199 protein-coding genes, 1 tRNA gene and 2 pseudogenes (1 of these 202 only partly in view) are annotated in these 229,245 nt (G+C 65.9%); 109 read left to right on the top strand and 93 right to left on the bottom strand.

Translation table 11 applies throughout. The annotated features are described in order from the left end of the window. The 5 genes from WCL10_RS05225 to WCL10_RS05205 all read left to right on the top strand — a co-directional run. A protein-coding gene (locus WCL10_RS05225) for a helix-turn-helix domain-containing protein (protein ID WP_336894568.1) crosses the window boundary here: on the top strand, positions 1-674 show its 3' portion. Its footprint begins 190 nt before the window's first position; 674 of the gene's 864 nt are visible here — the last part of the coding sequence; the start codon falls outside the window, past its left edge; the stop codon is at positions 672-674. A gap of 65 nt (positions 675-739) precedes the next feature. Next, the gene (locus tag WCL10_RS05220; protein ID WP_336894567.1) at positions 740-1,609 is read left to right on the top strand and encodes an SIMPL domain-containing protein; all 870 of its coding nucleotides are present in this window, start codon (positions 740-742) and stop codon (positions 1,607-1,609) included. A gap of 63 nt (positions 1,610-1,672) precedes the next feature. After that, on the top strand, positions 1,673-2,806 hold the full coding sequence (locus WCL10_RS05215) for a cobalamin-independent methionine synthase II family protein (RefSeq protein ID WP_336894566.1): 1,134 nt from the start codon (positions 1,673-1,675) through the stop codon (positions 2,804-2,806). After that, positions 2,803-3,198, top strand: coding sequence for a nuclear transport factor 2 family protein (locus WCL10_RS05210; protein WP_336894565.1), 396 nt, complete (start codon positions 2,803-2,805; stop codon positions 3,196-3,198). Before WCL10_RS05215 ends, WCL10_RS05210 begins: the two co-directional genes overlap by 4 nt. Continuing rightward, positions 3,198-3,941 carry an IclR family transcriptional regulator gene (locus WCL10_RS05205; protein WP_336894564.1) on the top strand — a complete coding sequence of 248 codons (744 nt, stop codon included), beginning with the start codon at positions 3,198-3,200 and terminating at the stop codon, positions 3,939-3,941. The genes WCL10_RS05210 and WCL10_RS05205 overlap by 1 nt, the downstream gene beginning before the upstream one ends. Before the next feature lie 136 nt (positions 3,942-4,077). On the opposite strand, the gene WCL10_RS05200 is transcribed toward WCL10_RS05205, so the two are convergent. From WCL10_RS05200 to WCL10_RS05160, 9 genes are all read right to left on the bottom strand, one after another. Continuing rightward, the gene (locus WCL10_RS05200; protein ID WP_336894563.1) at positions 4,078-4,932 is read right to left on the bottom strand and encodes a beta-etherase; all 855 of its coding nucleotides are present in this window, start codon (positions 4,930-4,932) and stop codon (positions 4,078-4,080) included. Positions 4,933-5,126: 194 nt separating this feature from the next. Then, positions 5,127-6,518 carry an aminomethyl transferase family protein gene (locus WCL10_RS05195; protein ID WP_336894562.1) on the bottom strand — a complete coding sequence of 464 codons (1,392 nt, stop codon included), beginning with the start codon at positions 6,516-6,518 and terminating at the stop codon, positions 5,127-5,129. Positions 6,519-6,887: 369 nt separating this feature from the next. Then, positions 6,888-7,145, bottom strand: a complete 258-nt coding sequence (locus tag WCL10_RS05190) for an ATP synthase F1 subunit epsilon (RefSeq protein WP_336894561.1) — start codon at positions 7,143-7,145, stop codon at positions 6,888-6,890. Between the two features lie 117 nt (positions 7,146-7,262). Continuing rightward, the gene (gene atpD, locus WCL10_RS05185; protein ID WP_336894560.1) at positions 7,263-8,720 is read right to left on the bottom strand and encodes a F0F1 ATP synthase subunit beta; all 1,458 of its coding nucleotides are present in this window, start codon (positions 8,718-8,720) and stop codon (positions 7,263-7,265) included. 24 nt (positions 8,721-8,744) lie between these two features. Beyond that, positions 8,745-9,617: a F0F1 ATP synthase subunit gamma gene (locus tag WCL10_RS05180; protein WP_336894559.1), complete on the bottom strand. Its 873-nt coding sequence runs from the start codon at positions 9,615-9,617 to the stop codon at positions 8,745-8,747. A 3-nt stretch (positions 9,618-9,620) separates the two neighbouring features. Further along, complete coding sequence (locus WCL10_RS05175) at positions 9,621-9,998, bottom strand: hypothetical protein (RefSeq protein WP_336894558.1); 378 nt, start codon at positions 9,996-9,998, stop codon at positions 9,621-9,623. Beyond that, on the bottom strand, positions 9,998-11,527 hold the full coding sequence (gene atpA, locus WCL10_RS05170; RefSeq protein WP_336894557.1) for a F0F1 ATP synthase subunit alpha: 1,530 nt from the start codon (positions 11,525-11,527) through the stop codon (positions 9,998-10,000). The genes WCL10_RS05175 and atpA overlap by 1 nt, the downstream gene beginning before the upstream one ends. Positions 11,528-11,557: 30 nt before the next feature. Next, positions 11,558-12,112 carry a F0F1 ATP synthase subunit delta gene (locus WCL10_RS05165; protein WP_336894556.1) on the bottom strand — a complete coding sequence of 185 codons (555 nt, stop codon included), beginning with the start codon at positions 12,110-12,112 and terminating at the stop codon, positions 11,558-11,560. A gap of 167 nt (positions 12,113-12,279) precedes the next feature. Beyond that, complete coding sequence (locus WCL10_RS05160; protein WP_336894555.1) at positions 12,280-13,863, bottom strand: serine protease; 1,584 nt, start codon at positions 13,861-13,863, stop codon at positions 12,280-12,282. Positions 13,864-13,994: 131 nt separating this feature from the next. On the opposite strand from WCL10_RS05160, the pseudogene WCL10_RS05155 reads away from it, so the two are divergent. The 4 genes and pseudogenes from WCL10_RS05155 to WCL10_RS05140 all read left to right on the top strand — a co-directional run. Next, positions 13,995-14,531 (top strand): annotated as a pseudogene (locus WCL10_RS05155) (methylated-DNA--[protein]-cysteine S-methyltransferase); the annotation flags it as partial. 81 nt (positions 14,532-14,612) lie between these two features. Beyond that, positions 14,613-15,116 (top strand): ferritin family protein, encoded by a 504-nt coding sequence (locus WCL10_RS05150; RefSeq protein ID WP_336894554.1) that lies wholly within the window; start codon positions 14,613-14,615, stop codon positions 15,114-15,116. 196 nt (positions 15,117-15,312) lie between these two features. Further along, entirely contained in the window at positions 15,313-16,371 is a 1,059-nt protein-coding gene (locus WCL10_RS05145) for a fatty acid desaturase (RefSeq protein WP_336894553.1), read from the top strand. Between the two features lie 4 nt (positions 16,372-16,375). Then, a complete protein-coding gene (locus tag WCL10_RS05140) occupies positions 16,376-17,272 on the top strand; it encodes a kinase (protein ID WP_336894552.1) in 897 nt (298 codons plus the stop codon). A gap of 9 nt (positions 17,273-17,281) precedes the next feature. On the opposite strand, the gene WCL10_RS05135 is transcribed toward WCL10_RS05140, so the two are convergent. Then, a complete protein-coding gene (locus WCL10_RS05135; RefSeq protein WP_336894551.1) occupies positions 17,282-18,367 on the bottom strand; it encodes a serine hydrolase domain-containing protein in 1,086 nt (361 codons plus the stop codon). A gap of 68 nt (positions 18,368-18,435) precedes the next feature. Then, positions 18,436-20,601, bottom strand: coding sequence for a primosomal protein N' (locus WCL10_RS05130; RefSeq protein WP_336894550.1), 2,166 nt, complete (start codon positions 20,599-20,601; stop codon positions 18,436-18,438). Between the two features lie 131 nt (positions 20,602-20,732). Between WCL10_RS05130 and fsa the strand changes: the two genes are divergently transcribed. The 9 genes from fsa to WCL10_RS05085 all read left to right on the top strand — a co-directional run bounded on the left by fsa (position 20,733) and on the right by WCL10_RS05085 (position 29,538). Continuing rightward, positions 20,733-21,386 carry a fructose-6-phosphate aldolase gene (gene fsa / locus WCL10_RS05125; RefSeq protein WP_336894549.1) on the top strand — a complete coding sequence of 218 codons (654 nt, stop codon included), beginning with the start codon at positions 20,733-20,735 and terminating at the stop codon, positions 21,384-21,386. A 41-nt stretch (positions 21,387-21,427) separates the two neighbouring features. Beyond that, a complete protein-coding gene (gene cobT / locus WCL10_RS05120) occupies positions 21,428-23,245 on the top strand; it encodes a cobaltochelatase subunit CobT (RefSeq protein ID WP_336894548.1) in 1,818 nt (605 codons plus the stop codon). A 43-nt stretch (positions 23,246-23,288) separates the two neighbouring features. Next, positions 23,289-23,576, top strand: a complete 288-nt coding sequence (locus tag WCL10_RS05115) for a hypothetical protein (protein ID WP_336894547.1) — start codon at positions 23,289-23,291, stop codon at positions 23,574-23,576. 14 nt (positions 23,577-23,590) lie between these two features. Next, complete coding sequence (locus WCL10_RS05110) at positions 23,591-23,905, top strand: type II toxin-antitoxin system PemK/MazF family toxin (RefSeq protein ID WP_336894546.1); 315 nt, start codon at positions 23,591-23,593, stop codon at positions 23,903-23,905. Positions 23,906-23,991: 86 nt separating this feature from the next. Further along, complete coding sequence (locus tag WCL10_RS05105) at positions 23,992-24,654, top strand: nitroreductase (RefSeq protein WP_336894545.1); 663 nt, start codon at positions 23,992-23,994, stop codon at positions 24,652-24,654. 94 nt (positions 24,655-24,748) lie between these two features. Then, positions 24,749-26,797, top strand: a complete 2,049-nt coding sequence (locus tag WCL10_RS05100; protein ID WP_336894544.1) for an adenylate/guanylate cyclase domain-containing protein — start codon at positions 24,749-24,751, stop codon at positions 26,795-26,797. Continuing rightward, entirely contained in the window at positions 26,784-27,536 is a 753-nt protein-coding gene (locus tag WCL10_RS05095; protein ID WP_336894543.1) for a hypothetical protein, read from the top strand. The genes WCL10_RS05100 and WCL10_RS05095 overlap by 14 nt, the downstream gene beginning before the upstream one ends. Positions 27,537-27,610: 74 nt before the next feature. Continuing rightward, the gene (cysS, locus tag WCL10_RS05090; RefSeq protein ID WP_336894542.1) at positions 27,611-29,062 is read left to right on the top strand and encodes a cysteine--tRNA ligase; all 1,452 of its coding nucleotides are present in this window, start codon (positions 27,611-27,613) and stop codon (positions 29,060-29,062) included. Next, positions 29,059-29,538: a DUF3828 domain-containing protein gene (locus tag WCL10_RS05085; RefSeq protein ID WP_336894541.1), complete on the top strand. Its 480-nt coding sequence runs from the start codon at positions 29,059-29,061 to the stop codon at positions 29,536-29,538. The genes cysS and WCL10_RS05085 overlap by 4 nt, the downstream gene beginning before the upstream one ends. A gap of 4 nt (positions 29,539-29,542) precedes the next feature. On the opposite strand, the gene WCL10_RS05080 is transcribed toward WCL10_RS05085, so the two are convergent. After that, the gene (locus WCL10_RS05080; RefSeq protein WP_336894613.1) at positions 29,543-30,232 is read right to left on the bottom strand and encodes a TonB-dependent receptor; all 690 of its coding nucleotides are present in this window, start codon (positions 30,230-30,232) and stop codon (positions 29,543-29,545) included. Positions 30,233-30,297: 65 nt separating this feature from the next. On the opposite strand from WCL10_RS05080, the gene WCL10_RS05075 reads away from it, so the two are divergent. From WCL10_RS05075 to WCL10_RS05045, 7 genes are all read left to right on the top strand, one after another. Then, entirely contained in the window at positions 30,298-31,251 is a 954-nt protein-coding gene (locus WCL10_RS05075) for a D-2-hydroxyacid dehydrogenase (protein ID WP_336894540.1), read from the top strand. 155 nt (positions 31,252-31,406) lie between these two features. Continuing rightward, positions 31,407-33,068 (top strand): acetolactate synthase large subunit, encoded by a 1,662-nt coding sequence (locus WCL10_RS05070; RefSeq protein ID WP_336894539.1) that lies wholly within the window; start codon positions 31,407-31,409, stop codon positions 33,066-33,068. A 61-nt stretch (positions 33,069-33,129) separates the two neighbouring features. Further along, a complete protein-coding gene (locus tag WCL10_RS05065) occupies positions 33,130-34,566 on the top strand; it encodes an aldehyde dehydrogenase family protein (RefSeq protein WP_336894538.1) in 1,437 nt (478 codons plus the stop codon). A 213-nt stretch (positions 34,567-34,779) separates the two neighbouring features. Continuing rightward, positions 34,780-36,219, top strand: coding sequence for a multiheme c-type cytochrome (locus tag WCL10_RS05060; protein ID WP_336894537.1), 1,440 nt, complete (start codon positions 34,780-34,782; stop codon positions 36,217-36,219). Between the two features lie 65 nt (positions 36,220-36,284). Further along, entirely contained in the window at positions 36,285-38,111 is a 1,827-nt protein-coding gene (locus WCL10_RS05055) for a heme-binding protein (RefSeq protein ID WP_336894612.1), read from the top strand. Continuing rightward, positions 38,108-40,078, top strand: a complete 1,971-nt coding sequence (locus WCL10_RS05050) for a hypothetical protein (protein ID WP_336894536.1) — start codon at positions 38,108-38,110, stop codon at positions 40,076-40,078. The genes WCL10_RS05055 and WCL10_RS05050 overlap by 4 nt, the downstream gene beginning before the upstream one ends. Beyond that, positions 40,078-44,640: a hypothetical protein gene (locus tag WCL10_RS05045; protein ID WP_336894535.1), complete on the top strand. Its 4,563-nt coding sequence runs from the start codon at positions 40,078-40,080 to the stop codon at positions 44,638-44,640. Before WCL10_RS05050 ends, WCL10_RS05045 begins: the two co-directional genes overlap by 1 nt. 132 nt (positions 44,641-44,772) lie before the next feature. Here the strand turns inward: WCL10_RS05045 and WCL10_RS05040 are convergent, their stop codons facing one another. After that, positions 44,773-45,171, bottom strand: a complete 399-nt coding sequence (locus tag WCL10_RS05040; RefSeq protein ID WP_336894534.1) for a hypothetical protein — start codon at positions 45,169-45,171, stop codon at positions 44,773-44,775. Beyond that, on the bottom strand, positions 45,161-45,349 hold the full coding sequence (locus WCL10_RS05035; RefSeq protein ID WP_336894533.1) for a hypothetical protein: 189 nt from the start codon (positions 45,347-45,349) through the stop codon (positions 45,161-45,163). The genes WCL10_RS05040 and WCL10_RS05035 overlap by 11 nt, the downstream gene beginning before the upstream one ends. Positions 45,350-45,446: 97 nt before the next feature. Here WCL10_RS05035 and WCL10_RS05030 point away from each other — a divergent pair, with 97 nt between their 5' ends. Then, complete coding sequence (locus WCL10_RS05030; RefSeq protein ID WP_336894532.1) at positions 45,447-46,142, top strand: S24 family peptidase; 696 nt, start codon at positions 45,447-45,449, stop codon at positions 46,140-46,142. A gap of 132 nt (positions 46,143-46,274) precedes the next feature. Continuing rightward, positions 46,275-46,943 carry an MBL fold metallo-hydrolase gene (locus WCL10_RS05025; protein WP_336894531.1) on the top strand — a complete coding sequence of 223 codons (669 nt, stop codon included), beginning with the start codon at positions 46,275-46,277 and terminating at the stop codon, positions 46,941-46,943. 5 nt (positions 46,944-46,948) lie between these two features. Here the strand turns inward: WCL10_RS05025 and WCL10_RS05020 are convergent, their stop codons facing one another. Beyond that, entirely contained in the window at positions 46,949-47,335 is a 387-nt protein-coding gene (locus WCL10_RS05020; protein ID WP_336894530.1) for an MAPEG family protein, read from the bottom strand. A 239-nt stretch (positions 47,336-47,574) separates the two neighbouring features. On the opposite strand from WCL10_RS05020, the gene rpmF reads away from it, so the two are divergent. From rpmF to WCL10_RS04995, 5 genes are all read left to right on the top strand, one after another. Then, positions 47,575-47,754 carry a 50S ribosomal protein L32 gene (gene rpmF / locus WCL10_RS05015; RefSeq protein WP_292930218.1) on the top strand — a complete coding sequence of 60 codons (180 nt, stop codon included), beginning with the start codon at positions 47,575-47,577 and terminating at the stop codon, positions 47,752-47,754. A gap of 28 nt (positions 47,755-47,782) precedes the next feature. Further along, positions 47,783-48,874 (top strand): phosphate acyltransferase PlsX, encoded by a 1,092-nt coding sequence (plsX, locus tag WCL10_RS05010; protein ID WP_336894529.1) that lies wholly within the window; start codon positions 47,783-47,785, stop codon positions 48,872-48,874. After that, complete coding sequence (locus WCL10_RS05005; protein ID WP_336894528.1) at positions 48,871-49,848, top strand: beta-ketoacyl-ACP synthase III; 978 nt, start codon at positions 48,871-48,873, stop codon at positions 49,846-49,848. Before plsX ends, WCL10_RS05005 begins: the two co-directional genes overlap by 4 nt. 148 nt (positions 49,849-49,996) lie before the next feature. After that, positions 49,997-50,296, top strand: coding sequence for an integration host factor subunit alpha (locus WCL10_RS05000; protein WP_336894611.1), 300 nt, complete (start codon positions 49,997-49,999; stop codon positions 50,294-50,296). 79 nt (positions 50,297-50,375) lie between these two features. Continuing rightward, positions 50,376-50,735, top strand: a complete 360-nt coding sequence (locus WCL10_RS04995) for a MerR family transcriptional regulator (protein WP_336894527.1) — start codon at positions 50,376-50,378, stop codon at positions 50,733-50,735. A 60-nt stretch (positions 50,736-50,795) separates the two neighbouring features. Here the strand turns inward: WCL10_RS04995 and WCL10_RS04990 are convergent, their stop codons facing one another. From WCL10_RS04990 to WCL10_RS04980, 3 genes are all read right to left on the bottom strand, one after another. Next, positions 50,796-51,767, bottom strand: coding sequence for a M20/M25/M40 family metallo-hydrolase (locus tag WCL10_RS04990; RefSeq protein WP_336894526.1), 972 nt, complete (start codon positions 51,765-51,767; stop codon positions 50,796-50,798). A 70-nt stretch (positions 51,768-51,837) separates the two neighbouring features. Further along, a complete protein-coding gene (locus tag WCL10_RS04985) occupies positions 51,838-52,383 on the bottom strand; it encodes a histidine phosphatase family protein (protein WP_336894525.1) in 546 nt (181 codons plus the stop codon). Then, the gene (locus WCL10_RS04980; protein WP_336894524.1) at positions 52,380-55,154 is read right to left on the bottom strand and encodes an ATP-dependent DNA helicase; all 2,775 of its coding nucleotides are present in this window, start codon (positions 55,152-55,154) and stop codon (positions 52,380-52,382) included. Before WCL10_RS04980 ends, WCL10_RS04985 begins: the two co-directional genes overlap by 4 nt. A 179-nt stretch (positions 55,155-55,333) precedes the next feature. Here WCL10_RS04980 and WCL10_RS04975 point away from each other — a divergent pair, with 179 nt between their 5' ends. Beyond that, the gene (locus WCL10_RS04975) at positions 55,334-56,215 is read left to right on the top strand and encodes a flagellin (protein WP_336894523.1); all 882 of its coding nucleotides are present in this window, start codon (positions 55,334-55,336) and stop codon (positions 56,213-56,215) included. Positions 56,216-56,227: 12 nt separating this feature from the next. Here WCL10_RS04975 and WCL10_RS04970 read toward each other — a convergent pair whose 3' ends face one another. From WCL10_RS04970 to WCL10_RS04955, 4 genes are all read right to left on the bottom strand, one after another. Further along, on the bottom strand, positions 56,228-56,875 hold the full coding sequence (locus WCL10_RS04970) for a GNAT family N-acetyltransferase (RefSeq protein WP_336894522.1): 648 nt from the start codon (positions 56,873-56,875) through the stop codon (positions 56,228-56,230). Positions 56,876-57,001: 126 nt separating this feature from the next. Next, on the bottom strand, positions 57,002-57,514 hold the full coding sequence (locus tag WCL10_RS04965; protein ID WP_336894521.1) for a hypothetical protein: 513 nt from the start codon (positions 57,512-57,514) through the stop codon (positions 57,002-57,004). Positions 57,515-57,680: 166 nt separating this feature from the next. Continuing rightward, positions 57,681-58,289 carry a hypothetical protein gene (locus WCL10_RS04960; protein WP_336894520.1) on the bottom strand — a complete coding sequence of 203 codons (609 nt, stop codon included), beginning with the start codon at positions 58,287-58,289 and terminating at the stop codon, positions 57,681-57,683. A gap of 23 nt (positions 58,290-58,312) precedes the next feature. After that, the gene (locus WCL10_RS04955; RefSeq protein WP_336894519.1) at positions 58,313-58,993 is read right to left on the bottom strand and encodes a nitroreductase; all 681 of its coding nucleotides are present in this window, start codon (positions 58,991-58,993) and stop codon (positions 58,313-58,315) included. 103 nt (positions 58,994-59,096) lie between these two features. Here WCL10_RS04955 and WCL10_RS04950 point away from each other — a divergent pair, with 103 nt between their 5' ends. Then, positions 59,097-60,743, top strand: a complete 1,647-nt coding sequence (locus WCL10_RS04950; protein ID WP_336894518.1) for a lysine--tRNA ligase — start codon at positions 59,097-59,099, stop codon at positions 60,741-60,743. Between the two features lie 14 nt (positions 60,744-60,757). On the opposite strand, the gene WCL10_RS04945 is transcribed toward WCL10_RS04950, so the two are convergent. Both WCL10_RS04945 and WCL10_RS04940 read right to left on the bottom strand, forming a co-directional pair. Next, positions 60,758-61,312, bottom strand: coding sequence for a hypothetical protein (locus WCL10_RS04945; RefSeq protein ID WP_336894517.1), 555 nt, complete (start codon positions 61,310-61,312; stop codon positions 60,758-60,760). 117 nt (positions 61,313-61,429) lie between these two features. Next, positions 61,430-62,107 carry a 2OG-Fe(II) oxygenase gene (locus WCL10_RS04940; RefSeq protein WP_336894516.1) on the bottom strand — a complete coding sequence of 226 codons (678 nt, stop codon included), beginning with the start codon at positions 62,105-62,107 and terminating at the stop codon, positions 61,430-61,432. 334 nt (positions 62,108-62,441) lie between these two features. Here WCL10_RS04940 and WCL10_RS04935 point away from each other — a divergent pair, with 334 nt between their 5' ends. After that, positions 62,442-62,804: a winged helix DNA-binding protein gene (locus WCL10_RS04935; protein ID WP_336894515.1), complete on the top strand. Its 363-nt coding sequence runs from the start codon at positions 62,442-62,444 to the stop codon at positions 62,802-62,804. Between the two features lie 27 nt (positions 62,805-62,831). Here the strand turns inward: WCL10_RS04935 and WCL10_RS04930 are convergent, their stop codons facing one another. Further along, positions 62,832-64,274, bottom strand: coding sequence for a Mur ligase family protein (locus WCL10_RS04930; protein WP_336894514.1), 1,443 nt, complete (start codon positions 64,272-64,274; stop codon positions 62,832-62,834). Between the two features lie 55 nt (positions 64,275-64,329). On the opposite strand from WCL10_RS04930, the gene WCL10_RS04925 reads away from it, so the two are divergent. The 7 genes from WCL10_RS04925 (at position 64,330) to WCL10_RS04895 (ending at position 70,786) form a co-directional block, all read left to right on the top strand. After that, positions 64,330-65,133, top strand: coding sequence for an LD-carboxypeptidase (locus WCL10_RS04925; RefSeq protein ID WP_336894513.1), 804 nt, complete (start codon positions 64,330-64,332; stop codon positions 65,131-65,133). A 63-nt stretch (positions 65,134-65,196) separates the two neighbouring features. Continuing rightward, positions 65,197-66,132, top strand: coding sequence for an ACP S-malonyltransferase (fabD, locus tag WCL10_RS04920; RefSeq protein WP_336894512.1), 936 nt, complete (start codon positions 65,197-65,199; stop codon positions 66,130-66,132). A 39-nt stretch (positions 66,133-66,171) separates the two neighbouring features. Beyond that, positions 66,172-66,615, top strand: coding sequence for a GxxExxY protein (locus WCL10_RS04915; protein WP_336894511.1), 444 nt, complete (start codon positions 66,172-66,174; stop codon positions 66,613-66,615). Continuing rightward, positions 66,608-67,360 carry a 3-oxoacyl-[acyl-carrier-protein] reductase gene (gene fabG, locus WCL10_RS04910; RefSeq protein ID WP_336894510.1) on the top strand — a complete coding sequence of 251 codons (753 nt, stop codon included), beginning with the start codon at positions 66,608-66,610 and terminating at the stop codon, positions 67,358-67,360. The genes WCL10_RS04915 and fabG overlap by 8 nt, the downstream gene beginning before the upstream one ends. A 65-nt stretch (positions 67,361-67,425) precedes the next feature. After that, complete coding sequence (locus tag WCL10_RS04905) at positions 67,426-67,896, top strand: hypothetical protein (RefSeq protein ID WP_336894509.1); 471 nt, start codon at positions 67,426-67,428, stop codon at positions 67,894-67,896. A gap of 215 nt (positions 67,897-68,111) precedes the next feature. Continuing rightward, positions 68,112-69,239 carry a DNA polymerase III subunit beta gene (gene dnaN, locus WCL10_RS04900; RefSeq protein ID WP_336894508.1) on the top strand — a complete coding sequence of 376 codons (1,128 nt, stop codon included), beginning with the start codon at positions 68,112-68,114 and terminating at the stop codon, positions 69,237-69,239. 131 nt (positions 69,240-69,370) lie between these two features. After that, the gene (locus WCL10_RS04895; protein ID WP_336894507.1) at positions 69,371-70,786 is read left to right on the top strand and encodes a methyl-accepting chemotaxis protein; all 1,416 of its coding nucleotides are present in this window, start codon (positions 69,371-69,373) and stop codon (positions 70,784-70,786) included. Between the two features lie 2 nt (positions 70,787-70,788). On the opposite strand, the gene WCL10_RS04890 is transcribed toward WCL10_RS04895, so the two are convergent. From WCL10_RS04890 to WCL10_RS04880, 3 genes are all read right to left on the bottom strand, one after another. Continuing rightward, positions 70,789-71,796 carry an NAD(P)-dependent alcohol dehydrogenase gene (locus tag WCL10_RS04890; protein WP_336894610.1) on the bottom strand — a complete coding sequence of 336 codons (1,008 nt, stop codon included), beginning with the start codon at positions 71,794-71,796 and terminating at the stop codon, positions 70,789-70,791. A gap of 2 nt (positions 71,797-71,798) precedes the next feature. Then, a complete protein-coding gene (locus tag WCL10_RS04885; RefSeq protein ID WP_336894506.1) occupies positions 71,799-73,547 on the bottom strand; it encodes a D-aminoacylase in 1,749 nt (582 codons plus the stop codon). A 105-nt stretch (positions 73,548-73,652) separates the two neighbouring features. Further along, positions 73,653-74,489: an alpha/beta hydrolase gene (locus WCL10_RS04880; protein ID WP_336894505.1), complete on the bottom strand. Its 837-nt coding sequence runs from the start codon at positions 74,487-74,489 to the stop codon at positions 73,653-73,655. Positions 74,490-74,647: 158 nt separating this feature from the next. On the opposite strand from WCL10_RS04880, the gene WCL10_RS04875 reads away from it, so the two are divergent. Beyond that, positions 74,648-77,353, top strand: a complete 2,706-nt coding sequence (locus tag WCL10_RS04875; RefSeq protein ID WP_336894504.1) for an EAL domain-containing protein — start codon at positions 74,648-74,650, stop codon at positions 77,351-77,353. Between the two features lie 3 nt (positions 77,354-77,356). On the opposite strand, the gene WCL10_RS04870 is transcribed toward WCL10_RS04875, so the two are convergent. Continuing rightward, a complete protein-coding gene (locus tag WCL10_RS04870; protein ID WP_336894503.1) occupies positions 77,357-78,121 on the bottom strand; it encodes a DUF4197 domain-containing protein in 765 nt (254 codons plus the stop codon). 161 nt (positions 78,122-78,282) lie between these two features. On the opposite strand from WCL10_RS04870, the gene WCL10_RS04865 reads away from it, so the two are divergent. Continuing rightward, the gene (locus WCL10_RS04865) at positions 78,283-79,290 is read left to right on the top strand and encodes an NADP-dependent oxidoreductase (protein ID WP_336894502.1); all 1,008 of its coding nucleotides are present in this window, start codon (positions 78,283-78,285) and stop codon (positions 79,288-79,290) included. Between the two features lies 1 nt (position 79,291). Here the strand turns inward: WCL10_RS04865 and WCL10_RS04860 are convergent, their stop codons facing one another. Continuing rightward, the gene (locus tag WCL10_RS04860; RefSeq protein ID WP_336894501.1) at positions 79,292-80,707 is read right to left on the bottom strand and encodes a M20/M25/M40 family metallo-hydrolase; all 1,416 of its coding nucleotides are present in this window, start codon (positions 80,705-80,707) and stop codon (positions 79,292-79,294) included. 135 nt (positions 80,708-80,842) lie between these two features. Between WCL10_RS04860 and WCL10_RS04855 the strand changes: the two genes are divergently transcribed. Both WCL10_RS04855 and WCL10_RS04850 read left to right on the top strand, forming a co-directional pair. Further along, complete coding sequence (locus WCL10_RS04855; RefSeq protein WP_336894500.1) at positions 80,843-83,230, top strand: TonB-dependent receptor; 2,388 nt, start codon at positions 80,843-80,845, stop codon at positions 83,228-83,230. Between the two features lie 17 nt (positions 83,231-83,247). Next, positions 83,248-84,300 carry a hypothetical protein gene (locus WCL10_RS04850; protein ID WP_336894609.1) on the top strand — a complete coding sequence of 351 codons (1,053 nt, stop codon included), beginning with the start codon at positions 83,248-83,250 and terminating at the stop codon, positions 84,298-84,300. A gap of 9 nt (positions 84,301-84,309) precedes the next feature. On the opposite strand, the gene WCL10_RS04845 is transcribed toward WCL10_RS04850, so the two are convergent. Next, positions 84,310-84,846, bottom strand: coding sequence for a hypothetical protein (locus WCL10_RS04845; protein ID WP_336894499.1), 537 nt, complete (start codon positions 84,844-84,846; stop codon positions 84,310-84,312). Positions 84,847-84,973: 127 nt separating this feature from the next. Here WCL10_RS04845 and WCL10_RS04840 point away from each other — a divergent pair, with 127 nt between their 5' ends. From WCL10_RS04840 to WCL10_RS04830, 3 genes are read left to right on the top strand one after another with little or no spacing between them, the layout of a single operon-like run. Continuing rightward, on the top strand, positions 84,974-86,854 hold the full coding sequence (locus tag WCL10_RS04840; protein ID WP_336894498.1) for an FAD/NAD(P)-binding protein: 1,881 nt from the start codon (positions 84,974-84,976) through the stop codon (positions 86,852-86,854). A 4-nt stretch (positions 86,855-86,858) separates the two neighbouring features. Then, positions 86,859-87,479 carry a glutathione S-transferase family protein gene (locus WCL10_RS04835; RefSeq protein WP_336894497.1) on the top strand — a complete coding sequence of 207 codons (621 nt, stop codon included), beginning with the start codon at positions 86,859-86,861 and terminating at the stop codon, positions 87,477-87,479. A 19-nt stretch (positions 87,480-87,498) separates the two neighbouring features. Beyond that, positions 87,499-88,641, top strand: a complete 1,143-nt coding sequence (locus WCL10_RS04830; RefSeq protein WP_336894496.1) for a M42 family metallopeptidase — start codon at positions 87,499-87,501, stop codon at positions 88,639-88,641. Positions 88,642-88,647: 6 nt separating this feature from the next. On the opposite strand, the gene WCL10_RS04825 is transcribed toward WCL10_RS04830, so the two are convergent. Beyond that, complete coding sequence (locus WCL10_RS04825; RefSeq protein ID WP_336894495.1) at positions 88,648-90,066, bottom strand: sulfatase-like hydrolase/transferase; 1,419 nt, start codon at positions 90,064-90,066, stop codon at positions 88,648-88,650. A gap of 177 nt (positions 90,067-90,243) precedes the next feature. Then, positions 90,244-92,499, bottom strand: coding sequence for a TonB-dependent receptor (locus WCL10_RS04820; RefSeq protein ID WP_336894494.1), 2,256 nt, complete (start codon positions 92,497-92,499; stop codon positions 90,244-90,246). Between the two features lie 338 nt (positions 92,500-92,837). Here WCL10_RS04820 and lepA point away from each other — a divergent pair, with 338 nt between their 5' ends. From lepA to WCL10_RS04805, 3 genes are all read left to right on the top strand, one after another. After that, positions 92,838-94,640, top strand: a complete 1,803-nt coding sequence (lepA, locus tag WCL10_RS04815; protein ID WP_336894493.1) for a translation elongation factor 4 — start codon at positions 92,838-92,840, stop codon at positions 94,638-94,640. A gap of 315 nt (positions 94,641-94,955) precedes the next feature. Then, positions 94,956-95,828 carry an HNH endonuclease gene (locus WCL10_RS04810; protein ID WP_336894492.1) on the top strand — a complete coding sequence of 291 codons (873 nt, stop codon included), beginning with the start codon at positions 94,956-94,958 and terminating at the stop codon, positions 95,826-95,828. A gap of 390 nt (positions 95,829-96,218) precedes the next feature. Beyond that, positions 96,219-96,539 carry an endonuclease domain-containing protein gene (locus WCL10_RS04805; protein ID WP_336894491.1) on the top strand — a complete coding sequence of 107 codons (321 nt, stop codon included), beginning with the start codon at positions 96,219-96,221 and terminating at the stop codon, positions 96,537-96,539. A 76-nt stretch (positions 96,540-96,615) separates the two neighbouring features. Here the strand turns inward: WCL10_RS04805 and WCL10_RS04800 are convergent, their stop codons facing one another. Both WCL10_RS04800 and WCL10_RS04795 read right to left on the bottom strand, forming a co-directional pair. Beyond that, the gene (locus tag WCL10_RS04800) at positions 96,616-97,317 is read right to left on the bottom strand and encodes a hypothetical protein (protein WP_336894490.1); all 702 of its coding nucleotides are present in this window, start codon (positions 97,315-97,317) and stop codon (positions 96,616-96,618) included. 163 nt (positions 97,318-97,480) lie between these two features. Beyond that, positions 97,481-98,254: a glucose 1-dehydrogenase gene (locus WCL10_RS04795; RefSeq protein WP_336894489.1), complete on the bottom strand. Its 774-nt coding sequence runs from the start codon at positions 98,252-98,254 to the stop codon at positions 97,481-97,483. 120 nt (positions 98,255-98,374) lie between these two features. Here WCL10_RS04795 and kynB point away from each other — a divergent pair, with 120 nt between their 5' ends. The 6 genes from kynB (at position 98,375) to WCL10_RS04765 (ending at position 103,118) form a co-directional block, all read left to right on the top strand. Beyond that, positions 98,375-99,013, top strand: coding sequence for an arylformamidase (gene kynB / locus WCL10_RS04790; RefSeq protein WP_336894488.1), 639 nt, complete (start codon positions 98,375-98,377; stop codon positions 99,011-99,013). Next, a complete protein-coding gene (gene kynU / locus WCL10_RS04785; RefSeq protein WP_336894487.1) occupies positions 99,010-100,248 on the top strand; it encodes a kynureninase in 1,239 nt (412 codons plus the stop codon). Before kynB ends, kynU begins: the two co-directional genes overlap by 4 nt. An 83-nt stretch (positions 100,249-100,331) precedes the next feature. Further along, positions 100,332-100,463, top strand: a complete 132-nt coding sequence (locus WCL10_RS04780) for a hypothetical protein (RefSeq protein WP_336894486.1) — start codon at positions 100,332-100,334, stop codon at positions 100,461-100,463. Between the two features lie 89 nt (positions 100,464-100,552). Continuing rightward, positions 100,553-100,843, top strand: coding sequence for a DUF1330 domain-containing protein (locus tag WCL10_RS04775; RefSeq protein WP_336894485.1), 291 nt, complete (start codon positions 100,553-100,555; stop codon positions 100,841-100,843). Between the two features lie 42 nt (positions 100,844-100,885). Then, positions 100,886-102,178, top strand: coding sequence for an MFS transporter (locus WCL10_RS04770; protein WP_336894484.1), 1,293 nt, complete (start codon positions 100,886-100,888; stop codon positions 102,176-102,178). Between the two features lie 31 nt (positions 102,179-102,209). Beyond that, complete coding sequence (locus WCL10_RS04765) at positions 102,210-103,118, top strand: CmcJ/NvfI family oxidoreductase (RefSeq protein WP_336894483.1); 909 nt, start codon at positions 102,210-102,212, stop codon at positions 103,116-103,118. A 16-nt stretch (positions 103,119-103,134) separates the two neighbouring features. On the opposite strand, the gene WCL10_RS04760 is transcribed toward WCL10_RS04765, so the two are convergent. Both WCL10_RS04760 and WCL10_RS04755 read right to left on the bottom strand, forming a co-directional pair. After that, positions 103,135-105,156, bottom strand: a complete 2,022-nt coding sequence (locus tag WCL10_RS04760) for a DUF3857 domain-containing protein (protein ID WP_336894482.1) — start codon at positions 105,154-105,156, stop codon at positions 103,135-103,137. 144 nt (positions 105,157-105,300) lie between these two features. Then, complete coding sequence (locus tag WCL10_RS04755; protein WP_336894481.1) at positions 105,301-106,392, bottom strand: helix-turn-helix transcriptional regulator; 1,092 nt, start codon at positions 106,390-106,392, stop codon at positions 105,301-105,303. A gap of 83 nt (positions 106,393-106,475) precedes the next feature. Between WCL10_RS04755 and cysD the strand changes: the two genes are divergently transcribed. The 6 genes from cysD (at position 106,476) to WCL10_RS04725 (ending at position 112,934) form a co-directional block, all read left to right on the top strand. Next, complete coding sequence (cysD, locus tag WCL10_RS04750; RefSeq protein ID WP_336894480.1) at positions 106,476-107,405, top strand: sulfate adenylyltransferase subunit CysD; 930 nt, start codon at positions 106,476-106,478, stop codon at positions 107,403-107,405. Further along, positions 107,405-109,330: a sulfate adenylyltransferase subunit CysN gene (cysN, locus tag WCL10_RS04745; protein WP_336894479.1), complete on the top strand. Its 1,926-nt coding sequence runs from the start codon at positions 107,405-107,407 to the stop codon at positions 109,328-109,330. The genes cysD and cysN overlap by 1 nt, the downstream gene beginning before the upstream one ends. 17 nt (positions 109,331-109,347) lie before the next feature. Further along, the gene (locus tag WCL10_RS04740) at positions 109,348-110,082 is read left to right on the top strand and encodes a 3'(2'),5'-bisphosphate nucleotidase CysQ (protein ID WP_336894478.1); all 735 of its coding nucleotides are present in this window, start codon (positions 109,348-109,350) and stop codon (positions 110,080-110,082) included. Between the two features lie 35 nt (positions 110,083-110,117). Then, positions 110,118-110,603, top strand: a complete 486-nt coding sequence (locus WCL10_RS04735; RefSeq protein WP_336894477.1) for a flavin reductase family protein — start codon at positions 110,118-110,120, stop codon at positions 110,601-110,603. 267 nt (positions 110,604-110,870) lie between these two features. After that, a complete protein-coding gene (locus WCL10_RS04730; RefSeq protein WP_336894476.1) occupies positions 110,871-111,566 on the top strand; it encodes a Crp/Fnr family transcriptional regulator in 696 nt (231 codons plus the stop codon). Positions 111,567-111,611: 45 nt separating this feature from the next. Beyond that, complete coding sequence (locus tag WCL10_RS04725) at positions 111,612-112,934, top strand: alginate export family protein (RefSeq protein WP_336894475.1); 1,323 nt, start codon at positions 111,612-111,614, stop codon at positions 112,932-112,934. 30 nt (positions 112,935-112,964) lie between these two features. Here WCL10_RS04725 and WCL10_RS04720 read toward each other — a convergent pair whose 3' ends face one another. Beyond that, positions 112,965-113,651 carry an OmpW family outer membrane protein gene (locus tag WCL10_RS04720; protein ID WP_336894474.1) on the bottom strand — a complete coding sequence of 229 codons (687 nt, stop codon included), beginning with the start codon at positions 113,649-113,651 and terminating at the stop codon, positions 112,965-112,967. A gap of 253 nt (positions 113,652-113,904) precedes the next feature. Here WCL10_RS04720 and ccoN point away from each other — a divergent pair, with 253 nt between their 5' ends. The 12 genes from ccoN to WCL10_RS04660 all read left to right on the top strand — a co-directional run bounded on the left by ccoN (position 113,905) and on the right by WCL10_RS04660 (position 126,897). Next, entirely contained in the window at positions 113,905-115,548 is a 1,644-nt protein-coding gene (ccoN, locus tag WCL10_RS04715) for a cytochrome-c oxidase, cbb3-type subunit I (protein ID WP_336894473.1), read from the top strand. Positions 115,549-115,573: 25 nt separating this feature from the next. Then, positions 115,574-116,326 carry a cytochrome-c oxidase, cbb3-type subunit II gene (gene ccoO / locus WCL10_RS04710; RefSeq protein ID WP_336894472.1) on the top strand — a complete coding sequence of 251 codons (753 nt, stop codon included), beginning with the start codon at positions 115,574-115,576 and terminating at the stop codon, positions 116,324-116,326. Further along, positions 116,323-116,523 (top strand): cbb3-type cytochrome c oxidase subunit 3, encoded by a 201-nt coding sequence (locus tag WCL10_RS04705; RefSeq protein ID WP_336894471.1) that lies wholly within the window; start codon positions 116,323-116,325, stop codon positions 116,521-116,523. The genes ccoO and WCL10_RS04705 overlap by 4 nt, the downstream gene beginning before the upstream one ends. Continuing rightward, positions 116,513-117,457 (top strand): cytochrome-c oxidase, cbb3-type subunit III, encoded by a 945-nt coding sequence (gene ccoP, locus WCL10_RS04700; RefSeq protein WP_336894470.1) that lies wholly within the window; start codon positions 116,513-116,515, stop codon positions 117,455-117,457. The genes WCL10_RS04705 and ccoP overlap by 11 nt, the downstream gene beginning before the upstream one ends. A 4-nt stretch (positions 117,458-117,461) precedes the next feature. Then, positions 117,462-118,940, top strand: coding sequence for a cytochrome c oxidase accessory protein CcoG (ccoG, locus tag WCL10_RS04695; protein ID WP_336894469.1), 1,479 nt, complete (start codon positions 117,462-117,464; stop codon positions 118,938-118,940). Next, positions 118,940-119,422, top strand: a complete 483-nt coding sequence (locus tag WCL10_RS04690) for a FixH family protein (protein WP_336894468.1) — start codon at positions 118,940-118,942, stop codon at positions 119,420-119,422. The genes ccoG and WCL10_RS04690 overlap by 1 nt, the downstream gene beginning before the upstream one ends. Continuing rightward, positions 119,419-121,548 (top strand): heavy metal translocating P-type ATPase, encoded by a 2,130-nt coding sequence (locus WCL10_RS04685; protein ID WP_336894467.1) that lies wholly within the window; start codon positions 119,419-119,421, stop codon positions 121,546-121,548. The genes WCL10_RS04690 and WCL10_RS04685 overlap by 4 nt, the downstream gene beginning before the upstream one ends. Continuing rightward, complete coding sequence (gene ccoS / locus WCL10_RS04680) at positions 121,545-121,694, top strand: cbb3-type cytochrome oxidase assembly protein CcoS (RefSeq protein WP_336894466.1); 150 nt, start codon at positions 121,545-121,547, stop codon at positions 121,692-121,694. Before WCL10_RS04685 ends, ccoS begins: the two co-directional genes overlap by 4 nt. Before the next feature lie 35 nt (positions 121,695-121,729). Further along, the gene (locus WCL10_RS04675; RefSeq protein ID WP_336894465.1) at positions 121,730-121,927 is read left to right on the top strand and encodes a hypothetical protein; all 198 of its coding nucleotides are present in this window, start codon (positions 121,730-121,732) and stop codon (positions 121,925-121,927) included. Continuing rightward, entirely contained in the window at positions 121,927-123,270 is a 1,344-nt protein-coding gene (hemN, locus tag WCL10_RS04670) for an oxygen-independent coproporphyrinogen III oxidase (protein ID WP_336894464.1), read from the top strand. Before WCL10_RS04675 ends, hemN begins: the two co-directional genes overlap by 1 nt. Positions 123,271-123,445: 175 nt before the next feature. Beyond that, positions 123,446-124,063 carry a bifunctional 4-hydroxy-2-oxoglutarate aldolase/2-dehydro-3-deoxy-phosphogluconate aldolase gene (gene eda, locus WCL10_RS04665; protein WP_336894463.1) on the top strand — a complete coding sequence of 206 codons (618 nt, stop codon included), beginning with the start codon at positions 123,446-123,448 and terminating at the stop codon, positions 124,061-124,063. A gap of 26 nt (positions 124,064-124,089) precedes the next feature. Further along, the gene (locus tag WCL10_RS04660; RefSeq protein ID WP_336894462.1) at positions 124,090-126,897 is read left to right on the top strand and encodes a phosphoenolpyruvate carboxylase; all 2,808 of its coding nucleotides are present in this window, start codon (positions 124,090-124,092) and stop codon (positions 126,895-126,897) included. A 152-nt stretch (positions 126,898-127,049) separates the two neighbouring features. On the opposite strand, the gene WCL10_RS04655 is transcribed toward WCL10_RS04660, so the two are convergent. The 6 genes from WCL10_RS04655 to pdeM all read right to left on the bottom strand — a co-directional run bounded on the left by WCL10_RS04655 (position 127,050) and on the right by pdeM (position 133,943). Then, positions 127,050-128,702 (bottom strand): hypothetical protein, encoded by a 1,653-nt coding sequence (locus WCL10_RS04655; protein WP_336894461.1) that lies wholly within the window; start codon positions 128,700-128,702, stop codon positions 127,050-127,052. 267 nt (positions 128,703-128,969) lie between these two features. Then, positions 128,970-130,070 carry an NAD-binding protein gene (locus WCL10_RS04650; protein WP_336894460.1) on the bottom strand — a complete coding sequence of 367 codons (1,101 nt, stop codon included), beginning with the start codon at positions 130,068-130,070 and terminating at the stop codon, positions 128,970-128,972. A 6-nt stretch (positions 130,071-130,076) separates the two neighbouring features. After that, on the bottom strand, positions 130,077-131,498 hold the full coding sequence (locus tag WCL10_RS04645; protein WP_336894459.1) for a DASS family sodium-coupled anion symporter: 1,422 nt from the start codon (positions 131,496-131,498) through the stop codon (positions 130,077-130,079). Positions 131,499-131,617: 119 nt separating this feature from the next. Further along, positions 131,618-132,334, bottom strand: coding sequence for a hypothetical protein (locus WCL10_RS04640; RefSeq protein ID WP_336894458.1), 717 nt, complete (start codon positions 132,332-132,334; stop codon positions 131,618-131,620). A gap of 83 nt (positions 132,335-132,417) precedes the next feature. Then, entirely contained in the window at positions 132,418-132,939 is a 522-nt protein-coding gene (gene infC / locus WCL10_RS04635) for a translation initiation factor IF-3 (protein ID WP_336894457.1), read from the bottom strand. A gap of 317 nt (positions 132,940-133,256) precedes the next feature. After that, complete coding sequence (gene pdeM, locus WCL10_RS04630; protein ID WP_336894456.1) at positions 133,257-133,943, bottom strand: ligase-associated DNA damage response endonuclease PdeM; 687 nt, start codon at positions 133,941-133,943, stop codon at positions 133,257-133,259. 45 nt (positions 133,944-133,988) lie between these two features. Here pdeM and hemF point away from each other — a divergent pair, with 45 nt between their 5' ends. Continuing rightward, the gene (gene hemF / locus WCL10_RS04625) at positions 133,989-134,888 is read left to right on the top strand and encodes an oxygen-dependent coproporphyrinogen oxidase (RefSeq protein ID WP_336894455.1); all 900 of its coding nucleotides are present in this window, start codon (positions 133,989-133,991) and stop codon (positions 134,886-134,888) included. Between the two features lie 224 nt (positions 134,889-135,112). Here the strand turns inward: hemF and WCL10_RS04620 are convergent, their stop codons facing one another. Then, positions 135,113-136,321 carry a glycosyltransferase family 87 protein gene (locus WCL10_RS04620; protein ID WP_336894454.1) on the bottom strand — a complete coding sequence of 403 codons (1,209 nt, stop codon included), beginning with the start codon at positions 136,319-136,321 and terminating at the stop codon, positions 135,113-135,115. Between the two features lie 114 nt (positions 136,322-136,435). Between WCL10_RS04620 and WCL10_RS04615 the strand changes: the two genes are divergently transcribed. Together WCL10_RS04615 and WCL10_RS04610 are read left to right on the top strand one after the other, a co-directional pair. After that, the gene (locus WCL10_RS04615; RefSeq protein ID WP_336894608.1) at positions 136,436-138,526 is read left to right on the top strand and encodes a bifunctional (p)ppGpp synthetase/guanosine-3',5'-bis(diphosphate) 3'-pyrophosphohydrolase; all 2,091 of its coding nucleotides are present in this window, start codon (positions 136,436-136,438) and stop codon (positions 138,524-138,526) included. Then, positions 138,523-138,939, top strand: a complete 417-nt coding sequence (locus WCL10_RS04610) for an ester cyclase (RefSeq protein ID WP_336894453.1) — start codon at positions 138,523-138,525, stop codon at positions 138,937-138,939. Before WCL10_RS04615 ends, WCL10_RS04610 begins: the two co-directional genes overlap by 4 nt. Here the strand turns inward: WCL10_RS04610 and WCL10_RS04605 are convergent. Then, on the bottom strand, positions 138,936-140,297 hold the full coding sequence (locus tag WCL10_RS04605; protein ID WP_336894452.1) for an SRPBCC family protein: 1,362 nt from the start codon (positions 140,295-140,297) through the stop codon (positions 138,936-138,938). The two genes, WCL10_RS04610 and WCL10_RS04605, sit on opposite strands and share 4 nt — an antisense overlap. A 114-nt stretch (positions 140,298-140,411) precedes the next feature. Here WCL10_RS04605 and WCL10_RS04600 point away from each other — a divergent pair, with 114 nt between their 5' ends. Beyond that, positions 140,412-141,935: a M28 family peptidase gene (locus tag WCL10_RS04600; protein ID WP_336894451.1), complete on the top strand. Its 1,524-nt coding sequence runs from the start codon at positions 140,412-140,414 to the stop codon at positions 141,933-141,935. Between the two features lie 27 nt (positions 141,936-141,962). Here the strand turns inward: WCL10_RS04600 and WCL10_RS04595 are convergent, their stop codons facing one another. The 6 genes from WCL10_RS04595 to WCL10_RS04570 all read right to left on the bottom strand — a co-directional run bounded on the left by WCL10_RS04595 (position 141,963) and on the right by WCL10_RS04570 (position 148,618). Beyond that, a complete protein-coding gene (locus WCL10_RS04595) occupies positions 141,963-142,211 on the bottom strand; it encodes a hypothetical protein (RefSeq protein ID WP_336894450.1) in 249 nt (82 codons plus the stop codon). A 126-nt stretch (positions 142,212-142,337) separates the two neighbouring features. Continuing rightward, the gene (locus tag WCL10_RS04590; protein ID WP_336894449.1) at positions 142,338-143,612 is read right to left on the bottom strand and encodes an RcnB family protein; all 1,275 of its coding nucleotides are present in this window, start codon (positions 143,610-143,612) and stop codon (positions 142,338-142,340) included. 281 nt (positions 143,613-143,893) lie between these two features. After that, positions 143,894-145,567 (bottom strand): energy-dependent translational throttle protein EttA, encoded by a 1,674-nt coding sequence (gene ettA, locus WCL10_RS04585; RefSeq protein ID WP_336894448.1) that lies wholly within the window; start codon positions 145,565-145,567, stop codon positions 143,894-143,896. Positions 145,568-145,904: 337 nt separating this feature from the next. Next, positions 145,905-146,696 (bottom strand): dienelactone hydrolase family protein, encoded by a 792-nt coding sequence (locus tag WCL10_RS04580; RefSeq protein WP_336894447.1) that lies wholly within the window; start codon positions 146,694-146,696, stop codon positions 145,905-145,907. 56 nt (positions 146,697-146,752) lie between these two features. Beyond that, positions 146,753-148,003, bottom strand: coding sequence for an acetyl-CoA C-acetyltransferase (locus WCL10_RS04575; RefSeq protein WP_336894446.1), 1,251 nt, complete (start codon positions 148,001-148,003; stop codon positions 146,753-146,755). Positions 148,004-148,372: 369 nt separating this feature from the next. Then, positions 148,373-148,618 (bottom strand): type II toxin-antitoxin system ParD family antitoxin, encoded by a 246-nt coding sequence (locus WCL10_RS04570; protein ID WP_336894445.1) that lies wholly within the window; start codon positions 148,616-148,618, stop codon positions 148,373-148,375. A 166-nt stretch (positions 148,619-148,784) separates the two neighbouring features. Between WCL10_RS04570 and WCL10_RS04565 the strand changes: the two genes are divergently transcribed. From WCL10_RS04565 to WCL10_RS04555, 3 genes are all read left to right on the top strand, one after another. Then, positions 148,785-149,984: a M20 family metallopeptidase gene (locus WCL10_RS04565; protein ID WP_336894444.1), complete on the top strand. Its 1,200-nt coding sequence runs from the start codon at positions 148,785-148,787 to the stop codon at positions 149,982-149,984. Positions 149,985-150,046: 62 nt separating this feature from the next. Beyond that, a complete protein-coding gene (locus WCL10_RS04560) occupies positions 150,047-150,829 on the top strand; it encodes a tyrosine-protein phosphatase (RefSeq protein WP_336894443.1) in 783 nt (260 codons plus the stop codon). Positions 150,830-150,888: 59 nt separating this feature from the next. Next, complete coding sequence (locus WCL10_RS04555) at positions 150,889-151,347, top strand: hypothetical protein (protein ID WP_336894442.1); 459 nt, start codon at positions 150,889-150,891, stop codon at positions 151,345-151,347. A gap of 10 nt (positions 151,348-151,357) precedes the next feature. On the opposite strand, the gene WCL10_RS04550 is transcribed toward WCL10_RS04555, so the two are convergent. Both WCL10_RS04550 and WCL10_RS04545 read right to left on the bottom strand, forming a co-directional pair. Continuing rightward, on the bottom strand, positions 151,358-152,881 hold the full coding sequence (locus WCL10_RS04550; RefSeq protein WP_336894441.1) for a DUF1963 domain-containing protein: 1,524 nt from the start codon (positions 152,879-152,881) through the stop codon (positions 151,358-151,360). A 102-nt stretch (positions 152,882-152,983) separates the two neighbouring features. Further along, positions 152,984-154,207: an NADP-dependent isocitrate dehydrogenase gene (locus WCL10_RS04545; RefSeq protein WP_336894440.1), complete on the bottom strand. Its 1,224-nt coding sequence runs from the start codon at positions 154,205-154,207 to the stop codon at positions 152,984-152,986. A gap of 192 nt (positions 154,208-154,399) precedes the next feature. Between WCL10_RS04545 and WCL10_RS04540 the strand changes: the two genes are divergently transcribed. Continuing rightward, positions 154,400-155,167: a crotonase/enoyl-CoA hydratase family protein gene (locus WCL10_RS04540; RefSeq protein ID WP_336894439.1), complete on the top strand. Its 768-nt coding sequence runs from the start codon at positions 154,400-154,402 to the stop codon at positions 155,165-155,167. Positions 155,168-155,222: 55 nt separating this feature from the next. Here WCL10_RS04540 and WCL10_RS04535 read toward each other — a convergent pair whose 3' ends face one another. The 3 genes from WCL10_RS04535 to WCL10_RS04525 all read right to left on the bottom strand — a co-directional run bounded on the left by WCL10_RS04535 (position 155,223) and on the right by WCL10_RS04525 (position 156,488). After that, a complete protein-coding gene (locus tag WCL10_RS04535) occupies positions 155,223-155,759 on the bottom strand; it encodes a GNAT family N-acetyltransferase (RefSeq protein WP_336894438.1) in 537 nt (178 codons plus the stop codon). A gap of 108 nt (positions 155,760-155,867) precedes the next feature. Continuing rightward, positions 155,868-155,942, bottom strand: a tRNA-Val gene (locus WCL10_RS04530). Between the two features lie 165 nt (positions 155,943-156,107). Further along, the gene (locus WCL10_RS04525; RefSeq protein ID WP_336894437.1) at positions 156,108-156,488 is read right to left on the bottom strand and encodes a response regulator; all 381 of its coding nucleotides are present in this window, start codon (positions 156,486-156,488) and stop codon (positions 156,108-156,110) included. A 177-nt stretch (positions 156,489-156,665) separates the two neighbouring features. Here WCL10_RS04525 and WCL10_RS04520 point away from each other — a divergent pair, with 177 nt between their 5' ends. Next, on the top strand, positions 156,666-157,655 hold the full coding sequence (locus tag WCL10_RS04520) for an N-formylglutamate amidohydrolase (protein ID WP_336894436.1): 990 nt from the start codon (positions 156,666-156,668) through the stop codon (positions 157,653-157,655). Positions 157,656-157,910: 255 nt separating this feature from the next. On the opposite strand, the gene WCL10_RS04515 is transcribed toward WCL10_RS04520, so the two are convergent. Then, entirely contained in the window at positions 157,911-158,684 is a 774-nt protein-coding gene (locus tag WCL10_RS04515) for a SapC family protein (RefSeq protein ID WP_336894435.1), read from the bottom strand. A 141-nt stretch (positions 158,685-158,825) separates the two neighbouring features. Beyond that, positions 158,826-160,256 (bottom strand): FAD-binding oxidoreductase, encoded by a 1,431-nt coding sequence (locus tag WCL10_RS04510; RefSeq protein WP_336894434.1) that lies wholly within the window; start codon positions 160,254-160,256, stop codon positions 158,826-158,828. A 208-nt stretch (positions 160,257-160,464) separates the two neighbouring features. Here WCL10_RS04510 and WCL10_RS04505 point away from each other — a divergent pair, with 208 nt between their 5' ends. Continuing rightward, positions 160,465-161,109 carry a hypothetical protein gene (locus tag WCL10_RS04505; RefSeq protein WP_336894433.1) on the top strand — a complete coding sequence of 215 codons (645 nt, stop codon included), beginning with the start codon at positions 160,465-160,467 and terminating at the stop codon, positions 161,107-161,109. A 147-nt stretch (positions 161,110-161,256) separates the two neighbouring features. Next, positions 161,257-162,663 (top strand): DEAD/DEAH box helicase, encoded by a 1,407-nt coding sequence (locus tag WCL10_RS04500; RefSeq protein ID WP_336894432.1) that lies wholly within the window; start codon positions 161,257-161,259, stop codon positions 162,661-162,663. 259 nt (positions 162,664-162,922) lie between these two features. On the opposite strand, the gene WCL10_RS04495 is transcribed toward WCL10_RS04500, so the two are convergent. After that, a complete protein-coding gene (locus WCL10_RS04495; protein ID WP_336894431.1) occupies positions 162,923-163,204 on the bottom strand; it encodes a hypothetical protein in 282 nt (93 codons plus the stop codon). Further along, entirely contained in the window at positions 163,201-165,483 is a 2,283-nt protein-coding gene (locus WCL10_RS04490; protein WP_336894430.1) for a UvrD-helicase domain-containing protein, read from the bottom strand. Before WCL10_RS04490 ends, WCL10_RS04495 begins: the two co-directional genes overlap by 4 nt. A 308-nt stretch (positions 165,484-165,791) precedes the next feature. On the opposite strand from WCL10_RS04490, the gene WCL10_RS04485 reads away from it, so the two are divergent. After that, positions 165,792-167,057: an MFS transporter gene (locus WCL10_RS04485; RefSeq protein WP_336894429.1), complete on the top strand. Its 1,266-nt coding sequence runs from the start codon at positions 165,792-165,794 to the stop codon at positions 167,055-167,057. 141 nt (positions 167,058-167,198) lie between these two features. On the opposite strand, the gene rsmD is transcribed toward WCL10_RS04485, so the two are convergent. From rsmD to WCL10_RS04470, 3 genes and pseudogenes are all read right to left on the bottom strand, one after another. Beyond that, complete coding sequence (gene rsmD / locus WCL10_RS04480; RefSeq protein WP_336894428.1) at positions 167,199-167,747, bottom strand: 16S rRNA (guanine(966)-N(2))-methyltransferase RsmD; 549 nt, start codon at positions 167,745-167,747, stop codon at positions 167,199-167,201. Positions 167,748-168,106: 359 nt separating this feature from the next. After that, positions 168,107-169,012 (bottom strand): annotated as a pseudogene (locus WCL10_RS04475) (pseudouridine synthase); the annotation flags it as partial. Positions 169,013-169,044: 32 nt separating this feature from the next. Then, complete coding sequence (locus WCL10_RS04470) at positions 169,045-170,214, bottom strand: aromatic ring-hydroxylating dioxygenase subunit alpha (protein ID WP_336894427.1); 1,170 nt, start codon at positions 170,212-170,214, stop codon at positions 169,045-169,047. A 201-nt stretch (positions 170,215-170,415) separates the two neighbouring features. Here WCL10_RS04470 and WCL10_RS04465 point away from each other — a divergent pair, with 201 nt between their 5' ends. Further along, on the top strand, positions 170,416-172,110 hold the full coding sequence (locus tag WCL10_RS04465) for an MFS transporter (RefSeq protein ID WP_336894426.1): 1,695 nt from the start codon (positions 170,416-170,418) through the stop codon (positions 172,108-172,110). An 88-nt stretch (positions 172,111-172,198) separates the two neighbouring features. Here the strand turns inward: WCL10_RS04465 and WCL10_RS04460 are convergent, their stop codons facing one another. The 12 genes from WCL10_RS04460 to radC all read right to left on the bottom strand — a co-directional run bounded on the left by WCL10_RS04460 (position 172,199) and on the right by radC (position 183,096). Continuing rightward, the gene (locus WCL10_RS04460; protein ID WP_336894425.1) at positions 172,199-173,551 is read right to left on the bottom strand and encodes a folylpolyglutamate synthase/dihydrofolate synthase family protein; all 1,353 of its coding nucleotides are present in this window, start codon (positions 173,549-173,551) and stop codon (positions 172,199-172,201) included. Between the two features lie 150 nt (positions 173,552-173,701). Next, positions 173,702-174,550 (bottom strand): acetyl-CoA carboxylase, carboxyltransferase subunit beta, encoded by an 849-nt coding sequence (gene accD, locus WCL10_RS04455; RefSeq protein WP_336894424.1) that lies wholly within the window; start codon positions 174,548-174,550, stop codon positions 173,702-173,704. Then, positions 174,547-175,347, bottom strand: coding sequence for a tryptophan synthase subunit alpha (gene trpA, locus WCL10_RS04450; RefSeq protein WP_336894423.1), 801 nt, complete (start codon positions 175,345-175,347; stop codon positions 174,547-174,549). Before trpA ends, accD begins: the two co-directional genes overlap by 4 nt. 199 nt (positions 175,348-175,546) lie before the next feature. Then, the gene (gene trpB / locus WCL10_RS04445; RefSeq protein WP_336894422.1) at positions 175,547-176,761 is read right to left on the bottom strand and encodes a tryptophan synthase subunit beta; all 1,215 of its coding nucleotides are present in this window, start codon (positions 176,759-176,761) and stop codon (positions 175,547-175,549) included. 183 nt (positions 176,762-176,944) lie between these two features. Beyond that, positions 176,945-177,589 (bottom strand): phosphoribosylanthranilate isomerase, encoded by a 645-nt coding sequence (locus WCL10_RS04440; RefSeq protein WP_336894421.1) that lies wholly within the window; start codon positions 177,587-177,589, stop codon positions 176,945-176,947. A 251-nt stretch (positions 177,590-177,840) separates the two neighbouring features. Next, a complete protein-coding gene (locus WCL10_RS04435) occupies positions 177,841-178,596 on the bottom strand; it encodes an SIMPL domain-containing protein (RefSeq protein WP_336894420.1) in 756 nt (251 codons plus the stop codon). 82 nt (positions 178,597-178,678) lie between these two features. Beyond that, on the bottom strand, positions 178,679-179,182 hold the full coding sequence (locus WCL10_RS04430) for a GNAT family N-acetyltransferase (RefSeq protein ID WP_336894419.1): 504 nt from the start codon (positions 179,180-179,182) through the stop codon (positions 178,679-178,681). Between the two features lie 10 nt (positions 179,183-179,192). Continuing rightward, positions 179,193-179,867 carry an orotidine-5'-phosphate decarboxylase gene (gene pyrF, locus WCL10_RS04425; protein WP_336894418.1) on the bottom strand — a complete coding sequence of 225 codons (675 nt, stop codon included), beginning with the start codon at positions 179,865-179,867 and terminating at the stop codon, positions 179,193-179,195. Continuing rightward, on the bottom strand, positions 179,864-180,166 hold the full coding sequence (locus tag WCL10_RS04420; protein ID WP_336894417.1) for a DUF1049 domain-containing protein: 303 nt from the start codon (positions 180,164-180,166) through the stop codon (positions 179,864-179,866). Before WCL10_RS04420 ends, pyrF begins: the two co-directional genes overlap by 4 nt. Before the next feature lie 94 nt (positions 180,167-180,260). Then, the gene (purB, locus tag WCL10_RS04415; protein WP_336894416.1) at positions 180,261-181,574 is read right to left on the bottom strand and encodes an adenylosuccinate lyase; all 1,314 of its coding nucleotides are present in this window, start codon (positions 181,572-181,574) and stop codon (positions 180,261-180,263) included. 68 nt (positions 181,575-181,642) lie between these two features. Beyond that, positions 181,643-182,353, bottom strand: coding sequence for an NRDE family protein (locus tag WCL10_RS04410; RefSeq protein ID WP_336894415.1), 711 nt, complete (start codon positions 182,351-182,353; stop codon positions 181,643-181,645). Beyond that, a complete protein-coding gene (gene radC, locus WCL10_RS04405; protein ID WP_336894414.1) occupies positions 182,353-183,096 on the bottom strand; it encodes a DNA repair protein RadC in 744 nt (247 codons plus the stop codon). The genes WCL10_RS04410 and radC overlap by 1 nt, the downstream gene beginning before the upstream one ends. Before the next feature lie 98 nt (positions 183,097-183,194). Here radC and WCL10_RS04400 point away from each other — a divergent pair, with 98 nt between their 5' ends. From WCL10_RS04400 to WCL10_RS04360, 9 genes are all read left to right on the top strand, one after another. After that, a complete protein-coding gene (locus WCL10_RS04400; RefSeq protein WP_336894413.1) occupies positions 183,195-186,368 on the top strand; it encodes a YdbH domain-containing protein in 3,174 nt (1,057 codons plus the stop codon). Positions 186,369-186,379: 11 nt separating this feature from the next. After that, entirely contained in the window at positions 186,380-186,646 is a 267-nt protein-coding gene (locus tag WCL10_RS04395; RefSeq protein WP_336894412.1) for a YnbE family lipoprotein, read from the top strand. 2 nt (positions 186,647-186,648) lie between these two features. After that, entirely contained in the window at positions 186,649-187,038 is a 390-nt protein-coding gene (locus tag WCL10_RS04390) for a DUF1318 domain-containing protein (protein ID WP_336894411.1), read from the top strand. Positions 187,039-187,228: 190 nt separating this feature from the next. Then, positions 187,229-187,546, top strand: coding sequence for an AtpZ/AtpI family protein (locus WCL10_RS04385; RefSeq protein WP_336894410.1), 318 nt, complete (start codon positions 187,229-187,231; stop codon positions 187,544-187,546). A 66-nt stretch (positions 187,547-187,612) separates the two neighbouring features. Then, on the top strand, positions 187,613-188,398 hold the full coding sequence (locus WCL10_RS04380; RefSeq protein ID WP_336894409.1) for a F0F1 ATP synthase subunit A: 786 nt from the start codon (positions 187,613-187,615) through the stop codon (positions 188,396-188,398). Positions 188,399-188,452: 54 nt separating this feature from the next. Next, positions 188,453-188,680: a F0F1 ATP synthase subunit C gene (locus tag WCL10_RS04375; protein ID WP_054122335.1), complete on the top strand. Its 228-nt coding sequence runs from the start codon at positions 188,453-188,455 to the stop codon at positions 188,678-188,680. Between the two features lie 109 nt (positions 188,681-188,789). Further along, complete coding sequence (locus WCL10_RS04370; protein WP_336894408.1) at positions 188,790-189,281, top strand: ATPase; 492 nt, start codon at positions 188,790-188,792, stop codon at positions 189,279-189,281. Continuing rightward, a complete protein-coding gene (locus tag WCL10_RS04365) occupies positions 189,274-189,828 on the top strand; it encodes a hypothetical protein (RefSeq protein WP_336894407.1) in 555 nt (184 codons plus the stop codon). The genes WCL10_RS04370 and WCL10_RS04365 overlap by 8 nt, the downstream gene beginning before the upstream one ends. 72 nt (positions 189,829-189,900) lie before the next feature. After that, positions 189,901-191,793: a hypothetical protein gene (locus WCL10_RS04360; protein ID WP_336894406.1), complete on the top strand. Its 1,893-nt coding sequence runs from the start codon at positions 189,901-189,903 to the stop codon at positions 191,791-191,793. On the opposite strand, the gene WCL10_RS04355 is transcribed toward WCL10_RS04360, so the two are convergent. The 8 genes from WCL10_RS04355 to ribB all read right to left on the bottom strand — a co-directional run bounded on the left by WCL10_RS04355 (position 191,762) and on the right by ribB (position 200,618). Beyond that, positions 191,762-192,667 (bottom strand): hypothetical protein, encoded by a 906-nt coding sequence (locus WCL10_RS04355; RefSeq protein WP_336894405.1) that lies wholly within the window; start codon positions 192,665-192,667, stop codon positions 191,762-191,764. The two genes, WCL10_RS04360 and WCL10_RS04355, sit on opposite strands and share 32 nt — an antisense overlap. A 24-nt stretch (positions 192,668-192,691) precedes the next feature. Beyond that, positions 192,692-193,741 carry a LacI family DNA-binding transcriptional regulator gene (locus tag WCL10_RS04350; protein WP_336894404.1) on the bottom strand — a complete coding sequence of 350 codons (1,050 nt, stop codon included), beginning with the start codon at positions 193,739-193,741 and terminating at the stop codon, positions 192,692-192,694. Next, positions 193,742-194,506: a hydroxyacylglutathione hydrolase gene (gene gloB, locus WCL10_RS04345; RefSeq protein WP_336894403.1), complete on the bottom strand. Its 765-nt coding sequence runs from the start codon at positions 194,504-194,506 to the stop codon at positions 193,742-193,744. It abuts the gene before it with no gap. 7 nt (positions 194,507-194,513) lie between these two features. Beyond that, positions 194,514-194,912 (bottom strand): GFA family protein, encoded by a 399-nt coding sequence (locus WCL10_RS04340; protein WP_336894402.1) that lies wholly within the window; start codon positions 194,910-194,912, stop codon positions 194,514-194,516. Between the two features lie 120 nt (positions 194,913-195,032). Beyond that, positions 195,033-196,739 (bottom strand): 30S ribosomal protein S1, encoded by a 1,707-nt coding sequence (rpsA, locus tag WCL10_RS04335; RefSeq protein WP_336894401.1) that lies wholly within the window; start codon positions 196,737-196,739, stop codon positions 195,033-195,035. 232 nt (positions 196,740-196,971) lie between these two features. Continuing rightward, positions 196,972-198,720, bottom strand: coding sequence for a methyl-accepting chemotaxis protein (locus tag WCL10_RS04330; protein WP_336894400.1), 1,749 nt, complete (start codon positions 198,718-198,720; stop codon positions 196,972-196,974). A gap of 203 nt (positions 198,721-198,923) precedes the next feature. Beyond that, the gene (gene ribH, locus WCL10_RS04325) at positions 198,924-199,343 is read right to left on the bottom strand and encodes a 6,7-dimethyl-8-ribityllumazine synthase (protein ID WP_336894399.1); all 420 of its coding nucleotides are present in this window, start codon (positions 199,341-199,343) and stop codon (positions 198,924-198,926) included. 6 nt (positions 199,344-199,349) lie between these two features. After that, on the bottom strand, positions 199,350-200,618 hold the full coding sequence (gene ribB / locus WCL10_RS04320) for a 3,4-dihydroxy-2-butanone-4-phosphate synthase (RefSeq protein ID WP_336894398.1): 1,269 nt from the start codon (positions 200,616-200,618) through the stop codon (positions 199,350-199,352). Between the two features lie 260 nt (positions 200,619-200,878). Here ribB and WCL10_RS04315 point away from each other — a divergent pair, with 260 nt between their 5' ends. From WCL10_RS04315 to WCL10_RS04305, 3 genes are all read left to right on the top strand, one after another. After that, on the top strand, positions 200,879-203,824 hold the full coding sequence (locus WCL10_RS04315; protein ID WP_336894397.1) for a TonB-dependent receptor: 2,946 nt from the start codon (positions 200,879-200,881) through the stop codon (positions 203,822-203,824). A gap of 144 nt (positions 203,825-203,968) precedes the next feature. Then, complete coding sequence (locus tag WCL10_RS04310; RefSeq protein ID WP_336894396.1) at positions 203,969-205,717, top strand: amidohydrolase; 1,749 nt, start codon at positions 203,969-203,971, stop codon at positions 205,715-205,717. Positions 205,718-205,998: 281 nt separating this feature from the next. Beyond that, positions 205,999-207,000, top strand: a complete 1,002-nt coding sequence (locus tag WCL10_RS04305; RefSeq protein ID WP_336894395.1) for an acetamidase/formamidase family protein — start codon at positions 205,999-206,001, stop codon at positions 206,998-207,000. Here WCL10_RS04305 and WCL10_RS04300 read toward each other — a convergent pair. From WCL10_RS04300 to WCL10_RS04285, 4 genes are read right to left on the bottom strand one after another with little or no spacing between them, the layout of a single operon-like run. Further along, a complete protein-coding gene (locus WCL10_RS04300; RefSeq protein ID WP_336894394.1) occupies positions 206,987-208,420 on the bottom strand; it encodes an amidase family protein in 1,434 nt (477 codons plus the stop codon). The two genes, WCL10_RS04305 and WCL10_RS04300, sit on opposite strands and share 14 nt — an antisense overlap. A 22-nt stretch (positions 208,421-208,442) precedes the next feature. Next, positions 208,443-209,888: a cytosine permease gene (locus WCL10_RS04295; protein WP_336894393.1), complete on the bottom strand. Its 1,446-nt coding sequence runs from the start codon at positions 209,886-209,888 to the stop codon at positions 208,443-208,445. Between the two features lie 2 nt (positions 209,889-209,890). Then, positions 209,891-211,126 (bottom strand): Zn-dependent hydrolase, encoded by a 1,236-nt coding sequence (locus WCL10_RS04290; RefSeq protein WP_336894607.1) that lies wholly within the window; start codon positions 211,124-211,126, stop codon positions 209,891-209,893. Between the two features lie 8 nt (positions 211,127-211,134). After that, positions 211,135-211,992, bottom strand: a complete 858-nt coding sequence (locus WCL10_RS04285; protein WP_336894392.1) for an arginine deiminase family protein — start codon at positions 211,990-211,992, stop codon at positions 211,135-211,137. A gap of 207 nt (positions 211,993-212,199) precedes the next feature. Here WCL10_RS04285 and WCL10_RS04280 point away from each other — a divergent pair, with 207 nt between their 5' ends. Further along, the gene (locus WCL10_RS04280; RefSeq protein WP_336894391.1) at positions 212,200-214,137 is read left to right on the top strand and encodes a primary-amine oxidase; all 1,938 of its coding nucleotides are present in this window, start codon (positions 212,200-212,202) and stop codon (positions 214,135-214,137) included. Next, the gene (locus WCL10_RS04275; protein WP_336894390.1) at positions 214,134-215,546 is read left to right on the top strand and encodes an APC family permease; all 1,413 of its coding nucleotides are present in this window, start codon (positions 214,134-214,136) and stop codon (positions 215,544-215,546) included. The genes WCL10_RS04280 and WCL10_RS04275 overlap by 4 nt, the downstream gene beginning before the upstream one ends. Before the next feature lie 188 nt (positions 215,547-215,734). Here the strand turns inward: WCL10_RS04275 and WCL10_RS04270 are convergent, their stop codons facing one another. The 5 genes from WCL10_RS04270 to WCL10_RS04250 form a co-directional block, all read right to left on the bottom strand. Beyond that, positions 215,735-216,385 carry a TetR/AcrR family transcriptional regulator gene (locus tag WCL10_RS04270; RefSeq protein WP_336894389.1) on the bottom strand — a complete coding sequence of 217 codons (651 nt, stop codon included), beginning with the start codon at positions 216,383-216,385 and terminating at the stop codon, positions 215,735-215,737. A gap of 8 nt (positions 216,386-216,393) precedes the next feature. Next, complete coding sequence (locus tag WCL10_RS04265; protein ID WP_336894388.1) at positions 216,394-218,040, bottom strand: long-chain fatty acid--CoA ligase; 1,647 nt, start codon at positions 218,038-218,040, stop codon at positions 216,394-216,396. Beyond that, entirely contained in the window at positions 218,037-219,065 is a 1,029-nt protein-coding gene (locus WCL10_RS04260) for a phosphotransferase family protein (RefSeq protein WP_336894387.1), read from the bottom strand. The genes WCL10_RS04265 and WCL10_RS04260 overlap by 4 nt, the downstream gene beginning before the upstream one ends. Beyond that, on the bottom strand, positions 219,053-219,748 hold the full coding sequence (locus tag WCL10_RS04255; RefSeq protein ID WP_336894386.1) for an SDR family oxidoreductase: 696 nt from the start codon (positions 219,746-219,748) through the stop codon (positions 219,053-219,055). Before WCL10_RS04255 ends, WCL10_RS04260 begins: the two co-directional genes overlap by 13 nt. A 66-nt stretch (positions 219,749-219,814) precedes the next feature. Then, the gene (locus WCL10_RS04250; protein ID WP_336894385.1) at positions 219,815-222,091 is read right to left on the bottom strand and encodes a TonB-dependent receptor; all 2,277 of its coding nucleotides are present in this window, start codon (positions 222,089-222,091) and stop codon (positions 219,815-219,817) included. Positions 222,092-222,428: 337 nt separating this feature from the next. Here WCL10_RS04250 and WCL10_RS04245 point away from each other — a divergent pair, with 337 nt between their 5' ends. The 6 genes from WCL10_RS04245 (at position 222,429) to WCL10_RS04220 (ending at position 228,667) form a co-directional block, all read left to right on the top strand. Then, positions 222,429-223,184, top strand: a complete 756-nt coding sequence (locus WCL10_RS04245) for a glucose 1-dehydrogenase (RefSeq protein WP_336894384.1) — start codon at positions 222,429-222,431, stop codon at positions 223,182-223,184. Between the two features lie 19 nt (positions 223,185-223,203). Further along, positions 223,204-224,511 carry an acyl-CoA dehydrogenase family protein gene (locus WCL10_RS04240; RefSeq protein ID WP_336894383.1) on the top strand — a complete coding sequence of 436 codons (1,308 nt, stop codon included), beginning with the start codon at positions 223,204-223,206 and terminating at the stop codon, positions 224,509-224,511. Continuing rightward, positions 224,508-224,969, top strand: coding sequence for a nuclear transport factor 2 family protein (locus WCL10_RS04235; RefSeq protein ID WP_336894382.1), 462 nt, complete (start codon positions 224,508-224,510; stop codon positions 224,967-224,969). Before WCL10_RS04240 ends, WCL10_RS04235 begins: the two co-directional genes overlap by 4 nt. 26 nt (positions 224,970-224,995) lie before the next feature. Then, positions 224,996-225,799: an alpha/beta fold hydrolase gene (locus WCL10_RS04230; protein WP_336894381.1), complete on the top strand. Its 804-nt coding sequence runs from the start codon at positions 224,996-224,998 to the stop codon at positions 225,797-225,799. Positions 225,800-225,819: 20 nt separating this feature from the next. Continuing rightward, positions 225,820-226,932: an NADH:flavin oxidoreductase gene (locus WCL10_RS04225; protein WP_336894380.1), complete on the top strand. Its 1,113-nt coding sequence runs from the start codon at positions 225,820-225,822 to the stop codon at positions 226,930-226,932. A 79-nt stretch (positions 226,933-227,011) separates the two neighbouring features. After that, on the top strand, positions 227,012-228,667 hold the full coding sequence (locus WCL10_RS04220; RefSeq protein WP_336894379.1) for an NAD(P)/FAD-dependent oxidoreductase: 1,656 nt from the start codon (positions 227,012-227,014) through the stop codon (positions 228,665-228,667). Positions 228,668-229,245 lie beyond the last annotated feature (578 nt).

Below are 229,245 nucleotides of genomic sequence, written 5' to 3'. Positions count from 1 at the left end.
GCGAGACCACCGGCCTCGAAGGCCCGGGCCGCGTCATCGTCCCTGCTGCCGCAGTCCACGGTTTCCGCTTCCGCCAGGGCACGCGCGGCTTTGTCCTCACTTTGTCCACCGACTTTTCCACACGGGCGACGGGCGCCGCCGATCCGCTCCTCGCCGCGCTCGCCCGGGGCGGCATCGCGCCGCTCTCGTCCGGAGCGGACGCCCGCGCCTTCTGGCTCGCGCGCGAGATGCTTGGCCTCCAGCAGGAATGGCAGGAGCAGGACCCCCTGTTCCTCGCGCTCGCCGAGAGCCTCATCCGCACCCTCGCGCGCGATGGCAGCGGCGCCGATGCCCCGCTCAAGGCCGACCGGCGGCTCGACCGCTTCCGCCAACTGGTCGAGCTGCACTACCGCCAGCACCGCGATCTGGATTTCTACGCCGGCGCCTTGGGCCTCACCCGCCGCACGCTCTCGCGCCTCACCGCCGCGCGGCTCGGCTGCTCGCCGCTCGACCTCATCCACCGCCGCCTCGCGCTCGAAGCCCAGCGGCTGCTGCGCTACACCAACGCCACCGCCACCCAGGTCGCTGCCGAGCTCGGCTTCGAGGACCCCTCGTACTTCTCGCGCTTCTACTTGCGCATGACCGGCCGCCGCCCGGGCGAGGAGCGTGGGGAGGGCGCCATTGTGGTGCATTAGCCGCTTGCTTTGTGGCTGCCGCAGGGGTGGAATGGGGCTGCACCCTCAGGAACGGACCGCCCCACATGAAGCACTTGCCGCTTTCCGCGCTTTTCGTCCTCGCGCTGACCCCGTTGCCTGCGCTCGCCGCCCCGGCGCCCGCCCCCGCCGCGAACGAGATGGAACTGCATATCGAGGCCCGCGGCTCGGTCTCGGCCGACTATGCGATTGTGAAGCGCAAGCTGGCGGCTGTGAAGCGGGGCCGGCCTGCCGCTGAAGCGGCGCTCACCGCCCAGATCGCGGAGAAGAAAGCGCAGCTGCTCAAGCTCCGCATTCCTGCCGCTGCAGTCACCGTGGCCGAGCCGAGTTTCCGTGAAGGTGTCGAGGAGGGCGAGTTCCCGGGCGCCATGTACGCCAGGGTCGCCATGGAGAAGCCTGTCGGTGTTGCCGATCCCGATGAGGAAGACGAGCCGGTGATCGAAGCTGCCGACGGGGCCGAGGCCGCGATGGAGGCGGCCAAGGCTGCCGGAGCGGCAGCGACGAGCGCGGCCAAGAAAGTGGCGAAGAAGCGCAAGCTCCCCTACTGGTCGGGGAGCGCCGACTACACCGTGCGGCTTGACGATATCAGGCTCTATCCGGCGGTGCTGGAAGTGGTCGGCGGCGGCTTCCGCCCCACCGACGATGGCACCGATTTCCGTTTCAACGCGCCCGATACGGTTCATGCCCGCGCGCTGGCCGATGCCCTTGCCACCGCCAAGGCAGAGGCGGAGCTGCACGCCAAGGCATTGGGCGCACACATCGTGCGGATCGCGCGCGTCTCCAATCGCGAAACGCCGATCACCATGCCCGAGGTCGCGGCATTCATCGTCCAGATGGACCAGCGCAAGAACGCCTGGCGCCTCGTCGCCACGCACTCGGCCAGCGTCGCGGTCGACTATGTGATCGCGCCCAACTGACGCTTGCCTCCCGCGTCCCATCCTCTATGAAAAGTTCACAAGTATGAACTGGAGTGATGCGCGATGGCCAAGATCAAGACTTCCCACGTCGGCAGCCTGCCGCGCGGACCCGAGCTCACCCCGCTGCTTCTCGCACGCGACAAGGGTGAGGCCTATGACGCCGAAGCCTTCGACACCGTGGTCGCCGCCGCCGTCGATGCCGCCGTCGCCAAGCAGGTCGAGGCCGGCGTTTCCATCGTCTCCGACGGCGAACTCGGCAAGGTCGGCTACTCGACCTACATGATCGAGCGCCTCTCGGGCTTTGGCGGCCATATCGACCGCAAGCCCGCCGCCGATCTCGCCGAAGTGCCCGAGCTGTCTAAGAAGCTCAGCGTGATGATGGGCAGCCAGGAATTCGTGCGTGCCTCGTGCATCGGCGATGTGCGCCTCGTCTCGCTGCAGCCGCTCCACGACGATATCCGCCGCTTCCGCGCCGCGCTCGACAAGAACGCGGGACCGGATACTGAGGCGTTCATGAACGCCGCTTCGCCCGGCCTCATCACCGCCTTCCAGGTCAACCGCCACTACCCGAGCCACGAGGCCTATCTCGCCGATCTCGCCGATGCGATGCGCGAGGAGTACGAGACCATCGTCAATGCGGGCTTCTATCTCCAGCTCGATTGCCCCGATCTCGCGATGAGCCGCCACACCGGCTATCAGGATCTCAGCGAGGACGAATTCCTCAAGGTCGCCGCCGCCAACGTCGAGGCGCTCAACGCCGCCACGGCGAACATTCCGCCCGAGAAGATGCGCATGCATGTGTGCTGGGGCAACTATGAAGGCCCGCACGATCACGACATCCCCCTGGAGCGCGTGATCGATATCGTGATCGGCGCGCGGCCTTCCACCGTCCTGTTCGAAGGCGCCAACCCGCGCCACGAGCATGAATGGAAGGTCTGGCGTGACGCCAAGCTGCCGTCCGACAAGATCCTCGCCCCCGGCGTGATCGACACCTGCTCGAACTATGTCGAGCACCCCGAACTCATCGCCCAGCGGCTTGAGCGCTTCGCCGCGATCGTCGGGCCGGAGCGCGTCGTTGCCAGCACCGATTGCGGCTTCGGCACCTTCGCGGGCTACGGCAAGATCGATCCCATCGTCACCTGGCGCAAGCTGCGCAACTTGCGCGAAGGTGCCGATATCGCGGCGGCGCGGGTATGACCGCAGAAGACCGCCGCGCAATAGAGCACGACTGCGCCCGCCTCATCGCGCTTTACGCCAACCTCAACGATGAGGCGCGGTGGGACGAGGTGGCTGCGCTCTATGCCGAGGATGGGGTCATGGTCCGCCCCACCGCGCCTGATGCACCGATCCACGGTCGCGAGGCGATCCTCGCCGCGTTCCGCTCGCGTCCCGCGCGCACCACGCGGCATGTGTGCAGCAACGTGGTGATCGACGTCGAAGGCCCCGATCTGGCGCGCGGTTTCAGCGCGATGCTGCTCTTCACCGGCGCGCCCGTGCCGCTGGTCGGCTCGTTCCACGATCTGTTCCGACTGACGAGTGAAGGCTGGCGCTTTGCAGAGCGCCGGGGCTCGCTTACGTTCGCGCCCTGATGGCCTCATCTGCTCCGCCGCCCCCGGTCAAGTCCGCGCTGCGCACGCTCGATGTTATCGAGTTCGTCGTTGCACACCGGCAGGGCGTCGTGGCGCAGGAAATCGCGGGCGCGCTGGGCATTCCGGTCAGCAGCCTCTCCTATCTTCTCACCACACTCACCGATCGCGGCTATCTGCTGCGCGAAGGCCGTCGCTATCTCCCCGGCCCAGGCCTCGAACGCCTCAGGGTCCCCCAAGGCGCGCTGCCGCTGGTGGACCGCGTTGCCCCGCTTGTCCGGGCCTTGAAAGGCGAACTCAACGAAACCGCCTCGTTCATGGTCCAGCGCGGCTGGGAGGTGGAAGCCATAGTCACCGAAGCCAGCGATCAGGCGCTGCGCTACGCCGTCGATCCCGGCACAAGGCGGCCCCTCCATGCACTCGCGGCCGGCAAGGTGATCCTCGCCGCGCTCGATGAAGGCGAACTTGTGCGCTACTTTGCCGAAACCACCCGCACAGCCTTCACGCCCAGAACCCGCACCAGCGAGGCTGACCTGGCCGCCGATATCGCTCGCATCGCCGCCGAAGGCATGGCCGTGGCGCGGGAGGAAGCGACCGTCGGCATTGTCGGCACAGCCGTACCCGCGCGGATCGACGGCGCGTTCGTCGGCGCTTTCAGCGTCGCCATCCCCGCTGTCCGCTGCGACGCTGCGCTGGAAATGCGGGTGAAGCAGGCATTGCTGCGCGCCGCCGCCGCGCTCGCCTGAAAACCCCTCCGTCAGCCCTGCGGACTGCCACCTCCCATTTGTCCCTGCGGCAAAAATGGAGAGGAACTTTCCTCCCTCCCCATTTTCACGAAGTGCAAATGGGGAGGTGGCCCGCGAAGCGGGTCGGAGGGGTGCCCTACTTCTTCATCCCCGCCGTGATCCGCTGCGTCTCCGCCGCGGTCGACGCCGGCCCAGTGTTGCGCTTGTAGATCCCGCCTTGCCCGGCGTTGCGATTGAACAGGTCCGGATCGCCCTCGCGCTGCTCCAGCCCGAACAGCGGAAACAGGCCCGGATGCCGGCCCAGGCCGCCATAAAGATCAAGGCATCGCTCGATCCAGCCCCGCAGCGGATCATCGTTTGCCAGCACCGGGATCTTGCACACCGATGCGGTGAACAGCACCCCGCCCATGATGCGATAATCGGCATAGTTCGGCGAAGCGCCGCCCAGCCACTCATGCTGCCCCAGCGCCGCGCGGAGCGGTTCGAGCGCAGCGGAAATCTTCGGCAGCCGCTCTTCGCGCCCGGCCTGGACCTCTTCCAGCTTGCGCCCCAGCATCTTCTCGCGGCTATGCGTCACATACTCGTGGTCCTGCGGCACCGAGAGATCGCGGTAGTCCGCGCAGAAACAGAACATCCACGGGCCGACAGCGGCATTCCAGAACCAGTGATCAAGCGCCTTCAAGGTCGCCGCCACGCTTTCGTGCGGGATCAGCGCGGGCCGGTCCGGGTACTTCGCGTCGAGGTACTCGACGATGCCCCAGCTATCGAGCACCCACTCGCCATCATCGACAATCGCGGGCAGCCGCTCGGTCTTGCCGCCGGTGCGCTCCAGAATACCGGTAAACCCGCCGGGCACGACGTCGAGGTCGAAGCCCTTGTGTTTCAAGGCATACTTCGTCGCCCACACAAACGGACTGATCGTCGCCCCGGTGCTCAGCGCGAGGTCATAGAACGTGATCGTGTTGTTCGCCGCCATGGCATCCTCGTTCATTGTGGTTGCCGATAGTCTGGCAGATAATGTTAGTAGGACAAACAAAATTTTGGTGAGGAAGCGAGGAAGCGGTTCACGCGGAGACGCGGAGAAGTAGAAGGTAGAAGAGCGGCCTGCGGCGCAGCCGCCTTGATCCCTGCGCCAAGTGCTTCTCTTCTCCGCGCCTCCGCGTCTCCGCGTGAACCCTACTACCCTTAAGCCTTCCGCGTGCGCCAACCCTCGGCATAGTTGTCGCGCGCCGCCGCCACATAGGGCACGGGCGCCACCACCGCCTTGATCTCGGTCTGCACATGCGGTTCGACCGTCGGCTTCGACGTACCGCCATTCGGCTCGCCCCATAGCAAGGACACCTCCGTGCCCGGCGCGGTGAAGCCCGGCTCCATCATGGCGAGCGTCAGGAACTTGCCCTCGTTCGCGGTGTAGCCGATCCAGGTCGAGAGGCCGACCATCTTGCCGTCGCTCAGCACCTGGTCGAACGGGTGCATGGAATAGACCGAGCTCGGATATTCCATGAACTTGGCACGGTCGCCGTTGGACAGCGCCGAAGACTGCACGCGCATCACGTCTTCGTTGTCGAGCGCCAGCGTCACCTTGGTGCGGTGGTTCCCCGCCGCGGCCATCTTCTCGAGCGCCGCGCGGCCGATGAACTCGTGGTCGAACTTGACGAAGGGACCGTAGCCCAGATCCCACGGCGTCGTGTAATAGCCCTCGACGGTCTCGGGCACCCAGCTGCCGCCGATCGAGCACTTGGCTTCATAGGAATTGGCCGAGAGCCAAGTGCGATAGGGCGCCAGCGCCTCGCCGGTGTAGATCGCGGGGAAGGGGGAGGGGATCCAGCCCGATTCCAGCGTGTTGGACGAATAGGCCCGGCCGCCGACCAGCGCCATGCCGAACTCCTTGCCCGCTTCGACCAGCGCGGCATGGACTGCGCCATAGTCTTCCCAGGGACCGAACAGCTCGAAGCCCGGCTGGCCCGCCATGCCGTGCCGCAAAGCGCGCACTTCCTTGCCGCCGATGGTGAGGCGGCACATGTGGAAGAACTTGAGCTCGGGCGGGGTGGCGCCGATGGCCTTCTCGATGATCTTCATCGCGTTGGGGCCCTGCACCTGGAAGCGGTAGGAATTGCGCTTGCCGTCCGTGCGCATCGCCCAGCGCTCGTCGCGCTCCACGGTCACGTTCCAGTTGCCGGTGGCGGCGTGGTATTCCACCCACTCGATCGTCGGCGCGCGGCCGACGAGGTTGAAGTGGTTCTCGTCGAGATAGAACAGGATCACGTCGCCGATCACGTAGCCGTCCGGCGTCACCGGCACGAACTGCTTGGCGCGCTCGGGCTGGAAGTTCTTGAACGAGTTGATGCCGAGATGCTCGAGCATCGCGAAGGCATCCGGGCCCTTCACCGCCAGATCGACCATGTGGTACGACTGGTTGTAGAGCACGGCCGTGTGGCCCCAGGCCCACTGCTCCGCGCGCCAGTTGGAGTATTCCGCCGGAACGCCGGGATAGACGTTCGGCCCCACCTGCTGGTTGCGCAGGAAATGGACGAGGTCGGGCTGGTTGCCGATCACGGATTCAAGGGACTGGGTCATGGCGGGCTCTCCCGGGTGTGCGGATAGGATGATCCCCCATGCCGGAATTTCATCGGGCTGAAAAGTTCAGTTATGTGAAATAGCGAAAAAAGTTGGCCGCGTCGTGATTGCCGGCGACAAGGAAGGGGTTTCGCGCAGAGACGCAGAGGAAGCAGAGACCGCAGAGAGCTACAATCTGCGGCGCGGCCGCCTTCCTGAGAATGGCCAGGTTTGCGAAACAAAATGGAGTCTCCGGCAGGGCCTGACCTCTTTGCGCCCTCTGCTTCGTCTGCGTCTCTGCGCGAAACCCCCTTCTTCTTTCTGCCGCCAGCCCCAAACGCAAAAGGCCGGCCCAAACGGACCGGCCTGTTGGCAAACCTAAAGCCAAAATCAGCCCGCGACGTGCTCGGCCAGAACCGTCAGGCCCTTCTCGCTCACTTCGGCAAACCCGCCTTCAATGAGGATTTCCTCAGGCGCGGCGCCCGCAGTGCGATAGACCTTGAGCGGGCCGTCCTTCACCACCGACATGAACGGCGCATGGCCCTCTAGCACCCCGAATTCGCCTTCGGCGCCGGGGACTTCGACCATATGGACCTCTTCCGAACGGACGAGGCGGGCCGGGGTGACGAGTTCGAAGTGCAGGGGCATCTTTGCTTCTCCCCCCTCCCGCTTGCGGGAGGGGTCGGGGGTGGGCGAGGGCAGGCGCCGCGTTTGTCGCAGGCCCACCCCAAACCCCTCCCGCAGGCGGGAGGGGTTTCAGGTAGATCAGGCCTCTTCAGCCATCTTCTTGGCCTTGGCGACCGCATCGTCGATGCCGCCGACCATGTAGAAGGCTGCTTCCGGCAGGTGGTCGTATTCGCCGTCGACCACCGCCTTGAACGAGCGGACCGTGTCTTCGACCTGGACGAACTTGCCCGAGATGCCGGTGAACACTTCGGCCACGTGGAAGGGCTGCGAAAGGAAGCGCTGGATCTTGCGCGCGCGCGCCACGATCAGCTTATCTTCTTCCGAAAGCTCGTCCATGCCGAGAATTGCGATGATGTCCTGCAGCGACTTGTACTTTTGCAGGGTTTCCTGAACGCGGCGGGCGGTTTCGTAGTGCTCCAGGCCGACGACCGCGGGCGAAAGCACGCGGCTGGTCGAGTCGAGCGGGTCCACCGCGGGATAAATGCCGAGTTCCGAGATCGCGCGGTTCAGTGTGGTCGTCGCGTCCAAGTGGGCGAACGAAGCTGCCGGTGCCGGGTCGGTCAAGTCGTCCGCAGGAACGTAGATCGCCTGCACCGAGGTGATCGAACCCTTGGTGGTCGAGGTGATGCGCTCCTGCAACTGGCCCATGTCGGTCGCCAGCGTCGGCTGATAGCCCACCGCCGAAGGAATACGACCGAGCAGCGCCGACACTTCCGAACCCGCCTGTGTGAAGCGGAAGATGTTGTCGACGAAGAACAGCACGTCCTGGCCTTCCTCGTCGCGGAAGTATTCGGCCATGGTCAGGCCCGAAAGCGCGACGCGGGCACGGGCGCCCGGCGGCTCGTTCATCTGGCCGAACACCAGCGCGACCTTCGAACCCTCGGGGGTCGGGTTGCCATCGGCGTCCTTGGCGATAACGCCGGCGTCGAGGAACTCGTGGTAGAGGTCGTTGCCCTCGCGGGTACGTTCACCGACGCCCGCGAACACCGAAACGCCGCCGTGGCCCTTGGCGATGTTGTTGATCAGTTCCTGAATGAGCACGGTCTTGCCCACGCCGGCGCCGCCGAACAGGCCGATCTTGCCGCCGCGCGCATAAGGCGCGAGCAGGTCGATGACCTTGATGCCGGTGACCAGAATGGCTGCTTCGGTCGACTGGTCGATGAACTCGGGAGCCTTGGCATGGATCGGATTGCGCTTTTCGGCGTTGACCGGGCCCTGCTCGTCGATCGGCTCGCCGATCACGTTCATGATGCGGCCGAGCGTCATCGGGCCAACCGGCACAGAGATCTGCGCGCCGGTGCTCTTCACCGCCTGGCCGCGGGTCAGGCCGTCGGTCGAGTCCATCGCGATCGTGCGCACGGTGTTCTCACCGAGGTGCTGCGCGACTTCGAGAACAAGGCGGTTGCCGTTGTTGTCGGTTTCGAGCGCCGAGAGAATCGCCGGCAGTTCGCCGGTGAAGGTCACGTCGACGACGGCGCCGATGACCTGGCTGATCTTGCCCGTGGTGGTCTGGTTGAGGACGGCTGCGGTGGCCATGTTGGTTTCCTTACCTGAGATATCTTAGAGCGCTTCGGCGCCAGCGATGATTTCGATGAGTTCGGTCGTGATCGCGGCCTGGCGGCTGCGGTTGTATTGGATCGTCAGCTTGCCGATGAGCTCGCCCGCGTTGCGCGTGGCGTTGTCCATTGCGGTCATCGAAGCACCTTGTTCCGAGGCCTCGCGTTCCAGCAGCGCACCGAAGACCTGCGTCGTTACATAGCGCGGCAGGAGCGCCTCGAGGATTTCCTCCTCGCCGGGCTCATATTCCACCACGGCATCGCTGGTCGCGGCGACAGTCGGGGCAGGGACAGGGATCAGCTGCGCGGTGACGGGGTCCTGCGCGAGGGCTGACTTGAACTTCGGCGCGATCAGATGAGCCACGTCGAACTTGCCTGCCTCGAATAGTGCGATCAGCTCGTGTGCGATGGCGCTGGCTTCATCGAAGCCGGGCGTGCGCACGGTGCTGGTGTCATAGCCCTGCATCTTGGCATCGGGGTATTCGCGCTTCAGCGGCGCGCGGCCCTTCTTGCCGACGAGGTAGAAGCTCACGTCCTTGCCGGCCGCTTCGAGCGCGCGGGCCTGAAGCTTGGCTTCCTTGACGATGTTCGAGTTGAGGCCACCGCACAGGCCCTTGTCGGTGTTGACCACGACGAGGAGGTGGCGCTGGCTGGCACCGGTGCCGCGCATCAGTAGCGGTGCGCTGTCCTGCCCGGCAACCTTGCCGGCAAGGCTCGCCATCACCGCGGCAAGGCGGACACCATAAGGACGTGCGGCCTCGGCAGCCGTCTGCGCCTTGCGCAGCTTGGCCGCCGCGACCATCTGCTTGGCCTTGGTGATCTTCTGGGTCGACTTGACCGAGTTGATCCGGCCCTTGAGTTCCTTCAGCGAAGCCATGGCTTACTTGTCACCTGTCTTGCGAGCGGCATTCCAGTTGAACAGGAACTTGCGCTGTTCCGCCCAGGTCTGCCCTTCAACGTGATCCCCGACGAGGCACGCCGCGGTATGATACGGTCCCACCCCGTCGGTGGTGCGGAAGCTGACGCAGGTCCGGCCGCGATCGGCCTCCCAGCGCCCTGCCTCGATATCGCTCTGGTAGAACATGCCCGAAACCGTGCCGTCTGCGTTGAGCGTAAGCACCATCGGCCTGGTGTAGACTTCCCCCGGCTTGGCCGAGAGATCGACCACCCATTCGCCCGCAATCGGCCCTGCCACCCCGCCCGCAAGGGCCGGAGCAGGCAGAACCGCTGCGCAGAGAAGGGCAGCCGCAAGGCGCATCAGGCGAACTGCTTGCCGAACGCGTCGAGCGCGGCCTTGAGCTTGCCCTTGGCCTCGTCGCCCAGATCCTTGGTGTCGCGGATCAGGGTGAGCAGGTCGGCGTGGCTCGAACGCAGGAAGCTCAGCAGCTCCGCTTCGTATTCGCCCACGCGCTTCACCGGCACGCTGTCGAGGTAGCCGTTGGTGCCTGCGAAGATCACGCAGGTCTGCTCTTCGAAGCCCAGCGGCGAGAACTGCGCCTGCTTGAGCAGCTCGGTCAGGCGCGCGCCGCGGTTGAGCAGCTTCTGCGTCGAGGCGTCGAGGTCCGAGCCGAACTGCGCAAAGGCCGCCATTTCGCGGTACTGTGCGAGCTCCAGCTTGATCGAGCCGGCGACCTTCTTCATCGCCTTGGTCTGCGCCGACGAGCCAACGCGCGACACCGAGAGGCCGACGTTGATGGCCGGGCGGATGCCCTGATAGAACAGGCCGGTTTCAAGGAAGATCTGGCCGTCGGTGATCGAGATCACGTTGGTCGGAATGTAGGCCGAAACGTCGCCGGCCTGCGTCTCGATGATCGGCAGCGCCGTCAGCGAGCCGTTGCCGTGCTCGTCGTTCATCTTCGCCGCGCGCTCGAGGAGGCGCGAGTGGAGATAGAAAACGTCGCCCGGATAGGCTTCGCGGCCCGGCGGGCGGCGCAGCAGCAGCGACATCTGGCGATAGGCCACGGCCTGCTTGGAAAGATCGTCATACACGATCACGGCATGCATGCCGTTGTCGCGGAAGAACTCGCCCATGGTCGCGCCGGTGTAGGGCGCGAGGTACTGCAGCGGCGCGGGCTCCGAAGCGGTCGCGGCGATGACGATGGAGTATTCCATCGCGCCGTTCTCTTCGAGCTGGCGGACGATCTGCGCGACGGTCGAGCGCTTCTGGCCGACGGCGACGTAGATGCAGTAGAGCTTCTTGCTCTCGTCATCGCCCGCGTTGGCGGCCTTCTGGTTGATGAAGGTGTCGATCGCGACGGCGGTCTTGCCGGTCTGACGGTCACCGATGATCAGCTCGCGCTGGCCGCGGCCGACGGGGACGAGAGCGTCGATCGCCTTGAGGCCGGTCTGCACCGGCTCGTGCACCGACTTGCGCGGGATGATGCCGGGCGCCTTGACTTCAACGCGCGTGCGGGTCGCATCGACGATCGGGCCCTTGCCGTCGATCGGGTTGCCGAGCGCGTCGACCACGCGGCCGAGCAGGCCCTTGCCGACGGGGACGTCGACGATGGTGCCGGTGCGCTTGACGACATCGCCTTCCTTGATCTCGGCGTCCGAGCCGAAGATCACGACGCCGACGTTGTCGGCTTCGAGGTTGAGCGCCATGCCCTTCACCCCGTTCGAGAATTCGACCATCTCGCCGGCCTGGACCTGATCGAGGCCGTAGATGCGGGCAATACCGTCACCCACCGAGAGCACCGAGCCGACTTCCGAGACCTGGGCCTCGGTGCCGAAGCTGGCGATCTGGTCCTTGATGACCTTCGAGATTTCAGCAGCGCGGATTTCCATGGAAACGCCTTTCGTAAAACTTTTGGGGCTTCAGCCCTTCATGGCCTGGGCGAGCGAATTGAGACGGGTACGGATCGAGCCGTCAATCATGCGGCTGCCGATCTGGACGACAAGGCCGCCCAGAATGGCCGGATCGACGTGGGCCTTGACGGTCACGGCGCGGCCCTCGCGGGCCTTGAGCTTGTCGGTCAGCGCGGCAAGCTGCGCTTCATCGAGCGGATGCGCGGTCGTCACCTCGGCGGTCACCTGCCCGCGCGCCGCAGCGGCGATCGCGCCGAAAGCGCGGACCACATCGGGCAGCGAAGCCAGGCGGCGGTTGGTCGCGAGCACGCCGAGGAAATTGCGGGTGAGGGGCGAGAGCCCCAGCAGCGCCGCCACGGCATCGACCGCCTTGGCCGCAGCTTCGCGCGTCACCTCGGGGTTCTTCAGCAGCGCGGCAAGGTCACCCGATTCGCGCACTGCAGCAGCGAGGGTGTCGAGGTCGGTCTCAACCGCCGTCACCACACCCTGTTCGCCCGCCAGGTCATAGAGCGCGGCCGCGTAACGTCCCGCCAAGCTGGCCGTAATCCCGCCGGAAATCTCCACGCGCCTTGGTTCCCTTCGTCCAGGATGGATCGCAAATTGGCTTGCATAGGGCCTTGCGCCGCGCCTGAAGCACAGCGGCCCGCAATGGGGGCGCGCCTAGCAACCAAGTCCCCGCATGACAAGATGTCAGTTGCCGATTCCCGGGACAGGGTGAAAACCCTGCCTGATCAGGGGGCCGGCTTGCAGCTGTAGCGCAGCCGTTCGTTGGGCTCGGCGGGGACCGACGCGCGGATCGCGGCCTGCGCCGTCCCGAACTGCCGCACTGCAGCATCATCTGCGCCGCAGGCCGGCGGGGTGAGCTTGGCGCGTGCCTCACGCGCCGCAGTCATCGCTTCCAGCCCCATCAGGAACCGCTCGACCGTGTACTCGTGCCGCGCCGGATCATAGCGCGTTACCGAGATCGTAGCTTCGCTCTGCGGCACCAGCACGCGCGACCAGCCATCCCCGGCCAGACCATACTGCGTCCGCCCGTTGACGCAGCCGGCCGGACCCCAGGTCAGCGGCACGTCGGTGATGTCGGAAACGGTCACCCGGCTGCGCTGCGGATCGAGCACGCAGACCAGCTTTTCCGCCGCGCCCGCGCCCGTGGGGCTGCCATTTCCGGCCGCCGCGCTTGCTTCGCTCGGCGGGCGGGCGCTGGCCTGTGCCTCGGCGACGATGTCCTTTGCGCGCTCTTCGATCAGGCTCAGCGGCGGGCGCAGCAGCCATGTACCCACCGCCGCCAGCAGCAGTACCCCTGCCGCGCCGCTCGCTATTCTGAGCTCACGCTGCTTGCCGCGCTGCGCCATCATGAAGGCCGCCGCGCCCGCGCCCAGCGCCGCCACAAGCAGCACCGCGGCGAGCGCCAGGCCGTTGTCCCGCTCGGCGAGGATTTGCAGTTCGGCATCGTGCTGTGCCTTGGCCGCGGCTGCGGCCTGCGCCGCCTTGCGCGCCTCGGCCTCGGCCGCCAGCCGCGCCTGTTCGTCGGCGCCGCGCGCCGCATCCGCCCGGTCGAGATCGGCAAGCGAGGTGCAGGGCAGGCCGCTGGTATGCGGCGTGATCCCGGCCTCTTTCAGGAATGCGGCCACCTCACGCATCGAAACCGCGAAGTAGAAGGCCGAATCGGTCCCGTTGTCGCTTACCGTGCCGAAGCTGTTGACCCCCAGGACCCGCCCGCAGGCATCAAGCAGCGGCCCGCCCGAATTGCCCGCCCCGATCGGCGCGGTATGCAGGATCGTGTCGAACGCCTTCGAAGAGCGCCCGGCCGATATATAGCCCCGCGTCTTCACCGCCGTCTGCGGGCTGACGAGGTCGCTCATCGAGAGCCCCTCGGCCATATCGACATTGCCCGGATAGCCCACCGCGAAGACTTCCTCGCTGTCGGTCGGCGCGCCGGCAAACAGCGTCAGCGCGTTCAGCGCCGCGCCTTGCCGCAGCCGCAGCAGGGCAAGGTCGCGCTGCCGGGAATAGGCCACGATCTGCGCCGCAAACCCCCCGCGCCCCTCGGACGGGACGACGCCCGCAAGAATCGCCGAATCGCCGCGCATGTCTTCCACCACGTGGGCATTGGTGACGATGAGATCAGGTGCGATGGCAAAGCCTGTGCCATGGCTCACGAGGCTTGCCGAGCCGCCCTCGCTGCGGATCAGCACCACGCGCACCACGCCCCGGCTGGCGGCGGCAATGTCGCCGGGGTCTGCCGGGGCGGCGCCCGGCACAGCCATGAACAGACCTGCGATCAGCAGAGCGACAAGACGGCGAAGCAGGATCATCGCCGCAGGTTCTTGCCGGGAATCGATTGGACCGCAAGCGCCGGGAAGCGCTCAGCCGCGATTGACGGCATGACCGCGGCAAGGCAACCACAGGAAACCGCGCCATGACCCGAACCGAACCCTCCACCCCTCTTGCTCCCTCTGCCTGGGCCAATGGCGGCCGCGGTGCCGTGATCCACTGGGACGTTGCGGCCACCTCGCTTGGCCCCATGCTCGTTGCCGCGACGGACAAGGGCGTCTGCCGCCTGTCCTTCGGCGAGGACCCCGCCGTCCTTGCCGAGCGCTTCCCCCATGCAGAACTGGTGCAGGGCGGCGCTGACTTCGCGCGCCTCCTTGCCGAGATCGTCAAGGCAGCCGAAGCGCCGGGTGAGACCGACTTCGCCCACATCCCCGTGGACGTCGCCGGAACGTCCTTTCAGGAACAGATCTGGCAGGCCCTGCGCCGCATCCCCAAGGGCGAGACGCGCACATATGCGCAGCTCGCCGCTGAAGTCGGCCGCCCCGGCGCGGTGCGCGCGGCAGGCTCAGCCAACGGCGCCAACCACGTCTCGCTCCTCATCCCCTGCCACCGCGTGATCCGCACCGACGGCTCGCTCGGCGGCTATGCCTGGGGCCTCGATATCAAGGCCAAGCTCCTCCAGCGCGAAGGCGCGCTTCTGCTCCTTTAGCCGCCCGGTTAAATCACCTTCCCTTGCCGGCCACCCCTGATGTACGCTCCCTTGGAATCAGAACACCAAGGGAGACCTCACATGCCCACCGTCACGCTCGAGCCGGGAATGCCGCAGACCATCGGCGAGGCCTTCGCCCACATCGGCACCGTCACCGCGCCCACGGTCATGGACATCAAGGTCATGTGCCTGGTCGAAGCCGCCAGCAAGGAACTCTACCGCGCGACGGCCGCAAATGCTGAAAACCCCGCCGTCGCCGACCTCCTGCGCTCCAATGGCGACGAGGAATTCCTCCACGCGACCCGCGCCGCCGCCGTCCTCAAGGTGCTCACCGGCGAAGATTTCTCGCCTCCTGAGGCAGACGCCAACCCCTACCTCGCCGGCGGTGCCTTCCCGATCGGCGAACTCACCCCCGAAGCCCTGCGCAAGCTCGCGCAGACCGAATTCGATGGCGAAACGCTCTACGAAGGCTGGGCCGCCAGCATCGGCAACGAAGAAGCCGCCACCCTCCTGCGCGCCAACGGCAAAGAGGAAACCGACCACGGCAACCGCCTGCTGCAGGCCGCCGCTCTGCTGGAGGGGTGAGGGGCGAGAGGCTGGCGGTCCGGATCATGTCGCAAAGTCCTGCCCCCTGAACAGCAGCGGTCCGCCGCTTCCCAACGCCAGCCCACAGCCAAACCACTCGCCGAAATTGCGCCCTCCCGCACCAATCGTTCCAAATTGTGGATGACCTCAGAACCCGCACGTGACAAATTCGGCGCAAGGATTTAGCGGGCTGAGCGTGAACGTGACTGCACTCCAAAGCCTCGAGATCGAAAGCTTTGAGAACACGGCTTCTGTGCCGATGGATCCTCGAAAGCTGATGCGCGATCTGCAGACGTTCCGTGATCCCCAACCGATCCGGAGCGGCTGGGAACTGACCATCACGCTGCTCCCTTTTCTGGCCCTGTTCGCGCTGATCGCGATCGCGGTGAGCTCAGGCTATCTCGTCGCGCTGGCCGCGACACCGCTGGCGGGCCTGTTTCTCCTGCGGCTGTTCATCATCCAGCACGATTGCGGCCACGGCGCGTTCCTGCGGCGGCGGCTGAGCAATGACTGGATCGGCCGGGCGCTGGGCGCGCTCACTCTGACCCCCTATGATTGCTGGCGGCACTCGCATGCACGTCATCACGCCGCGACCGGCAATCTGGACTCCCGCGGGGCCGGCGATGTCGACCTGCTCACGGTTCGCGAATTCCGGGAGCGGACGCGGTTGGGGCGGATGTCCTATCGTCTTTACCGCCATCCGCTCGTCCTGCTGGGCCTCGGCCCGGCCTATCTGTTTCTGCTGCGGCACCGGCTGCCCATCGGCCTGATGAAGGAAGGCTGGATCTACTGGATCAGCGCCATCGCGACTAATCTGGCGACCGTGCTGCTCCTGGCCATACCGTTCTCTCTCTTCGGCTTTGGCGTCACGGCGCTGGTGTTCCTGCCGGTGGTGCTGACGGCTGCATCGCTCGGGGTCTGGCTGTTTTACGTACAGCATCAATTCGCAGCAGCGCATTGGGATCGCGCCGCCGAGTGGTCGTTCCATGATGCGGCCCTCCATGGCAGTACCTACCTCGACTTGCCGCCGGTATTGGGCTGGTTCACCGGGTACATCGGTGTCCATCATGTCCATCATCTTGCAAGCCGGATCCCGTTCTATCGCTTGCCCGAAGTGCTGGAAAAGCATCCCGCGCTGCGCGATGTGAACCGCTTCACGGCCCTGCAGGCGTGCGGCACGTTTCGTCTGGCCTTGTGGGACGAGGATCGGCGCGGACTGGTCTCCTTCCGCGAAGCAGCGCAAGCCGGGACATAGCGCTTTGCCTCGCCTTCGGCCTCAAGGCGGTACCCTCGATGCCCTGATCGCGGCAGAAGGACTGCCCGCCAGCTACCGCGCCACAATCGATGCCCACTGGCGCCCGCTTGCCGCATGGATCGCCGCGCGCGCGGTTGCGGCTGGCGAGCCGGTGATCTTCGGCGTGAGCGGCTCGCAAGGCAGCGGCAAGTCCACGATCTGCCGCATGCTCGAAGCGCTTCTGCTCGAAAGTCACGGCCTCCTCGCCGCCACACTCTCGCTCGACGATCTCTACCTCACGCGCCGCGAACGCCAGATCCTCGCTCGCACGGTCCACCCCCTTTTCGCCACGCGCGGTGTTCCCGGAACCCACAATGTCGCGCTTGGCAGCACGCTGCTCGATGCCGTCCGCGCCCGCCAGCCGGGGCTCACCCTTCCGCGCTTCGACAAGGCCCGCGATGACAGCGCTCCCGAAGCCGATTGGCCGGTGATCGAAGCCCCGCTCGACGTCCTCCTCTTCGAAGGCTGGTGCATGGGAGCGCGCGCGCAGGAAGAGGCCGACCTCCTCAAGCCCATCAATCGGCTGGAGGCGGAAGAAGACCCCGAGGGCCTTTGGCGCCGCCACGTCAACGCCCAACTCGCCGGCCCCTACCGCGCGCTGTTCGATGGGCCGGACGCCATGATCATGCTTGCCGCCCCCGGCTTCGAGGCCGTGCTCGGCTGGCGCCAGTTGCAGGAAGCCAAACTGCGCGAGCGCACCGGCGGCGGGATGAGCGAGGCCGAAGTCGCCCGCTTCGTGATGCATTACGAGCGGATCACCCGCCAGCTGCTCGCCGAACTGCCGGGCCGGGCGGACTGCGTGATTGCTTTGGCCAGCGATCACGCCGTCACCGGGCTCAGCTTCGGGGCAGGGGCGCGCTAGCCCTACCGTTCATTGCGGCGGCGGCGGCAGGTCCGGCACGGCGGCGGCAATCACTTTGTCGAACAGCGGCAACCACTCGGGAATGTCCGAGTTCACCAGGATCGCAATGCCGGTCTTCTGCTGCGGATAGTGGACGATCAGCGCCCGGAACCCCTGCCACGAGCCGCCGTGGTACTCGATCGGGGTGCCGTTCTTCGTGACCGTAAACCAGCCCATGCCATAGGACACCGGCTTGTCGGGATCGGTCTTGATCACCGGAGCCTTGGCCTTCGCCCAGAGCGCCGCGAAAGTCGGGTTCGGCGCATCCATCGCGGCGAGGTAGGTCGTGAAATCGCGCGCGGTGATATAGGTGCTGCCATCGGCGGTATGATTGAAGATGGGCGCCGCCCAGGCCTGATTTCCGAGCGTCCCGCCGAGCTTGCCGCCTTCGTGCTCATAGCCTGCCGCGCGGAAGGGGATGATCTCCGTCTCGGAAAGATCGCGCGTCGCGTTCATGCCCAACGGCCTGAAGATCTGGCTTTCAAGGTACCTGTGGTAAGGCGCGCCGGTCAGCTTTTCGATCACCATGCCCAGCATCTGGTAGCCGGCATTCGAATAGACCCATTTCGCGCCGGCGGGCCGCGTCTTGGGCCACTTGTAGATGAACTGGCGGAACTCCTCCCAGGTCAGGTTCTTCTGCAGATCGACCTTGGCGAAGTCGTCGTCGAGGCCCGAGGTATGCGAGAGGAAATGCCGCAGGCGGATATCGGCCCAACTTGCCGGAACATCGGGGAAGTATTTCGCAATCGGATCGTCGAGGCTGAGCTTGCCGTCCTTTTCCAGCATCAGGATGGCAAGGCTGGTGAACTGCTTGCCGGTCGATCCGGTCTGAAAGCGCGTGTCGGGCGTGACCGGGATCTGCCATTCGAGATTGGCGCTGCCATAGCCCGAAAGCCGTATGATCTTGCCATCGCGCTCGATGCCGATGGCAAGGCCGGGGATGTTCTGCCGCTTGATCTCGGCATTCACCGCATCGTCGAGCGCGTCGGCCTGCGCGGATTGTGCGGCCCCGATCGAGAGAAGGAGGGCCAGACCGGTCACCGACATTCTACGCATGGGGCAAGCTCCCGCTGATCGCTTCTCGAGCAAGGCTAGGCCAGGCAGCGAGCGCGTGGCAAGTGGCTTCAGACGAAACTGTAGGGGTCGATATCGACCGCCACCCGCACCCCCGGCGGGAAGCGCAAGGGGGCGAGCCAGCCCCGGATCAGCTTCTGCACTTCGGCAGACCGGCGCGCCGCGATCAGCAGTCGGTAGCGGTGCCGCCCGCGCAGAAGGGAGAGCGGGGCAGGGGCAGGGCCGAGGATGAGGACGCCGGTCTCCTCCGGCCGGGTGCCGCCGATGGCGCGGGCCGCCTCGCGTGCTTCGGCCTCGTCCTCGCTCGAGACGATGATCGCCGCCCACCGGCCAAACGGCGGCGCCCCCGCCTCGCGCCGCGCTTCGGTTTCGGCGGCATAGAACGCATCGCGAGTCCCGCCGGCCAGCGCGGCGATCACCGCGGCCTTGGGATGCCGCGTCTGGATCAGCACTTCGCCCGGCTTGGCCCCGCGGCCTGCCCGGCCCGCCACCTGCGCGATTTGCTGGTAGGTCCGCTCGGCAGCCCGCAAGTCTCCGCCATCGAGCCCCATGTCGGCATCGACCACGCCAACAAGGGTGAGTTCGGGAAAGTGGAACCCCTTGGTGACGAGCTGCGTCCCCACGATCACATCGATCACCCCGCCTTCTGCCTGCGCGACGAACTCGGCAGCGGCGGCGGGGCTCGCCAAAGTGTCGGACGTCACCACCGCGACCCGCGCGCCGGGCAGCAGCTCGCTCACCTCGTCGGCGATACGCTCCACGCCCGGTCCGCAGGCGACAAGGCAGTCGGGCTCGCCGCATTCCGGGCAGACCGGTGGTGGCGGCACTTCATGCCCGCAGTGATGGCAGGCAAGACGCTGCGAGAGCCGGTGCTCGACCAGCCAGGCCGAACAATTGGGGCACTTGAAGCGGAAGCCGCAATGCCGGCAAAGCGTCAGCGGCGCATAGCCCCGCCGGTTGAGGAACAGCAGGCTCTGCTCGCCCTTGGCCAGCCGGTCCTGCAAAGCCTCGACCAGCGGCGGCGCCAGCCAGCGCCCGCGTGGCGGCTGCATCTCGGTGAGGTTCACGATTTCGATCTTCGGCAGGGTCGCCCCGCCGAACCGGCTCGGCAGCACCAGGCGCCTGTAGCGCCCGGCCTCGGCCATCTGCAGGCTTTCCAGCGCCGGTGTCGCGCTGGCCAGCACCACCGGCACGCCCTCGAAGTGCCCCCGCATCACCGCCACATCGCGCGCATTGTAGCGCACCCCATCGTCCTGCTTGAACGAGATCTCGTGCGCCTCGTCGACCACGACCAGCCCGAGATCGGCAAACGGCAGGAACAGCGCCGAGCGCGCGCCCACCACCACCTTGGCGCCGCCGAACGCGACCTGCCGCCAAGCCCGGCGCCGCTCCGAGGCCTTGAGCGAGGAATGCCACGTGACCGGCGCCGCCCCGAAGCGCGCCTCGAACCGGCTGAGGAACGCGGCGGTGAGCGCGATTTCCGGGAGCAGCACCAGCACCTGCCGCCCCGCCTCGAGCGCGGCCGCGACCGCCTCGAAGTAGGTCTCGGTCTTGCCCGAACCGGTCACCCCGTCGAGCAGGAACGGCTGGAACCGCCGCGCCGTGACGGCCTCGACCATCTCGGCTGCCGCCTCGGCCTGCTCGGCGGCGAGTTCCGGCTGGGTGAAGCGCGGATCGGGCGCGGGGTAGGGCCGGTCGCTGTCCACCGCCACGGCTTCGAGCAGCCCTTGCCCCAGCATCCCGCGCAGCACGCCTTCGGAGACCCCGGCGATCTCGGCGAGTTCCCGCATCGTCGCCTGCTCGCCCGCCAGCAGATCGAGCGCCTGGAGCCGCTGCGGCGTCATCCGCGCGGGCTCCTCGCCGGTCAGGCGGTATTCGGTAACGGTCCCGCCGCCGCGTAGAGCCGCGCTGCTAGAGAGCGCCATGCGCGCGACAGCAGAGAGCGGTGCGAGATAGTAGTCCGCCGACCACGCGATCAGCCGCCGCAGCGGAGCGGGTAGCGGCGGCACCGGCAAGACATCCAGAACGCTGCGCAGCTTGTGTTCCGGGTAGTCATCACCCGGCAGATCACCTTCATCCCAGACCACGCCGATGATCTGGCGCGGCCCCAGCGGCACCACGACCACGCTCCCCGGAGCTACATCCATCCCTTCCGGCACCCGGTAGTCGAGCGCGCCAAGGGCGGCGTTGAAGACGATGCAGCGGACGCGGGTCATGCGACTCATCTAGGGACTAGTGGCCATCGGGGCAAAGCCTGCGCCCTTCCGAAAGGGTGGAAGAATGACAGGCTACACACCGCGCCCCCGCGCGCTATAGGGTTCGAGAATCAGAAACAGGACTGCCGCGCATGAAGTTCTTCGTCGACACCGCCGACACCGCCGAGATCGCCGACCTCGCCTCCACTGGCCTGCTCGACGGCGTGACCACCAACCCCTCGCTGATCGCCAAGGCAGGCCGCGACTTCATCGAAGTCACGCGCGAGATCTGCGGGCTTACCAGCGGGCCAGTCTCGGCCGAGGTCGTGGCGCTCGATCACGAAGGCATGATGCGCGAGGCCGAAATCCTGCGGAAGATCGCCTACAACGTCTGCATCAAGGTGCCGCTCACCATCGACGGGCTCAAGACCTGCAAGGCGCTGACGGGCGAGGGCACCATGGTCAACGTCACGCTGTGTTTCTCGGCCAACCAGGCGCTGCTTGCCGCCAAGGCCGGCGCGACGTTTGTTTCGCCCTTCGTCGGCCGGCACGACGACAACGGCTTCGACGGTATGGACCTCATCCGCGACATCCGCCTGATCTACGACAACTACGCGTTCGGCACGGAGATCCTCGTCGCCTCGATCCGCCACGGCGTCCACGTGCTCGAAAGCGCCAAGATCGGCGCCGATGTGATCACCGCCCCGCCTGCGGTTATCAAGGGCCTGTTCAAGCATGTCCTGACCGAAAAGGGCATCGAGGGCTTCCTTGCGGACTGGGCCAAGACCGGGCAGACCATCGGCTGAAGCCCATCAGCTGATCTCAATTCGACGGACGCACCCAGACCTTGCCAGACGAAAGCCCCCTCGACCAGTTCCGCTCCGTCCTCGCCGGAACCGCCCGCGCTGTGGCGGACGTGCCCGAGCTCGAAGTCGCCTGGACCGCCGACGCGCCGAGCCAGTCGGGCACCAACTTGCGCCTGCCCATGCCGGGGCGCGCGCTTCCGGCGGCGCAGGTCGCCGAGGCGCGGGGCTTTGCCGATGGCATGGCGCTGAAGCTGAGGCTGCACAACGAGCCGCTGCACAACCGCAGCGCTCCGGCTGAACCGCTGGCCCGCGCCTGCTACGATGCCATCGAGCAGGTGCGCTATGAGGCGCTTGGCTCTGATGGCTACGCCGGCATTCGCGGCAACCTTGATGCCGCGACCGAGATGCGGCTCGCGTCTGACCCCATCGCCCGCGCGATCCGGCCGGAGGACGTGCCGCTGCCCACCGCGCTCGCCATGCTGCTGCGCGAGAAGCTTACCGGGCAAGCCGTGCCCGCCGCCGCCGAGGTGGGCACCGCGATGGTGCGCAGCTGGATCGAGGCGCGCGCCGGCGCGGATCTCGAGGGCTTTGCCGACCTGATGGGCGACCAGAAGGCGTTCCAGAACCTTGCGCTCGAAATGCTCGGCCACCTCGACCTCACCAAGTCGAACGACGATCCCGACGACGGCGGCGACGAGGACGAGGGTGAGCAGGCCGATGACGAGGGCGAGGACCAGCCCGACGCGTCCGAGAATTCGGCCGAGCAGCAGCCCAGCGAAGTCGCCGGTGACACCAGCGAAGGCGACGAGCAGGGCGAGGACCAGGAGCAGGTCGAGAGTACCGACGAGGACGCCGATGCCGACATGGCCGACGAGGGCGAAGAGGGCATGCTGCCCACACGCCCCAACCGGCCTTGGACCGACTTGCCGGACAGCTGGGAATACAAAGCCTATACCACCCAGTTCGACGAGGTCGTCTCTGCCGCCGAACTCTGTGACGAGGAGGAGCTTACCCGGTTGCGCGCCTACCTCGATGCGCAGCTGAAGGGCCTGCAGGGCATTGTCACGAGGCTCGCCAACCGGCTCCAGCGCCGCCTCATGGCGCAGCAGAACCGCTCGTGGGATTTCGACCAGGAGGAGGGCCTGCTCGACGCCGCGCGCCTCGCCCGGGTCGTCATCTCGCCGGGCCATTCGCTTTCGTACAAGATCGAGCGTGAAGTCGAGTTCAAGGATACGGTCGTCACGCTGCTGATCGACAATTCGGGTTCGATGCGCGGGCGCCCGATCTCGATCGCGGCGATCAGCGCCGACATCATGGCGCGCACGCTGGAACGCTGCGGCGTGAAGACCGAAGTGCTCGGCTTCACCACCCGCGCGTGGAAGGGCGGCCAATCGCGCGAGGCGTGGCTTGCGGGCGGCAAGCCTGCGCATCCCGGCCGTCTCAACGATCTGCGCCATATCGTCTACAAGAAGGCCGACGAGCCCTGGCGCCGCGCGCGCAAGAACCTGGGCCTGATGATGCGCGAAGGCCTGCTCAAGGAAAACATCGACGGCGAGGCGCTGCTCTGGGCGCACACCCGCCTGCTTGCGCGGCAGGAGGATCGCCGCATCCTCATGGTCATCTCGGACGGCGCGCCGGTCGACGATTCGACGCTCTCGGTCAATTCGGCGGGATACCTCGAGCAGCACCTGCGCCGCGTTATCGACTGGATCGAGAAGCAGTCGCCGGTCCAGCTCGTTGCCATCGGGATCGGACATGACGTCACGCGGTATTATCGCCGCGCGGTCACGATCATGGATGTCGAGCAATTGGGCGGCACGATGGTCGAGCAGCTGGCGGGGCTGTTCGAGGACGACTGAGCCGGCGCTTTACCCTGTGCTTACATTGTGCTAACTAGAATCCATGCAGACCTCACTTCGCAAGATGGGCAATTCGACCGGGATGATCGTGCCCAAAGCGATCCTCGACCAGTTGGGACTGGTGTGCGGGGCCAAAGTCGATCTGCGGGTGGAAAACGGCGAGGTTATCGCCCGGCCCGCCCGGCGCGGTGTGCGTGAAGGCTGGGCCGACGATGCGCGGCGCATCGGCGCGGTGGCCCCCACCGATGAAGAACGCGCCTGGCTTGATGCCGATCTGGGAGCCGATGACGTGGCGCCTGTCCCGCTCGAATGGCTCGGCGAGGGTGCGTGAGTTTGCCCGATTGTTTGCGCGGTGAAGTCTGGCTCACGCGGCTTGATCCGACCGAGGGCAACGAACTGCGCAAGACGCGGCCCTGCGTGATCATCAGCCCGGATGCGATGAACGCAGGGCTGGGTACCGTGATCGTGATGCCGCTCACCAGTGGCAGCCACGCGGCGGGTTTCCGCGCGCCGACCGTGTTTCGAGGTATCCCCGGTTTCCTTCTCGGCGATCAGCTCCGTGCTGTCTCCAAGGGAAGGCTGATCAGGCGCGTGGGCGTGATCGACGGCAAGACCATGGGCGACGCGCTCGCTATCCTGCGCGAGATGTTCATGGATTGAGCCGCAGGCTAACCTTTTTGCGATTGCCCGAATGCTTCGGCTTGGCCAAAGGTTCGGGAAACGAACTGTTTTTGGAGCGATCATTCATGGATGTTGCCGAAGCCGTACTTACGCGCCGTTCGATCCGCGCCTTCAAGGATACGCCGGTGCCGCTCGAGGTGCTGCGCCGCGTGATGGACACCGCGCGCTGGGCGCCTTCCGGGTGCAACTTCCAGCCCTGGGAAGCGACCATCGTGACCGGCGAGCCGCTTCAGGCGCTGCGTGACAAGATGCTCGCCACCCCGCCGCAGAACCCGCGCGAATATAGCTGGGACGATCCTGAAGTGATCCCGGAATGCAAGGCGCGCCTCCATGGCGTGGGCAAGGCGATGTACACCGCGATGGGCATCGGCCGCGAGGATACCGAAGCGCGCGTCAAATTCATGACGGGGAACATCAACTCGTTCGGCGCGCCCGCCGTGCTGCTGTGCTACTTCGATCGCCGCATGGGCCCGCCGCAGTGGTCGGACGTGGGCATGTGGCTCCAGACCATCATGCTGCTGCTGCGCGGCGAGGGGCTCGACAGCTGCCCGCAGGAAGCGCTCTCGCTTTATGCCAAGCTGATCAAGGACTTTGTCGGCGTCTCCGACGAAACCCATATCTTCTTCTGCGGCATCGCCATCGGCTACCGCGAGGAGGAATCGCCGGTGAACAACTTCCTGCGCGAGCGTGAGCCGGTGGATGGCAACGTGCGGTTCATGGGCTTCTGATCCTGCCGGTGCGCTGCGGCATAGGCAGCGGTGCGCAGAGGCGCTAGACCTTGCGCGATCCGGCCCACTGGCCGGCGCTGCAGAGGGGTAGGCGATGCCCGATAGCAAGGCGAGGGCAGGACAGGCGCTGCGGCAGGGGCTGCGTCAGCTTGGCTGGCAACGCCTTGCCGTCGCGGTGCTGCTCCTCGCGCTGGCGCTGTTCACCGCGCTGCGCAGCTGGCAGATGCCGCTACTTGGCGATGCCGAGAACGCGCTCTACGATCTGCGTGCGGCCGGCTTTGCGCCGCGCACAGATACCGACAAGCGCATCGTGCTCGTCGTCTATACCGACGAGACCAACCGCAAGACCGGGCAGATCTCGCCCGTCGACCGCACAGTCCTGGCGCAGGCCCTGGCCCAGATCGAAGGTCTGAAGCAATCGGGGGAGGGGGCGAAGGGCGTCGGCATCGACGTGCTGCTTGACAGCGCGCAGGACGATGACCCGCTGCTCCAGGCCGCGCTGCGCGGCATGACGACACCGGTGTTCCTCGCCTTTGCCGACAATCGCACCAACCCGGAGGCGATCACCTGGGAACAGGAGCAGGACCTCAGGCGCTATATAGCGGCGGTGCGCACCGACACGACGAAGCCGGCCAGCATTCTCCTTGTCACCGACAACGACGGCGCTGCACGTCGCTGGCCGCGCCAGTATCCGGGATTGCCGCCGCTGCTGTCCGAGGCACTGACGAAGGGGACACCGGACGCCGCTCCGGCTTTTGGCCAGTTCACCGGCCCGATCCGCTACCGGTTGCCCACTGCCAAGGACCGGCCGGTCTTCGAGAAGATACCCATCGATCTCCTTGCCGATCCTGAAACTGCGCCGCTCGTCGCCGAAACGATCCGCGGCCGCTATGTGCTGATCGGCGGTGACTTTGCCGATTTCGACCAGTTCGACACGCCCTTTACCCGCACCGGGCTGTCCGCCGATCCGCGCGGGGGACGCTCGCGGATGATCGGGGTGGAAATCCACGCCTCGATGCTGGCGCAGCTGCTCGACAAGGCCCTGCCGGGCGGCGTGCCGGCTTGGGCGCGCGTGCTGGGGGCGGTGCTGGCGGTGCTGCTCGGCATCGCGACCGCCACAGTGCGCGCAAGGCCCTGGCAGCTGACGCTGGGGGTGGCGGCGCAGCTCGCCGCCTTTGCCGCTTTCCCCTTCCTCATCGCGCGCGCCGGTTTCGATACGCTGGGCTTTCCCGCGGTCGGCTGGGCGGCGGGTTGGCTGATCGCCTATGTCGCCGTCAGCGCGGCGCTGCGGGCGATCAACGCGGCGCAGCGCGAGTTTGCGCAAGGTGCGCTGGGCAAATACCTGCCGCGCTCGGTCGCCAGCGAAATCCTGCGCAACCCGGAACGGCTGCGGCTGCACGGCGAGAAGCGCGAAATCTTCTGCCTGTTCAGCGATCTCGAAGGCTTCACCAAGCTGACCCATGCGGTCGAGCCGGAAATGATCGCGCGGCTGCTCAACGATTATCTCGACCGGCTTTCGGCAGTGGTGCTGGAACATGGCGGCACACTCGACAAGTTCGTCGGTGACGCGGTCGTCGCCTTCTGGGGCGCGCCGATCGCCTATCCGGATGACGGGGCACGCGCCGTCAAGGCCGCGATCGCGATGTACGAGGCGGGCGAGGCCTTCCGCCGCGCCGTGCCGCCCGGCGTGCCGCCGATCGGGCGGACCCGCGTCGGCGTTCATTTTGGCGAGGCGATCGTCGGCAACTTCGGCGGTGAGGGGCGCATCCAGTATACCGCGCTCGGCGATGCGATGAACACTGCAGCCCGGCTCGAAAGCGCGAACAAGCCGCTCGATACGACCGTGCTGGTAAGCCGCGAGGCGATGGAGCGCGCGGGGCTTTCGGGATTCCGGCCGATGGGCACCGTCGTGCTGCGCGGGCGGGCCACTCCGGTCGAGGTCTTCGAGCCGGTGCCGGGGGCTGCACCCGAAGCGCTCGCGCTTGCCGCAGAGCTGGTCGCCGCGCATGCTGCGGGAAATCGCGCAGGTGTGGCGACGCTCACAGCGCGAATCGCCGAAGCGGGCGAAAAGGATGCAGCGCTGGCCAATCTGGCGCGTCGCCTTGCCCAGTTGGATGATGGAGAAAGCTATGTCCTTGGTTGATCGCACCTTGCGCTGTGCAGTGGCCGCCGCCGTTCTGGCCGCAGGCGCCTTCGGCTGGAGCGCGGCAGCCAGTGCGCAAGCTGTGGTGATCCGCTCGACCGGGCCATCGGCTGCGGCCTATCCGATGGGGCGCAAGCTCCCTGCGGGAGCTTCGGTCACGTTGAAGGCGGGTGATCAGGTCACGGTGATCGATCAGGCCGGCTCTCGCGTCCTCTCCGGCCCCGGCAGCTTCAAGCTCGACAGCGCGGTGAACCGCGATGCAGGCGGGACCAACACCGCACTTGCCGCGCTCATCGCGCGCGGCGGCGCACGCACCCGCACCGGGGCGGTGCGCGGCGAGACCGAAGTGCCGACCGAAGCGGTCCGGCCCGACAACGTGTGGTACGTTGACGTCAGCCGCGGCGGTACGGTGTGCATCGCCGATCCGGCCCAGGTCGTGCTGTGGCGGCCAAACCGCGCGGAGACGGGGAACGGCACGCTCTACGGCGCCGACAACACGCCTGCCGAAGTCACGTTCCGCGCCGGCAGCGCGATCAAGCTCTGGCCGATTGCCACCATGCCGGTGGTTGATGGTCAGACCTACCGCTTCACCAGCCCGGTCGGCCAGACGGTGAAGATCACCACCCGGCTCCTCGGCGACGTGCCGGAAGACCCGGTCGCGGTGGCGGCGATGCTGGCGGAAAAGGGCTGCAGCGCGCAGATCGAAGTGCTGGCAAGCGCGCCGGCAGCGTCTGAATAAATAGGGACAGTCCCCATTTATTGAGGCGTTCACGCGCTTGACCGGCGGGCGCGCGGGCTGGCAGAGCGCAGGCTATGGAAACCACCGTCCCGCTGACCCTGTTCAACAGCCTGACCCGCCGCGCCGAACCCTTCCTGCCGGTGCATGAGGGCGAGGCGCGCGTCTATACCTGCGGCCCGACGGTCTACAACTACCCCCATATCGGCAACATGCGCGCCTATGTCTTCGCCGATGTGCTGGGGCGCACCTTGAGCTTCAAGGGCTACAGGCTCACCCACGTCATCAACATCACCGATGTTGGCCACCTGACCGATGATGCCGATGCCGGCGAGGACAAGATGGAGCGGATGGCGGCGGCGCAGAAGCAGTCGATCTGGGATATCGCCGAACACTACAAGCAGGCCTACTGGGCCGATGTGCGCGCGCTCGGTATCCGCCAGCCGGCACAGTGGACTGTGGCGACCGACTATGTGCCGCAGATGATCGCGTTCGCCGAAGGCATCGCGGCCCGGCACTGCTACGAACTGGACAGCGGGCTCTACTTCGATGTCTCGACCGTTGCCGACTATGGCCGCCTTGCCCGGGCGCAGACCGAGGAAGGGGAGGGCCGGATCGAGGCGGTGGAAGGCAAGCGCAACGCCGCCGATTTCGCAATCTGGCGCAAGACCCCGCCGGGCGAGACTCGGCAGATGGAGTGGGATTCGCCATGGGGCAAGGGTGCGCCGGGCTGGCATCTGGAATGCTCGGTCATGTCGGGCGCGGTGCTGGGCTTTCCCTTCGACATCCACACTGGCGGGATCGATCACCGCGAGATCCACCACCCCAACGAGATCGCGCAGAACCAGGCGCACTGCTGCACGAATGGCCTCGACGAGCCTGCAAATTCGGGCGCCAAGATCTGGATGCACAACAATTTTCTCGTCGAGCGCTCGGGCAAGATGTCCAAGTCGAGCGGCGAGTTCCTGCGGCTTCAGCTGCTGATCGACAAAGGCTACCACCCGCTGGCGTACCGGTTGCTGTGCCTGCAGGCGCACTACCGCAGCGAACTCGAGTTCAGCTGGGAAGGGCTGGGGGCGGCGCTGACGCGGCTCAAGCGGCTGGTGATGGCGGTGGCAAAGCTCAGCCAGCCTTCAACCAAGAAACAACGTGCCGAACCAACCGAGTTGGCTCTCAACAGGCTGTGGTTTGAAAAATCGGTTTCGAGTGATCTCAATACACCTGAGGCGTTAGCTGCTCTTGAAGATGTCTTGGCCGGCCTTCAGCCCAATGATGTCAAGCTTGACGTCGTTCGTGAGTATGACGCTGTCCTCGGCCTCGACCTTCTGAACCTCACCCGTGCGGACTTGCGCCTGCGCCCTACATCAGCGACGATTTCCGAAGCTGAAATCGAAGGGACCCTCGCCGCGCGCAAGGGCGCCCGTGCGGCCAAGGACTTTGCCCGCTCCGATGCGCTGCGCGATGAACTTGCGGCGCAGGGCGTCGAGGTGATGGACGGCGATCCGCTGGGCTGGGAGTGGAAGCTATGATGATTGTTGCCGCGCTCGCACTCGCCGCTGCGCCCGCCGCTACCACGCCCGAGGCGGTGATCACGGCGATCTATGCGCCCTTCCGTAAGGCTGAAATGAAGGACGCCGAGTGGGAGCGGCCGATTTTCACATCGCGCCTCAAGGCGCTGATTGCCAGGTGGCGCGCGGTGACGCCCACAGACGAGGTCGACGATCTCTCGGACTTCGATTGGCTGTGCCAGTGTCAGGATTGGGACGCGGGCGGCCTGCGTGAGCGGATCACCGGCCGCCGCGTGCTGGGGCGCGGGCGGATGCTGGTCAGCGTGTCGCTGGGGAAAGCGCCCGGTCGCCGCGAGCGGTTGCAGTTCGTGCTGAGCCGCGAGGGCGGGACCTGGCTGATCGACGACATCTATGCGAGCGGCTTTCGCGGGGGGCTGCGCGCGGCCCTGCTCAGGACCACCGCCGCGGATATCGCGCTGCGCAAGCAGGCCCGCTAGCGGCCTACCGCTTCGGCACGATCACCAGCTTGTAGGGAATGTAGAGCAGTACTTCGGACAGCCCCGCACGCGCCCATTCCACCGGACGGTTGAGCCCCTCGATCTCCACGCCGTAGTCCGGCCCCAGCTTGGCGGCCATGGCCTTGCCATCCGCCGCGATCACATCGGCAATCGCGGAGCGGTACTGGTCGGGATCGACGATCGAGAACGTCAGGTCGTCGTTCGTTTCCATCAGCGCCCGGCCCACCGGCTTCACCGCCTTGACGAAAGCGGTGATCGCGGCCTGCGCGGCCTGCGCATCGCGGCCGTTTTGCAGCGGCGCCTTGATCAACAGTGTCACCTTCTGGGAATCAGGCCGACTGTCGCGCTTGAGGGTAAGGTCGCGGTAGTTCCGGAGCGTGACGGGCTGAATCGTCAGCTCGCCATAAGCAAGCTGCACGCCGGACTTCGGCGCCTGCGCGATCGCATTGGCCAGCGTCGCGTAGATCTCGTTCGAGCGAGCGTCGGGATCGCGTGTGTCGCCGGCGATCGTCACTTCCTGTACCGCGAAATCGGCCGTCCGTTTGAGGCCTACCGCCGGTTTGGTGTCGGTGTAGTTATCCGCCGAGCGACGCTGCGCCGTGACGATCACTTCCTCCTGCGCGGCGGCGAGCCCCGGGAGCAGGCTGGCCACAAGCGCCAGACTGGCAAACATTCGCTTCACGTTGTCCCGCTCCCCGCTATCGTGCCGAGAAACCAGACTGCCGGAGCGGACCGCCAATGACAACGCCTGCCAAGACCATTCTTGTAATGAACGCGCTTGCCGCGCCGATGATCCAGCCGCACCTGCCGGATTGGATCGAGCCGCGCTTCTTTCGCCATACGGCCGAGCTCATGGAAATGGCGCCGGAAGCCGAAATCGGCTGGTTCGATCTGGAAGATACCGCACCCATGGCCGAGGCGATCACGCTGGCGACCAGGCTCAAGTGGCTCACCAGCATCTATGCCGGGGTGGACGGCCTGCCGCTATCGCTGATGGCGGAGCGCGGCGTGGTCATGACCAATGGCGCTGGCATCAATGCCGTGACCATCGCGGAGTATGTGGTGATGGGCATGCTTAACATGGCCAAGGGCTACCGCGAGGTGGTCCGCGCGCAGGATCGGCACGAGTGGCTGATGGACTCGCCGGGCAAGCTCGAGCTTGCGGACACCAGGGCGCTGATTCTGGGTTATGGCGAGATTGGCCAGCGGGTTGACCGGATGCTGCAGGGCTTCGATGTCGAGGTCGTGAAAGTGCGGCGCACCCCGGGCGAGGGCACGCTGGCCCCGGACCAATGGCGGGCGCGGCTTGGCGAGTTCGACTGGATCATCCTTGCGGTGCCCGGCACGGTGGAGACCGAAGGCATGATCGGCGCCGCCGAGATTGCCGCGATGAAGTCGTCGGCGGTGCTGGTCAATGTCGCCCGCGGCAGTGTGGTCGATCAGGACGCGCTGATCGCTGCGCTCACCGAAAAGCGCATCGGCGGCGCGTTCCTCGATGTGACCACGCCCGAGCCGCTTCCGGTAGACCACCCGCTGTGGAGCCTGCCGAATGCACATGTGACGATGCATCTTTCCGGTCGCGCACAGGCCAAGATGTTCAAGCGCGCCGCCGCGCGTTTCCTCGACAATCTTGGCCGCTACGGGCGCGGCGAGCCGCTCTGGCCGCAGGTCGATTTCGTGCTCGGCTACTGAGGTCCAAACCTATGGGGTGACTCTGGCGCAGGCCTTTGTTACCCCTCCGGGCCAAGGCAGTGCATGCGCCATGCTGCAACCGCCAGAGGGTCGGGTCACCATCATTCTGAGGGGGAGGCGAGCGGTTCGCGGGCTCCTCGCGGGGGAGCAATAGCATGACCGAAGGTAGCGGCAAAAAAGCGTCCGACCTGTTTATCGAATGCCTTGAGGAAGAAGGCTGCGAGTACATCTTCGGCGTACCCGGGGAGGAGAATCTCGATTTCCTCGACTCGCTGTCTCGCTCGACCAAGATCAAGCTGATCCTGACCCGGCACGAACAGGGCGCAGGCTTCATGGCCGCAACCTATGGCCGCCATACCGGCAAGACCGGCGTGTGCATCTCGACGCTCGGGCCGGGTGCGACCAATTTCGTGACTGCGGCGGCCTATGCGACGCTCGGCGGTATGCCGATGCTGATGATCACCGGCCAGAAGCCGATCAAGAAATCGAAGCAGGGCCGTTTCCAGATCCTCGATGTCGTCTCGATGATGGGTCCGATCACCAAGTTTACCCATCAGATGGCAAGCTCGGACAATATCCCGAGCCGCGTGCGCGAGGCCTATCGCCTTGCCGAGGAGGAGAAGCCCGGCGCGACTCACATCGAGCTGCCCGAGGACATCGCCGACGAGCACACCGATGCCCGGCCGCTCAAGCGCTCGATGGTCCGCCGCCCCAGCGCCGATCCCAAGTCGGTTCGGCAGGCAGTGAACGCGCTTGAGGCGGCCAAGTCGCCTGTGCTGGTGATCGGCGCCGGCGCCAACCGCACGATGACGGGGCGCATGCTGCTCCAGTTCGTCGAGAAGACCGGCATTCCCTTCCTCACCACCCAGCTCGGCAAGGGCGTGATCGACGAGCGGCATCCCAAGTTCCTCGGCTGCGCCGCGCTTTCGGCGGGCGACTTCGTTCACCGCGCGATCGAGGACTCCGACTGCATTGTGAACATTGGCCATGATGTGATTGAAAAGCCGCCATTCTTCATGCGTGACGGCGGGCCGACGGTGATTCACGTCTCGTCCAAGACCGCCGAAGTCGACCCGGTCTATTTCCCGCATATCGAGGTCATCGGCGATATCGCCAACGCGATCTGGCAGATGAAGGAGGACATTGTCCCCAACGGCAGCTGGACCTGCGAGAAGCTCCTGTCCTACCGCGCGGCCGAAGTTGCCCACACGGCCCCGCTGGCGGCCGATGCGCGCTTCCCGATCTTCCCGCCGCACCTCGTCAGCGAGATCCGCGCGGCGATGCCCGATGACGGGATCATCTGCCTCGACAACGGGGTCTACAAGATCTGGTTTGCGCGCGGCTATACCGCATACCGCCCCAACACCGTGCTGCTCGACAACGCACTTGCCACGATGGGGGCAGGGCTGCCCTCGGCCATGATGAGCGCGATGATCTATCCCGAGCGCAAGGTCATGGCGATTTGCGGCGACGGCGGCTTCATGATGAACAGCCAGGAGATGGAAACCGCGGTGCGCCTCGGCCTCAATCTCACCGTGCTGATCCTCAACGACAGCAGCTACGGCATGATCCGCTGGAAGCAGGCCAACATGGGCTTTGTCGATTTCGGGCTGACCTATGGCAACCCGGACTTCGTGAAGTACGCCGAAAGCTACGGTGCGATCGGTCACCGGGTGGAGAGCGCTGCGCATCTCAAGGAACTGCTTGCGCATTGCAACAGCACGCCCGGCGTCCACCTGATCGATTGCCCGGTCGATTATTCGGAGAACGACCAGATCCTCAACAAGGATATCAAGGCACTGTCCAAGGCACTGTAAAGGTTCCCCTCCCACCTGCCCATCCCCAACCCCTCCCGCATTCGGGAGGGGGGAGTACGCCATGACCAAGCTCAAAGACGTCTACCCGCTCTATCTCAACAACAAGGCGGTGCAGCCCAACACCGACCTTGCCGTGACGGACAAGTTCACCGGCGAGATCGCATTCCGCACCGCGCTGGCAACGCCCGACGTGATCGACGAGGCGATCGCCGGTGCCGTCCGCGCGGCCGAGCCAATGGCGCGGCTGGCGAGTTACGAGAAGCGCGATGTCCTCGCGCATTGTGTCAAACGTTTCGCCGAACGCTTTGATGAATTGGCATATTCCCTGTGTGTCGAGGCTGGCAAACCTATCGCCGATGCGGAAGGCGAAGTTGGCCGCCTGATCGATACGTTCCGCATCGCCAGCGAGGAGGCGACCCGCAATTACGGCGAGGTCCAGCCGCTCGATATCAGCCCGCGCGCCAAGGGCTACATGGGGATGTGGAAGCGCGTGCCGATCGGGCCATGCAGCTTCATCTCGCCGTTCAACTTCCCGCTCAACCTTGCAGCCCACAAGATCGCACCCGCCATCGCGATGGGCTGCCCCTTCGTGATGAAGCCGGCGAGCCTCACACCGCTCGGCGCGATCATCATGGGCGAGGTTCTCGCCGAATGCGACGTGCTGCCCGAGGGCGCGTTTTCGATTCTCCCCGCAAGCCGCGCCGGCGCGGACCTGTTCACCACCGACGAACGCCTGAAGCTGCTCTCGTTCACCGGTTCGCCCGGGGTCGGCTGGGAGCTCAAGGCCAAGGCGGGCAAGAAAAAGGTTGTGCTCGAACTCGGCGGCAATGCGGCGGTGATCGTCGATGCCGATGCCGATCTCGATCATGCGCTCGCCCGGATCGTGTTCGGCGGGTACTACCAATCGGGCCAATCGTGCATCCATGTGCAGCGCGTGATCATCCACGAAAGCATCTACGAAACCTTCCGCAACATGCTGGCTGCCAAAGTAAAAACCCTTATCTCCGGCGATCCCAAGATGCGCGATACCTTCATCGGGCCGATGATCTCGGCCAAGGAAGCGCAGCGGCTCAAGGCCTGGATCGAGGAGGCCGTGGCCGGAGGCGCGACCTTGCTTGCAGGCGGGGGCTGCGAAGGGGCGATGCTCGAGGCCACCTTGCTCGAAGGCTGCAGCCGCGACATGGCAGTCTACACCGAGGAAGCCTTCGGCCCGGTCGTGATCCTCTCGAGCTTCAGCGATTGGAACGAAGCGCTCGAGGAAGTGAACGACAGCAAATTCGGCTTGCAAGCCGGTATCTTCACGCGGGATATTCACAAGGTACTTGAGGCTTGGGACGGCCTCGATGTCGGCGGTGTCGTGGTCAACGATGTCTCAAGTTACCGGGTCGACAACATGCCCTATGGCGGGGTGAAGGATTCCGGGCTCGGCCGTGAAGGTATCCGTTTCGCGATGGAGGACATGAGCGAGATCCGCAATCTCGTGATCCGCCGCGCCTGATCCCGCCTGCCGGGGCCCCGCCGTCCCGCAGCGGGACAGGGCCTCGCCAGGGTCTTGCAAAAGCGGCGCAGGGGGTGATTACCCGCTTGAATGGCAAGCGCCTGGTGACGTAACCAATTTTAACGGTCGCCTTACTATGGTTTAGCCCGGCGCGCGGTGAGGGTGCAAAAATGCTCCTCCGCAGCATGTGCCGGGCGTACGAAACGAGGGGCAATGCGGGGCATTTCGACACTGGCGCGGTCCCTTGGGACTGCCCTTCGCGGCGGGGCTGGAACCCCGCTTCTGGCAGGCATGCTGTGTCTGGCGATAGCCGTGCTCGCGCTCGGCAGTGCGCTTGCGCTGCGCCCGGCGCCGCTGCAGGCCGAGGCGGGGGGCGAGGCCGGTAGCCTGCGTGCACACATGGGTGTCGCGACCTGTGCCGGATCGACCTGTCATGGCCGCAGCGTCGCCAGCGGCACGCCCGTCCGGCAGGATGAACTCATGCGCTGGCAGGAGGAAAGCTCCCCCACCGGCGCGCACAGCCGCGCGTGGCGCGTGATCGGCGAGCCGCGGGGGCAGGCGATTGCCCGTCGTCTGGGGCTCGACAGCGCAGGTCTGGTGCGCGAATGCGCCGGCTGCCACGCCTCGAATGGCGCCGCCAAACTCGCCGACGGGGTCGATTGCGAGGCTTGCCACGGCAACTCCGGCGCCGGCCCCAGCGGCGGCTGGCTCGCCACCCACTACACCGTCGGCACCAGCCACGCCCGCAATGTGGCGCAAGGCATGACCGACCTCACCACCCCCCGAGTCCGCGCCGGCGTGTGCCTCGATTGCCACCTTTCGGGGGACGGGCAGGGCCAGTTCATCGCGCACCGGATCATGGCCGCCGGTCACCCGCGCATCTCCTTCGAACTCGATCTGTTCAGCACGCTGCAGCAGCACCACGACGAGGATGCGGACTACGTCGAGCGCAAGGGCCATAAGACCAATTCGATGCAGATGTGGGCGATCGGGCAGGCCGAGGCGGTCTCGCGCAGCCTCGCGCTCTACATGCAGCCCGCCAAGGCGAACGACGGCGTGTTTCCCGAATTCACCTTCTACGATTGCCACTCGTGCCACCGCCGCATCTACGACAGCGACGAGGCGAACCTGTCCGCTGTCCCCAATCCGGGCCGGCCGATCCACGCAGGCATGCCGCCCTACAACGACGAGAACATGATCCTGCTGCTCGCCGCCGCGCGCGTAGCGGCGCCCGCCGAGGCGGCGACCTTCGATGCGCGCTCCAAGGCCTTCCACCGCGCGATGGGCGCGGGCCGCTCTGAAACGGTGGCCGCCGCGCAGGCGCTGCGGCAAGCGGCCGAAGCGCTTTCGGCGCGCTTTGCCACGACCGCCTTCAGCCGCGATCAGGCCTTCGCGGTGATCGACACCATCGCCAGCGATGCGATTTCCGAGCGCTTCACCGACTATGCAGGTTCGGTCCAGTCGGTCATGGCGCTCGACACGCTGCTGAACGGCATGGTCAACTCCGGCATGGTCACTGCGGCCGGGGCGGCCAACCTGCGCATCCAGATCAACCAGGCCTATGCCGCAGTGCGCGATCCCAATGGTTTCCAGCCGATCGCCTTCCGCCGCGCGCTGGGCGGCGCGGTGCGCTCGATCCGGAGCCTGCGCTGATGGGCTCTCGCACCCTGCCAAGGCATCTCGCCGCGCATCTGGCCGCATGGCTGGCGCTCGTCGGGATGGTCTTGTCGGGGCTTGCGCCGATAGCGGCGGGCAGCGCCTACGCAGCGGTCTACAAGGCCCCCTCGCGCCAGGCGCTCACCGTTGCGGACGTGCAGAAGGTCATCGCGCAGGCGGTCGGAGAGGCCAAGGCGCGCGGTGCCAAGGCGACCATCGCGGTGGTCGACCGGGTGGGCAATGTGCTCGCGGTCTACCGGATGACCGGTGCGGCAACCACGATGCGCATCACCGCGCCGACCCAGCTTCCGGCAACGATATTCCCTTCCGAGGCCGGTGCCATCGCCAAGGCGGTCACCGCGGCCTATCTCTCGTCCAGCGGCAACGCCTTTTCGACGCGCACGGCCAGCATGATCGTGCAGCAGCACTTCCCGCCTGCGCCCTCGACACCGGGTTTGGAAAGTGGACCGCTGTTCGGGGTGCAGTTCAGCCAGTTGCCCTGCTCCGATCTCAACACGCGCTTTCCCGGTTCTGCCGCTGCGCCCTCCGCAATGATCGGCCCCAAGCGTTCGCCGCTCGGCCTTGCTGCCGATCCGGGCGGGCTGCCGCTTTACAAGAAGGGCGTGGTGGTCGGCGGTGTGGGGATAATGTCAGACGGTGTCTACGGTTTCGATCCCAACGTGCTGGATTTCGACAAGGATCTGGATGAAGCGATCGCGCTTGCCGGGCTCCAGGGCTTTGCCCCGCCGGTCGCAATCCGTGCTGATCGCATCCCGGTCGATGGCTCGACGTTGCGCTTTTCCGATGCGACGGTCAGCCAGCTTCACCCCCTGCAGTCGAGCTTTGCCGCACTCGGCACCGGGGCAGGCGCGCTCCTCTCGGTAGCGGGCTTCTATGCCGGCGACGCGATCCTGCCCGGCGCCGCCTATGGCAGCGAGCGCAGCGGCATCCGCTTTGCCAAGGCCAGCGAGTTCAGCAATCCCGAGGCTTTCGTGCTGAGCAATGGGCGCGGGGTAAACCGCTTCCCGATCCGGGGCGGGGCTGATGGCGCCGAAGTCGGCACCGCGCTTTCAGCGGCCGAAGTGCGTGCGGTGCTTGAGGAAGGGTTCAAGGTGATGAGCCGGGCGCGCGCGCAGATCCGCCGCCCGCTCGATGCGCCGGCTCAGGTCACGATCTCGGTGGTGGACAGCTGGGGCACGGTACTCGGCCTCGTGCGCAGCCCCGATGCGCCGGTCTTCGGCACCGACGTCTCGCTGCAGAAGGCGCGTACCGCCGCGTTCTTTTCGAACCCGAAGGCCGGCGCGCTGCTGCTCGCCGATCCCGATGCGAGCGTAGCGCCCACCGTGGCGGCGACCCGTGCTTTCCTGGATGACAGCGCCGCGCTGACCGGCAAGACCGCGTTCAGCGCGCGCTCCATAGGCAATCTGGCGCGTCCCTATTTCCCCGATGGCGAAGTGGGGCGGCCCAATGGCCCGCTCTCGCGCCCGATCGCGCAGTTCAGCCCCTTCGCCACGGGTCTCCAGACCGCCCTGATTGCGCAGACGCTGGGGGCAGATCGCTGCAGCAACGTGCCGACGGCGCCCAATGGCCAGCAGCGGCTGGCAAACGGCATCCAGATCTTTCCCGGCGCGGTGCCGATCTACCGCGGCAATGCGCTTGTCGGCGCCATCGGCGTCTCGGGCGACGGTATCGATCAGGATGACATGATCGCCTTTCTTGGCGCGAACAACGGCGGCAAGAAGGCCGGCGGGATCGGCAACGCCCCCGCGGCCATGCGCTCCGACCGGATCGTGGTCAAAGTGGGCGTTGGCGTGCGGCTGCGCTTCGTGAACTGCCCGTTTGCGCCCTTCCTCGATACCTCGGCGCAGAACGTCTGCGAGGGGCTGTGAAGCTGCTGGCGTCCCTCTTTGCGGCGGTGCTCGCCATGGCAGCCCCGGCGGCCGGCGCCACCGCGCCGACGGGCCCGGCGCCCGCGGCCCAGGCCACCGAGGCCGCAACCTCCGCCCAGCCTGCTGCGGAGCCCACTACCGCCGACGGCGCGCTGATCGATGGACGCCGCCGGCCCGGCTACCAGAAGACGCTGCCCGACCGGGTCGAGCAAGACAACCCCGGCGCCGTCAACGCGCCCCCGCCCGAAGCTTTCTACGACAAGTGGGACGGCGAGGGCAGCCCGTCCGATCTCGTGGTCGATACAGGCGTGCCGGATCGCTGGCGGATCACGTCCTCGCTCTGTCCGAAGAAGGACACCGCGACCGGCAGGATCAACACCGCGCTGTACACGCTGTTCCCGCGCCTCGCCTACATGTGCCATTCGCAGCTCGATCCCTTCCACCACAGCACCCTGAAGGGTGACCGGCCGCTGGCGGCTGGCAAGAAGCCAGGCTTCCTCAAGGGCGATGACTGGTTCTTCGTGGCCAATGGTGTTTCCGACACCGTGATCGAGCCGCGCAGCTTCCCCATCCCCGTCGGCAACCAGACGACGACCACGCCCGATTCCAACGACACCTTCGGACGGTCCAAGAGTCTGGTCCTCTCGCAGACCTTCATCGCCGGGTTCTCGCTGCTCAAGGGCGAGACCGCATTCAAGCCGCCGGTGGTCGAATACCGCGTGGCGATCGCGGGCAACATCAACCATGTCGAAGTGCCCGAGCGGCGCGTGCTCTATGTCGAGCCCTCGAAGGGCACCAAGCGCACCGACGGCTTCATCGGGCTGCAGGAAGCCTTCATCGACTATCACCTTGGCCGGTTCGATACCAAGCGCTTCGACTTCATGAGCCTGCGCGCCGGCATCCAGCCGTTCCAGTCGGACTTCCGCGGGTTCCTGTTCAACGACAACCAGCTGGGCGTGCGCCTGTTCGGCAACCGCGACAACAACCGCGTACAGTTCAATGTCGCGGCGTTCTGGCGGATCGAGAAGGAAACCAATTCCGGGCTCAACAACATCGCCGCGCCGCTGCGTAAGGACTGGATCCTCACCGCCAATCTCTACCGCCAGGATTTCCCGGTGATCGGCCTGACCAGCCAGCTCTCGGCGACCTACAACCTCAACCGCGAGCGGCGCATCACCACCGATGCCAACGGCTTTCCTGTGCGGCCCGCGCTGCTGGGTGATCTGCGGCCGCGCACCTACAACGTGCTCTACCTCGGTTACGGGGTGGACGGGCACATCGGCCGTCTCAACCTGACGGGTCAGGTCTACGGCGCCTTCGGCCGCGACCGGAACAACTACCTCACCAGCGAGCCCGCCAAGATCCGCGCCTTCTTTGGTGCAGCCGAGCTCAGCTATGACAGGAACTGGGCCCGCATCCGCGCCTCGGCCCTCTATGCCAGCGGCGACAGCAACCCTTACGACAATGTCGAGAAGGGCTTCGACGCGATTTTCGAGAACCCGCAGTTCGCCGGTGCCGACACTTCCTACTGGATCCGACAGACGATCCCGTTTGCGGGCGGCGGCAGGGTGATCTCGATCAACGGGCGAAACGGCATTCTCAATTCGCTGCGCTCATCCAAGGAGCAGGGCCAGTCGAACTTCATCAACCCCGGCACTGCGCTCGCGGGGCTTGGCGGTGATTTCGATCTGACGCCCAATCTGCGCGTGTCGGCCAATGCCAATCATCTGTGGTTTGCCAATACGAAGGTGCTGCAGGTGCTGCGCAACGAAGGCTCGATCCCCAAGACCATCGGCTGGGACCTCTCGATGGCCACGACCTGGCGGCCCAAGGCTGCGCAGAACGTGGTGTTCCGTCTCTCGGGCGCGGTGCTCAAGGCCGGCCCGGGCTTCCGCGACCTGTTCGACAAGCGTGGCCATGGGCGGCAATTCTATTCCGTCCTTGCCAATGCGACCCTTTCGTTCTGATGGGCAGCTCACCGATCATGCACGCCGCACCTCCTTCCAAGCGCAAGACGCTCCTGATCTGGCTGGTGCTGCTCGTGGCGGGGCTGGGTCTGCCGACCGCGCTCTGGGCCTCTGGCGAGGAGATCGCGCAGAAGATCACGCATATGCGCGCTCCGCCCGCGCCGCGTGGCCAGCCCGGCGAGACGGCAGCCGAGCAATGGGCCTATGTCGACAAGGCAAACGCGGGCTGCGTGAGCTGTCACACCAAGAGCGATCACCGCACCATGCACGCGAGCCCCGCTGTGGTGCTGGCCTGCGTCGATTGCCATGGCGGCAACAGCAAGATCGCGGCCGACCGCAGCTGGAACCGCGGCTCGATGGACTATGTCGCCGCGATGAAGGACGCGCATGTCCTGCCGCGCTTCCCGGCGGCGTGGAACTGGCCGAGCTCGGCCAACCCCAAGCGCTCCTATGCGCTGCTCGCCAAGGAAAGCCCCGAGTTCATCCGCTTCGTCAATCCTTCGGACTACCGTGTCGCGCGCGATTCCTGCGGTGCCTGCCACATGTCGATCATCGAGGCGTCCGAGCGCTCGCTGATGAGCACCGGCGCGATGCTCTGGGGCGGGGCGGCCTACAACAACGGCATCGTGCCGTTCAAAAACTACATGTTCGGCGAAAGCTTCACGCGCCAGGGTGAGCCCGCTCTGCTCAAGTCCGCCTCCAGGCAGATCGGCCCCGATGGCAAGCCGATGTGGGGAACAGTGACGCCTGCCGAGAAGGCGCGCGGCGCGCTTCCCATCCTCTATCCGCTGCCCAAGTGGCACACGATCCCGCCGGGCGATATCTTCCGCGTGTTCGAGGATGGCGGGCGCACGATCAACCCGCAGTTCCCTGAAATCGGCCTGCCCAACTCGACCGGCCTCATCCAGCGGCTGGAAGAGCCCGGCCGTCCGGACCTCAAGCAATCGAACCGCGGCCCCGCCACGGGCCTGCGCGTCGCGATCCCGGTGCTGAACATCCACAAGACCCGGCTCAACGATCCGTTCCTGTTCCAGATGGGCACCAATGATCAGCCGGGCGACTACCGCTCGTCGGGCTGCGCCTCCTGCCATGTGATCTACGCCAACGACCGTGAACCGCGCCACAGCATGAACTACGCCAGGTGCGGGCGCGACGGGCAGACGATCACGGCGGACCCGACGATCAACTCCCTGCGCGAAGGCGAGCATCGCGCCGGCGCCTATGGCACCTACGATGCGGCCAAGGCCGAGCACCACGACCGGGTGCGCGGCACCGTCCTTGGCGGGCGCGGCAAGTACATGGGCGGGGACGCAACCGACCCCGAGGAATCCGCCGACCGCGAAGGCGATTGCGCCCGCGCGATCCAGTCGGCCGAGCAGCTGGTATATGCGCCGGCCGAAGGCCCCGCGCCCCACGGCACGATGGACGACCACAAGATGAGCCAGGCCGAAGCGCATGCCGCTGCCGGGCTTGATCATGGCGGGCATGCTGCGGGCCCCGTCCCGATGGCCGAACGCGAACGCGGCCACCCGCTGGTCCACGCCTTCACCCGCGCGATCCCCACGGCCCAGTGCATGAACTGCCACATGCACCAGCCCAACATCTTCCTGAACTCGTTCCTCGGCTACACGATGTGGGATTACGAATCCGATGCGCCGCGCATGTGGCCCGGGCCGGAGAACACCTCGCCGAGGCCCGCCGGCGTCTCGGATGCCGACTGGAACCGCGCCTTCAAGAAGCAGTTCCGCCCCAACATGGCGGAAGCGCGCGAGGTGCTAGACCGCAACCCCGAGGGCGCGAGCACTCACGGCTTGTGGCGCGATGTCGAATTCCTGCGCAACGTCTACGATCTCAACAAGGACAACAAGGACACCCAGTTCGCCGACTACCACGGCCACGGCTGGAACTTCCGCGCGATCCTGAAGCGCGATCGGCGCGGCAACCTGCTCGATGCTCAGGGCGACATGTCGACCTACGGCACCGACACGGCGCACATCATCTCGCCCGATGATCCCGAAAAGTGGCGCAAGGCTGGCGAGGGCAAGTTCGTCGAGCCCGGACCGGTGGGCCCCGGCAAGTCGGTCCACATGATGGATATCCACGCGCAGCTCGGCATGCAGTGCGCCGATTGCCATTTCGCTTCAGACAGCCACGGCAACGGGCTCATCTACGGCGAGGTCGCCAACGCGGTCTCGATCGGCTGCAAGGACTGCCACGGCACGCCCGACGCCTATCCCACCCTGATGACCTCGAACCTCGCCGCGCCGGAGAAGGGCGAGAACCTGTCGCTCCTGCGCAATGCCGATGGCCAGCGCCGGTTTGAATGGAGCAACGAGAACGGCCGCCGCGTGCTCATCCAGCGCTCGGTCATTGATCCCAAGCTGGCCTGGCGCGTCAGCCTCGTGAAGGAATCCGTCGATCCCCAGTATCAGGGCGTGATCGAGCCCGGCGGCAAGCCGGTGTTCAATCCCAAGGCCGCGCGGGCGAAGCTCATGGGCCGGACGGGCGCGGACGACGGTCTCTACCGCTTCGGGCTCGGCGTGCCCAAGGCCGAGCGCGCGCATGGCGACGACGACATGGCCTGCTTCACCTGCCACCTCTCGTGGACCACCTCGTGTGCCGGTTGCCACCTGCCGATCGAGGCCAACTGGAAGTCGGCCACGCACAAGTACGAGGAAGACTACACCCGCAACTACGCGACCTATAACCCGCAGGTCGCGCGCGATGACATGTTCCAGCTGGGCAAGCACCAGCGCAACAAGTCCTCGGGCTCCGATCCGGTGCAGTTCGATGCCTCAGGCAATCCGATAGCCGGGAAGGCAATCACCGCGCCGATCCGCTCGACCTCGGCGCTGATCCTCTCCTCGACCAACATCAACCGCGAGCGGATCTACGTGCAGCAGCCGCCGATCTCCTCGCCCGGCTATTCCAGCCAGGCCTTCGCGCCGCACTTCCCGCATACGGTGCGCACAGCTGAAACCAAGCAGTGCACCGACTGCCACCTCTCGCAAGCGGACGACAACAACGCGATCATGGCGCAGCTGCTCCTGCTCGGCACGAACTACGTCAACTTTGTCGGCATGAACGCGTGGTTCGGGCTCGGCGGCGGGTTCGAGGCGGTGCGCGTGACTGAGTGGGACGAGCCGCAGGCGGTGATCGGCAGCTACCTCCACCGCTACGCCTACCCCGATTTCTACAAGCAGCATGTCGAGAAGAACGGCCGCGAACTCAAGAACTGGACCCGCGGCGCGATTGTCGACAAGCACCTCGCGGGCGAGACCACGGGCCGCGAGGAATTCACCAACGTGACCAAGGGCACCTCCGACCCGGTGCGCTGCCTGCAGATGCGGGGCGAGTACATGTTCGTCGCCGAGGGCAAGGGCGGCTTTCGCGCCTATGACATCGCCGCGATCGGCGACAAGGGCATTTCCGAACGTATCCTGACCGCGCCGTTCTCGCCGCTCGGACACGACACCCACGTCGATACCGCCAACGCCACCTGCATGGCGCTCCCCACCAACCAGTCGATCGCGCCGACCCGCAACACACCCGAAATGCGCGAGGCGAACCAGGAGCAGCCGTTCTCGCCGATCTACCACTACGCCTTCATCACCGATGCGGTGGAAGGCCTGATCGCGGTCAATGTCGATACGCTGGCCGATGGCGAGTTCCGCAACAACTTCTTCCACCGCGCGCTGACCTTCAATCCGGACGGCGTGCTGAAGGGTGCGCGCCACATCACGCTTGCGGGTGACTATGCCTATATCGTCACCGACGAGGCGCTGGTGACGGTGCACCTCACCAAGCCGTGGTCGCCAGCCGCCCCTTGCGAAGTGTCGGACAAAAAGGGCGGCGAGACCTGCCTCGATCCGAAAATCACCTCGGTCGTTCCGCTCAGGGACCCGCGCGCGACGGCGGTACAGTTCCGCTACCTCTGGGTCACGACCGCGAACGGCCTCGAGCTGATGGACGTTACCGATCTGGCGAAGCCCCGGCCGGTGCCCTCTGCCACCGTTCCGCTGGAAGACGCCCGCCGCGTCTATGTCGCGCGCACTTATGCCTATGTCGCGGCAAAGAAGCAGGGCCTGGTCATCGTCGATGTCACCGCGCCGACCCGGCCTGCGATCTATCAGGCCTTCACGGCTGAGGGACAGCTGACCGATGCGGAGGACGTGATCGTCGCCTCCACCAACGCCTCGCTCTTTGCCTATGTGGCGGACGGGATAAACGGGGTGAAGGTGCTCCAGCTGACCTCGCCGGCCAGCCAGCCCAACTTCTACGGCTTCTCGCCCGAACCCAAGCCCGAACTGATCGCCTGGGCCCACACCCCAAGCCCCGCCCTCGCGCTCTCCAAGGGCCTCGACCGCGACCGGGGCGTGGACGAGACGGGCGGGCAGATGGCCGTGTTCGGCCGCCTCGGCTCGCGCCCGTTCAACCGGCAGGAAATGGAAGCGCTGTTCCTCAACAAGGCGGGGCAGCCGTTCCGGGTGAACAACGCGGTGGACATGAGCCAGTGGGTGGGAACTAAGACGGCATCGCTGCTGATGGCGACCAAGCCCTGAATCCGGCAATCATTGCGGAGCTTGCGTCTTACCCCACCTCGTTCGCCCCGAGCTCATCCTGAGCCCGTCGAAGGACAGGCTCAGGATGAGCGGATCGGGGGACGTGTCGAGCGGAAGGTCGCACAGGCGTCCTCACACATCATCCAGCAGCAGCAGCGCCAGCTCCAGCGTCATCACAGGCTCGGGCAGCAGCACCTGATCAAGCCGCACCACGACCGCATCGGCGACCAGTGTGCGCGGAATGGTGAACTCGTGTTCGGGCAGCATGGCGATCAGGGCTTCGGCCGCGTCGCAGGCTTCCCAGCCCTGATACCGCAGCACGATGGTGTGGCGCGTGCCGGCGAAGGTCACGCTGGCCCAGGGCTCCTCGCGATGCTCCATGAGCTCCGTCGGCGGCCCGGCCATCGCCAGGACCGCGCGCAGCAGGCGTTCGCCCGGGCTGATCCGCACGCGCGGGTGCGGGGTTGGCCGCAGATCAGGCTCGGATTTGCACTCGTAGGGCAGGGCGGGGAAAAGGCGATCAAGCCACATGGCTGGTGCTCCTGTAAGAGTTCATGAAATGTTCCACGCGTTCGGTCGTCGCAGGACGTGGCTCGCGGCCATTGCGCAAGTCGTCGACCAGGCGCGGGTCGTGTGCGGCAAGGCGGCCGAACCGGGTGCGCGGCATGGCGTGGGTTGAAAGGAACCGTTCGATTTTCCTGATCAACATGGCGAAAGCTCCGGGGCGAGTCGAAATAAGATTTTTCTTATGTTGACGGATTAATCCTGTAGGTCTAGGAAAAATCCTTCGAATATGGAGCGAGCCCATGGATTCCCGAATCGAGACGCAAACTGCCGCCGATCCCCCGATGGATCCGGCGCGCGCGCGCCTCGTCTCGCTGGCGGCGGAGCGGGGGGTCAGCCTCTCGGCACTCTCTGGCCTGCTCGGCCGCAATGCTGCCTATCTCCAGCAGTTCGTACGCAAGGGCAGCCCCCGCAAGCTGGAGGAAAACGACCGCCGCACGCTCGCTGAATTCTTCGGCGTCGATGAAGCCGAACTCGGCGCGCCGCCGCGCGAGACTGTTCTGACCGTGGGGGCAGGGGCTCCAGCCCGCGCGGCCGACTGGGCCGATATCCCTCGCCTGCCGCTGGGCGCCTCGGCCGGAGCAGGCACGCTCGCGCGCGATGTCGCGCCGGTTGACCGGCTGCGCTTTTCGGGGCGCTGGCTCAGGCAGCAGGGGCTTGAGCCCGTCATGCTCAGTGTGATCGAGGTCGAGGGCGATTCGATGGAGCCCACCTTGCGCGATGGCGACGAAATTCTCGTCGACCGCTCACCGCGTCCGCTTCGCGCCGGGCTCCACGTGATCCGGCTGGACGATGTGCTGCTGGTGAAGCGGCTGGAGCCGGGCGCGGCGGGCACCTTGCGCGTGATCAGCGACAATCCCGCCTACCCGCGCATGGAGCGCCGCGCCGAAGATGTCGCGGTGGTGGGGCGCGTGGTGTGGAAGGGCGGGCGGATATAGAGGGATTACCCCTCCGACCTGCCTGCGGCGGCCCACCTCCCCATTTTCCCGCATGGCAAATGGGGAGGTCGCAGCCCGAAAGGGCTGACGGAGGGGTTGCCTTGCTCGCCTCCAAACGCCACTTTGGCGGGCATGACCCAAACCACCGAAGCGCCCCTCAAGGCCGCCATCATCCCCGTCACCCCGCTCGAGCAGAACTGCACGCTGATCTGGTGCACGAAAACCATGCGCGGCGCGTTCATCGATGCCGGCGGTGATATCGAACGGCTGCGCGCGGCGATCGACAAGTCGGGTGTCACGATCGAGAAGCTGCTCGTCACCCACGGCCATATCGATCACTGCGGCATCACCGGTGTGCTGGCGAAAGAATTGGGCGTGCCGATCGAAGGCCCGCACGAAGCGGACCGCTTCTGGATTTCGCGGCTGGGCGATGATGGCAAGCGCTGGGGTATTCGCGGCGAGGTGTTCGAACCCGACCGCTGGCTGGTCGATGGCGACACGGTGACCGTGGGCGAGGTCGAGCTGGACGTGATCCATTGCCCGGGTCACACCCCCGGTCACGTCGTCTTCGTTCACCAGCCCTCGCGCTTTGCCGTGGTGGGCGATGTCATTTTCCAGGGATCGATCGGTCGCACCGATTTTCCCATGGGCAACCATGCGGAGTTGATCGCCTCGATCACCGAGAAGCTCTGGCCGCTTGGCAATGATATCCTGTTCGTTCCCGGCCACGGGCCCAACAGCACTTTCGGCCGGGAACGTCAGACCAACAGTTTCGTCAGCGATTACAACCTGAAGCAGTAACGCTCTCAGGCAAGCGCGCTCATGATCGCCCAGATCGCAAGGCCAAGCTGGGTGAGCATGGTAATGAGAGTTCCGATCATCCGCCCCGTGGCAAAGCTGCCGCCGTCCATGCCAAGGCCATGCATCACACGGCCAGCCATGTAGACGCCCGCCACTGCGGCAAGCGGGGTGCTGCCCATATGGGCAAGTTCAAGCGCGGCGATCATCACCAGCACGATCGGCGTGTTCTCGGTGAAATTGGAGTGCGCGCGCATGCGGCGGATCAGCTTGTCGTTGCCGCCGTCGCCGACCGAAACTTTTTCGGCGGTGCGGACCTGGCCGCAGCGGATCGAAAGCCAGAGGTTGATCAGCGCGGCCGCGGCCGCGGCGCCGAGCGTGATGGGCAGTGTCATGAGCAGGTCTTCTCCCGTTGTCTTGTTGTCGCAACCCGGAACTCCTAGACGCCAGGCGCTTGCAAAGCACCCAAAAATCCGTATAGGCGCGCCTTCGCCCGCGATCGGCGATTCCAGCTTGCTGCCGAACTTTAGTCGGGCCGCCATCGAAAGGCGCTTGGACAGGGGTTGTGTGCAAGGCAGGATTTGCCTATCGCGCTTGCCCGTACACGACTTCAATATCAGGAACAGGTGCCGCAATGGCCGTCCCCAAAAGAAAGACCTCGCCCTCCCGCCGGGGCATGCGTCGCAGCCACGATGCGCTGAAGGTTGATGCCTTCCATGAGTGCTCGAACTGTGGTGAGCTGAAGCGCCCGCACATGCTGTGCGGTGCCTGCGGGCACTACAACGGCCGCGAGATCATCGCCGTCGGCCTCTGAAACCGGCTGAGGGGGAGAAAGCCGGGTCATGGGTTTGCCGCGTATCGCCGTCGATGCGATGGGCGGCGATGTGGGCGTGCGCGTCATGGTTGAAGGCGCGGCGCTAGCGCGTCGCCAGCACGATCAGTTCAAGTTCCTGCTGGTCGGGGATGAAACAGCGATCAGCCGCGCGCTCGATGCGCATCCCAACTTGCGCTCGGCCTCCGAAATCCTCCACGCACCCGATGTCGTTTCGGGCGAGGAAAAGCCCACCCAGGCACTGCGCCGCGCCCGCACCACGTCGATGGGCCTTGCGATCGAAGCGGTGAAGAGCGGCGATGCGGGTGCTGCCGTCAGCGCGGGCAATACCGGTGCGCTCATGGCCATGGCCAAAGTGGCGCTGCGCACGATGCCGGGGATCGACCGGCCTGCACTCGCCGCGCTCGTTCCCACGCTTGGCGACCATGATCTTGTCATGCTCGATCTCGGCGCCAACACCGAATGCGATGCGCGCAATCTCATGCAGTTCGGCATCATGGGCGCCGCCTATGCCCGGATCGTCCACGGCCTTGCCGAGCCGCGTGTGCGCCTGCTCAACATCGGGACCGAGGAAACCAAGGGCACCGACGAACTGCGCGAGGCGGCAAGCCTGCTCAAGCAGGCCGGTGAAGCGCTCGCCTTCCGTTTCGACGGGTTTACCGAAGCAGACAAGCTCTCGCGCGGCGATGTCGACGTGGTGGTGACCGACGGCTTCACCGGCAACATCGCGCTCAAGGCAATGGAAGGCGCGGCCCGTTTCGTTGCCGATCTGTTGCGCCGCAGCTTTTCCAGTTCGCTGCGCTCGAAGTTCGGCTTCCTCATTTCGAAGCCGGCGACCGAACTGCTCAAGCACCACCTCGATCCGAACAACCACAACGGTGCGGTGTTCCTTGGTCTCAACGGAGTTGTCGTGAAAAGCCACGGAAGCGCATCGGCGCTCGGCGTTGCCCACGCGGTCGCGGTCACTTCGCGCCTGCTGTCGGAGCGGCTGACCGAACGCATCGCCGCCGACCTTGCCCACGCCGGGCAGGATGCGGTGCGCGGCACCAACGCGGCGGCCCGCGCCCGCAGTGCACCCGAAGCGCCCGAGGCGAAGGCATGAGCCTGCGCTCGGTTATTCGCGGCAGCGGCTCTGCGCTCCCGGTCCGCGCCGTTTCCAACGCCGAAATGGCAACCATGGTCGATACGACCGACGAATGGATCGTCGAGCGTACCGGTATCCGCAACCGCCATGTCGCCGGGGAAGGGGAGACCACCGCCACGCTCGCCACCGAAGCTGCGCGCAAGGCGCTGGCGGCGGCGGGCATGGAAGCGGCATCGATCGACCTTATCATCCTGGGCACCTGCAGCCCTGACCAGACCTTTCCCGCTTCCGCCACGATCGTCCAGCACGCGCTCGGCTGCCGCGGTGGGATGGCCTTCGATGTCGCCGCGGTCTGCTCGGGCTTCCTCTATGCGCTCGGCACGGCCGACGCGCTGCTGCGCACGGGCGCGGCCAAGCGCGCGCTGGTGATCGGCGCCGAGACCATGAGCCGCCTGCTCGATTGGGATGACCGCACCACCTGCGTGCTCTTCGGCGATGGTGCGGGTGCCGTGGTGCTCGAGGCGGTCGAGGTGGACGAGAGCGATCCCATGGCACCCGGCATTCTCGCCACACGCCTCCATGCCGATGGCGCACACAACAATCTGCTCCACATGGACGGCGGGCCTTCCACCACCGGCACCGTGGGCAAGCTGCGCATGAAGGGCCGCGAGGTGTTCCGCCACGCCGTCGTCAATCTCGCCGCAGTGCTTGAGGAAGTACTCGTCGCCAGCGGCCACACCGCTGCGGAGGTCGACTGGGTCGTGCCGCATCAGGCCAACGCCCGCATCCTAGATGCGACCGCGCGCAAGCTCGGTCTGCCGGAGGACAAGGTGATCGTGACCGTCGATCGCCATGCCAATACGAGCGCCGCATCTGTGCCGCTGGCCTTCGATACGGCGGTGCGCGACGGGCGGATCAAGCCCGGGCAGCTCGTCATGTTCGAGGCGATGGGCGGCGGATTCACGTGGGGAGCAAGCCTCGTTCGCCTGTGATCAGACCGATGCGGATGCTCTTTTCATACAGTTTTCGTTGCAGACCAATGCATTGGCCGATAAAACAGCACAGAAAGGGGTTGTAAGCCTCGGCGGACACTGTATTGTGTCAAGCCAACTTGTCGCTTTGGTATCGGGGGAATCGGGGATGCGTTCGGTAGGGACTCTTACTCGCGCTGATCTTGCAGAGAGCATCAATCGCCGCGTTGGCTTGTCGCGGGCGGACTCACTTGGCATGGTGGAGTCGATTCTCGACCACATGTGCGAAGCGCTTGCAGAAGGCGAAAACGTGAAGATTTCCGGGTTCGGCACATTCTTGCTGCGTGACAAGGCCGAGCGTGTCGGCCGCAATCCCAAGACCGGCATCGAAGTGCCGATCACCCCGCGCCGGGTCATGACCTTCCGCGCGAGCCAGATGTTGAAGGACCGAATCGCTGCCAGCAGCTGATACCTCCGGCACCTCGTCCCACCCGCTTCCGGCCTTCGACGACGGGAAGGATCCCGGCGCGCTCCGCACCATTGGTGAGGTGGCGAAGGCGCTCGGCCTGAAGCAGCATGTCTTGCGCTACTGGGAAGAGCAGTTCCCGACGCTGCGTCCACTGACCCGCGCCGGCGGCCGCCGCTATTACCGTCCGGAAGACGTCGCGCTGCTCACCCGCATCGATCAGCTCCTTCATCGTGAAGGCTATACCATCCGCGGCGCCCGCCAGGCGCTGTCGGGTAAGGGCGGGGCGCCTGATCTGGCGCCACCGCCTGCAGAGGCCGCCCTGCCGCCCATGCGCACGCGCGGCATGCCCGCCGAGGAGGAAATCATCAGCGCCATACGCATCCTGCGCCGACACCTTGAAACGATCCGTGGGCGGCTGGTGGCAGCGCTGGAGGATTGAGAGGCGGAACTGGTGCTCAAGACGGCGGTTTATCGCCTCTTTGGCAGAAAGCAGGCCCTGTCAGCGCCAGCCGCGCAGCATTCGTCCCAACCCGGTGGTCACCCGGGCAAGGCGCTCAAAGTCGACTTTGTCCGGCGTATCCATCCGGGTATGATAATGCCTGTAACGGAACGGCGCGGTGTCGGTGATCATCAGTGACGGGACTCCGGTCTGGCCGAATGACCAGTGATCGGACCAGTCGATCCCTTGTACGAATCCCGGTGCGGTTCCGCCCACGCTTGGGAATTGCGCCACCGAGCGAAAGCTGCCGACCGCGCGCTGAACCAGCGACCGGGAAGACACGGTACCAACGAACGCAACGAAGTTGGCGGTGTCGGGATAGAGGACACCGAGCGGGAAGGGATAGTGCTGGCTTCCGGCTTCGTCGCTGTAGAAGCCCAGTGTCTCAAGCGATAACATCGCATCGGGCGTGAGGCCCTTGTCCGTCAGCGCTTTGGCATAGACGAGGCTACCCATCCGACTGGTCTTGAAATGGGGCGGTTCCTCGTTCGCGAAGAAGGCCAGCCTGATGCGGACTTTTGCCCTGCCGCGCAGATCGGAAAGCATCCGCGCGAGTTCCAGCAACGCTGCTGTTCCGGTGCCATTGTCATTCGCGCCGGGCGCATAGCCGGCGCTGTCATAGTGTGCGCCAACCACCAATGTAGTGGCGTTGGTGGCCTGCGGCTCGATGACTGCTTCGAGGTTGGTCGCTGTACCCGCATCAAAGGTCTGTCGCGCCACCTTGTAGCCTTCAGCCGTCAGCGTGCGCTCGATGTAGGTGGCCGCTTCGGCGTAGGCGACCGGATAAAACGTGTTGTGCGGTTCGCTTGCGATCGCAACAACATGGGAACGAAGCCGCTGCGCAAGATCACGTTCTGCTGGGCGAAGCGACGGGAGCGGCCCAACCCATGGGTCGCCCGGAACCGAAGTCATCCAGTGCAGCGCCACGAAGCCGCCAAGAAGCAGCGCAGCAAGGACCGCGATCACGATCACCCGCCTGCGATTGTCTGCAATCCATGCCTGCATGGCTTCCCTCAGTGCTTTCGCGTGAGCCCTTCCAATTTCAATCGTTCAAAGTAGGCCCCAGCGCCGGATCCAGATCACGCGGCCGCACCATCGCCACCAGCTTGGCGCGGCGCTCGTCCAGATCGGCCCAGCGCTCGATGGCCAGTTCCATCACCGCAAAGGTCGCGGTCGGGAACTTCACTTCCACTTCCTCGCGCAGCGGGCTGGCGCCGTCGTCGGGTACGAGGTCGAAGATCAGGTCCTCCAGACCCGGATTGTGCCCGATCATCAGAACGCTGGCAGGCTCGCCTTGCAACTCGCGCAGGAGGTCGATCAGCGTGGCCGAACTCGCCAGATAGATCCGACGGTCCCATTCCACCGGAAAGCTGTGGCCCCAGGCCTTGCTTGCTTCCTCGATCGTTTCGGCCACGCGCACGGCGGGGGAGGCGAGGATGCGTTCGAAAGCCATGCCGGTGGCCTTGATATGCTGCCCCATCGCCTGCGCCCCGCGCACCCCGCGCGCGTTGAGCGGCCGATCGAAATCGCGCGCCCGTGCGTCGGACCAGTCGGACTTGGCATGGCGCAGCAAAGCAAGGGTTTTCACGCGCGGGTCTCGTCGATCTCGCCGGTCGGGGCGGGGGTAAGCACGGCGTCAGAAACACTGCCAGCCACACTTTGTAAAGCCGCATCCAAGGTAACCCGACGCACCGGCGTGCCCGGCGGAAAGGCGCTCAGCAACCGTGAGGGGAAGGCGGAGGACAGCACAACGAAATGCCCCCGGTCCCCGGCGGAGCGGATCAGCCGCCCGAAGGCCTGCGCCAGCCGCGCGCGGATGATGCGGTCGTCATGCGCCTGCCCGCCGCCCCGGTTTGCCAGCCGCCGCGCGCGGTGGAGAATCGAGGGCTTGGGCCAGGGCACTTGCTCCATCACCACCAGCCGCAGCGAATGGCCCGGCACGTCGACCCCGTCGCGCAGCGCATCGGTGCCGAGCAGCGAGGCGCGCGGATCGTCGCGAAAGATGTCGACCAAGGTGCCTGTATCGATCGGATCGACATGCTGGGCAAACAGCGGCAGCCCGCCGCGCGCCAGCCGGTCGGCAATCCGACCATAGACCGCGCGCAGCCGCCGGATTGCGGTGAACAGGCCCAGCGCGCCGCCGCCCGAGGCCTCGATCAACCGGCCATAGGCATTGGCCAGCGCCGGAATATCGCCGCGCGGCACGTCGGTCACGATCAGCACTTCGGCCTGCCCCGCATAGTTGAAGGGGCTCGGCGCGGCGAACAGGCGCGGTGCCACATCGAGATGGGGCGCACCGCTGCGCTGCACCGCGCTGTCCCATTCGCCCGCCGCCGCGTCCGCCGCATCGCACAGCGTGGCCGAGGTCATCATCACCCCATGCGCGCCTGCCAGCACAGCTTCGGCAAAGGGCTTCATCGGATCGAGATAGCGGCGGTGCAGGCCAATATCCCACTCGCGGCCCTCGGACCGCTCCACGGCAAGCCAGTCGACAAATTCGGGGTCGCCCGGCCCGCCCAGCCGCGCCAGCAGCCCGATCCACCCGGCCAGCAGATCGGCGCGCCAGCCGATCGCCCCGCGCGCGCCTTCGATCCTTGCGCGGGCCGGGCCGTCGAGCCAGTCAGGCCCTTCCTCGATCAAGGCTTCAAGCCGCATGCCCAGCCGCATCAGCGGCTGGCGCAGCGCCTCCAGCGCTTCCTGCGCGCGCCCCGCCACCTCGACGAACGCGCCGCCAAGTTGCGCGGCCTCGGTCTCCAGCCCATAGCCCGCTTCCTGTCCGCCGCTCTCGTCGCGGGCGTGAACCAGCGCGCGCGTCTCGGCGAGCAGGTCTTCCAGCGGCCCGAACGGTGCGCCTTCGAGGATGCGGGCCAGCCACCCGTCGCCGGGGAGCGCGCTCGCCGCCTCGCGTGCGTCCGTTATGGCGCGTGCCCCGTCCGCATCATAGCTCGCTACATCGGCCAGCCGCGCGGCAAGGCCCCGCCGCCGCCCGCGTGAGGTGCCTTCGGGGCCAATCACCCAGCGCCGCAGCTCCACTGTCTCGGCGCCGGTCAGCGCTGCGGCGAAGGTCGAATCCGCCGCCTCAAACACGTGATGGCCTTCGTCGAAGATGATCCGCGTCGGCCGCTGCGCCGGTTCGCGCGCTCTCGCCGCGTTGATCATAACCAGCGCATGGTTCGCGATCACCAGTTCGGCCCCTACAGAGGCCCGTGCCGCGCGCTCGATGAAGCATTTTCGGAAATGCGGGCACCCGGCATAGACGCATTCGCCGCGCTGGTCGGTCAGCGCCGCGATCCCGCGTTTGCGGAAAAGCGTGCCAAGCCAGCCCGGCAGATCGCCGCCGATCATGTCGCCGTCCTGGCTGTAGGCCGCCCACCGCGCCACCAGCTGCGCCATGATCGCGGGCCGACCGGTAAAACCGCCCTGCAGCGCGTCCTCGAGGTTCAGCAGGCAGAGGTAATTCTCGCGTCCCTTGCGCACCACAACTGGCGGCCCGCTGCGCCCGGCCTGCAAGGCGCGGTCGGCGGGGAAGGCGAGGCGGCTCTCGCGGCGCAATTGCCGCTGCAGCGCCTTGGTATAAGTCGAAACCCAGACCGTGCCGCCCGATTGCTCGGCCCAGAGCGAGGCGGGCGCGAGATAGCCCAGGGTCTTGCCAGTGCCGGTGCCCGCCTGCGCCAGCACTATATGCGGCTGGCGCGCGGCGCGGCGGGGGGCAAACATCGCGCCTGCCGTGCGCGCATAGTCTTGCTGCGCCGGGCGCGCTTCCGCGCCGCTGCCAGTGAGGGCGGCCAGCCGCGCGGCGATGGCGGTGTCTTCCAGCAGGACTTGCGCGGGCTGCAGCCGTTCAGGCGCGTCCTCCCATTCGGGCAGGCGCGAAAACAGCCAGCGCTCGGCGCGCTGCGGCTGAGCGATGCGTGGGGCGAGCAGGCCGGCCCAAGGCCAGCGCAGCCGCACGAGCGTCTGCACCGCGCTCCACGCGCCCTCGCGCTCGAGCCAGGCCGGGTCCTCGCAGGTGGCCAGCAGCGCCTCTGCTGCTGCCTGGAGCAGCGCAGGCACGGCGTCGTCGCCTGCCGGTTCGGCAAGGCCCAGCGCCTGCGCCAGCCCCTTGGGCGTCGGCACCACAAAGCGCGCAGGGTGGATGAAGGCGTAGAGTTCGAGCAGATCGAGCCCGGAAAGATCGGGATAGCCCAGACGGCTCGCCACCAGCGGCGCGTTTAGCAGCAGGAGCGGCGTATCGGCCGCAGCCATGATCGCTTCGCCCTTGCCGAGCGGGCGCGTGACCCCGGCGCCGCCATTACGCGTTTCGCGCAGCCAGCAGCCGCTGTGGCTCGCATGGAGCGCGGGGAGAGAGGCGGCGGACATCGCCCGGCACTAGACCGGAAAGCGGCGCGGGGGGCAAGGTCGGCGCCTACGCGTTTTCCCGCATGGGCGGCACACCGGCACGCAGGGGTACCGGCTTAAACCCGGCAAGGTCCTGCCGTTCTGGCCTTTCGGGACATGTTTGGGGCCCCAAGCCCCGCCCTAAGTGGAGACTGGGAACCATGGCAGTCATCAATACCAACATCAGCGCCATCCGCGCATCCAACGCGTCGAACAGCGCTTCGAAGATGGCCGGCGTCGCGATGGAACGGCTCTCGACCGGGCGCCGCATCAACGGCGCCAAGGACGACGCGGCGGGGCTAGCGATCACCACCACCATGACCTCGCAGATCAAGGGCATGAGCCAGGGCATCCGCAATGCCAACGACGGCATCAGCTTCGCCCAGACCGCCGACGGCGCGCTCAACGAGGTTACTGCCATGCTCCAGCGCATCCGCGAACTTGCGGTGCAGGCCAAGTCTGCCACCTATACCGATACCGACCGCACTTCGATGCAGTCCGAAGTCGCCAACCTCACCTCGCAGATCAGCGAGGTGCTGGAGAAGACCACCTTCAACGGCACCAAGCTGTTCACCGTGGTCGGCGCGGCGCCTGCGGCAAACGGTTCGGATGACGCGACCTTCTCGATCCAGACCGGCAGCAATACCTCCGATACCGTGGACCTGCGCAGCAAGGCGATCGACGGCACCAAACTGTTCGGCGGCACCAATACGACGTACGATCCGGCGACCACGCCGCAGGCGATCGATGTCAGCACCGCGACCTTCGCCGGCACGACGATGGACAACGTCGATGCCTCGCTCACCGCGATCAACGTCGCGCGCGCAGAGTTCGGTTCGGGCCAGAACCGCCTCGAATCGGTGATCAATAATCTCACCGACAACGTGACCAATCTCTCGGACGCGCGCAGCCGCATTCTCGACACCGACTATTCGGCCGAGACGACTGCGATGGCCAAGGCGCAGATTCTGAGCCAGGCCTCGACCGCGATGATCGCGCAGGCCAATCAGGCCCAGCAGAACGTGCTGTCACTGCTCAAGTAAGGCTGCGGCGCCTCAGGCTTCCGTTGGCTGGGCATCATCGCGCAGCAGCGACTTGAGGACGCGCCGCAGCCCGGTCGGGATCCGCTCGCGCAGGCGATCCTTCACCGCGCAGGCTTGTCGGCGCAGCATGCGCGTGCGGTGGAGCAGTGCCCCCGCGCGGCTCAAGGGTAGCACATAGTTCGTCACCCGCGCCGCTGCCGACGTCCAGTCGAGCTTGTAGGCTTCATCGCCGATGCGGAAATCATAGGCTAATCCGGCTTCGGCGCACCAGGCGAATGTCTCGCGCAGCAGGATCTGGCCAGGCGAGAAGCGGCTGAATTCGGGATCGAACGTGGTCAGGAAGCCCTCGAGCCGGCCCGGTGTCTGCACCACGATCTTGGCCGCGATGATCTGCCCGTCGAGCCGCAGCGCCATGCCGCGAACCCGGCCGCCGCCACTGGCCGAAGCATGGACCGCGAGCCAGAACGCGCGGTAGTGGTCCGAACGCAGGAAGGGGGTCTTCAGGCCCCGACGATCGAGCCATTCGACTTTCGACGCAATGGTCCAGTCGAGCAGCGCGGCAAAGCCTGCCGGATCGTCGATCACAGCGAATTCGAGGCTGCCGGTCTCGTCCAGCCGCCGCCGCCGCCGATCAAGCCCGCGCCGGAAGTTCTTGCTCATCGCCGCATCGCACGCTGCAAGGCGCGCGGGGCTGGCGCAATCAAGGAACGGTGCCTGAAGCGATTCCAGAGCGATCGCCTGACCCGGGCCCTGTGCCATGGCTGCAGGGACGCGCGCGGCGGGGCTTTAGTCCCGCACCAGAGGCATGGTCACAAGGCCCGCTTCGGTCTCATGCTGCATAAGCGCCACCGCTGCCCGGACATAAGTTTCGGCGCGGAGCGAGCGCGCGACCAGCAGCGGGTTGTAGTCGGTTGCCTCGGAGCCCAGCGGGATCAGCTCGGCCAGCAGCCCGCGTCCGCGTTGCGCCATCGGCCAGACCAGCACCAGCCGCCCGGCCTCGCGCACCGTGATCACGGCAAGGCGCCGTCCGCGAGGACGGCCCGTCGAGCACCAGCCGGCCCAGCACCAGGCAAACCCCTGCGCGAGGCAGGCATCGGGGACTTCGGCGGCGAGCCGGTTCCATTCGCCTGCCAACGCGGCAAAGGCCGTCTCTGTGGAGATCAGCTCGGCCTCAAGCGCAGCCGGCGCGGGGCGGGGCGCCACATACGAAACCGCAGATGTCCGCCGCGCCGGGCGCATGGTCTGCGCGCGCCATTCGGGCGTTGCCCGAAGCAGTGCGGTCTGGATGGTTGCTGGCATGGTCCGTGTCCCTGAAGGTGTCGAACCGACTTTCAGCAACATTCATGCCAGAGCCGCCTAGCCCGATTTCATTGGGGGTTCGACCACCCGGCGGGCTGGCGGCAGTGCAAGGCGCGAAAGGGCGCTTTGCAAAGCGCGAACGCGGTCCTGCAATCTGCATTGCGGATCAGCGAGGGAGGGCCGCCTTGGCCTGCTGTTCCAGCAGCAGGGTCTCCAGCCGGCCGACGTCGGGCACGCCCAGCACTTCGAAGCGCTCGGTCACGCGGTCGCCGTCGCTGTCGCGGCTGGTGCCGGTCTGGACCCGCAGATTGCCGGCACCGTCAGGATCGGCGCTGACCTCGATGGGGCCCAACTGGCTGACAAGCACGCTGATGCTGTCACGCTTGCGCCCCGCCGAGACGCGCAGCAGGCGCCGGTCGGTGAGGCCATAGATCGTCTGCGCAGCCTTGCGCTGCGCCTTGAACGGCATCCACAGCATCGCCAGGCCCACGCCGATAAAGGGCAGGCCAAACAGCGGGAAAATGATCCCGAAGCTCCAGGTAATGCCCGATGGCGTATGCGAACTCGCCATCCACGGCAGAAACGCCATCGCTTCCCAGAACAGCGCGAAGGCGGTCCAGGGAATGGCGAAGAACCAGATCGCAAAGGCCGCCCGAAGCTTGCCGGGCAGCGGGCGCCCGCTCCACAGCAGGCGCTCGCCGGGCATGAGCTCGCGGCGCAGGATCGAATCGAGCTCGAGCGGGTCTGGCATGGTCGTCATCGCGGGCGCGATCATGCCATGCCCGGGTTATGACGAAGTTACGCCGCGTCGAACCCTACAAATGTAGCCGCCTCGGCCACCGGTTTGCGTTCTGAGACCACCGCATTGGCGGGGAAGGTCTCGTCCGGCCAGCCGAGCGCAATGCTCTTCATGATCACCTGATCGTCGGCAATCCCGGCGTGCTCGCGCACCACGGGCGATTGCATGATGCCCTGGCTGTTGATCACGGTGCCAAGCCCGCGCGACCAGGCCGCGTTGACCAGCGCATTGACCACGCCGCCGCAATCGAATGGGGTATCGTCGCTGCCCGACAGCGCCTTGTCATAGGTCACGATCACGCAGACCGGCGCATCGAACTGGCGGAAGCCGCGTAGCACCCAGTCCTGCCGCATCGCCGCGTCGTCACGCGCAATGCCCATCGCCGAGAAAAGCTGCTTGGCAACGCCAATCTGCCGCTCGCGGTGGACGCCGGCAAACGGCTCGCCCTTGCGGAACTCGCGCGAGTCCGGCTCTCCCGCCAGAATGCGCTCGGTGTTGCCCTGCCGGATGCGCGCCAGCGGCTCGCCAGTGATCACGTAGAAATTCCAGGGCTGCGTGTTCATCGAAGTCGGCGCGCGCATTGCAATGTGCAGGATTTCCTCGATCAGCTTCTGCGGCACCGGATCGGGCTTGTACCCGCGAATGCTGCGCCGCCCGAGCATGACCTCATCGTATTCCATACCGTCTCCCAAACTCTCTTTCGCCCTGCGGTAGCGATTGCCCGAGGGCTCGCACAAGCTTTTCCTTGCGCTCCATGGGGCCATCCGCAAAAGGAACCCCGTTATGGAAAACGCAGAAACCGCAGCGCCGCTTGATGTGTTCACCGCCAGCCAGACCTCCAGGGCCTGGCCGTTCGAGGAAGCGCGCAAGATCGTGAAACGCTTCCCCGGCGGTAAGCGCGATGCCAGCGGCGAACTCGTGCCCGTGCTGTTCGAAACGGGCTACGGCCCCTCGGGCCTGCCGCATATCGGCACCTTTCAGGAAGTGCTGCGCACCACGCTCGTGCGCCGCGCCTATGAAACGCTGACGGGCGGGCATCCGACGCGCCTGATCGCCTTCTCGGACGACATGGACGGTCTGCGCAAGGTGCCCGACAACGTGCCCAACAAGGGCCTGCTTGCGGCTTATCTCGGCCACCCGCTCACCCGCATTCCCGATCCTTTCGACCGCTACGAAAGCTTTGCGCACCACAACAACGCGATGCTGCGCCAGTTCCTTGATCAGTTCGGCTTCGAGTACGAGTTCGTCTCGGCCAGCGACCGCTACAATGCCGGCGAGTTCGACGATGCGCTCAAGGGCGTGTTGCGCAATTTCGATGCGATCATGGATATCATGCTGCCCACCTTGCGCGAGGAACGCCGCCGCACGTATTCGCCGGTGCTGCCCGTCTCGCCCAGCAACCACCAGGTGCTGCAGGTCCCCGTCACCGTGGTCGATGCCGAAGCCGGGATTGTCCGGTTCGAGGACATCACGGGCGAAATGGTCGAACAGTCGATCCTCGGCGGCAAGTCCAAGCTGCAGTGGAAGGTCGATTGGGGCATGCGCTGGACCGCGCTCGGCGTCGATTACGAGATGTGCGGCAAGGACCTCACCGACAGCCACCTCTATTCGGGCCGCATCGCGCAAGTCCTCGGCGGCCGCCGGCCGGAAGGCATGATCTACGAGCTGTTTCTTGATGAGAACGGCGAGAAGATCTCCAAGTCCAAGGGCAACGGCCTCACCATCGAGCAGTGGCTTGAGTACGGCAGCGAGGAAAGCCTCGGCTTCTACCTCTTCCGTGAGCCCAAGAGCGCCAAGTCGCTCCACGCCGGGGTGATCCCCCGCGCGGTCGATGAATACTGGCAGTTCCGCGAAAAGCTCCCCAGCCAGCCGATCGAACAGCAGCTCGGCAACCCGGTCTGGCACTTGCTGCGCGCCAATGGCTACCACGGCGGGGACGGCGATACGCTGCCCGTCACCTACGGCCTCCTGCTCAACCTCGTCGGCGTGCTCGGTGCGCAGGCGACGCGGGCGCAGGTCTGGTCTTATCTCGGCAACTATGTCGAAAACGCCGATCCCGCCGCGCACCCCGCGCTCGATGTGCTGGTCACTGCGGCGCTTGCCTACAACCGCGATTTCGTCGCCCCGACGCTGAAGCGCCGCAAGCCCGAGCCGAACGAGGCCGCAGCCCTCGCCGCGCTCGACGCCGAACTCGCCGCGACCGACGACAATGCCAGCGCCGAAGAGCTCCAGACCTTGGTCTACGAAATCGGCAAGGACCCGCACTACGGCATTGGCGCCCTGCGCGATTGGTTCAAGGCGCTCTACGAAACGCTGCTCGGCTCGAGCCAAGGCCCCCGCATGGGCAGCTTCATCGCACTCTACGGCATCGCCGGCACCCGCAGGCTGATTGCGGAGGCGCTGGAGGGCGTGGAACTGCCGGCGGAGTGAGAGTGCGGACGCAGCTAGGCTTGGGGAGCCTTGCTGAGGAGTTTCGCCGGGATCGTTATCGATCCGGATCGCGAGCGGATGATGTTATAGCCTGGCACGTGGAAGCGAATACAAACATCGCGCTTGCTCGTTCTGAGATCGTAAGCTGAAATCTGCCTGGAGTTTGGAAAAAGCTTTCGAGGCGGGGAGCTTGCCTTGATATACACCAGATAATGGAAGCGCTGGTCTACTCCGCGCTTCAACTCTTTTGGACGCTTGTAGTCTTCGACCGGCTCGCCGTCACTGGCAATTGGCCCGAAAGCGATGAACCGTTCCGGGTCCTGCATGGGGCAGAAGTCGGCATCTGTGTACAGACCCGGCCCGGTGTTTGCTGCGTAGAGACTGGTGTTCGAAGAAACGCCAATACGCAGATAGTTCCCGTTTGAAGGAATCTGTACACCATCCGTCGCACTCGATGGAACTTGTGAAACGACGTCGACGTGATCGAGCGTGTAGTCGCCGAGGTAATCTCCGCATGCGCCAAGCGACGCAGAAAGTGTCAGTACGACAACCAGATCGAGTCGGCTCATTCTCACAGCATAAAGCGCACGGCGTGCGTATTCTATCGCGTTCCGGCACGTCGTGGACCTTCGCCGATCCCTGCTATGGGCCACAAACCAATACTCTCAGCCCCAGCACCACCACGCCTAAAACCAAGGCCGCGCGCGGTACCACTTCGTCACGATATACTTGACGCCCTTCTCCACGGGCCGCCCGGCGTGCAGGGTCAGTGGGTTCGGCTTACCGTCGCGGCCCATGTTGTTCCACACCAGCAGCGCCCCCGGCTGTGGCGGCACCGAGATCGGCGCTTTGGGAAATTCGGTCACGCCGCCGGCCTCCACCGCATTCAGGTAGACCATCGCGGTCCATGAGCGCTGTCCCCCGCGCTTGACTTCGCCCGGCCAATAGCTGGCACCGGTGTCGAAGTAATCGTAATGCGCGCGAAATTCCTGCCCCGGCGCATAGCGCTGCCCCTGAATCACCTCGCCGAATGCCGGCTCGATCCCGAGGAGCGCGTCGATCCGCTGCTCGATCTGGCGGATGAAGGGATCGTGCGCATCGACATCGCCGCTGTAGCTGGTGCGCCCGCTCGCCGGACCCTTGTGAAACGTGGGGGAGGGCCGCGCCACCGCATCGACCATGGCGATGAGGCGTGCGCATTCTGCAGCCATGAAGAAATCGGCGACCCCGTAGATGTCCAGTCCGTCGACTGGCAGACGGTAAGCGCCCGGGGCTGCGTCGAGCCGGGCGCGCACTCGTTCGCCGACGAGCGCAAGCGCCTGTGTCTCAGTATTGGTTGGAGCAGGGCGACGAAAGAGGGCCATGGGAGGAATTCATTCATGCAACAGGCCATTGGCCGTGCCAAGTCCCCCATCAGAGGGCCATTTTCCAGGTACGCTTCACACTTGCCGATATAAAATACTGAAATGCAAACTAAAGTTAAGACCGTTTCGGACTATATTTCTGCAGCGCGGGCTTATCAATAATGCGCAATATGGTTACATATCTCACTTGGGCGATTGTTGATCGGCCCGATGTTGCCAAGGGTTGCGTAAAGACAGGGCATTCCATGACCGGTCAGAGCCACTTTCCCGGCTGTCCAGCGGCGGGGCAAAGGAGAGTGGCGGCGCAAGTTCCTTGGGGAGCGAGGAGTAGGCTTTGGACGCGCATGTCGATCTCGATGCGGAAACCCTGCGCATCGCCAAACTGCTGTATGAAGCGCGCCGCCGCCGCGACGCAGCCAGCCCGATCAAGGGCCTTTTCGGCGAGCCGGGGTGGGACATTCTGCTCGACCTGTTCATCGCCCGCAAGTCGCGTACCGCGCTTCAGGTGTCGAGCGTCTGCGCCGGTGCGGGCCTGCCTTCCACCACGGTCCTGCGCTGGATCGCCCGGCTGGAGCGTGAGGGGCTGATTGTGCGCGTCGCAGACCAGGAGGATGCCCGCCGCCGCTATGTAAGCCTGACGACGCGCGGACTGCGCCTCACAACCTCGTTGCTCGACGCGGTCGGCCCGATCGGCTGAGCCACGCGGCTGCCCGCTGCCCGGGTTTCAGGGCAGGCGGGTCAGGAGGTCGCGCGCAAAGCGCGAAAGCGTGTCGTCGCGCGCGCCCATGATCACGATGCGGTCGCCAGGGCGCGCCAGTTCGGCCATGCGAGCCGCGCAGTCCTCACGCGCGGGGATATGTTCGGCCGTGCCGCCAAGCTGCGCAATCAGGCCGACAATGCGCTCGCTTCCGACGGAGCGGTCGACCGTCCCCCCGAAGTAGACCGGATCGCACAGGATGACCACGTCCTCGCGCCCCAGCCGCGTGGCGAGCACTTCGGCAAGTTCCGTCCCCATCTGCCGCAACGGCCCGTAGCCGTGCGGCTGGAAGAAGGCGATGACCCGGCCGGGATGCGCTTTCAATGTCGCAAGCGTGGCCGCCACTTTCTCGGGATTGTGGCCGAAGTCGTCGATCACGGTGATCCCTGAAGGGCTGGTGCCCACCACATCGAAACGCCGCGCAAGGCCGGCATATTCGCCAAGCGCCGCTACCGCCTGGCCCAGCGGCACGCCTGCGGCATTGGCGCCCGCCAGAGCCGCCAGCGCGTTGGAGAGGTTGTGACGGCCCGGTACGGACAGCGTGAGCAGGTGATTGGCCAGGGTACGCCGGTCGAACACCATAGCCTCGATAGCGGTTGGCGTTTCAACGATGCTGCCTGCCACAACGCCGATATCCACCGCCGGATTGGCGACGCCGAACGTGAGCGGTGCCTTGCGGGCGCGGTGAGCGAGTTCGGCGCTTTCGGCATCGTCGAAGTTGATCACCGCACGCGTTGCCGCCGCGAGGAAATCGCCGAACAGCGCGCGCAACTCCTCCAGGCTCTTGTGATCGAGGCTGACGTTGTTGAGTACTGCGATCCGGGGCCGGTACTGGGCGATCGACCCGTCGCTTTCATCGACTTCGGAAACGAACGGCCCCGCCATCGCGCCTACGCGTGCGCTGGCAAAGGGCGCATCGGGGCCGGCAAAGTTCTTCATCACTGCGCCGTTCATGATCGTGGGATCACGGCCGCAGGCGGTGAGGATCCACCCCAGCATGCCCGTTACGGTCGATTTGCCGCTGGTTCCGCCCACAGCAATCCCGGCTTCGGCGGCGTTGAACAGCGTGGAGAGGAGATTGGCGCGGCTCATCCGGCGGCAGCCCAGTTCGCGCGCCCGGACCATTTCGGGCACGGTTTCCTCCACCGCGGCGGAAGCGACCAGCACCTGATCCGCCGAAGTGATCCCGCTGCCGTCCTGCGGGTGCAGCGCGAAGCCCAGGCTTTCCAGCCAGGCGAACTTTTCCGGTGTGCGCCCCTGATCGCGGCTGCGGTCCGATCCCGCGACACTGGCGCCGTGTCCCTTCAGGATCAGCGCCAGCGGCAGCATGCCCGAGCCGCCGATGCCGCAGAAGAACCAGGGTTGTGCGGTCAGGTCCCCAATCGCGTTTGCAGTGCCGTCCGTGCTCATGCGCGCAACCGGTATGCGCCCTTGTGCCCGAGCGCAACCGGGTTAGGTAGGGCGCATGCCAAGGATCGCCATCTGCGCGCCCGCCCGCTCGATCACGCACGCGGATGCCGCCGCGGTGCGTGCCCTTGCGCAAACGGTCCCGGGCGTGGCCTTGAGCTTCCATCCGCAGTGCTTTCTGGAAGCGGGTCATTTCGCCGGCAGCGATGCGCAGCGCCTTGCTGCCTTTATCGAATGCGCGAACGATCCCTCGTTCGACGCCGTGTGGTTCGCGCGCGGCGGCTACGGATCGAACCGAATTGCCGCAGCCGCCATGGGGCAGCTTGGCGCGGCGGCGCGGGCCAAGGCCTATCTTGGTTATTCCGACACCGGCTACATGCTCGGCGCGCTCGCCCGCGCGGGCATCGGGCGCCAGGTCCACGCGCCAATGCCGGGCGATATCCGCCGCGCAGGCGGAGCCGAGGCAGTTCTTCGCAGCATGCGCTGGCTCGCCGGTGACCGCACGGGTGAGGAGCCCGCGCGTGATGGCCACCCCCGTGCCGCGTTCAATCTCACCACGCTCGCCATGCTCTGCGGCACGCCGCTGATGCCGGATCTGGCGGGCCATGTCGTGATGGTCGAGGAGGTCTCCGAGCATCTCTACGCCGTCGACCGCCTGTTCTTTCACCTCACCGCGCAGCTCTCCGGCATCGCCGGCCTCAGGCTCGGCCGGATCAGCGAGGTGCCCGAAAACGACGTTCCTTTCGGGGCTGACGCCGTGGCCATCGCCCGCGACTGGTGCGGGCGTAGCGCCATTCCCTACCTCGGCCGCGCCGATATCGGCCATGATATCGCCAACAGGATTGTGCCCTTCGGCCCTTGAGGTGGCGCCCGTCTGCGACTAGGCGCGCTCGTTCCACGCAGATGGACGGAGGACAAAGGGTTGGTGCGAGCATTCGTTTTCCCGGGACAGGGTAGCCAGAAAGTCGGCATGGGCGCAGAACTCGCCGCCGCCAGTTCCGCAGCGCGGGAAGTGTTTCAGGAAGTCGATGACGCGCTGGAGCAAAAGCTCTTCGCGCTGATGACCGCAGGGCCCGAGGACGAGCTCACTCTCACCGCCAATGCCCAGCCCGCGATCATGGCTCATGCCATCGCCGTGCTGCGCGTGCTCGAGAAGGAAGGCGGCCTCGTGCTGGCCGACAAGGCGGCGTTCGTTGCCGGCCACAGCCTGGGCGAGTACACCGCGCTTTGCGCCGCCGGCTCGTTCAACCTTGCCGACACCGCCCGCCTGCTGCGCCTGCGCGGCGCGGTGATGCAGGCTGCCGTGCCGGTGGGCGAGGGTGCGATGTGCGCGCTGCTCGGCGCCGATATCGAAAAGGCCACCGCGCTCGCCGCCGCCGCTGCGGAGGGCGAAGTCTGCACCGTTGCCAACGACAACGATCCCGGCCAGGTCGTCCTTTCCGGCCACCGCGCCGCGATCGAACGTGCGGTCGCCATGGTCAAGGAGCATGGCATCAAGCGCGGCATGCTGCTGCCCGTCTCCGCCCCGTTCCATTGCCCGCTGATGCAGCCTGCCGCCGACGCCATGACCGAAGCACTGGAGCGCACTCCACCGGGGCCCTTGCGCATCACCCTCGTGGCCAACGTCACCGCCGCCCCCGCAACAGACCCAGCCGAGATCCGCCGCCTCCTCGTCGAACAAGTCACCGGCCGCGTCCGCTGGCGCGAAAGCATGCTCGCGCTCGGCGCTGCGGGCGTGGAACAGTTCGTCGAACTCGGCGGCAAGGTCGTCGGCCCGATGATCGGCCGCACGGCGAGCGATGTATCCGTTGCCAGCCTTGTCTCGATGGCCGACATCGAGGCTTTTGCGCGGGATCTTTGAAGTCGGTTTCACGCGGAGACGCGGAGGCGCGGAGAAAGAATGGAAATTGACGAGGTCAGCGCCGAGATCGTCAATGCAGCGATCCGTTTGCACAAGCGGCTTGGACCCGGCTTGCTTGAGTCAGTGTACGAGGTCGTTCTGGCGGGTGTTCTTATTCGGGCTGGCTTGAAAGTCGAACGCCAGCGCGCGATCGATATCGAATTCGATGGCCTACATTTTCCAGGCGCCTTCAGGGCTGATCTTGTCGTGCAAGACTGCCTTGTCGTCGAAATCAAATCGGTTGAAACACTTCAGCCTGTGCATGGGAAGCAATTGCTCACCTACTTGCGTTTGCTCCAGCAGCCCGTCGGGCTGCTGCTCAATTTTGGTGGAGCCACGATGAAGGAAGGGATACGGCGAGTTGTAAACGACTATCGCCCCTCAAACCCCTCCGCGCCTCCGCGTCTCCGCGTGAAACATGAAAAAGGAGAACAGGATGTTTGATCTCACCGGCATGACCGCCCTCGTCACCGGCGCCGCCGGCGGCATCGGTTCCGCGATCAGCCACGCCCTTGCCAAGCAGGGCGCCCGCCTTGCGCTGTCGGGAACCAACCCGTCCAAACTGCGCTCCTTCCGAGAGGAATTGAACGACACCTACGGTCACGACCACGTCGAGATTACCTGCGACCTCTCGAATACCGAGCAGGTCGAGCACCTCGTGCCCGCAACGATCGATACGCTGGGCAAGATCGACATCCTCGTGAACAACGCCGGGATCACGCGCGACAACCTTGCGATGCGCATGAAGGACGAGGAGTGGGACGCGGTGATCCGCGTGAACCTTGAAGCCGCTTTCCGCCTGATGCGCGCCGCGTCCAAGCCGATGATGAAGGCGCGCTTTGGACGCATCATCACGATCACCAGCGTGGTCGGCGCTACCGGCAATCCGGGCCAGGTGAACTATGCCGCTGCCAAGGCCGGCCTAGTCGGCATGTCGAAGAGCCTTGCGCAGGAACTCGCCACGCGCGGCATCACGGTGAACTGCGTGGCCCCGGGCTTCATCCGCACCGCGATGACAGACGTGCTGCCCGATGCGCAGAAGGACGCGCTCAATGCGCGCATCCCGATGGGCCGGATGGGTGAGGGGACTGACATCGGTGCGGCGGTCGCCTATCTCGCCAGCCGCGATGCGGGCTACATGACCGGGCAGACGCTGCATGTGAACGGCGGCATGGCGATGCTGTCCTGATCGCGATGCGCGCCTTCGGGCTCCTTGCGCTTGCCGGCGCTCTCGCCGCCGTCCCGGGTGCGGCTTTGGCACGCGCTCCGCAGGCGCTTGCCTGCGCGGTGATCGCTGCGCCCGAGGGGCTCGATGCGCAGCTTGCCGATACCATGCTCACGCTCGATGCCGAGAAGAGCAAGCCCGCGCTCGATGCGCTGCGCACGATTGTCGAGCGCTGCGCTGCCGACCAGTTCCTCAATGACAAGGAGCGCGAGGCCTACTTCGGTTATGCGCTTGGCCGCATGGCGCGCGACGGGCTTGATACCCGGCTCAAGGCGGAAGGCATTCCCTCCGCGCTGATCGACAAGGCGCTCGATATCGGCCCCGGCAATGCCAACAACCCGGCCACACAGGTGACGCAAGGGGACCTCAGGCGCGTCGCCAATGCACTGGCCGAGGATGGCCGCGATCCGGCCAAGGTCACCCCGGTTGGCTGGGGCCTGATTACCGCCTGGATCGCCGCCACTGCGCAGATGTTCGACGCGCAGCGCGTGCTCGACTGACGCTCGCGAACCGCCGCACCACATTCGCGTCATTTATGCACAGCTTCGCGGCTCGCGGTGCGGCTTGCGCTTGCCCGTGGCGGGGCGCGCGTTAAGGAAGATGGTCCAGAAACAACCCATCCTTGCCCGCGATTCCACGCGTGTGGGGGTGCCATTGACACGGCCCTGTCGGGTCCCAGTCGGGGCCCGGTCGGGGCAGGGGACACGAGACGAGAATGAAGGCCACGATCGAACGCGCGACCTTGCTACGCTGCCTGTCCCATGTGCAATCGGTGGTCGAGCGGCGGAACACCATTCCGATCCTCTCGAACGTGCTGATCGAGGCTTCGGCCGATGGCACGGTGCGCCTCATGGCGACCGACCTCGATCTCCAGATCGTCGAATCCATGCCCGCTCGCGAGGTCGAGCGCGCCGGCGCGATCACCGTTTCGGCGCATCTCCTGTTCGATATCGCGCGCAAGCTGCCCGATGGCAGCCAGGTCAGTCTTGATACGGCGGATGGTCGCATGGTGGTCAAGGCCGGGCGCAGCCGCTTCCAGTTGCCCACGTTGCCGCGCGACGATTTCCCCATGATCGTCGAGGGCGACCTGCCGACGAGCTTCGAAGTGCCCGCGCGCACGCTTGCCGAGCTCATCGACCGTACGCGCTTTGCCATCTCGACCGAGGAAACGCGCTACTACCTCAACGGCATCTTCCTGCATGTCGCTGATGAAGCCCATCCGGTGCTCAAGGCGGCGGCGACCGACGGCCACCGCCTCGCGCGCTATACCATCGCCCGGCCAGACGGTGCGGAAGGCATGCCCGATGTGATCGTGCCGCGCAAATGCGTGGGCGAACTGCGCAAGCTGCTCGAAGACGTGCTCGATACCGCAGTGCTGGTCGATCTTTCCGCCAGCAAGGTGCGCTTCACCCTGGGCGGGGAACACGGCGTCGTGCTCACCAGCAAGCTCATCGACGGCACGTTCCCCGATTACAGCCGCGTCATCCCCACCGGCAACGACAAGCTGCTCCGCCTCGATCCGCGCAGCTTCTTCGAAGGCGTCGACCGCGTTGCCACGATCGCCACCGAAAAGACCCGCGCGGTCAAGATGGCGCTGGAAAACGACAAGGTCACGCTCTCGGTCACCAGCCCCGAGAACGGCACCGCGGCCGAAGAAATTGCCGCCGAATACCGCGCTGCCGGCTTCGAGATCGGCTTCAATGCCAATTATCTCAAGGACATCCTCAGCCAGATCGACGGCGATTTGGTCGAACTGCACCTCGCCGATGCGGGCGCGCCGACCTTGATTCGCAAGGACGACAAGTCGCCCGCGCTCTATGTGCTGATGCCGATGCGGGTGTGAGTGTGGGCGTACCCCTTGCGCAGCCGTGTCAGGCGCGCTTGACTCGGGATTGACACCTAGTCCGGCCTTCAGTGAAGCCAGAGATTGTTACGATACTCCAATGTGGTTGTTTCCAGAACAGGACGACCACGATGGATACGCGCGACATTGCCAGCAAACTGGCGTTCTTTTCGATCGGGCCTGACGATCGGGCCGATTTCGCCGGCATCGGCAAAGTTGTGGCCCGCCATGGCCCCAAGGCGCTCGATGGGCTTTACGAACGCATCGGCGCGACGCCCGAAACCGCTCGGCATTTCAGCTCCAAATCGGCCATGGCCTCGGCCCGCGCCAAGCAGATCGAGCACTGGCAGGCGCTTTTTTCCGGTGGTGCGAACGAGGCCTATTTCGCGCGTGCCGAGAAAGTCGGCAAGGTCCACGCCCGGATCGGCCTCGCCCCGCAGTGGTATATCGGCGCCTATGCCAGCGTGCTCGCGCCGATCATTGCGGTCATGGCGGGTCCGCTCGCCCGCCGCCGTGCCCGGCGGATTGCCACGCTCGTCAAGATGGCGCTGCTCGACATGGAAATCGCGGTGGAGACTTACTTCGCGGTCGAGGAAGAGCGCCGCCAGGCCGTGATCGGCGCGCTCGGCGCCGCGCTCCGGCGCATGACTGACGGCGACTTCAGCACGCCGCTTGGCGATCTGCCGCCCGAATATGCAGCAATCCAGCGGGATTTCGAAACCATGCGCGGTCAGGTCGGCTCCGCGCTCGGCGATGTTGCGCAGACCTCGCAGGCAGTCGACATGGGTGCGCAGGAAATCCGCCAGGCCTCAGACGATCTTGCGCGGCGCACCGAAAAGCAGGCCGCAAGCCTAGAGGAAGCCTCAGCCGCGATGACATCGCTCGCGGGCAGTGTCGGCAGTACGGCCGGCGATGCGGCGCATCTCCATGATTCCGTGCAGGAAGCCAACAGCGATGCGCGCGCCGGCGGCGGCGTGGTCGATCAGGCGGTGCAGGCAATGACCGACATTCACGATTCGGCGCAGGAGATCGGCAAGATCATTGCCGTGATCGACGGGATCGCCTTCCAGACCAATCTCCTCGCGCTCAACGCCGGGGTCGAGGCGGCGCGCGCCGGAGATGCGGGCCGGGGCTTCGCAGTCGTCGCCAACGAGGTGCGCGCGCTTGCCCAGCGCAGCGCCGAGGCTGCGCTCGATATCAAGACGCTGATCGGCCAGAGCGCGGTGCAGGTCGAGCGCGGCGTCGCGCTGGTCGGGCAGACCGGCGATACCTTCGCGAAAATCGTCGGCAAGGTTGGCGAGATCGCGGGCCTTGCCAGCAACATCGCCAGCGCGGCCAGTGCACAGGCCACCAACATCGGCCAGGTGCGCGAGACCGTGCGCGAACTCGACGTCATGACGCAGCAGAACGCTGCCATGGTCGAGCAGGCCACCGCAGCCTCGCGAAACATGGCCGGTGAGGCCGACCGCATGGCCGCCCTTGTCGGACGCTTCGCGTTGGCAAGCACGGCAAAGCCCGGCGCGACTGTGCTGCGCCGGGCCGCTTGAGCTTAGATATCGACGACGATCTTGCCGAAGTGCGTATTGCTCGCCTGATGGCGAAACGCGCCGGCAAGGTCGGCGAGCGGGAAGTGGCTGTCGATCACCGGACGGATGCCGGTGGCCTCGATCGCGGCGATCATGTCGAGCTGCATCGCGCGGCTGCCCACAGTCAGCCCCTGCACGCGCAGGTTCTTGGCCATGAGCAGCGCGGTCTGCACGGGGCCGGCAAAGCCCGCCAGAACGCCGATCAGAGCGACATGGCCGCCCACGCGGCAGGCCATCATCGACTGGTCAAGCGTGCCCGCGCCGCCGATTTCGACTACGCAATCAACGCCCTGGCCGCCGGTCAGTTCCAGCGCCTTGAGGCCCCAGGCCGCCTCGGCCTTGTAATTGATCAGTTCGTCGGCCCCCAGAGCCTTGAGCCGCTCCAGCTTGGCATCGGACGAGCTCGTCGCGATCACCCGCGCGCCTGCGGCCTTGGCCATCTGCAGCGCGAAGATCGAAACGCCGCCGGTGCCCTGCACCAGCACGGTCGAGCCGGGCTTGACCGTACCATCGGCAAACAGCGCGCGCCATGCGGTCAGCCCCGCGCAGGTCAGCGTTGCCGCTTCGGCGCAGGAATAGCCCTTGGGCACGCGAGTGAACCAGCCAGCCGGCGCCACGATCTCCTCGCGCGCATAGCCGTCGATCCCGTCGCCGGGCACCGTGGTGAAGGCGGTGGCGGGGGGCGTACCGTCGTCCCAGTTGGTGAAAAAGGTCGATACGACGAGGTCGCCGGGCGCATAAGCCGTCACCCCTTCGCCCACCGCCACGACTTCGCCCGCGCCGTCCGACATCGGAATGCGCCCTGCGGCGGCGGGGAGCATCCCCGTCACCACCGCGAAATCGTGGAAATTGAGCGAGGAGGCGCGCAGTCGCACGCGGATCTCGCCCGGGCCTGGATCGCCGCAGTCCGGCAGGTGATCGAGGTGCAGGCTGTCGAGCGTCGCAGGGGCGCCGATACGGATTGCGGCAATGGTCATTCTGCGGCCTCCAGCATTTCGGCCTGTTGCGGCCCGCGCACGAGCACGCCCGGCACCGCGCCGGTCCAGGTCCCGTTCTCGAACGTCACTTCGCCCGACTTGATCGTGTAGACATAGCCGTCGGCCTTCTGCAGCAGCCGCTTGCCGCCCGCGGGCAGATCGAACGCCAGCCACGGCTTGCCCAGCCTGAGCGCCTCCATGTCGATCACGTTGATATCCGCCAGCGCCCCCGGGGCGATCACGCCGCGGTCGTTCATGCCATAGAGCCGCGCGGTATCATGGCACTGGCGCTTGATCGCCTGCTCGAGGCTGAGCCGCCTGCCGCGCTTCCTGTCCCGCACCCAGTGCTGGAGCATGAAGGTGGGCGAGGCCGCATCGCAGATCGTCCCGCAATGCGCGCCGCCATCGGACAGCGAATTCACGCAGTCCTCGCGCGCCTGGAGTTCCTCGAGGAAATCGAGGTTTCCGTCGGCATAGTTGAGGATCGGCAGGTAGATGAACCCGGTGCCCCCATCGGCCAGCATCAGATCATAGGCATAGCTTTCGGGCGAGACGCCCGCAGCCGCAGCGCGTGCGGCAATGCTCGCTTCGGCCTGCGGCTCGTAGTCGAAGCTGCCGTCCATTTCGTACTGGTTCGCCCAGCCTTCGCCGATCACGCGGTAGAGGTGCACGATGTCGCTGTCCGGATAGGCATTGGCCTCGGAGAGCAGGATCTTCTTGAAGACCGGATCGGCAAGGTGCGCCAGCTGGTCCTCCCACGGCATTGCCGCGACCGCGGCCCACGAGGGGCGGAACAGGAAGGGATGCACCGTCCCGCGCCAGTTCATCACGATGCCGTTGCCGCGCAGCGCGATCTGCGCGACGATATTGGCGCCCGCCGCGTTCTGGCGGGTCATTTCCGCGATCTGTTCGGACAGCGGCAGTTCCTTGGCGATCGACTGCAGCGCGGCGAAGGTCACCGGCATGCCAGTCTCGCGGCTCAGCGCACCCATCCAGCCGAACTCGTCCCATTCGCGCTTCATGTCGCTGGCCATTTCGAACACGCCATGGCCCACCCGGCCCATGGCGCGGCCGATGCGGATCAGCTCTTCGGCAGTGGCGGTCGTGCCGGGCACGACTTCGCCGTCAATCGACTTGTGGATCACCGTGCGACTGGTCGAAAAGCCCAGCGCGCCGGCGCGCAGGCCTTCCTCGACAATCGCGGACATGGCCTCGATATCCTCGTCGGTCGGGACCGCGCCCGGCTTCTCGCGGTCTCCCAGCACATAGGCGCGCACCGCGCCGTGCGGTACGTGCGTTGCCACATCGACACTGCGCGGCAGCCGCTCCAGCGCGTCGAGATACTCGGGGAAGCTCTCCCAGTCCCACTTCAGCCCTTCGGCGAGCGCGGTGCCGGGAATGTCCTCGACGCCTTCCATCAGCCCGATCAGCCACTCGTGCCGGTCGGGCGCGGCGGGTGCGAAGCCCACGCCGCAGTTGCCCATCACGACCGTGGTCACGCCGTGCCACGAGCTTGGCGCCATTTCCTGGTCCCAGGTCGCCTGCCCGTCGTAGTGCGTGTGGATATCGACCCAGCCGGGCGCGATGACCTTGCCCGCGGCGTCGATTTCGCGCGCGGCGCTGCCGGACACCCGGCCCACGGCGGCGATCAGGCCGTTCTTCACCGCGACGTCGCCGGTAAAGCGCGGTCGGCCGGTGCCGTCCACGATCGTACCGCCCCGGATGATGAGGTCATAAGCTGGCATCGGCAGGCTCCTCTAGGCAGCGCGCGTCCGACTCAACAGGAGTGGCGCGGCTTTTAACCGCCCGATTAAGTCAGAGCTTGGCCGCCGGGTCAACGCCCGCGTCGCTCAGCCCGGCCCGTCGAGGAATCCGGTCAGCGGCACGATGAAGGCGTCGGGCCGCGAAAACATGAACAGGTGCCCGCCGCCTTCGGTCAATTCCAGCCTGCTTCCGGGGATCGCGTTGTGCAGGAAATGAGCATTGGCGGGCGGAATCAGCTGATCGTCGGCATCGGCCATCACCATGACTGGCATGCCCAGCAGTGGCAGAAACGCGGCGCTGCTCCATCCCGCAAAGGCAGCGAGCTGGCAGCTCCAGCCGAGCGGTGAGGGGGCTGTCGCGGCATTGAGCGAGACCCGGTCGGCACCGCCGCCGTTGTAGAGCATGGCGAGGTTGCGGCGCAGGGTTTTCTCGACGGAATATTCCATCGGATCAAGCATCTGGCTCACGAGCGAGGGATTGCCCGGGATCATCGTTCCCCCCGCCGAGGTCGCCGCAAGCACCAGTTTGCCGGTGCGCGCGCGGTGCTGGAAGGCGAACTGCTGCACCACCGCGCCGCCCCAGCTGATCCCGAGCAGATCGACCGCATCGATCCGCAGCCGGTCAAGCAGCGCGGCGAGCGTCAGCGCCATGTGCGGGATGGTGTAGGGGAAGATCGGATCTGGCGACTGGCCGATCCCGGGCATATCGAAACTCACGATCCGGCGGCCGGGCATGCGGCAGGCGATGGGTTCCAGCATTTCCATGTTCATGCCGATGCCGCTCAGGATCACCAGCGGACGCCGCCCGGGCACGCCTGATTTGCCGCGTTCGGGGGCGGTTTCGGTCCCGGGGGCATGCCACTGGCCCACGCGCAGGCGCCGTCCGGCAACTCCGATCATTGAAAAGCTTGCAGTCGTGGGCACGCGAAATCCTTGGCGATCATGCAAAACAGCAGCTCGCTGCGGCCCCTAGCACCCTCGGGCCCCGAGCAAAAGAAAACCTTGGGAATTCCGCGAAAAATCAGCCCCCAAATCGGCGCGGTTTAACGGTTTCTCAAAGCAGTTAAGCGCAATTGAACACCATGAACGATTTACCCGGGGTCCAGGTCGAGCCACAGGCCGAGCCGACACGCGGTGCGCGCGATTTCGCGCGGACGCAGCGTCGGCGCGATCGCGTGCCGACCGCGCCGGTGAGCCGGGGGGACGTGGCGGGGGCCGCGTTCCTGTTCGGCACCGGTCCGGGGCGCGGGCTGATCGCGCGTGAATGGCCGCACATGGCGCTGCCGATGGTGCTAGGCGTGCTTGGCCTAGCCATCGCCAACTGGTCATTCCGGCCGATCATTTCTCCGGTGCTGGCGCTGCTCGCCGCCGCGTTGCTGTTCGTCGCCCGCTTCACCTCGGCATATGAGGAAAGCCGCGAGCACTCGACCCTGGTGCGAATGGCGCTGATGTCCGCTTCGATCGGCGTGCCGCTGTTCATCTACGGCGTCGCCATCGGGCTCTGGGCGGTCGGAGGCGTGGTGCCATGGGTTCAGGCGCTGGCGCTGCTCGTCACCATCTCGCTGCTGGCCACGGTGACCGAATCAGGCCGCCTTGCCGGCATGCTCACGGCCGAGGTGGCGATCTGGTCGGGCGTGACCTGGGTCACGAGCCTTGCCGGCGGGATCACCTCGCTCATCGTTGGCGGGGTTATTGCCGTGGCGGCTTATCTGCGTCAGCGCGAGATCGACCTCCGGCTGCGGCTCGCGGTGGAGGAGGGCGTCCGCATCCAGACCCGCGCCGAGGAAATCCTCGCCGACTATGAAGAGACCGGCCAGGGCTGGTTCTGGGAAACCGACCGGCGCGGCCTGATTACATACCTTTCGCGCCCCGTTGCCGACGTGCTGGGCCGCGATGTCGAGGACTTTCTCGGCCGCCCCTTTGCCGAGCTGTTCAACTTGTCCGAGCAGGCGGGCGAAGGCGAGCGCACGCTGGCCTTCCACTTGTCCGCCCGCTCCAGCTTCAGCGAACTTGCCGTGCGCGCCGCGGTCATGGACGAGGAACGCTGGTGGTCGGTGACCGGACGGCCGACCTACGATGCCTTCAACAACTTCCAGGGCTTCCGCGGCTCGGGAACCGATCTCACCGAAAAGCGCCGCTCGCAGGAGCATGCCTCGCGGTTGGCGCACTTCGATTCGCTCACCGGCCTCTCAAACCGCTTCCAGATGTCGCAGACGCTGGAGAAGATCCTCACCGCGCCTAACGCGCAAAACCGCAACTGTTCGGTGTTCCTGCTTGATCTCGACCGCTTCAAGCAGGTCAACGATACGCTCGGCCATCCGGCAGGCGATGCGCTGCTCAAGCAGGTGGCGCAGCGGCTGGAGCGCGTGATTGGCACGGTGGGCCGGGTAGGCCGGCTCGGCGGTGACGAGTTCCAGGTCATTCTCGTCGGCAAGATCGCGCGCGAGCAGCTTGCGCAACTGGCCGAACGGATCATCGAGCAGCTGTCCCAGGCCTATTCGATCGATGGCAGCCGTGTGATGATCGGCGCCTCGGTCGGCATCGCGATTGCGCCCGATGACGGAGTGACCAGCGAGGCGCTGATCCGCAATGCGGATCTTGCGCTCTACGCCGCCAAGGATGGTGGGCGAGGGCGCTATCACTTCTATGCCGCCGATCTCCACAGCGATGCCGAGGAGCGGCGCCATCTGGAAGAGGATCTGCGCGACGCGATCACTCACGGCGACCTCGAACTCTACTACCAGCCCGTGGTGCAGACCGCGACCGAGCGGATCACCGGCTTCGAGGCACTGCTGCGCTGGAACCACCCGAAGCATGGCTTCATCTCGCCTGCCAAGTTCGTGCCGATCGCCGAAGACGCGGGCCTTATCGTCACGATCGGCGAATGGGCGCTCCGCACCGCCTGCCAGGACCTCGCCAACTGGCCTTCGGACGTGCGCGTCGCGGTCAACGTCTCGCCGCTCCAGTTCGCCAACCCGGCGCTGCCCGCGATGATCACCAGCGCGCTTGCCGCTGCCGAGGTAGATGCCGACCGGCTCGAACTCGAGATCACCGAAAGCGTGTTCCTGGGTGATGACACCGCGACAGAAGGGATGTTCCGCGCGCTCAAGGGCATCGGGGTGCGCCTCGCGCTGGACGATTTCGGCACAGGCTATTCCTCGCTCGGCTATCTGAAGCGCGCGCCGTTCGACAAGATCAAGATCGACCAGTCGTTCGTGCGTGGCGCAACGCAGCCGGGCAGCCGCAACGGCGCGATCATCGCCTCGATTGTGAGCCTCGCCGAAGCGCTCGGCATGGAAACCACTGCGGAAGGCGTCGAGACTCTCGACGAGCTCGATCTCGTGCGCATGCTCGGCTGCAGTCACATCCAGGGCTATATCTACGAGCGTCCGCTCTCGGCGGAGAACACCTCGACGCGCCTTGCCACCGGCCTCATCGCCATCGCCCGCGGCCCCCGCTCGGCCCGCGCCGCGCGCCAGGCCATGCTGCGCCGGGTGGTGCTCGATCACGGCGGGCACCGCTACAATGGCACGGTGCGCAACATGTCGCTTACCGGCGCGCTGATCGAGGGGCTGTGGAACGTGCCGTCGGGTACGATCTTCCGCATCCAGCTTTCGGATGGCCACTCGGTCACCGCCACTTGCCGCTGGGCGAGCGAAGATCGCATGGGTGTCGAATTCTCGCAGCCCCTCCAGCTTGACGAGGATGGCCGCATCGCCGCCGTGGCGATCAAGTCCACGCTCCCGCCGCCGCTCGATCCGGCCGCGAACCAGCGCAAGGTGGGCTAGGGGCTACCTCCGCCCGAAGATTTTCGCGATCAGCTTGCTGCCCGTGCCCAGCGGGTTCGCGCGGATGGCGCGTTCCTGCTCGCCGAGATATAGGAACACGCCGTCGCTGGCCTTCTCCGTGACATAGCCGGTCAGATCCTTCGCGCCAAACTGTCCGCCCAGCAGGCTGCTCCGCGCGGTAAGGCGATCAAGCGCCTGGAAAGCCTTCACGCCCGACAGCGATCTTGCGACCACCGGGGTCATCGCCCACTGCAAGTCCGGGCCCATCGTGCGGCGGAAGTAGTCGGTGGCCGAGGTGTCGCCACCGGTGACGATGCCGAGTGCGTCGGTCACGGTCATGCGCGTGATCGCGGTCTTGAGCAGCGGCAGTGCCTTGCCCACCGCCCCTTCGGCGGCGGCGTTGAGCTTGCCCGAGAGGTCATCGGTTACCCCGGCGCGGCCGAGCGCTGAAAACAGCCCGTCAAGTTTGCCAAGTGCGCCGGGCAGACCGATCCGTACTTTGGGGTCGCCCGCAAAGCCGCCCGGCCTTCCAAGCTGGGCGACAACCCGTTCGGCCGCCTTGCCCAGCGCAAGCTTGAGCCCGCCGCTCGCTTCGGCGCTGGTCACATCGGGCGGCGGGGCGGTCGCAGTGTTCGGCGCGGTACTCGTCGTCGCAGGCCCGAGAATGCGGCCGAGCAGGGTGCCCGCATCCTGCACCGATTGTGCTGCGGCGGCCCCCGTGCAGAGCGCCTCGCATCCGGCAGCGAGCCAAACAATCCCGGTGCGCATAATCCGCCCTCGTTTGTGATCAGGCGTCCAGTCTGCGCTGTCCTAGCCGCATCGGCAAGGGGCGGACCTGCACCTCGAGGCATGCCTGCGCTAGTCAAAATGGCAATGGCGGGGGCGGGCACCGCCACCTAGCCCTCTTACCCTGACCAGGGAGCCCGACCATGCCGCACACCAATCGCCGCGTTTTCCTCCGGCAATACCGCGAAGGGCTGCCGCTGCTCGAGGATTTCGGGATCGAGGATGTCGAGATCACGTCTGTGCCCGAGGGACACGCGCTCGTCCGGGTCGATACGCTCTCGATGGACGCGTGGATCCGCACCACGCTTACCCCCGGCAGCTTCCATGAGACGGCCGACCTCGGCTCCACGATCCGTGCGCTCGGCGTCGGGCAGGTGGTCGAGAGCGCCAGCGACGCGCTGGTCGTTGGGGACTGGGTCTTTGGCCCGCTCTCGGCGCAGACCCATGCGCTGATGCCTGCCGCCGCGCTTACCAAGCTCGATCTCTCCAACAGCCTTCAGCCTCGCGATTTCGTTGGTCCGCTTGGCCTCACTACCGGCCTCACTGCCTGGGTTGGGCTGATCGCGGTCGCCGAAGTCAAGGCAGGCGATGTCGTGCTGGTCTCGGGCGCTGCCGGAGCGGTGGGCTCGATGGTGGTGCAGCTTGCCAAGGCGCACGGCGCGCGCGTGATCGGCATTGCCGGCGGGCCGGAGAAAGGCCGCTTCGTCACCGAAAAGCTCGGCGCCGATTACGCGATCGACTACAAGGCCGGCCATGTCGACGCCGAATTGCGCGCGGCGGCGCCCGGCGGCATCGATGTGTTCTTCGACAATGTCGGCGGCGAACTGCTCGACATCGCGCTCGACAACCTTGCTCCGGCCAATGCCCGCATCGCGATCTGCGGGGCGATCTCGCAATATTCCGATCTCGGCAACGTGCGCGGCCCCCGGCTCTACCTGCGCCTTGCCGAGCGCAACGCGATGATGAAGGGCTTCGTCGTCACCCACTACGCCGCGCGCTTCGGCGAAGCCAAGGCGGAGATCGCGGCCCTTATGCGTGATGGCAAGGTGAACCTCCCCGAACACGTGGTCGAAGGTATCGACCACTTCGCCGAGGCGCTCCTGATGCTCTTCGCCGGCGGCCATACCGGCAATCTGCTCGTGCAGCCCTAGGTCACTCCTGCGCCGCGTAGACCTTAGCGAGATCATAGAGGTAGTCGCGCGCCACGTAGACCGATTGCACCGATTGCCGCTCATCGAGCCCGTGGAGACCGTTGCCGTCGGGATCGAACAGCTGCCCCGGCGCGCCATAGGTCGGAATTCCCAGCGGCCCGAGATAGGTGGCATCCGTGGCCCAGGTCATCATCGCCGGCACCAGCGGCACCCCCGGGTAGTAGCGCGCAGCGAGCTTTTCGGCCGGGCCCATGATGCGCGGATCGAGCGGCGGCGGCACGGCGAGAGGGCGCACGCGGCCGGTCCGCGTCACGCTCACCTTGGCATCGCCGATCGCGCTCACCAGCGCCGCGCGGGTGGTATCCTCGTCCTCGCCGGGCACGATGCGGCAATTGATCGTCGCCTTGGCGCGCTGCGGCAGGGCATTGCTGGCATGACCAGCCTCCAGCAGCGTGGCCACGCAAGTCGTGCGCAGCATGGCGTTGAGCGTGCGGTCCGCAGAAACCGCCATCTCGGCTGCCTTGTCGGCCGGGTCCGCCGCCAGCTGAGCCATCGCCGCCCCCAGCGCATCCCGGCGCGCCGCGCCCACGACGGCGAAGTAGCGGCGCGTCGTATCGTTGAAGCGAACCGGAAACTTCAGCGCGCGCACCCGCTGCAGCGCATCCGCCATTTCGTAGATCGCATTGTCATCCACCGGCACCGAGCTGTGCCCGCCTGGATTGGTCGTCTGCAGCTCGAAGTTACGATAGGACTTCTCGCCGATCTGCATTGATTGGCTGAGCACTTTGCCGTGCCCGTCGGTCTCGCCGCGGCCGCCCTCGTTGAGCGCGAATTCGGCCGCAATCAGGTCGGGCCGGTGCTCCGCCAGCCACTGCGCCCCGTTCATCCGCGCCCCGGATTCCTCCCCGCAGGTCAGCGCCAGCTTGATCGTGCGTTTCGGCTTCACGCCATCGGCTTTCATGCGGATCAGCGTGTCGATCCAGATCGCATCGAGCATTTTCATGTCCGATGTTCCGCGCCCGTAGAAGTACCCGCCTTCCTCGATGAACTGGAAGGGATCACGAACCCAGTCCTCGCGCCGCGCGTTGACCACGTCGATATGGCCCAGCAGCAGCATCGGTTTCGCCTTGCGCGAAGTGCCCGGCACGGTGACCACCAGCCCCCCGTCGAGCGGGAAGGCCTCGTCCTTGAACAGCGTGATCTGAGCCTCGGCAAAGCCCGCCGCCTGAAACCGCAGCGCGATCTTTTCTGCAAGTGCGGTGCAGCTTCCGGTCGCAACCGAGGTATCGGTCTCGACCAGCTCGCGGAACAACTCGCGAAACAGTAGCTGATCCGCGCGCGGCGCCGGTTCGGCCGCGCGGGCCTGGCCAGCCAGAACCCCCAGCATCGCCGCCGCGCCCAGAAAGCTCCTGATCATCGCCTGTCGTCTCCATCGCGCCATTCACGCCCACATGGCCCCACATCATCGCCCGGCGCAACGCCAAACACGTCTGTAATCTCGCCGTCATCGCGGCTAACTAGAGCCGCAGGAACCCTGGAGGGGCTGGCGGCGATGAGCAGGACGAAGATCGGAACTTGGGGTGTATCGCTGACGGCGCTGGCGCTGGCGGCGCCGCTTCACGCGCAAGTCGCGGGGGAGGCAGACACCGCCGCCGCCGCTGGCGAGATTGTCGTCACCGCGCAGAAGCGCACCGAGAAGCTGCAGGATGTTCCGCTATCGATCCAGGCGCTGACCACCGAGGCGTTGGAGACGCGCAACGTGCGCAATTTCAACGACTACGCCAAGTTCCTGCCGAGCCTGTCCTTTTCGAGCTATGGGCCCGGACAGGCGGAAGTCTATTTCCGCGGCCTTTCCAACGGAAACCGTCTGTCGACCGGCTCGCTGCCGACCGTGGGCGTCTATCTCGACGAGCAGCCGGTCACGACGATCGGCTCGACGGTCGATGTCCATATCTATGATATCGCGCGGGTCGAGGCGCTTTCCGGCCCCCAGGGCACGCTGTTCGGCGCGAGCAGCGAGGCGGGCACCCTGCGGATCATCACCAACAAGCCCAGCACCAGTGGCTTCTCAGGCTCGGCCGACCTCACGCTTAACACCGTGGCGCACGGCAAGGCTGGCGGCATTGCCGAGAGCTACATCAACGTGCCCCTGTCCAACCGGGTGGCGCTGCGCGTGGTGGGCTTCTACCAATACGACGGCGGCTATATCGACAACATCCGCGCGCCACGGGGCGAGACCTATCCCACCTCGGGCATCGTGCGCGACAACAAGGCGCTGGTGGGTGCCGACCAGAACTCGATCGAGGCCTATGGTGGCCGCGCGGCGCTGAAAGTCGATCTCGACGACAACTGGACCGCCACGCTCACCGGTATCGGCCAGCACCAGACCTCGAACGGCACGTTCGCCTACAAACCCTCGCGCGGGGACCTCAAGACCAGCCGCTATTTCCCCGAAAGGCAGCAGGACAAGTGGGCGCAGGCCAGCCTCGCTATCGAGGGCAAGGTCGGCACCTTCGACCTGACCTACGCCGGGGCCTATTTCGAGCGCACCGCCGAATATACCTCGGACTATTCTGATTATGCCTATCTCTACGATACCTACTACGCCAGCTCGCCCGACTATTTCGGAAACAATTTCAAGGACAATGCCGGCAATCTGATCAACCCGGCGCAGACGGTGAGCCAGAACGAGCACTTCACCAAGCAGAGCCACGAACTGCGTCTTGCGTCGCCCTCCACCGACCGGCTGAGGATCGTTGCGGGGCTGTTCTACCAGCGCCAGACCAACAACTGGCGCAATCTCTACACCGTGCCGAACCTCGCCGATGCGCAGTCGGTCACCGGGCTGCCGGGGGTCAACTACGCCAATATCCAGTTCCGCACTGACCGCGACTATGCCGCCTTTGCCGAAGCCGCGCTCGATATCGTTCCCGCGCTTACGCTGACGGCGGGCCTGCGCGGCTACAAGTACGACAACGGCGTGGTCGGCTTCTTCGGCTTCAATGGCACGCGCTCGGCGGTGGGCGAGGCGCTGTGTTTCCCGGGGACCGTGGGCGCTTATGGCACTCAGCGCCCCTGCGACAACATCAACACCAAGGCGACCGGCTCGGGCGTGCGGCACAAGCTCAATCTCAGCTGGAAGGCAGCGCCGGGCAAGCTCCTCTACGCCACGTGGTCGACCGGCTTCCGCCCCGGCGGCATCAACCGCCGCCCCACCGCGCCGCCGTATGCGGTGGAGAAGCTGACCAATTACGAGATCGGTTGGAAGACCAGCTGGCTCGACGGCAAGGTCCTGTTCAACGGCGCGGTGTTCCTCGAAAAGCTCACCCAGGCGCAGTTTGCGGTGACGAGCGACCAGAACGGGATCACGGATATCGTCAATGCCGGCCGGGCGCGCTCGAAGGGGGTCGAGGCAGACCTCACCGTGCGGCCGGCGCGCGGCCTCTCGTTCCAGGCCTCGGGCACGCTGGTCGATGCGGTGATCACCACCGACCTTTGCAAGTATACCAATTCGGCGTTCGACTGCACGATCCCGAGCCCCTCGGGCAATGCCAATGCGCTGCGCGCGCCGGCAGGGACGCGTTTCTCGGGCTCACCGCGCTTCAAGGTCTCCGCGCTGGCCCGCTATGAATTCGCTATGGGCATGCTTGATGCGTTCGTACAGGCGGCAGCCTTCCATCAGTCCTCGGTCACTTCCGCGCTCGAGGTTGAAGAAGCGCGCCTCATTGGGCACCAGCCGACCTACACCACGGTCGATCTGTCAGCAGGGGTGAGCCGCGAGAACTGGTCGGCTTCGCTCACTGTCGAGAATGTCGGCGACAAGCGCGCGCAGCAGAGCCGCGGCGCGACTTGCTCGATCACGATTTGCGGTCCGGGCTCGATCGTGGTCTATCCCTTGCGCCCGCGTTTCATCAGCTTGCGCGTAGGGCGGCGGTTCTGATGCGGGAGAGAGTGGCGATGCGTGCATTCCTGATGGCCTTGCTCGTGCTGTTGGCCCCAGCGCTTGCCCGCGCGGAAGCCCCTGCCAATGACCAGCGCCTGATCCTCGTCACCATGGACGGCACGCGCTGGCAGGAGGTATTTCGCGGACCCGATGCTGCCCTGCTGGCAGACAAGCGCTTCACGCATCCCGATATGAAGGACGCCATCGAGAAATCGTGGAAGCGCGGCGCAGATCTGATGCCGTTCCTCCACAGCCTGCCCGCGCGCGGCGGCGTGCTCACCGGCAATCGCGATGCGGGCCAGTGCATGGCCGTAACCAACGCGATGTGGTTCTCCTACCCCGGCTACAACGAGATCTTCACCGGCCGCGCCGATCCGGCGATCACCAGCAACGACAAGATCCCGAACCGCAACACGACGTTCTTCGAATGGCTGAACCGCAGGCCGGGCTTTGCCGGACAGGTGCGCGGTTATGGCAACTGGGATGTCTTTCCCTTCATCATCAACGACAAGCGCAGCGGTGTTCCGGTCAATGCCGAACTGGGCGGGGCCTATCCTACCGAAACCTCGGTCATGCGCCGCGCGATGGATGCCCTGCGCGAAAAGGGGCCGCGCGTGCTCTACATCGGCCTCGGTGATACCGACGAGTTCGCGCATATGGGGCACTACGAGCACTATCTCGAAGCAATCAACCGCGACGACGACTTCATCGCCGAACTGTGGCGCATGGTCGAGGCCGATCCCGCCTGGCGCGGCAAGACCACGCTCATCGTCACGACAGACCACGGCCGCGGTGCCGCACCGGGGGCTGCCTGGACTGAACACGGCAGCGCCGAATCCGTGCGGCTCGATCCAGCCGGGTTCACCATTGCCGATCCCGCAGGGTTCCCCGGCTCGGACCAGATCTGGCTCGCCGCCATCGGCCCCGGCGTCCATGCCGCCGCGCCGGGAAGCGGGTGCCTCACGCAAAGCCAGATTGCCGCCAGCGCACTCACCGCGCTGGGCGAGGACTGGCGGGCCTTCGACGCCGGGGCAGGGGCCCCGCTGCCGTTCTTCGTGGGTCGCTGACGGCGCGCGCTATTTCTTGCGCACCCACTTGAGGTCGTAGTCGGTCGTCCACGTCGCCCCGCCATCCTCGGTGCCGATCGCCAGCTCGCGCACCGTGCCGTCGGGCATGGCATAGAGCGTCCAGTGCCGCAGCCGCACCTTGCCGCCCGGCAGAGGCTTCTCGGTCACGTAGCGCATCTCGCCCGGCTTCACGAGATTGCCGCGAAAGACCGTCGCCGCGCCGTCGTCGGTCGCCCAGGTATAGCCCCACGATCCCAGCAGGCGCGAATAGTTGAACAGGCCGATGCCGTTGCCGGTGGGCCGCCCATCGGTTTTCTTCCAGTGCTCCTCGATCACACAATCGTTGAGGATCAAGGTCATCGTCACTTCGTCGGTCTTCTTGTCGCCGGTGTAGACGTCCCAGCTGCCCAGCGTGAAATCCTGCTCGCGGAACCTGGGATCGTTGCGGCAGGTGTCGGCCGGGTTTGCCGGTGCCTGGGCGATAACGGGTGCCGCAGCGGGAGCGGCAAGTAGCAGGGCAAGGGCGGCAAGCAGCGGGCGGGGCATCGGCGGTCTCCTGATCGTCACTTCGCGATGAGGCCGCAATTTGAACGATTGCGCAAGGGCGGATGATGATTACAAATCATGGCGAGGGTCTGCGCTGCCAGACCCGCTTGCCAAGGGGAGACGGCGGATGGCCGAATGGTCTGATCGGGAACTGGGGCTCCATCTGCCCATCGCGCGGCGTGACTTCATCGGCGGTGTTGCCGCAGGCGCCGCGCTCGCGGCGGCACCGGCTGCGCTGGCGCAGGCGGCTCCGGCGGATGCGGCCGCCGCGAACTATCCCCCGCTCAAGCAGGGGCTGCGCGGCCAGTATCCCGGCTCGTTCGAGGCCGCGCACGATGCGCGCGACGGCGCCTATGGCGGCGCGGTGGTGGCCGAGGACAGCGGTGAGCACTATGACCTTGTCATCGTCGGCGGCGGTATTTCGGGTCTCTCGGCGGCCTACTTCTACCGTCAGGCGCTCGGTGACGACCGCAAGATCCTGATCCTCGACAACCACGACGATTTCGGCGGCCACGCCAAGCGCAACGAGTTCCACTACGAGGGCCGCACGATCCTTGCCTACGGCGGCACGATGAGCATTGAATCGCCGTTCCCCTACAGCTTCACCTCGAAGAAGCTCATGGCCGATCTCGGCGTCGATCTGACCAGCTACGAGCGTTATGAAACCAAGGCCTACGAAGGTCTCGGCTCGGCCACCTTCTTCGACAAGGAGCACTTCCTTGCCGACAAGCTCGTCACCGGCACGGGCAAGAAGCCCTGGCCACAGTTCTTCGCCGAGGCCCCGCTGACGCCTGCGGTGCGCGCGGACCTGACGCGCATCTACACCGACAAGCTAGACTACCTGCCGGACATGGGGCCCGAGGCGAAGGCCCAGTATCTGCGCCATATCAGCTATCAGGACTATCTCCTGAAGCATGCGAAGATGCTGCCCGAAAGCCTGCCGTACTTCCTCGGCCAGTATTTCCGCAACAACAAGCGCGTCGATACGCTGCCGGCATGGGAAGCCGCGCTCGGCGGCCGCTCGCCCGGGTTTGCCGGCATGAAACTGCCCGAGCAGATCACGGCGGAAGCGCAGCATTTCCATTGGCCGGACGGCAACGCCACTGTCGCGCGCCTCCTGGTCAGCCGCCTTGTCCCGGGCGTCTTCCCTTCCAGCAAGCTCGATCAGGAAAGCGTCGTCCTGGCGCCTGCAACATACTCTGCGCTCGACAACCCGGCGAACCCGACGCGCATCCGCCTCTCCAGCATGGTGATCCGCGCCGAACATGTGGGCGAGGTCACGCGCAACACCGAAAAGGCCGTGCGCGTCGTCTATGTGAAGGATGGCAAGCGCATCGCCGTCACCGGGGCCAACGTCATCATGGCCTGCTTCAACATGGTCATCCCGTTCATCGTCCCCGCGCTGCCTGCCGCGCAGAAGGAGGCACTGCACTATGCCTCCAAGGTGCCGATGCAATACACCAACGTGCTGCTGAAGAACTGGCGCCCCTGGGCCAAGCTCGGCGTCAAATCGATCAGCGCCCCCAACGGCTACCATATCGGCGCCTCGCTCGACACGCCGATGAATATCGGCGGCTATGCCAGCGCCTTGACGCCGGACGAGCCGGTGGTGATCCACATGACCCGCAACCCCAATCAGCCGGGCCTGCCGCGCAAGGAGCAGAACCGTCTTGGCCGCGCTGCCATGCTGGCAGAGGATTATCCCACGATCGAGCGCGAAATTCGCATGCAGCTCCAGCGCATGCTCGGGCCTGCAGGTTTCAATGCCGCGCGCGATATCGCCGCGATCACTGTCAACCGCTGGCCCCACGGCTACGCCTATACCTACGACACGCTGGGCGATCCGGACATCCCGGACGAACAGCGGCCCCACATCCTCGGCCGCCAGACCTTCGGCCGCATCGCTATCGCCAATGCCGATGCGGCGGGCAGTGCCTTCACCAACACGGCCATCGACATGGGCGAACGCGCCGTCCAGGAATGCCTCATCAGCCGTGGCCTGATCTGAACCGATGATCGAACTCTACCACTGCCACAACGCCCGCTCCTTCCGTGCACTCTGGGCGCTTGAGGAAATGGGCCTGCCCTACAAGCTCCACATGCTCCCGTTTCCCCCGCGCGTGCGGGTGCCAGAATACCTCGAGCAGAACCCCCTCGGCACGATCCCGCTCCTGGTGGATGGCGCAACACGGATGACCGAATCCAGCGCCATCCCCCAATACCTCGCCACCCGCTACGGCCCCACGCCGCTGGCCCTCACGCCGGACGAGGCCGACTACGGCCTCTGGCTCGACTGGCTCCATCGTAGCGAGGCGACGCTCACTTTTCCGCAGACCATCGTCCTGCGCTACACCCGCTTCGAACCCGACGAGCGCAAGCTCAAGCAGGCCGCCGACGACTACACGCAGTGGTTCTTCTCGCGCCTGAAGCACCTGACCCGCGCGCTCGAAGGCAGGGACTGGCTCTGCGCCGGGCGGTTTACGATGGCCGATATCTGCACCGCCTACGCCCTGCTCCTCGCGAAGGACTTGGGGCTGGACTACAAGTTCACACCGGAAATTGCCGCTTATTGGGAGCGCTGCTCAGCGCGCCCGGCGTATCTCGCCGCCCAAGCTGCGCAGGACAGCCAGTAACCCACCTCGGAGCCTCCTCATGAAGCGCCTCTCCCTCGCCGCCACTGCCCTCGGGCTGATCCTCGCCGCGCCGATCGCTGCGCAGGATCGTACCGCCGATCTGCTGCGCGATCTTTCCAATGCCGCCGGGCCTCCGGGCTTCGAGGAACCAGTCCGCAAGATCATGGTCGAGCGGATGAAGCCGCTGGCCGATGAGCTGCGCTATGATGGCCTTGGCTCGGTCATCGCTCGGCAGGGCAGCAGCGGGCCGAGGATCATGCTCGATGCCCATATGGACGAGCTTGGCGGCGTGGTGCGCCGCGCAACGCCTGATGGCTTCCTCACCATGCAGATGCTGGGCGGCTGGCTCGATCAGGCACTGGCCGGCCAGCGCTGGATCATCCTCGGCAGCAAGGGCCCGGTCCATGCCGTCACCTCAATCCGCGATATCCACCTCGCAGGCCCCGACGAGCGCGGCGTGCTGATCAAGCGTGATGCCGTGTTCCTTGATGTCGGCGCGAAGACCGCTGCCGAGGTCGCTGCGCTCGGCCTTTCGCCCGGCGATCCGGTGGTGCCCGACAGTCCGTTCCTTGAACTCAACGGCACCGGCAACTATGCGGGCAAGGCGTGGGATGACCGCGTCGGCTGCGCCGTCCTCCTGCTCGCAATGGAGCGCCTCAAGGCCAGCGGCCATCCCAATCAGGTGTTCTTCACCGCCACCGTGCAGGAAGAAATCGGCCTGCGCGGCGCGCGCGCGTCCACCGCGCTGATCAAGCCCGACATCGGCATTGCCATCGAAGGCGGGGTGGTTGGCGATTCCGGCGGCGCGAAGGCAGAGGAAAGCCAGGTCAAGCTCGGCGCAGGGCCCGGAATGTTCCTCTATGACAGCAGCGCGCTGCCCAACCGCAAGCTGGTCGCGTTGGTAAAGGACACTGCCGCCACAGCCAAGCTCCCGCTCCAGCTCGATCTGGTGCAGGGCTACGGCGACGACAGCGCCGAAATGCAGACCGTCGGCGGCGGCGCGCCGACTGTGAACCTCGTTGTCCCCGCGCGCTACACCCACGTTCACACCGGCGTGATCAACCGCCGCGATTTCGATCAGATGGTCGATCTGGTGGTCGCGCTGATCAAGCGGCTGGATGCGAAGACGGTGGAGCGCCTGCGCGATTTCACGCCGGAGTAGTGGGCTCTAGTCCACCACCCCATAATGATCCGCGAGGTTCTTCCCCGTAATCCCATGCGTGAAGGACTTCGCATCCAGCGGCAGCATCGTCTCGTCCCATTCCGCCCACGCGGTCGCCAGCGCCTTGAACACTTCCGGCTCGCGCGCCTTCAGGTTTGCGCGCTCCATCGGATCGGCGACCACGTCGAACAGGAAGCTCTGCTCTCCGATCTTGAGGTACTTCCATTTGCCGCTGCGCGCCGCCTGCTGGCCATGGTTCTTGTAGCGCCAGAACAGTGAGCGTTCGGGCAGGCTTCCGCCCACCATCGCGGGCCGGATATCGATCCCGTCCGGCTTGCGCGCAGCATCCGGCGCCGCGCCCGCCGCCGCCAGAAACGTCGGCAGCCAGTCCATAGAGATCACTTGCGCGTCGCTCGTCGAACCCGCCGTCGTCACCCCCGGCCAGCGCACGATGGCCGGAATACGAAGCCCCCCTTCGAGCAGCTCGGTCTTGCGCCCGCTGAAGGGCCACGTAGCCGAAAACCGCTCGCCGCCATTGTCGCTGGTGAAGACCACGATGGTATTGTCCGCTTGCCCCGAAGCGGCCAGCGTATCGAGCACGCGTCCCACCTGATAGTCGAGCCGTGTCACCATCTTCGCATAGGTCGCCAGCGAGCCGCCGTCGTAATGCATGAGCGCGTCGCCCGGGCCGGCTGCTTCCAGCCGCCGCGATTCCGCCTCGTCGCCCAGGGCTTCCCACGGCCAGTGCGGCGCGGTGAAATGCAGGCTCATGAACCACGGCTTCGGCTGCTTGCCCCCCGCGCCGATCGCCGCAATCGCGTGCTCGGCCATCATGTCAGTGAGGTAGCCCGCCTGCTCCACCGGGGTCGGCCCGTCCCACAAATCGAGTTTCCCGTCAGTACCCTTGTGTGTGTAGTAATCCACGCCCCCGCTGCGGATGCCCCAGAAATGGTCATAGCCGCTCTGCAGCGGATCGAACGCGGGGAAGCTGCCGAGGTGCCACTTGCCGATCAGCGAAGTGGCATAGCCCGCCGCTTTGAGCTGTGCAGGCAGGGTGGGCTCACCGGCCGGCAACCCCACATCCTTGCGGTCCGCCAGCGGCTCCTCCAGCCCAATTGGCAGCCTATACTGATAGCGCCCGGTGATCAGCGCCACGCGCGTCGCGGTGCACACGCAGGAGTTGGCATAGGCGCTGGTAAACCGCAGCCCCTCACGCGCCAACGCATCGATGCGCGGCGTGGCATAGTCCGTGCGGCCATAGCACGAGAGGTCCGCAAACCCCATGTCGTCGGCCATGATGTAGAGAATGTTGGGCCGCCGCGGCGGTGCGGTCGCCAGTGCTGGTGCGCCCAGTAGTGCAGCGGCGGCAGCGCCGCCAGCCAGCGCATCGCGGCGGGTGATCTTGGGATTTGGAATGAGCGCCATGGCGCGAAAACCTCCACGAATACGGGCAATCCTCGCGGAGGTCGCGCCGGGTCTTTGTGGAGCAAGGGCTAGAGTCCGTCTGGCGGGCCGTCTACCCAATTCAGCGCGGGGGTACGCCGCGTCAGCAAAAAGGGGCGGCGGCCAGACCTCGTATGAGGCCCGGCCGCCATGTATTCTTCAGAACTTCACGCTGCCGCGCACGCCAAACGTGCGGGGTGCCTGGAACTGATAATTGTTTGCGCCTGCGTTGAAGTTCTGCGTCGCATTGGCCAGCACCTGCTTGTCGAAGATGTTGCGCACATAGGCCTGAACTTCCCAGAAGCTGTCTTGCGGCGCAAACTTCAGCGAAGCATTGGCCAGCACATATTCCTGCGACTGCGTATCGGCGGTGTTGAACACCGAATAATAGAAGTCCGAGGAATACTTTGCGTCGATCCGCGCGGTGAACTTGCCCCAGGAAACGGGGATTTCCTGCTCGATCCCGCCCGATGCGGTGAAGCCCGGCGCGTTGGGCAGGCGGTTGCCGCTGATGTTGATGGCCGCCGGCGGGCTGGCGCCGTTGTTGATGGTGATGCCATCGCCAAACTTGGTGTGCAGGTAGGTCGCGTTGATGTTGATCCGCGTGCCTTGTCCGATCAGCGCAACCGCGCTGCCTTCGATGCCGAAGATCGAGGCGTTGCCCACATTGAACACGCCTGAACCGCTGCTCGTCGCGCTGGTGAACTGCGAGCCCTGATAACCCTTGTACTTGAAATAGAAGGCGGTGGCGTTGAGCTGCAGCGTGTTGCCCATGAGCGAGTTCTTGGTGCCAAGCTCGAAGGAGTCGAGCGTTTCGGGGCCGTAATCGACCGAAGGCGCGCTGCCGTTCGAGTTGAAGCCGCCCGATTTGTAGCCGCGGTCATACTTGGCATAGATCAACGTGCCGGGGGCGGGGCGGTAGTTGAGGCCCACATGCCAGGTCGGTTCGCCCTTGCTGAGATTGCCATTGCCCGGCGTCGTCAGCGGGAAGGGCGGGCATGAACCCGGATTGGGGAAATCGTTGCCGCAGAGCGGGAATGCGAGCGCGGGCAGGCTGAGCACGGCATTGCCGGTGCGCACCTTCTTGTCCCAGGTATAGCGTCCGCCCACGCTCAGCTGGAATTGATCGGTAAGATCGTATTCGATCTGCCCGAACAGCGCCTGCGAGCGGGTCAGGATGTTGTAGTCGAACTTGATGCCATAGCGGTTGGACTGGTCGGCATTGGGCACGCCGGTCAGGAAGCCGCCGGGGCCGAACAGTGGGCCGGTCATATCGAGGTTGAAGATCCCCGAATTGACGACGTTCTTCTCCTGGAAATAGAAGTACCCGGCCTGGAAAAAGAGCTTGCCGTCCTTGTCGTTGCTCACGCGGAATTCGTGGTTCCAGGTCTTGGGAGTTTCCTGCTGGCGGAATTGGCGGTTGGCGGGATAGCCGCCGGTGGCGTCGAGCCGGTTGCGCCAGTCCTGGCTGTCATAACCGCCGGTGTAGATGAAATTGAGGCCCATCTGGCTCGCATAAGCCACTTCCCAGCGCGCCCGATCGCTGTCGAGCTTGGTGTTGGTCGGTGCGCTGCTGAGGAACTTCTTGGCGTCGCCAAAGTCGGGGGTCGGCCCTCCGAGCGGGCCGCGGAACTGGGCATCGCTGTTCACATCGCGGGCGTCGTGCTGATAGGAAACCCAGGCAGAGAGGCCATTGTCGCCCTTGTAGAGCGCCTGGATGCGGCCCGACTTGAAGTTCTCGTCATCCCCGTCAAATGCGGGGCCGTCTGATTTACGGTAGCCCTTGTGGCTCAGCACAGTGCCCGAAGCGCGCACCGCAAAACCTGGCGCGAGCATCACGTTGACCCCGGCTTCGCCGTTGAAGGTCCTGAAATTGCCTGCCTCGGCGCTGGCATAGCCGCCGGTGCGCATTTCGGGGCGGTTGGTCACGATGCTGACGAGGCCGCCGGTCGAGTTGCGACCCTGCAGCGTGCCTTGCGGCCCTTTGAGCACTTCGACCCGCGCCACGTCGTAGAACGAGGAGTTGATCGTGAACGAGCGGTTGGTGAAAAACCCGTCGCGCGTGATCGGCACCGAAGGATCGCCGATTTCGGTCACGTCGGTAGAGGCAATGCCGCGCACTGCGACATAGGCCGCACCGGTCGAATTGGTCACGTTGAGGCTGGGATCGATCTGCGACAGATCACGCACCGTGTTGACGCCCTGATCGGCAAGCGCCGCAGCGGTATAGACGTTGAGGGCGATCGGCGTGTCCTGCGCAGCGGTTGCAACGCGGTTTGCCGTCACGACAATTTCGCCGAGGCCTGCGGGTGCCTTTGCAGCGTCGGTGTCGGCAGCTTCCTGGGCCAGAGCAGGCGCGGCAAGCGCGAACAGGCTTGCGCCCAGCAGGTTTGCAACGGCGGTGGCGGCCTTCATGGATTCTCCCCTCGGATTAGAATCTTTTGAGCGAATTAGATTAGTAATGATCATTCTAATATAGCGAACCAAAATGGACGTCAAGCTGGATGGCCTCGGGGCTTGGAAACCGGGGCTGTCCTACAGGCCCGCGATCTGCGATGTACGCGCGATGCTCGTCACGCCGACAAACTGCGCTGCTGCCGCTCGTTGGATGCTGATCGACCGTATCGAGCAAACGTCGTCCACTGATCGGATGCAAGTATTCGCCAGGACAGTGTCAACCGTGTCAACCACCCGCAAGCCGCTTCCCGGACGGACCTGATGACACCGCGCGCCTGCGCTGCTAACGGCGGCGCATGACCGACCTTTCGCTGATCCGTAATTTTAGCATTATAGCGCACATTGACCACGGCAAGTCGACGCTTGCCGACCGGCTGATCCAGTTCACCGGGGGGCTTGCCGAGCGCGAGATGAGTGAGCAAGTCCTTGATAACATGGACATCGAGCGCGAGCGCGGGATTACCATCAAGGCGCAGACCGTGCGGCTCGACTATACCGGCAAGGACGGGCGCACCTATCAGCTCAACCTGATGGACACCCCCGGCCACGTCGACTTCGCCTACGAAGTCAGCCGCAGCCTCGCCGCCTGCGAGGGCGCGCTGCTGGTGGTCGATGCGGCGCAGGGCGTCGAGGCGCAGACGCTGGCCAACGTCTACCAGTCGATCGAGCACGACCACGAGATCGTGCCGGTGATCAACAAGATCGACCTCCCCGCCGCCGAGCCCGAAAAGGTCCGCGCCGAGATCGAGGAAGTGATCGGCATCGACGCGAGCCAGGCCGTGCTGACCAGCGCCAAGTCCGGCATCGGCATCGAGGAAGTGCTCGACGCCATCGTCGCGCGCATCCCCCCGCCGGGCGGCGACCGCGACAAGCCGCTCAAGGCCATGCTGGTCGACTCATGGTACGACCCCTACCTCGGCGTCGTTATCCTCGTGCGCGTGATCGACGGCGTCATCAAGAAGGGCCTCCAGGTCAAGTTCATGGCCGGCGGCACCGAGCATCTGATCGACCGCGTCGGCTGCATGCGCCCCAAGATCGAGCAGCTCGCCGAACTCGGCCCCGGCGAGATCGGCTTCATCACCGCGCAGATCAAGGAAGTGGCGCAGGCCCGCGTGGGTGACACGATCACCACGGTGAAGAACGGCGCAACCGTGGCACTGGACGGCTTCAAGGAAGTCCAGCCGGTCGTCTTCTGCGGCCTGTTCCCGGTCGATGCGGCGGACTTTGAAAAGCTGCGCGAAAGCATCGGCAAGCTGCGCCTCAACGATGCCAGCTTCAGCTTCGAGATGGAAAGCAGCGCCGCATTGGGCTTCGGCTTCCGCTGCGGCTTCCTCGGCCTCCTCCACCTAGAGATCATCCAGGAACGCCTCAGCCGCGAATACGACCTCGACCTCATCACCACCGCGCCTTCGGTGGTCTACCGCCTCTCGATGACCGACGGCACGGTAAAGGAACTGCACAACCCGGCCGACATGCCCGATCCGGTCAAGATCCGCGAAATGGAAGAGCCGTGGATCAAGGCGACGATCTACACACCGGACGAATACCTCGGCTCGATCCTCAAGCTCTGCCAGGACCGCCGCGGCATCCAGACCGGCCTCACCTATGTCGGCGGCCGCGCGCAAGTGACCTATGAACTGCCGCTCAACGAGGTGGTGTTCGATTTCTACGACCGCCTCAAGTCGATCAGCCGCGGCTACGCGAGCTTCGACTACGAGCAGATCGGCCTTCGCGAAGGCGATCTCGTGATGATGAACATCCTCGTCAACAACGAGCCGGTCGACGCGCTCTCGATGGTCGTCCACCGCAGCCAGGCTGACCCGCGCGGGCGGCATCTGGTGGAGCGCCTCAAGGACCTCATCCCGCGGCACATGTTCAAGATCCCGATCCAGGCCGCAATCGGCGCCAAGGTGATCGCGCGCGAGACGATCAGCGCGATGCGCAAGGACGTGACGGCCAAGTGCTATGGCGGCGACATCAGCCGCAAGAAGAAGCTGCTGGAAAAGCAGAAAGAGGGCAAGAAGCGCATGCGGGACTATGGCAATGTGACCATCCCGCAGGAGGCGTTTATTGCGGCTTTGAGGATGGGCGAGGAGTGAAGTCGCCCCGCCGACGTTTGCGCAGCAAACGGTAGGCTGGAAGCCGGTCCGCGTAAGCTGATCACCCGAACCGGCCGGGGGCCGGGAGCCTCAAGCGAACCGAGCCCGGAGGCGGCGCGGCTTTGCCGTGGCGGTTCTTTTCTTCTTCTCTTGCCTTCTTCCGCTTAACCCCTCCGACCCGCCTGCGGCGGGCCACCTCCCCATTTGTGCTGCGCAAAAATGGGGAGGACCTTGGAGGAGCGATCAAGCCGGACTGCATTGCCCAGGCAAAAAACGACCCTGGCGCAGGCAGCGTTCACTCGATACCTTCGCATCATGGCATTTGGCATCTTCGTCCATCGCGCGGACTCGATCTATGATGACGCGCCATCGTCGCGGTATCAGTTTCCAAAGCCGTATCTGGGCCGAGCCAAGCCGCTTGAGGGTGGTTGGATCGTATACTACGAACCCTCTAAAGTGCCGCAATCGCGGGGCTATTTCGCTGTGGCGAAGGTTGCCCGGATTGTCCCTGACACTTCCATCAACGACATGTTCGTCGCTGAAATCGAACCAGAAACGTATCTCGATTTTGTCACACCGGTTCCGCTCAATGCGCCGGACGGTCAGCGCAACGAACGCGGGCTCGGAGGCCGTGCACAATGGGCTGTACGCGACCTCTCACCAGAGGACTTTCGGCGGATCACTGCGCTTGGATTGCCGGAGCAGGAGGATTTTCTGCCGCGCGTGGGCGAAGTGCCCGATGATCGTTTGCAAGAGCCGCGCGTTCCCTTCGAAGTGGAACGGACCATTGTTCAATCGCTCCTTTCCCGACCGAAGCGTGACTACCTGTTCAGGCGCGCTGTTCTCGCTGCATACGATAGCCGCTGCGCCGTTACCGGGTGGAAGCTCATCAACGGAGGCGGGCGAGCGGAAGCTGAGGCCGCTCATATAAGACCGGTCGAGAAGGGTGGGCCGGATAGCGTGCAAAACGGCATGGCATTGACGGGTACGCTGCACTGGATGTTTGATCGGGGGCTCATCGGTTTCTCAGATGATTTGGACATCATCATTTCGCGGCAGGTGAATGATCGCAGCAGCGTTGAGGCGATGATCAACCCGACGGGTAGAGCGCTTGCTCCCGAAAGACCGGGGCTGAGGCCGCATCCGATGTTTTTGCGCTGGCACAGAGAGAATTGTTTGAAACAATAGTTTTCGCCAATTACCCCTCCGTCAGCGCTTCGCGCTGCCACCTCCCCATTTGCCCCTTCGACAAGCTCAGGGGAAAATGGGGAGGACCTATAGTTGTGATGGCCCATTTGCTTCTTCGGCAGGCTCAGGGGAAAATGGGGAGGGGCTTGGGGCGGGTTGGGCCTTGGCTTCTCTTGAGATTATCGGTGCCTTCCGATTTTGCCCCTCCGACCCGTTTCGCGGGCCACCTCCCCATTTGTGCCTGCGGCAAAAATGGGGAGGACCTTGCAGGAATGGTGCCATCTTTTCTGGCCCTCCCCGTTTTTGCGCAGCACAAACGGGGAGGTGGCATTGGCGCAGCCAATGACGGAGGGGTTCTTGCCGAGGCCGAAGCAACCGCGCGACGTTCCCTTGGCGCGCAGGCTGCGCGCGGAGCCGAGTTTGCCGGAAGCGCTGCTGTGGCGGCATTTGCGGCTTCAGCCGGATGGGGTGAAGATCCGCCGTCAGCATCCGCTGGGGGATTGGGTGCTGGATTTCTACTGTGCGGCCGCAAAGGTTGCTTTCGAGATTGATGGCGTGGCCCATGATATGGGGGACCGGCCTTTGCGGGACTTGCGGCGGGATGAGGCGCTGGGGGCGCTGGGGATCGCGGTGGTGCGGATCGCGGCGGTGGATGTGTTGCGCTCGCCGGAGGGGGTGGCGGAGAGTATTGTGCGGTATTGTCGGCGTTGATGGCCCCTCCGTCAGCGCTTCGCGCTGCCACCTCCCCATTTGCACTTCGTGAAAATGGGGAGGAGCTTTGCTTGGCTTACTCAGCTTCTTTCGGTGGGGGGAGCGCCAGCCAGTTGGGCATGTGGGGGGCTTTGCCGGCGGCTCTGGCTTCGGCTTCGGCCGTGAGGAACGCATCGTAGGCTTCGCGGGCGGGGGCGGGGAGGGCTTCGTACCAGTGGCGGTTGGCCTCGGTGAAGCGGGAGAGGACGTCGGGTGAAGCTTTCGCTGCCTTGGTGCGGGCGGCGGCTGCTTCGGCTTCGTACTCGGCCTGCCACTGCTTTTTCAGCTTGGCGATTTCGCCTCTGGTGGGCGCATCGTGGCGGGCGCTGGCCTTGAAGCGTTTGCTGGCGCGGTTTCTGAGCAGGAACATCAGGAGGCGGTCGTTGTAGACCTTGCGGCTGCCGACGACGGCGCCGAAGTGGTAGACCGGGACTTCGACGCCATGGAGCGCGCGGTCCATCGCGACATCTTCTAGGCGCTGGACGCCGAGGGCGAGGGCGGCTTCCCAGGCCTTGCGGAATTCCTCCGCTTGCGGGTGACGGCGCAGGAGATAGGCGCCTTCGGGGGTCATGTTGACGGCGTGGGCGGCGCGTTTGACACTGCCGGTATCGGCGAGCGCTTCGATGAAGCCGCGCTGGCGCTGCGGCGTCCAGCCATCGAAGCGTTCGCGCTGGCGGGGGACGGGGGTGAAATCGGGGAGCGTGCCTTTGGCGGCGGGCTGGCGGGAGCGGTCTTTCATGCGCGGCCTCGGTTCGTTGCGGAAAGCGGGCGCGGCTATGGCATGAAGGTGGACTTGTAGGACAGAACAAAATGAGAACTTCAATACCCCTCCGACCCGCTTTGCGGGCCACCTCCCCATTTGGGCTTCGCCAAAATGGGGAGGGCCTGGGGCGGGCTGCTTTTCAGCTTGCGGTGAAGCCGCCGTCTACCACCAGTTCGGAGCCGGTCATGAAGGCGGCGCGGTCCGAGGCGAGGAAGGTGACGGCGTCGGCGATGTTTTGCGGCACGCCGAAGTGGCCGAGCGGGTGGAGATTGGAAAAGCTGGCGCGGGTGTCGTTTTCGCCGGTGCCGGTGGCGGCGGCGAACTGGGAGACGAGATCGCGGCCCATGTCGGTTTCGATGATCCCGGGGTGGATCGAATTGCAGCGGATGCGCGAGGGCGCGAGTTCCACCGCCACGCCCTTGGTGAAGAGGCGGACGGCGCCCTTGCTGGCGTTGTAGCAGCTGACCAGCGGGCTGCCGACGAGGCCGGCGACCGAGGAGAGGTTGATGATCGAAGTGCCGCCGGTCCACTGGTTCGCGCGCTCGGCGAGGAGCGGGACGGCGTGCTTGCAGCCGAGGAACACGCCTTCGACATTGACGCTGTGGAGGCGGCGCCAGTCTTCGAGCGTGGTTTCGGTGAGGGGCCGGGCGAAGAACAGCCCGGCGTTGTTGACGAGGATGTCGAGCCCGCCGGCGGCTTCGCGGGCGAAGGCCATGGTCTGGATCCAGCTTTGCTCGTCGGTCACGTCGTGCGCGCGGGCGAGGCCGCCGAGCTCTTCCGCGAGAGCTTCGGGCGCGGCGAGATCGGTGACGATGACATGCGCGCCGAGCGCGGCGAGGGCGCGGGCGGAGGCCTCGCCAATGCCGCGCGAGGCGCCGGTTACGAGGGCGATGCGGCCGGCTAGTTCAGTCATGGGCGTCTCTCTCCATCGGTTTTTGTTTGCGGGCATCCTAGCGCCGATTTTGCCGATGGCCACTGCGGGGGGCGCAACTTTTGGGTTCGCGGTTTGGGCGCACGGCGATAGGACCGTGGCATGACGATCATCGATATCACGCAGCGGCTCGATGCGCGGACGCCGCTTTGGCCGGGGGAGCCGCCGTTGGTGCTGGGGCAGCATGCGGTGATCGGGCCCGATTGTCCGGTGAATGTGGGCGCGCTTTCGCTGCCGCTGCATGCCGGGACGCACGCCGACGCGCCGTTTCACTATGATGCGGCGGGGCAGACCAGCGCCGAGACCGCGCTGGAGCCCTATATCGGGCGCTGCGTGGTGGTGGATGTGCGCCATGCTGCCGGGGCGGCGGTCGAGGTGGGGGATATCGACTGGGCCTGGCTGGAGGCGGCGAGGGCGCCCCGGGTGCTGCTGCGCACTTATGCGCGCTTTCCGCATGAGGCCTGGGATTCGGGCTTTCGCGCGGTTTCGGCGGCGGTGATCGGGCGGTTGGCCGGGCTGGGGGTGGTGCTGATCGGCACTGATGCGGCCTCGCTCGATCCGGAGACCTCGAAGACGATGGACGCGCACCATGCCGTGCGCGCGGCGGACATGCGCATTCTGGAGGGGCTGGTGCTGGATGGGGTGGAGCCGGGGGTTTACGAGCTGATCGCGCTGCCGCTGCCGCTCGCCGGGGCGGATGCGAGCCCGGTGCGCGCGGTGCTGCGGACGATTGCGGCATGAGCCGGGATCGGGCTGCACTGGAGGCGCTTGACCGGGAGGATCCGCTGCGCGGGTTTCGCCAGCGGTTCGCGCTGCCGGAGGGGGTGCTCTACCTTGATGGCAATTCGCTCGGCGCGCTGCCGCGAGCGGCCATGGCGCGGCTGGAGCGCACGGTCGTGGAGGAATGGGGCGAGGGGCTGATCACTTCGTGGCTGGCCGCCGACTGGATGGAAGCGCCGCGCCGGGTGGGGGACAAGATCGCGGCGCTGATCGGCGCCGGGCCGGGCGAGGTGATCGTGGCGGATTCGACCTCGGTCAACGTGTTCAAGGCGGTGACGGCGGCGCTCTCGCTGCGGCCGGAGCGGTCGGTGATCCTCTCCGAGACGGGCAATTTCCCGACCGACCTCTACATGATGCAGGGGATTGCGGCCTTCTCTGGCGGGCGGGTGCGCGCCGAGGCGGTGGCGGGCGATGCGGTGCTTGGGCGGCTGGGCGAGGACGTGGCGGTGCTGCTGCTCACGCAGGTCCACTACAAGACCGGCGCGGTGCACGACATGGCCGAAATGACGCGGGCCGCGCATGCGGCGGGTGCGCTGGTGGTCTGGGACCTGAGCCATAGCGCGGGGGCGATTCCGGTCGATCTGAATGGCGCGGGCGCCGATTTCGCGGTGGGCTGCGGCTACAAGTTCCTCAATGGCGGGCCGGGCGCGCCGGCCTATCTGTTTGCCGCGCAGAGGCACCACGGCGCGGCGGTGCCGGTGCTTTCGGGCTGGCTGGGCCATGCCGAACCCTTCGCCTTCGAGGACGGCTACCGGCCGGCCGACGGGATCGCGCGCTTTCTCTGCGGGACGCCGCCGGTGCTGGGTATGGCGGCACTGGAGTGCGGGGTGGACCTCATGGCCGAGGCGGACATGGGGGCGCTGCGGGACAAGTCGCTGCGGCTGGGGCGGATCTTCATGGAGCTCATGGAGACGCACTGCGGCGAATTCGGCTTCACGCTGGTGAGCCCGCGCGAGGATGCGCGGCGGGGGAGCCAGGTGAGCTTTGCGCATCCGCAAGGGTACGGGATCATGCAGGCGCTCAAGGAGCGGGGCGTGATCGGCGATTTCCGCGCGCCTGATGTGCTGCGCTTCGGCCTGACGCCGCTTTATCTGCGGTATGCGGACATGCTGGAGGCGGTGCTCCAGATCCGCGCAGTTTGCGAAACGCGCGCGTGGTATGATCCGCGCTGGAAGGTGCGTGCGGCGGTGACCTGAGCGCGGTGTAACCCAACGGAGCCTCGTGACGAACCTTCAAGCAGCGGTCGCGACGGCGCGGCGCGGCTTCAAGGAGAAAGACCATGCAGGACCCTATCCAAACGACCGACAAGTCCGGCTTTGCCGCGATCTTCGGCACCGGCTTTGGCCTTGTCGCGATTGGCGCGGCTGCCGTGATCGGCGCGCTGCTGGGCGCAGTCATGATGATGCACTGAGGCGTTTGCGCCGGGCGGGCGCCGTCCGGTCTCAGCCCCTTGCGCCTTGGCAGGGGGCGGCTAGACTGGATGGCGGAAGGAACCCGAAAATGGCAGCTTACATCGTCTTTATCCGCAATAGCGTGACCGACCAGGCCGAAATGGACCAGTATAACGCCAAGGCCGGTGCAAGCACCGCGGGCCATGCGCTGACTCCGCTGGCGTTCTATGGTCCGAACGAGACGCTGGAGGGCGATCCCGCCGAAGGTGTGGTGCTGCTGCGCTTCGAGGATATGGCCGCTGCGCGCGCCTGGTACGACAGCGCGGCCTATCAGGAGGCGCTCCCGCACCGGTTGAAGGGTGCCGATTACCGCGTGATCTTGACCGAAGGGGTTGGCTAAAGGCGGCTTCCCCAAGCCGCTCGGCTGAGGCATGATGGTCTGATGGCTCCCGCTCACCAGACCATTTCGCACCGATCCATGCTGATCGCGGGCTTTTCGACCGTGGTCGAATGGTACGACTTCACGCTCTACATCTACGTCGCGACGATCCTGTCGCGGGTGATGTTCGGCGGAGGAGAGGGATCGCTGGCGGCGGTGCTGGCGGGCTTTGCGGTGTCTTACCTGATGCGGCCGCTGGGCGCGCTGGCAATGGGCCATTATGGCGACCGGCACGGGCGGCGGCGGGCCATGCTGCTTTCGATGGCAGTGATGACCGCGGCCATGCTCGCCTGCGCGCTGCTGCCGACTTATGCGATGATCGGCCCGGCGGCGGGCCTGCTGCTGCTGGCGCTGCGCTGCGTGATGGCCTTTGCGGTCGGCGGGGAATACACCGGCGTGGTTGCCTACCTGATCGAGGGCGCGGGGCCGCGGCGGCGCGGGCTCATCACCAGCTGCGCTTCGGCGGCGAGCGAGGTGGGCGCGCTGCTGGCGGTGGGCGTGGCGGCGGTGACCGCATGGGCGCTCCCGGCCGAGGTGCTCGACAGCTGGGGCTGGCGCATTCCCTTCCTCGTCGGCGCGCTGCTTGCGGGCGGCGTGCTGATGGCGCGCGCGAACATGGACGAATCGCCCGAATTCGAGCGCCAGCGCGCGGCGGGCACTGTCCCCGCCAATCCCCTGCGCCATGCCATTACACACCAGCGCGCCGGCATCGTGCGCGGCTTTGCGATCTCGGCGCTGGGGTCGATCAGCTATTACGTGGGGATCACCTATGTGCCTGCTTTCCTCGCCTCGGTGGGAGCCGTGAGCGAGGGCGCGGGGTTGGCGCTTTCGACCGTGGCGGCACTTGTGGTGATCGTGGTGACACCGCTGGTCGGCGCGCTTTCGGATCATGTCGGGCGGCGGCCAGTGCTGATCGGGATTGCGCTGGCCTGCGCGGCGGGGCCGATCACCCTGTTTACGCTCATGGCGCACGGCGGCGTGTGGCCGGCGCTGGTGGGCGCGGTGCTGCTCGCCGCGCTGGGCGGCGCGTGGAGCGCGGTGGGCGCGGTGGCGACGGCCGAGCAGTTTTCCGGCGAGGCGCGGCTCTCCGGGCTGGCGCTCGGCGTCACCAGCGCGACGGCGGTGTTTGGCGGGCTGACACCCTGGATCGCGCAGCACTTGCTCGAAGTCAGCCAATGGCCCGCAGCGCCCGGGGCGATGATCGCGGTCGTGGCAGCCGCGATCCTGCCGGTGCTCTGGCGCATTCCCGAGACCGCGCCGATGGCGGGCTGGACAGCCGAGCCGCAACCGATATAGTTCGTATAGCTAACGAAATTCGGAGAGGTCCATGGCGACGCTGGCGGCAGACGATATCGAGGATACGGCCCGCGAGGCCCCGGCGCTGATCCGCTACCTCGACGAAGGCGATTTCGTGACCCGGCGCTATGTTAGCCAGGGCGCCGAAATGAACACGGGGGATTACCGCGACTATGCCGTGACGGTGCGTGACGGCATGCCGATCCGCGACCACTTTGCGCTTGATACGCATGGATTTGTGATCGGCAAGCACGTGACGGCAATTGCCGATTTCCATGACAAGGCAGGGGTCGACGCGGGATACCAGCGCGAGGTCGAGGCGCTGGTCGCGCGGCTGACGGGCGCGGACAAAGTGGCGACCCAAGGGTGGATGATCCGCACCTCGGGCGATCTCTCGCAACGCGCGCAGGAGAAGGTCGAGGGCTATGTCCATTCGGGCGGGATCCAGCCCCCGGCGGGCGAGGCGCATGTCGATTACAACGAGCTTACCGGCAAGCGCGCGGCGGCGCGGGTCTATGGCCAGGCGTTTCCCGACGGGCCCGGCTACAAGCGCTATATCTGCTTCTCGCTGTGGCGCACGTTCTCGCCGGGGCCGCAGGACTGGCCGCTTGCTGTGTGCGACGGGCGCACTGTTTCGGATGAGGAGACCGCGTCGAACACCCTTTTCGTGGTCGATGAATTCCCCACCGGCGATGCATTGACCGCCCCGGTCGAGGGCGAGGACCAGATGATCGCGGCGACGATCTTCCGCTACCGGGCTGCGCATCGCTGGTGGTATTTTGCGAACATGGCGGCGGACGACGTGCTGCTGTTCAAGTTCCAGGACAGCGACCACTCGGTGACCTGGCGCTGCCCCCACACCGCGTTCCACGATACCAGCCTGCCAGATGCGAAGATCCGCGAGAGCATCGAGGTGCGCGGCGTGGCGTTTTTCGAATAGGGGCCGGTCCTGCCTCTCAGCCGCCAGGCTTGACTGCGCGGCAGGGCACGTCGGGGCTGGTCCAGTCGATTTCATCGGTAGTGGGCACGCTGTCTCCCCGCACGGTCATGCCGCGTTTGTCGTAGGGATCGAAGAAGACATAGCCCATGCTGTTGTCGAAGGCTGCGATGCGCGCATTGTCGGCCTGCGCGGAGGCGGCGGTGATCTCGCGCTGCTCTACCCGTGAGCTGCGCACCATGCGGATCGCGCCGTCGCGGAATTCGAAAACGCGGTAGTAGTTTCGGCCGAACATGCTCGCGCTGTAGCGGCCCTGGGTGCTCCACTGGCCTGGCCTGGTATCCGACGGTACCCGCAGCGTGGTGACGTGGCAGGTGTAATCGCCCGCCTGGAAGAACGGCAGGGTCTGGTCCTGCTCGGCCGTGCGCGCGCGCCGGTCGGGCGGGCTGACGCCGCCTCCGGGCAGTGGCAGGCTACGCCCGCCGCCGCTGGTCTTTTCCCAATCGACGGTGCCGGTGCCAACGACCTTGAGCACGCTGGCACCCGCTTTCTCGTCATAGCGCCACTGCACGTCCTCGATCGTCTGCCAGACGGCGCCGACGAGCCGCTGGCGCATGCCATCGGCCAGCTGGCCAGGCGAGATGGAGGAGAGCTGGGTCTGCAACTGGAGCCCGGGCATGCCGCGCACGATCGCGGTGGTGGAGATACGCGCAGGCTTCTCGAAGCCGGCCCGGGCGTCGATTTCATAAAGCGTAATCTCTTCCGGCACCGTGGCCGGGGTCCATTCGAGCTTGGCGAGCGTACTGCCGGCGGCTGTGAGCGGGAGCACCCGGCGCAGCGGCAGGACCGGCTCGGCCGAGGGCAGCGCCACCGGGGGCAGAGTGCCGTCGAGCCAGTAGACCTTGCCGCCGATATGCGCGCGCACGAGGACGTGATCGAACAGTTTGGCATTGGGCAGACGCGCGTCAAAGCCTTCGTCCACGCCCTGGGTATTGACGAGGACCGGCTCGGCCTCGACCCCCAGTTCGCCGAGCAAGGCCATCAGCAGCGCGGTCTTGGCCTTGCAATCGCCGAAGCGGCGCTGCCAGGTCTCGTCCGCCGAGGCGGCGGTAAAATTGCCGCCGTTCAGCCCGACGTAGATGTAGCGCACATCCTGTTGCACCAGCTTGAGCGCGGCCGAGGCCCGGGCGAGCGGATCGGCATTGGCCGCCGCAATGCGCGCCGCTTCCTGGCGCAGCGGGCTATCTGCCGTGAGCTTTGCCGCCTTGGCGAAAAGCGGGGCGAACTGGCGCGAGAAGGCCGGCCAATCGGCAAAGGTGCTGTATTCGAGGGTGCGCTGCCACTGGTAGCGCGGCGGCGAATCCTTGGCCGGCTGGCGCACCGGCGGATTGTCGAACCGCAATACGAGGCGATCAGCTTCGCTCTTTGCCACCGACTGAATATCGGGGGCGAGCGCGTAGGAGGGCTTGCGATCCTTTTCCCAGCTGAGCTCGAGCCGGTAGCGGCCCGGCGGGGGCGTGGGGCCGAGGAACAGGAGGCCGGAGACATTGCGCCCGAGCGTGGGATCGGAGGACGTGGTGGTGCCCGCGACCTCGAGCTCGTCGCCCACGCGCAGATCCGGAACATGGAGCACGGCGGTGAGCATGCCATCGAGCATCGCCGCCTCGAGCTGGTCCTCACGCCGCAGGACCTCGAACTTTGCCTTGTCGAGCACATCGATCACCTGGCCATCGCGGTAGACCCGGATGGTGTGGACCATGGTCGGCCCGTTGGCGGGGTTCCACCCCATGGTGAGATTGCCCATCGGCAGCGCCGCGGAATTGAGCAGGCGGACGCGGTAGGCGGTATACTGCTGCTCGCCCTTGCCATCGATGTGCAGGATCACATCCTGATAGCGCATGAAGATCGGGCCCGAAGCGTTTGCGGGCACGGGCAGCGGTTCGGACGGGGTGACCCAGGCCGGGGAGGGGCCGCGCTGCACTTCGTTGTTGGGATTGGCGGGCTTGTCAGGCGCGGCGAACGCGGGGGCGGCGAGCGCCATGCAGCCCGCCAGAATCAACAAGACTTGCCGCAAGGGGCCACTCCATCGCTGCCGGCGCCGCTTGGCCAGTGGCTGTGATCATGCCCCAAAGTCAGCGCGTTGCAAGCGCCCGAACGGTCCTTTTGCATCCGATCCGGGCGCCGCTCAGGCGAGCGGGGCGAGGCCGGTGAGAACGAGGCGGACAAGCTGGGCCTGCCCGCTGGTGCCGGTCTTGGCATAGAGGCGCTTGGAATAGTTGCGCGCGGTCTCGGGCGTGAGGCCCAGACGCTGTCCGGCCGCGAGGATCGTCTCGCCTTGCGCGAGCGCGACGGCAAGCGCGGCCTCGCGCGGGGAGAGGCCGTGGGCGGTGGCCAGGATTTCGGGCGCGGCGGCGGACATCATGGCGGCTTCGGCGCGCACGAGCCCGATCACGGCGGGGGCGCTGGCAGCGCTGGCGGGCGCGGGCGTGGCAGGGCGCAGCAGGATTTGGCGCGGGCCGAGCGCGACCAGGCGGCGCGCATGGGGCGCGGCTCCGGCGAGCGCGGAGCAGGCGGCTTCGAGCGCGCGGGTCGGTTCCGGCAGGAGCTGGAGGCGGCGGAGCGGGCCGGGCTCTGCCGTGAAGGCGAGCAGCCGTTCGGCCTCGCGATCGGCGGCGAGGACTTGCCCGCCGGACGTGAACGCGATCTCGCCCGCGCCGAGCAGCGCCAGTGTGCTTTCGGCCATGGCGGCGCGGGCCTCGGCAAGGCCCAGCGCGGCGCGGACGCGCAGCGCAGCGGCGAGATGCGGGGCAAGCGCGGCGAGCAGCGCGCTGTCTGCTGCGCCGAGGTCCTCGCGCTCGCGGGTGAGGAGGAGCCAGGCCTCGGCAGTGCCGGGGGTGCCGATGCGCACCGCGCGGGCGTGGTTGATGCGCATGGTGCCCAGCGCGGCACGCTGCGCCTCGATCCGGGCAGGGGCATCGAAATCGAGCATTTCGCCCAGCGTGTAGACACGGCCCGGGCGCATGGCGGTGCCGGGGAAGAGGCCGAGCGCGGCAAGGCGGGCGAAATCGAGCGGCGGATCCTGCGCGGCGCGCGCGGCATCGGCGCGCACGGTGAAGGTGGAGCCTGCCTCACCCGGCCTGGCCAGCGCGAGCGCGGCGCGGCGGGCGCCGGTGCGCTGGAGCAGGCTCGCAAGGAAGCGCTGCCATGGCGGGTCCTCGAGCAGGCCCTCCATGAGCGGCAGGTAAAGTTCGCGTTGATCGCTCGAAAGGAATGCCATGGTGCTGTGCTCCCATATGGGAGGTATGCGCAGGCTTGCAAGGCGCCATCTGGCACTCGCAACCCCTCAAGGGCGAGAATCCGATGTCAGATCCTGCTGCCAAGTCCACGCTCACGCATATCCAACGGCTCGAGGCCGAGGCGATCCACATCATGCGCGAAGTGGTGGCCGAAGCCGCGAACCCGGTGATGCTCTATTCGGTGGGCAAGGACAGCGCGGTGATGCTGCACCTCGCGCGCAAGGCGTTTTACCCGAGCCCGCCGCCGTTTCCGCTGCTGCATGTCGATACGACGTGGAAATTCAAGGCGATGTACGAGCTGCGCGAGCGGATGGCGAAGGAGAGCGGCATGGAGCTGCTTGTCCACCAGAACCCGGAAGCGGCCGAGCGGGGGATCAATCCCTTCGATCATGGCCCGCTCCATACCGACATGTGGAAGACCGAAGGGCTCAAGCAGGCGCTCGACAAGCATGGCTTCGATGCGGCCTTCGGCGGCGCGCGGCGCGACGAGGAGAAGAGCCGCGCGAAGGAGCGCATCTTCAGCTTCCGCACAGCCTCGCATGGTTGGGACCCGAAGAACCAGCGGCCCGAGCTGTGGAACATCTACAATGCGCGGAAAAGCAAGGGCGAGAGCATCCGGGTGTTCCCGATCTCGAACTGGACCGAGCTCGATATCTGGCAGTACATCCGCCTGAACGACGTGCCGATCGTGCCGCTCTATTTCGCGGCGGTGCGGCCTACCTTCGAGTGGGAAGGCGGGCTGTTCATGGCCGACGACTTGCCGCGCCTTGAAAAGGTGCTGGGCTACTGGCCCGCGATCACCGACCGCTCGATCCGGTTCCGCACGCTGGGCTGCTTCCCGCTGACGGGGGCGGTGGAAAGCACGGCTTCGACGCTCAACGAGGTGATCCAGGAAACCTTGCTCACCACCACGAGCGAGCGGCAGGGCCGCGTGATCGACAAGGATGCCGGCGGTGCGGGCATGGAAGTGAAGAAGCAGCAGGGGTACTTCTGATGTCGGGCGCGGATGTGATCTACCAGACCGAGGCGCTGATTGCCGAGGACATCGAGGCCTATCTCGATCTGCATCAGCACAAGTCGATGCTGCGCTTCATCACTTGCGGCAGCGTGGATGACGGCAAGTCGACCCTGATCGGGCGGCTGCTGTACGATTCCAAGATGATCTTCGAGGATCAGCTGGCGGCGCTTGAAAGCGACAGCAGGAAAGTCGGCACGCAAGGGCAGGAGATCGATTTCGCGCTGCTGGTCGATGGACTCGCGGCAGAACGCGAGCAGGGCATCACCATCGACGTTGCCTACCGCTTCTTCAGCACAGAGAAGCGCAAGTTCATCGTCGCGGACTGCCCGGGGCATGAGCAATATACCCGCAACATGGTGACCGGCGCCTCGACCGCCGATCTCGCCGTGATCCTGATCGACGCGCGCAAGGGCGTGCTGACGCAGACACGGCGGCACTCCTATCTGTGCCACCTGATCGGCATTCGCCACATCGTGCTTGCCGTGAACAAGATGGATCTCATCGGTTACGATCAGGCGCGCTACGACGCGATCGTGGCGGACTATGCGGCGTTTGCCACCAGCATCGGGATCGAGGCCTTTACCGCGATGCCGATTTCGGGCTTCAAGGGCGACAATATCACCGCGCCCAGCCCGAACACGCCGTGGTATTCCGGCCCGACCCTGATGGGGCATCTGGAAGCCGTCGACGTCAACACTGCAGCCGATGCGGCAGGTGACTTCCGCATGCCGGTGCAGTGGGTGAACCGCCCCAACCTCGATTTCCGGGGCTTCTCCGGCCTTGTCGCCAACGGCCGGGTGCGGCCCGGTGATGCGGTTCGGGTTCTGCCATCGGGCAAGACCAGCAAGGTCACGCGGATCGTCACGCTGGACGGCGATCTGGAGGAAGCGGTCGCAGGCCAATCGGTCACGCTCACGCTTGCCGACGAGATCGACTGCTCGCGCGGGGACGTGCTGGCCGCCGCCGACGCGCCGCCGCAAGTGGCGGACCAGTTCGAGGCCAGCCTTGTCTGGATGGCCGACGAGGCGCTCGTGCCGGGCCGGGCCTATTGGCTCAAGCTGGCGAGCCAGACCGTGTCGGTCACGGTGTCGCAGCCCAAATGCACCATCAATGTCAACACGATGGAGCGGCTGGCAGCCAAGACGCTGGAGCTCAACGCCATCGGTCTGGCCGAAATCACCACCGACCGCGCCATCGTGTTCGAGCCTTACGCGACAAGCCGCGCGCTCGGCGGGTTCATCCTGATCGACAAGATCAGCAATGCAACCGTCGCGGCAGGCATGCTCAACTTCGCGCTGCGCCGCGCGCAGAACGTGCACTGGCAGGCGCTCGACGTGACGCGCGAGGCGCATGCGCGGCTCAAGGGGCAGAGCCCCGCCGTGCTGTGGTTCACGGGCCTTTCGGGCTCGGGCAAATCGACCATCGCCAACATGGTCGAGAAGCGGCTGCATGCGCTGGGCAAGCACACTTTCCTGCTCGACGGCGACAACGTACGCCACGGGCTCAACAAGGACCTTGGCTTCACCGAGGCCGACCGCATCGAGAACATCCGCCGCGTGGGCGAGGTGGCGAAGCTGATGACCGATGCCGGGCTCATCGTGCTCACCGCTTTCATCAGCCCGTTCCGTGCCGAGCGCGACATGGTCCGCGCGCTTCTGCCGGATGGGGATTTCTACGAGATCTTCGTCGATACGCCGCTGGAAGAAGCCGAGCGGCGCGATGTGAAGGGGCTCTACAAGAAGGCACGCTCGGGCCAGCTCAAGAACTTCACCGGGATCGACAGTCCCTATGAAGCACCGGAAAAGCCCGAGATCCGCGTGGACACCTTGCGCGAAACCCCCGAAGAGGCGGCGGAGCGGATCGTGGCACTGATCACCGGCGAATGGATGCCGGTGATCTGACGAGCTGAGGGGCGTTGATGGACGATATAGAACTGGCGCGGCACCTGGCGCGCGGCGCGGCTCGCATCCTGATGGAGCTGCGCGCGGCCGGCTCGCATGAAGGCAAGGCGCTTGGTGCCGAAGGCGACCTTCGCGCCAACGTCTGGCTCATGGCCGAAATCGCCGCACATCGGCCCGATGACGGTGTGCTCAGCGAGGAGACGCAGGACACGCCCGAGCGCCTCGCCAAGTCGCGCGTCTGGATCATCGATCCGCTCGACGGCACGCGCGAATATGGTGAGGGGCGCAGCGACTGGGCGGTGCATGTCGGCCTTGCCGTGGACGGCACGGCGACACTCGGTGCTGTAGCGCTGCCGGGGCTTGATCTGACGCTGGACAGCGGCGCCCCGCTGCCGTTGCCGCCGATGGCAGCGCTTCCGCGCCTGCTGGTCAGCCGCTCACGGCCGGCGCGCGAGGCGGTGGTCGTGGCCGATGTGCTGGGCGGCGAGCTGGTGCCGATGGGCTCGGCAGGTGCCAAGGCCATGGCGGTGGTGCGCGGTGAGGCGGAAATCTACCTCCATTCGGGCGGGCAGTATGAGTGGGACAACTGCGCACCGGTCGCAGTGGCGGCCGCGGCGGGGCTCCATGTCTCGCGCATCGACGGCAGCCCGCTGGTCTACAACAACAGCGACACCTATCTGCCCGATCTGCTGATCTGCCGACGCGAGTGGGCCGAGCGCGTCCTTGGCGCCGTAGCGGCAATCGAGGCTTGACCAGCCGCCGGTTTGGCGACACGGGACAGGGCGCGATGATCGATCCCCGTCTCTTCCGCGATGTGCTGGGCGCTTACCCGACAGGGGTCTGCGTCGTCACCGCGCTGGGCGAGGACGGCGCGCGGTTTGGCCTTGTCGTGGGCTCGTTCACTTCGATCTCGCTCGATCCTCCGCTGGTCGGATTTTTCCCGGACAAGCGTTCGGGCACCTGGCCGCGGATCGCGGCGACGGGGCGGTTCTGCGTTAACGTGCTGGGCGCGGACCAGCTGGCGTTGTGCCGCCGTTTTGCCGCGCGTGCCGAGGACAAGTTTGCCGAGCTCGCGCATGGGCAGAGCCCGGCGGGCTTGCCGGTGCTCGACAACGCGATCGCGTGGATCGACTGCACGATCGAGCGCGTCACCGAAGTGGGCGACCACTGGCTGGTGGTCGGCGCGGTGGAAGCGCTTGGCAAGGAAGGCGAGGGCAACCCGCTGTTGTTCTTCCGCGGCCAGTACCACGATCTGACCTTGCTCGCCGACTGAGGCACTCGCCCGCGCTGACAATCGTACCGATTGTTAGATTTTTTCGCACCCGCGGGTCCGGTTTGATTTCGGTCAAGGATCGCCGCTGCCGTTGCTGCCAGAAGGACGGGGCGCGGAAGGACCCGGTTGACAGTCCCCCTTCCGCCGATTTCTCCCCGACTTCGGGCGGCCGGCTCCCCTGGCCGCCCGTTTTTCGTGATGTTTTTTAGCTGGCTAGAGTGGATGCCTGATTGCCGCAGGCGGCACCGGCTGATACATCCGGTGTGGATGAGCGCTTGTGATACCTGCATAGTCCGCAATCGGGCGATCTGCGCCGGACTTGATCATCCGGAGATTGCCGCGCTGAGCGTTATGGGGCGCCGCCGCACGGTTTCGGCGGGAGAACCGCTGATCTGGGAGGACGACGACTCGCTCCTCGTCGCCAACGTGATCGAGGGCGTGCTCAAACTCACCACCAGCACGGCTGACGGGCGCGAGCAGATCGTGGGCGTGGCCTATCCTTCAGACTTTATCGGCCGCCCCTTCGGTCAGACCAGCGCGGCAAGCGTTGTCGCGCTGACGGATGCGCGGGTCTGCGTTTTTGCGCGCAACGATTTCGACCGGTTCGCGCGTGAACACCCCGAGCTCGAGCACAAGCTGCTCGAGCGCACATTGGCCGAGCTTGACCGCACCCGCGCGTGGATGATGCTGCTCGGCCGCAAGAGCGCGCCCGAAAAGATCGCGACTTTCCTGCTCGATATGTCCGAGCGCCTCGCGGACAACGGCTGCATGACGCACATCGGCCCTGCGCGGCAGTTCACGCTGCCCTTCTCGCGCCAGCAAGTTGCCGACCTGCTTGGCCTTACCATCGAGACGGTGAGCCGCCAGTTCACCAAGCTGAAAAGCGATGGCGTCGTCGCCCTGCCGGGCCGGCGCGATGTCGAGATCCTCGACCGCGCGGCGCTTCAGGCGCTCGCCGGCTAAGGCGCTGTGCCGCGCGCCGGGCAGCTTGGCGCATTTGCCGCGCTGATGATTGGTTTGGCCGCGCCAACGGCGCAGGCGCAGGCTCAGGATGCCGATGGCTTCCACGTTTCCGGCAGTATCCGCGTTCGGGCCGAGACCATCGACGGGCAGCCCCGCGCCGGCTTCGGCGATACCGATACGCTGCTCAACACGCGGCTACGGCTGCTGGCCGAGTACCGCACCAGGCCGGTGCGGCTGGTGGCCGAGCTGTTCGACAGCCGTGTCTGGGGTGATGACGCGCGCACGCCGGTGACGACGGGCGAAGTCAACGCCGCCGAGCTGGTGCAGCTCCACGCGGTGTTCGACCTTGGCGATGCGCTGGGCAAGGGCACCAAGCTGACCGTTCAGGCCGGGCGCACCATGCTCAACCTGGGGTCTGGCCGCCTCATCGCCTCTGACGATTATCGCAACACCACGCAGGGCTATACCGGTCTGCGCGCCGATCTGGCGCTGCCCGGGCGGATGCGGATAACCGGGATCTACGTGCTGCCGCAAGTGCGCCTGCCGGATGACCGCGCCGGCATCGACCGCCACCGCGTGATCTGGGACCGGGAGAGCTTTGCGCAAGTGCTGTGGGGCGGCATGGCAGGCAAGACGTTCGGACCGGGGCGGGCGCTGACGGTGGAGCTGAGCGGCTACCATTTCGGCGAGCACGACACCCCGACGCGGCCAACGCGCGACCGCTCGATCAACACACTGGGGCTGCGCGCGCTGGTGCCGCCCGCGCCGGGCAAGTGGGACGGCGAGGCCGAGGTGATGGGCCAGTTCGGCCAGATCGCGACCTCGCTCGCCGCCGGGGCGCCGCTGGTGCCGGTGGGCGCCTCGTTCGTGCATCTGCGCGCGGGCTATACCTTCCCGGGCAAGTGGCGGCCGCATATTGCCATCGATTTCGACCGGGCAAGCGGGGACGGGCCGGGGAACCGCACTTTTGGCCGGTTCGACACGCTGTTCGGCCAGCGCCGCGTCGATTTCGCGCCGGGCGGGCTCTACACCGCCATCAATCGCGGCAATATCGTGAGCCCTGGGATCAAGTTCGAGGCTGCGCCTTCGCCGCGCCTCGACGGCTTTGTCTACTACCGCCCGATGTGGCTCGTCGATGCGCGCGATGCTTTTGCAACGACGGCGGTGCGCGATCCTTCGGGGCGGTCGGGCCGGTTTGCCGGGCACCAGATCGATGCGGATGTGCGCTGGTGGGCGCTGCCGAAGCGCCTGCGGCTGGAACTATGCACCACGTTCCTCGCCAAGGGGCGTTTCCTGCGGACCGCGCCTAATTCGCCGGGCGGGCACCTCACCAAGTACATCTCCGCAAACGCGGCGGTGTTTTTCTAGGCAAGGCGCCCGGCCCGGTGGCTGGGGGCTTCAGAAGCGGTAGGAGACGCCTGCGCTCAGGATCCAGGCGTTGATCTTGTGGCGCGTGGTCAGTGCTTCGACCCCGCCCGCCGTGGTGAAGTGCGCGGTAGTGTTCACCCAGTACTTCTTGGCATCGAGGCTGAGGCCGTAGCCCTTCTTGCCGAGCGCGATATCGACGCCGACCTGCGCGGCGGCGCCCACCTCGTTGGAAAGGCGCACGCGCGCCGCGCCGAGCCCGGCGGCCGCGGCACCGGGGCGTTCACCCAGCCACAGGTAGAGCGCGGGGCCCGCGCCGATATAGGGCTTGATCCCGCCGGCAAGGGGCAGGTGATACTTGAGCGTGAGCGTGGCCGGGATCAGCACCGCGTGATCGACAATCGCCGCGCCCGCAAGCGGCCCCGCGCCGGTGACGTGGTGCGAGGAGGTGCAGCAGATCGTCTCGGCCGAGATGTCGGGCGTGAAGAAGTATTCGACCGCCAGCGTGGGCACGACGTTGTCGCTCGCCCTGGTCTGCGAGCCGGCGGGCAGGCCGATGAGGTCCTTGTCGACGCGGCTGATCTTGCCATCGGGCAGGACGGCCGAACCGAGCACCTTGATCTGCCATTTGCCGTCGGTGGATCCGGCATGCGCAGGAGCTGCGACAAGCGCGGTGGAAGCGAGCGCCGCGCCGATGGCGGCCAGATGCAGTGTCTTCATGAGCAGGGCTCCCAAGCTGCGTGCGTCCTGCCCCATGCAGGACTGCCAAAGCCTCGCAGCACGAGCGGCCAATGGCCGGGCTGCGCCTTGCCAACATTGACGGAGCGCAAATCACGGCGGGAAAAAATAACCGGAAAGGCAAACAAAATCAGAAGTTCATCGATCGGTGCGGGCAAATTGACACGGGTCAATGTTGCGCCGGCCAAGGACGGGCAGGGGCACTTCCAGCTTATTGGCATGGAAGGGAAGCTCCATGGATTCCGTACTCCCGCGCACCGGCCTGTGGTTCTGCGCATTGCTCTTCGCGGTGATGGCCACCGCGCTGGCAGCCGACACCGGTTTTGCCGTCCACATGATGATCTGCGGCCTCGCTGCGGTGATCGGCCTGATCGTCACCTTGCGCGGCTATGATCCGGCTGCGGCGATTCGTCCCGTAGATACCAGTCGTTACGATGACGACCTGATCCGCCTAGGGGTGATCGCCACAGTGTTCTGGGGCATGGCGGGCTTTCTGGCGGGGCTCTACATCGCGCTCGAGATGGCCTGGCCGCAGATGAACCTGGGGCTGCAGTGGATCAATTTCGGCCGGCTCAGGCCGCTCCACACCTCGGCGGTGATCTTCGCTTTTGGCGGCAACGCGCTTATTGCGACCTCGTTCTACGTGGTCCAGCGCACATGCCGCACGCGGCTGGCGTTTCCCGCTCTCGCGAAATTCGTGTTCTGGGGCTACCAGCTGTTCATCGTTCTGGCAGCGACCGGATACCTCATGGGGATAACCCAGGGCAAGGAGTATGCTGAACCGGAATGGTACGTTGATATCTGGCTGACCATTGTCTGGGTCTCCTATCTCGCGGTCTTTGTCGGCACGCTGCTGCGCCGCGCGGAGCCGCACATCTACGTCGCCAACTGGTTCTACCTCGCCTTCATCCTGACGGTGGCGATGCTCCACCTCGTCAACAACATCAACGTGCCGGTCAGCTGGTTCGGTTCGCGCAGCTATCCGCTGTTCGGCGGTGTTCAGGGCGCGCTGGTGGAGTGGTGGTATGGCCACAACGCGGTGGGCTTCTTCCTCACCGCCGGCTTCCTCGCGATGATGTACTACTTCGTGCCCAAGCAGGCCGAACGTCCGGTCTATTCCTACCGGCTCTCGATCATCCACTTCTGGGCGCTGATCTTCCTCTACATCTGGGCGGGTCCGCACCACCTCCACTACACCGCGCTGCCTGATTGGGCGCAGACGCTGGGCATGGTCTTCTCGGTCATGCTGTGGATGCCGAGCTGGGGCGGGATGATCAACGGCCTGATGACGCTCAACGGCGCCTGGGACAAGATCCGCACCGACCCCATCCTGCGCATGATGGTCCTCGCGCTCGCCTTCTACGGGATGAGCACGTTCGAGGGGCCGATGATGAGCATCAAGAGCGTCAACTCGCTCAGCCACTACACCGACTGGACCATCGGCCACGTGCATTCGGGCGCGCTGGGGTGGAACGGGATGATCACCTTCAGCTGCCTCTACTACATGACGCCGCGCCTCTGGGGCCGCCAGCGGCTCTACAGCCTGCGCATGGTGAACTGGCACTTCTGGCTCGCGACGTTGGGGATCGTTTTCTACACCGCCGCGATGTGGGTCGCGGGGCTCACGCAGGGGCTGATGTGGCGCGAATACGGGGCTGACGGGTATCTGGTGAACTCGTTCGCCGACACGGTTGCCGCGCTCCACCCGATGTACGCGCTGCGGGTGCTGGGCGGGCTGCTCTATCTCTCGGGCGCGGTGGTCATGGCCACCAACATCACCCGCACGATCCTGGGCCACCTTCGCGAGGAAACGCCGCTGCACGCCGCCGCATTCGACCCGGCGCGCGACGTGCCGCTCGCCCCGGCGACGGCCATCTGACCCCCGCCTGAAAGGAGATACCGACATGGCAACAACTTTCATGGAGCGCCACCGCAAGCTGGAGCGCAATGTCACCTTGCTGGCGGTGCTGGCCTTCGCGGCGGTGACAGTGGGCGGGATCGTCGAGATCGCGCCGCTGTTCTGGATCGACAACACGATCGAGAAAGTGGAGGGCATGCGCCCCTACACCCCGCTCGAGCAGGCCGGGCGCGACATCTATGTGCGCGAGGGCTGCTACGTCTGCCACAGCCAGATGATCCGCCCGTTCCGCGACGAAGTGGAGCGCTATGGCCACTACAGCCTCGCGGCGGAATCGATGTACGACCATCCGTTCCAGTGGGGCTCCAAGCGCACCGGGCCTGACCTGGCGCGCGTGGGCGGCAAGTATTCGGATGAATGGCAGGTGCAGCACCTGATCGATCCGCGCTCGGTGGTGCCGGAGTCGATCATGCCGACATACGGCTTCCTCAAGCAGCAGCCGCTCGATCAGGGCGATATGCGCGCCGCGCTCCAGACGCTGGAGCGGGTGGGCGTGCCCTATAGCAAGGAGGAAATCGCTGCCGCCAACGACGACTTGAAGGCGCAGGCCGATCCCGATGCCGATCATGCCGCGTTTCTCAAGCACTATCCCAAAGCGGCGGTGCGCGATTTCGACGGTGATCCCAAGCACCTGACCGAGATGGATGCGCTTGTCGCCTACCTTCAGGTGCTCGGCACCATGGTCGATGTGAACGCGCCGGCGGCGCAGGAGCACCTTGCCAAGGAGAAGGGCCGATGACCAACATCCTGACGTTCTTCCAGCTTTCCACGCATTCGACCTACGACCTCCTTCGGCACCTCGCCGACAGCTGGGGTCTGCTGGTCATGTCCCTGGTGTTCGCAGGCCTGTGCCTCTGGCCCTTCCGGCCGGGCGCGGGCGCGATGAGCCGCGATGCGGCGCTCTCGATCTTCGAGGATGACGGCGATGACGCATGAGAAAGACGCGCCCCACGGCGGCGGCAAGGTAATCGATCACGCAACCGGCACGGCCAAGGTCGGCCATGAATGGGACGGGATCGAAGAACTCGACACGCCGCTGCCGCGTTGGTGGCTCTGGACCTTCTACGCGACGATCGTGTTCGCGCTGGTCTATGTGGTGCTTTATCCGGCGATCCCGATGCTCCATTCGGCGAGCACCGGAACCCTGGGCTGGACCAGCCGGGGCGCGCTCGCCGAGGAGATGACGCAGGAGCAGGCCGAGCACCGCGCGGTGCGCGCGGCAATCGCGGCGGCGCCGATCGAGGCGCTGGCAGCCAATCCGGCGCTGCAGCGCGCGGCGATCGAGGGTGGGCGCGCGGCGTTCAAGGTGAACTGCGTGCAGTGCCACGGCGCGGGTGCGGCGGGAGCCAAGGGTTATCCCAACCTCAACGATGACGACTGGCTGTGGGGCGGCGATCTGAACACCATCCAGCAGACGCTGATCAATGGTATCCGCCAGCCGGGCAACGATGCGACGCGCGTGAGCCAGATGCCCTCGTTCGGCCGCGACGGCATCCTGACTGCGGCCCAGGTGCAGGACGTGGTGAGCCACGTGCGGGTACTGAGCAAACAGGACCCGGCGAGCGCGGCCCCGGCACGCGGCGCCGAGCTGTTCGCCAACAACTGCGCCGTCTGCCACGGCGCGATCGGCGAGGGCAACCGCGCGGTGGGCGCGCCCAAGATCAACGACAAGATCTGGCTCTATGGCGGGGACCGGGCATCGCTGACCGAAACGGTTACCAATGCCCACGGCGGGGTCATGCCGGCCTGGGGCGGGCGGCTCGATCCGGTCACGATCAAGATGCTGGCGGTCTATGTCCACTCGCTGGGCGGCGGCGAGGCGGCGCCTGCTCCGGCTCCTGCTGCTCCTGCGACGGGGGCGGCGCAGTAGGGTCATGAACGCATTGGACCCCATTGTTGCCGCGCCGCTCTATGCCAAGCGCACCGCTGTGTTTCCGCGCAAGATCGACGGGCCGTTCCGCCGGTTCAAGTGGCTGGTCATGGCGGTGTGCCTTGCGGTCTACTGGGGCACGCCGTGGATCCGCTGGGACCGGGGCCCGCATGCGCCGGGGCAGGCGGTGCTGGTCGATCTGGCGCACCGGCGGTTCTACATGTTCGCCATCGAGATCTGGCCGCAGGAGTTCTACTTCGTGGCGGGCCTCCTCATCATGGCGGGGATCGGCCTGTTTCTCGTGACGAGCGCGGTAGGGCGCGCATGGTGCGGCTATGCCTGCCCGCAGACGGTGTGGACCGATCTGTACCAGCATGTCGACCGCCTGATCGACGGGGACCGCAATGCCCAGCTCAGGCTCAATGCGGCGCCATGGGGCGCGGGCAAGCTGGTGCGCCGAGCGTTCAAGTGGAGCGTCTACCTCGGCATCGCCTTCGTGACCGGGGGCGCCTGGATCTTCTACTTTGCCGACGCGCCGACCTTGCAGCGCGCGTTCTGGACCGGGACGGCTGCGCCCGTGGCCTATGCCGCGACCGGCATCCTTACTTTCACCACGTTCTGGCTCGGCGGGTTCATGCGCGAGCAGGTGTGCATCTACATGTGCCCCTGGCCGCGCATCCAGACGGCGATGCTCGACGAGAATTCGCTGATCGTCACCTACAAGCACTGGCGCGGCGAGCCGCGCGGGTCGCTCAAGGAGGCCAAGGGCGCGGAAACGCCGCTTGGCGATTGCATCGACTGCAAGCAATGCATGGCGGTGTGCCCCACGGGGATCGATATTCGCGAGGGGCCGCAGATCGGCTGCATAACCTGCGCGCTGTGCGTCGATGCCTGCGACCGGGCCATGGCCTCGGTCGGGCGGCCACGCGGGCTGATCGATTATTGCACTCTGGTCGATGCCGAGCGCGAGATCAAAGGCACGCCGGCGCGGTCGGTGATGCGGGTGCTGCTGCGGCCGCGCCTCATCGCCTACTTCGCGGTCTGGGGCGGGATCGGCCTTGTGCTGCTGTTCATGCTCGGCGCGCGCGAGCGGCTGACACTGTCTGTGGCGCACGAGCGCAACCCCGAATTCGTGCAGCTTTCGGGCGGTGCGGTGCGCAACGCCTTCACGCTGGCGCTGCGCAACATGGAAGACCGCCCGCGCACATTGCGCCTGGCGGCCGAGCACTTGCCGCAGGCCGCGATCTATACCGATGACATGGATGCGCATGCCGCGCGCGGCAGCATCGATGTGATCGTGCCGGCCGACAGCACCGCGCGGGTGCGGCTTTATGCCGTGGTGCCGGCAGCGGCTGCCCGGCCGCAGGAATTTGCCATCATCGCCAGCCCGCTCGACCACGGAGGCCGCCCCGTGCGGCGCGAGACGCACTTCATGGCGCCCGAGCGGCATGGTGACCACGAACACGAGGAGGAGAACGAGTGATGACCCAGCCTCAGGCTCTTGCGCCCCATCCGGTGCGCCCCTTCACCGGGCGGCACATGGCCCTCGTCATGACCGGCTTTTTCGGGGTGGTGATCGCGGTCAACGTGCTGCTCGCCAACCTTGCCGTTTCTACCTTCAGCGGGACGGTGGTGGAGAATTCCTACGTCGCGAGCCAGGGCTTCAACGGCCTGCTGCGCACGGCGCGGGCCGAGCGGATGCTGGGTTGGCAGCTGGGCATCGCGCGCGCGGCAAGCGGCGCAGTGCGCTTCACGCTGGGCGATGCGAGCGGGCGCCCCTTGCGCGGCGCGGCGGTGAGCGCGCGGGCGGACCATCCCTTGGGCGCCAAGGCACCGGTCGTGATGACCCCGCGCGAGGTGGCGCCGGGAGTCTATGAGGCCGCGCTGCCGGCAGGGCGCTGGCATGTCGCGGTCGAAGTGCGAGCGCAGGGCCATGTGTGGCACGCCGAGGATGACGCGCTGTGAGCGTCGCTGCGCGGACCGGGGTGCCCCGGAGCGAGGCCGAGACCGGCCGCAGCGTGCTGGCAGTGCCCGGAATGCATTGCGCGGGCTGCATGGGCAAAGCCGAACGCGCGCTGGCCTCAGTGCCGGGTGTCAAATCGGCGCGTGCCAACCTTACCGCCCGGACGGTCACGGTGGTCCACGGGCCCGTTGCCGATATCCCGGCGATGATTGCCGCGCTCGCGGCGACGGGACTCGACGCACAGCCGCGCGAGGATGCGGCCGAGGCCCCATCGGCGGTGCGCGAGCTGCTGGCGCCGCTCGCCGTTGCGGCTTTTGCCTGCATGAACGTGATGCTGCTCTCGGTCAGCGTCTGGTCGGGCGCGGATGGCAGCACGCGCGAGCTGTTTCATTGGCTTTCCGCGCTGATCGGCGTTCCGGCTATCCTCTATGCCGGGCAACCGTTCTTCCGCTCGGCGCTGGGCGTGCTGCGGCGCGGGCGCACCAACATGGACGTGCCGATCTCCATCGGCGTAACGCTGGCAACCGGCCTCTCCTGCTATGAAACGCTGACCGGCGGGCACGATGCCTGGTTCGACGGGACGCTGATGCTGCTGCTGTTCCTGCTCGCCGGACGCGCGCTCGATGCGATGATGCGCGACCGGGCGCGGGCAGGGGTTGCGGCCCTGCTGCGCCAGGCGGCGAGCGGGGCAATGGTAGTGGGCGCTGATGGCGGCCTGTGCTGGACGGCGGCGACGGTGCTTGAGCCCGGCATGATGATGCGCGTGGCGGCGGGCGAGCGGCTGGCTGCAGACGGCGCGATTGCCGGGGGCGCGAGCCGCTTCGACCAGTCGCTGCTGACCGGCGAGACCGCGCCGGTGCCGGCGGGGCCGGGGCAGCCGGTGCTCGCAGGCATGCTCAATCTCGATACGCCGGTCGACGTGGTGGTGACCGCGGCAGGGGCGGGCACCGCGCTGGCCGAGATCGCGCAGGCGATGGAAGCGGCGGGGCAAGGCCGCAGCGCCTATGTGCGCATGGCCGACCGGGCGGCGCGGCTCTACGCGCCCGCCGTGCACACGCTGGCGGCGCTGAGCTTTGCCGGTTGGCTGATCGCTGGTGCCTCGTTCCATCAAGCGCTGGTGGTGGGGATCGCGGTGCTGATCATCACCTGCCCTTGCGCGCTGGGCCTTGCTGTGCCGGTGGCGCAAGTCGTTGCGGCGGGGGCGCTGCTGCGGCAGGGAATCATGGTCAAGGACGGCAGCGCGATCGAGCGGCTGGCGCGGGTGGACCGCGTGCTGCTCGACAAGACGGGCACGCTCACGCTCGGGCGGCCGGTCCCGGATAGCGCGGTGCTTGATGCGCTTTCGGACGAAGAGGCCTCGGTTGCGCTGGCGCTCGCCAGCCACAGCCGGCATCCGCTTTCGCAAGCGCTGGCGCTCGCGCTGGCAGCGCGCGGCGTTCGCGGGGCGACCATCGGCGATGTGCGCGAGACGGCGGGGCGGGGCGTGACTGCAATCTGGCGCGGCCTTGCGGTTTCGCTGGGGCGGCCCTCGCAATCGGGCGGCACGGCAGCGGCGCTCGCCATCGGCGCGGGGCCGGTGCGGCTGATCGGTTTTGCCGACCGGCTGCGGCCCGATGCGCGTGATGCGCTGGCCGAGCTTGCCGCGCTTGGCATCGAGGCCTCGATCCTTTCGGGCGATGCCGCAGCTGCGGTTGCGGTCACCGCGCGCGAGACGGGGCTTACCGGCCAGGCGGCGGCGCTGCCGGGAGACAAGCTCGATGCGATCCGGCGGCTGCAAGGCGCAGGGCGGCGGGTGCTGATGGTGGGTGACGGGATCAACGATGGCCCGGCGCTCGCCGCTGCCGATGCCTCGATCGCGCCGGGCAGCGCGAGCGATGTGGGACGGCAGGCGGCGGACCTTGTGTTCACCGGCGAGTCGCTCCTCGCCCTGCCGCGCGCGGTTCGCGGCGCGCGGCGGACGATGCGCGTTGTGCGCGAGAACTTTGCCGCCGCGATCCTATACAACATGGCTGCGGTGCCGCTGGCGATGGCGGGCATGGTCACGCCGCTGGTGGCCGCGATTGCCATGGCGACTTCCTCGCTGATCGTGGTGGGCAATTCGCTGCGGCTGGCGCGGGCTGCAAAATGACCTCGATCCTCATCCTCATTCCGATCGCGCTGGGCATGGGTCTCCTTGGCCTCGCCGCGTTCTTCTGGGCGCTGCGCGGCGGGCAGTTCAGCGATCTCGACGGGGCGGCGGCGCGGATCCTGATCGACGAGGACGAGCCGCTGTGAGGCGCGCCTTCGCCCCGCTTGCGGCGCTGGCCGCCATGCAACTGGCCATTCCGGCGCAGGCTGCGCACCCGGTCATGGTGGCTGTCTGCGGGGGCGGGGCGCCGATACCGCTGCCGATGAAAAATCGCGGCGGCAGCGATCCGTGCTGCAAGATTTGCCATAGCGCAATGCGCAAGCGTTTTGCCGGTGGCAATTGCTGCGGAGAGAACGACGAGGAAGAGGAGTCCGGGTGATGACTGGGCCAAACACAGCTGAGCAATTTGCCGACTGGACCTATTACCCCGAGCTGCTCGCGCGGCCTGTACCGCGCTACACCAGCTATCCCACCGCGGCGGAATTCGTCGAGGAAAGCTTCGAGGCGCGCCAGCGCGCGGCGCTGGAACGGCTGACGGGATCGGTCTCGATCTATCTGCACATCCCCTATTGCGAGGAGATCTGCTGGTATTGCGGCTGCAACACGGGCGCCGCCAACAAGCGCGTGCGCCTCACCTCCTACATGGCCGCGCTTCACCGCGAGATCGCGCTGGTGGCCGATCTGCTCGATCCCTCGGTGCGCATCGAGCACATCGCCTTCGGCGGGGGCAGCCCCAACGCCATCGCGCCGACCGAGTTCGTTCGACTGATCGATGCGCTGGTCCTCGCCTTCCGTTTCGTGCGCCCGGCGCTGTCGATCGAGCTCGATCCGCGCACCCTGACGCGCGACTGGCTCATGGCGATCCGCGGCATCGGCGTCACGCGCGCGAGCCTTGGCGTGCAATCGCTGAACCCGGCGGTGCAGACCGCGATCGGGCGGGTGCAGCCGGTCGAGATGATCGAGCGCGCGGTGGAAGGCCTGCGGGGCGCCGGCGTCGGTTCGATCAACTTCGACCTGATGTACGGGCTGCCGCATCAGGACGACGCGGTACTGGCCGAGACGCTGGCGCGGAGCGTCGCCATGGGCCCCAATCGCATCGCGCTGTTCGGCTATGCCCACGTCCCGCACATGATCCCGCGCCAGCGCCGGATCGACGGATCGGACCTGCCCGACCAGCGCGGGCGCTTCCGCATGGCGGCGATGGGCGCGCGCCAGCTGATCGATGCGGGCTATCAGGCAGTGGGCTTCGATCATTTCGCGCTGCCGGGCGACAGCCTTGCGCGCGCGGCGCTTTCGGGCACGCTGCGGCGCAATTTTCAGGGCTTCACCGACGATCCCTCCTCGGTTCTGCTGGGCTTCGGCGCATCGGCAATCAGCGAGCTGCCCGGGCTGATGGTGCAGAACGAGAAGAATCCCGGGCGCTACCGCATGCTGATCGGTGCGGACTGCCTTGCGGGCCGAAGGGGCCTGGAAACCGGCGCGGAGGATGCGCGGCGCGCCGCGATAATCGAGGCGTTGCTGTGCAAGGGCGCGGCGAAGATCGATTCCGATCTGCTGAATGCTGCGCGCGAGCGGCTGGAGCCGTTTGCCGCCGCCGGCCTCGTGTCCTGCGAGAGGGGCTGGCTGCGGCTGGAAGCGGGCGCGGCGCCTTATGCGCGGGCGATAGCCTCGGTGTTCGATGCCTATCGCAGCGAGGAGCGCAGCTTCAGCTCGGCGATCTGAGGGCTGACCCCCACCGCTCACCCTGAGTATGTTGAATGGTGACGGGTGGGGGAGACGACTTTGCCTGACGGCGCCCTCGAGCAGAAGAATAGCTATGCGCCCCGAGCATTGGCGGCTGCATGGCGGCGGCCCGCGCGCTAGGTCTTCGGGACTTTCAATGATTATGCGAGTTCCCATGAAGCCGATCGAAACCATCATGCGCACGGCCCCGGTCATTCCGGTGCTGGTGATAGAGGACGTGGCCCACGCCGTGCCGGTGGCGCGCGCGCTGGTCGCGGGCGGATTGCGGGTGCTCGAGGTTACGCTGCGCACCCCTGTGGCGCTCGATGTGATCCGCGCCATGCGCGGCGTCGAGGGCGCGATCGTGGGGGCGGGCACCGTGACCGATCCGATGACGCTCAAGGCCTCGATCGACGCGGGCGCGGAATTCATCGTCTCGCCGGGCCTTACCGAACGGCTGGGCGAGGCGGCGGTCTCGGCGGGCATTCCCTATCTGCCGGGCATTGCCAATGCGGGCGACATCATGCGCGGGCTCGATCTGGGGCTCAATCATTTCAAGTTCTTCCCCGCCGAAACCTCGGGGGGGCTGCCGGCGCTCAAGGCGCTTGCAGCGCCGTTCCATCAGTGCCAGTTTTGCCCGACGGGAGGGATCACACTGCAAAGCGCGCCGGACTGGCTCGGTTTCGGGCCGGTACTCTGTGTCGGCGGCTCCTGGGTGGTGGGCAAGGGCGCTCCAGATAGCGCGGCAATCGAGGCGGCAGCGCGCGCGGCAGCGGCGCTTGGCGGCGGGTGAAGCGCAGGACGGGGAAGACCAGGCCCATGAATACGGTCGATGGATTGCGAGACCGGCTGCAGCAACTGCATGCCCGCACGGCTGAAACCCCGCTGTTCAATCCGGTCTTCCAGCTGAGCCACGACCTGTCGCGCCAGCTTGAGAGCGGGGCGATGGATCTCGCCGCGATGGAAAGCCTGGTCGCGGCGCTCGAATGCGAGGGGCTGCAGGCCCGCGCCTCGCGGCTGCGCCATCTGATCGCGCCGACCGACCGCCAGGAGAACCTCGCGCGCGTGGCAGCGCTGCTCAACGAGGAAGACGGCTTTGCCGAATTCCGCCGCCGTTGGGAACGGCCGCTGCTCCACGCCGTGTTCACCGCGCATCCGACGTTCCTGCTAAGCCCCGCCGAGGCCGACGCTGTGGCCGAGGCCGCGCTCGCCGAGGATCCGATGGCGGCGACGGTGTGTCAGGTGCCGGGGGCGGGGCCCAAGGTTACGCTCGACTACGAACACGCCGAAGCGCTTGCCGCGATCGAACGGGCGGGGGCCGCGCGCGATCGGATCAACGCCGCGCTCCTCTCGCACGCACGGGCGCGTTGGCCGGGCCGCTGGCTCGATTTCAAGCCGCTGCCGTTCCGCTTCGCGAGCTGGGTCGGCTATGACATGGACGGGCGGACCGACATCTCGTGGTCCACCTCGATTGCCTTTCGCTTGTCGGAAAAGGCCCGGCGCCTCGAAAGCTATGCCGCACAGCTGGAAGCGGTCGCGCCGGATCACGCACTGGTCGCCACCTTGCGCGGCGCTTCGGCCCACGCGGCGGACATGGCGGCGCGGTTCACCGGGCTCGGCGCGGAGCCAGAGGCGCTGGCGGCAGCGGCCAATGCGCTGACGGCGGAGCATGCGGACAAGCTGCTCTCGCTCGCGCCGGTGATTGCAGCGCTGGAAGCCGAGGCCAAAGCCGCCGAGGGCGATGCCGCGATTGCGCTTGCCGTGCTTGCGGGAGCAATGCGGGCGGACGGGCTCGGCATGGGCTGGATCCACTTCCGCGTGAACTCGTCGCAGTTGCTCAATGCGCTCAGGCGGCGGATCGATCCAGAAGGCACGCTCGATCTTGCCAGCAAGAGCGCGCTTTCGAAGCTGCGCGAGCTGCTTGCCGAGGTGAAGCCGCTGCGCGCCAACTTTGCCGCGCTCGCCATCGAGACCTCGACCGCGATGCGCCAGTTCCTCGTGATGGCGCAGATCCTGCACCACATCGATGCCGACGCGCCGATCCGCATGCTGATCGCCGAATGCGAGCAGCCGCAGACCGTGCTCGCTGCGCTCTATTTTGCCGAACTGCTCGGCATTGCCGACAAGGTCGATGTCTCGCCGCTGTTCGAGACCGAGGCCGCGCTCGAGCATGGCGGGCGCTTCCTCGAGGCGCTGCTCGCCGAGGACGCCTACCGCGTCTACGCCCGCCGGCGCGGGCGGGTGGCGGTGCAGACCGGCTTTTCGGATGCCGGGCGCTTCATGGGGCAGATCCCCGCCGCGCTGGCCATCGAGCGCCTGCAGGGGCGGCTTGCGGCGGCGATGAAGGCGGCGGGGCTGACCGATGTGGCGGCGCTGGTGTTCAACACCCACGGCGAAAGCATGGGCCGCGGCGCGCATCCTTCGGGCTTTGCCGACCGGCTGACCTGGCCGCTCAGCCGCTGGGCGCGGGGGCGCTTTGCCAAGGCGGAGATCGCGCTGGAGGCCGAAGCGAGCTTCCAGGGCGGCGACGGCTACTTGTTTTTCCGCAGCGACGAACTCGCGCTCGCGACGCTGACGCGGATCATCGAAGCGGAGGAAGCGCTGCGGGGAGAGGGCGAGCCCGATCCGTTCTACGACCGCACCGACCTCAGCCTCGATTTCTACCGCGCGATCCGCCGGGTGCAGCGCGAGCAGCTGGAAAGCGTGACGTATGCGCGCGCCGTCACCGCCTTCGGGCTCGGTATGCTCAATGTGACGGGCAGCCGGGTCTCGCGCCGGCAATCCGATATCGCCAGCGACCGCACGATGAGCCTCAGGCAGATCCGTGCGATCCCGCACAATGCGATCCTGCAGCAGATCGGCTATCCGGTGAACGTGATCGCGGGCGCGGGGATCGCGGCAGGGGAGGAGGCCGAGGCGGTTGCGGAACTGCTGGGCCGCTCGGGCCGGGGGCGCCAGCTGGTGCGCCTGCTGCGCGCGGCCAATGGCCTTGCCTCGATCAAGACGGTGGCGTGCTTTGGTGAGCTGTTCAATTCGGCCTACTGGGCGAGCCGACCTTATCGCGGCACCGAGACCGCGCTCGAAGATGCCTGCCTCGCGATGGCGGAATACCTCACCAAGGACGACCGCGCGGGGGTGTTTCGCCGGCTCGCCTCACGGCTGCGCGTGGACTGGATGAAGCTCCACCGGCTGCTGGGCATGATCGCCAAGGAGCCATCGAGCGAAAGCGCGGGCGAGAGCGGTGGGCGCAACCTGGCGCAGGATGAGCAGCGCCGCACCATCGCGCTGCTGCAGGCGCTGCGCTTGGCGCTGCTGATGCACATGTTCCTGCGCGCGGTGCAGGTCCCGCCGTTCTCGCGCTCCAACGACGTGAGCCGCGAGGACGTGCTGGAGATGGTCCTCTCACTGCGGGTGGACGAAGCGCTGACGCAGCTTCGGCGCGCCTATCCGGTGGTCGAGCCCGAAATCGAGGATTTCCCGGTGAACGAGCCGACCGACTACCCGGACAACCGAGGCGAAGGCTACGGCGCGATCCGCACGCGGTTTATCGATCCCATCGAGCGGGCGAATGCGCTGAACCTCAGGATATCAGCGGCGATTGCGAACCACTTTGGGGCGCATGGGTGAGGGGAGATGAGCGCGAGTTGGTTATTGCAGCGCTCGAATTCCCAAAGATGAGTGCACAGCCATCGTACTTGCTGGCCCCTCGAATTCTTCCAAGCCCATGACTGGCTTGTGCGCCCGTGACCTGCCATCGACCCTCTGCGCTGCCGGCTTCCTCAAAGCACAAAATCGGCAGCGATCAAATCCACGGTCATGCGAAGCTGGATGGCGAAGTCTCCGACCCCGTCTCCGTCGGTGTCACCTTGAACAAGCAGCCCACCTGAAATGTATTCGGCGATCAGTTCGCCCGCGACGTTATGGAAGACGCCGCCAGCTACGAACTTGAAGCTTTGGTTGCCATCAACCTTGGAGTTCGCGTCAAGCGCGGAAAGGTCGATGCGGTCCTTCTCGGCCCGGCTGAAATCGGCGATAAGATCGTAGATGCCAGCATCGCGCGAGGAACCGGCAAGATCGGCTGCGGTGTAGATGAATCGGTCGGCTCCCGCGCCGCCGAACATGTAGTCCTGTCCTGCGCCCCCAATTATGATGTCCTTGCCGTCGCCGCCGCGAAGCGCATCGTTGCCGGCGTTTCCGATCAGGGTGTCGTTGCCCTCCTCTCCGTAGAGGAGGTCGTCGTCGTTTCCGCCGTCGAGCACGTCAATCCCGAGATTTCCGTGCAGCTCGTCCTCACCGTTCCCGCCATTCAGTGTGTCGAGGCCAGCACCGCCCGATAGGTTATCCGCGCCATCGCCGCCGTTCAGCAGGTCATTGCCCTTGTCGCCGGCGAGCACATCGTTTCCTGCCTCGCCGCGCAGTGCGTCGTTGCCGTTGCCACCGGAGAGTGTGTCGTTGCCGCCCTGGCCGACCAGCGTGTCGTCGCCGCCGTTGCCGCGTAGAACATTGTCGTTCAGGTCGCCGATCAGCGTATCGGCGCCGATATTGGAACCTGAGAGGTTTTCGAAGCCGACCAAGGTGTCGCCGGCAGCAGTTCCCGTCGCGGCGACGGAGCCGTCGAGCGCGAACCGCAGGCCAGATGACTGTTCGAAACTGAGAGTGTCGATGCCATCCTGGCCATAGGCCTTGTCTACGCTTTTGCCCGGCGCGAAGACGTCATTGCCATAACTCAGCAAGGCAGCCAGCGATATCGAGCCGGCACTGTTGTCGACGACGTCATTTCCCGTTCCGGTTGTTACGGACCCTTCTATCGTCCCACGATTGACAATCTGGCTGCCGTATATCCCGCTGAATGAAACATCACCAATTATAGTCCCGTTATTCCGCAACAAATTCAGATCGCTATAATTATTGGCGGCTGAAATCGCGACGCCGCTCCCTGATATTATTCCGGAATTTACAACATGTACAGCCTGTCTTGAAAGAATTGCGTGGCCAGTATCAGCGATAATTTCGCCCGAATTGTTGACAAAACCTACATTGCGATCGCCGCCAAAGAGGATTGCTTCAAATTCGGTTGAATGGATATTGCCCCTGTTGACGATATTATCATTGCCGCCGATCAGGTAGATGGTGGTGCCTCGTGTTTCCAGAAGCCCAGTTGATTTTACGATGATGGTATTTTTTGTCGGTGTCCACGAGCTTGAGCCATCCTCGGACTCAAATTTGATCGCCCGATACGCGTTGTCTGCAAGTCCGATCGTGCCCGACACTGTCACGCGGTGATTGGCGCCCACGCCAACCACCGCGGTGAAGTTACCGCCGCCATCATAATAAATTCTTACGCCTTCCGGTACGACAAGCGAATCGCTCAGGCCAAGATCATACTGAAAGCCATCCCGGCCGGAGCCGGAAGTTGCGTAACGAACTGCCATTTTTTATTGTCCCACGATCCCGAAGGGCCTTAGTAATCGGCCTGCGAGTATTTCGGATTGAAGATTTTCTCATGGAGGGCATACGCCTGTCATGATGAAGGTCAATCCGGGGACTATTCCATATTGGCGGCAGTTTGGATCGAGTGCCAGAATGGTTCAAGGCAACTCGAAGTCAGGGCTGAGCTCTTTGATGCTTATTGCTCGCGCGTGCCGGACGGAACCGATTTGGTGAAAACTTGCCAGGGCGCAGTCGCGCGGCAGCTGGCCTCACCCCACATACGTCCGCCCCTGCTTCACCGGCTTGGCCGGCATCCCGAAGATCGCGCCTGCCGACAGCCTTGTGCCGCGCACCACCAGCACCAGTGTGTCGCCCGCCTCGATGTTCACATCCTCGCCGGGGTGCTGGATCGACTGGCCGCCCACGCGGTCGATCTGGACAATGAAGAAGGCGCCGGCGCCGCGGCGCTCGGCCTCGCCCACGGTGGCGCCGGTCAGCGCGCCCTTGGGGACGGCGGTGACGACTTCGACGTCGAGGCCGAGATCGTGGAGGAAGCGGCGCGCGTCCGCCATGTGCTCGGCGTCCTGGATGCGGGTGTCCGTCGCGGGATAGAGGATCAGTTCGGTGATCCGCTCGGCGCCGATGTGAGTGGGGAGCACGACCTTGTCGGCGCCTGCGTGGAACAGCTTGCGCTCGGTGCTGGGCGCCTCGCCGCGGGCGATGATCTGGACATCGGGGTTGAGGCTGCGTGCCGAGAGCGTGATGAAGACGTTGGCGGCATCATCGGGCAGTACCGAGGCGAGCACGCGCGCGCTGGCGATGCCGGCGCTGCGCAAGGTGTCCTCGTGCGTCGCTTCGCCCACCATGACGAGCCAGCCGGCGGTGCGGGCTTCCTCGGCCTTTTCGGGGCTGCGCTCGATGATGATGAAAGGGTGGCGCGCCTCGGTCAGCGCTTTTGCCAGCTGCAGGCCGATGCGGCCCATGCCGCAGATGATCGCGTGGTCCTTGAGCTTGTCGATATCGCTCTGCATCTTGCCTACCCCCAGGAGCTGGCGGAACTGGAACAGGGTGAACACCTGCACGAGCGCGGAGGTGAGCACGATCATGCCGGTGCAGCCGAGGACGATCGTGGCCGTGGTCCACAGCCGCAGGAATGCGGTGTCGATCGGGCGGACTTCGCCGTAGCCGACCGAGAAGATGGTGAGGAGCACCATGTAGGCCGCGTCCCCGACCGGCCAGCCGCTCGCGATATAGCCGAGCGTCGAGACCGCGAAGACCACCGCGACGTAGAGCAGCGTGCCCGACAGCAGCCGCAGCGGCGAGCCGAGCACGCGGCCCGCGCCCTGGCTGAAGGCGGAGGGCTGCTCCACCCGGGCCTAGCCCGCGCCGCCGAGGCGCATGAGCGCGGCCACGCCCCAGACCGTGCCGACGATGAGGAGGACACCCGCCAGATCGAGCATGAGCCCGGCGCGCAGCACGCGGGGCATGGCGATATGGCCGGTGCTCCAGGCAAGCGCGTTGGGCCCGGTGCCGGCAGGCAGCATGAAGCCCCAGCTGGCTGCAAGCGCGGCGGGGAGGGCGAGGAGGATGGGATCGGCACCCAGCGCGCCGCACAGTGCGGCGACGACGGGCATGATCCCGCTGGCGGCGGCGATGTTGCTGGCAAATTCGGTGACGATGACGACGAAACCGACAAGGACAAGCGCGACAATCGGCAGCGGCACGTGGCGCAGCGGGAGCATCGCGGTGCCGAGCCAGTCGCTGAGCCCCGAGGCGTCCATGCCCATGGCGAGGCTGAGGCCGCCGCCGAACATCAGGATCACGTCCCAGGGCATGCGGTTGGCTTCCTTCCACGTCAGCATGGCGCGGCCCGTGCCGTCGGGCAGGACGAACAGGATGAGGCCGGCAATCGCGGCGATGGTGCCGTCGGTCAGTCCGCCCTTGGGGAACAGGCCTTCGGTGAGGGGGAGGGTGACCCAGGCGAGCACGGTGAGGAGGAACAGCGGCACCAGGCGGCGTTCGGGCACGGTCCACTGCACCGAATGCTCGATCGCATTGCGCGCGGCGGCGGGGTCGAAACTGCCGGGGCCGATGCGGTGGACGCGGGCGATGATGAAGGCGGCGAGCGGTACGCCGATGAGTACGATGGGGAGACCGAAGGCGGACCATTCGATGAAGGTGATCTTCACGCCCAGCGTGCGGTCGAGCAGGCCCGCAGCGATGGCATTGGTGGGGGTGCCGACGATGGTGCCGTAGCCGCCAAGGGTCGCGGCAAAGGCGACGCCCATGGGCAGCGCGCCGGCCATGCCGTCGGTCTCGCCCGGTTTCACCCCGCCGGAAGAGAGAATGGCGAGCGCCATCGGCATCATGATCAGCGCGGTCGAAGTGTTCGAGATGAACATCGAGATCGAGGCGGTGGCGGCCATGACCGCAAGCAGAAGGCGAACCGGACTCGCCCCGGCATGGGCCAGCATGGTGAGCGCGAGACGGCGGTGGAGGCCGGTGCGCTCGATGGCAAGCGCAAGAAACGCGCCGCCGACGAAAAGGAACATGATCGGCGAGTAATAGGCAGCCGCGGTCTTGTTGGCATCGCTGACGCCGGTGAGCGGCAAGACGATGAAGGGCAGCAGCGCGGTGGCCGAAAGCGGCATCGCCTCTGTCATCCACCACACCGCCATCCACCAGACGAGCCCGGCAGTGTGCCATGCGGTGGGCGGCATACCCGCAGGCGCGGCGAGGAGCAGCGTGGCGAGAAGGCCGAGTGGGCCGGTGAGGAGGGCGATGGTGCGGGCGTTCATGCGGTCTCACTTCCATCGTGGCCAGAACTCAGCTTAGCAGACTGGATTCGGGTCTGGAAGAAGAGACAAGTTTATCAAACGTAATGCCGCAGAATCTTTCGCTGACGGCGCGGACCCGGCTAGGTATCGGATCGCGGACCGGCGAAGGTCTTTGTTTTTAGGCTGCTGCCGAAATCAAATCGTTCGCTGGTCATCACCGCGCGGATGGCTTCCTTTAACTGAAATTTATATGATTTCGTCACTAACGTCTCATCGCATAGTTCGGTTTCGTCAAGCCCGCTGTGGAATTTCTCCGTACTTTTTGCATTATTTTTAATAATATATTCGTTAATTTCACCAATTGTTTGATAGTATCTAACGGTCAAAAGATCTGAAACTGCATGCCATTTTTCGCGAGGGCCATCGTTTAGGAAGTATACGTCTATGCGAGTTTCGAGTGTGTCGGCTTCAGCTCTAAATGTTCGGTATGATTGGCCGATTTCAAATTTATTATTAAGTGTATTGGTGGCATTAATCGGGGTAGATATTAAATTTTGAAATAAGCATTGTTTGATAATGTCATTTTTCGAATCTGAAGAATTCTGTCCACTATATCTACGATATTGATGAAGACTAAAGTAAAATGTTGAACTAATACGCGACATCGCCATTACAAGCTCAGTACGGACATCCCGATCAAGATCTCGCTCTCGCTTGCGATCGCTGATTTTATTGACCAGTATCGCGATCATGAGTGATCCTACAAAGACACTGATGGCCGGACCTACTGCGGCAACGGCAATTTTGTCCCAAAAGGGCTCACCTGGCATCGAACCAACTTGAACGACGATAGGCATGGTAAAAGCCTCCGCAACTCTGCGATCCTTTTAAGTCTGAATACGAGAGATGCGAAGGCCTTTTTGGTCAAGTCGGCTCTGGCCTACTTTGGCGCCAGCACCATCAGCATCTGGCGGCCTTCCATGCGGGGGAAGGCTTCGACCTTGGCGATTTCGGCGACATCGTCCTGCACCTTGCGCAGGAGGTTCATGCCGAGCTGCTGGTGCGAGAGTTCGCGGCCACGGAAGCGGAGGGTGATCTTGACCTTGTCGCCTTCTTCGATGAACCGGGTGACGTTACGCATCTTGGTGTCGTAATCGTGGTCATCGATGTTAGGACGCATCTTGATCTCCTTGATCTCCTGCGTCTTCTGGCTCTTGCGGGCGAGGTTGGCCTTTTTCTGCGCTTCGTAGCGGAACTTGCCGACATCGAGGAACTTGCACACCGGCGGATCGGCGTTGGGCGAAACCTCGACCAGATCGAGCCCGACTTCGGCTGCCTGATCGATCGCTTCGCGGGTGTACATGACGCCCAAGTTCTCGCCGTTCTCATCGATCACGCGCACCTTGGGTGACTGGATGAGCTGGTTGTAGCGGGGGCCGGTCTTTACTGGGGGCGCCATCATGCGCCGGGGTGGGGGGGCTATAGTGCTTGCTCCTGATGGTTGATATCAAACGGGGTGCGAGCGGTGCGCACCGCCTGATCCCCGCGCGCTCATATCACAATGCGGCGGCAGATAAAGCGGGAAGGTTGGTTTGGGGTTAAGGGGGACGGGAAGGGGTTTCTCGCAGAGACGCAGAGGAAAAGAAGGGCGCAAAGAGGTTGTGCTCGATTCCGGCTTCAGCCGGACCTTCCTGCATGTGGGTTGCCAAAGCGGCTGAGTCGCAGGGTTGGTCGCTTGGCGGCCTTCTTTTCCTCTGCGTCTCTGCGAGAAACGCCCTGCTATGCCCCGCGCCAGAGGGGGAAGCGCGCCAACTTGCCCGCGGCGGGGATAAGCGCGTCGATGGCACGGGCGGGCTGGAGGGCGCCGAGAATGGCGGGATCGGCCGCGTTCATGCCGCCCGTCAGCGCGCCGAAGGCCGGGAGGATGAGGCGGCGCTCGCTGGCGACGGCGCAGGGACGCGCGACGCGGCGGCCGCGGGCGGTGACGGCGAACTTGGGGTGGAAGTGGCCGGAAAGCTCCGGTCCTGCTTCGCCCGGGCGGGCCTCGTGGCGCAGCATCACGCCGCGTACTTCGAGTTCGGCGACGCCTTGCGCCGTGACGCTGGCATCTTTCGTATCGTGATTGCCGGTGATCCAGACCCAGTCCACCGCGCGCATCAGTGCATCGAGCATGCCGGCGGCGTGGGGTTCGAGCCTGGCGGGGCCGTGGCTGTCGTGGAAATTGTCACCGAGGCAGAGGACACGGCGCGCGCCGGTTTCGCGGATCGCTTCGGCGACTCGGCCGAGGGTCTCGCGGCTGTCATAAGGGGGGAGCATCTGGCCGCGCGAGGCGTACCAGCTGGCCTTTTCAAGGTGGAGATCGGCGACGAGCAGCGCCCGTTCCTCCGCCCAGTATAGCGCGCGCGAGGGGGCGAGGGCGAATTCCTGCCCGGCAAAGGGAAATGACGCGAACGAAACGGGAACCATGCACGGGCCTTGCCGGATTGCGTTTGGCTTGGCAAGACTTGGGATATGAGCACTGCACAAGAGGCCCCGAAGGCCGTCGCCAAAGAGGATTGGAGCGCGGAAACTGGCCGCGCGCGTACCTGGTTCGAAAGCCTGCGGGACCGGATCTGCGCCGAGTTCGAGGCGATCGAGCGCGAGGCAGGAAGCGACGCGAGCTTCACCTACACGCCGTGGAAGCGCGAGCATCATGGCGAGCCGGTGCCGGACGGCGGCGGCGGCGTGCAGGGGCTGATGAAGGGCAAGGTGTTCGAGAAGGTCGGCGTCAACGTCTCGACCGTGGGCGGCACGTTCAGCGCGGACTTTGCCAAGACGATGAACGGCGCGGACCCGGACAACCCGGCGTTTACCGCAACGGGGATCAGCCTGGTGGCGCATATGGCGAACCCGCATGTGCCCGCCGTGCACATGAACACGCGCTTTTTGACGACGCGAAAAGCGTGGTTCGGCGGCGGCGGCGATCTCAACCCTCCGATCCCCTATGACGAGGATACGGCCGATTTCCACGCCAGCTACAAGGCGGCGTGTGACGCGCACGATCCGGCCTATCACGAAAAGTTCAAGGCTTGGGCGGACGACTATTTCTATATCCCGCACCGGAAAGTGCATCGGGGTGTGGGCGGCATCTTCTACGACCACCTCGAATGCGCGGACGAGGCGGGGTTCGAGGCGAATTTCGCCTTCACCCGCGACGTGGGCGATGCGTTCTTGAACGTCTATCCGGCGCTGGTGCGGCGGCGGATGGGAATGGCGTGGACTCCGGAAGACAAGCTCAAGCAGCTGACCTGGCGCGGGCGCTATGCGGAGTTCAATCTGGTTTACGACCGGGGGACGCTGTTCGGCCTCAAGACCGGCGGGAATATCGACGCGATCCTGATGAGCCTGCCGCCTGAGGCGGTTTGGGAGTGAGTTGAGGGTCTCGCGCAGCGGCGCTGAGAAGTTGAAGAAGAGGGGTTTCGCGCAGAGACGCAGAGGAAGCAGAGACCGCAGGGAGGCTGTGCCAGCGGCGAAGCCGCTTCAATTCGGCACGCTGTAAGATCATTGAGCGCCTGCGGCGAGTTAGTATCGCCGTTTCCTCTCTTTTCTCTGCGGCCTCTGCTTCCTCTGCGCCTCTGCGCGAAACACTCTTTACTTCAGGCCGCCGCTTGCACCTTCGGCGGCGCCCAGGTGCTCCACACCAGCCAGAGCAGCGCCACTGCCGGAAGCGGCATGAGGTTCAGCCCCAGCGGCAGCGCGGCGGCGCGGGTGGCGAGGGGGGAGAGCCAGATGAGGACCAGCAGGAACTTCTCCCACGGCCGCCAGCCCATGCTGCGGCCCATGCCGATGAGGAAGAACACAGGCATGGCGAGGAACGGCAGATCGTAGCTGAACAGGTAGGGCGAGGCGAGCGCGGTGGCGGCGAGCAGCATCGCGCCGGCGGCTTCGTCTGACGGCGCGCGGCGCCAGTAGAGGCAGGCGAGCGCGCCGGTGAGCAGGGTGATCACGCCCTGACCCGCCATGGCGGCGGTTGGGCCGAAGAGGACGTGCAGGGCCGCGTAGGGCGTGCACATGCGCAGGAAGAATTCGCCGCCGGTCTGGCTCATGAGGACCTGGCTGACCTCGAAGCTCTGCGGATAGGCGCGCCAGGCATCGATCCCGAAGACGAGCAGCGAGGCAAGGCACAGCGCGGCGGCCGAGGCGGCGGCGGCGGCGATCGCGGTCCACTTGCGCCCGGCGGCGAGCCAGAACGGGACGAGGAGGGCAAGGTGCGGCTTGATCACGAGCAGGCCGAAGAGCGCGCCTGACAGGACTTGCGAGCGGCCGAGCGTGAGCACGGCGGTGATGAGGAGCGCGCCGGTGATGAAGCCGTTCTGCGCGTGGCTCGCGGCGAGATAGGCGGCGGGGAAGGCGAGGACGGCGAGCGTGCCGGCAGCCCCTGCATCGGGGAGCGCACGGCGGGCGACGAGGAACCAGATCGCCCAGCCGGCCAGCGCCCAGACGATCCAGGCGACGGCATAGGGCATGAGGCCCAAGGGCGCGACGAGGAAGAGGTAGGGCGGCGGATTGACGTAGGCTACCATTTGCCCGGTGCCTGCCGCCATCTGCGCGGCGTGCTCGGCGGCCAGATCGTAGACCCGCGCGGCCGGGCCGGAGCGCAAGAGCTGCCCCGCGCCCCAGAAGGCGAGGAAATCGCTGCCCACGGTGCCGGTCGCCTCGCGGTAGACCTTCACCATCATCGGAATGTACGCGACGAGCACCATCGCGGCGTAGACGCGCACGCGGCCGGCATCGAGCCAGGTGAGGGTGCGCAAGCTCGCCTGGAGCCTTGCGCCGAAGTCTGCTGGCAATTGTTCCTCGCTCATCGGCCCCTTACGTGCCGCTGCGGTCTCGCAATGGCAACAGACGCGTGAAAGATTTGCGCATCGGAGGCATTTCCGCTTGTGGGAAGTGGCGGGCAGGGGCCATCTAAGATGGAAATGCTGCGTCAGTACGAACTTGTCGAACGCGTGCTCGCCTATGATCCGGATGCGGACGAGGCGATGCTGAACCGCGCCTATGTCTATACCGTGCAGAAACACGGCTCGCAGAAGCGCGCTTCGGGCGATCCGTACTTCTCCCATCCGGTCGAAGTTGCGGGCCTGATGACGGAGCTGAAGCTCGATCAGGAGACGATCATCACCGCGCTGCTCCACGATACGGTGGAGGATACGCTCGCCACGGTCGAGGAAGTCGAACGATTGTTCGGCCCCGAAGTGGCGCGGCTGGTCGATGGGGTGACCAAGCTCTCCAAGATCGAGACGATGAGCGACAAGGAGCGTGCGGCGGAAAACCTGCGCAAGTTCCTGCTCGCGATGTCCGAGGATTTGCGCGTGCTGCTGGTGAAGCTGGCGGACCGGCTGCACAACATGCGCACGCTCCACTATATCAAGAGCGAGGAAAAGCGTCGCCGCATCGCGCGCGAGACGATGGAGATCTACGCGCCGCTGGCCGAGCGCGTGGGCATGTACGAATACATGCGCGAGATGCAGCTGCTGGCCTTCGAACAGCTGGAGCCCGAGGCCTATGCCACTATCACCGGGCGGCTGACCGCGATCCGCAACGACGAGGGCGCGCAAGTCGATTCCATTGCGCTGGCGATCAAGCAGACCCTGGCGGAAGCGGGGCTGAAGGTGGAGGTTTCGGGGCGCGAGAAGCACCCGTTCTCGATCTGGCGCAAGATGGCCGAGCGCCATGTGAGCTTCGAACAGATCACCGATATCATGGCGTTTCGCGTGCTGACCGAGAGCGCGGAGGATTGCTACACCGCGCTGGGGCTGCTGCACCAGACCTGGCAAATGATCCCGGGGCGGTTCAAGGACTATATCTCGACGCCCAAAATGAACGGCTACAAGAGCCTGCACACCTCGCTGATCTACAACAATGCCATGCGCGTAGAAGTGCAGATCAAGACGCACGAGATGCACCGGATCAACGAATTCGGCCTCGCCGCACACTGGGCCTACAAGCAGGGCGAATTGCCGGACGGGCAAGTGGGCTGGGTGCGCGATCTGGTCGAGATCCTGGAAGCGAGCCACGATCCGGACGAACTGCTCGAAAACACCAAGATGGCGATCTATCAGGACCGCATCTTTGCCTTCACCCCCAAAGGCGCGCTTTATCAGCTGCCCAAGGGCGCGACGCCGATCGACTTTGCCTTTGCCGTGCACACCAATCTCGGCGGGCAGGCGGTGGGCGCGAAGATCAACGGGCGGCACGTGCCGCTGCGCACCACGCTGGGCAACGGCGATGTGGTGGAAATCATCAAGAGCCGCAGCAGCGAACCGCAGCTTTCATGGCTGGCGTTTGTCGTGACAGGCAAGGCGCGCGCCGCGATCCGCCGCGCGGTGCGCCAGAAGGAGCGCGCCGAGATCGCCGAAATCGGGCGCAAGCTCTATGACGAGATCGCCGAGCGGCTGCCGAGCAAGATCGGCAAGAAGGCGCTGGCCGACGCGATCAAGCGGCTGAAATTCGCGAACGAGGAAGAGCTGATGGTCGCCATCGGCAGCGCCAAGATCGACGACCGGCAGGTGATGGAAGCGCTGGTGCCGGGCAGCGCGGCGAACTTCCCCGCGAGCGAGGGCTGGCCCAGCCAGCAGCGAGCGATCGCGGTGCGGGGTCTCACGCCCGGCATGGCCTTCAAGCTCGCCGATTGCTGCCACCCGGTGCCGGGCGACCGAATCGTGGGCCTGCGGCGGCTGGGGCAGGGCGTGACCGTCCACGCGATCGACTGCCTGAGCCTCGCCAACGGCATCGATGCCGACTGGATCGACCTCTCCTGGGACGCGCGAACCGACGGCGCGGTGGGCCGCCTGCGCGCGGAGCTTTACAACCGGCCGGGCACGCTGGCGGAAATGGCGGGGGTCTTTGCCAAGAACCACGCCAACGTGGTCAATCTTGAGATGACCCAGCGGGAGAACCCGTTTCATACCTACGAGGTGGATCTGGAGGTGCGCGATCTGGCGCATCTGACGCGGATCGTGAGTGCGCTGCGGGCGAGTGATGCTGTGGCGCAGGCGGACCGGATTTGACGCCGACGCGGCTGATCGAGCGGTTCTATCACGAGGTGTGGAACCGGGCCGACGAGGATGTCGCGCGCGAGATTCTGGCCGTTGATTTCCGGTTTCGCGGTTCACTGGGCCCGGAGAAGCACGGCGTCGACGGCTTCATCGACTATACGCGCCAAGTTCACGCAGCGCTTGCCGGCTACACCTGCACGATCCTTGAGATCATCGAGCGGGAAGAACGCGCGGCGGTTTGGCTGCGCTTTGCCGGCGTACACCGGGGCAAGTTCTTCGGCGTCGAGGCGACGGGACGGGAGATCAGCTGGGCTGGCGCGGCCTTCTTCGGCTTCTTGGAAGGGCGGATCGCCGAACTGTGGGTTCTGGGCGATGTGGATGCGGTGAAGGCGCAGCTGGGCGCAGGCGCGGGGGTCGGCCTCTAGGACCCCTCTGCCAGCGCGGCATCCAGCGCATCATGGAAGTGCTGCACGCGCGCTTCCTCGTCGCTGAGCCACACGGATTGGAAGCCGCTTGAGGCCATGCCTTGCTGGACGCGGGCGAGGAGGGAGATGTCCTCGTCGATGGTGACGGTCATGGTCTTGCGGCCGGCGATGATGTCTTCGTGGGTGAAGCTGTCGCGCGGGGGGCGCTGGTAGTCGGCGGGGCGGGGGCCGTTGAGGCGGAAGTGGGTGCCGGCTTCGGTGCCGTCCGCGGCCTTGGCCTTGGCGGCGTCTTCCTCGGTGCCGTGGAACTGGACGAGGGTGATCATGTCGAAATGGCTCTTCGCCGGATCGGCGCCATCGGGGCGCGAGCGCATCAGCCAGGCGCTTTCGGGGGTGATCGAGAGGATCACGTTGGGGAAGAGGTTGAACTGCCACACGTCGCTGAGCTGGGCATCGGAAAAGCCGGCGTAGGCGAGGCCCTGTTCTTTGGCGGCGGCGCGCTTGGCGCGTTGGAGGGCGGTGCGGATATCGGCGACGCGGCCCTGATAGTCCGCCGGATCGAGGCCGAAGGCCTGCAATTGCATCGCGAGCAGATCGGTCGGCGCATCGGGCACGGGGAAGCCGGAATCGGTGGTGCCGCCCTCGACATAGACGGCGGTGTGGCCGTGATCGAACAGTTCGAACGGGGCATTGGCGCATTCGAACATGCGCCGGTGGAGCGGGTGGATGAAGGGGACGTGGTAGAGCTCGGCGAAGTTGTCGAGGATCGCCTTCCAGTTGCAGGTGTGCGAGACGGTCTGGTCGCCCGTGACGGTCATCGCCTCGATCCGGTAGGGATCGATCAGGCCGTGGATCGGCGCGAGGAATTCGGTGAGGGTAAGGTCGCCGGGGGTGAGGCGGACGAAGACCATGCCCAGCGCCTCTTCGACCTCGACCGCCTCGAGCGCCAGCTTGTCCTTGGGCACGCCGTTGGAAAAGCGCGCGGCGCCGGGCACGCCTTGCAGGGCGCCGTCGAGCCCGTAGGCCCAGGCGTGATAGGGGCAGACGACCTTGCGGAGCATGCCGAGCGGCTCGGTAACGAGGCGGGTGCCGCGATGGGTGCAGGCATTGTGCATCGCGCGCAAAGTGCCGTCCATGCCGCGCGCGATCAGCACGGATTCCGCGCCGATATCGAAGGTGAAGTATTGGCCGGTCGCGGCGACATCGGCGGCGACGCCGGCGACGAGCCATGTGTGGGACCACAGGGCCGCGCGCTCGCGCTCTATCCACTCGCGGGTGAGGTAGCGATCCTTGGTGAAATTGCTGATCGGGATCGGCGCGGTATCGGGCGCGTGGGGCTGGGGGCTTGCTGTGGCCATGGGGGGCTCCCGGCAGAGGGCTGTGCTGCGGAGTGTTATGGACCCAATGCGGGTGGACAGAACTGGCTATTCTCTTAGGCTGCCTTCCGGCGCCGAGGAAATTGGGGGAATGCAATGCGCAGGGCGGGATTGAAATGGCTGGCGCTGGCGGTTTCGGGCCTGCTGGCGCCGATCGGCACGGTAGCCGAGGCCAAGGATGCTGCACCTGACGCCGCAACGCGGGCGTGGTGGGCGCTGACGCGGGAGCTTTCCTCCGATGCGATGGAAGGGCGTGATACGGGCTCGCCGGGGTATGACCGGGCGGCGGCGGTGGTCGCGAAACGGTTTGCCAAGGCGGGGCTGAAGCCGGCGGGAGAGGGGAGCGGCTGGTTCCAGACGATCCCGTTCGAGGACTTGCGGCTCGCCGAGGCGCGGTCGCGGCTGACGATCGGGGGCAAGCGGCTGGCGTTCAACCGCGAGGTGCAATTGGCGCCCTCCGCAGCGACGCCCAAGGCGCTGGCGGCGGCGGCGACGTTTCGCGGCTATTGCTCAGCGGATGAGATCGGTGATGTTAAGGGGCGCTTGGTGGTCTGCTATGGCCGCCCGGCACCGGCGCGGCTCAAGGGGTTTGATCGGGCCAAGGCGCTGCACGAGGCTGGCGCGGCGGGGATGCTGTTGATTGCGGCGCCGGGCCTGCCGGGCGAACCGATCCGCTGGCCCTTTGCCTATTCTCGCAGCGTGGTGCCGCTGGAAGACACGGTGAAAGCGAAGGCCGGTGCGCCATTTTTACAGGGCGTGCTCGATCCCGCCGCTTTCAGGCGATTGACGCCCCGGGCCGGGGCGATCCTGAAGGCGGGTGCGGCGGGGGCCGATCTGCCGCTTGCGGAACTGGGACAGGCGGCGGCGCGGCTCACGATCGTGCGGCGCGTGACGCGTTCGGCCAATGTGCTGGGGCTGCTGCCGGGGACAGATCCGGCGCTGGCCGGTGAGGTGATCGTGATCTCGGCGCATCTCGACGGCTATGGCCGGGGCGAGCCGGTGTCGGGCGATGCGATCTACAACGGCACGCTCGATGATGCCGCCTATGTCGCGCTGCTGGAGCAACTGGCCGCGGCGCGCGCGGGCAAGGGCTTTCGGCGGCCGGTTCTGTTTGCCGTCTATACGGGCGAGGAGAAAGGGCTGTGGGGCTCGCGCTGGTTTGTGCGGCATCCGACTGTGCCGCTCGCTTCACTGGCGGCGGTGATCAATCTCGATCAGGTGCGGCCGCTCTATCCGCTGAAAGTGCTCACGGTGCATGGGCTGAAGGAGAGCGCGCTCGGCGATCTGGTGCGCCAAGTGGCGACGGCGCGCGGGATCGCTGTGCAGGAAGACCCCGAGCCGGAGCGCGATCTGCTGCGCCGATCGGACAACTGGCCATTGATGCAGGCGGGCGTGCCGGGGGCGAGCTTTGTCTTTGCGACGTATGATGCAGCTTCGCGGGCGCGCTACCGCGACTGGTACCAGCGGCGCTACCATCACCCGGCGGATGATCTGGCGACGCCGGTGGACTGGCAGGCGGCGGCGGACTTCAACCGCTTCTTCACCGCACTGACCGAGGCGGCGGCGGAGGCTCCGGAGCGCATCCAGTGGCATCCGGGCATGCGGCCGGGGGGCGACTGAGCCGCTCCCCGGTGCGCGGTTGCCTTGTCAGTAATCCAGCAGGAAATCGCTGTAGACCACCTTGGGGTGGATGGTGGTGCCGAGCGTGGCGAACAGAATGGCCGCCGTCCCGCCGAGGCCGTCCGGATCATAGTACAGGTCACCATTCGTGGTGTTGTAGATGATGTGGTCATCGGCATCGCGGGCAGTCGTCGCGCCGGCGGCGGCATAGAATTGGCTCTTGCCAAGAGTTGACCCCACTGCGCCAGTCAGCCCCGAGACCATGCAAGAGGCCATGACTGGCCTCTCATGTCTCGAACTCACGCGACATTACATAGCGCAAAAAGCGCCATGCTGCGCAACAAAAAACCCTTTTGGTGGCTTTCCGGGGGGCGCGAGGTTGAGCGGGCGCCCCCCGTGGCTTCAGTAGAAAATGTCGTAGATCGCGTCGACAACTTCGCCAGAGTAGATATCGACAAGGAGCGCGTCGTCGTAATAGCGCACCCAGCGGTATGGGCCCCCAGCGGGCGGCAGGCGATAGGCGTAAGGATCGGCGATCCAGTAGCGCTCGTCATAGAACGGCTGGCCGATGACCACGCCGATGCTCAGGCGGCTGTAGGAATAATCCTGCCATGGGGCGTAGTAGAAGCCGAGGCTGAACACGCTGCGGTTGCGATTGCGCCAGCCGTGCCAGTCGTAGCGGTTGTCACGCCGCCAGCCATCGCGGTCCCACGCACGCCAGCCGTTGCCGTAGCCGCCCTGCCAGCCGTTGTTGTGGCCGTTGTTGTAGCCCCAGCCGTTGTTGCCCCAACCGTTGTTGTTGCTCCAGCCGCCACGGCCCCGGTGCCAGTCGCGCGAGGTGTTGTTGCTCCAGCCGCCGCGGTTCCACTGACCGTTGTTGTTGCGGCCCCAGTTCTGGTCGCGGTTCCACTGGCCGTTGTTGTCCTGACGCCATTGGGTGCCGTTGCCCCGTGACCACTGGCCGTTGCGGTCCCGGTTCCAGCCGTTGCCGTTGTCGCCCGGGCGGCCGACATTGTCGCCGGCACCATTGTTGTCGCGATTCCAGTTGCCGCGCCCGCCGTTGCCGGTTCCGCCGGGGTTGCCGCGCGAGGGATCGACATAGGTCGGGTTTCTGCCGTTCCAAGAAGGGGTTGTGCTGCCTTGCGGCTCCTGACCGCCTCGCGACCAGTTCGGCCGGCCAAAGGTGGGCTGACCGGCGGGGTACGCACCGTTGCCGCGATCGCCGCGTTCGCGGTCGGACCCGCCGCTCTGCCATGTCGGGCGCCCGTTCCAGCTGCCCGGATTCGAGGATTGGGGAACTTGGCTACCCTGCGATCCGCCGCTTTGCCATGCGGGACGCCCGTTCCAGCCGCCCGGATTGGAGGGCTGGCGCGAGGGCTGGGGGACCTGGCCGGCCTGTGATCCGCCGTTCTGCCACGCGGGGCGGCCGTTCCAGGCCGGCTGCGGGTTGGCGGCAGGGCCGCGGCTTTGCCACGAGGGGGCCTGCGAGGGCTGGGGATTGCTGCGCGGCATGGAGGGCATCGCGGGCGGTGCGCTTCGCTCCATCCGGCCGGCGCCGCGCTCGCCGCGATCGGGGCGCTCCTGCGCCGAGGCGGCCGCGGGGATAAGCGCCGCAGTGCCGAGGGCAAGGGCGAAAAGGGCGGAAACGCTGCTCTTCAAAACGGACTTTGCGGCCATGGTCCCGGCTCCCGTTGGCTGAGTCGCGATCGACCCGGCTCGTGTCATAGCACTGCAATTAACCGAGTCGCGCTGTCGCTGCGGTGAACCGTGGTGCAGACGAGGGTTCAGGTTGGGAGAAGGCTCGGTGCGGCGCGGGAGGATTTGATCTCCGCTGGACCCATGGTGGCCTTTGCGTTTGGAGGCCCAGCTTCCCTTGGGCACCTCCCCCCAGCCGGTGCGGTTCCGGGCGCTGGGGGCGAAGACGCAGGGGCTCTGATCGAGGCCCCTGCGTTTCGGGATTACCGCGTCAACTTCTTGTAAGCGAGCCTTGTCGGCCGATCCGCCGCGTCACCCAGACGGCGGCGCTTGTCTTCCTCGTAGGCTTCGAAGTTGCCTTCGAACCATTCGACATGGCTGTCGCCCTCGAACGCGAGGATGTGCGTGGCGAGGCGATCGAGGAAGAAGCGGTCGTGGCTGATGACCACGGCGCAGCCGGCGAAGTTTTCGATGGCTTCTTCGAGCGCGCGTAGGGTTTCGACGTCGAGGTCGTTGGTCGGCTCGTCAAGCAGGAGGACGTTGCCGCCCTGCTTGAGCATCTTGGCGATGTGCACGCGGTTGCGTTCACCGCCTGAAAGCTTGCCGACGTTCTTCTGCTGATCCTGGCCCTTGAAGTTGAACGCGCCGACATAGGCGCGGGTGCTCATGTCCTGCTTGTTGACCTTCATGTAGTCGAGCCCGTCGGAGATTTCCTCCCAGACGTTCTTCGACGGATCGAGGTGGTCGCGGCTCTGGTCGACATAGCCGAGGCGCACGGTCTGGCCGATCTCGATCGTGCCGCTGTCGGGTTTTTCCTGCCCGGTGATGAGCTTGAACAGCGTGGACTTGCCCGCGCCGTTCGGCCCGATCACGCCGACGATGCCGCCGGGGGGCAGGAGGAAGGAGAGATCCTCGAACAGAAGCTTGTCGCCATAGGCCTTCGAGATGTTCTTGGCCTCGATCACTTTGCCGCCGAGGCGCTCGGGCACCTGAATGACGATCTGGGCCTTGTTGATGACGCGGCTTTCGGCTGATTCCACCAGCTGGTCGAAGGCCTTGATGCGCGCCTTGCTCTTGGTCTGGCGGCCCTTGGTGCCCGCGCGGATCCAGTCGAGCTCGTCCTTGATTGCCTTCTGCTTGGAGGTGTCCTCGCGCTCTTCCTGCTCGAGCCGCTTGGCCTTGGCTTCAAGGTAGGTCGAGTAGTTGCCCTCGTAAGGGAAGTACTTGCCGCGATCGAGTTCGAGGATCCAGCCGACGACGTTGTCGAGGAAGTAGCGATCGTGGGTGATCATCAGCACCGCGCCGGCATATTCCTTGAGGTGGTTTTCCAGCCAGTTGACGCTTTCGGCATCGAGGTGGTTGGTCGGCTCGTCGAGCAGCAGGATCGAAGGTTTCTGGATGAGCAGGCGGGTGAGCGCGATGCGGCGCTTTTCACCGCCCGAGAGGTTGTCGACCGGCCAATCGCCCGGCGGGCAGCGCAGGGCTTCCATCGCGATCTCGAGCTGGTTGTCGAGCGTCCAGCCATCGACCGCGTCGATCTTGTCCTGAAGCTCGGCCATTTCGGCACCGAGGGCGTCGAAATCGGCGTCCTCCTCGCCCATCTCCATGCCGATCTGGTTGAAGCGCTCGACCATGTCGGCCGTCGCGCGGGCGCCGTCCTTGACGTTTTCCAGCACGGTCTTGGTGTTGTCGAGCTGCGGTTCCTGCTCAAGGTAGCCGACGGTGATGTTCTCGCCGGGCCACGCTTCGCCGGTAAAGTCCTTGTCGATGCCGGCCATGATCTTGATCAGCGTGGACTTGCCCGCGCCGTTCGGGCCCACGATGCCGATCTTGGCACCCTGATAGAACTGCAGGCTGATATTGCTGAGCACCGGCTTGGGCGCGCCGGGGAAGGTCTTGGTCATGTTCTTCATGACGTAGGCGTACTGGGCGGCCATCGGGGGTCCTTGCGTATTTCTGGAATGTGCGGTTGCGGCGCGCTCTACAGGGGCGTGGGGCGGCGGGCAAGCGCAGGAAGAAAGGGGTTCACGCGGAGGCGCGGAGGCGCGGAAAGAGAAGGGTGTTTCTCGCAGAGACGCAGAGGGGGCAGAGGGCGCAGAGAAGGGAGGAAAGGAGCGACGAAGGGAGGGAGGACTGGCTGGCCGCAGGCCTTTGTTCCTGTCCGGAGCGTTGCAGGATGAAAGCGGCTTTGCCGCAAGCTTTACCTCTCTGCGGTCTCTGCTCCCTCTGCGTCTCTGCGAGAAACACCCTTCTCTTGATTCCGGCAGAACCGCCTCAGGCCCCGGTGCGCTGCCGGAAGAAGGCGATGACGTCCTGCTCGACCTGTTTCGTGGCGCTGCCGGGCTCGTCGATGAGGTGCCAGGTCAGCACCGAATGCGGCGCGATGGGGGCGTTCGGGTTGGCGTCGGCGTCGGGGAGTTCGATCGTGACGCAGCGTTCGCCGAAGGTGTCCTTCAGCGCGGCGAAGCGGGCATCGGGGACGAAGCCGTCGCTCGGGAAGCGCAGCGCCATCAGGGTGAGGTCTTCCTCCTCGAACCGGCGCTTGGCGCAGGCGATTTCTTCCGCGCTCGCGTCGATGCGTCCGGCGCCCTTCTTCCCCAGCGGGAGCGAGGGCTGCGAAAGGACCGGCGCGACGACGGCGGGCTCGGTCATCATCGCCAGCGCAAAGCCGCCGGTGAAGCACATGCCGACCGCGCCGACGCCGCGACCGCCGCAATCGGCATGCGCCTTGCGGGCGAGGGCGCGCAGCCAGTCGACGATCGGGCTGGATTTGCCATTGGCCCAGACGTTGAATTCGCGGCGCACGCAGATCGACCAAAGCATCTGGCCCACGGTGTAGGCCTTGGAGGGCTTGCGTCCGTCCTCGCCGAACAGGCTGGGGCAATAGACCGTCATGCCCTGCGCGGCGACGCGGTCGGCAAAGCGCAGCACCTGGGGGTGGAGATTGGGCATTTCGTGCATGACGATGACGGCGGGGCCGCTGCCCTTGCGCCAGACGCGGCGGGTCCAGGGGCCATCAGTGAAATCGAAGGCTTCGTAGCCTGCTAAGACTTCCGGATTCTTCATGCACGTTCCCCTCTCCCAACCCTCTCCCCTGAAGGGGAGAGGGCTTCCTGGTCGGATCAGAGGCGTTCGATGATGATCGCCGGGGCCATGCCGCCCGCCGCGCACATCGTGACGAGGCCGTAGCGGCCGCCCGAGCGTTCGAGTTCGTCGAGCGCGGTGCCGATGAGGATCGAACCGGTCGCGCCGATCGGGTGGCCGAGCGCCATGGCGCCGCCGTTGATGTTCACCTTGGCGCGGTCAAGATCGAGATCGCGGATGAACTTTTCGGCGACGACGGCGAAGGCCTCGTTGATTTCCCAGACGTCGATGTCTTCCTTGGTGAGGCCCGCCTTGGCGAGGACCTTCTTTGCGGCCGGGACCGGGGCATTCAGCATGAGCGTCGGATCATCGCCCTGGTTGGCATAGGCAACGATGCGCGCGCGGGGCTTGAGGCCGTGCTTTTCGGCATAAGCGGGCGAGGTGATGAGGATCGCGGCGGCGCCATCGACCACTCCCGACGAGTTGCCGGCGTGGTGGACCGGCTTGATGTCGACATCCGGATAGCGGCGGTTGATCTGCTTGCGGAAGGTCATGCCGCCGCCCAGATCGAAGTCCATCATGCCGGCAAATGCGGGCTTGAGGCTGGCAAGGCCCTCGGCAGTCGTTTCGGGCCGGGGGAATTCCTCGCGATCGAGCGCGACGGTGCCGTCTTCGTTGAGCACGGGGATGACCGACTTGTTGAAGCGGCCTTCCTTGATGGCAACGTCGGCGCGCTGCTGGCTGACGAGCGCGAGCGCGTCGAGCGCTTCACGGTCGATGCCTTCGATCGTGGCGATGGCATCGCCGCAGATGCCCTGATGCGACTGCGGATGGAGCTCGTCGAGCGCCTTGTTGCCCGAGCCCATGAGGCGCGGCGGGAAGCCGGCATTGGCTTCGGCGGCGGCATTGGCGGCGGTGAAGCTCATCATTTCGGTGCCGCCGGCGATCACGCAGTCTTCCATGCCCGACATGACCGTGGCTGCCGCGAGGTTCACCGAGGTGATGCCGCCGCCGCAGAAGCGGTCGAGCGTGGTGCCGCTGGCGGTGATATTGTAGCCGGCAGCGAGCGCGGCCATGCGGCCGAGATCGCCGCCCTGCTTGCCGACCTGCGACGAGGTCGACCAGATGATATCGTCGACCGTGCCGGTATCGAGATTGTTGCGCTCTGCGATGGCCTTCATGACCGTGGCGGCGAGGTGCTGCGGATGGAGGTGCGAAAGCGCGCCCTTGCCGGGCTTGCCAACCCCGCGCGGGGTGCGGACGGCGTCGATGATATAGGCTTCGGCCATTGTGACTCTCCCACAAGTGTTAATCAGTCGATTAAACCGGGGTGGCGCGGGGCGCAAGGGGGATCAGTGCGCATCGAAATGGATGGCTGGATCGCCGCGGCCGTGGAGGATGTTGATGATCTCGACGGCGTTTTGGGTGTAGCGGAAGAAGATGATGTAGCCTTGTGCCGGAGTGCTGCGGACCCCGTCGCCGAGTTCAGGCCTGGCCGTTCCGAGCGTGGCGGAAAGACTGCGAATCTTGCCGCAGCGCGCCTTGAGTCTGGCGACGAAATCCCTGGCAACCTTGAGGTCGCCTGTTTCGCGGGTCAGATAGGAGACAATCTGTTCGATGTCCCGTTGCGCCGAGGCGCGGAAGACGAGACGGCGAACTCAGTACCCTTCCTCAGCCAGCTTCGTGAAGACGCCTTCAAGATGCTCGTCGACTTCCTCTTCGGTGTAGAACACGTTCTCGGCCAGCGATGCCTGGATCGTCTCGCGCAAGGAAATCAGTTTCGCCTCGCGCTCCTCCACGAGACGCAGGCCCTCCCGGACGACTTCGCTGGCCGAACTGTAGCGACCGGACTTGACGACTGCGTTGACGAAGCTTTCCCAGCGGTCTCCGATGGATACGTTCATGGCTCTGCTCCTGCTCTGATGACAGCGCGCAAAATAGGCCGATAACGAAAACTGCGCAATTGTTGTTATTCGGCGACTTGCGCGACAGGGCAAGCTCTTACGGCAAACCTCGACAAGTCTTCGCCTCCAATCCTATGCTGCAATGACATCCCCGAAGGAGCCCCCCATGCTGCATGCCGAACTGCTGGAACAGGCCCGAACCCTCGAGCCGCAGATCACGGCGCTGAGGCGCGCGATCCATGCCGAACCTGAGTTGGGGCTGTACACGCCTCTGACCCGCGACAAGGTGCGCGCTGCGCTGGCGCATTTACCGCTTACGTGGCGCGAGGGGCCTTCGACGACGGGGCTGGTGGCGACCTTGAAGGGCGGCGCCGGTGAAGGCCGCAGGGTGCTGCTGCGGGGGGATATGGATGCGCTTGAGATGTCGGAAGAGACGGGGCTGGAGTTCGCTTCGACTTTTGCGGGCCGCATGCATGCTTGCGGGCACGACGCGCATACCGCGATGCTGGCAGGGGCGGCGGAGCTGCTCTGCGCGCGGGCCGACAAGCTGGCCGGCGAAGTGCAGTTCATGTTCCAGCCGGGCGAGGAAGGGCACCACGGCGCACGCTTCATGATTGACGATGGCTTGCTTGAGCCGCGTGCGGACGCGGCCTTTGCCCTGCACATCATGCCCAACAGTCCGCACGGGCTGGTGGCCGGGCGCGCGGGTACTCTGCTGGCTTCGGCGGACCGCTTCGAGATCACGGTCAAGGGCGATGGCGGCCATGCCTCGATGCCGCACGACACGCTCGATCCCGTGCCGGTGGCCTGCGAGATCGTGAGTGCGATCCAGACCATGGTGACGCGCAAGTTTTCGGTGGCCGATCCGGTGGTGGCTACGGTTTCGAAGATCGAGGCGGGGACGGCCTACAACGTCATTCCGGACAGCGCGCATCTGCTGGGCACCTTGCGCACGCTTTCGCCCGGCGCGCGGGCGCGGCTGCACGAGGCTTTGCCCAGGCTTGTCGAGCATATCGCGGCGGCGCACGGGCTGACCGCGACGACCGCGATCATTCCGGGCTTTCCGGTGACGATCTGTGATGCGCGGGCGGTCGATCTGGGCGCGACAGTGGCGGAGGAGATCGCGGGCGCGGGCAAGTTCCAGCGGCTGGCGCAGCCGATCATGGGGGCGGAAGACTTCTCCTATGTGCTGGAAATCATGCCCGGCGCGATGTTCTTCCTCGGCGTCGCGCCCGAGGGGGCGGACTGGAAGAGCTGCTGCTCAATCCATTCGACGCGGATGATGCTCGATGAAAGCGTGATGCCGCTGGGGTCTGCCTTGCTCGCGGGGTGCGCGGAGCGGTTCCTTGAACGCGGCTTTGCGTGAGGTGCAATGCTCTCGTCTTGAAGGGCTGGCATCGCCGCGGCTGATCTGACAGGGACCTCATCATGCAAGACCGCGTCCTGCCGCTTTCCGGCATTCACAATTTCCGCGACTATGGCGGCTACCAGGCGCGCGGCGGCATGCTGCGCACGGGGCACCTGTGGCGCTCGGGCCAGCATTTCGGCGCGACGGCGGAGGATCTCGAGGCGGTGCACCGCACTGGCATCGCCAAGGTGATCGACCTGCGCGGTGACAGCGAGCGGGCGGAGTATCCCTGCCTGCGCCACGAGGCCTTTGCCGGTGACGTGGTGTTCCACCCCGGCGAGACCGCGACCGAGCGAGGCGGATCCGCGCATGGCGAGGCGGCGGAAGGCATCCGCACCGCCGAGGAAGCACGCGAGTCGATGGTCAAGCTCTATGCGCGGCTGCCGTTCCGGCCGGTGCTGGTGGGCACGTTCCGGCTCTATCTCGAGACCCTCGCCAGTGAGGAACGGCCAAGCCTGCTGCACTGCTTTGCGGGCAAGGACCGCACCGGCGTGGGCGCGGCGGTGGTGCACCGGCTCATGGGCGTGCATCCCGATGATGTGATGGCCGACTACCTCCTCACCAACACGGCGGGCAATTCCGAGGCGCGGATCGCGGCGGCGGCGGTGAGCGTGCGCGCGAGCTTCGGGCCAGGCATGGACGACGGCGCACTGCGGATGATCATGTCGGTGCAGCCGGAGTTTCTCGAAAGCGCCTTTGCCGCGATCGAGCGCGAGCACGGCAACTTCGAGGCTTATGCCGAGGCGGTGCTTGGCGCGGATGCGGCGCTGGTGGGCCGGCTGGAGGAGCGGCTGGTTGTTTGAGGCTGACGGGGCGCTCGCCGGCTTTGGCCCGGTCGGGCACTCCGTGATAGGCTGGCGCCATGACGAGTCTGTTCGAAGCATGCGGCGGGTTTGAGGGCGTTCATCGCCTGGCGCAGGCGTGGCATCACCGGATCACGAACGACGAGATCGTGAACCACGCCTTCAGCCACGGATACCGCGCCGATCATGTGGTGCGGCTTTCCACCTACTGGGCCGAAGCGCTGGGCGGGCCGCCGGACTACTCCGCGCGCTACGGCGACGAGACCGCAGTTGTAAGAATGCACAGCGGCAACGGCGAGCACGATGAAATGGATCGCCGGGCGATCCTGTGCTTCGAGGCGGCGCTGGTCGATGCGGGGCTGGACAAGGAACCGCGGCTGGCGCGCGCCCTGCTGGATTACTTCACCTGGGCGACAACCACGTCCATGGCCCGCTATCATCACTCGGCGGACGATGTGCCGAGCGGTCTCGCCATTCCGCGCTGGTCATGGGACGGTCTCGAGACCCGCAGCAGATAACCCCGCAGGGTTACGTCCGCGTCAGCACCACAGCCTCGAAGTGCCGCTCGGCAAGATCTTCGGGGGTGATCCAGAACTGGATGGCGCTGCCGCCGAAATGATGACCGAGCGCGGGATTCGTGGGCAATTCGAGCAGCAGGAGATGCGTCGCGGCGAGATCGCTTGCGCCGCTTGCAGGGGCAAGCAGGCGCGGCGGGGGCGGGGCGATCACGCCTTCGGCTGTGCGCTGCGCAAGGGCATGGCGGTAAGCAAGGCGCGCGGTGATCTCGTCCGGGAACTTCGCGGCTTCCTGCGGCGAGGCGTGGAGCGTTGTCTCGATCGCTGCCTCCACCGCTTCGGGCATGATCCGTTCCGCGAGTGCGCGGTGGGTCGAAAGCCATTCCCAGAATGCTGCACGCACCGGCGCGGCGATGGGGCCGAGCGCGGGATTGCCGAGCGCGTGGTCGAACCAGGCCTGGGCTTCCTCGCGCACGGCCTTGAGCTGCGCGGCGCGGTCGGCCTCGTCGAGACCGGGGTAGGGATCGTTGAGGACCGTACGCTTTGCGCGGTCCGCTTCGTGCACCAGCGCTGCAGCGACGATCTGCACCGCGATCCAGTCCTGCGGATAGCCGTACCAAGGCGGCGCGAAGCCCTGTCCCTCGGCGTCGTGGAAATCCTCCGGGCCGAGCGGCGGGGCAAGTTCAGCGGGGCCTTGTTCTTCCAGCAGCGCGGCGGCGGCCGCCTCTGCCGGCCAGCCGGGGCCTTGGGGTTCAGGCAAGGCAATGCGGCGGGGGGCGAAGGGCCAGCGCGGCAGGACCTGCGTGCCCTGCGCCGGGGCGAGTGCCCAGGGCCAGACCAGCGCGGCCTCGTCCCCATAAGCCATTGCAAGGCCGCGAGGTGGATCAAGGGGGCGCCAGGGCGTTCCGGCATAGCCCTGCGTCCAGAGCACGCGGAATGCATCGCCCGGGCCCCAGCTGAGATCGAGAAACACCGCGAGCGCGCCGTAGTGCGGGAGCAGGCCGAGCCCGGCTTCGGGCGGCACTTCGGCGAGATCGATCTGGAGCAGGAAATGCAGCGGTTTGCCCGTGGCGGGATGAACCGGCCATTCTGCCGCGCCCTGAAGCAGCGGCGTGCCGCCAAACCAGCTGTGGCCTTCGGGCGCGCGGTGCGGGGGGAAATGCTGGCGCAGCACGATTGCCTGGCTTGCAGCGGCATCGAGCGGGGCGGGCAGGGCAGGCGCGTGAGCCGCTGGGGCGGTCGGCGCGGGTTCGTCCTCGGCCTCATCCGCGTCGGTAAGGAGCTGCGCCGCTTCGGCCTCGGCCAGCGAGGCGGCGGAGATCATGCGGCTGCGGCCTTTCTTGCGCTGCAGCGGGGTGGGCTCCGGCTCCGGCTCCGGCTCGGCAGCGCTGTCAGCGCTTTTCCGGCGGCGCTTGGCCTTGGCCTTGCGCGGTTTCGGTTCCTGCTGGGCGCGCAGGCGCAGCCAGTAGGCGATCAGCGCGATGAGACCCAGCGCGCTGACGATGAACATGGCAAAGATGGCGACAAGGGCCGACATACGTTCACCTTTCGGGTGCTACGCTGCCGGAATAGTGCGCAACCTGCAAGAAATGGTTGATATGCGCTGAAGGAGGGGCGGGGGTGTCCCCGCCCCTCTCGCTCAGGCGTCGGCGGCCATGGCCGCTTCGAGGTTTTCGACGATGGCTTCGAAGAACTGCTCGGTGGTCATCCACGGCTGGTTGGGGCCGATGAGAATGGCGAGGTCCTTGGTCATCTTGCCGCTTTCCACCGTCTCGATGCAGACGCGCTCGAGCGTTTCGGCGAACTTTACGACGTCCGGGGTCTCGTCGAACTTGCCGCGGTAGATGAGGCCGCGGGTCCAGGCGAAGATCGAGGCGATCGGGTTGGTCGAGGTCTGCTTGCCCTGCTGGTGCTGGCGGTAGTGGCGCGTGACGGTGCCATGCGCTGCCTCGGCTTCGATCGTCTTGCCGTCGGGCGACATCAGCACCGAGGTCATCAGGCCGAGCGAGCCGAAGCCCTGCGCCACGGTATCGGACTGCACGTCGCCGTCGTAGTTCTTGCAGGCCCAGACGAACTTGCCCGACCACTTGAGCGCCGAGGCGACCATGTCGTCGATCAGGCGGTGTTCGTAGACGATATCGGCGGCCTTGAACTTCTCGGCAAAGCCTTCGGTTTCGAACACTTCCTGGAACAAGTCCTTGAAGCGGCCGTCGTAGGCCTTGAGGATCGTGTTCTTGGTCGAAAGGTAGACCGGCCAGCCGAGCGCGAGGCCATAGTTGAACGAGGCGCGGGCGAAATCGCGGATCGAATCGTCGAGATTGTACATCGCCATGGCGACGCCGGCGGAGGGGAAGTCGAACACGTCGAGGTCGATCTTCTGGCCGTCATCGCCGTCCCACACGAGACGCAGCTTGCCCGGGCCCGGGATCAGGGTGTCGGTCGCCTTGTACTGATCGCCGAACGCGTGGCGGCCGACGACGATGGGATCGGTCCAGCCCGGTACGAGACGCGGCACGTTCTGAATGACGATGGGTTCGCGGAACACCACGCCGCCGAGAATGTTGCGGATCGTGCCGTTGGGCGACTTCCACATCTTCTTGAGGTGGAATTCCTCGACCCGCTGCTCGTCCGGCGTGATCGTGGCGCATTTCACGCCCACGCCGTACTCCTTGATCGCATTGGCCGAATCGATCGTGATCTGGTCGTTCGTCTCGTCGCGCTTCTCGACCGAGAGGTCGTAGTACTTCAGATCGATATCGAGGTAGGGAAGGATCAGACGCTCACGGATCCACTGCCAGATGATCCGCGTCATTTCGTCGCCATCGAGCTCGACGACAGGATTCTTCACCTTGATCTTTGCCATGGGTCTCGTGCCTTCCCGGGGAGAGGTTCAAAATTTGCCGTTCCTTAGCAGGCGCTTCCGTGCGCGCAAGCGGGGCTATCTCACCAAAGGGCAAAGTCCCTCGCGATTCGCGCGGTTTGGGTCTGGACAGCGGCGGGGGGCGGGTTCTAGACATTTAACCAAGCGATTAAGCGCTCAACTAGGAGAGACGTTGTGAGCGAAGCCCCCGAAGTCCTGACTGAAGTCGACGGCAATGTCCTGATCGTCACCATCAACCGGCCCGAGGCCAAGAACGCGATGACCAAAGCGGCGGCCGAGGGGATTGCCGCGGCGATGGACCAGTTCGATGCCGATGTGGAGCTGCGCTGCGCGATCCTCACCGGCGCGGGCGGCACGTTCTGCTCGGGTATGGATCTCAAGGGCTTCCTGCGCGGCGAGCGGCCGAGCGTGCCGGGGCGCGGTTTTGGCGCGCTTTCGCAGTGGACGCCGAAGAAGCCGATCATCGCCGCGGTTGACGGCTATGCGCTGGCGGGCGGCATGGAACTCGCGCTGTCATGCGATCTCATCGTGGCGAACAAGGCATCCAAGTTCGGCATTCCCGAAGCCAAGCGCGGTCTTGCTGCGGCGGCGGGCGGCCTGATCAAGCTGCCCCGCCAGATTCCGCCGCGCATTGCGATGGAACTCGCGCTGACGGGTGACTTCATTACCGCGGAGCGTGCCTACGCACTCGGCTTCATCAACGAGATCACCGAAGGCCCCTCGCTGGAAGCGGCCAAGGCACTCGCCGCGCGCGTGGCGGCCAATGGCCCGCTGGCGCTGATCGCCTCCAAGGCCATTGTCCGCGATTCGCACGAGTGGACCGAGGCCGAGATGTGGGACAAGCAGGAAGCCTATATCGCCCCCGTCTTCACCTCGCAGGACGCGCGCGAGGGCAGCCTTGCGTTCGCCGAAAAGCGCAAGCCCAACTGGCAGGGCAAGTAGGGGCCGGATGACGGTGCCGATGGGCCGGGCGCGATCGCTCCGGCCCATGCGGGCACTAGGCCGTCAGGGCGGCAAGGTCTGACCAGAATACCCGCAGGATGTAGGTTTCGGGCGGCGCCGGCAGTTCGGTTTCGAGGCAACGTTCGACCACGCTGCCGCCCAGCCGCTCGTAGAACCGCAGGCCGGCGGTGTTGGCCTCGAACACCCAGAGATGGACGCCGGCCCCGGCTTCGACATCCAGCATGGCCTGCGCCCCTGCGCGCATCAGGTGCTTGCCGATTGCCTGGCCGCGCAGCCCCGGCGCGACGTGGAGGTTGTCGATCAGCGAACCCCAGCGCGGGTCCTGATCGCGATAGAGGCAGATGAAGCCGACCGGCCCGGCGCCGGGCATGTCTGCCACCAGCACGGATTGGGCAGGCGAAGGGTTGGTCAAGCGATCGAGCCAGAGTTCGCGCCGTTCCTGCTCGATCGGGCCTGCAAGATAGTCCGGATCAAGCACGTCGGCGTAGATATCCCGCCAGTTTTCGCAATGGATGGACGCAATCCGGAGCGCGTCGGCAGCGGTGGCGGACCTGATAGTGATGGGTTCCATGGGCGTTCAGATTGGCCGGATCAAGCGGCACCCGCAACAGGTTTGCGAAGGTCTTGTGCCGGACTGGAGGCAAAAAAAACCCCGCCGAAGCGGGGCCTTTCGCAGCGATGGTGGGCGTAGCAAGGATTGAACTTGCGACCCCTACGATGTCAACATAGTGCTCTACCACTGAGCTATACGCCCGCACCATCAAGCCTCCGGCCAAGCTGTGCCCGCCGGAGAGGCAGCCCATTAGCCTTGGGCGGCTGGGCTGGCAAGGGGGGTTTTGTTGTCGATTTACCCCTCCGACCCGCCTGCGGCGGGCCACCTCCCCATTTGTGCTTCGCAATAATGGGGAGGAAGTAATTGTCAGCGCATGTTGCCGGAGAGCGGCGACTCGGCGAAGACGCGTTCGACTTCCATGACGAGGTCGCGCAAGTGGAACGGCTTTGACAGCACGCGTGCGCTCGGCGCCTCGCGGTTGGCCTTGAGCGTCACGGCGGCAAAGCCGGTGATGAACATGACCTTGGTCATCGGGCTGATCTCGGCGCAGCGCTGCGCGAGCTCGATTCCGTCCATTTCGGGCATGACAATGTCTGACAGCAGCAGGTCGAAGTGCTCTGTCTCTAGCAGCGGGACGGCCGCGGTTCCGCGGTCGACCGACACCACTTCATAGCCGGCGTTTTCAAGCGCCCGCGCCAGATAGGTGCGCATCGCTTCTTCGTCTTCGGCCAGCAGGATACGAATCATGGTCACCTTCAATACGTCACGATCCGGGCGCCGCAGACCCGGGTCAGGGGCAGGCCCGTGGGGCCGGGACGCCCTATCTATACCCGGGCAGGTTAAGAATCTGCCCTTGGGGTGTCTCCGGGCTTCCGTACAATGGAGCACTTTGACATGCGCGCCAAACACCGGCAGCCTTGCATGATGAATCATCCTTTGGCGCCGCGGGGCGAATCGCTTGTGCATGGCGGGGCTGTGCAGACCAGCGGCGGGCATGTCCCCGGGCTGGAGGGAGCGAGCGCCTTCACCGTCTGGCACCGCGATCCCTCGCCGGTGCCCGTGGTGATTGCGGTGCCCCATGCCGGTCGCAGCTATCCGGCAGAGCTTGTCGCCCGCATGCGCCAGCCCACGTACAGCGCGCCGCGGCTTGAGGACCGGTTGGTCGATCTCGTCGGCCGTGCGGTGGCGGAGCGAACCGGGGCGGCGCTGCTAGTCGCCCATGCCCCGCGCGCGATGATCGATCTCAACCGGGCGAGCGACGATGTCGACTGGGAGATGATCGGCGGCGGCGCTTCGGCCCGCGCGGCGCGCACCATTGCGCCGCCAGCGGTATCGGCTGCAGGGCGGCGCGCGCGCAGCGGGCTTGGCCTCGTGCCGCGGCGGCTGCCGGGGCTGGGCGAGTTGTGGAAGCGGCCGCTCGATCCGGCCGACCTTGCCGCGCGGATCGAGGGCGTTCACGTACCCTACCACACCGCGCTCGGCGGACTGCTCGAAGGCGTGCGCGCGCGCTGGGGCGCGGCGCTGCTGATCGATCTCCATTCGATGCCGCCGCTGCCCGCCCGCGCTGGCGAACCTGCGGCCGAGTTCGTGGTGGGCGACCGCTTCGGCGCGGCCTGTGACGGCGCGCTGGTGGCCGAGGCCTTTGCCGCGCTGAACGAGGCAAGGCGGCTGGCGGCGCACAACCGGCCTTATGCGGGAGGCTATGTGCTCGAACGCCATGCCCGCCGGGCGGGCGGGGTGCATTGCCTGCAACTCGAGATCGACCGGCGGACTTATCTCGATCCCGCGCTGGCGGAGCCGGGCCCGGGGCTTGCGGCGACAGTGGACGTGGTTGCCGCGCTGGTGCAGCGCATGGCGATCGCGGTGGCCGACCTGGGCCGCGATCGCGGGCGCTGGCGCATGGCGGCGGAGTGAGCTTGACCCGTCCTCCGGTCAACCCTTTGAAACCATGAAAAAACCACCTGGAGCATAGCTCCAGGTGGCCAAGGTTCAGGGAGGAGGTGCACCAGAGTGCACCCGCCGCGCCGGGCCATGAGGGGAGCGCCGACGCGACTTTTGGAAGATAGGGGGCCAAACCTTGCAGCGCAAGGCTTTTCGCCCGGCTTACGGCCGGATCGGTATGCAGCCCCTATCTGATGGGTATTACGATGGGTTCAGAAGGCGGGGGGGTCAGAAGGCGGGCAGCGGCGGGGTCGGGCCAACGCCCTGTTCAACCTGCCGGCCGAAGATCGAGCTCATCAGTTCGAGCGAGAAGATGTGCGCGTAGACGAGCGGGAGCAGGCCGCTCTGCGCCCAGCCGCGCAATACATCGCCGCGCATGTCGCGCAGCTTTTCCTGATTGACCATCTGGAAGCCGCGATAGACGAAGGGCTGCTCGACACCGGGCTGCTGGATCGCGGCCTCGCCGTCCATCAGCAGCTCGTGCTTGGTCAGCTCCTCGACAAAGGCCTGCGTGCGCTGGCCGGCCTGCTCGAACTGCTCGCAGAACGCGAGCACGTTGCGGGTGGCTTCCGAAGGCTGGTCACCAGTGAACATGGCCTCGCCATCGGGGAATTCGCCGAGCAGGTTGCAGGTGGGGTCAAAGCACAGCGACAGGTCGCTGGTTTCGGGCGTCAGCTTGGCGAGAAGGAACGGATAGCGGCGCGCATAGGCAGGTACATAGGCGCCGGGCGCAACGTTGCCCTCTGCATCGACGAACACGTTGATGCCTTCGTTGAGGCCCATGAGCGCCAGCGGCACCGGATTGTCACCGGCTGCAAAGATGATCGGAAAGTGGCGCGCGGCCTGGGGGAATTCCTCGACCGTCAGCGGGACGGCATGCTGCCCGACCATCCAGGTCGCGGTCTGCGCGGCGCGCGCATGCCAGGTGGCATGATCGCGCAGGTTCAGCGGCACGAGATCGTTGTAGAACAGGGGCAGGGAAGCTTGGGGCGCGCTGGCCATGGAATTCTCTCCGTCAGACTGTTTGCCTTGACGCGCCATGGCGCGCGGGATGGCGGCGGGAAGCGCGCCGTTTAGGGGGTGAATCGGGGGTACGCAAGAGCACCTGCAACACAGCTGTCACACGCGGAGATTTATTGTTCCTCAGATCAGTTTGCCCGGGTTGAGCAACCCCTGCGGATCGAGCGCAGCCTTGATCTGCCGCAGCATCGCGAGCGCCACCGGATCGCCGAGGCGGGCAAGTTCGTCGCGCTTCAATTGGCCGATGCCGTGTTCGGCCGAGATCGAGCCGCCCCACTGGGTGACGAGATCGTGAACCTGGGCGCTGATCGCCTTGCCCTCGCCTGCCTGCCACGTCGCGGGGTGGACGCCGGGCGGAGCGATGACGTGGAAGTGGATGTTGCCATCGCCAAGGTGCCCGAAGCCAACCGCGCGGGTGCCGGGCCAGGCTGCCTCGATCAGCGGCACGGCCGCCTCGACAAAGCCGGGCATGAGCTCAGTGGGCACGCTGACATCGTGCTGGACGGCGGGGCCCAGTGCGCGCTCGGCGGGCGCAATGCTGTCGCGCAGCGCCCAGAAGGCTTCGGCCTGTGTCTCGCTCGCGGCGATCGTGGCATCGGCGATCAGCCCGGCCTCCAGCGCGGAGGCGAGGAGGTTTTCGGCGCGTTCGGCAAGGTCTGCCGCGCCCGATTCGCTGGTCGCGACGAGCTCGATCAGCGCATGCCAGTCGTGATTCCCGGCAAGCGGGGCGCGGGCGCCGGGGAGATAGGCGCAGACCGCATCGAGGCTGTGGCGCGGCATGACCTCGAAGCCTTCGAGCGCGCCGCCGGCCTGTGCTTCGGCATGGAGCAGGAAGCGGCGCGCATCCTGCAGCGAGGCAAGGCCCGCCCAGAGCACGGTTCGCCCGGCCACGCGCGGCTCGAGCCGGAGCGTGGCGGCGGTGACGATACCCATGGTGCCTTCGGAACCGATCAGCACTTGCTTGAGGTCAAAACCGCGGTTGTCCTTCTTGAGCGGCACGAGCGTATCAAACACCGAGCCATCGGCCATAACCGCCTCGAGCCCGAGCACCGCCGCGCGCATCGTGCCATGGCGCAGAACCTGCGTGCCGCCGGCATTGGTCGAGACGAGACCGCCGATCGTGGCCGATCCCTTGCCGCCAAGCGTGAGGGTAAAGCGCAAGCCAGCTTCGTCCGCTGCCTCGTGCAAGGTTTGAAGGACGACCCCGGCTTCGGCGATGACCATGCGGTTCTCCTCATCGAGCCGGCGGATCGCGTTCATCCGCCGCAGGCTGAGGAGCAGTGCGTGGCCGCCCTCGTCAGGCGTCGCCCCGCCAGACATGCCGCTGTTGCCGCCTTGCGGTACGACCGGAACGCGGTGCGCGCTGCACAGGCGCATCAGCGCGGCGACCTCGGCCGTGGAGGCGGGCGAGGCCATGGCCAGCGCGCGGCCGGTGAAGCGCCCACGCCAATCGGTGAGCCACGGGGCCATGAGATCGGGATCGGCGGTGAAACCGCGAGGCCCCAGCAGCGCGGCGGCTTCGGCGATGAAGGTGGAAGGATGAGGCATGGTCATGGTCGCTGGGGCTAATCCCGGGGGTATGCCGTGGGCAATTCATTTTTTTGTTCAAGCGGGTTAAGCAGGGGTTCAAGCGCGGATGCTATCGGGAACAAGCGATTCTCGCAGGGTGCATCGCGACCGAAACGCGGGGGCCAAAGGTCCCGCGAACAGGGAACGGGGCGGGGAATACGAACAGAGGGACCAGACTGCATTTTCCGCCGCCATGACCAGTTTCTTCCAACTTTTTGCGAGCATCGCCTTTGCTCTGCCGGGTTTCCCGGCGGGCGTGATTGTGTTCGAACCGCTGGAAAGCAGCATCGACGCGGATGATGACTGGGCCGCGGCGGTCGATCCGGCGGTCCCGCCACTGCTGGCGAGCCGGGACGCGGCACCAGCCGCCTCAGCCGGCGGCCTTGCCAGCCCGCTCGGGCCCGATACCTGGAACCAGGTGCGGATCGAACAGCGCCTGATCATTCGCATCACCCCGCGCGATGCCGGGCGTGATGCGATCCCGCCGCAAGTCATGCCGATGCAGCCGATCATGCAGCCAATGGTGCCCCAGCCGCGCGCCACTTCGGTGCAGGTGCGCGTGCGCGAACGCAAGACCGGCAATTGCATGCCCGCGTTGGGTATCGCGGCGGTCCAGCCGATCACCGACGGGCGGCTCATGTTCTATATGCGCGACCGGCGGATGATCGCAGCGGGGCTGGAGAAGGCCTGCAGTGCCCGCGATTTCTACCTCGGCTTCTACATGACGAAGACGGCGGACGGACAGCTGTGCGTTGGCCGCGACCAGATCCATTCGCGCGCCGGGACGACTTGCAAGCTCAAAGAGGTGCGCGAATACGTTCCGGTGGACGGAAACTGACCGCGAAACCGGGGTATCCGTAACCCCTTTCCTTGACTTTCGTGGCGAAGTGGGCCTAGGCGCAGGCTCACGAAGGCGCGCCGCAAGGCCGCTCTCTCGGCGCGCCGGACCGTCTGGTGCGCAGGCATTCTCGGAAAAACCGCTCACATGAAATTTGCCGATCTCGGCCTGTCTGACGAATTGCTCCAGTCGGTTCTCGACGCGGGCTACGATACCCCGACCGCGATCCAGGCGCAGGCCATCCCCTCGGTGCTGATGATGCGCGATATCATCGGTATCGCGCAGACGGGGACGGGCAAGACGGCGAGCTTCGTGCTCCCGATGATCGATATCCTCGCGCATGGCCGCCGCCGCGCGCTGATGCCGCGCTCGCTGATTCTGGAACCTACGCGCGAACTGGCCGCGCAGGTGGCCGAGAACTTCGAGAAGTACGGCAAGAACCACGATCTCAAGATGGCGCTGCTGATAGGCGGCGTGCAGATGGGCGATCAGGTGAAGGCGCTTTCGGACGGCGTGGACGTGCTGATCGCGACGCCGGGCCGGCTGATGGACTTGTTCGAACGCGGCAAGATCATGCTCAACGGCTGCGACCTGCTGGTGATCGATGAGGCGGACCGCATGCTCGACATGGGTTTCATTCCCGATATCGAGACGATCTGCTCGAAACTGCCCGCCCAGCGCCAGACGCTGCTGTTTTCGGCGACGATGCCGCCGGTGATCAAGAAGCTTGCGGACAAGTTCCTTTCGAACCCGAAGTACATCGAGGTGGCGCGGCCCGCTTCGAACAATTCGAACATCGTGCAGCACAAGGTGCGCGTGACGAGCCGGGGCAAGCGCGAGGCGCTGCGTCACCTGCTGCGCACCGACAATGTTTCGACCGCGATCATTTTCGCCAACCGCAAGACGACGGTGCGCGAGCTTGCCAAGAGCCTGCAGCAGAGCGGGTTTTCGGCGGGCGAGATCCATGGCGACATGGACCAGAACGCGCGCAATGCCGAACTGCAGAAGTTCAAGGACGGGGTGATCTCGATCCTCGTTGCGTCCGATGTTGCCGCGCGCGGCCTCGACGTGAAGGGCGTGAGCCACGTGTTCAACTATGACACGCCGTGGCACCCGGACGATTATGTGCACCGTATCGGCCGCACGGGCCGCGCGGGGGCGACCGGGCGGGCGTTCACATTCGTGACCGACGAGGACGCCGAGGCGATTGCCAATGTCGAGAAGTTGACCGGGGGGAAGATCCCCGAGTTCAAGCTTGAAGGCGGCGCAGATGCGGCCGAGGCGCCCGCCGCCGAAAAGCGCGAGCGTGCCCCGCGGGCTGAACGTGCGCCGCGCGCCGAGCGGGCACCGCGCAAGGAGCGGGCGCCCAAGGTTGCTGTCGAGGCCGAGATCGAGGTTTCGCCTGAAGTGACCGAGGCTCCGGCTCCGGCGCGGGCACCCCGTGCACGGCGCGATGAACCGCGTCCGCCCAAGGATGTGCTGACAGAGCTGCCTTCGCAGCCGGGCGAGTGGAACGGGCCGGTTCCGGGATTCCTGGGCGTTTCGGCGCTTTAGTCTGTAAGCTGCACCAATCCCGTTCGTGTCGAGCGAAGTCGAGACACCATGCGCAGCGTGAGGTGTCTCGACTTCGCTCGACACGAACGGATGTTGGGTGACTGGGGCAGCGCCTGAAAGGCCCTCTCCCCTTCAGGGGAGAGGGTTGGGAGAGGGGGCCTTGCCCCCAAACGCGCTGCCCAAGCCCCTCTCAACTCCGGCTAGGCAGCAAGCTGCCAAGCCTTCGTATCTCTCCCCTGAAGAGGAGAGAGCGCTTGGTTCAGCGTATGCATTCGCCTTCGTCCATGGTGAGAACGACGCCCTGCACGTGTACCTTGACGGTATCGTGTTCCTTGCAGTTCAGTTGCTCAGCCGGCATGACTTTCGTTCCGACAAACCCCCTCGCATTGCGGAACGTTATGGCCGCTGACTTGTTGGTGGTGTATTTTGAGTTGCCAACGGCGATCCAGGTGACTTCGGCATAGTCCTGCGTGATTGGCTGCGGCTTGCACCCCCCAAGCTGCAGGGCAAGCAGCGCGCAAAGGGTCGCCGTCAGCCTCAAGCCGCCTTCACAAAACTATCAATCACCCGCTTCCGATCCCCCCCGTCGAAATCAATCTCCAGCTTGTTCCCCTCCTGCGCGGCGACCACGCCGTAGCCAAACTTGTCGTGGAACACGCGGGTGCCGACGGTGATGTCGGTGCGGGGCTTGGCGGCGAAGCTGGCGGCGCTGCGGCCGGGTTCTGCGATGCGCTTGGGCGTGGCGTCGTAGGTGGTAGCCGCCGCACGTTGCCAGCCGGGGCCGCGGGTGATGGTGCGGCCGGGGTTGGCGCGGGCGAGATCGGCGAAGGGGTCGCTGTGTTCGGACCATTGCGCGCGCCAGAGCGAGGCGCCGCCGGTCATGGTGGTTTCCTCCTCGATGTGCTCGGCGGGCAGTTCGCCGACGAAGCGGCTGGGGATCGAACTCGTCCACTGGCCGTAGATGCGGCGGTTGGCGGCGTGGAGGATCGTGCAGCGGCGGCGCGCGCGGGTGATCGCGACGTAGGCGAGGCGGCGTTCTTCCTCCAGGGAAGCGAGGCCGCCTTCATCTAGCGCGCGCTGCGAGGGGAACACGCCTTCTTCCCAGCCGGGGAGGAACACGTTGTCGAATTCGAGGCCCTTGGCGGCGTGGATGGTCATTAAAGTGACCTTCTCGGTGTCCGACGCCGCGTCGTTGTCCATGACGAGGCTGACGTGTTCGAGGAAATCGCCGAGCGTCTCGTATTCCTCCATCGCGCGGGCGAGTTCGACGAGGTTTTCGAGGCGGCCTGAGGCTTCGGTGCTTTTTTCGGCCTGCAAGGCGGCGGTGTATCCGCTTTCGTCGAGTACGGTGCGGATGAGTTCGGCGGGGACGAGCGTTGCCATCGCATCGCGCCAGCCTACAAACGAGCGCATCAGGCCCGCCAGCGTGCCGCGGGCGCGCGCCGGAAGCTCGTCCGTATCGCAAAGCTCGATCGCGGCGGCGGCGAGGGGGATGCCGCGCGCGCGGGCGTGGCGGTGGAGCTTTTCGAGCGTCTTGTCGCCGAGGCCGCGCTTGGGGGCGTTGTAGATGCGCTCGAACGCGAGGTCGTCCTGCGGGGAGGCGATGACACGCAGGTACGCGAGCGCATCGCGGATTTCGGCGCGTTCGTAGAAGCGGAAGCCGCCGACGATCTTGTAGGCGAGGCCGATCTGGATGAAGCGGTCTTCAAACTCGCGCGTCTGGAACGAAGCGCGCACGAGGATGGCGACGCGGTCGAGCGCGGCGCCTTCGCGCTCCAGCCGCTCGATCTCTTCACCGACGCGGCGGGCTTCCTCCGGGCCGTCCCACACGCCGATGACGCGGACCTTGTCGCCGCCGTTCACTTCGGTCCACAGCGTTTTGCCGAGGCGCTGGCTGTTTTCCGCGATGACCCCGCCGGCAGCGGCGAGAATGTGCGGGGTGGAGCGGTAATTCTGCTCCAGCCGGATCACCTTGGCGCCGGGAAAATCCTTTTCAAACCGCAGGATATTGGCGACTTCGGCGCCGCGCCATGAATAGATCGACTGGTCGTCATCGCCCACCACGCAGATGTTCTTGCGCCCTTGCGCGAGGAGGCGGAGCCAGAGGTACTGAACGGCGTTGGTGTCCTGGTATTCGTCCACCATCACGTATTTGAAGCGGCTCTGCCAGCCTTCCAGCACTTCGCGGTGCTGCTTGAAGATCGTAAGCATGTGCAGCGTGAGATCGCCGAAATCGCAGGCGTTGAGCGCGCGCAGGCGGTCCTGATAGAGCGTATAGAACCGCGTGCCCTTGCCGTTCGCGTAAGCCTCGTTCTCGACCGCATCGAGTTCCTTCGGGCCGAGACCGCGGTTCTTCCAGCGGTCGATCAGGCCGGCGAGCTGACGCGCGGGCCAGCGCTTTTCGTCGAGACCTTCGGCCTGGATGAGCTGCTTGAGGAGCCGCAGCTGGTCGTCGGTGTCGATGATGGTGAAATTGCTTTGCAGGCCGACGAGTTCGGCATGGCGGCGCAGCATCTTGGCGGCGATCGAGTGGAACGTGCCGAGCCAAGGCATGCCTTCCACCGCCGGGCCGATCAGTGCACCGACCCGCTCGCGCATTTCGCGCGCGGCCTTATTGGTGAAGGTGACGCAGAGGATTTCGGACGGCCATGCCAGCCGCGCGCGCAGGATATGCGCCATGCGTGCGGTCAGCGCGGCGGTCTTTCCCGTGCCGGCGCCTGCGAGCATGAGCACGGGGCCATCCGTCGTCAGCACGGCTTCGCGCTGCGGCGGATTGAGGCCATCGAGCCAGGCGGAATCGGGTTGGGAAAGCGCGGTCACCGCAGAACAAGTAGGGAACTTGATCTTGGCGCGCAAGTCTGTGCGGGTGAGGTTGGGTGTTGCTATCGGCTTGTGGAAAGGGGTTCTCGCAGAGACGCAGAGGAAGCAGAGATCGCAGGGGTGTCATGGCCGGCCTCCGACGGTGCGGTGTTGTTTGCTGGCACCATAAGTCGGCTTCGCCGAAAGCCCCTTTGCCCTTTGCGCTCCCTGCTTCCTCTGCGTCTTTGCGAGGAGCAGTCTATCGTCCCCATGGTTGCGCCAACCCAAGCGAGCGGGCATGGCGCAAATAGAAAATCGGTAGGGGACATATGAACACAGCAAACCCGGTGCGCACCCATGCGCGCGTGCTGACGGCAAGCCTCGTCGGCACGGCGGTCGAGTTCTATGATTTCTATATCTTCGGCACCGCCGCCGCGCTGGTGATCGGGCCGCTGTTCTTCCCCTCGGAATCGAAGGCGGCGCAGTCGCTGCTTGCGCTGATGACGTTCGGCATCGCCTTCTTCGCGCGGCCGGTGGGCGCTGTGGCGTTCGGCCATTTCGGCGATAGGATCGGGCGCAAGTCGACGCTGGTGGTTTCGCTCCTGCTGATGGGCGTCTCGACGTTCCTTGTCGCCTTCCTGCCCAGCTATGCTGTGGCGGGGTGGATCGCGCCGGCGCTGCTGTGCCTCTTGCGCTTCGGGCAGGGCTTTGGCCTGGGCGGGGAGTGGGGCGGGGCCTCGCTGCTCGCGGTGGAGAACGCGCCCAAGGGCTGGGAAGCGCGCTTCGGCATTGCCGCACCGCTGGGCGCGCCGCTGGGGTTCCTGTTTGCCAACGGGCTGTTCCTGGTGCTGGGGCTCACGCTCTCGGAAGCGGATTTCCTCAGCTGGGGCTGGCGCGTGCCGTTTCTGGCGAGTGCCTTGCTGGTGATCCTCGGCCTGTGGATCCGCCTGCGCATCGGCGAGACCCCGGCTTTCCGCGAGGCCATGGAAGCTGCACCGCCGCCGCGCGTGCCGCTGGGCCGGCTGCTGGCGGACCATCCCGGTGCGGTGATTGCGGGGACGGTGGGGGTGATCGCGTGCTTTGCGCTGTTCTACCTCGCGACGACCTTCGCGCTTTCGTTCGCCACGAAGACGCTGGGCTTCCCGCGCGAGACCGTTCTGGCAATCCAGCTGGGAGCGGACGTTGTATTTGCGGTAGGCATTCTGGTTTCGGGCTGGTGGGCGGACAAGACTTCGCCCCGCACCGTGATGGCGGTGGGGGCGGGGCTCACCGTGCTGGTCGGGCTGGGTTTTGGCAGCGGGCTCGGCTCGGGCTCGCTGCCACTGCTGTTCCTCACGCTGTCGTCCGCGCTGTTCGTGATGGGGCTGTGTTACGGCCCGATCGGCGCGTGGCTGCCGACGCTCTATGCGGTCCCGGTTCGCTACACCGGGATTTCGCTGGCGTTCAACATGGGCGGGATCGTTGGCGGGGCGCTGGCACCGCTGGGCGCGGAGTGGCTTTCCATCCATGGCGGGGTGGCCTGGACTGGCCTCGTGCTGAGCGCGGCGGGGGTGGTGACCTTGGCTGGGGTGTTGCTTGCGCCGCGGGGGGAATGAAGGATTTACCCCTCCGCCTTCGCTGCGCTCAGGCACCTCCCCATTTGTGCTTCGCAAAAATGGAGAGGATCAAGAAGGGTCCTCTCCATTTTTGCGAAGCACAAATGGGGAGGTGGCAGCCCACAGGGCTGACGGAGGGGCTTAACCCGCCATCCGCATCAGCGTAAGCCGCGCCTTGCCGACCTTGCGTTCGGCATCGATCGCCAGCACGCGCACGCCAGCGGGCTCGTCCGCATGGGTTTCGAGGCTGACCCATGTACCCGCGCCGATCCAGCCGAGGCGCACCAGACGGTCGATCGCCACGGCGCCGGCGCCCGAGCCATAGGGCGGATCGAGCATCACCACATCAAGCGGGGCAGGCGCGGGGCCGAGCGCGAGGACGGATGCGGCGCGCACGTCGCACTGGGCCTGCGCATGGAGCGCGGCAATGTTGGCGCGCAGGGCGCGGATCGCGGCGGGGTCTTGCTCGACGAAGACCGCCTTGACCGCGCCGCGTGACAAGGCTTCGAGGCCGAGCGCACCCGAGCCAGCGAAGAGATCGGCCACTGTCAGCTCCTCGAAGCTGCCGAGGCGGCTGGTGAGCATCGAGAAGAGCGTTTCGCGCGTGCGGTCTGCGGTGGGGCGGGTGGTTTCGCCCGCCGGAGCCTGCAGTTTGCGCCCTCGCCAGGTGCCGGCGATGATCCTCAGCATCAGCGCTTGCTTCCCGGCTTGGGCTCGGCCGGCTTGCCGCGAAACTTGCGCCGGGGGCGGGCATCGGGTCCGGGTGAGGGAGCCTCTGCTGCCGGTTTGGCATAAGGCCGGTTGGGATAGGTTTTTGCGGCGGGCTTTGCGGCGGAGGGCTTGGCGACAAGCTGGCCGGCCTCGGCGGAAGGCCGCACGCGCTCGGGCCGGGCACGTGATGGGCGCTCGGGCTCGCGCATGGGCCGGGTGGGAGCCGCAGACTTTGGCGATGCCTGTTTCGGTTCGGGCGCTACGGGCTTGGGCGCCCGCGGGGCCACGGCCTTGCCGGCATGAACGGCCTGCTGCACGCGCGTTGCGTGATCGCCGGCAAGGCCCTTGCGGAAGCGTTCGACCACGACTTGCGGCACTTCCTCGGCCGCGCCGCGCGGCAGCTGGCCGAGATCGAAGGGGCCGTAGCGCAGGCGCAAGAGGCGCGAGACTTCGAGGCCGAGATGCTCGAGCACGCGGCGCACTTCGCGGTTCTTGCCTTCGGTCAGGGTCAGCTCGATCCACTTGTTGCGCCCGGCACTGCGCTCCAGATTGGCGTTGATCGGGCTGTAGTGGATGCCCTCGATCTCGATCCCCTGCATGAGATCATCGAGCTGAAGCTGCGAGACATCTCCGAAGGTGCGGGCGCGGTAGGTGCGCGGCACCGCGTTGGCGGGCAACTCCATCGCGCGCTTGAGTTCGCCGTCGTTGGTGAGGAGGAGCAGGCCCTCGGTGTTGATGTCGAGCCGGCCGACCGGCATGACCCGCCCCGCGCCTTCGGGCAGGGCATTGCGCAGCGCCGTGTAGATCGTGGGGCGACCTGTGGGGTCGCGCTCCGCCGTGATCAGGCCCGAAGGCTTGTGGAACAGGAACAGGCGCGGCGGCGCCGGGGCGGCGACGGGATTGCCGTCTACCGTCACGCCGCGCAGGTTCTTGAGGATCGTGGCCGGTGTGGTGATGACCTCGCCGTCCAGCGCGACGCGGCCCTCGGTGATATAGCGCTCGATCTCGCGGCGGCTGGCGATGCCGGCGCGGGCAAGGAGCTTGGCGATGCGGTCGCCTTCGCGCGCCGTGCCATCATCGGCGAGCGCGCGGGTCTGGGGCGCGGCAGGCGCTTTGGGCAGGCGCGGTTTGGGGATCTTGTAGGGCGCAGGCGGCGCGGAGTTTCGCCGCGAGCCTGAGCCTGAGCCGGTAGGAGCCGCGGGCCGTCCCGGTCGGTCGCTCCTGTCTTTGGGGGGGAATGCCATGCTTTGCCCCTTACGCCGGGGCGGGCGCGCCGTCACCCCGCTTCGTATGGGGCCGCTTCATGGGCGGCGATTTCGCGTTGACAGATTTCGTGGAAGCGGCGGATGCCGCCCTCGAGCGTGCCGAGGGTGAGCTGGGGGACGGCGCCGGTGGAGAGGCCTTGCTGGCCAAGTTCTGCGGCACGGAAGTCTTCCGCGCCGAAGACCTGCCCGTCGAGCAGCTCCCAGCTGCGGCGCCAATGGTCCTCGGCCTTGTCGGTCATGGGGGCTTCGGCGATCAGCATGAAGTCCTCGACCAAGGTGACATCGTGGGCCTGCGGCATGACCGTCATAAGGTTCACGTAGTCCGGGCTGATCACGATCACGGTGGCGGGGAAGAGCTGGTAAGCAAATGTCGCGACGCGGCGCAGCGCGGGCCAATCGGCAAGGTCGAGCCCTTCGAGTTCGGTTACCCGGCCGACAATGGCGCGCATGTGCGGGCCGATCTCGTCGCCTGCGGTCACCCCGTCCTTGAAATAGGGAGCGATGGTGCGGGCGTGGAGGCGCTGGACGTGGTAGCTTTCGAGGAAGGCGTCCATGATCAGCTTCCAGTTGGACGCGACCCGGTGCGTGCGGCGGGCGTAGAGGTGGTGACCGCCAAGGCCCGCTGCGGCAAAATCGGCGCTGATGGCGGCAGCGTGGGTGAAATCGGCCTCCCTGGGCGCGAACCAGATGAGGCCGCCCGCCTCGAGGCTGGGAAGTTCGACGAGGCCGAGCGCGGACTGGTCGAGGCCCGGGAAGGTGTCCGGGCGCGGCAGGGCGAGGAGCTTGCCGTCAGTGCCGTACGTCCAGGCGTGATAGGGGCAGACGAGGCGCTTGGTGCACTGGACCTCCGCACCTTCGACCAGCCGCGTGCCGCGGTGGCGGCAGACATTCATGAAGACATGCGCCTTGCCGGATGTGTCGCGGGTCAGGAGCAGCGGGCGGCCGGTGGCGTCGTGGGGGACGGTCATGCCTAGCTCGGGGAGCAGGGCAGAGGGCGCCACCACTTGCGGGAGGCGATCGAACAGTGCGGTTTTCTCGCGCGCCCAGTGCGCGGGGTCGGTGTAGACGCTCGCGGGGACATGGCTGATCGCCTCGCCCTTGCGGCCCGCGCCTGCAGCCACGAGGCGAGCCAGTTCCAGCTGGCCATCGGTGGGCCGCATCGCTCGTTCAGTGGTGGCCATTTCGCGGCTCTCCCCGGAATTCATCACTCTCCGGCGCTAGGCATAGCGCAAATTCGCGCTAATCATGTAGGGAAATGCATGATCGCATTGGGGTGCTTCCGTTCCCCGTTCGTGTCGAGCGAAGTCGAGACACCGCACGCAGCGCCCGGTGTCTCGACTTCGCTCGACACGAACGGTCGGGAGGAACGTGTGAGGGATTGAATGGCATCGACTGCGGCAGAGACGGCACCGCCGCCGCGCCCGAAGGGCTTTCGGCTGCTGATGGTGGCGCTGGCCACACGCAAATCGGCGACGATGCTGGGCTTCGGGTTTTCCTCCGGCCTGCCCTACGCGCTGCTGATCGGCACGCTCAATGCCTGGCTGGGCGAGGTGAAGATCGATCTGGCGACGATCGGCGTGCTGTCTTGGATCGGCCTGTCCTATTCCTTCAAGTTCCTGTGGTCGCCGCTGGTCGACCGCATGGCGTTGCCCGGGCTGGAGGCGCTGGGGCGGCGCAAGAGCTGGATCCTGCTGTGCCAGGCGGTGATGGTTGTGGGGTTTGTCGGACTGGCGCTGACCGATCCGGCCCATGCAATCGGCACCTTCGCGCTCTTCGCGTTCCTCGCCGCGCTCGCTTCCGCGACGCAGGACGTGGCGGTGGATGCCTGGCGGATCGACGTGGCGGACGCGGATACGCCGGTCGAGTTGCTCTCCTCGATCTACCAGTTCGGCTACCGCATCGCCTCGATTGTCGGCGGCGCGCTGGCGCTGGTGCTGGCGGGGCGGATGTCGTGGCCGCTTGTTTATCTCCTTATGGCGGCTCTGATTGCGCTGATCGGCGTAGTGACCTTGCGCGCGCCCGATACGCCAAGGCCCGAGCAGGGCACGCTCCACGCCGCGCTGGCGCAGCCCGGTGAGCTGACGCCGCGCGCGCGGGGGATCGCGCTGCTGGTGGTCGGCACGAGCTGGGCCTGGGCCATCAGCACGATCGTGCGCTTCATGGTGGTGATGCTGAGCCCGCTGGGTCCGGGCGAGAAACACCCTTCGGTGGGCGATTTCACGCGCGAGTTCGGGCCGCTGATCGTGGCGGCGACAGTGGCGGTGCCGCTGCTGGTTGCGGCGGTGACCAACGCCTTGCGCGCGCGTGGGCAGGCCGTGCTGACCGCGCCCGACACGCGCGTCTCGGCGGCGCGGACGGCGGCGAACCACCTCTATGTTGCGCTGATCGCACCGCTGGCGGAACTTGTCGCCCGGCTGGGCTGGGGCGTGCTGGTGGTGATCGGCATGATCCTGACCTACACGCTGTGTTACAACGTGTGGTCGAGTTTTGCCTTTCCGTTCTACCTCGATTTCCTGCACTATTCGAAGGACGAGGTGGCGTTTGCCTCCAAGGTCTTCGGCATTTTCATGACTATCGCGGGGATCAGCCTTGGCGGCTATCTGTTCCTGCGGCTGGGGCGGATGCCAACCATCCTGATCGGGGCGATCCTGCCGATGCTGGGCAATTTCGTTTATGCGGACCTCGCCGAGGGCGCGGTGCATATCGATGCGGTGGGCAAGGTTATCGGACTGCATTCGCTGTTCGCGCTGTTCGGGTTTGATCCGCGCATGATCCGGCTGCTGCTGGCGATCAGCTTCGAGAACATCTCGACCGGCATCGCGGGGGCGGCGTTCGTGGCCTATCTCTCTGGCATCGTCTCCAAGCGCTATACGGCGGTGCAGTACGCGCTGATGTCATCCCTGACGTTCCTGATCGGCTCGCTGGGGCGCGGGATCGCGGGGGAGGCGTTTGATCTTTACGGCTATGCCACAGTGTTCCGCTGGACGGCGGCGGCGGGGCTGGTGGCGGTGGCGTTTGTCTGTGCTGAATGGGTGCGGGTGAGCCGGGAGGTGGCTGCGCCCGAACCAAACATTTGACCTCCATCCCCCCGTTCGTGTCGAGCGAAGTCGAGACACCTGGCGCAGCGTCTGGTGTCTCGACTTCGCTCGACACGAACGGACCTGTTTAATCAGGCATTTCCAAGTTCATTCGCAGCACTTCGCCAGCGAGATAGAGTGAACCTGCGATCAGCACCGGTGGGCGACCATCCGCCGGGCGCCCTCGTCGATTCACAATGTCCAGCGCGCTAGCAAAGTCAGGTGCCGTTCCGACGTTAGAAACCCCAGCGATCCGCGCAAGTTCTGCGATATGGGCCGGTGAGTGATGGTCATGCCCTGGAATCGGCACACCGACGATAGCTCCGACTATCGGTGCGATCCGGTGAATGAAAGTCTTGGCATCCTTGTTCGCTAACATGCCAATGATTACAAAGGGTTTGCGCCATTCCGCCTCTCCTGCGAAGTAGGTCGCAATGGCATTTGCTGCGTCTGGATTGTGGCCACCATCGAGCCATATCTCGTCTACCTCTGGAGCAAGGGCAGTCAGCGGACCCTTGCCAAGCCGCTGAAGGCGGGCGGGCCAGCGGGCCTCGCGGATGCCCTCAGCCATGGCTTCGGGGCTCACTGGGACGGCGCTCTGGTGGCGCAGCATGGCGATGGCGAGCGCAGCGTTGTCGGCCTGATGCTTGCCGACGAGGGTGGGGAGCGGGAGGCTGAGCGCGCCCTGTGCATCGCGGTATTCGATGGTTTCCCCCACTTGGGCCCACCAGTCGCGGCCGCGCAAGTGGACGGGGGCGCCGATCTGGCCTGCCGTGGTGAGTACGCTGGCGAGGGGGCTTTCCGCGTAGCTTTGCACCACCAGCGGTGCGCCGGGCTTGGCGATGCTCGCCTTTTCGAAGGCGATGCGTGCGAGGGGCTCTTCAGGCGTGCCGGCTTCGGGCACCAGCAGGAAGGATTCGTGATCGATGCCCAAAGTGGCGATGCCGCAGACTGCGGGGTTTTCGAGGACGTTGGTTGCATCGAGGCGGCCGCCGAGGCCGGTTTCGATCACGCAGGCGTCAGCCGGGGTTTCCGCGAAGGCGAGGAAGGTGGCGACGGTGGTGACTTCGAAGAAGCTGGGGCCGAGGTCTTCGGAGGCATCGAGCACGCGTTCGAGCAGGTCGGCGAGGCTTTCGTCGCTGATCAGCTTGCCGGCGACGCGGATGCGTTCGTTGTAGCGGACGAGGTGGGGCTTGGTGGCTGTGTGGACCACGAGGCCCTGCGCTTCGAGGATCGCGCGCAAGTAGGCGCAGGTCGAGCCTTTGCCGTTGGTGCCGGCGACGTGGAACACCGGCGGCAGGCGGCGCTGCGGATCGCCGAGGCGGGCGCAGATTTCGCGCACAGTATCGAGGCCGAGGCGGCCTTGCGGGAGCGAGAGCGCGCCGAGGCGGTCCAGTTGGTGCTGGACGCGGGGGTTTTCGGAAATGGCGAAGTCGCGCAAGGTTACCCCTCCGTCAGCCCTTCGGGCTGCCACCTCCCCATTTGTGCTTCGCAAAAATGGGGAGGATCTAGAAAGTGTGACTGGTTTTCCCTCCCCATTTTTCCGCAGGACAAATGGGGAGGTGGCCCGCCGAAGGCGGGTCGGAGGGGCCTATGCCGCCTGCGCAGCCATCAAGTAGCCGATGGTGCGCGCGAGGGTGGCCTTCAGCATATGGCGACCGACAACCATGTCGATCATTCCGTGGGCGTGAAGGTACTCGGCGCGCTGGAAGCCTTCAGGGAGCTTTTCGCGGATCGTGTCCTGGATCACGCGCTGGCCAGCAAAGCCGATGAGCGCGCCGGGTTCGGCGATCTGGATATCGCCCAGCATGGCATAGCTCGCCGTGACGCCGCCGGTGGTGGGATCGGTGAGAACGACGATATAGGGAAGGCCCGCATTGTGGAGGCGCGTGATGGCGACCGTGGTGCGCGGCATCTGCATCAGGCTGAGAATGCCTTCCTGCATGCGCGCGCCGCCTGCTGCCGTGACGGCTACGAAGGGGCACTTGTTCGCAATCGCGGCTTCCGTGGCGGCGATAAACGCATCGCCCACGGCCATGCCCATCGAGCCGCCCATGAAGCCGAAATCCTGCACGCCGACAACGGCCTTGTGGCCATCGATCTTGCCCACTGCGGCAGTCAGTGCATCAGGCAGCGGATTGGACGCGCGGGCGGCCTTCAAGCGGTCGGCGTAGCGCTTGGTATCGCGGAACTTGAGCGGGTCTTCGCGCACCTTGGGCGCGGGCAGCAGTTCGAAGCCGGCGTCGAGCAGCTGGGTGAGGCGCTCGGTGGCGCCGATGCGGCCGTGGTGATCGCAGCGCGGGCAAACCGAGAGGTTTTCCTCGTACTCCTTGGTGAACAGCATCTCGCTGCACGAAGGGCACTTGATCCAGAGATTGTCCGGCGTGTCGCGTTTGGGCGCGAACGGGAGCGAATTGCGGACGCGGGTTAGCCAGCTCATGCTTCTACCTTTCGCGCATTGTGGACGGCGTTGGCAAGGGCCGTAACGAGTTCGCGGACCGGGCCTGCGGCATTTTCGCCGTGCTCGGCGATGATGTCGATGAGCGCCGAGCCGACGACGACGCCGTCTGCCACACGGGCGATGGGGCCGGCCTGCTCGGGTGTCCGAACGCCGAAGCCGACGGCAACGGGGATCTCCGCCGTCTGCTTGATGCGGGTGACCGCTTCCTCGATCGAGGCGAGCGCGGCGGACTGCTTGCCGGTGATGCCCGCTACCGAGACGTAATAGAGAAAGCCCGAGGAGCCTTCGAGCACGGCGGGGAGCCGCGCGGCGTCAGTCGTGGGGGTGGCGAGGCGGATCGGCGAAATGCCCGCACTGCGCAGATAGGGGCCGAGTTCGCCGTCTTCCTCGGGCGGGATATCGACGCAGATCACCCCGTCGACCCCGGCCTTGGCGGCCTCTGCCGCGAACCATTCCGGCCCGCGCGTGATCATCGGGTTGGCATAGCCCATGAGGACCAGCGGCACATCCGGGTGGCGCGTGCGGAAATCGGTGGCCATCTGCAGAATGTCGGCAGTCTTGGTGCCGGCGGCAAGGCTGCGCAGATTGGCGCGCTGGATCGCCGGGCCATCGGCCATCGGATCGGTGAAAGGCATGCCGAGCTCGATCACATCGGCGCCGCCTTCGACGAGCGCATCGAGGATCGCGGGCGTGGCGGCGGGCGTCGGATCACCGGCGGTGATGAAGCAGACGAGCGCGGGGTGGCCCTTGGCGAAGGCAGCGGAAAGGCGGGTCATGACTTGGGCATCCGTGATTGGTAGTAACGCATTGCCAGAACCGCAGTTAGCCCGCTGATCGCGAATGCCAATTCATGCACGACAGCCATGGGTCTGCTTGGCGGTAGAATTGTAGCAATCGCGTCACCTAAGAGACCTTCGAAAATGGTGGCAACAAACATTCCCATGAAAACCGACGCGAAGAGCAGCCTGGGGTAGATCACAGCTTAACCCCCAGATGCTCCGCGACCGAGAAGATGTCCTTGTCGCCGCGTCCGCACAGGTTGGCGAGGATGATCGCGTCCTTGTCCATGGTAGGCGCGATCTTCTTCACCGCGGCGATGGCGTGGGCGGGTTCGAGGGCGGGGATGATGCCTTCTGTGCGGCAGAGCAGCTGGAAGCCGTCGAGCGCTTCGGTGTCGGTCACCGAGGTGTACTGGACGCGGCCGGTTTCCTTGAGCCAGGCGTGTTCGGGGCCGATGCCGGGATAGTCGAGACCCGCCGAAATCGAGTGGCCTTCGAGAATCTGGCCGTCCTCGTCCTGCAGCAGATAGGTCTTGTTGCCGTGGAGCACGCCGGGGCGGCCGCCTGCGAGGCTGGCGGCGTGGAGCTGATCAAGCCCGTGGCCGGCGGCTTCGACGCCCATCATCTTGACGCTGGGATCATCGAGGAAAGGGTGGAACAGACCGATGGCATTGCTGCCGCCGCCGATCGCCGCGACGAGCAGGTCGGGCAGGCGGCCGACGCGGGCGAGCATCTGGGCGCGGGCTTCCTTGCCGATCACGCTCTGGAAATCGCGGACGAGTTCCGGATAGGGGTGCGGGCCGGCGGCAGTGCCGATGATGTAGAAGGTGTTGTGGACGTTCGCGACCCAATCGCGCAGCGCCTCGTTCATCGCGTCCTTCAGCGTGGCGGCACCGGCGGTGACGGGGACGACTTCGGCGCCGAGCAGCTTCATGCGGAACACGTTGGGCTGCTGGCGGGCAACGTCGGTCGCGCCCATGAAGATCGTGCAGGGCAGGCCAAAGCGCGCGCAGACGGTCGCGGTGGCGACGCCGTGCTGGCCTGCGCCGGTCTCGGCGATGATCCGCGTCTTGCCCATGCGGATGGCGAGGAGGATCTGGCCGATGCAGTTGTTGATCTTGTGCGCGCCGGTGTGATTGAGCTCGTCGCGCTTGAACCAGACTTGCGCGCCGCCCAGTTCCTCGGTGAGGCGCGGGGCGAAATAGAGCGGGCTAGGGCGGCCGACGTAGTGTTCGAGCAGATCGTCGAACTCGGCGTGGAAGGCGGGGTCCGCCTTGGCCTTGCGATATTCCGCTTCCAGATCAAGGATCAGCGGCATCAGCGTTTCGGCGACATAGCGGCCGCCGAACTGGCCGAAATGGCCCTGTGCATCGGGCTGGGTGCGGAAGCTGTTGGGGATGGGCACGTTCATGGCGCACCGCTTGGCAGAGGGGCGCGCGCTTGTCCAGATTCGCGGGGCTTTAGGGCAATCAGGCGGCTTGCGCAAAAGTCACTACGTCACCCCGGACTTGATCCGGGGTCCTGCTACCGCCGAACGCTTGGTGCAGAAACAAATCGGGACCCCGGGTCAAGCCCGGGGTGACGGGATTTTCTTTCAGGCGGCGCGGGCTTCGAGGCAGAATTGGGCGATCAGGTCCACGTCCTTCACGCCCGGGGCGCTTTCGACGCCGGAGGAGACGTCGACCAGCGGGGCGTTGGTGGTGCGCACGGCCTCTGCCACATTGGCGGGGGATAGGCCGCCGGCAAGGCCCCATTGTACCGGGCTCTTGTAGCCGGAGAGCAAGGTCCAGTCGAAGACGAGACCGAGGCCGCCGGGGAGCGCTGCACCCTTGGGCGGCTTGGCATCGAAGAGGACGAGATCGGCAGCTCCGGCGAACCGTTCCGCGTTTTCGATATCGGCGCGGCTGGAGACAGCGAGCGCCTTCCAGACGGGCTTTCCGAAGGCGGCGCGGAGTGCGGCGACGCGGGCGGGGTCTTCCTTTCCATGGAGCTGGATCACATCGAGTTTCGCGGCTTCGACGACTTCGGCGATCAGGCTGTCCGCCGCATCGACGAAGAGGCCGACGAGCTTGATCCGACCGGCCGCACGGGCGGCTAGCGCGGCGGCATCGGTGAGCGCGAGGTGGCGGGGGCTGGGGGGGAAGACCACGAGGCCGGCGTAGGCGGCACGCGCGGCGATGGTCGCCTCGAGTGCGGCTGGGGTGGTGAGGCCGCAGATCTTGATCAGGGGGGCGGGCATGGGGTGCGGATAGGGGGTTGGGGTTTGTCGGTCAAATGGTGGTGCTTTGCCGCTTGCCCACCCCCGACCCCTCCCGCAAGCGGGAGGGGAGAAGAAAAATGATCCGTTCCGCAAGCGGGGAGGGGGGAAGAAAAATGGTCCGATCCGCGTGCGGGAGGGGAGACGAAGAGGGGCGTTGCGTGAGCGGGAGAAGAGGACCAGCGTCACCTGCCCCCCTCCCGCTTGCGGGAGGGGTTGGGGGTGGGCCTGACTTACTGCCCCAGTTCGAACGTCACCGTCACGTTCGCGCCAACTTGCACTTCGCCCGCCGCAACCGGGCTGGGCGCCTTGGCCATCATCGCCTCGGCGCGCGCGTACATCACCATCGGCTGCGGGCTGTAGCCGCCGCCTTCGCTGATGGTGAGGATGCGCTTGACGGTGAGGCCGGCCGCCTTGGCGTAAAGCTCAGCACGGGCGCGGGCCTTCTTCATGGCTTCGAGACGGGCCTCGTCGCTGGCGGCATCGGGGTTGTCGAGCTGGAACGAGGGGCCGCTGACCTGGTTGGCGCCGGCATTCACCAATGTATCGATGGTCTTGCCGTAGTTGCCGATCTTGCGCTGCTTGACCTCGACCTGGTTGTTCGCCTGATAGCCCACGATGACCGGATCGCCGGTCACGTTGCCGTTCGCGTCGGCGCGAGGCTGGCCGTAGACCGGGTTCACCGAGAGATTGCTGGTCTGGATATCACGCTCGGCAATGCCGGAGGCCTTGAGCGCGGCGATCACGGCGTTCATCCGGTCGGCGTTCTCCGATAGGGCATCGGCGGCGGTTTTCGCCTGCGTGGTGACGCCTGCGCTGAACACGGCAAGATCGGGCACGCGCGTGCTGCGCCCATCGGCGCTCACGGTGAGGACTGCATTGCCGGGGGCGACGACGGGGCCGGACGAAACGGCCTGCGCCATGGCAGGCGCAGCGCTCGCGGCGGTGAGCGCGGCGGATAGGAGGAGCGAGGTGGAAGGCTTGATCATGGGTGGTCCCCCTTGGAGTGTATTGCCCCGCATCTGGACCGCACCGGCTTTCGCGGTGCTGAACCGCACGTGCAGGCGCCCGTCAGGCGATCGGGCGCTCCAGCTCCACCATCTTGTAGGGCACATCCATGGGCAGCGGAAAGGGACGAAGCGTGCCAGTGCGGGCGTAGCCGCGCCGCTCGTACCACGCGATGAGTTCGGTGCGCACATCGACGACGATGAGTTCCATGACTTTGGAGCCGAACACCTCGGCGGCGAGCTGTTCCACTTCGTGGACAAGCATGCGGCCAAGGCCGCCGGCCTGGCGTTCGGGATCGACGCACAGGAGGCCCATATAGGCGCGGCCTTGCCCGAGATCGGTCACTGTGACGGTGCCGACCAGCGCGCCGTCCTCCTCGGCGAGGAGCACGCGCTTATCGGGCGCGGCGATCATTGCGGCGACTTCTTCGGGCGTGGTGCGGTCGCCGCCAAGGAGGTCGGCTTCGTTCGACCAGCCCCGCCTGGCGCTGTCGCCCCGATAGCCGCTTTCAATCAGGGCGCGCACGGCAGGCGCGTCGACGGGCTGGGCTATGCGGTAGGTCGGCATGGACGTTGGCTCAGAGCGTGGCTTCGATGGCGCGGGCGGCGGCGACCGGGTCTTCGGCGCGGCTGATCGGGCGGCCGATGACGAGGACGCTGGCGCCGTCGTTGCGCGCGGCGCGGGGGGTGACGATGCGCTTCTGGTCCGCCGTATGGCCGCTGTCCGGCCTGAGGCCCGGAACGACGAAGAAGCCGTTCTTCCAGCGCTTGTGGATCGCGCCGACTTCGTGGCCTGAACAGACGATACCATCGAGCCCGGCTTCCTGCGCCAGATCGGCGAGGCGCAGCGCCTGATCGTGCGCGCCGCCGGGGACGCCGACGCCGGCGAGGTCGTCGTCATCGAGGCTGGTGAGCACGGTAACCGCGACGACCTTGCAGTGTTCGCCTGCCGCGGCCTTGGCATCCTCCATCATCGCCCGCCCGCCCGCGGCGTGGACGGTGACGATCGCGGGTTCGAGTACGTGGATCGACTGCATCGCGGCGGCGACGGTGTTCGGAATGTCGTGCAGCTTCAGGTCGAGGAAGATCGGCAGGCCGAGCTTGGCGACTTCATGCACCCCGTGGTGGCCGTGCGCGCAGAAGAATTCGAGGCCGAGTTTCACCCCGCCGATATGACCCCTGACCTTCTGGATCAGCGCGAGCCCGGCATCGAGCCGGGGCAGATCGAGCGCAAGATAGACGGGATTGCTCATGGATTTTCGGATGCTCGTCTGCTGGCAGCATCAAGCTGCGTGGAGGAAAGGGAGGCCGAATTGGCAAGCGAGGTTTCGAGCGCGGTGATGCGGCGCGAGAGCCGCCAGCGTGTTGTGCGGTGGACGAGCCACATCGGCACGAAGCCGAGGAGGAAGGCGGCGATAACCAGCGCCGGCAGCTTGGTATCAAGCGCCAGGCCCTGCCAAATGGTGAGTTCGACCGGCACCCAGTTGGCGGCTGAGAACGCGGCCAGCGCTGCCACGATGACCAGCCACAGGATCGAGCGAAACACTTTCATCAGGCTTTGTCCCCAGCCCCCCGGTTGACCCTATGCTAGGACCCTTTGGCGGGGAAGACCAGTCCCCGCCAAGGTGCCCGCCAAGGTCCTTGCCTCAGGCGCCGAACACCCGCGCGAAGATCGTGTCGACCGCCTTGAAGTGATAGTCGAGGTTGAACTTGTCCTCGAGCTCCTGCGCAGACATCACCGCGCTCACTTCGGGATCGGCTTTCAGCAGTTCGAGCAGCGAGAGTTGGCCGTCAGATTGCCAGACCTGCATCGCGTTGCGCTGGACCAAGCGGTAGGAATCATCGCGTGTGAGGCCAGCCTGCGTGAGCGCAAGGAGCACGCGCTGCGAGTGGACAAGGCCGCCCATGCGGTCGAGGTTCTTCTGCATTCGCTCGGGGTAGACGAGCAGCTTGTCGATCACCGAGGTGAGGCGGGCGAGGGCGAAATCGAGCGTGATCGTCGCATCGGGGCCGATAAAGCGCTCGACCGAGGAGTGCGAGATATCGCGCTCGTGCCACAGCGCGACGTTTTCGAGCGCGGGGGTGACGGCGGAGCGGACGACGCGGGCGAGGCCGGTGAGGTTTTCGGTCAGCACCGGGTTGCGCTTGTGCGGCATGGCCGAAGAACCCTTCTGGCCGGGCGAGAAGTATTCCTCCGCTTCCAATACTTCGGTGCGCTGCAAGTGGCGCACTTCGGTGGCGAGGCGTTCGATGCTGCTGGCGATGACGCCGAGGACGGCAAAGAACATCGCATGGCGATCGCGCGGGATGACCTGTGTGGAGACGGGCTCCACCGCAAGGCTCAGCTTTTCCGCTACATGGGCTTCGACTGCCGGATCGATATTGGCGAAAGTGCCGACTGCGCCCGATATGGCGCAAGTCGCGACTTCGGCGCGCGCGGCAACGAGGCGCGTGCGGCAGCGGGCGAACTCGGCATAGGCCTGCGCGAGCTTGAGGCCGAAAGTGGTCGGTTCGGCATGGATGCCGTGGCTGCGGCCGATGGTCGGGGTGTACTTGTGCTCCACCGCACGGCGCTTAATCGCCTCCAGCAGCGCGTCGATATCGGCGATAAGGAGATCGGCAGCCTGCGTGAGCTGGACGTTGAGGGTGGTGTCGAGCACGTCCGAGCTGGTCATGCCCTGGTGCATGAAGCGCGCTTCGGGGCCGACTTCTTTCGCTACCCAATCGAGGAAGGCGATTACATCGTGCTTGGTCACGGCCTCGATCGCGTCGATCGCGGCGACGTCAATTATCGGGCCCGTCGCCCACCAATCCCACAACGCCTTGGCTGCTGACTGCGGCACGACGCCGAGCTCACCCAACTTCTCGGTCGCGTGGGCCTCGATCTCGAACCAGATGCGATAGCGCGCCTCCGGCTCCCAGATCGCGGTCATCGCGGGGCGGGCATAACGGGGGACCATGGGCGACTCCGGCTAAACAGGGTGTGCGGTGCCGCTACGGTGAGGGGGGGCTTAAGGCAAGAGGGGGCTCAGATGACCGTCTGGTACTCGATCACGGTTTCACCCGCGGCGCGGCCTGCCGCATCGAAGCGGCGTTCGATGATGCGCGCGGCGCCGTCGGCGGCGATAAGGAGTACGGTGGAGCAGCGCGTGCCGTAGAGCGGGTTGCGGATGAAGACGGGGGAGAAGCGGCGTTCAGGGCCTTCGCCGGTGAGTTCGGTCTGGTCCGCCAGCGCGGCGAAAAGCGGGGCGGGGTCGTTGGACCCGGCCTCCAGCCACCGCGTCAGAGCCGCCTCCAGCGCGAGGGTCTTGGCCCAAGGCAGGTCGTGCGGGCCGTTGGACAGGCCGTGGAGGCCTTGGGCGAGCGGCAGGCGCTGCACTACGGGAAAGTTCGTGAGGTGCCATGCGCTGTCACTATCGTCCATGAACAGGTTGAACGGGTTCATGGATTCGGGCGAGGCGGGTTCACGGCCTGCCAGCCAGTCGGTCACCAGCGCGCCGCGCGAGGCGAGGTGGGCCTGCGGGTAGCCGTCGACACGCAAGTTGGTGACGAGCGCGACGCGGCCGTTCTCCGCTGCGCCCAGCCATGTGCCGCCGGCCTGCAAATCACGCCCTGCGATCACGCCGTTTGGCCAGCGCGCCAAGGGCGCAGTCGGGCGCTCGTGGAATTCGTCGCGATTGCCGATCACGACCAGCCGCCAGCGCGGATCGGCCAGGAAGGCCACGGCGGCAACGCACATCAGATCAGCCCCTTTGCCTTCAGGCTTACGTGGCCCTGCCGCCCGATGATCACGTGATCGTGTACTGTGACGCCGAGCAGGCGGCCGGCCTCGAGGATCTTCTGGGTGATCTGGATATCGGCGCGGCTGGGTTCGGGGCTGCCGGAGGGGTGATTGTGGACGAGGATCAGCGCGGCGGCGCCGATGTCCATGGCCTTGTGGATCACCTTGCGCGGGTGGATCGCGGCCTCGTCGATATCGCCGTCGGCCACTTTGTCATCGAGGATGAGGCGGTTCTGCGTGTTGAGATAGAGCACCCGCACCCGCTCGTGCGTGAGGTGGGCCATATCGATGTGGAGATAGTCGAGCAGCGCCTGCCAGCTTGAGAGCACGGGCATTTCGGAGACCGTCGCGCGGGCGAGACGGCGGGCGGAAACACCGGCGATACGCAGCGCGGCGGCGGCGGTCTCCTTGATCCCGGGTGTCGCCATCAGCGCGCGGGGGTCTGCATTGAACACGGCGGCAAGGCTGCCGAAGCGCTGGAGCAGCATGCGCGCCAGGGGTTTGACATCCTGCCGGGGAATCGCGGTCATCAGGAGGTATTCGATGACTTCGTGATCGGCGAGGGCATCGTCGCTGCCTTCGAGCAAACGCTTGCGCAGGCGCGCACGGTGGCCGGAAGGATCGAGCCCGGCTTCGCGCACCCTGTCGCGATCGGCTGGCTCGCGGCTGCGCTGGGGAAAGAGGCTGGGCGGATCGTCCATGGCTTGGCGGGCCGATCTTTGCCCGCCTTGGCGCGGCGGCGCAAGCCGGGCGCGTCTCGCCATTGCTTCGGCGCGGGCGCTGGGCAACAAGGGCGGGGATGCCGGACGAGACCGAGTTTGCGAGCGAATCGCCGGACGGCGGCGTGTCGCTCCCGCGACCGCGCAGGCGGCGGCAGGTGCTGCTTGCCTCCTCAGGCGTGCTGGTGGCGCTTGCCATCGGGCTGTGGACCGCACGCGAGCCGATCGCCAGGAACCTGATCGACGGTCAACTGGCGCAGATGGGCCTGCCCGGCCACTATGCGATCCAGACGATCGGCGCCGATACCCAGGTGCTCACGAACATCGTGATCGGCGATCCGGCGCATCCCGACCTCACCATCGCGCGCGCCGAAGTGCGGATCGCCTATGGCCTTGCCGGCCCGCGTATCGGCCGCATCACGCTTGAACAGCCGCGCCTCTTTGGCAGCTGGCACGCGGGAAAACCGAGCTTCGGGGCGCTTGATCCGCTGCTTTTTCCCAAGCAGCCGTCAAACACGGCGCCGGGCCTGCCTGATCTTGATCTGAAGCTCGTCGACGGCCGAGCCCTCGTTGAAAGCGATTATGGCCGCATTGCCCTGAAGGCGGACGGCGCGGGCAATCTGGCGGGCGGGTTTGCCGGAACCCTGGCGGCCATCATGCCCGCAGTGGCGGCGGGCGGCTGCACGGCGGAGCGGGCAAGTGCCTATGGCAAGGTTTCGGTCAGCGACGGGCGTCCGCGCTTTGAGGGACCGTTGCGGCTGGCGGGGCTTGCCTGCGGGAAAGACATCCGCCTCGGACCCGCCGCATTGGCGCTCGACCTCACCGGCGACAAGGATTTTGGCGGCGCGGCGATCAAGGGCAAGCTTGAAGGCGGCGCGCTGGCCGCGCCCGGCTTGGCGGCGCAGCGGCTGGCGCTGGAGGGGACGCTTTCGCTAAAAGGCGCTGCGTTGCGCGGCCATGTGAGCGGCGAGGCAGGCGGCGTGCGGACGGCGGCGCTGCTCGCCGGTGCGCTGGGGCTGGACGGAGATGTCGAGGCCAAGGCCGGCCTTGCGGGCCTCGTGTTCCGGGGCGGCATAACGGGCCGGGGCCTCGCGCGCGGGACAGCGAGCGAGCGGGCGCTGGCGAGTGCGCAGACAGCGGCGGAAGGCACGCTGGCCGCGCCGCTGATCGCGCGGATGCGCGCCGCGCTGGCGCGTGAGGAGCGGGGCAGCAGACTGGCAGGCGATGTCGTGCTGCGGCGCGAGGGTGAGCGCTGGAGCCTCGTTGCGCCCAGCGCTGCATTGCGCGGTGGCAGCGGAGCGGCGCTGCTTTCGGTCTCGCGGCTGCAGGTGGCGGGGGAGGGCAGCGGTCTGCCGCGCCTTACCGGCAATTTCGTCATGGCAGGGGAAGGCCTGCCGCCGATCACCGGGCGCATGGAGCCCGGCGCAGGCGGGCGCCCGGCGCTCAGGTTGCGCATGGCCGAATACCGCGTGGGCGGCGAACGGCTGGCGCTGCCGCTGCTCGAAGTGGCGCAGGCGCCGGATGGGGGGCTGCGCTTTACCGGCATGGCGCAGCTTTCGGGGGCGATCCCGGGCGGCGCGGTCTCCGGCCTTGCCTTGCCGATTGACGGCACCCTGGGCCCCCGCGGCGGTCTGGCGCTCTGGCCGGGCTGCGTCACTCCGGCCTTCACCAGCCTTCAACTCGGCGCGGTCAGCATCGACCGCAAACGGCTGACGCTGTGCCCGGCGCGAGGCCAGGCCATCGTTCAGAGCGGGCCGGGCGGGCTGAGGGCTGCGCTTGGCGTACCATCGCTTGCGCTGACCGGGCGGCTTGGCGCAACCCCGCTTGTCCTGAGCACCGGGCCGGTCGGGCTCGCCTGGCCGGGAACGATGACCGTGCGCAGCGCCGATGTTACGCTTGGGCCGGGCGCTTCGGCGACCACGTTTCGTCTGGGCAATCTGGTGGCGCGGCTGGGCGCGGATCTTGCGGGCACCTTCGACGGGGTGGACGTGAAGCTTGCTGCCGTACCGATCGATCTGGGCGGCGCGGCGGGCGACTGGCGCTTTGCCGGCGGGGCGCTGACTCTCAGCGGCGTGCGCTTTGCGGCTGCCGACCGTTTCCAGCCCGCCCGGTTCAAGACTCTGGCGGGCGACGGCGCGGTCCTCACGCTCAGGGACAACCGCATCACGGCAGAGGCGCTGCTGCGTGAGCCGGATTCGCGGCGTGAGGTCCTGCGCGTGAACGTGCGGCATGATCTGGCCACCGCGCGCGGGAGCGCCGATCTGGTGGTCGAGCGGCTCGTGTTCGACAAGGGCAAGCTCGTCCCGGGCAAGGTCGGCGGGCTGCAGCTCACCGCGCTGGTGCCCCAGTTCAAGGGTGTGATCGCCGACGCGGAAGGCACGGTGCGCGGGCAGGGCCGGGTGGACTGGACCGCAGAGACGGTGACAAGCGCCGGCAGCTTCGGCACCGATGGCCTTGATTTTGCAGCAGCCTTTGGCCCGGTGAAGGGCTTGTCGGGCATGCTTTCCTTTACCGACCTGATCGGCATGGTCACCGCGCCGCACCAGACCCTGCACATCGCCTCCGCCAATCCGGGGATCGAGGTGAAGGACGGCGTGATGGATCTGGAACTCCTCGCCGGGCAGGTGGTGCGCATCAACGGCGCGACCTGGCCGTTTCTCGGCGGGACCTTGCGGCTCGCGCCGGGCGATCTCAGGCTGACCGTGGCCGAAACACGCCGTTTCCAGATCGATATCGAGGGGATGGACGCGGCCAAATTCCTTGAGCGAATGGAACTGGCCAACCTTTCCGCCACCGGCACCTTCGACGGGCACCTGCCGCTGGAATTCGATGCCGGCGGCGGGCGGATCAAGGGCGGCGCGCTGGTTTCGCGCAGCCCCGGGGGGACGGTCTCCTATGTCGGCGCGCTGTCGTACAAAGACCTTTCGGCCATGGCGAACTTCGCGTTCGATTCGCTGAAATCGCTCGACTATTCGCGCATGACCATCGGGCTCGACGGCAATCTGGCGGGCGACGTGGTGACGCGCGTGGAATTCACCGGGATCAAGCAGGGCCGAGACGCAAAGCAGAATTTCCTGACGCGGCAGGTTGCGAAGATCCCGGTCAAGTTCAATGTCAACATCCACGCACCGTTCTACAGCCTGGTCAGTTCGATGAACCCGCAGCCGCCGCCGGGCGTCCTGCCTTTCCGGCCTCCTACCTTTCAGGGACCTGCCAGCGGCGTTCAGCCTCCGGCAAGCCCGCCCAAGCCATAAGGAACCAGCAATTGACCAGGCACCGCAACCCTGCAACGAATTGGCCCATCATGAATGAAGGGCACACCGTGATGGGAAATGGGCGCCGCGGGCCGGTGCGGCTGCTGCTTGCCGCACTGGGGATGGCGGGAGCGATGACGACGGGGGGCTGCATCACGATAAAAGCGCCCGACAAACCGATCGTCATCGAGCTCAACATCAACATCAAGCAGGAAGTGGTCTATCGCCTGGCCGGAGACGCGAGCCAGACGATCGAGAACAACAAGGAAGTTTTCTGATCATGGCACGCACATTTGGAAAGTTCGGGCTCGTGGCGGCCGTTCTGGCTGTGGCGGGCATGATCCCGGCAGCCGCGCTCGCGCAGCGCGATCCTGCTTATGCCGCGGCGCGCGCCGCCGGGCAGGTGGGCGAGAAGGTTGACGGCTACCTGGGCTATGTCGTGCCGCCTACGCCGACCCTCAAGGCGGTGATCGACGAGCTCAATATCAAGCGCAAGGCGATCTATGCCGAGAAGGCTGCCGCTGCCAAGGCGACGGTGGAGGAATATGCGCTCACCTCGGGATGCCTGCTGATCTCGCAGACCGTGCCAGGGGAAAAGTACCAGGGCCCCGACGGCAGCTGGCAGACGCGCACCGGCGCACCGCCCCTGCGCGATTCGCGCTGCCCCTGAGGGGTAATGCGGGGCGCATCCGGGGCGGGGTGGGCAATTCCCTTCGCACTTGCCGCAAAACTGCCGGTTACAGCCCGCTTTGCCGCGGTTGACTTGGCCCCGAGCCCTTCCTAAAGGGGCCGCGCCCTTGACGGGGGTTTGTTTCCCGCGCCTGGCCTACTTCGACGCGGCAACGCCAAGAAAGGCCGGCATGGAAGACGACCCTGACCGTGAGGACCCCATCGGCGCGGATCCCCGCATCGCATCGCTCGAGGAGAGGCTTGCCGCCGCTCGTCGCATCGAGGCTGAGCGGACCCGCAGCGGCCAGCAGGGTGCAGATGCGGGATACCGCCTCGGCAACCAGGTGCTGGCCGAATTGCTGGGGGGTATGATCGGCGGTGCGGCGGTTGGCGTGGCCATTGATTGGCTTGTCGGTCGCGGCCACTGGGGCCTGTTGGTGATGCTGTTTCTCGGAACGGGGGTTGCCTTCAGAAACATCATCCGGATTGCGAACCGGCGTTCCGATTGAGCCCCTTGGACCAGGGGGCCGCATCGGGAGGCCGTTTTGGCGTAACAGGAAACGGGATTTTCGCGCGTGGCAACCGAAGCCAAAGTTGATCCGATGCACCAGTTCACGATCGAGCCGCTGTTCGGCACCGATCACTGGTCGATCGCGGGGTTCAACGTTGCGTTCACGAATTCGGCGCTGTGGATGCTGATTTCAGCAGTGGTGCTTTACGCCTTCATGATCGGCGGGATGAAGCGCGAGCTCGTGCCCGGCCGCTGGCAGATGATGGTCGAGTCGATGACCGGCTTCATCGAGAACATGCTGACCGCGAACATCGGCAAGGAAGGGCGCAAGTACCTGCCTTACGTGTTCTCGCTGTTCATGTTCATCCTTTTCGCCAACCTGCTCGGCCTCCTGCCGCTCGGCCTCGTCGGCCTGCACCCCTTTACCTTCACCAGCCATTTCACCGCGACAGGCGTGCTTGCCATCCTGTCGTTCTCGATCGTCCTGGTGGTCGGCTTCTGGAAGCACGGCTTCCACTTCTTCTCGCTGTTCGTGCCGCACGGCACGCCGCTGCCGATGATCCCGCTGATTTTCGTGATCGAGCTGGTCTCGTTCCTCGTGCGCCCCTTCAGCCTTGGTCTGAGGCTCTTCGTCGCGATGATGGCAGGGCACGTGCTGCTCGAGGTGCTTTCCAGCTTCGTGATCGGCGGCGCCAATGCCGGCGCGTTTTTCATGGGGCTCGTCTCGATCCCCAGCTTCATCCTGATGGTTGCGATCTGCGCGCTCGAGATCCTCGTCGCCGGCATCCAGGCCTATGTTTTTGCGCTGCTCACCTCGCTGTACATCAACGACGCCGAGCATCTGCACTGAGCTTTCGAATACCCATCCAACCACCTGAATTTTTGAGAAAAGGGAGTTTAAGTCATGGAACCTGCAAGCGCCAAGCTCATCGGTGCGGGTCTCGCTGCGATCGGCGCCGGCATGGCCGCCATCGGCGTTGGCAACGTCTTCGGTTCGTTCCTCGAGAGCGCGCTGCGCAATCCGGGCGCGGCTGACGGCCAGCAGGGCCGCCTGTTCATCGGCTTCGCGGCCGCCGAACTTCTCGGCCTGCTCTCGTTCGTCGTGGCGATGATCCTGATCTTCGTCGCCTGATTTCGGAACGCTGCTGCCTTCCCGGCCGCCCCGCCTTCGTGCGGGGCCGGACGGGTCGGCGGTGCACCCCCGATTGTATTTCCAGCGACCTGCCTGAGCGGGAACCCAGATGCCCCAGATTTCGCAGCTTGCCGCGACTTATTCGAGCCAGATTTTCTGGATGCTCGTCATTTTCGGCGCGGTCTTCTTCCTCGTTGGCCGGGGCATGGCGCCCCGCGTGATCGAGACCATGGAAGGTCGCGACAAGCGGATCGCCGCCGACCTCGAAGCCGCGGAAGCCGCGCGCCGCGAGGCCGATGCGAAGGATGAGGCGTGGAAGGCCGAGGCTGCCAAGCAGCGCGGCGAAGCTCAGGCGCTGATCGCCGCGGCCAAGGCCGAAGCCGCCAAGGCTGCCGAAGTGCGGCTCAGCGCGGCAGGAGCCGAGGGTGACGCGAAGATCGCCGAAGCTGAAGCCCGCATTGCTGCGGCACGGGCCGGCGCGCTCGCTGAAATCGAAACCGTCGCCGCCGAAGCTGCCGCCGATATCGCGGCGCGCGTCGCGGGCCTCACGGTTGCTGCCGATGCCGCGCGTGCGGCGGTGAAGGACGTGCTCCATGGCTGATCTTGCTCTGCTGGCAGCTGCGGCGCACGCCGCTGCCGAACACGGCGAACATGCCGAGCCGATGGCCTTCGGCTTCATCACCCCGGGCATGTGGGTCGCGCTGTCGATGACCGCGTTCCTCCTCATCGTGGTGTGGCAGAAAGTCCCCGCTGCGATCACCGGCGGGCTCGACAAGAAGATCGCCGCGATTCGTGAGCAGCTTGATGCCGCCAAGGCACTGCGTGCCGAGGCCGAAGCGCTTCGCGCCGAATATGCCGCCAAGATCGCCGGCGCCGAAGCCGATGCTGCCGCCATGGTCGAGCATGCCCGCCACGAGGCCCAGGCAATCATTGCCAAGGCCGAGGCGGATACCGGCGCGATGATCCTGCGGCGCGAGAAGATGGCGACTGACAAGATCGCCGCCGCCGAGCGCGCTGCGGTCGAGGAACTGCGCGCCCGCGCTGCTTCAGCAGCTGCAGCGGCCGCCGGCCAGCTTATCGCCGCCCACCACGGCGCGAGCGCGGACAAGGCACTGGTCGACAGCGCCATCGCAGGGCTCGCCAACTGAAGCCTGACCCCGCCGCTCGCGGCGGGGCATGGTTAACTCTCTCCTAAGGGTTTTGCCCTAGGTCCCGGTGCCATGATCAGGTTCGGGACCGGATGCGCGGGCGCGACCCGCGGGTATGTTCGCCACGTTTCGGCGGTGCTGCTTGCCTTGCTCATGCTGTGCCTTGGCGCGGGCCGCGCTGAAGCCGCAAGCTGCTTCTACGCCACCTCGCAAGGCTCGACCGGGCCTGCCAACTGGCAGAGCTACTGCTGGCTCGATTTTACCGGCTACAACGACACTGCGGCGCGTTCCGGCGCGGGGCAGGCGATGTCGTACACGCTGCCCGACGGCACCGTGATGACTTTCACGCTCAAGATCAGCGGCGCGGCAATCACGGGCGCAGCGACGCCGTCTTGGACCGGCGCGGCGATCGGCAACACCGCATTTCTCGGTGTCGGTGGACGCCCGGTGCTCTACCAGACAGCGGCGGGGACGACGACGGCCTCGATCACCAATATCGTGCTCACCCCGCCCGCCGGTGTTTCCCAGATCACCAGCTACATGTTCGTGGCGGCGGATGGCGAATCCTCCAACGATGGCGAATCGCTCGCTTTCACGACCAACGGCGGCAACTGGGTCGCGCTCGATACCGCGGGGCCGATCAGCGGCTCGACCTATCCGACAAGCACCGGGCTCGGGACGCAGACGTTCAGCGTTACCGGCGTTCCGAACACGGTTGGCGCCAACATCGTCGGTTCGAGCACCCCGACATCACTGAACACCACGATTGTCGGCGGTGGCCTTCAGGGCGTGATGTTCGCTGTGCGCTTCGCTTCGATCCGGCTCAACTTGCAGCTGACCGGAGCGCGGGCGTCTTCTTCCGACCAGTTCACCTTCAACATCAATGCAACCTCGGGCGGCGCCACGCTGGCGAGCGGAACCTCCAGCGGCACGGGCAACGGCCCGTTCACCGCTGCATCCCTCACCACCGCCTCGGCCCTGCCGTTGACGCTCACGCAGTCGATGGCGGCGGGCAGCGTGAACCCGCTGACCGACTACCAGTCGAGCCTCTCCTGCACCAACTCGGTAAGTTCGAGCACGCCGCTGCCGAGCGGAGTGATCAGCACCAACTACAGCTTCGGCGCGCTGCAGTTCGGCGATATCGTCACCTGTGTCTTCACCAACACGGTCTTCCCGCACCTGCAGCTCACCAAGGCGCTGGGTACTGGTGGGCGGCGCTTCACCACCGACCAGTTTGTGATGAACATCAACCAGGGCTCGACCACCGTGGCGACAACGACCACGACCGGTACGGGCACAACGGTGACCAACGGCACGACCCCGCAGGTTATGGTCACGCCGCTCACCGCCTATACTTTCACCGAGGTGGGGTCAGGCACAACAAGCCTGACGCAATACACGTCTGCGATGACCTGCACCAATGCCTTTACCGGCTCGGCCACCACGCTGCCGAGCACAGTGGGCGGCACGGTGACTCCCCGCATGGGCGATGTCATTTCCTGTACGATCACCAACACCCGCCGTGCATCCAATGCGACACTGACTCTGGTCAAGACCTCGAGCGTGCTTTCGGACCCGATCAACGGCAGCACCAATCCCAAGGCGATCCCCGGCGCGATCGTGCAGTACTCCATCCTTGTTTCGAACACCGGACCGACGGCAGTGGACAACAATACGGTGCTGCTGATCGATGCGCTGCCGAGCCAGATGCTGGTGGGAACCGCCGCAACGCCGACCTTCACGCAAGGCAGCCCGACCAGCGCGCTGACCTTTACCGCGAGCACCGACATCAAATATTCAAACGCTGCCTCTGCACCCACGACATATGCCGGCTGCACATATACTCCAACCACCGCCTATGACGCGGCGGTGAAGTTCATCTGCGTCAATCCCAAGGGCACGATGGCAGGTTCGAGCGGCACGCCGCCCAGCTTCACGATCTCGTTCCGCGCCCAGATGCAGTGAGGCGGCGCCGGATTCCGGCGAGGAGGCGCGGGCCCAGCTCCGGGCCCTGGAGGGGGTAGAGGAACGGCTCGATAAGTTCCGCTTCCATCAGGAGCAGATTGCCATCTGGCCCGCGCACAAGATCGATGCGGGTATAGAGCGGGGCGGGGAAGGGGAGGCCGGCCAGCACCGCCTCGGCCGCCGCGAGATCGGCAGGGGCGGGCATGACCGCCGTGTCCCAACCGCCATAGAGCGACTGGACGCGGTAGTCGCCCGGCGCGGGGCGCTTGATCAGGCCGTGGCTGAACGCGCCGTCGATGAAGATCAGCGAATGCTCGCCCTCCGTGACGATGCCGGGGAGGAATGGCTGGACGAGTGCAGGGTGGCCCATGCGCCAGTCTTCGGCAGGGGGCGCGCGCCGCGTGAAATCGAACTGGCCCTCCGCGCCTGCGCCGACGCGGCGCTTCACAACAAGGCGGTCACAGCCAAAGTGATCGAAGGCGGCGAGAATTTCGTCACGGCCCGGATTGTCCAGCAGAAGGGTCGGGATCGTCGCGACGCCGCGCTCGCCAAGTTCCGCGAGGTAGCCCTTGTCGATGTTCCAGCGCACGACCTCGGGCGCGTTGCAAACGGGTACGCCCAGCGCGGCGATGGCTTCGAGTTTGGCGAGGAAGGCTTCGCGGTTGTCCTGATAGTCCCACGGCGTCCCGATGATGGCGAGGTCAAAGCCGGCGAAGGCCTCGAGCGGGGCCAGCCAGTCGATGTCCTCCACGCTTTCGCCGGGGCGAAGCGCTGCGGTCAGCGCGGCCATTTGCTGGTCGTGTTCGAAAGCGTCGCCGCGGCGGTCCGGCGCGCCGGGAAGCGTGGTCGCGCAGGCGAGGAAAGCGATTTTCATGGGAGTCCTTGAAAGCCCGACAGTTCAGGGCCGGGTAGAGCCGCGCACGACCAGACGCACCGGCGCGCGGCGCGGGGTTTCAGGTTCGCCGGCCATCGCGGCAAGCAGCCGGTCGACGAGGAGGGTGCCGGCGATCTCGAAATCGGGCTCGATCGTGGTGAGCGGAGGCGTGGACCAGGCGCCCGCGCGCACCCCGTCGAAGCCGACCACGCCGACATCCTCGGGCACGCGGTATCCGCGCCGTTCCAGTTCCTTGAGCGCGCCCAACGCGATCTCGTCGCTCACCGCGAAGATGCCGTCGAAAGGTTGGCCCGAATCCGCCAGTGCGGCAGCGGCGCGGCGGCCCTGCTCTTCGCGCGGGAGCCCGCGCTCGATCCGCTGAAGCAGCGGCTCGCGCCCTGCGTCTCGCATGGCTGCGGCATAGCCGTCATAGCGCTCCTTGAACTGGCGCTGCGGCGAGGTTTCGGAACCGATGCATACGATGTTGGTATAGCCGCGCACCAGCATGTGCCGCGCCGCGAGCGTTGAGCCGGCTTCGTTGTCGCTGCGCACCCAGGGGAAGGCATCGCTTGGGGCGCCCCAGCATACCCAGCTGGTTTCGGCATCGAGCTCGCTGAAATAGTCCCACGCGGGGGTGTTCTCGCTTGTGCCGATGACGATCATGCCATCGGCCTTGCGGCGCTCCTGATAGTGGCCCCAGAAGTTCTCGGTGCTGTCCTGGAAGGAGACGAGCACTTCGTAGCCGCGTGCCGAGGCGGCGGCGCACGTGCTGCCAAGCAGCGAATAGTAGAACGGGTTGAGGTCCTTGCGGTCTTCGCCCGCGCGGCAGATCATCACGACCGCGAGCGTACCGGTCTTGCCCCGGCGCAGGCGCGCGGCGTTTTCGTTGACCTGATAGTTGAGCCGGGCGGCAGCGGCGACCACACGCTGGCGGGTGGGCTCGCTGATCGAGGTATCGCCCGCGAGCGCGCGGCTGACGGTCGACTGGCTGACACCGGCCTCTTCGGCCACATCGAAGGAGGTGACCCGCGTGATGCGCCGGGCCGCGGCGGGGCTATCGGAGGTGCCTGCCATCTAGCGGAAGCTGTCCTTGGCGCTGCGCAGCGCGGCAAAGGTCTCGATCGCCGTGGCGCCGCCCCAACGGGCCTGCAGCGCGGGATCATCGGCGCGCAGGAAGGGATTGGTGGCAAGCTCGCGGTCCAGCCGGGTGGGCACGGTCCATTCATCGCGGCTGCGCTTGTCCGCGATTTCAGCGGCATAGGCGGCAAGCGCGGCATTGTCGGGATCGGCATGCACGGCGAACCGGGCGTTCGAGGCGGTGTATTCGTGCGCGCAGCAAAGCGTGGTCTCGGGTGGCAGCGCCTTCACGCGCAGGAGGCTGGCCCAGAACTGCTCCGGCGTGCCTTCGAACATGCGGCCGCAGCCGAGCGCGAAGACCGCATCGCCGACGAAGGCGAGCGCGGCATCGGGCAAGTAATAGGCGCAATGGCCCATGGTGTGGCCGCCGACATCGATCACATGGGCCGAGTAGGCGCCGAAGGGGACGGTATCGCCCTGCGCCACGGTGCGGTCGATCCCGGCAATGCGCGGGGCATCCACCGCCGGCGCGATGACCTTGCAGCCCGTGGCGGCCTTGATCGCCTCGTTGCCGCCGGCATGGTCCGGATGCCAGTGGGTGTTCCAGATCTGGGTGATCGTCCAGCCCTTGGCGGCGGCCTCGCTGAGGTAGGCCTGCGCATCGGGCGTATCGATGCACGCGGTCTCCCCGCTCGCACTATCGTGGAGGAGGTAGCCGTAGTTGTCGCTGAGGCAGGTGAACTGGTGAGTCTCTAGGGTCATGCTGTCCTCAGGTGCGGCCTTGTGGAAAATGGGCAATTGCGCCGGGGATGGCAACCCAGTGATGCCGGGTTTCCTCCCATACTGAACGGACGGGCGCTGGGAAGGAGGGATCGGCAAATGCCCCGGCGGGAATGCCGATGGCATCGGGCTTGCCGTCCGAGCGCACCCAGACGGTCGTGCCGCAGCGCGGGCAGAAGCTGGCAGTGAAGGCCTTGCCGCTGGTGCCGGTGCGGGTGAATTCCCGTGCGATGCCATGCAGCGTGACATCGGCTGCCTCGAAATAGGCGATTACGCCGAATGGGCTTCCGGAGCGGCGCTGGCACGCGCGGCAATGGCATGCGACGACCTGCTCGGCCGCAGCGGCGACATCTGCCGTGAGGTCTCCGCACTGGCACTCGGCGCGCATAAATCCTCCCCGTTCAACATCGTGTTTAGCGCGGCGAGGCGGCTAAAGCAAAAGCCCGCCCGGATTTCTCCGGACGGGCCTTTGATCTGTGCCCTCTGGCAGGCAGCGCGGCGGCTAAGCTTACTGCTTGGCCTTGAGCGCCGCGCCGAGGATGTCGCCCAGCGAAGCGCCGGCTTCCGACGAACCGTACTGCTCGACGGCTTCCTTCTCTTCGGCCAGCTGGCGGGCCTTGACCGAGAAGTTGGGCTTCTTCGAACGGTCGAAGCCGATGACCATGGCATCGAGCTTCTGGCCGACCTGGAAGCGGTCCGGACGCTGCTCGTCGCGGTCGCGGCCAAGGTCGGTGCGCTTGATGAAGCCGGTCGCGCCGTCTTCGCCGGCCTGCACTTCGAGGCCGCCATCGCGGACTTCGAGCACGGTGACGGTGACGACTTCGCCGCGGCGGAGCGAGCCCGAGCCAGCTGCCGAAGTGCCGCCGGCTGCCGGAGCACCCTTTTCAAGCTGCTTCATGCCGAGGCTGATGCGCTCCTTCTCGACATCGACGTCGAGCACGATGGCCGAGACCTGCTCGCCCTTGCGATGCAGCGCCAGTGCGTCTTCGCCCGAGATGCCCCAGGCGATGTCCGACATGTGGACCATGCCGTCGACGTCGCCATCGAGGCCGATGAACAGGCCGAACTCGGTTGCGTTCTTGACTTCGCCCTCGACAGTCGAGCCAACCGGGTGCTGTTCCGCGAAAGCTTCCCAGGGGTTCTGCTGCGCCTGCTTGAGGCCGAGGCTGATGCGGCGCTTGTCGCTGTCGACCTCGAGCACCATGACGTCGACTTCCTGGCTGGTCGAGACGATCTTGCCGGGGTGGACGTTCTTCTTGGTCCACGACATTTCGGAGACGTGGACGAGGCCTTCGATGCCCGCTTCCAGTTCCACGAAGGCGCCGTATTCGGTGATGTTGGTGACAACGCCGTGCAGCTTCGCGCCGACCGGGTACTTGGCGGCGACGCCGTCCCACGGATCGCTTTCAAGCTGCTTCATGCCGAGGCTGATGCGCTGCGTGTCCTGGTTGATGCGGATGATCTGGACGCGCACGGTATCGCCGATGGCGATCACTTCCGACGGGTGGTTGACGCGCTTGTAGCTCATGTCCGTCACGTGGAGCAGGCCGTCGATGCCGCCGAGATCCACGAACGCACCGTAGTCGGTGATGTTCTTGACCACGCCGTCGATGATCTGACCTTCCTTGAGGTTCATGATCAGGCCCGAACGCTGCTCGGCGCGGGTTTCTTCGAGCACCGCGCGGCGCGAGACCACGATGTTGCCGCGGCGGCGGTCCATCTTGAGGATCTGGAAGGGCTGCGGCATGTCCATCAGCGGGGTCACGTCGCGGACCGGGCGGATATCGACCTGCGAGCCGGGCAGGAAGGCCACGGCGCCGTCGAGATCGACGGTGAAGCCGCCCTTGACGCGACCGAAGATCACGCCCTCGACGCGCTTGCCTTCGCCGAATTCGGCCTCGAGCTTGTCCCAGGCGGCTTCGCGGCGGGCGCGGTCGCGGCTGAGCATCGCTTCGCCGTCGGCGTTCTCGACGCGGTCGACGAACACTTCGACCTCGTCGCCGACCTTCAGGCCGTGCGGCTGGCCGGGCATGGCGAATTCGCGCAGCGGAACGCGGCCTTCGCTCTTGAGGCCGACGTCGATGACGGCCTTGTCGTTTTCGATGGCGGTGACGGTGCCCTTGACGACTCGGCCTTCAAAGCCGCCATTGGCGGCGCCGCCGAGGGTTTCGTCGAGCATCGCGGCGAAATCGTCGCGCGTGGGATGAGATGCCATTGCTGGTAAGTCCTGTTATCGCTGTTTCCGGCCAGGCGGTTGTCTCCGCCGGTCTTTCACCGAGCTTCCGCACCATGCGGACCCGGGGCAAGGGGCCGAACCATCTGCCGGGCCGAATGCCATGGCAGATATCCGCGAACGAGGAATGCCCCCGCGCGGACTGCGCGCCCCTAGGTCAGGACGGGGGAAAAAGCAAGCCGAACCCGCGCCGGCGCACCGCCGCAGCCAAAGCTCAGGCGGCAAGCGCGGCGCGCGGCGCCGTGCGGCGGCTCCCGGCGCTGCGCGAGGTTCGGAAACGGGCCACGGCTGCGGCGAGATCGCCCGCCTCGTCGGCGAGCGAGCGGGCAGCGGCGGCGGTCTCCTCGACCATCGCGGCATTGCGCTGGGTCATAGCGTCCATGCCCGAAACCGAGGTGCTCACCTGATCGAGGCTGACCGACTGGTCTTGCGCGGCGAGCGCGATCTCGCTCACCAGCCCCGCAAGCCGTTCCACCCTGCCGACCATGGCCCCAAGCGCCTCGCCGGTGCGGCTGACGAGGCTGACCCCGCCCGAAACCTCGCGCGAGCTGGTGGCGATGAGCGTGCGGATCTCGCTTGCCGCATCGGCGCTGCGCTGGGCCAGCGCACGGACTTCGTTGGCGACAACCGCGAAGCCCTTGCCCGCATCGCCTGCGCGTGCTGCCTCGACCCCGGCGTTGAGCGCGAGAAGATTGGTCTGGAAGGCGATCGAATCGATCAGATCGACGATCTGGCCGATTTCCTGCGAGGAACGCTCGATTGCGCCCATTGCCGCCATGGCATCGCCCACCAGCGCGCCGCCGGCCGCCGCATCCTGTGTGGCATGCCCGATCTCCGCCTCGACGGCGCGGGTGCGGGTTGCGGTCGCCGAGACGAGCGTGGCGACATGCTTCATCGCAGCGCTGGATTCCTCGACGCTTGCCGCCTGGCTCTGGTTGCGCGCGGCCAGATCGCCCGAGGCGGCACTGATCTCGGCCGCGCCGCTGCTGACGCTGGCGGCTGTGCCGCCCACTTGCGCCAGCACCGCGTCGAGCCGCTGGGCGGCGGCGTTGTAGGCTTCGCGCAGCGCCTCGTACTCGGCGGGGAAAGGGCCTTCGATGCGGTGGGCCAGATCGCCCTCGGCCAGGCGGCCAAGCGCGCTGCCCATGCCGTCTACGACCTGCGCCTGCCGCTCCGCCGACGCGCGCCGGTCCTTGGCGGCACTGCGGAACACCTCGATCGCGCGGGTCATGTCGCCGATTTCGTCGCCGCGGTGGGCCGTGCGGGCGCCGGCCTCGAGATCGCCTGCTGCCATTGCGGTCATCACGCCCGCAGTCGCGGCCAGCGGATCAAGCACATGCCGGCCGAGCAGCTGCAGCGCGGCAAGGATCAGCGCCACGGTCGCCGCACCGGCAAGGCCCATGACCGCCATGAGTATCCAGACCGTTGCCGTGCCGGTAGCGGAGAGCGCATCGCGCGCAGCGGTGGCGTGACCGGTCAGCGCGAGTATGGCGCTGCGCTCGCGCTCGAACAGCGTCTCCAGCCGCTTGCCGCTTTCCTGGGCGATGGCCCCGTCGCCGCGTTGCAGCGCGGGTAGCAGGGCCTGATCGACCTCGCGCCAGAAGGCGTCGGCTTCACGGGCGACCGAATTGCGCAGTTCGCCCGCCAGCGCAGGATCGACATCATCGGCCGTCCAGCGATCAAGGCTGGTGCGGTATTGCTTTTCGAGTTCGGCCAGCTCTGTGCGACTGCGGCCGAGCCGGGCCGGGTCTTCGATCGCCTGCTTCACCTTGAGCATCGGTTCGACGATGTAGAGCGGCGGAGGAAGGATATCGGCGGTGAAGCCGGTGATCACGTCGAGCCGGTTGTGCAAGGTCCCGCCGACCCGGATGTACTGAACCGCAACTCCGATAAGCAGAAGCGCCGCCGCGACGCCTCCGGCCAGAAGAAGACCCCCGTGGCGGCTCTGGGCGCGGATACTCATGCTCAGGTACTCCTGCATTCCGGCCCGCGAAACAAAGGTTCGGACCGTGAAGAAGGAGTCATACGCCAGGACGCAAAACCAAAGGTTTGCTGCGTGGCGGAGCACTTTTGCCTAGGATTGCGGCGGGGCGATTTTAACCAGTTCGCCCCCGATTTTGTCCACAAGGCAATGTCTGCGAACCGGCAAGGTTTGCCGGCCTGGCTTCAGGCGTATCTGGTCCGCAGCGCGAGGAGAGCGAGCGCCGCCTTGGCCGCCTCGCCGCCCTTGTCCTTTTGCGCAGGATCGGCGCGAACCAGCGCCTGCGCTTCGTTCTCGACGGTGAGGATGCCGTTGCCCACGGCCATGCCGTCCATGGTCAGTGCCATCACGCCGCGCGCGCTTTCGCCCGCCACGATCTCGAAGTGGTAGGTCTCGCCCCGGATCACCACGCCGATCGCGACATAGCCGTCGAACTTGCCGGACTGGTCGGCGAGCACGATCGCACCGGGGATTTCGAGCGCGCCGGGGACTGTGATCACCTCGACATCGTGGCCATCCGCCTCGAGCGCGGCGCGCGCGCCGGCTACGAGCAGGTCGTTGAGGTGATCGTAGAAACGAGCTTCGACGATGAGGAACCGGGCCATGCGCGCTTACTCCGCGGTGATCGGCTGTTCGCCGACAATGTTGAGGCCATAGCCTTCGATGGCGACGATGTTGCGATGCGAATTGGTCAGAAGGATCATGTCGTGGATGCCAAGGTCGGCAAGGATCTGCGCGCCGATGCCATAGCTGCGCAGGTCCATGTCGCCGGTGCGGCCGGAGATCTCCGCCTGAAGCTGCTCGCTGCCGCCGGGCATGAGCAGGACGATCACGCCCGAGCCCGCCTTGCCGATCTCGCTCATCGCACGCTGCAGGCTGCGCTTGCGCGGGCCGGGCTGGCCGAGCACGTCCGAGAGGATCGAGATGCCGTGCATGCGCACCAGCGTGGGCGCATCGGAGCGCACGGCGCCCTTCTGCAGCACGAGGTGGACCACGCCATCGATCTTGTTGCGATAGGTGCGGATCGTCCAGTCGCCGCCGTAGTCCGAATGGAACGGCTGCTGGTCGACGCATTCGACGAGGTGATCGTGGCGACGGCGATATTCGATGAGATCGCGGATCGTACCCATCTTGAGGCCGTGACGACGCGCGAAGGGGACGAGATCGTCCATTCGCGCCATCGTGCCGTCGTCCTTCATGATCTCGCAGATCACGCCCGAGGGATTGAGCCCGGCGAGGCGCGAGATATCGACCGCCGCTTCGGTATGGCCGGCGCGCACGAGCACGCCGCCGTCGCGCGCGATCAGCGGGAAGACGTGGCCGGGGGTGACGATGTCTTCGCGGGTCTTGGATGCATCGATGGCGACCGCGACAGTGCGCGCACGGTCGGCGGCGGAAATGCCGGTGGTCACGCCCTCGCGCGCCTCGACCGAGACGGTGAAGGCGGTTTCGTGGCGCGTGCCGTTGTTGCGGCTCATCAGCTCGAGCCCGAGCTGCTCTGTACGGGTGCGGCTGAGGGTGAGGCAGATGAGACCGCGGCCGTGCGTTGCCATGAAGTTGATCGCGTCGGGCGTTGCCATCTGGGCGGGGATGACGAGATCGCCCTCGTTCTCGCGGTCCTCGTCGTCGACGAGGATGAACATGCGGCCGTTACGCGCCTCGTCGATGATTTCCTCGATGGGGACGAGCGCGGGGGTGTCGTCGCTTTCATCGAGCACGCGTTCGAGCTTGGCGAGCGTGTCGGCGGTGGGGTTCCAGCCGGGGAGCGCAGCATCGCGCAGCGTGTTGGCGTGGAGCCCCGCGGCGCGGGCGAGGCCCGAACGGGACATGCCGCCCTCTACGATGAGGCGGCGGATGCGATCGATCAGTTCACTGGACATACCTCGTTCTCTCACATCACAATGTGATTTGCAAGAGATGGCTTCACATTGTGATGCCGCATTGGCTGGTTTGATTCGGTTTCAGGGGGTGAATCCGTTTCGAACGGTGGCCGGAGAGTTACACCTTGGTGCCACGTGCCGCTACGGAAAGGGCAAAATTTAATTGAGCGGTTGACAACGATGGTGTTCCGTTCTGTTCTAGCGCCAGAAGGTCGACCCTCAAAAATGATGGGCGCCCGCTGAAGAGAGAGGATATTGATATGAGGGGCAAACTTACCCTGCTCGCAGGTGTGTGCGCAGCAGCCGTTGCAACGCCGTCGTTCGCACAGAACGCACAGAGCGCAGATAGCGGCCCGGGTGTTCAGGAAATCATCGTGACCGCGCAGCGCCAGTCGCAGCGCCTCCAGGCAGTGCCGATCGCGATCAGCGCGTTCACCAAGGAAAACCTCGACAAGCAGCAGATCCGCAACCCGCTCGATCTCCAGTTGTCGCTGCCCAACGTCACCTTCACCAAGACGAACTTCACCACCTCCAGCTTCACCATCCGCGGCATCGGTGACCTTTGCACCGGCGTGACCTGCGACAGCGCGACCGCGATCCACATCAACGACGCGCCGCTGTTTGCCACCCGCCTGTTCGAAGGCGAGTTCTACGATCTGGCGCAGGTCGAAGTGCTGCGTGGTCCGCAGGGCACCCTGTTCGGCCGCAACGCGACCTCGGGCGTGGTCAACTTCCGCACCGCCAAGCCCGATCTCAACGGCTTCGGCGCTTCGGGCGATGCCGAATACGGCAACTACAACTCGGTGCGTCTGCGCGGCATGATCAACATTCCGCTCGGCGAGACGCTGGCGGTGCGCGCCGCAGGCTTCTACCTGAAGCGCGACGGCTACACGACCAACCTCTACAACAACTCCAAGATCGATGACCGCGACATCTACGGCTTCCGCGGCTCGCTGACCTGGCAGCCGTCCCCGTCGACCACAGTCGACCTGATGGGCCAGTACTTCCGCGAGAAGGACAGCCGCATGCGCATCCAGAAGCAGTATTGCCAGGAGGATCCGACCGGCATCCTGGGCTGCCTCAACACCACGCGCGGCACCAGCACCACGAACGGCAACGCGTTGCTCGCCAACGTGCTGACCTCGAAGGAATTCTTCGCGATCCGCGGTCTGCCGACCGCCTTCGCGCTGGGCAGCATCTATGGCCCGGGCGTCTACTCCAAGGAAGTGAATCCGGCTGATCCGCGCATCGTCAACACCGACTTCCAGCCCAGCTACTTCACCGAGGAAACCATCCTTCAGGGCACGATCAAGCAGGACATCGGCGAGAAGTTCAGCCTGCGGATCGAAGGCAACTATCAGAACGTCAAGGTCGACTCGCAGCAGGACTACAACAACGCTGTTGCCGACCGTTCGGGCTTTGCGGCCGGCCTCGGCGCGCTCGCTGCGGCGGGTGCGGGTCTGCTCGGGCCCGGCCTCAAGACCTACCTCAACCCGATCGCCAATGCGCTCATCCCGCAGGGCCCGGGCGGTCCGCTCTGCACCTCGCAGGGCGAGGCGACCGGTACCGGTGTGTTCGGTGGCCACAGCGTCTGCGCAGCCACGCCGCTCGACTTCGACCGTTCGGTCCAGAACAACAAGAGCTGGACGGCGGAAGCGGTGCTGACCTCGAAGTTCGACGGTCCGATCAACTTCCTGCTCGGCGGCATCTACGGCAAGTACACGCTGACCGAGAACAGCTACTACGTCAGCTCGTTCGGGCTTGATTACTTCGCCGGCGTGGTGGGCGCGTTCTCGGCACTCGGCGCAGGTGCGCCGCCGGCCTATCTGGCGACCTCGGCCTATCGCAACAACACGCCCGACTACAAGCTGACGACCTACGGCATCTTCGGCGAGGCCTATTGGAAGTTCAACGACAAGCTCAAGCTGACCCTCGGCCTGCGCTACAACAACGACAGCAAGTCGGTGAAGGCGCGCACGACGCTGTTCAACTTCCTCGCGCCGGTGGGCATCGCCAATGCCTATGACTCGCCGTTCCTTGCTGCCAGCTACGACGCTGACTCGGGAATTGCCGGCAACCAACCGTTCCAGATCCGCAACGTGAAGTTCGGCGAATGGACGGGCCGCGCGGTGCTCGACTACCAGATCTCGCCCGATCACCTCCTCTATGCCTCGTACTCGCGCGGCTACAAGTCGGGCGGTATCAACCCGCCGCTCTCGCCGATCTTCGCGGTTCCGGAGAGCTTCACGCCTGAGTTCGTGAACTCCTTTGAAATCGGTTCGAAAAACAGCTTCGGCAACGGCGCGCTGCAGCTGAACCTCACCGGGTTCTATTACCAGTACAAGGGCCTGCAGCTCTCGCGCATCGTCGCTCGTACCTCGGTCAACGATAACGTGAGCGCGAACATCTACGGTGTGGAAGCGGAAGCCATCGTGCGTCCGACCCGCGAGCTGACGATCAACATGAACTTCAGCTACCTCAACACCAAGGTGTCGGAAGACAAGTTCCTGTCCAACCCGCGCGATTTCGGCAACGGCCGCAAGGATGCGGTGATCATCAAGGACATCACCAACACTGCGAACTGCGCCGTCGGCTCGAATTCGGGCAGCGTCGCGGGGGTCAACGCCTTCGTGAACACGGCCAACGCTCTGATCAACGCCGGGCAGATCCCGGGTGTTGTCGGCGGCGCCGGGCTCAAGAACACGACGCCGTTCCCCGCCAATGGCGGCATTGCCTCGACCGGTGCCTACTCGATCTGCGCCGTGCTCACCGCGCTCGCCCCGACGCTGGGCAACGCGCCCGGCATTGGCGGTGTGACGGTCTACTCCTCGGGTATCGCCACCAACATCCGCGGCAACAAGCTGCCCGGCGCGCCGAATGTGAAGTTCTCGACCGGCGTGCAGTACGCTGCTCCGATCGGCAACCTCACGCTGACCCCGCGTTTCGACCTTAACTTCACCGGCAAGACGGATGGCACCATCTTCAACGGTGTGGTCGACAGGATCCCGTCCTTCACGCAGCTGAACGCGCAGCTCCAGCTCGATGGTCCGGACAAGAAGTGGTTCATCCGCGGCTTCGTCCAGAACATCACCAACGATGACTCGGTGACCGGTCTCTACGTTACTGACCAGTCCTCGGGTAACTTCACCAACGTCTTCACGCTTGAACCGCGTCGCTACGGCGTCGCCGCAGGCTTCAAGTTCTGACGATTAGGGGGGAACCGGTCTGGTGCGCCCTTGCGCGCCGGGCCGGTTGAAATGGGGCGCCGGGGGGAAAACTCCGGCGCCTTGCTTTTTGCGCTTCAAGGGCCACACTGCTTCCGGATAGCACGCAGCGTGGGGAGAGGCGTGATGGTTGCGGGATTCAAGTGGGCTGCCGGATCGGCGCTGGCGCTGGCGCTGGTCGTTTCGGGCGGGGGAGGGGCCGAAGCCAGGGGCGCGAAGCCGGCCGACCTCCTTATCGTCAACGGCAAAATCGTCACGGTCGACAGCCGGAACCGGGTGGTGCGGGCCGTGGCAGTTCGGGCGGGTCGCATCGTCGGGGTGGGCGATGTCCGGCGCTTTCGTGGGCCCCGCACGCGCCTGATCGACCTGAAGGGGCGCACCATGCTCCCCGGTTTCATCGATGCCCATTCGCATGTCGGCGGCATGGCCGAGGTCGAGGCTCATACCATCGATATTCAGGTCCCGCCGCTCAAGGACGGCGCGGCGGTGATCGCGCGGCTCAAGGATACGGCGGCGAAGATGCCCGCGGGTGCCTGGCTCATCGGCAACGGCACCTACAACCAGACCATGCCCACGCGCGCGGCGCTGGATGCGGCCTTTCCGGACAATCCGGTGGACCTGCGCTGGAGTGCGCACGATCATCTGATCAATCACAAGGCCGCCGAGATCATGGGCCTCGACCGGACTTATCCCGATCCCCCGGCCGGCACCGCCTCGCGCTTCGAGCGCACGCCTGACGGCGAGGTCGCGATCATCCGCGATGCGCAAGTGCCCTGGCCCAAGGACATGATCCCTGCTTTCACGCCGCCCGAGCGCAAGGAAGCGGTACGCCGCATTCTGGACGACTTTTATCTCAAGCGCGGCGTGACGATGGTCTCGGACATGTCCGACGTCGCCAGCTACACGGCGATGTCAGAGCTCAAGCGCGAGGGCCGCCTGCCAATGCGGGTGCGGCTGAACTTCATGATCGGCCCGGTGCTGCATGCCGGGATCACGATTGCCTCTTCGAAGGAGCCCGATCCCGTGGGCCACATCGAGGCGATGGGATACAAGCCCGGCGGCGGCGACGCGTGGCTCAAAGTGGGCGCGATCAAGCTCATTCAGGACGGCGTGTGGGGAACGACCTCTGCGGTCTACCGGCCGCACTGGAAGGGTTCGGCCACGACGTGGAAACCGGACAATGTGGGCGGGGTGACGTATTCGCAGGACGAGCTCAATGCCCTTGTCGGCGATGCCTATCGCCGCGGCTGGCAAGTGCAGATCCATGCCAATGGCGACCGCTCGCAGGACATGGTGCTGGATGCCTATGAAGCGGCGCAGGCCCGTTACCCGCGCCCGGATGCGCGGCTGCGGATCGAGCATTTCGCCCATTTTCTCAGCCTCGATCCGCAGCGCACCGAGCGGCGCCTGCAGCGGATGGTCACGGATCACGTGATCCCTTCGATGCAGGTCGCCTTCCTGTGGCGGCTCGATGCGACCAATGCTGCCGAGCCCGATGTGGCGTTCTTTCCGCTGAAGACGCTGATCGCGAGGGGCATGCACCCGGCTGGCGGGGTCGACACGATCGGCACGCAGAACTTTGCCACCAACCCCTTCTTCTCGATCGCACGCGCGGTGAACCGCGACAGCAAGTACGGGACAATTGTCCAGCCCGAGGAAGCGATCGGCGTGATGGACGCAATCCGGATGTTCACGATCTGGAGCGCGGAGGCGAACTTTCTCGATAAGGACATGGGGTCCATCGAAGTGGGCAAGCTGGCCGATTTCGTTGTGGTCAATGCCGATCCGCTGACCGTGCCCAAGGCGCGGGTGGGCGAGGTGAAGGTCGACATGACGATCATCGATGGCCGGATCGCGTATCAGCGAGCCCCCTGAGCACCGGCCTCTGCCTTCAAGGGCCAAGGCGGCGTCTGATCGGCGTGTCGCCATCGGATTTGTGGAGCATGCTTCCGAAAGAGTTCGCGTTTTGAGCTCACCTATTCGTTACGCAGTATCAAGATACATTCGTCCCCACGTTGGAGCATTTCCAGATTGGCCGTTGATAGCCGGCAGCAAATCTGGAACAGGGTCAGCGCGCGCCGCGCGATCAAACAGGGGCTGTGCAGATCTCGCCGAGATTACCTGGAGCCAACGCGATGCAAAGTCGGATAGGTTTGATGATGCTCGCCGCACTGGCGTTCGCTGTCCCGGCTGCAGCCAAGACGTATGAACTCCAGCCCACGCCGGAGACGGTGGCCTGGGGGCATTACGATGCCACCGACAAGCCGGTGCTGACGATCCAGTCCGGCGACACCGTCGTGATGCGCACGTTGCTCACCAGCAGCCCCACGCGCCTCGAAAAAGCGGGGGTGGCGCCTCAGGACGTCGAACCGGCGCTGCGCGCGGTGTACGATGGCGTACCGGCCGCGGCGCGGGGCCCCGGCGGCCATATTCTCACGGGCCCCATCGCGATCGAGGGCGCGGAGCCGGGCGATACGCTGGAAGTGCGCATCCACAAGATCGATCTGGCAATCCCCTATTCCTACAACGCTTTCGGGGTCGGCAGCGGCTTTCTGACCGATGATTTCCCCTATTCGCGCATGCGCATCATCCCGCTCGACCGGCAGCGCATGACCGCGCAATTCGCACCCGGCATCGAAGTGCCGCTGCATCCGTTCTTCGGCAGCATGGGCGTGGCGCCGCCGCCCGGTTTCGGCCGCTATGATTCAGCGCCGCCCAACATCAACGGCGGCAACATGGACGACAAGGCGCTGGTCGCAGGGACCGTGCTGTTCCTGCCCGTCCACGCGCCGGGTGCGCTGTTTCAGGCTGGCGACGGGCACGCGGCGCAGGGCAATGGCGAGGTCGATATCACCGCGCTCGAAACGTCGCTGATCGGGACGTTCGAGTTCATCCTGCACAAGGGCATGAAATCACCCTATCCGCGCGCTGAAACCCCGGACGCCTATATCGCGATGGGCTTTGACGACGATCTGAGCAATGCCACGCGCAAGGCGCTGCGCAACATGCTCGACTTTCTGGTGACGGCGAAGGGCATGTCCCGCGACGATGCCTATATGCTGATGAGCGTGGCGGGGGACGTTGAAGTGACCGAGCTGGTCGATCGCAACAAGGGCGTCCACGTCGTCCTCAAGAAATCGCTATTCACCCCACACTGATCGCAGGGGGTGGGGGTAGCGGGCCAAGCAAGGCCTCGACAGCGAGCCCGATGCCAAGCAGTTTGCGATCGCTGCCTGCAGGACCGTCGAGTTCGATGGCAACGGGCAAGCCGCCGGCCAGACCTGCGGGCAGGACGAGCCCGGGAAGGCCGGCAGTGCTGCCCGGCGCAATGTTGCGCGAGATCGCGAATTCGAACGGCACGTCGCTGCCTCCAATGCGCACGGTGCTGTCGTCGCCGATCAGAGGGGCTGGTATCATGGTTGCGGGCAGCAGCATGGCATGGACCTGGTTCTCGGCGAACCATCCGGCGAACAGGGCTCTGAGTGCGGGCAGGTGGGTCGTGATCGCGGCGGTATAGAGCTCTTCCGGGATGGCCCTGGGCGCGCCCGGTATGGCAAAGGCCTCGAGCAAGGCCTTCACGTCGGGGCTGACCTCGGTGTGCAGCGCTTCGTAGGTGATGCTGGCCCCGGATGCGGCCAGCCAGCGGGTCAGCGAGGGCACCACATCGTGGATCTGCACTGTCAAGGTAATCGCCTCGATCAGCGCGCCCAGACCCGGCAGATCGGCCCTTACAATCGTGGCGCCAGCCTGTTCCAACCGTTCGATCACGTCATGGACCACGTCTGCCACGGCCGGATCGAGGCCTTCGAAGTAGTAGTCGGGCGCAATGCCGAGCCGCAGCCCGGCGATGGGTGGGGCCACCACGGGCGAGGTATCGCCGGTCAGCACGTCGTCGAACAGCACGAGATCGGAGACATGCCGCGCGACAGGCCCGACCTGGTCGAACTCTCCTGTGATCGGCGCGCAGCCGTCGTTGGGATAGCGGCCGGTGGTCGGCCGAAATCCGGCTATCCCGCACAGCGCTGCCGGGACCCGGATCGATCCTTCCGTGTCCTCGGCCAGAGCGAGCGGTGCCATCCCGGCCGCAACCGTCGCCGCGCTGCCGCCGCTGCTGCCGCCGGGAATCCGGGCAAGGTCCCAGGGGTTGCGCACCGGGCCATAGGCCATGTTGCTGCTGGTCCAGCCGAGCGACAGCTCGTGCAGGTTGGTCTTGCCGAGCACGATGGCACCGGCAGCGCGCAGCCGGGCGACCACCGGGGCATCGGCTGCCGGATAGAACTGGCGCAGCGCGGACGTTCCGGCGGTGGTCGGCAAGTCAGCGGTGTTGATGCTGTCCTTTATCGGCACCGGCAGGCCGTGGAGCGGGCCGAGCGTTTCGCCGGCCGCCCTGCGCGCATCGGCAGCCCGGGCCTCGGCGCGCACCGCTTCGGGATCGAGCGTGATGAACGCGTTGAGGTCCGCGCCTTCCGCGCAGCGCGCCAGCAAGGCTTCGGCGTAGGCCAGCGCAGTGATGTGGCCCTCGCGCATGGCGCCTATCGCTTCAGCCGCTGAAAGAGCGATCATTTCGTGAGGTGTCACCTGCGCCTTCTCCTGATCGTTGCTAGCTCGTGGTCAGACTGCCGCCTGCCAGAGCGTCAAGCTCGGCCTCGCTGGCGGCGATGGCCTCATCCTCGCTTGCGGCGGAGAAGCCCCGGCTGACAAACAGATATGCCGCCGCGGCCACGACCAGCCCGACCAGCCAGGCAAGATCGATACCGCCGAGGGCCTTGGCTGCGGGGCCGGTCCAGATCCCCGGGATCACAAAGAACGGGGCCGAGGCGGCAAACCCGGCAAAGTAACCAACCAGCCCGCGCACGCCGAAGGCGCCGTAGATGCCGTCCGGCCTCGCCAGATCGGTAATTGCGTAGCGGCCCTTGCGCAGGAAAAAGTAGTCCATCAGGTTCACGGCCGTCCACGGACACAGCAGATAGAGCATGACCACAAGGGTGGCGCTTAGTGTCTCGATGGCATCGCCTTGCGCCGAGGCTGACATTGCGGTCCAGAGTGCGGCCAGTACGACGATCGTGACCACCCGGATCCGCCGCGTCGGCTGGACCTGGCGGATGCTGTCGAGGCCGGTGACCACGCTCAGCATCCCCGAATAGGCGTTCATCCCCATGGTCGCCTGCAGCGCGGCCACCGAGCAGACGACCAGCCCGTCGCCCAGATGCGGGACGAGGCCATTCCCGGCCAGAGAGAGGGAAGTGAGGCCGTCCGTCGCGCCCATCCGGCTCGCCAGCCAGGCGCCGAGGCAGATCAGCCAGATCGCCGAGAGCGATGCGCCGAGGAACACGTTCATAATGATCGCCGCGCGCGAGACGGTGCGGGGCAGATAGCGCGAATAGTCCGAGACATAGGGCGCGTAGGTCATGTTGTAGCTGGCGGCCGCCGCGAACTGGGCGGCAAAGGCCGGCCAGTTGAACCCGGCGGCGCCCGCGCCCGGAGGGGAGGTGCCGTGGACGAAGCCGAGCGCGATCGCGACGGACAGCGCCGTGAACAGCGGCAGCGACAGCCAGAACATGCTCTTGAAGGCCAGATGGAGCCAATCATGCCCCCAGATCGCCAGAGCCGCCGCCAGCACGGCGAGACCGACGATCACGCCGTCCTCGTTCCAGCCCCATAGATGGTTGAGCCCTTCGGCCACCAGAATGGTGTTGATCACATTGAAGCCGACGAAGGTGAACACAGCCCCGATCAGCGGCACCACCACCCCGCGATAGCCGAACTGGGCGCGGGACTGGATCATCTGGGGCAGACCAAGCTCCGCCCCCTGACTGGCATGGAAGGCCTGGAAAATGGTGCCGAACAGGATCCCGGTGGTGGCCGCCAGCGCGGTCCAACCCAAGGACAAGTGCAGGCTGGGGCCAACAAAGCCGACAGCTATGGTGAAGAAGTGGAAGTTGCCGAGAAACCAGAACGGCCCCTGATCCGAAACTTTGCCGTGACGCTCGCTCTCGGGAATGTAATCGATGGACCGGGCTTCGATCCGCGTCAGCTTGCGTGCCATGCTCAGGCTGCGCTGTCGAATTGCAGCACGGCCTGCAGCAGCACATTGGCGCCCCGTTCCGCCTCGATCGGCATGATGTTCTCCGTCTCGTTGTGGCTGATGCCGTCTTCACAGGGGACGAAAATCATTCCCGTCGGCGCGACCCGGGAAATGTAGACGGAATCGTGGCCGGCGCCCGAGACGATGGATCGGCGGCTGTAGCCAAGCTGCGCGGTAGCCGCGTCGATGGCGCCTACCACTTCCGGGTGGAACACCACTGGCGGGGAACTCCAGACCGGCTTGATCTCGATCGTAACGCTCAGTGCGGCGGCGATCTCTTCGGCAGCGGCATGAAAGGCCGCTTCCAGCCGGTCCAGCCCTTCGGCCCGCGGATGGCGCAAGTCGACGCTCATCCGGATCGTTTCGGGGACGGTGTTGCGTGAGCCCGGATAGGCTTCGAAAATGCCGATAGTGGATAGGGACGTGTCGGGATCGGAGCGGCCGATCTCGTCTATCGCCACGGCAAGCCGCGCGGCGGCCTGCAGGGCATCGCGCCTCAGCTTCATCGGCATGGTGCCCGCATGACAGGCAAGGCCTGCGATCTCCACATCGAACCAGCGGATGCCTTGCACGCCGGACACGACGCCGATTTCCAGCCCCTCGGCCTCCAGAACAGGGCCCTGTTCGATGTGCAGTTCGAAATGCGCGGCGAGCGGGCGGCCACCGACCGGCGCTGTCCCGTCAAAGCCGCTCTCGGCGAGCGCTGCAGCGAACGACACCCCGTTCCGGTCTTCCCGCGACAGCGCGTAATCAAGATCGAACGCCCCTGCGAACACGCCTGCGCAGAGCATGGCCGGAGCGAAACGCGCGCCTTCCTCGTTGGTCCAGTTCACCACTTCCAGCGGGTGGCGCGTGACCACGTCGGCATCCTCAAGCGTGCGCAGAACCTCGAGGCCCGCGAGGACGCCAAGGATGCCATCGAACCGCCCGCCGGTGGGCTGGGTATCGAGATGGCTGCCGATGGCGATGGGTGGCAGGTCGGGGTCACTGCCCGTCCGGCGTGCGAAGATGTTGCCGAGCTGATCGATGGTGACCGCGCAGCCGATGGCCTCGCAGGCCTCGACAAACCAACGCCGCACCGCCGCGTCCTCCGGCGAGAGCGCCAGGCGGCACAGTCCCCCCTTTGCGGTCCGGCCAAACGCCGCCGTTTCCATCAGCGTGGACCACAGGCGCGCCCCGTCGACCCGGAGGTTGGACAGATTGGCGGTCAGGGGAGTGGCTCCCGGCGCAGCGGCATGGTGAGGCAGTGGATGCTGCCGCCGCCGAGGCTGAACATTTCGAGCGGTGGATCGAACACCTGCACCTGCCGCCGCCGCAGTTCGTCATTGATGCGGGTGCTGTGGGCCGGTGAAAGCACCCGGTTGCCGCCAAGTGACAGGAGGTTGCAGCTCATCGCCATGACTTCCGCATAGCTGGCCTCGATCCGGTCGATACCGTGCGCCGTCAGCCAGTCGGCGAAATCCTCGCCCAAGGCTTCGATGCAGGCCACGGCGAGGTTGTCGGTTGCCATGCAGAACAGGACGTCGAGGTGCAGGAAATGCTCGGGGAAGGGCTGCAGCCGAACTTCCCAGCCTTCCGCCTCGAACCAGCCGGCCATCTGACGCGCGCCCGCCAGATCGGTGCGCACACCGGAATAGCCGATCACCGCAAGGCCGGGGCGGATCAGATGGATGTCGCCCCCTTCGCAGGTGCCGCTGGTGGCATAGCGCCAGAAGCCGTCCTGCTTGAGGTGGAAGTCCAGCACCGCCGCATATTCGCCCCGGCGGGCAGGCATGCGCAGCTGCGTCAGCACTGGTCCCCAGGGCGTCGTCTGGCTCGAATCCCGCGTGTAGACCTGGTAGGGATGCTCCGGATCGGGGGTCAGGAAATGGCACGTGACCCCGGCGCGTTCGAGCGCATCGACCATCCCGGCATACTGCGCCTTGGCGACATCGGCGTCGAACTGCACCTGATTGGTCAGGGTCGAGTGGGCGATGGAATTCGTGTCGATCCAGCGGTAATGGTCCGGAGGACAGAGCAGCACGTCCGTCAGGACCCCGGTTTCTGAATCCACTGTCCAGCGCAAGTTCTGCTCCTCGATCTTGATCTGCCCTGCATTCCTAACCGCTCTGGCAGCCCGGGGGAATAGCCCTGATTGGCAGGCGCGATGCGTCGTGGCGGGAGCATTCCCGAGCGATGAGCCAGTCCCGGAAAATGCAGGCCGAAGCCAAAACTTGACATCCATCAAGTCTTCTTGGACCTCTTATGTCTCCGTGAGACAGGATTGCTTGCCATGCCGATCGACGAGATCGAACCACCGATTGCGGCAGAAGGCCCCAAGCATCCTCTTTCGCCCTTGAGCGCTGCCGAAGTCCTGCTGGCGGTGGACATCGTGAAGGGCTCGGATCTGTTCGGGCCCCAGACCCGGTTCGAGACGATCGAGCTGTTCGAACCCCTGAAGGCCGAGGTTCGCCAGTACTGGCCTGGCGATCAGATCCACCGCCGAGCGCGCGTCAATATCTTCGAAGCCGACCGGATCGGGGTGACCAGGCTGATCGTTTCGCTCGCCGAGCGCGTTATCATCAGCCGGCAGCATCTGCCGGACCAGCGGTCGATGATCCAGCTTGAGCAATTCGGCCAGATCGAAGCCATTGTCCGCGCGGACCCCGCCTTCATCGCCGGCTGCGCCAAGCGCGGCATTACCGACATGAGCAAAGTCTGCGTCGATTCCTGGTCGGCCGGCAATTTCGGCGTGCCGGGCGAGGAAGGGCGGCATCTTTGCCATGTCTTTGCCTGGCTCAGGCTCTATGAGAACGAGAATTTCTACGCCCATCCCATCGAAGGGCTGAACGCCGTGGTCGATCTCTCCACCAGCGAGGTCATCCGCGTCGATGACTACGGCATGGTGCCCATTCCGATGCAGGAGTCCAACTACGAAGCGGGGCTGCTGCAGAGCGACCGGCCGGCACCCAAGCGGATCGACATCGTGCAGCCCGACGGCGTCGGCTTCTCCATCGCGGACGGGGTCTTGCGCTGGGACAAATGGTCCGTGGTTGTCGGCTTCAATGCCCGCGAGGGGCTGACGCTGCACGACATTCGCTATGATGACCGTCCCATCGCCTATCGCGCCTCGATCGTGGAGATGGTCGTGCCCTATGGCACGCCCGAGAACGGGCACTTTCGCAAGAACGTGTTCGATATCGGCGAGTACGGGGTCGGCAAGCTCGCCAATTCGCTGACCTTGGGCTGCGACTGCCTCGGCGTGATCGAGTATCTCGATGCGCATATCAACAAGATGGACGGGTCGCTCATGACGATCCCCAACGCGATCTGCATCCATGAGGAGGACGCGGGGCTGCTGTGGAAACACACCGACTTCCGCACCGAGCGCGCCGAGGTCAGGCGGTCGCGCAAGCTGGTGATCTCGAGCATTTCGACCGTCGGCAACTACGAATATGGCTTCTACTGGTATCTCTTTCTCGACGGCGGGATCGAGTGCGAGATCAAGGCGACCGGCATCATCAACACCGGCGCGTGCGAGCCGGGCAGTCCTGGCAAATACGCGACCGAGGTGCTGCCGGGGGTAGCCGCCCACATCCACCAGCACTTGTTCTGCGCGCGGCTGGACATGACCGTCGATGGTGATGCGAACCGCTTTGTCGAGTGCAATACCTACGCCGAGCCCGCCGGCCCGGCGAACCCTTACGGCAATGCCTTTTACGCTGCGGACGAGGTGCTGGAGACCGAACTAGCCGCCTGCCGCCGCGCCAATCCGGACACGATGCGGTTCTGGAAGGTGGAAAGCGCCGAGCGTCACAACCATGTCGGCCGCCCGACTGCCTACAAGCTCGAGGCGAACCACATGGTGACGCCATTCGTGCGGCCCGACAGTTTTTCCGGGAGCCGGGGCAGGTTCGTTGAAAATCACGTCTGGGTGACCGCGTTCGACCCTGAGGAGCGCTATCCGGCGGGCGAGTACATGAACCATTCGACGGGGAAGGGCGGTCTTCCCGATTTCGCGGCGCAGGACCGCCCGATCAAGGATGCGGATATCGTACTGTGGCATGTCTTCGGCTTGCACCACCCGGTGCGGGTCGAGGATTTCCCGGTCCAGCCGGTCATCGAAACCGGCTTCAAGCTGGTGCCTTGCGGCTTTTTCGATCGCAATCCGGCAATCGACCTGCCGCCCGCAGCCAACAAGGCGAGCTGCTGCGCCAAGGCGTCGGTGTGACGGACGGAGTGCGGCCGTCCGGCCCTAGCGCTACCGGGCACAAGTCGATCAGCAGCGCGCATATCGTGTTCTTCGTTGTTGCTGCTGCCGCTCCGATGACCGCGGTGCTCGGGACTTCGACCGCCGCCTTTGCTTTCGGCAATGGGCCCGGTGTGCCGGTCGTCTTCCTGATGATCGGCGGACTCTACCTTCTGTTCAGCGCAGGATTCACGGCGATGAGCCCGCACGTGGCCAGTGCCGGGGGCTTCTATGCCTATGTGACTTTCGGTCTAGGGCGCCGTGCCGGCGGTGCGGTCGCGGCTGTCGCGGTCGCGACCTATCAGGCGATTGCAATGAGCACTTACGGCCTGTTCGGTTTCTTCGCGACCCAGACCTTGCGGACCGGCCTTGGCTGGGCGCCGCCCTGGTGGATCCCGACACTGCTGCTCGCGGGCGTTGTCCATATCTGCGGGCGCCGTGCGGTGACCTTCAGCGGCAATGTGCTTGCCTTCTGCCTGCTTGGTGAAGTCTCGATCCTGCTTGCGCTCGGCATCGCTATCCTTGCCCATCACACTGGACCATTTCTCGCCATCGCATCGCCTTCGACCATATTCGGGCCCGGGCTCGGCATTTCGATCGTGTTCGTCGTGGTCTCGTTCATCGGGTTTGAAGCGACCGTCATTTTCGGCGAGGAGGCACGCCATCCGGCACGCGACATTCCCCGCGCGACTTATGTTGCCGTCATACTGATCGCGCTGTTCTACAGTTTCAGCACCTGGACGATCACGCTCTATCATGGCCCGTCTGCGATCAAGGCGGCAGCTCTGGCGGATGCGGGCAACCTGTACCTCACCCCCATTCGCGCCCTGCTTGGCTGGCCGGCGTTCGTGATTACCCAGGGCCTGCTGCTGACAAGCACCTTCGCCTGCATCCTGTCGTTTCATGCGACGATCGCCCGCTATCTATCGGGGATTGCGCGCGAGGGCTTGTGCGATGCCCGGCTTGGCAGCCTTCATCCGGTACACGGCTCACCGCATCGCGCCGGCCTCGTCCAGACGCTCGTCAGTATTGCCATGGTTCTGATCTCCGCGCTGCTCGCAATCGACCCCTACGCCGGCATGTTCGCCTGGGCCGGTGCCTTTGCCAGCTTGGGCATCCTTGCGATGCAGGTGCTGACTTCGGCTGCCGTGTTCACATTTTTCCGCCGGACCGCACTGCCGATCGGCAAAGGCGTATCGTTCATCGCCCCACTGACAAGCGCCGCAGCGCTGATGGCGGCGCTGGTCATGGCGACAGCCAACCTCGGGCTGATTGCTGGAACCGATAGCAGCGCCGTATTCGTGATGCCCGTCTTGCTTGTGCTGATTGCCGCAGCCGGATGGTTCTATCAGCCGAGCAGCCCGGACACCGCGTTATCCCTTGAGGCGTGATGCCGGGTCACCGACATGTAAGGCGCATCCAATGTTGGCCGAATAAGCCTCCAGGGCGGTTGCAGACGTCGTATTGCGCGGCGGAAGCTACCGACCTGATGTTTGGCACCGGGAAGGGCCCCCTGCCACCTATTCCGATTGTTGCATCTGGCGAGATCTGGCCCGCCGGACGAGGTGTTTAGCCGGCGTCAGATCGCATTTCTGCGCAGCATGCGAATGGTGTTTTCGCGGTAGTGCTGCATCAAGGTATGCAGATTGATCGCCGAAGGGTTCGCCAACCACTGGTAGACCAGTCCAAAAATGAAGGCACTGAATTCAACTGCGAAGCTTTCGGGGTCGACGCCGGGGCGCGCTTCACCATCGCTGATTGCCTGTGCCAGCCAGCGCGCGGTATCCTTGCGATAGGCGATGTGGTTGGCGGCAAGGCGGCGGCGCACGAGCGGATAGCTGCTGATTGATTCAAACCACAGGATGTACATCGCCTGCATCTGCTTTGTACGGTTGAGCAGGAAGAACTCTACCGCATCGAGCGCGCCTTCGAGTGCCGCAAGACCCGTGTTCTTGCCGACAAAGCGGCGCAGTTCGGCCGCCCAGGTCTCGTTGAAGTCACGCACCAGCAAGCCGAACAGCGTTTCCTTGGAACCGAAGCGGTTGCTGGCAAGGCCGCGGCTGTAGCCGGCGCGTTCGCCCACTTCCTTGAGCGTGGTGTTGTGGGTGCCGTTCTCGACGATGAGATGCATCGCCGCCTCGAACATCCGCGCGTCCGAAAGCGCGGTGCGTTCGCCCTGGGTCAGTCTGGGGCGCTCGACCGGAAGTTCGGCTGGATGGGAGATATTCACGTTCAATCCTAGTCTCCGAGGGTGAAGCCGGTTTCCACAACCACAGTCATCCCCCCGGCGTCGAACTGCTCCCTGAGTGTCTTCTTGTCGAACTTGCCGACACTGGTCCTCGGGATGAAGTCCGCATGGGCCCAATACTCGGGTATCATGAATCTGGCAAACTTCTCCCGGAGGCCGGCGCGCAAGGCGGCGGGGACAAGTTCGGCGCCGGCCGCCATGACCACGACGGCGAGCGGGCGTTCCTCCCAGCGGGGATCGGGGATCGCGAAGACGGCGGCTTCGGCGACGCCGGGCAGCGCGGCGATGCCGTTTTCGAGATCGGCGGAGGAGATCCACTCCCCGCCCGACTTGATAAGGTCCTTGGCGCGGTCGGTTACCTCGACAAAGCCGAGCGTATCGATCCGCCCGACATCGCCCGTGCGCAGCCAGCCGTCGGCGGTGAGGCGCGAATCCTCGGGGGCCTCGTGAAGATAGCCGCCCGTTACCCAGGGTCCGCGCAGCTGGAGGTGGCCCATGGCCTTGCCATCCTCCGGGAGTGGGTGGTCCGTATCGTCGACAATCCGCACGTGCATGCCGGGGACCGGCCGCCCGGCCTTGGCGCGCCAGGGGGTTTCGCCTTCGGGGCCGGTTTCGCGCGGGGGGAACGAGAGCACGCACATCGGGCTCGTTTCGGTCATGCCCCAGCCTTGCACGACATCGACGCCCCACGCGGCCTTGACCCGCTCGATGAGGCTGGCGGAAACCGCCGAGCCGCCCGAGACGATGGTACGGAACGAGCCGAGATCGAGCGGCGCCCCGGCGTGGGCCTGAAGCAGGTCGTTGAGGATCGTGGGCACGGCGGCCATCAGGGTCGGCCGTTCCTGCGCGATCAGGTGGGCGAGGTGCGCACTTTGCAGGTGGGGCCCGGGGAGGATCAGGTCGCTCCCGGCAAGCCAGCCGGAATAGGGCATGCCCCAGGCATTGGCATGGAACATCGGCGGGACCATGAGGATGCGGTCGCGGTTCGAGATCGCGAAGGTATCCGCCGCCATCGAAGCGAGGCTGTGGAGGTAGACCGAGCGGTGCGAGTAGACCACACCCTTGGGCAGGCCTGTCGTGCCCGAAGTATAGCAGATGGCGGCCGCATCGGTTTCGACGAGCGTGGGCCACGCTGTCATCGGGGCTGCGCGGGCAATCAGATCTTCGTATGCGTGGATCCTTCCGGCAAAACCCGCGATGGCTTGCGGCGCGTCGCCGATAACGATGACGTGGCCAAGCGCGGGGCATTCCGACAGGATCGGCGCGATAGCAGGAAGCAGAACCGCATCGACGATCAGCGCGCGGTCTGCAGCGTGGTTCATGATGTAGCGGATCTGCTCGGCGGGCAGACGCACGTTGAGTGTGTGGAGCACGGCGCCCATGGCCGGGACCGCGAGATAGGCTTCAAGATGCGCGGGGCTGTTCCAGCAATAGGTTGCGACCGGCTCGCCCGGCGGCAGGCCAATCGCGGCGAGAGCGCCGGCAAGCTGGCGCGCCCGCCTGGCGGTTTCGGCGAAGCTGCGCGTGTGGGTGGTGGTGCCGTCGAAGGAGACGACGCGGCTTGCGCCAAACAGCCGCTCGCCGCGATCGAAGATCATCTGTGTCGACAACGGATGATCCATCATCGTCGATTTCATCGGACCTTCCCCTTTTCGAGGATGGCCGCCGCTTCATGCAGCAGGGCCGGAACGTCGCGTTCAAGGCCGCGCGAATAGGCGGTATCGACCTTGCCGTGCGTCTGGAGCACCCAGGCGCCCTCGACGATGGCGGCAAGGCGCCAGGCGGCAAAGACGATGTAGTAGTCGATAGCGGCGTGGCTGAATCCGGTCGCGGCGGACCAGTGCTCGGCCAAGGCCCGGGCCGGCATGACGCCCGGACGGTTGGTCAGTCCCTGAACGAACGGGAAGCCGAGCACGGCTGCGGGATCGCGCTGCCAGAAGAACAGGCACAGGCCGAGATCGACCAGTGGATCGCCCAGCGTTGCCATTTCCCAATCGAGGATGACCCTGAGTTCGGGCCGGTCGGGGGCGACGAGGCAGTTGTCGAGATGGAAATCGCAGTGGATCACGCTGACGCGGTCCATCCCGGGCTGATGGGCGAGGAGCCATGCGCCGATCTCCTCAAGGAGTGGCAGATCGCGCACCCGGTCAGCCGCCCGGACCTTGAGCCAGCGTTCGACCTGCCGCTGGACGAAGCCATCAGGGCGCGCAAAATCGGCGGGGAGCACCTCGCGCCAATCGACGGCGTGGACGCGCGCGAGCCCTTCCACCATGGTCAGACCAAGCTGGTTCACGGTCTCGTCGGTGTCGGGCCAGCCGGCCGGAAGGTGCTCGGTAAGCGCGACGCCCTCGACCCATTCGGTGACGGCAAAGCACTGGCCGATCATGGCCGGATCAGCGCACCACGCAATGGCTTTGGGGACCGGAGCGCGGCCGGCGAGCGCGGCGATCACGCGGTATTCTCGCTCGATCCCGGCAGCGGCGCGGTCGGAAATGACATTGACCGGCGGATGGCGCAGCACGAGGCGGCCTTCGCGCGTTTCGATCAGGCGGGTTACGTTGGAATTGCCGCCGGCGAGGACCTGGCCGAGGACAATGTCGCTGCGCCCCGTCGCCTCCGCCAGCCATGCCTGCAGGCGCCTTTCGGCGTCTACAGGTTGCACATCAGGCCTCCGTCGGTGAACACGACGGATCCGGTCATGTAGCGCGAGCCAGCTACCCACCAGCACACTTCGGCCATTTCCTCGACCGTGCCCATGCGCTGGAGCGGAATCCGCGCAATGATCGCATCGCGCGCGCGCTCCGAGATCGTGGCGGTCATTTCGGTCTGCACGAAACCGGGCACGACCATGTTGACCCGGATCTGCCGTCGCGCGAGTTCGACTGCGAGTACCTTGGTAAGGCCGGTGAGCCCTGCCTTGGAGGCGCCATAGCAGCTATCGCCGGGAAAGCCCCGGAAGCCGACGACTGCGCCCACGTTCACCACCGATCCGCCTTCGGGGATGAGCCCGACAAGCGCGCGGACCACGCGCATTGGTCCAGAAAGATTGGTGGCGAGAGTAGCCTCCCAGTCCTCGTCGGTGATCCGGTCCAGCCCGCCGCCGCGGTGAAGCCCGGCATTGTTGACCAGCACGTCGAGACCGCCCCAGCGCGTCTCCACCTCGGCGGCGATGCGGGCGACGTCTTCGGCTTTGGTGACATCGGCCGAGATGCCGAACACATCTGTGCCCATCGCGGCCGCGATCCCGGCGATTTCGGGGTCGCGGCCAACGATGCAGACCTTGCAGCCCTGGCTGGCGGCGAGCGCGGCGACCGCGTGGCCAATGCCACGCGATGCCCCGGTCACCAACCAGCGGCGGACATCAGGTTGGGACCCGGAAGGAACCTGCACCATCGTGCCCGCAGCCTGCGATCAGAAGTTCTGGGTGACCGCAACACCCCACGACCGGGGCGGACGCGGCGCGCCGTAGCTCCAGATGTTCTGGACGTCATAGCCGATCGTATAGCCATCCTCGTTGCCGAGGTTCTTGCCGAACACGCTGATCATGGTCTTGTTGATCTTGTAGCTGATCGAGGCGTCGAGCAGATACTGGGCCTTGTTGCGCAGGTTCGGGTTGTTGAGGAAGGTCAGGTCGTGCTCGCCGATCATGTGCAGCTCAGCATTGGCCATGACCGTGCCGGGACCGACATCCTGCTCGTATGACGCGCGCGCATCCCAGGTCCAGCGCGGGGCGCGGCGGATTCTGAGGAACGTCGCATCCACCGGCGTTCCGGTGCTGTAGATGTCTCCGAAGAAGTCCTTGTACTTGGAATCGAGGTACCCGACGTTGCCGCCGATGGTGAAGTTCGAGGTGATCCGCGCAGTCAGGTCAAGCTCGATGCCCTTGAGATCGGCCTTCGAGGCATTGATCGTGCGGTTTTCGCGCCCCGTCGATGTGCCGGGTGCCGGCACGTCGAGGTCCTGCTGCATGTCCTTGTACTTCATCATGTAGAACGCGCCGTTGAGGCGAACGCGGTCGTTGAAGAACTGGGTCTTGAAGCCGAGTTCGTAGTTGTCGAGCGTCTCGGGGTTGTAGGGCGTGGTGGCAGCGCCGATCGTTGCGGGACGACCATTGAAACCGCCGCCGCGATAGCCGCGCGACCACAGCGCGTAAGTCATGACCTCGGGCGTCCAGTTGTAGCTGAGGCTGACCTTGGGGGTGAACTTCGACCAGCTCGCCTGGATGGGCGTCGGCATCACGATATTGACACCTGCTACCGGCGGGAGCGTGACGATCGGGTTCTTCTCCTCGAGCGTGCCGTAGATGAAGATCGTCTTGTCGTTGACCTGTGTGGTCTTGCTATCGTGCGTGTAGCGCCCGCCCACGGTGAGCTTGAGCTTGTCGTTGAACTTGTAGTCACCTTCGAAGTAGCCGGCCCACGACTTGGTCGTCTGCGTCACGTCCTGCGCGCTGGTGAGCAGCGGCGGACCGGCGAAGCCGATGTAGTTCTTGAGGTTGATGGTGTACTTCGAGAACCACTGGTAGCCGCCGAGCACGAAGGTGAGCGGACCGCCGCCACCCATGACCAGGCGGGCCTCGTTGGTAACCTGCCGCCAGCGGGCCGGGCGATCGGTGTGATAGAGCGTCTGGGGCGTGGAATCGAAGTCCTGATTGATCGATTCCTTGGTCTTCAGGTAGCCGAGGATGTATTCGAAATCGAGGTTGTTGCCGATCTCGTACTTGAGCTTGCCGATGGCCATGTCGAGCTGGAAGCGTGCGCTCTTGTCGACCGGCGCATTGCTGACGCTGACGTAGCGGTCACCCGTGATCGGCTGATCCGGGGTGGTCGAGCAATACTTGTAGACTGCGCAGAACAGGTCGGTGGACTTCGCCAGTGCGTTGAGCTGCGGCGGGTCCTGACGGGTGAGCTGGTGATCGTAGCTGAGGCTGATTTCCAGCGCGGGAGTCGGCGTCAGCAGCAGCTGGCCGCCGATCGCCCGGAAGTCGGACTTCTGGCCCGGGACGTTGAAAGTCTTGTTGAAGACATAGCCGTCAGTCGAGTTGTAAGCGCCCGAGACCTTGAGCGCGACATTGGGCGCGAGGCCGAAGCTGACGACCCCCTGGAAATCGAACGTATCGAAGCTTGAATACGTGCCGCGCACCTTGCCGGTGAGTTCCTGCGTCGGCTTGGAGCGGGCAAGGTTGATCACGCCGCCGGTGGCGTTGCGGCCGAACAGCGTGCCCTGCGGACCACGCAGCACTTCGACGCGGTCGACGTCGATCGCCTTCAGGAGGCTGCCCGAGCTCTGGCCGAGGTAGACATCGTCGATCACCACGCCGACTGCGGGGTCCACCGACTTTTCCACGTCGGCCACGCCGACGCCGCGGATGTAGATGGCGGCGACGCCGCCGGGGCCCTGCTGCGTATCGTCGATCAGCACGTTGGGCGCGGAATTGGCAAAGTCGCGCACGTCGGAATCGAAGCGCTTGGCAAGATCGGTGGCGCCGAGCGCACTGATCGAGGATGAGACGTTCTGGAGGTTCTCCGTGCGCTTGCGCGCCGTCACCACAATGGCCTCAAGGCCTTCGTTCGCTTCGCTGGCTGCGGCCTGCTGCTGGGCCTGGGCATATGCCTCGCCCGCAATCAGACCGGTGGCTGAAATCGACGCTGCCAGCAGCGCACGCATTGCCTTACCCGACATGCTCATCCCATCTCTCCCTCTCTCGCCACGCTCTTGTGTCGTGACCTGATTATCCCCGGCGACATCGTCGTTGTTTGCAGTGCGCAGGGCGGGGTAGTTCCCGTCCGGACGCGCTGCAGACGTCATGGCCTGACCGGGGTCTATCAAACTTGCTATACCCGAACAAGTTATATTGAAGGGCGTTTTCGGGCGGATTCTTTGGGTTTGTTATGTTGCCTAGCATTTTTGGGGAATCTTCAGGGATTCTGCCGAGTCAGGCCCGTTTGACCGACGCAAATTTTGCTTGTCTGAAACTAGTAAGTGTGGTCCACCAAAGGCCATAAGGAACAACGGGAGAGGCTCGATGAGTGGCAGGCTCGAGGGCAAGGTGGCGCTCATTTCCGGCGGGGCGAGCGGGCTCGGCGAGGCTCAGGCCCTGCTCTATGCCCGCGAGGGTGCGCAGGTGCTGATCGGCGATCTGCAGGAAGCGCTCGGCGCCGCTGTCGTTGCCAGAATTAAGGACGAAGGGGGCGAGGCCGCCTTTACCCGGCTTGATGTGACCGACCTTGCCAGTTGGCAGGCGGCGGTGGCGCTCACTGTGGCGACCTTCGGCAAGCTTACGACGCTGGTGAACAATGCCGGCATCTTCCATCCCGGCGGGATCATCGATGAATCGCCCGAAGGCTGGGCGAAAATGGTCGCGGTCAACCAGACCGGCGTGTTCTACGGCATGAAGGCCGGCGCGCCCGAACTGGTGAAGTCCGGCGCCGGTTCGGCCATCGTCAATATCTCCTCGCTCTATGGCCTCATCGGCAGCCCAGGTGCGATCAGCTATCACGCGTCGAAGGCCGCCGTGCGGGTAATGGGCAAGGGCGCCGCGCTCGAGTTCGTGAAGCAGGGCGTGCGCGTGAACACGATTTTTCCAGGGCAAATCCGCACTCCGATCCTGGGTGATATCACGCCCGAGCAGGATGCCGCGATCAAGGCTTCGATTCCCATGGGCGTGGTGGGCGATCCGATGGACGTCGCCCATGCCTCGCTGTTCCTCGCCTCGGACGAGGCGCGGTACATCACCGGCGCGGAGTTGTGGGTCGATGGTGGCTGGTATGCAGGTTGCTGAAAAGGTGAGCATTTAACTGATGGCGTGGGATTTTTCGACCGAACCTGAGTTTGCCGAGAAGCTCGACTGGATGCGCGATTTCGTGAAGCGCGAGATCGAGCCGATGGACCTTGTTTTCCGCGGGCCGGGCGATCCGTTCGATCCGCGCTCGAAGGCGCGCCGGATCATGAAACCGCTGCAGAAGATTGTGCGGGACAAGGGCCTGTGGGCCTGTCACCTTGGCCCCGAGCTGGGTGGGCAGGGCTATGGCCAGCTCCACCTTGGCCTGATGAACGAGATCTTGGGGCGCAGCCGCTTTGCGCCGACCGTGTTCGGCACGCAGGCGCCCGATACCGGCAATGCCGAAATCCTCGCCCGCTTCGGCACCGAGGAGCAGAAGGCGCGCTATCTCCAGCCGCTGCTCGATGGCGATATCGTCTCGTGCTTTTCGATGACCGAACCGCAGGCGGGCGCCGACCCGGGCGAGTTCCTCTGCCGCGCGCGCGCCGATGGCGATGACTGGGTGATCGAGGGCGAGAAGTGGTTTGCAAGCCACGCCGACATGGCCGAGTTTCTCATCGTCATGTGCATCACCGATCCCGACGTGGCTGTGCATGCCGGCTCCTCGACGATCATCGTGCCCCGCGATGCGCCGGGCCTTGAAATCGTGCGTAACACCGCCGTCGGCCCCAAGGACGAGATCGGCAGCGGCGTACACGGCTACTTGCGCTTCAACCAGTGCCGCGTGCCGCTCTCCAACACGCTGGGCGCGGTGGGCGGCGGCTTCAATGTCGCGCAGTCGCGGCTTGGCGGGGGGCGCATCCACCATGCCATGCGCACCGTGGGCATGCTGAACAAGGCGCTCGACATGATGTGCGAGCGCGCCGTCAGCCGCGTGACCAAGGGCGAGCGGCTTGCCGACAAGCAGATGGTGCAGGAGCGCATCGCCGACAGCTACACTCAGATCACCCAGTTTCGCCTGCATGTGCTCTATGCGGCGTGGCTGCTCGATCAGGACAAGGGCTACACGCACCGCGTCCGCCGCGAGATTTCGGCGATCAAGGCGGTCATGCCTGGCGTGCTGCGCGATGTGGTCTACCGCGCGCTCCACCTCCACGGCTCGCTCGGCATGTCGAACGAAACGCCGCTGATGGACATGTGGCAGTACGTGCCGGAAATGGGGATCGTCGACGGGCCGACCGAAGTCCACAAGGTCTCAGTGGCCAAGGACATCCTGCGCCGTGTCGATCCGGCGCCCGGGCAGTGGCCGACCTATTTTGTCCCCGAAACCCGCGCCGCCGCGCTGGCGAAGTTTGCGCCTTATCTTGAGGAGGATGCTGCCGGATGACCCAGTCCCTCGAACAGCGGCTCGATTGGCTCGAGACGCGGCTTGCGTTGCAGGACCTCGTTTCGGACTACTGCCTTGGCTTCGACAAGCGCGACATGGCGCGCTTCATCGCGATCTGGTGGCCCGATGCGGTGTGGGAAATCGGCCCGCCGTTCGGCGATTTCGTCGGGCATGAGGGCGTGAACCACGCGGTTTACGATATCCTCTGGCCAGCCTGGGGAACATCGACCCACTATACCACCAACCTGCGCGTGACCCCGGTAAGCACCGATGTGGTCGAGGGTATCTGCGATGTCTATTGCATCGGGAACAGCAGCGAAGGCCAGGCACAGACCGTGGCGGCGACCTATACCGACCGCTTCGAGCGGCGCGATGGCGTCTGGAAGATCGCGCGGCGCAAGGTCACCATGCATCACTTCAGCCCGCTGACGGGCATTACGCTTTCCGCACCGCAATAGCGGGCGGCGCATCAGGGAGAGAAACGATGGCGAGGTTCGATTGCGGCGATGGCCGCTCGGTCTACTACGAGCATCACCGCGGGGCCGGCGTGCCGGTCGTACTGATTCACGGCTGGGCTATGTCTGGCCGGATCTGGGCGGGCACTGTGGAGGTGCTCAAGGCGGCTGGCCATGCGGTGATTGTGGTCGATCACCGGGGCTGCGGACAGTCCGACCGCGATTTTGATGACGTTTCGATCGCCGCGATTGCTGGTGACGTGGCAGGGATCGTGCGCAAATGCACCGATAAGCCGGCCGTCCTCAACGGCTGGTCGCTGGGCGGCGCGGTGGTGGTGGAAGCCGCCGGGCTGCTAGGGGCGGCCTGCGCGGGTGTTGTGCTGACTTGCGGCGCGGCGCCCCGGTTCATCAAATCGGACGATTTCCCCTATGGCGGCGAGCCGGGCTCGCTCGAGGCGACGAAGGCGGCGCTTGGCGGCGATCGCGCGGCGTTCTTCCGCGGCCTTTCCAGCGGCGTCTGCGCCAAGCCGGTAAGCGACGCCATGGTCGACTGGATGTGGGCCGCGTTCATCGACAGCGGTCCGGGCGTGATCGAATCGCTGATGGATCTTGGCAACGTTGATCAACGCGAGGCGCTGAAGACGCTGCCGGTGCCGCTGCTCTCGATCGTCGGCGGCGCTGATGCGATCCTCGATCCGGGTGTGGGCAAGGCGGCGGCCGAAATGGCGCCGCACGGCACGCTCGTGCTGATCGAAGGCTGCGGGCACGCGCCCTTCATCGAGGATGCCGAGACCTATCACGCCGCGCTGCGTGATTTTCTGGCCAAGATCTGACCCGAGGCGGGATGACGACAATGATTTCACTGGATCCGTTTTTCACGCCGTTCGACTGCAAGTCGCTGCACCTAGCCAATCGCTTCGTGATGGCGCCGATGTCGCGCTACTTCGCGCCGGGCGGCATTCTTTCGCAGGAATCGGCGGACTACTACCGCCGCCGCATCGAGGGCGGGGTGGCCGCCGTGATCACCGAGGGCGTGTCGGTCGACCGTCCGGGCGCGGTCGCGGCCGATACCGTGCCGTCCTTCTACGGCGAGGAAGGCCTTGCCGCCTTTGCGAGCGCCACCGCCGATATCCACCGCGCGGGCGGGGCGATGATCCCGCAGCTCTGGCATGTCGGCGGCTGCGAGGATTTCAACTTCCCGGATTCGCCGCATCCGCCGCTCGAAAGCCCCTCGGGCCTCGTGGGCCCCGATATTCCGGGCGGTCGCGTGATGACCTCAACCGACATCGACGAGGTGATCGCTTCCTTCGCGCGCGGGGCGGTCGAAGCGCAGCTTATGGGCTGCGATGCGGTCGAACTCCATGGCGCGCACGGCTACCTGTTCGACCAGTTCTTCTGGACCGCAACCAACAAGCGCGATGACCGCTACGGCGGTGACGATATCGCCCAGCGCGGGCGCTTTGCCGCCGATTGCGTAGCGGCGGTGCGCGCGGCTGTGGGGCCAGACTTCACGATCATCTTCCGCATCTCGCAGTGGAAGACCTACCAGTACGACGCGAAGATCGCGAACAACCCCGCCGAGCTGGAACGATGGGTTGCGCCGCTTTCGGAGGCCGGGGTCGATATCTTCCACTGCTCGGAACGGCGTTTCTGGGAATCCGCATTTCCCGAGGAAGACGACCGCAACCTTGCCGGCTGGACCAAACACATCACCGCCAAGCCGACGATCACCGTGGGCTCGGTCGGGCTCGACCGCGACCTGATGGAAGATTTCGTCGCGGGCGAATCCGTCCCGACGCTGAAGTCGATGGACGAATTGGTGCGGCGCTTCGAGCGCGGCGACTTCGATCTCGTCGCCGTGGGACGTGCGCTGCTGGCCGATCCGAACTGGCTGCAGAAGGTGCGCGCCGGTGCGGTGGACCAACTGCTGCCGTACTCCAAGGCATGCATGGAAACGCTCTACTGAACTTGCAGGACTGGCCTGCAAGTACCTGATCATGAACCTATCGCGGCCGCAAACGATGGCCGCAAGGAGAGGATGACCGATGACCACGACCACCATCGCCCCTGAGGCCGCTGCCGACGCCGATGGCGCAAGCCGGCCCGACTTCGACGCCATCGCGATCGGCGCGGGCTTTGCCGGCATCGCGCTCATCCACTACTTGCGCGAGGCCGGGCTCTCGATCCGCGTGTTCGATCGCGCTTCTGACGTCGGCGGGACCTGGGCCTGGAACCGCTATCCGGGTGCGGCGACCGACAGCGAGAGCTACTACTACTGCCTGACCTTCTCGAAGGAGATCCTGCAGGAGTGGAAGTGGACCCAGCGCTACCCGGGCCGCGCCGAGACGCAGGCCTATATCCGCTATGTTGCCGACAAGTGCGACATGATGCCCCACATCCAGCTGAACACCGAGATCACCGAGGCGCGCTGGCTGGCGGACAAAGGCTGGTGGCAGGTCACGACCGGTACCGGCGAGAGCTTCACCTGCAAATACTTCATCAGCGGCATGGGGATGATCTCGCAGCCCGAGATCCCGGCGCTCAAGGGGCTCGACAGCTTCAAGGGCCCGCTGTTCCACTCCTCGCGCTGGCCGGAAGGGTTGGACTATGCCGGCAAGCGGGTCGGCGTGATCGGGGCGGGGGCGACCTCGGTGCAGATGGTGCCCGAACTGGCCAAGACGGCGGCCGAGGTCACCGTGTTCCAGCGCACACCGAACTACATCCTCCCCGCCATGCAGCGCCCGATGACGCCGGAGTGGGAGAAGGAGATCAAGGACAACTACGACGCGATCGTCGCCAAGTGCCGCAACCACGTGTTCGGCATGGCCTTCGACAGCCCGGTCGGGCGCAATGTGCTCGATGCCACGCCCGAGGAGCGCCAGCGCATCTTCGAAGAGAACTGGACCGGCAGCTTCCGCTGGGTGTTCGAAACCTTCGACGATCTGCTCGCCAGCCCCGAGGCCAACAAGCTCGCCGGCGATTTCATCACGAGCAAGATGAAGGCGCGGGTCAATGATCCCGAACTCGCCGAACTGCTCTGCCCGACCTATGACGATTACCCGCTCTTCGCCAAGCGGCCGCCGCTCGATCACGGCTATATGGAAGCATTCAACCGCGACAACGTGCATCTGGTTGATATCAAGAAGCGTGAGCCGATTGTCGAAGTGACCGAGACCGGGGTGCGCACGACGCAGAACGAGTTTGAATTCGACATCATCGTGCTGGCGACGGGCTTCAAGGCCTATACCGGCGCGCTCGAAGCCTTCCCGATTGTCGGGGCGAGCGGTCAGACGCTCAACGAGAAGTGGGGCACGGTTTCGGGCAGCATCATGGGGGTCTGCGTCGCTGACTTCCCCAACATGTTCATGGTCACCGGCCCGCAGGCGCCGTTTGCCAATCTCCCGACCTCGATCGAGCAGAACGCGATCTGGATCAGCGCCTGCATCCGCAAGATGGAGCACGAGGGCTTGAAGACGTTTTGGCCCAGGCCAGAGGCGGAAGCGGCCTGGACCAAGCAGACCGCCGACATCCATGCGCAGACGCTGATGGCGCAGGGCGACAAGGTCAATTCGTGGATGATGGGCGCCAACCGCGCCGACAAGGGCGCACGCGTGCTGATCTTTTTCGGCGGCGCGAATTTCTACTACGACGCGATGGACCAGTCGGCAGCGGCCGGCTTCCCGGAACTGGAGTTCCGCTAGGAGCAGGGGGCGTTTCTGCCTGGCGGATAAACCACAATGATCCGAAAACCATGGGCGCCTTGGCAGGTTTTGCAGTTGGCCCGGAAATTGGTGGACTTACCAGGGCTCGAAGGGGCAGCTCAACAAGAGCTGTGATCAGAGGGTCCTGGTGCGTCCAGAATCGGCCAAGAATGGCGGATTTCTGCAATCCTTGATCTGTTTTGTTCTTGGCATACCGGGGGCAGTGAACTCAGGGTCAGTCTACCAATCAGCCCTTCATTGCTGGGGGCGGTTTCGGTTGGAGGCTGCGGCGAGGGAGCGCGTGCAAGCGCCGTAGTGCGGCCGCCAGCACGTGCTTAAACATAACGCGCCGGTTGGGCACGTGGCGCGCCTAAGCCTCGACATTGGTCAAGGCATGGTCCGCCACCCGCTGGCCCGCAAGATGGCTCTGCGCGCTGGACAACGGCCGGTCTGCCGAAAGTTTCACCATGCCGGCGGCGACCGGGTTTCGCTCGACAGGGCGCACGGCCGACATAAGATGGAGATTGACCTGCCCCCCGGCAGTCCCTCAGTCATAACGAGAGTCCAGCGGTTAAATA

Origin of the sequence: Novosphingobium sp. (genome assembly GCF_037133355.1) — a bacterium.
Classification (GTDB): Bacteria; Pseudomonadota; Alphaproteobacteria; order Sphingomonadales; family Sphingomonadaceae; genus Novosphingobium.
The sequence above is the reverse complement of the archived record's forward strand: the minus strand, read 5'-3'. Positions and strand labels throughout refer to the sequence as shown.

Excerpts from the sequence above, each read along its gene's own strand:
- WCL10_RS05220 (WP_336894567.1), top strand. The coding sequence starts at position 740 with ATGAAGCACTTGCCGCTTTCCGCGCTTTTCGTCCTCGCGCTGACCCCG.
- WCL10_RS05215 (WP_336894566.1), top strand. The coding sequence starts at position 1,673 with ATGGCCAAGATCAAGACTTCCCACGTCGGCAGCCTGCCGCGCGGACCC.
- WCL10_RS05210 (WP_336894565.1), top strand. The coding sequence starts at position 2,803 with ATGACCGCAGAAGACCGCCGCGCAATAGAGCACGACTGCGCCCGCCTC.
- WCL10_RS05205 (WP_336894564.1), top strand. The coding sequence starts at position 3,198 with ATGGCCTCATCTGCTCCGCCGCCCCCGGTCAAGTCCGCGCTGCGCACG.
- WCL10_RS05200 (WP_336894563.1), bottom strand. The coding sequence starts at position 4,932 with ATGAACGAGGATGCCATGGCGGCGAACAACACGATCACGTTCTATGAC.
- WCL10_RS05195 (WP_336894562.1), bottom strand. The coding sequence starts at position 6,518 with ATGACCCAGTCCCTTGAATCCGTGATCGGCAACCAGCCCGACCTCGTC.
- WCL10_RS05190 (WP_336894561.1), bottom strand. The coding sequence starts at position 7,145 with ATGCCCCTGCACTTCGAACTCGTCACCCCGGCCCGCCTCGTCCGTTCG.
- atpD (WP_336894560.1), bottom strand. The coding sequence starts at position 8,720 with ATGGCCACCGCAGCCGTCCTCAACCAGACCACCACGGGCAAGATCAGC.
- WCL10_RS05180 (WP_336894559.1), bottom strand. The coding sequence starts at position 9,617 with ATGGCTTCGCTGAAGGAACTCAAGGGCCGGATCAACTCGGTCAAGTCG.
- WCL10_RS05175 (WP_336894558.1), bottom strand. The coding sequence starts at position 9,998 with ATGCGCCTTGCGGCTGCCCTTCTCTGCGCAGCGGTTCTGCCTGCTCCG.
- atpA (WP_336894557.1), bottom strand. The coding sequence starts at position 11,527 with ATGGAAATCCGCGCTGCTGAAATCTCGAAGGTCATCAAGGACCAGATC.
- WCL10_RS05160 (WP_336894555.1), bottom strand. The coding sequence starts at position 13,863 with ATGATCCTGCTTCGCCGTCTTGTCGCTCTGCTGATCGCAGGTCTGTTC.
- WCL10_RS05150 (WP_336894554.1), top strand. The coding sequence starts at position 14,613 with ATGCCCACCGTCACGCTCGAGCCGGGAATGCCGCAGACCATCGGCGAG.
- WCL10_RS05135 (WP_336894551.1), bottom strand. The coding sequence starts at position 18,367 with ATGCGTAGAATGTCGGTGACCGGTCTGGCCCTCCTTCTCTCGATCGGG.
- WCL10_RS05130 (WP_336894550.1), bottom strand. The coding sequence starts at position 20,601 with ATGACCCGCGTCCGCTGCATCGTCTTCAACGCCGCCCTTGGCGCGCTC.
- fsa (WP_336894549.1), top strand. The coding sequence starts at position 20,733 with ATGAAGTTCTTCGTCGACACCGCCGACACCGCCGAGATCGCCGACCTC.
- WCL10_RS05115 (WP_336894547.1), top strand. The coding sequence starts at position 23,289 with ATGCAGACCTCACTTCGCAAGATGGGCAATTCGACCGGGATGATCGTG.
- WCL10_RS05105 (WP_336894545.1), top strand. The coding sequence starts at position 23,992 with ATGGATGTTGCCGAAGCCGTACTTACGCGCCGTTCGATCCGCGCCTTC.
- WCL10_RS05100 (WP_336894544.1), top strand. The coding sequence starts at position 24,749 with ATGCCCGATAGCAAGGCGAGGGCAGGACAGGCGCTGCGGCAGGGGCTG.
- WCL10_RS05095 (WP_336894543.1), top strand. The coding sequence starts at position 26,784 with ATGTCCTTGGTTGATCGCACCTTGCGCTGTGCAGTGGCCGCCGCCGTT.
- cysS (WP_336894542.1), top strand. The coding sequence starts at position 27,611 with ATGGAAACCACCGTCCCGCTGACCCTGTTCAACAGCCTGACCCGCCGC.
- WCL10_RS05085 (WP_336894541.1), top strand. The coding sequence starts at position 29,059 with ATGATGATTGTTGCCGCGCTCGCACTCGCCGCTGCGCCCGCCGCTACC.
- WCL10_RS05080 (WP_336894613.1), bottom strand. The coding sequence starts at position 30,232 with ATGTTTGCCAGTCTGGCGCTTGTGGCCAGCCTGCTCCCGGGGCTCGCC.
- WCL10_RS05075 (WP_336894540.1), top strand. The coding sequence starts at position 30,298 with ATGACAACGCCTGCCAAGACCATTCTTGTAATGAACGCGCTTGCCGCG.
- WCL10_RS05070 (WP_336894539.1), top strand. The coding sequence starts at position 31,407 with ATGACCGAAGGTAGCGGCAAAAAAGCGTCCGACCTGTTTATCGAATGC.
- WCL10_RS05065 (WP_336894538.1), top strand. The coding sequence starts at position 33,130 with ATGACCAAGCTCAAAGACGTCTACCCGCTCTATCTCAACAACAAGGCG.
- WCL10_RS05060 (WP_336894537.1), top strand. The coding sequence starts at position 34,780 with ATGCGGGGCATTTCGACACTGGCGCGGTCCCTTGGGACTGCCCTTCGC.
- WCL10_RS05055 (WP_336894612.1), top strand. The coding sequence starts at position 36,285 with ATGGTCTTGTCGGGGCTTGCGCCGATAGCGGCGGGCAGCGCCTACGCA.
- WCL10_RS05045 (WP_336894535.1), top strand. The coding sequence starts at position 40,078 with ATGGGCAGCTCACCGATCATGCACGCCGCACCTCCTTCCAAGCGCAAG.
- WCL10_RS05040 (WP_336894534.1), bottom strand. The coding sequence starts at position 45,171 with ATGTGGCTTGATCGCCTTTTCCCCGCCCTGCCCTACGAGTGCAAATCC.
- WCL10_RS05035 (WP_336894533.1), bottom strand. The coding sequence starts at position 45,349 with ATGTTGATCAGGAAAATCGAACGGTTCCTTTCAACCCACGCCATGCCG.
- WCL10_RS05030 (WP_336894532.1), top strand. The coding sequence starts at position 45,447 with ATGGATTCCCGAATCGAGACGCAAACTGCCGCCGATCCCCCGATGGAT.
- WCL10_RS05025 (WP_336894531.1), top strand. The coding sequence starts at position 46,275 with ATGACCCAAACCACCGAAGCGCCCCTCAAGGCCGCCATCATCCCCGTC.
- WCL10_RS05020 (WP_336894530.1), bottom strand. The coding sequence starts at position 47,335 with ATGACACTGCCCATCACGCTCGGCGCCGCGGCCGCGGCCGCGCTGATC.
- rpmF (WP_292930218.1), top strand. The coding sequence starts at position 47,575 with ATGGCCGTCCCCAAAAGAAAGACCTCGCCCTCCCGCCGGGGCATGCGT.
- plsX (WP_336894529.1), top strand. The coding sequence starts at position 47,783 with ATGGGTTTGCCGCGTATCGCCGTCGATGCGATGGGCGGCGATGTGGGC.
- WCL10_RS05005 (WP_336894528.1), top strand. The coding sequence starts at position 48,871 with ATGAGCCTGCGCTCGGTTATTCGCGGCAGCGGCTCTGCGCTCCCGGTC.
- WCL10_RS05000 (WP_336894611.1), top strand. The coding sequence starts at position 49,997 with ATGCGTTCGGTAGGGACTCTTACTCGCGCTGATCTTGCAGAGAGCATC.
- WCL10_RS04980 (WP_336894524.1), bottom strand. The coding sequence starts at position 55,154 with ATGTCCGCCGCCTCTCTCCCCGCGCTCCATGCGAGCCACAGCGGCTGC.
- WCL10_RS04975 (WP_336894523.1), top strand. The coding sequence starts at position 55,334 with ATGGCAGTCATCAATACCAACATCAGCGCCATCCGCGCATCCAACGCG.
- WCL10_RS04970 (WP_336894522.1), bottom strand. The coding sequence starts at position 56,875 with ATGAGCAAGAACTTCCGGCGCGGGCTTGATCGGCGGCGGCGGCGGCTG.
- WCL10_RS04965 (WP_336894521.1), bottom strand. The coding sequence starts at position 57,514 with ATGCCAGCAACCATCCAGACCGCACTGCTTCGGGCAACGCCCGAATGG.
- WCL10_RS04960 (WP_336894520.1), bottom strand. The coding sequence starts at position 58,289 with ATGATCGCGCCCGCGATGACGACCATGCCAGACCCGCTCGAGCTCGAT.
- WCL10_RS04955 (WP_336894519.1), bottom strand. The coding sequence starts at position 58,993 with ATGGAATACGATGAGGTCATGCTCGGGCGGCGCAGCATTCGCGGGTAC.
- WCL10_RS04950 (WP_336894518.1), top strand. The coding sequence starts at position 59,097 with ATGGAAAACGCAGAAACCGCAGCGCCGCTTGATGTGTTCACCGCCAGC.
- WCL10_RS04945 (WP_336894517.1), bottom strand. The coding sequence starts at position 61,312 with ATGAGCCGACTCGATCTGGTTGTCGTACTGACACTTTCTGCGTCGCTT.
- WCL10_RS04940 (WP_336894516.1), bottom strand. The coding sequence starts at position 62,107 with ATGGCCCTCTTTCGTCGCCCTGCTCCAACCAATACTGAGACACAGGCG.
- WCL10_RS04930 (WP_336894514.1), bottom strand. The coding sequence starts at position 64,274 with ATGAGCACGGACGGCACTGCAAACGCGATTGGGGACCTGACCGCACAA.
- WCL10_RS04925 (WP_336894513.1), top strand. The coding sequence starts at position 64,330 with ATGCCAAGGATCGCCATCTGCGCGCCCGCCCGCTCGATCACGCACGCG.
- WCL10_RS04915 (WP_336894511.1), top strand. The coding sequence starts at position 66,172 with ATGGAAATTGACGAGGTCAGCGCCGAGATCGTCAATGCAGCGATCCGT.
- fabG (WP_336894510.1), top strand. The coding sequence starts at position 66,608 with ATGTTTGATCTCACCGGCATGACCGCCCTCGTCACCGGCGCCGCCGGC.
- dnaN (WP_336894508.1), top strand. The coding sequence starts at position 68,112 with ATGAAGGCCACGATCGAACGCGCGACCTTGCTACGCTGCCTGTCCCAT.
- WCL10_RS04895 (WP_336894507.1), top strand. The coding sequence starts at position 69,371 with ATGGATACGCGCGACATTGCCAGCAAACTGGCGTTCTTTTCGATCGGG.
- WCL10_RS04885 (WP_336894506.1), bottom strand. The coding sequence starts at position 73,547 with ATGCCAGCTTATGACCTCATCATCCGGGGCGGTACGATCGTGGACGGC.
- WCL10_RS04875 (WP_336894504.1), top strand. The coding sequence starts at position 74,648 with ATGAACGATTTACCCGGGGTCCAGGTCGAGCCACAGGCCGAGCCGACA.
- WCL10_RS04870 (WP_336894503.1), bottom strand. The coding sequence starts at position 78,121 with ATGCGCACCGGGATTGTTTGGCTCGCTGCCGGATGCGAGGCGCTCTGC.
- WCL10_RS04865 (WP_336894502.1), top strand. The coding sequence starts at position 78,283 with ATGCCGCACACCAATCGCCGCGTTTTCCTCCGGCAATACCGCGAAGGG.
- WCL10_RS04860 (WP_336894501.1), bottom strand. The coding sequence starts at position 80,707 with ATGATCAGGAGCTTTCTGGGCGCGGCGGCGATGCTGGGGGTTCTGGCT.
- WCL10_RS04855 (WP_336894500.1), top strand. The coding sequence starts at position 80,843 with ATGAGCAGGACGAAGATCGGAACTTGGGGTGTATCGCTGACGGCGCTG.
- WCL10_RS04850 (WP_336894609.1), top strand. The coding sequence starts at position 83,248 with ATGCGTGCATTCCTGATGGCCTTGCTCGTGCTGTTGGCCCCAGCGCTT.
- WCL10_RS04845 (WP_336894499.1), bottom strand. The coding sequence starts at position 84,846 with ATGCCCCGCCCGCTGCTTGCCGCCCTTGCCCTGCTACTTGCCGCTCCC.
- WCL10_RS04840 (WP_336894498.1), top strand. The coding sequence starts at position 84,974 with ATGGCCGAATGGTCTGATCGGGAACTGGGGCTCCATCTGCCCATCGCG.
- WCL10_RS04835 (WP_336894497.1), top strand. The coding sequence starts at position 86,859 with ATGATCGAACTCTACCACTGCCACAACGCCCGCTCCTTCCGTGCACTC.
- WCL10_RS04830 (WP_336894496.1), top strand. The coding sequence starts at position 87,499 with ATGAAGCGCCTCTCCCTCGCCGCCACTGCCCTCGGGCTGATCCTCGCC.
- WCL10_RS04825 (WP_336894495.1), bottom strand. The coding sequence starts at position 90,066 with ATGGCGCTCATTCCAAATCCCAAGATCACCCGCCGCGATGCGCTGGCT.
- WCL10_RS04820 (WP_336894494.1), bottom strand. The coding sequence starts at position 92,499 with ATGAAGGCCGCCACCGCCGTTGCAAACCTGCTGGGCGCAAGCCTGTTC.
- lepA (WP_336894493.1), top strand. The coding sequence starts at position 92,838 with ATGACCGACCTTTCGCTGATCCGTAATTTTAGCATTATAGCGCACATT.
- WCL10_RS04810 (WP_336894492.1), top strand. The coding sequence starts at position 94,956 with ATGGCATTTGGCATCTTCGTCCATCGCGCGGACTCGATCTATGATGAC.
- WCL10_RS04800 (WP_336894490.1), bottom strand. The coding sequence starts at position 97,317 with ATGAAAGACCGCTCCCGCCAGCCCGCCGCCAAAGGCACGCTCCCCGAT.
- WCL10_RS04795 (WP_336894489.1), bottom strand. The coding sequence starts at position 98,254 with ATGACTGAACTAGCCGGCCGCATCGCCCTCGTAACCGGCGCCTCGCGC.
- kynB (WP_336894488.1), top strand. The coding sequence starts at position 98,375 with ATGACGATCATCGATATCACGCAGCGGCTCGATGCGCGGACGCCGCTT.
- kynU (WP_336894487.1), top strand. The coding sequence starts at position 99,010 with ATGAGCCGGGATCGGGCTGCACTGGAGGCGCTTGACCGGGAGGATCCG.
- WCL10_RS04780 (WP_336894486.1), top strand. The coding sequence starts at position 100,332 with ATGCAGGACCCTATCCAAACGACCGACAAGTCCGGCTTTGCCGCGATC.
- WCL10_RS04775 (WP_336894485.1), top strand. The coding sequence starts at position 100,553 with ATGGCAGCTTACATCGTCTTTATCCGCAATAGCGTGACCGACCAGGCC.
- WCL10_RS04770 (WP_336894484.1), top strand. The coding sequence starts at position 100,886 with ATGGCTCCCGCTCACCAGACCATTTCGCACCGATCCATGCTGATCGCG.
- WCL10_RS04765 (WP_336894483.1), top strand. The coding sequence starts at position 102,210 with ATGGCGACGCTGGCGGCAGACGATATCGAGGATACGGCCCGCGAGGCC.
- WCL10_RS04760 (WP_336894482.1), bottom strand. The coding sequence starts at position 105,156 with ATGGCGCTCGCCGCCCCCGCGTTCGCCGCGCCTGACAAGCCCGCCAAT.
- WCL10_RS04755 (WP_336894481.1), bottom strand. The coding sequence starts at position 106,392 with ATGGCATTCCTTTCGAGCGATCAACGCGAACTTTACCTGCCGCTCATG.
- cysD (WP_336894480.1), top strand. The coding sequence starts at position 106,476 with ATGTCAGATCCTGCTGCCAAGTCCACGCTCACGCATATCCAACGGCTC.
- cysN (WP_336894479.1), top strand. The coding sequence starts at position 107,405 with ATGTCGGGCGCGGATGTGATCTACCAGACCGAGGCGCTGATTGCCGAG.
- WCL10_RS04740 (WP_336894478.1), top strand. The coding sequence starts at position 109,348 with ATGGACGATATAGAACTGGCGCGGCACCTGGCGCGCGGCGCGGCTCGC.
- WCL10_RS04735 (WP_336894477.1), top strand. The coding sequence starts at position 110,118 with ATGATCGATCCCCGTCTCTTCCGCGATGTGCTGGGCGCTTACCCGACA.
- WCL10_RS04730 (WP_336894476.1), top strand. The coding sequence starts at position 110,871 with ATGAGCGCTTGTGATACCTGCATAGTCCGCAATCGGGCGATCTGCGCC.
- WCL10_RS04725 (WP_336894475.1), top strand. The coding sequence starts at position 111,612 with ATGATTGGTTTGGCCGCGCCAACGGCGCAGGCGCAGGCTCAGGATGCC.
- WCL10_RS04720 (WP_336894474.1), bottom strand. The coding sequence starts at position 113,651 with ATGAAGACACTGCATCTGGCCGCCATCGGCGCGGCGCTCGCTTCCACC.
- ccoN (WP_336894473.1), top strand. The coding sequence starts at position 113,905 with ATGGATTCCGTACTCCCGCGCACCGGCCTGTGGTTCTGCGCATTGCTC.
- ccoO (WP_336894472.1), top strand. The coding sequence starts at position 115,574 with ATGGCAACAACTTTCATGGAGCGCCACCGCAAGCTGGAGCGCAATGTC.
- WCL10_RS04705 (WP_336894471.1), top strand. The coding sequence starts at position 116,323 with ATGACCAACATCCTGACGTTCTTCCAGCTTTCCACGCATTCGACCTAC.
- ccoP (WP_336894470.1), top strand. The coding sequence starts at position 116,513 with ATGACGCATGAGAAAGACGCGCCCCACGGCGGCGGCAAGGTAATCGAT.
- ccoG (WP_336894469.1), top strand. The coding sequence starts at position 117,462 with ATGAACGCATTGGACCCCATTGTTGCCGCGCCGCTCTATGCCAAGCGC.
- WCL10_RS04690 (WP_336894468.1), top strand. The coding sequence starts at position 118,940 with ATGACCCAGCCTCAGGCTCTTGCGCCCCATCCGGTGCGCCCCTTCACC.
- ccoS (WP_336894466.1), top strand. The coding sequence starts at position 121,545 with ATGACCTCGATCCTCATCCTCATTCCGATCGCGCTGGGCATGGGTCTC.
- WCL10_RS04675 (WP_336894465.1), top strand. The coding sequence starts at position 121,730 with ATGCAACTGGCCATTCCGGCGCAGGCTGCGCACCCGGTCATGGTGGCT.
- hemN (WP_336894464.1), top strand. The coding sequence starts at position 121,927 with ATGACTGGGCCAAACACAGCTGAGCAATTTGCCGACTGGACCTATTAC.
- eda (WP_336894463.1), top strand. The coding sequence starts at position 123,446 with ATGAAGCCGATCGAAACCATCATGCGCACGGCCCCGGTCATTCCGGTG.
- WCL10_RS04660 (WP_336894462.1), top strand. The coding sequence starts at position 124,090 with ATGAATACGGTCGATGGATTGCGAGACCGGCTGCAGCAACTGCATGCC.
- WCL10_RS04655 (WP_336894461.1), bottom strand. The coding sequence starts at position 128,702 with ATGGCAGTTCGTTACGCAACTTCCGGCTCCGGCCGGGATGGCTTTCAG.
- WCL10_RS04645 (WP_336894459.1), bottom strand. The coding sequence starts at position 131,498 with ATGAACGCCCGCACCATCGCCCTCCTCACCGGCCCACTCGGCCTTCTC.
- WCL10_RS04640 (WP_336894458.1), bottom strand. The coding sequence starts at position 132,334 with ATGCCTATCGTCGTTCAAGTTGGTTCGATGCCAGGTGAGCCCTTTTGG.
- infC (WP_336894457.1), bottom strand. The coding sequence starts at position 132,939 with ATGATGGCGCCCCCAGTAAAGACCGGCCCCCGCTACAACCAGCTCATC.
- pdeM (WP_336894456.1), bottom strand. The coding sequence starts at position 133,943 with ATGGTTCCCGTTTCGTTCGCGTCATTTCCCTTTGCCGGGCAGGAATTC.
- hemF (WP_336894455.1), top strand. The coding sequence starts at position 133,989 with ATGAGCACTGCACAAGAGGCCCCGAAGGCCGTCGCCAAAGAGGATTGG.
- WCL10_RS04620 (WP_336894454.1), bottom strand. The coding sequence starts at position 136,321 with ATGAGCGAGGAACAATTGCCAGCAGACTTCGGCGCAAGGCTCCAGGCG.
- WCL10_RS04615 (WP_336894608.1), top strand. The coding sequence starts at position 136,436 with ATGCTGCGTCAGTACGAACTTGTCGAACGCGTGCTCGCCTATGATCCG.
- WCL10_RS04605 (WP_336894452.1), bottom strand. The coding sequence starts at position 140,297 with ATGGCCACAGCAAGCCCCCAGCCCCACGCGCCCGATACCGCGCCGATC.
- WCL10_RS04600 (WP_336894451.1), top strand. The coding sequence starts at position 140,412 with ATGCGCAGGGCGGGATTGAAATGGCTGGCGCTGGCGGTTTCGGGCCTG.
- WCL10_RS04595 (WP_336894450.1), bottom strand. The coding sequence starts at position 142,211 with ATGGCCTCTTGCATGGTCTCGGGGCTGACTGGCGCAGTGGGGTCAACT.
- WCL10_RS04590 (WP_336894449.1), bottom strand. The coding sequence starts at position 143,612 with ATGGCCGCAAAGTCCGTTTTGAAGAGCAGCGTTTCCGCCCTTTTCGCC.
- ettA (WP_336894448.1), bottom strand. The coding sequence starts at position 145,567 with ATGGCCGCCCAGTACGCCTACGTCATGAAGAACATGACCAAGACCTTC.
- WCL10_RS04580 (WP_336894447.1), bottom strand. The coding sequence starts at position 146,696 with ATGAAGAATCCGGAAGTCTTAGCAGGCTACGAAGCCTTCGATTTCACT.
- WCL10_RS04575 (WP_336894446.1), bottom strand. The coding sequence starts at position 148,003 with ATGGCCGAAGCCTATATCATCGACGCCGTCCGCACCCCGCGCGGGGTT.
- WCL10_RS04570 (WP_336894445.1), bottom strand. The coding sequence starts at position 148,618 with ATGAACGTATCCATCGGAGACCGCTGGGAAAGCTTCGTCAACGCAGTC.
- WCL10_RS04565 (WP_336894444.1), top strand. The coding sequence starts at position 148,785 with ATGCTGCATGCCGAACTGCTGGAACAGGCCCGAACCCTCGAGCCGCAG.
- WCL10_RS04560 (WP_336894443.1), top strand. The coding sequence starts at position 150,047 with ATGCAAGACCGCGTCCTGCCGCTTTCCGGCATTCACAATTTCCGCGAC.
- WCL10_RS04555 (WP_336894442.1), top strand. The coding sequence starts at position 150,889 with ATGACGAGTCTGTTCGAAGCATGCGGCGGGTTTGAGGGCGTTCATCGC.
- WCL10_RS04550 (WP_336894441.1), bottom strand. The coding sequence starts at position 152,881 with ATGTCGGCCCTTGTCGCCATCTTTGCCATGTTCATCGTCAGCGCGCTG.
- WCL10_RS04545 (WP_336894440.1), bottom strand. The coding sequence starts at position 154,207 with ATGGCAAAGATCAAGGTGAAGAATCCTGTCGTCGAGCTCGATGGCGAC.
- WCL10_RS04535 (WP_336894438.1), bottom strand. The coding sequence starts at position 155,759 with ATGGAACCCATCACTATCAGGTCCGCCACCGCTGCCGACGCGCTCCGG.
- WCL10_RS04525 (WP_336894437.1), bottom strand. The coding sequence starts at position 156,488 with ATGATTCGTATCCTGCTGGCCGAAGACGAAGAAGCGATGCGCACCTAT.
- WCL10_RS04520 (WP_336894436.1), top strand. The coding sequence starts at position 156,666 with ATGAATCATCCTTTGGCGCCGCGGGGCGAATCGCTTGTGCATGGCGGG.
- WCL10_RS04515 (WP_336894435.1), bottom strand. The coding sequence starts at position 158,684 with ATGGCCAGCGCGCCCCAAGCTTCCCTGCCCCTGTTCTACAACGATCTC.
- WCL10_RS04510 (WP_336894434.1), bottom strand. The coding sequence starts at position 160,256 with ATGACCATGCCTCATCCTTCCACCTTCATCGCCGAAGCCGCCGCGCTG.
- WCL10_RS04505 (WP_336894433.1), top strand. The coding sequence starts at position 160,465 with ATGACCAGTTTCTTCCAACTTTTTGCGAGCATCGCCTTTGCTCTGCCG.
- WCL10_RS04500 (WP_336894432.1), top strand. The coding sequence starts at position 161,257 with ATGAAATTTGCCGATCTCGGCCTGTCTGACGAATTGCTCCAGTCGGTT.
- WCL10_RS04485 (WP_336894429.1), top strand. The coding sequence starts at position 165,792 with ATGAACACAGCAAACCCGGTGCGCACCCATGCGCGCGTGCTGACGGCA.
- rsmD (WP_336894428.1), bottom strand. The coding sequence starts at position 167,747 with ATGCTGAGGATCATCGCCGGCACCTGGCGAGGGCGCAAACTGCAGGCT.
- WCL10_RS04470 (WP_336894427.1), bottom strand. The coding sequence starts at position 170,214 with ATGGCCACCACTGAACGAGCGATGCGGCCCACCGATGGCCAGCTGGAA.
- WCL10_RS04465 (WP_336894426.1), top strand. The coding sequence starts at position 170,416 with ATGGCATCGACTGCGGCAGAGACGGCACCGCCGCCGCGCCCGAAGGGC.
- accD (WP_336894424.1), bottom strand. The coding sequence starts at position 174,550 with ATGAGCTGGCTAACCCGCGTCCGCAATTCGCTCCCGTTCGCGCCCAAA.
- trpA (WP_336894423.1), bottom strand. The coding sequence starts at position 175,347 with ATGACCCGCCTTTCCGCTGCCTTCGCCAAGGGCCACCCCGCGCTCGTC.
- trpB (WP_336894422.1), bottom strand. The coding sequence starts at position 176,761 with ATGAACGTGCCCATCCCCAACAGCTTCCGCACCCAGCCCGATGCACAG.
- WCL10_RS04440 (WP_336894421.1), bottom strand. The coding sequence starts at position 177,589 with ATGCCCGCCCCCCTGATCAAGATCTGCGGCCTCACCACCCCAGCCGCA.
- WCL10_RS04435 (WP_336894420.1), bottom strand. The coding sequence starts at position 178,596 with ATGATCAAGCCTTCCACCTCGCTCCTCCTATCCGCCGCGCTCACCGCC.
- WCL10_RS04430 (WP_336894419.1), bottom strand. The coding sequence starts at position 179,182 with ATGCCGACCTACCGCATAGCCCAGCCCGTCGACGCGCCTGCCGTGCGC.
- pyrF (WP_336894418.1), bottom strand. The coding sequence starts at position 179,867 with ATGAGCAATCCCGTCTATCTTGCGCTCGATCTGCCCCGGCTCGATGCC.
- WCL10_RS04420 (WP_336894417.1), bottom strand. The coding sequence starts at position 180,166 with ATGAAAGTGTTTCGCTCGATCCTGTGGCTGGTCATCGTGGCAGCGCTG.
- purB (WP_336894416.1), bottom strand. The coding sequence starts at position 181,574 with ATGGTCCCCCGTTATGCCCGCCCCGCGATGACCGCGATCTGGGAGCCG.
- WCL10_RS04410 (WP_336894415.1), bottom strand. The coding sequence starts at position 182,353 with ATGTGCGTTGCCGCCGTGGCCTTCCTGGCCGATCCGCGCTGGCGGCTG.
- radC (WP_336894414.1), bottom strand. The coding sequence starts at position 183,096 with ATGGACGATCCGCCCAGCCTCTTTCCCCAGCGCAGCCGCGAGCCAGCC.
- WCL10_RS04400 (WP_336894413.1), top strand. The coding sequence starts at position 183,195 with ATGCCGGACGAGACCGAGTTTGCGAGCGAATCGCCGGACGGCGGCGTG.
- WCL10_RS04390 (WP_336894411.1), top strand. The coding sequence starts at position 186,649 with ATGGCACGCACATTTGGAAAGTTCGGGCTCGTGGCGGCCGTTCTGGCT.
- WCL10_RS04385 (WP_336894410.1), top strand. The coding sequence starts at position 187,229 with ATGGAAGACGACCCTGACCGTGAGGACCCCATCGGCGCGGATCCCCGC.
- WCL10_RS04375 (WP_054122335.1), top strand. The coding sequence starts at position 188,453 with ATGGAACCTGCAAGCGCCAAGCTCATCGGTGCGGGTCTCGCTGCGATC.
- WCL10_RS04370 (WP_336894408.1), top strand. The coding sequence starts at position 188,790 with ATGCCCCAGATTTCGCAGCTTGCCGCGACTTATTCGAGCCAGATTTTC.
- WCL10_RS04365 (WP_336894407.1), top strand. The coding sequence starts at position 189,274 with ATGGCTGATCTTGCTCTGCTGGCAGCTGCGGCGCACGCCGCTGCCGAA.
- WCL10_RS04360 (WP_336894406.1), top strand. The coding sequence starts at position 189,901 with ATGATCAGGTTCGGGACCGGATGCGCGGGCGCGACCCGCGGGTATGTT.
- WCL10_RS04355 (WP_336894405.1), bottom strand. The coding sequence starts at position 192,667 with ATGAAAATCGCTTTCCTCGCCTGCGCGACCACGCTTCCCGGCGCGCCG.
- WCL10_RS04350 (WP_336894404.1), bottom strand. The coding sequence starts at position 193,741 with ATGGCAGGCACCTCCGATAGCCCCGCCGCGGCCCGGCGCATCACGCGG.
- gloB (WP_336894403.1), bottom strand. The coding sequence starts at position 194,506 with ATGACCCTAGAGACTCACCAGTTCACCTGCCTCAGCGACAACTACGGC.
- WCL10_RS04340 (WP_336894402.1), bottom strand. The coding sequence starts at position 194,912 with ATGCGCGCCGAGTGCCAGTGCGGAGACCTCACGGCAGATGTCGCCGCT.
- rpsA (WP_336894401.1), bottom strand. The coding sequence starts at position 196,739 with ATGGCATCTCATCCCACGCGCGACGATTTCGCCGCGATGCTCGACGAA.
- WCL10_RS04330 (WP_336894400.1), bottom strand. The coding sequence starts at position 198,720 with ATGAGTATCCGCGCCCAGAGCCGCCACGGGGGTCTTCTTCTGGCCGGA.
- ribH (WP_336894399.1), bottom strand. The coding sequence starts at position 199,343 with ATGGCCCGGTTCCTCATCGTCGAAGCTCGTTTCTACGATCACCTCAAC.
- ribB (WP_336894398.1), bottom strand. The coding sequence starts at position 200,618 with ATGTCCAGTGAACTGATCGATCGCATCCGCCGCCTCATCGTAGAGGGC.
- WCL10_RS04315 (WP_336894397.1), top strand. The coding sequence starts at position 200,879 with ATGAGGGGCAAACTTACCCTGCTCGCAGGTGTGTGCGCAGCAGCCGTT.
- WCL10_RS04310 (WP_336894396.1), top strand. The coding sequence starts at position 203,969 with ATGGTTGCGGGATTCAAGTGGGCTGCCGGATCGGCGCTGGCGCTGGCG.
- WCL10_RS04305 (WP_336894395.1), top strand. The coding sequence starts at position 205,999 with ATGATGCTCGCCGCACTGGCGTTCGCTGTCCCGGCTGCAGCCAAGACG.
- WCL10_RS04295 (WP_336894393.1), bottom strand. The coding sequence starts at position 209,888 with ATGGCACGCAAGCTGACGCGGATCGAAGCCCGGTCCATCGATTACATT.
- WCL10_RS04280 (WP_336894391.1), top strand. The coding sequence starts at position 212,200 with ATGCCGATCGACGAGATCGAACCACCGATTGCGGCAGAAGGCCCCAAG.
- WCL10_RS04265 (WP_336894388.1), bottom strand. The coding sequence starts at position 218,040 with ATGAAATCGACGATGATGGATCATCCGTTGTCGACACAGATGATCTTC.
- WCL10_RS04250 (WP_336894385.1), bottom strand. The coding sequence starts at position 222,091 with ATGAGCATGTCGGGTAAGGCAATGCGTGCGCTGCTGGCAGCGTCGATT.
- WCL10_RS04245 (WP_336894384.1), top strand. The coding sequence starts at position 222,429 with ATGAGTGGCAGGCTCGAGGGCAAGGTGGCGCTCATTTCCGGCGGGGCG.
- WCL10_RS04240 (WP_336894383.1), top strand. The coding sequence starts at position 223,204 with ATGGCGTGGGATTTTTCGACCGAACCTGAGTTTGCCGAGAAGCTCGAC.
- WCL10_RS04235 (WP_336894382.1), top strand. The coding sequence starts at position 224,508 with ATGACCCAGTCCCTCGAACAGCGGCTCGATTGGCTCGAGACGCGGCTT.
- WCL10_RS04230 (WP_336894381.1), top strand. The coding sequence starts at position 224,996 with ATGGCGAGGTTCGATTGCGGCGATGGCCGCTCGGTCTACTACGAGCAT.
- WCL10_RS04225 (WP_336894380.1), top strand. The coding sequence starts at position 225,820 with ATGATTTCACTGGATCCGTTTTTCACGCCGTTCGACTGCAAGTCGCTG.
- WCL10_RS04220 (WP_336894379.1), top strand. The coding sequence starts at position 227,012 with ATGACCACGACCACCATCGCCCCTGAGGCCGCTGCCGACGCCGATGGC.